Here is a 175,466-nt window from a genome sequence, read left to right as displayed (position 1 = left end):
TTCTGAGCCAGGATCAAACTCTCAAGTTTGTGAAACAATGCCACGCGGTACAGCCCGAAAGCCGCCAACCGCACAACATCGAAACCTTCGGGAGCCGATACCTGCACTTGTCAAACGTAATGGATACGAAGGACACATAAGGCATCGGCTGATTTATACTACGCCATAGAGCCCGAAGCTCCCAAGGCGCAGGCGCCGTCGCCCACATGTCCCTTCATCTAAAACCAACAATGTCAAAGACCATCAAGCCCCAAAAGGACCCGCGCCGAACAGTAAAGCCGGACAACCATCGCTCCCCGCTTTCTTGCGATCGGGGGAAGACCAGCTGTCCGTCCTTATGGGCGACCGCTTCAGAAACCGGTAGAAACCGGCGTGTTCCGCTGCGGTGAAGCGCCCTCTAAGGACCACCCACGATTCGGTCAAACCCTTTTTTAAAAAAGTTGGCGTCGGCTTGAAACGCTGTTTTCCCTGGATAATCTGTCCAGTGCGACGAAAGCCCCGACAAAGGCCTTCGCCGCCGCCAGCTTCGGCTCGCCCACTGCCGGTGCCTCCCGGGACGAACACCCCCAACGCTTTCTTTACCAAGCCGACGGTAACCCGCAGCACACTCCCGCGCCGCCAAACGGCGCGGCAACAACCGAGATCATCCATGCCGACACCGGCGATCAGCGTCGCGATGAGCGTCTACAATGGGGAGCGGTTCCTGGCGCCCGCGATCGAGAGCGTGTTGTCGCAGGACTTCGCCGACTTCGAGTTCCTGATACTGGACGATGGCTCGACCGACGCCTCGCCCGCCATCATCCGCCGCTATGCCGGGCGTGACAGCCGCATCGTCCCGATCTTCCGCCAGAACCGCGGGCTGGTCGCAAGCCTCAACGCGCTGCTGGCCATGGCGCGCGCGCCCGTGATCGCACGCATGGACGCGGACGACATCTCGCGCAGCGACCGCTTCGCGCGCCAGATCGCGTTCCTCAACGAGAACCCGGACTACGGGGTCGTGGGAAGCTGGACCGAGGACATCGACAGGGACGGCGCGCCCTATCCCGTGAGCACCCCGGACCACCCCATCGACCATGCCGCCTTCCTCGAGGCGATCGAGCATTTCGCGCCGCTGATCTGCCATCCGGTCGCGATGTACCGCACCGAGGTGGTGCGCGCGGTGGGCGGCTATCACGCTGCCTTTCGCCACTGCGAGGACTACGACCTGTGGCTGCGCCTGGCGCAGGTGACGCAGATCGGCAACCTGCCCGAACGCCTGATCCGCTACCGCCGGTACGAGAACCAGGTTTCGAGCCGGCATTCCACCGAGCAGCAGGTCGGCGCTGCCATCGCCTATCTGGCCCACCGCGAAAGAGCAGCCGGGCGCACCGATCCCACCGCCAGGCTCGAGCGCCTGCCGCCCGTCGATGAGCTCGACGCCCTCTTCGGCCGGGAGGGCGTGGCACGCTGGGTTCGTGCGCGGGTGGCGCCGTCGCTGGTCTATTCGCGCGCCGGACTGCGCGGTGAAGGCTTCGAGATGCTGTGCCGCTATCTTGGCGAAGGCGGCGACCGCACCGGCATGTGGCGGGTGGTTGCGCGTCTGCTGCGGTTCGGTGCGCCTGTGCGGGCGCTGCGCCTGGCCGCGATCCTGGCGCGCAGCGCGTGACCGCGGCGGGCGACGCGACCGGCACTGCCGCCATCGGCCGGCGCGGCACCGGAAGCGTCAAGTCGGCCGCGCTGTGGGCGGCGTCCAGCCAGTACAGTCTGTTCGCACTCCAGTTCGTCACCTCGGTCATCATCTCGCGCTTCTTCCTGCGCCCGGACGAGATCGGGCTGTTCTCGGTGGCGCTCGCCGCGGCGATGGTGCTCTCGATCATCCAGGACTTCGGCCTGCATCGCTACATCGGGCGCCATCCGACGGCGGACCGCACCGTGGTGCGCTCCTGCACGGCCGTCGCGCTGGTGCTTGCCGCGGTACTGGCAGCGACGGTCTTCGCGCTCGCCCGCCCACTCGCCTGGGCTTACGACGAGCCGCGGATCGAGCCGATCCTGCACCTCCTTGCGGTCTCCTATTGCTTCGTCCCCTGGAGCGTGGTGCCGATCGCGCTCCTCGCGCGCCGGCTCGATTTCCGGCGGACCTTCGCGGTCAATTTCTCCGGAGCAGTGGCCAACAGCGGCGTCGCCCTGACCCTGTCCTGGCTCGGGTACTCCTCCTTCGCGCTGGCCTGGGGCACCGTGGCGCAGGCGGTGGTGCGGGCTCTGGTGGCGCAGATCGCCCAGCCGACACCGCCGGGTCGGGGCATCGACCGGGCAGAGGTCCGCGCGATCCTGCGGTTCAGCGCCGCCGCCACCCCGATCTACCTGAGCGGCGGTATCGGCGTCCGCACGCCGGACATGGTCGTCGGCGGGCTGCAGGGCATGACCGCGGCCGGCCTGTTCAGCCGCGGCGCCGCCCTGGCCGCGCAACTCCACACGCTGGTGGTCGGGGCGGTGAGCGCGATCTACTTCCCGGCCTTCGCCAGGCTGCGCGACCAATGCGAGCCGCTCGGCCCCTCCTACGAGCGCGTGCTCGCGGCGCACGGCGCGATCGTCTGGCCGGCGATGGCGCTGCTCGCCGTGCTGAGCCAACCGGTGATCCTCCTCCTCTACGGGCCGCTATGGGTCGATGCGGCACCCCTCCTCGCCTTCGTGGCGCTGGCCGAATGCTGCTTCGTCGCGCTGCCGCTGCACATGGACTTGCCGATCCTGCTCGGGCGGATGCGCCGGCTGTTCTGGTTCAACATCGTCGACACCGCCATCTCGGTAGCGACTCTCGCCGCCGGGGCCGCGATCGGCCTGGAGGCGGCGGCCGGCTCGCGCATCGTCTACGGGTTGTGCTGGTTCGGTCTCTACGCCGCGTGGCTGCAACGCCTGATCGGCTTCAGCTGGCGTGCCGCGCTGCGCATCTACGCTCGGAGCGGCCTGCTGGCGTTCGCCACTGCCGCGCCGGCCCTGCTGGCCGTGACGCACTGGCGAACCCCCGGCACGCTGGGACTGGCCGAGCTTGCCGCTACCGGAGCCGCCTGCGCGCTGGCTTGGGTGGGCGGGCTGTTCCTCCTGCACCACCCGGCACGAGCAGACATCGCCGACATGGCCGCTCACGTCGCTGGCGCCCTGCCGACGCGAAATACCGGCGGTGAGCCTTGAAACGAAAGTGCTGCAGCGCTCGCCTGGTGCGCAAGATCGTGGTACCATCCTCCTCATAAACGCGCGGAAGACTCGCGCTGGGAGGATGCGATGGCCGGAGTGAGCCTGGCGCTGGCGATGCTGATCGCCGATCCCGTGATCCTCGGGGCCACGCCCGTTCCTCTCAGCGGCGAAGCGGCCGACGCGGTGGTGCTGCAGGGAGAGGCCGACCAGCACGCGCGCATGACGATCGACGTAGCGGTCCATGGTGCCGGGCCCTATCGCTTCCTGATCGACACGGGCTCGCAGCGCACCGTCGTCTCGACCACCCTCGCCGGCGTGCTGGGCCTGGCGCCCGGCCCGCAGGTCCGCGTGATCGGGATGGCGGGCGCCTTCGACGTCGCGACCGCGAAAGTGCGCTCGATCGCCTTCGGCGAGCGCGCCTTCCACGACCTCACCGTGCCCCTGCTGGAGCGCGGCAACATCGGCGCCGACGGGATCCTCGGCACCGACAGTCTGCAGCACCAACGCGTCCTCCTCGACTTCGCGCGGAACACGATCCGCATCGGCGATGCGTCGGATCTGGGCGGTCGCGACGGCTTCGACATCGTCGTGCGTGCCAAGCACCGGTCCGGCCGCCTGATCCTGACCAATGCCGAGGTCGACGGGGTGCGCGCCGACGTCGTCATCGACACCGGCGCCAGCGGCACCGTCGGTAACCGCGCGCTGCAGCGGGCCCTGGCACGCAAGGTGCGGGGGCCCCAGCGCGGCGTGGGCGTGTTGACCAGCGTGACCGGACACGAGCTGCCGATCGACCTGCAGGTCGCGGGAAAGCTGGAGCTGGGCGGCATGGGCGTGACCAATGTCGTCATCGGCTATGCGGATGCGCCGGCGTTCGGGGAGCTCAAGCTGGATCGGCGGCCGGCCTTGTTCCTGGGCATGCGCGAGCTGCGGGCGTTCAAGCGCGTGGCGATCGACTTCTCGACGCGCAAGGTCCTGTTTGACCTCGCCAAGGCGGACTGAGCGCGCACTCCGACGGGCAATGTCCGTCGGTGGCCGGATTGTTTCGCGAACCGCGCGCCCTACATAGGCGGGAATGCCTCCCGAAGACCCCGCCCCCGATTCCCGCGCCCGCCACGATGGCTGGCGCACGCTCCTGCGCTTCCTGCCGTACTTGTGGCCACGCGACGACCACGCACTGCGCTGGCGGATCGTCTGGGCCTGCGTCTTCATCGTGCTCTCCACGGCAACGCAGCTCGTACTGCCCTACCTGATGAAGTGGGCGGTGGACTTGATGGGCACCACCGGTCCCAAGCTCATCCGGCTCACGATGATTATGGTGCTCGGGTACGCCGCGGGCCGCATGGCGCAGACCGGCTTCGACAATCTGCGCAACATCGTGTTCGAGCGGGTGGGACAGGACGCGACGCGGCAACTGGCCGAGAACGTCTTCGGCCAGCTTCACCGGCTGTCCTTGCGCTTCCACCTCGCCCGCCGCACCGGCGAGGTCACCAAGACGATCGAGCGTGGGACCAAGAGCATCGACACGATGCTCTACTTCATGCTGTTCAACATCGCCCCCACCGTGCTGCAGCTCGCAGTTGTGGCGGTGATCTTCTACGTCAACTTCGGCATCGGCCTCGTCCTCGCCACCGGGGTGGCGATCGTCGCCTATATCTGGGTGACGCGCACGATCACCGAGTGGCGGACCAAGCTGCGCGAGCAGATGAATCGGCTCGACGGGCAGGCGCTTGCCCGCGCGGTCGACTCACTGCTGAATTACGAGACGGTGAAGTATTTCTCCGCCGAGAAGCGAGAAGAGGAGCGCTATGCTCAGGCGACGCGCGCCTATGCCGTGGCCGCGGTCAAGAGCGAGAACTCGCTCGGCCTTCTGAACATCGCGCAGGGCGTGGTGGTGAACCTGTTGATGGCCGGTGCTCTGGCCTGGACCGTCTACGGGTGGTGGCGCGGCCAGTACACGGCCGGGCAGCTCGTCTTCGTGCAGACCTACCTCGTCCAGCTGTTCCGCCCGCTCGACATGCTCGGCATGGTCTATCGCACCATCCGGCAGGGCTTGATCGACATGGCCGAGATGTTCCGCCTGCTGGACACCGAAGTCGAGGTCCCGGACGCGCCCGCCGCGCCTGCACTGGTGGTGCGCGAGCCTTCGATCGTGTTCGACGACGTGGTGTTCGGCTACGAACCCGACCGGCGGATCCTCCACGGGCTGTCGTTCGAGGTGCCCGCGGGCCAGGCCTTCGCCATCGTGGGCCCCTCGGGAGCGGGCAAGTCCACCATAGCCCGGCTGTTGTTCCGGTTCTACGATCCGCTTTCGGGCCGCATTCTGATCGACGGGCAGGACATCCGCGAGGTCGCCCAATCCTCGCTGCGAGCCGCGATCGGCATCGTGCCGCAGGACTCGGTGCTGTTCAACGACACCATCGGCTACAACATCGGGTATGGCCGCGACGGCGCCGGCGTTGCGAAGATCGAGGCGGCCGCGCGCGGGGCGGCGCTGACAAGCCTGATCGAACGTCTGCCGCAGGGCTTCGACACCGAGGTCGGCGAGCGCGGACTCAAGCTGTCGGGGGGTGAGAAGCAGCGCGTGGCGATTGCCCGCACGCTGGTCAAGAACCCGCCGATCCTCATTCTCGACGAGGCGACCAGCGCGCTCGACACCCGCACCGAGCAGGAGATCCTGGCGACGCTCCACCGGGTGACCGAGCACCGGACCTCGCTGTCCATCGCGCATCGGCTCTCCACGATCGCCGACGCGGACCGCATTCTCGTTCTCAACGAAGGGCGGCTGGCCGAAAGCGGCACGCATGCGCAGTTGCTGCGGCAGGGCGGCCTTTATGCCGAGATGTGGGCGCGCCAGGCGGCCGAGGCCGACGCGATGAGCGAAGCGGCGGAGTGATCGCGCGCGGCGCGGCTCAGTAGCCGGCTTCGCGGCACAGCGCCTCCAGCTTCAGCACTTGAGGGTGATCCGCCCCGTAATGCCGACGATAGTCCGCGCGATCGTCACAGGCGCGCTTGCGCGCCTGGAGCGTGCCCGCGAGGGGCTTTGCCGGCCTCTGCCGCGCGCGATTGCCGCCGGCCTCGCTGCGCGAGCGATGGAACACGCCTTCGGCCGCCTGGCCGGGCGAGATGATCGGCACGATGTCCTGCGCGGGTGCGGGGACAGCGGGTAGCATGAGGACCAGGGCGGCCGTCGTCTTGCGGACCATGTCGTTCTCCGGGAAGTTCGGGGACGCCATCATCTAGGCACCCCTCATCATCCCTGCTCCCGGGCCACCGCTGCAACCCGCAAGCGCTTGGGCCGTGCTGCAATCGAGGCGAACACCCGAGGGCTTGCGGATTCCACCTGGAAAAGGCTCAAGAGCCGGCTTCGCCTCGGGACGACGATTCGACGCGTGGGCCGCGGCCGCTGCCTTCGTGGGCAGAGCGAGCTGGCTTGCAGCACTGCCGGGCGGTGCGTCCCGGCTCCTTCGGATCACTTCACGACGTCAGCCTGATGCCAGACCACGGCCTGGGCCGCCTTCATGCAGTTTTCGGCAGTGTCCCACGAGAGCGAGGGCGAGCCGTAGAGCCGCCATCCTTGCGCCAAAGCTTCGGACACTCGCTCGCAAAAGGCGCGATCGTCCTTGCCGGTGAGCAGGCGGTACACGGGGCGGTCCTCGGGTGTCTCGAACATGTGGCAGCCTTTCCCAAACCAGGATCAGATGCCTAACCACTCAAGCCCCGCTGGCAAGTCCCGCGATGCGGGGGCCACTTGGACGACGCGCCGCCTTCCGGACGTCATGTCCTGCCGCGACGGTGCAGTCACCGGTGGCATCACCAAAGCGCGAGAGCGTGGCCCCGCTCAGTCGGGGAACCGTTCGAACTGGGGGAGAGACGCGATGTCCTCCATCCAGCCGATGCGTTCGGCGACTTGGATGTGCGCCTGCGGCGGCAAGGCTTGGGGATCATCCAGGGCGGCCACCTGTATGTCCACCAGGCCCGGCAACGCCGCTTCGTTCACGTAGTACAGGCCCGAGCCGCACGTGGCGCAGAAGTGGCGCTGGGCATCACCGTTCGAGCTGTAGACCGCCGGGGTCCCTGCCGTCAGCGCGAAGCCATCGGCGGGGTACGCGGCCCAGGCCATCAACGGCGCGCCCGACGACTTGCGGCAGTCGGCGCAATGGCAGAACGCGACGTGCTGCGGGTCGCCTTCCACGGCGAACCGCACCGCCCCGCAATGGCATCCTCCTTGAAGCGTCATCGCAATCCTCCTTTGCGCACGAAGCTACGTGATCGGCAGGAACATTCAAGGAACAAATGCACTCCGGCCGCTAGAGGATGTACTTAGACAGGTCCGCGTTGCCGGCCAGCCCTTCCAGCTTCGCCCGGACGTAGGCCTGGTCCACTATCACGGTCTCGCCCTTGCGGTCCTCGGCCTCGAAGCTGAGTTCCTCGAGCAGCTTCTCCATCACCGTCTGCAGGCGGCGGGCGCCGATGTTCTCGACGCTTTCGTTCACCTGCGCGGCGATGCGCGCGACCTCCTGGATGGCGCCCGGCGTCACCTCGACGGTGACCTGCTCGGTCTCCAGCAGCGCCTTGTACTGGGCGACCAGGTTGGCGCGCGTCTCCGAGAGGATGCGCACGAAGTCTTCCTCAGTGAGCGCCTTGAGCTCGACGCGGATCGGCAGACGGCCCTGCAGCTCGGGCAGCATGTCGCTGGGCTTGGCGACGTGGAAGGCGCCGCTGGCGATGAACAGCACGTGGTCGGTCTTCATCGGCCCGTACTTGGTGGCGACCGTGGTGCCCTCGATCAGCGGCAGCAGGTCACGCTGCACACCCTCGCGCGAGACCGAGCCGCCGCGCACGTCGGAGACGGCGATCTTGTCGATCTCGTCGAGAAAGACGATGCCGTTGGTCTCCGCATTCGCCAGCGCCACGCGCGCGACGTCGTCCTGGTCGAGGCGCCGCTCGGACTCCTCGTCAACCAGCTTGTCCCAGGCGTCGGGCACCTTCATCTTGCGCCGTTTCATGCGCGGGCCGCCGAGCTTGCCCATGATGTCGCCGAGGTTGATCATGCCGACCGAGCCCCCCATGCCCGGGATCTCCATCGGCGTGGCCGGGCTGTCCTCCACCTCGATCTCCACCTCGGTCTCGTTCATCGCATTCTCGGTGATGCGCTGGTGGAACGCGGCGCGGGTCGCCTCCGCAGCGCCCTCGCCCACCAGGGCATTGAGCAGGCGGTCCATCGCCGCCTTGCTCGCCGCTTCACGCACCGATTCGCGACGACGCTCCTTCTCCAGCCGGATGGCTTCCTCGACGAGGTCGCGCGCGATCTGCTCGACGTCGCGGCCGACGTAGCCGACCTCGGTGAACTTGGTGGCTTCCACCTTCACGAAGGGCGCATCGGCCAGCTTGGCGAGCCGGCGGCTGATCTCCGTCTTGCCGCACCCCGTGGGCCCGATCATGAGGATGTTCTTGGGCGTCACCTCGTCGCGCAGGTCGGCGGCGAGGCGCTGGCGGCGCCAGCGGTTGCGCAGTGCGACGGCGACCGCCTTCTTGGCCTCGGCTTGGCCGATGATGTGCGCGTCGAGCGCGGCGACGATCGCCTTGGGCGTGAGATTGTCGTTCATATCGTTCTCTTTTCCTGAGCCCTCTCCGTCAGGGAAGAGGGGGGCGGCACGGTCCGCCCTGGTCGACGACGGCCGGCCCGCAAGCGATCGGGCCTGCGCCCGCCCCGAAGGGTGATCAGACGGTCTCGACCGTCACGCGGTCATTGGTGAAGACGCAGATGTCGGCGGCGACCTGCATGGCCTTGCGCGCGATGGTCTCGGCATCGGCCTCGTAGGCGTCGAGCGCGCGTGCCGCGGCCAGCGCGTAGTTGCCGCCCGAACCGATCGAGGCGATGCCGCCCTCCGGCTCCAGCACGTCGCCATTGCCGGTCAGCACCAGCAGCGTCTCCGCGTCGGCCACGATCATCAGGGCTTCGAGGTTGCGCAGGTACTTGTCGGTCCGCCAGTCCTTGGCGAGCTCGACCGCGGCGCGCATCAGTTGGCCGCGGTACTGCTCCAGCTTGCGCTCGAGCCGCTCGAAGAGGGTGAAGGCATCGGCGGTGGCGCCAGCGAAGCCGGCGATGACCTTGCCGCCCTCTCCGATGCGCCGGACCTTGCGGGCATTCGGCTTCATCACCGTATTGCCCATGGAGACCTGGCCATCGCCGGCGATGACGGTCTTGCCGCCCTTCTTCACCCCGATGATGGTCGTCCCGTGCCACTGGATGAGGCCGTGGCTCGCCCCGTCGTTGTTCATGGCCGCGGATATATGCCGCGGCGCGCAACGTTCAAGAAGCGGATCAGCTGCCGTTGGGGCCGGGGCCCTGCGGCGCGGTGCCGGCGCCCCCGGTGCCGACCGCGCCGATATTGCCGAACAGATCCTCGAGCAGGCTGCGGTGGCGGCCCAGGGTCGGCGTGGTGTGGCCGTCCGGATCGAGCCGCGCCACCTGCTCCAAGCCGCGCTTGTCCACGCCCACGACGTTGCCGGCGGGATCGAAGCGCACGCGCAGCACGGTCTGCTCTGCGGTGCGAGCACTGCGGAACGGCGGCGTCTTGACGGTCTGCGAGATGTAGTACCAGTCCTTCTGCCCGAACTGGCTCTCGAACGTCGGACGGCCGAGCGTCTTTTCCACCGACAGGCGGTTGTCGATCCCGGGCTGGACCGAGTCGAGCAGCGTCTGGTCGATCAGGTAGCCGCGGTGGTCGCGGATGGAGGTGCAGCCGCCGACCAGCGCGACGAGCGCCAGGGCCATGCCCGCCGTCCTGACCTTGAGACCAACCTTGCGCATTTCAACACTCCGCACTCATGGAGGCGAGGCCGGCCATTGCCAGCAGCCGCCCGACCCATATATCGCCACTGGCCTTAAGGCCCTCATAGCGCCCGCGCAATGGGCGTTGGGGCCGCCCGCTTGAATTGCCCGTGAACGACTCCGAACGAAAGGTCAGCCCGCCCGTGTCCCTGCTCTCCCGCCTGCTTTCCCGGCGACCCGACTCCCGCGATGCGGTCCGGCCCCTGTGGCACCGCATCGTCGAGATCGCGCGGGAGACGCACTGGTATTCAGACTGCGGCGTGGCCGACACCGTCCCCGGGCGGTTCGACGCGGTGACGCTCGTCATGGCCCTGGTGATGTTGCGCATGGAGCGCGACAAGGCGCACGACGATGCGCTCATCACGCCTTCGGTGCGGCTGACCGAACTGTTCGTCGACGACATGGACGGCCAGCTGCGCCAGTCGGGTCTGGGCGATCTGGTCGTCGGCAAGCACATGGGTCGCCTGATGAGCGTGCTGGGCGGCCGGATCGGCGCACTGCGGGAGGGGCTGGCGCAAGATGACGGGGTGCTGGCAGAGGTGCTGGCGCGCAACGTCACGCTGGTGGCGGCTGCGGATCGGGCGCAGCTTGTCGCCGAGGTTCGCCGGCTTCACGCGCAGGTGGACGCCCTCTCCGACGTCGACCTGCTGGCAGGAAGGATCGCGCGATGAGCACGCCCAACCCGGAATTTTCGCGCCCCTTCGACGTACGGCAGGCGCAGGGCAAGCAACCCCGGCTCGAAGCCGATCAGGCCGAGCGCGCCGCGCTTGCGGAGCGCTTCGGACTGGTGCGGATCGACAGCCTGGTGGCCGACGTGGAACTGGCCACGCGCGACCGCGCCGGCGGCTTCGTGGTGGAGGCGAACGGTACGCTGAAGGCGAAGATCGTGCAGCCCTGTGCCGTCTCCGCAGAGGACCTCGACGTGTCCATCGACGAGCCGCTGTTCTTCCGTTTCGTGCCCCGCAGCACCGCGCACGTGCCCGACGAGGAAGTCGAGCTCAGTGCCGAGGATCTCGACGACATCGAGTATGACGGCACGCACTTCGACCTGGGCGAAGCGGTGGCGCAGAGCCTGGCGCTGGCGATCGACCCGTTCCTGACCGGCCCGGAGGCGGAAGCCGCGCGTCAGGCCGCCGGCATCGGCACGCCCGAGGATCAGGGACCGTTCGCGGCACTCAAGGGACTGAAGATGGGCAAGGACTGAAGATGGGCAAGGACTGAAGCTGGGCAAGGAGGGCTGAGCGGCCCTCCCCGCCGGGCCGTTCCTCAGAACGGGATGTCGTCGTCCAGGTCGTCGCCGAAACCGCCGGACGAGCCGCCAGAGCTTCCGCCGCTGCGACCCCAGTCATCCCCGCCGCCCGAACGGCCCCAGTCGTCACCGCCCGAGCGCCCGCCCGAACGCTGGCCACCGCCAGAGGCGCCGCCCTCGTTCCAGCCGCCCGAGCGCTGGCCGCCCCCACCGCCGCTGCCGCCGCCGCTGCCCGGGGCGCCATCCAGCATGGTCAGCACGCCGCCGATGCCGCCGACCGAAACTTCGGTCGTGTAGCGATCGTTGCCGTTCTGGTCCTGCCACTTGCGGGTGCGCAACTGGCCTTCGATGTAGACCTTCGAGCCCTTGCGCAGGAAGCGCTCGGCCACGCCCACCAGGCCGTCGCTCTGGAGCACGACCGAGTGCCATTCGGTGCGCTCCTTGCGCTCGCCGGTGGCGCGGTCCTTCCAGCTTTCGGAGGTGGCGATGCGCAGGTTGGCGATGCGCCCGCCGTTCTGGAACGACTTCACCTCGGGATCGGCGCCGAGGTTGCCGACGATGATGACCTTGTTGACGCTGCCTGCCATGTGGGAATCGCTTTCGAATCTGGAATGACCGCCGGGGTAGCGAAACGCGCCGGGCCTAGCGAGTCACGCCGCCCCTGTTTTCTACAACCCCGCCGCCACCGCGATCCAGTAGGTCGCACCTGCCGCAAGATAGGCCAGCGCGAACAGGTATCCCAGCATGAAGGCGGGCCACTTCCACCCGTTGGTCTCGCGCCGGGTCACCGCGATGGTCGACATGCACTGCGGCGCGAAGACGAACCAGGCGAGGAAGGCCAGCGCCATCGGCAGCGTCCAGCGGGCCTTGAGCTGGTCGCCCAGTTCCGCCGCCTGCTCGTCCTCGCCATCGCCCGCATCGACCGCATAAGTCGTGGCCAGCGACGAGACGGCCACCTCGCGCGCTGCCATGGCGGGGATCAGGGCCAGCGCCATGTCGCGATTGAACCCGATCGGCTTGACCACCACGGCCAGCCCGTCGGCGATTCTGCCGGCGATGGAAACATCGACCTGGCTTTCGCCCGGTGCAGCCTTCGGGAAGTTCAGCAGCAGCCAGAGCACCACCGTGACCATGAAGATGATCGTGCCCGCGCGGCGCAGGAAGATCCATGCCCGCTGCCACAGGCCGATGGCCATGTCCTTGAGACGCGGCATCTGGTACTTGGGCATTTCCATGATGAAGCCCGAGGCGGCGCCCTTGGTCATCGAACGGCGCAGGATCAGCGCCACCAGGATGGCGCCGACGATCCCCGCCAGGAACAGCGCGAACAGCACCAGGCCCTGCAGCCCGATGCCCAGCCCGACGTCGGTGTTCGGGATGAAGGCACCGATGATGACGGTATAGACCGGCAGGCGCGCGGAGCAGGTCATCATCGGCGCGATCAGGATCGTCGTCAGCCGGTCCTTGGGATCGGAGATGGAGCGGGTCGCCATGATCCCGGGAATGGCGCAGGCGAAGCTGGAGAGCAGCGGGATGAAGCTGCGTCCGGACAGCCCCACGAAGGCCATCAGCCGATCCATCAGGAAGGCCGCGCGGGCCATGTAGCCCGAGGCTTCCAGCGCGAGGATGAAGGCGAAGAGGATGACGATCTGCGGCAGGAACACCAGTACCGAGCCGACGCCGGCGATGACGCCCTCGGTGATGAGGTCGCGCAGCATGCTTTCCGGCAGGATCGCCTGCGCGCCGTCGTGCAGCGCGCCGATGGTCGCCTCGATGCCGTCCGCGAAAGGGGTCGCCCACGCGAAGACCGCCTGGAACACGACGAAGAGGATCGCCAGCATGACCGCGAAGCCGGCCCAAGGGTGGAGCAACAGGCGATCGAGACTGGCATGGAGGCGATGCTGCCGGGATTCCGAGAGGATCGCCGCGTGCGCCATGGCATGGGCGGCCACGCGGCGCTCGGTGGGGCCGAGATCGGTGAGGCCGGGCCCGGGGTGGCGCGTGCCCGCCGCGGCGATCGCTTCGCCCAGTTCGGCCAAGCCGCGGCGGCGCACCGCGACGGTCGGGATCACCGGCACGCCGAGTTCCTCGGCCAGCACCGCGGCATCGAGCACGAGCCCGTCGCGCTCGGCAAGGTCGACCATGTTGAGCGCGACCACGCTCGGCTTGCCGAGTGCCAGCACTTCCTGCGCGAAGACGAGGTGCTGTTCCAGGTTCGAGGCGTCGAGCACGATCACCAGCACGTCGGGGATCGCCTCGCCCTCGAAGGCGCCGCGGATGACCTTGGAGGTCACTTCCTCGTCCGGGCTGGTGGGGTCGAGGCCATAGGCGCCGGGAAGGTCGGTCATCTCGACCGGCTCGCCGGTGGGCAGCACGAAGCGGCCGGACTTGCGCTCGACGGTAACGCCCGGGTAGTTCGCGATCTTCTGGCGGGCGCCGGTCAGCGCGTTGAACAATGCGCTCTTGCCGGCATTCGGGTTGCCGACCAGCGCGACCTTGCGTTGCCGGCTCACAGCGCTTCCACTTCCATGGCGGCCGCGTGGGCGCGGCGCACGGCCACAGTCATGCGGCCGATGGTGACGGCGATGGGATCGCGCCACCACAGGATGCCCCTGTGCGCCACCGACACCCGCGCGCCTTCCTCCATGCCCAGCGCCCGCAAGCGGCGCGCCTCTTCCTGGACGAGAGCGGGCCAGTCGATCGCGACGATGCGCGCCGCCTGGCCGATGGGAAGCAAGTCGAGAGTCATGCCGGCCCCGCTGCCAGATAACATCCTTAATTGCAACTGGCTCGCAATAGACGGATAGACGCTTTCCGGCGCCGCGCGCTCACCGCGCCGGATAGCGGATCCGGCCCAGCATCCGCGTGACGCTGAAGCGCTCCTCCGGCCGGCGGACGAACTGCGCCTTGGCCTTCTCGAAGCGGATGATGCCTTCGATGCGACGGTCCAGGAAGGCGCGGGTCTCGGCCTTTCCCTCGCTGGCGTCGCGCGCGAACACGTGCAGCGTGGCCGCATAGATGCTGCCGAGGATCGCCCGCTTGGTGTAGTGGTTGTAGTCGGTCGCGGTGTCTCCCGCGAGCCGCCACATGACATCGGCGCTGTGCCATGCGAGCCGGGCCGAAGCCGCCAGGTTCTGCGGCATCGCCATGATCGAGAGCGCCCGGGTCAGCGCCTCCTCCAGGCCGGCGACGGCCTCGAGCCGTGCCGAAACGAGGCGACGGATGCGCTCGCGGATGGGCATGTTGGACAAGGCGTCCCCACCCACCGCCAGAGTCATGGCGGCATCCACATGCGCGATCCAGGCGGAGATCATCGCCATCGGTCCATCGCGGAAGGCGTAGGCGGCGAGCGCGGGGTCGATACCCTCGGCCAGGGCGGCCTGGCGCACCGCCTCCGGGGTCCAGCCGTCGAACACCGCCGCGCTGGCGACCGCCGGTGCGAGTTGGAGCCGCAGCTCGTCGAGAGAGGAGGCCTCCTGCATCACGCCGGCCCCTTTCAGAACGTGGGTCCGTAGACGGGGCCCGCGGCCTTGCCGGCGTTCTTCTTGGTGTACGTCTCGATGGTGGACAGCAGGTTACCCGGGCCCCCTTCGATCTTCGCATAGTCGCGCGCGCTGCGGCCCGAATTGTCGGCGCGGTCGGGATTGGCGCCGGCTTCCAGCAGGGCCTTCATCATCTGCGCGTCCTTGCGATGGACCGCGAAGATCAGCGGCGTCTCACCCGCGTCGTTCGACGGATCGGGGAACGCCTTCTTGTCCAGCAGCATCGTCGCGCCCTCGCGCCAGCCCAGGTTCACCGCCAGTTCCAGCGGCGTGCGGCCCCGGTCGTCCGCGGCGTTGACGTTGGCGCCCTTGGCGATGAGATAGCTCAGCCAGGTCGGGTCGCGACGGGCGGTCACGATGTGCAGCGCGGTCTCTCCGGTGGTGACGTCCTTGGAATTGATGATCTGCGACGAGTTCATGATCGCCTGCTCGACCTTCTCGCCTTCCTTCTTCTTCACCGCCTCGAGGAACTTGTAGCCTTCAGAGAAGTCCGCGTGGGCCGGCCCCGCCAGGACCATGCTGATGGCAAGCGCCGGTAGCGCCGCCCTCAGGATCGCGCGGGGAGCGTCCAGCAGGCTGCGGGTCGGGATCTTCCACACTTCAACTTCCTCCAGGAACACGTCTTTCGGGCAGCTGGCGCCGCCGCACCTTGCATGGAATCGTCTAGCAGGTCATGAAGCGGCGCGCCATGACCTACCTTTTCCGCCGTTTCGCTTTCCTGGCCCTGGGCCTCTCGCTGGCGCTGCCGCTCGCCGCCTGCGGCCGGCAGGGCGCGGACGAGAGCCCGCCGCTGGAAGGCGCGGCGATCGGCGGCCCCTTTACGTTGGTGGACAAGCACGGCAAGACCGTCACCTGGGACAGCTTCAAGGGCCGGTGGCGGATCGTCTACTTCGGCTATACCTTCTGCCCCGACGCCTGCCCGCTCGACGTTCAGGCGATGATGCGCGGCTTCGCCCTGTTCGAGAAGAGCCATGCCGCGCAGGCCGCGAAGGTGCAGCCGATCTTCATCTCGATCGACCCGGAACGCGACACCCCCGAAGTGGTCGGCGAATGGACCGGCGCCTTCGGCCCTCGCCTGCTGGGCCTGACCGGCACCCCCGCGCAGGTCAAGCAGGCGGCCGCGGCTTTCGCCACCCCTTACTCGAAGGGGCCCGAGACCGCCGGCGGCTACCTGATGGACCATGGCCGGTTCGCGTTCCTGATGGATCCCGATGGCAAGCCCATCGCCATCCTCGCCACCGACAAGGGGCCCGACGCGGTGGCCGCCGACCTTGCCAAGTGGGTGAAGTGAGCGAAGGCAAGCCCTTCTGGGAGCGTCCCCTCGACCAGCTCAGCCGCGAAGAGTGGGAGGCACTGTGCGACGGCTGCGGACAGTGCTGCCTCCACAAGGTGGAGGACGCCGACACCGGCGAGATCTACCATACCAACGTCGCCTGCAAGCTGCTCGACCTCAAGACCGGGCGTTGCAGCGACTACGCCCATCGTCGGAACCACGTGCCCGACTGCCTGCGCCTGACGCCCGAGACCGCGGGCCGGCTCCCCTGGCTGCCGCCGAGCTGCGCCTACCGCCTGAGGGCCGAGGGCGACCCGCTGCCGGAGTGGCACTACCTCGTCTGCGGCGATCGCGACGCCGTCCACCGCGCCGGGATGTCGGTGGCCGGCAAGGTCATCTCCGAGACCGTGGCCGGCCCGCTCGAAAACCATATCGTGTGGCCCTACGGCGAGGACGAGGACGACGCGGCGGACTGGGACGACGACGATGATCTGGAGCCCTGGGACGTCGCCCCGCCCGGGCGGAACGGCTAGCCCGGATGCTCGACTGGCTGCGCCGCGATCCGGCCGAGGAGCAGGTCGTGGACGTCGCCGGGCGCCGCCTGCCGGTTGTCATCCGGCGGCTGGAGCGGGCGCGCCGCATGACCATGCGCCTGGCTCCCGATGGCAGCGAGGTGCGCATCTCGATCCCGCGCTGGACCCGCACCGCGGAGGCGCTGGGCTTCGCGCGGAGCCGGCGGGAGTGGCTGGCGCGGCAGCTCGCCGCGGTGCCGGCCGCCACCCCGATCGCGGACGGGGCGGTCCTGCATTTCCGCGGCGCTGCGCTGGTGCTGGCCCATGATCCGGCCGCGCCGCGCCAGCCTGCCGTCTCTGGCGAGGTGCTGCGCGTCGGTGGGCCGGCGGCCTCGCTGCCCGCCCGGCTCCAGCGCTGGCTGCAGGCCGAAGCGGGCACCCTGGCAGCGGCGGATCTGGCGGAATACTGCGATCGAGCAGGCCAACCCTGCCCGCCGCTGGCGCTCTCGAACGCGCAGCGGCGGTGGGGGTCCTGTGCCCACGACGGGGCGATCCGGATCAACTGGCGGCTCATCATGGCGCCCGACGCGGTCCGCCGCTCGGTGGTGGCGCACGAGGTCGCGCACCTGGTCCATTTCGACCATTCGCCCGCCTTCCACCACCTGCTCAAGACGATCTTCGAGGGATCGGTCCACGAGGCCAATCGCTGGCTCAAGGCGAACGGACGCACGCTCTACGTGCCGTTCGGGTAGCGTAAGGCCCCATTAGCGCCTAGATAGGGGCCATGTTTCTGTTCAAGCGCTCCGGCTACTGGAAAGACGTGCGGCCCACCGGCATGGTGGGAGACTTCGTGGAAGTGTGGAAACAGGCGGGCCACAACCGCTGGCGGATCGCCGCGGTCTCGGCCGCCTGCACCTTCGGCGTCTTCTACGTGATGAGCACCCAGGAGGCTAAGGGCCCCCATCCGCCCCCCAAGGTGACCTATATCTCGGTGCTCAAGCAGCACCGCACCGACGCCGAGATCATGGCCGAGAACGTCGCGAACCAGGCCGCCAAGGAGGCCAACGCGCGCGAGCTGGCCCGCCGCGACAAGGAAGTGCGCGAGCTCTACAAGACCATCGGCCGCATGTCCGGCATGGACGTGGAGAAGATCGCGCGCGAGGCCGACGCGCAGGACGCCGCCGCGGAGAAGGCGGAGCGCGAGCGGATCGACGCCACGCTGCGCCGCTCGGGCGTGGAGGCCCCCAAGCTCACGCCCGATCCCGCCGCGCGGTGAGCGACGACGCGCGCTGGCTGGCCGCCACCGCGGCGCTCGCCGCGCGTGCGCGGCCGCTGAGCCGGCCCAACCCGGGCGTCGCCGCCGTCATCGTGCGCGACGGCCGCGTCGTCGCGCGCGGCTGGACCCGGCCCGGCGGGCGGCCCCATGCCGAGGCGATCGCGCTGGCCGCGGCGGGCGAGGCGGCGCACGGCGCCACTCTCTATGTCACCCTGGAACCCTGCGCCCACCGCTCCGCGCGAGGACCCGCCTGCGCCGACCTGGTGAGCGCATCCGGCCTCGCCCGGGTGGTCGTCGGCTGCATGGACCCCGATCCCCGCACCGCGGGTGCCGGCCTCGAGCGTATTGGCGCGGCCGGCATCGAGGCCACGTTCCTGCCCTCCCCCGCCTGCGCGGCCAGCCTTTCGGGCTATCTGACCAGCCAGCGCCTCGGCCGACCCGAAGTCACGCTCAAGCTCGCGCTCTCGCTCGACGGCTGCATCGCCCTGCCGAGCGGCGAAAGCCAGTGGATCACCGGGCCCGAGGCGCGGGCGCATACCCATGCGATGCGCGCCCGCGCCGATGCGATCCTGGTCGGCGGCGGCACCCTGCGCGCCGACGAACCCCGGCTGGACGTGCGGCTGCCCGGCCTGGAGGCCCGCGGCCCGGCCCGCTGGGTCCTGACCCGCGGCGCCGCGCCCAAGGGCTGGCGTGCCCTGCCCGCGCCCACGGCGATCCACGCCATGGACGGCGTGCTGCACCTCTTCGTCGAAGGCGGCGCGAGCACCGCCGCCGCCTTCCTCCAAGCCGGGCTGGTCGATCGGCTGCTGGTATACCGTGCGCCCGTGCTGCTGGGCGGCCGCCAGGGAATCGCGGATTTCGGCCTGGCCTCGCTCGCCGCGGCGCACGGCCGGTGGCGGCTTGCCGAGCGCCGCACGCTTGGCATCGACACGCTCGAAGTCTACGACGCCCGCGATCTCACTGGAAGCTAGGCCATGTTCACCGGAATCGTCACTGCCCAGGGCACCATCCGCGAGGCGCGCCAGAGCGGCGACCTGCGCGCCGTCATCGCCTGCCCGTTCGATCCGGCGGGCATCGCCATGGGCGCCTCGATCGCCTGCTCGGGCGTGTGCCTGACGGTGGTGGACAAGGGCGGCATCGCCGGCGACGCCTGGTTTGCGGTCGACATCTCCGCCGAATCGGTCGCCCGCACCGTGCCGGGCCGCTGGGAGGAAGGGCGCAGGCTCAACCTCGAACCCGCGCTCCGGCTGGGCGACGAACTGGGCGGCCACATCGTCACTGGCCACGTCGATGGTGTCGGCACCGTCGCCCGCGTGGAGCCGGTCGGCGACTCGCTGCGCTTCACCATCGCCGCGCCGCGAGAGCTTGCCCCCTACCTGGCGCCCAAGGGCTCGATCACGCTCGACGGCGTCTCGCTGACGGTCAACGAGGTCGCCGACGAGGCCGACGGCACCTGTCGCTTCACGCTCAACATCATCCCCCACACCGCCGAGGTCACCACCATCGGTACCCTGCGCGAGGGGGACGGCGTGAACCTGGAGATCGACGTCCTCGCGCGCTACCTGCAGCGCATACAGTCGCTGCGCAGCTAGGCGCGGCTTGCGGCGCCTGACGGCGCCGACCCGCGTCAGCCCCGCAGCGGGCCGCTTGCGAAGCTCTCGCGGGTGATGGCGAAGACGACGTGCTCAACCATCACCCCGCCGCGCTCATGCCGGCAGGTGCGGTCGGTGAGGATGCCGCCGATGTTCGCCATCGCCTTGCGCGAGACCACGTTGTCGATCCCGACCTGGAAGGTCACGCGCTCGTAGTGCTGCAGGGCATGGGCGATCAGCAGGCGCTTGAATTCGGCGTTGTAGCCCTTGCCCCAGTGGCTGCGCGCCAGGAACGACCAGCCGATCTCGATCTCGTCCGCCGCCTCGGCCTCGGGCACGCCGTAGCGGCTCGATCCGATGATCGCCCCACTGGCCATGTCGACGATGGCGAAGGCCCCGCCCCCGGCGATCGCATCCTCGAAGAAGGCGCGGAAGACCGGCTCCTGCCAGCGGTCGTGGGAGGGGTGGACGGCCCAGATCGACGGGTCCGACGCCACCGCGAAGAGCGCGTCCCAGTCGTCGGGCTGCAGGGGACGCAGCGTCAGCCGGTCCCCTTCGAGGACCGGCTGCCGGTCCATGTCAGGCCGTGACGTCGGCAACGGCGGCGACGAACTGGTCGATGTTCGCCATCGTCAGCCCGGCCACGTTGATGCGGCCGGAAGCGGCGAAGTAGATCCCGTGCTTGGTGCGCATGGCCTGCACCTGCTCCGGGGTGAAGGGGACGATCGAGAACAGGCCGTTCTGGCCGCCCACCGGCGTCAGGTCGACGCCGCCGGTCTTGCCCGCCGCGGCGAGCTTCGCGCGGACCTGGCGCATGCGGTCGCGCATCTGGTCGAGCTCGTCGAGCCACTGCGCGGTCAGTTCCGCGTCCTCGAGCACGAGGCGCACGGCCGCGGCGCCATGGTCCGGCGGCTGCGACCAGTTGGCACGGGCCAGCGCATGGCCGTTCGACATGACCTTGGACAGGTCGGCCGGGTCGGCCACCATCGCGTAGAGCGCGCCCACGCGGTCACGATAGAGGCCGAAGTTCTTGTCGCACGAATAGCTCACCAGCGCTTCCGGCACGGCGACGAGGACGCGGCGCAGGCCGTAGGCGTCCTCCTCCATCCCGGTGCCCAGGCCCTGGTAGGCGAGGTCGATGATCGGCAGGATGGTGCTCTGGGCGAGGAGCGCGGCGATCTCGTCCCATTCGGTGTGGGTGTAGTCGATGCCCGTCGGATTGTGGCAGCAGCCGTGCAGCAGGATGGCATCGCCCTCCTGCGCCGAGGCGATGGCGGCGCGCAGCGCGTCCATGTCGGTGGTGCCGTCGGCGGCGGCGTGGTTGAACTCGAACACCTCCAGGCCCAGGTCCGCGCAGATCTGGTTGTGGTTCGGCCAGCTGGGCTTGCCGACGATCACGCGGCGGTATCCCGCCCGCTTCACCATCGCCAGCGCCAGGCGCAGCGAGCCGGTGCCGCCCGGGGTCTGCATGCCTTCGATGCGGCCGCCCATGTCGGCGCTGTCCTTGCCGAAGATGTAGGGCATCAGCTTCTCGACGAAGCCCATGTCGCCTTCGGGGCCGAGGTAGGCCTTGGAGTCCTGCTCGGCGACCAGCTTGGCCTCGGCCGCCTTGATGGCGCCGAACACGGGGGTGTCGCCCTGGCCGGTGCGGTACACGCCGACGCCGAGGTCGATCTTGTCGGCACGCGGGTCCGTGTTGTGGAGCTTGATCAGCGCGAGGAGCGCGTCGGCGGGCTGTTGCTTGAGGTCGTTGAGCATGGCGGGCGGCCCTTAGCCCTGCCGGCCCATGGGCGCAACAGGCGAGTGCGCCCTGCCCGCCCGCGGCGGCAAGGATGTTGCGCGCCGGCCCCACCCGGCGCGCCCAAAGCTGTCAGAACGGCAGCCAGCGCTGCTCCTCGGAGAACTTCATGTAGCCGATGTTGGCCCCCAGCCGCAGGCCGGCGCCGGCGCGCACGGGGATCAGCACGATGTTGCCGCGCCGCAGGTAGCTGACGGTGAACCCGCCAACGAGGTAGGCCTGCCCTTCGCCCGCGCCGAAGCGATGGAACAGCTCCTGCGTGTCGTAGAGGTTGTAGACCAGCACGAAGGCGCTGCCGGCATTGGCGCCCGCGTCGAAACCGATGGAGGGACCCGTCCAGTAGACCGGGCGCTCGCCCTCGATCTTGTGGTGCAGCGTGCCCGAGCCGTAGCGCAGCCCGACCGCGATGGCACCGCCCGCCTCGCGGCCGACGATGTAACCGTTGGGCTCGCCCTGCTTGGCCAGCAGGTCCTTGATGACGTCGGCCAGCCCCTTCGCGCCTTTCCCGAACACGCCTTCGGCCGCGCCGATCAGGTCGTCCTCGCGGTAGGTCGCGCTCGAATCGCCGACGGGCGGCGGCGGAGCGCTGGTGGTCGTCGACGTCGTCGTACTCGGGGTGGAAGGCGCCTGCGCGGGGGGCGTGCCCCAGTCGCTCCCCGGCGCGCTCTCGATCGGGGTGCCGTTGGCGGCGGCCGGCGGCGCGGCATAGGGATCGGCAGGGGCCGGCTCGAAGCGGGTGCCCTGGTTGAGATCCGCGTCGATGGCGGCGTCGGGATCGACCGTCGTCACTTGCGCGGCGGCCGGCGCCAGCGGCGCGACGAGAGCCAGCAGCGCTGCCGCGAGCGCCACCAGCGAGCGCGGCCTCCCGGCCCGTGCGCCTGCTGCGATGGATTGCTTGCGACTTGGCATACCTTGACCCTCCATGGCGCGACCCGACCCGCCGCAGCAAGGTCGGGCACGTCCGCCCCCCGCGCCCCTTGCGCGGTAAACCGGTGCCATCCCACAAGAATCCACCGCGCCTGACCTCGCAATGAACGGGCGATGGTCCGAGTCGCTTTTGCGGCGGGGCGAGTCGCCCCTTCCGGCGTTCCAGCTGCCAACAATCGAACAATCGCCTGCTTCACCCCCTTGCCGCCGCCGATACCTCTGGCTATAGGGCCCGCCTGAGCCGCATCCGGAGACGTGGGTGAGTGGCTGAAACCAGCGGTTTGCTAAACCGTCGTGCCCTTAAGGGGGCACCCCGGGTTCGAATCCCGGCGTCTCCGCCAGCGCGCTGTTCGCCAGCGTCGCTGCTTGTGCGCTAGCCGCCCGAAAATCGGGCAAACGTCCGCTTTCCAGCGCTATATCGCTGCTCCTCTGCGGACCGCTTCAGGGCTTATCCCGGCACGTAATAGCACCATTCGAACTGGATGCGTTCGAGCGACTTGGAGCCTTGCCGGCCCGCGATCGCATAGAGCGCCGCATCGACTTCGGTCGGCGGCGCTGCCTCGAAGGGCGTGCCCCCACCGCCGCCCGCTCCGAACTCGCGACCGGACGATGTCCGGAAGTGCAAAGCGTCGATGGTGCCGCCCCCGCGGCCATGGGCGGAGACGATTGTCTCACCCGCTTCGAGTACCAGTTCGTGCCGCGTTCCCCCGCGACCGCCGTGCAAGCCGCCGCTCACGTCGCCGTAGAAGATCTCCAGCCCATCGACGCGATCGCCGGCATGAAGGACAATCTTCGAGATCGGGAGCCCACGCGGATCGTCGCGGAACGACGTTGCGATGTTCGAGCCTCCATACGGCCCGCTCGTCGCAAAGACCGCCAGCTTATCCGGCTTGTTCGGGTTCCGGGGATTGAAGTAGGGCCACAGCTTCGAGGCTTTGAGCGTGTAGTCGAGGTTCGCCAGAAACTTGTGGCCCTCCTGCGTGCGGATGAACTCACGCAGCCCCTCGGCGTCGCGCTTCGCCTCGGAATCGCCGGTTCGCCGGCTGTACGGGATCTTCTGATAAAATCCCGTAAGAACATCCGTTACATACCAGTAGTGCTCCCCGAACCAGGACGAGTCGTCCTTGTTCGCGACGATCTTGCTGACTCTCCAGGAGAAGGCCGTGTCGCGGGATACCAGCACGGCAGTGATATACTTGTTGATTGTATCTTCGACCATCTGCTCGTGCAGCGCTTTATTCGGATCCTCGTAGCCGTATATCGTCTCGAAGAACTGCGCCTGGTCCCGCAGCGCGGTGAGCTTCAGCGTCCCCATGGCGACGAGATACGTCAGGGTTAACTGTGGCGCCGTCTGGTGAAAGAAGTTGGGCTCCTGCTCCTCGAGCAATCCCAGAAGGACCGTGAAGAACTGCCCCTTCTGATCTCCTTGCGCCTCCAAGTAGCGATCGATGACGTTACCGATGCCGAGTATCTCGTCAAGGAGCCCCTGCGCCCTCTGTTCATCGATCAAGTCATGGCACAGTTGCGCGACATCATCCTTGATCTGCTGCCAGACGACCTTCGGGTCGTCCTTGTCGTCCGGCCAGAAGACGCCCACAAGTCCGCTGAGCAGATTGCCGACGACGGGCACCTCGTTCAAGCCCGTGACGAGAGCCGTTTCCAAAAGGCTGTTCCAGTCGATCTCGCTGTAACCAAGTTCCTCTTGGAGGATAACGGTCCCAATTGGCGGCAGACGCATCTCTGCGGCTTCAGCAATGAAGATTACGTCTGCAGAAGGAACGCCTGCCATCACCTGAAACTCCATTTCGAGAGTTAGACACAATATAAGTATACTTGTGCGCAAAAGACGCGAATCAAGATCCAAGTACGTGAGGTGACACAGTGATATCTTCTGTTTTTGCAGAGTCGAATCCAATTTTAATTTGATTAAGTAAACATTGTAATTTCCTTGCTGAGTACAGCGGCAGGAAGTGACCATCGTTTTCGGCAGTTAATAGGTAAATGGGAGGTTTGAAGTCGCCCTGTTGCAATGGGGCGGGCATCCCCGATAAGCGCCACACCGGGCACGCGAGGCAGACGTGTGCCGCTCGTGATTGCTGCTCCGGACGCAACAGATCGCCAGGCCGGGACGGAAGCGCACATCTGCGGAAGTCTTGGCGAGGCCCGCCTGTCAGAGGCGTCCTGCTTCAAGAGTCACGAAGCTGCCCGGGTCGAGACCCCTTAGCCCGGTGTGGAGACCGGGCCAGCCTCGGCGGCTTCGGGGAAGAACATCGCGACGACCTCGTCGGCCACGCGCACCGGCAGGCGCGAGGCGGCCTCGATGCAGCACCAGCGGGACTTCACTTCGGCGATCACCTCGTCGCCGCGGCGGATCGTGGTGTCGTAGAACGCGCTCTCGCGCTTCACCTTGTCGAGGACGACGTGCGCCATCAGGCGGTCGCGCAGGAAGGCGGGCTTGCGGTAGGTGATCTCGTGCCGCAGCGCGAGCCACTGGTAGGCGGCCACCGCCGCCGGCGAGGCGACACTCCGCCAGTGCGCGATCACCGCCGCCTGAACCCACTTGAGATAGGTCGCGTTGTTGACATGACCCATGAAGTCGATGTCCTCGGGCCCGATCGTCACCGGGCATTCGTGCTTCTGGGCGCAGGTCATGCCCCTTGGGATATCACCGGTTTGTGACAGCCCCGATATGGGCGCGAAGGCTCCCCCCCTCTCCGGGACCGCCGCGGCCGCATTATCCGGCCGCGACCCGAGGTTCAGCCCTCCTCCAGTCCGAGGACGATCCGCCCCGCGGCCTGGCCGGAGAAGCCCGCCTCCATCGCCGCGCGATAGTCCGCCAGCGGATAGCTGCGGGCGATCCGCGGCGCGAAGATGCCCTTCGCAGCCAGCGCCATGACCTTGCGCCGGTTCTCCTCCGCCTCGCGCGGGCGCTTGAGGGCGTGGTCGCGCATCTGCACGCCGATCAGGCTGGCGCTCTTGAGCAGCGGCAGGTTGGTCTTCAAGGCCGCGATGCCGGCCGGAAAGCCGATGACGAGGTGCCGCCCGTCGTACCCCAGGCTGCGGAACGCCGGCTCGGTCGCGTCGCCGCCCACGGGATCGAACACGATGTCGATCGCCGCGCCGCCGTTCGCGGCGCGGACCTGCTCGCGCCAGTCCGCGGCGCCGGTCGTCACCACCGCGTCGGCGCCAGCCTCCAGCGCCACCCCGCGCTTCTCGGCGCTGGAGGCCGAGGCGATGACGCGCAGGCCCAGGTGCTTGCCCACCTCGACCGCGGCATGGCCCGTCCCTCCCGCCGCGCCGAGCACCAGCAGGCTTTCGCCCGGCCGGGCACGCGCGCGGTCCGCCAGCGCGTAGTAGGCGGTCATGTAGTTGACCGGGAATACCGCCGCGGCCTCCAGCGACATGGCGTCGGGCACGCGGGTCAGCTTGTCGGCGGCGAAGGTGTTGGCCTGCGCGAAGAGCCCCCCCAGCCCGCTGCAGAACACGCGGTCTCCCACCGCGAGGCCGGTGACGCCCGCCCCCAGCGCCTCGACCACCCCCGCGGCTTCGCTGCCGGGAATGAACGGAAGCGGCGGCTTGAACTGGTACTGCCCCATCGCCGTCAGGACGTCCACGTAGGAGACGCCGGCGGCCTTGATCGCCACGCGCACCTCGCCCGGTTGCGGCGGGCCGGGATCGAAGGCGCGGAGCTGGTAGGTTTCGGGTGGGCCGAAGGCGTCCCCGATCACGGCTAGAGGCACGGCGCGATCTCCTGTCCAGGACCTAATGCTGGCCGCCGTCGCAGCGCACGACCGAGCCGGTGACGTTGATCGAGGCGGGGCTCGCGAGGAACAGCGCGGCGGTGACGATGTCCTCGGGCTCGGCGGCGTGGCCGCGCGGGATCGCGATCGGCCCCCTCCCCTTGTCGGGCCAGGCCTCGACGATGTCGGTGCGGAAGGCGCCGGGCGAGAGCGTGTTGACCCGTACGTGGGGCGCGTACTCCCACGCCAGGCTGCGGCTCATCGCGTTGAGCGCGGCCTTCGAGGAGCCATAGGGGACCACTTGAGGCAGCGGCATCATCGCGCCCGAGGACGTGACGTTGATGATGCACCCCGCCGGGCCGCCCGCCTCGGCCGCGTCGAACATGCGCTTGGCGACCTGGGTGGAGAGCCGGAACGGACCTTTGAAGTTGAGGTTCAGCACGGCGTCGAACAGCGCCTCGGTCACCTCGTGGCTGGGCGCGCGCGGGCTCATCCCCGCGTTGTTCACAAGGATATCCACATGCCCGAAGGCGGCATAGGCCTCCTCCACCAGCCTGTCGCAGTCGGCCCATCGCCCGGCGTGGGCGGAGACCGCCAGCGCGCGGCGACCGAGCGCGCGGATCTCGGCGCAGACCGCCTCGCAGTTCTCCAGCTTGCGCGAGGCGACGATCACGTCGGCCCCGCGTTCGGCGAAGGCCCGGACCATCTGGTAGCCGAGTCCGCGCGAGCCGCCGGTGACCAGCGCCACCTTGCCGGTGAAGTCGAACAGCGGGTCCACTCAGGCGGTCTCCGCCGCCGGGCCCGCGATCGGGCGCGGTTCGCGCGCGTCGGGATAGCGCTCCAGGGCCCTGGCCAGGCGGGACGGGATATGCTCGGAGGGAAACAGGCCTTTCGCGGGGACGGCGCGCTTCAGGTAGGCGCGGGCGAGCTGGCTGCGGTGCGCGTCGGTCGGGCCGTCGGCGAAGGCCAGCGCCATGTTGCCGCCGTACCACTTGGCCAGCGGCATATCGAGGCTGATGCCGAGCGAGCCGTGCAGTTCCAGCGCGCGGCCGACGACGTTGGCGTAGACCGAGGCCATCGCCACCTTGCACATGCCGATGTGCTTGCGCGCGGCGCCGTGCTTCATCCGGCCTGCCTCGATCTCGTCGATCAGCCAGGCGGTCTTGAGCACCAGCAGCCGGAACTGCTCGAGCTCGATCACCGAATCGGCGATCTTGGCCTGGACCATCTGGTGCTCGCCCAGCATCGCCCCCTTGGTGCGACGCGAGACGGCGCGCTCCAGCATCATGTCGAGCGCACGGTTGCACAGTCCCACCGTGCGCATCGCGTGGTGGATGCGCCCGCCGCCCAGCCGTGCCTGGGCCACCTTGAAGCCGCCGCCGCGCTCGCCCAGCATGTGATCGCGCGGGATCCGCACCTTGTCGTAGCGGACGTGCGCGTGATGGCCGTTCTCGGGATCGAAGTCTCCGGCGATGGCGACGTTGCGCAGGATCTCGATGCCCGGGGTGTCGCCCGGCACGATAAACATGCTCATCCGCTCGGTCAGCGGCGCCTCGGGGTCGGTGACGGCGATGACCAGCAGGAATGCGGCGAAGCGGGCGTTGGAGGAGAACCACTTCTCGCCCTCGATCACCCACTCGTCGCCGTCGAGGGTGGCCGTGCAGGTGAACACCTCGGGATCGGCACCGCCCTGGGGCTCGGTCATCGAGAAGCAGGAGACGATGTCGCCCGCCATCAGCGGGCCGAGGTACTTCTGCTTCTGCTCGGGCGTGCCGAACATCGCCAGGATCTCGGCGTTGCCGGTGTCGGGCGCGGCGGTTCCGAAGACGGTGGGGGCCCAGTGCGAGCGACCGAGGATCTCGTTCATCAGCGCCAGCTTGATCTGCCCGTAGCCGGGGCCGCCCAGATGCGGACCGAGGTGGCATGCCCAGAGCCCCTGCGCCTTCACCTGCTCCTGCAGCGGCCTGAGGTGCCGGCGCGCCGCGGCGTTGGAGACGTCGAACTGTACGCCGGATTCCGGGAACAGCAGGTCCATCGTCTCGCACTCGTCGCGCACGAAGCGGTCCATCCAGTCGAGCTTGGCCTGGAATTCGGGCTCAACGGAAAAGTCGATCATCTTGCCTCTCCTCGGATCCTTCCACGGCGCCGCGCGGCACGGCGCCCGGTCCACCTCCCTGCCCCGGGAGACGTCATTTCAGCCTGCGCACCATCCGGGCGGTGTCCTCGAAGCAGTTAAGGACGATGCGCGAGAAGAACCGGCCGGTCTCCTTCGACAGGATCCCCGCCTCGGCCTGGGCCACCTTGTATTCCAGCAGGCAGCCCGACTTGAACTTGGACAGGACGCTGAACCAGTCGAAGTCGCGGATGTCGCGGCCGGTGCCGGCGCAGTAGTAGCGCCCCAGCTCCTGTCGGGTGGGGAAATGCGCGGGGTTGTTCAGCGCGGTGGGGAATTCCCGTCCCGGGTCGTCCTCGTCGCGCATGCCGCCGGTGAACCAGCCCATGTCGATCATCGGGTCGCCGATGGTGGAGAGCTCCCAGTCGATCATCGCCGCGAGCCTGGCTGGCGGGCCCCACTGGAACATCATGTTGGGCGTGCCCACGTCTCCGTGGATGATGCCGCGCACTTCGCGGGGCAGCGTCGAGCCGCGCAGCCACTCCTCCGTCTCCGCATAGCCGGGCAGCGCGCGCGGTTCGTAGCCCTTGTACGTCTCCGGGTAGGAGGCGAGCTGGCCGGCCCAGCGATCGACCTGCCGTTCCAGGAACCGCCCCGGCTTGCCGTAGTCGCCCAGGCCGATCGCCTCGTGATCGACGTTGGCGAGCTTCACCAGCCCGTCGACGATGGCGAAGGGGATGCCGTACTCGTAGGGCATCGTGTCGAAGGGCGGCTCGTTGTGGATCTTCTCGTCGCGCAGGTTGGGCGCCCAGCCGTCCACCTTCTCCATCACGTAGAACGGCGCGCCGACCACGCCCTCGTCCGCGCAGGAGCCGTAGCAGACCGGGTGCGGCACGTCCGTGGCGTTGAGCGCGGTGAGGATGCGCGCCTCGCGCAGCACGCCCCGCTCGGCCCCGGGCGGCGGCACCGCCGGGGGGCGGCGCATGACCATCGGCTTCTCCCCGCGATCGAGCGTCAGCACGACATTGGAGGTGCCCCCGGACAGCAGCGCTGTCCGCAGAGGACCGCGACCCAGTTCGGGCACGTGCGCGTCGAGCCAGTCGGTCAGCGGGCCGGCAGGCGCAAGGCGGTCGAGGTCGGCGTCCATGTCAGGCTCCTTCGGTCTCGCGGGCGCGCTCGTATTGCCGCAGCCGCGCTTCGAGGTCCTTCCGGATCAGGCGCAGCGCCGCGGCCGCCTGCCGCACCTGCGCGTCGTCCATCGGCCCGGCCACCGCTTCGGCCAGCGCGTCGGCGCGCGCGTCCAGGGCGCGCTTGCGCGCGATGCCTTCCGCGGTGGCGCGCAGCAGGACGGCACGCTTGTGGTCGGGATTGGGCCGCGTCTCGATCAGCCCCGCCTCGACCAGCGAGTTGGCCGCACGCTGGACGATCTGGCGGGGCTGGCCGAGCGAGCGACCGATCTGGGGCACGGTGGGCGCGCGTTCGGCCTCGACCACCGCGTTGAGCACGGTCACCTCGGAATCGCCGAGGCCATCCGGCCGCCGCGCATCGGCGAAAAGGCTCCTGAGCCGGCCGTTCAGACGGATGACCTCGTCCGAGAGGCTGACCAGGGCATGGCGGGGTGCCGCAGCTTCGTTCATGCAGCGTCGGTGTCATTTTGACATGATCGTGTCAATTTTCGCACGGCGAACGCGCGCTGCCATCGCCCCCGCGCTGCGGCGGGCACCGCGGTCAGAACTTGGCGGGGAACATCCGGATCGGGACGGGCGGGTCCACCGGTTAGGCGCGCGGCGGCTGTACCTCACGATGCGCGACCCGCAGCACGCCGTAGCCGAGCAGCCCGGCGGCAAGCGAGCCGGCCAGGATGCCGATCTTCGCCTCGGACTGCAGCATGGCATCGCCGGGAAACGCCAGCAGGGCGATGAACAGGCTCATGGTGAAGCCGATGCCGCACAGCAGCGCCACCCCCAGCATCTGCATCCGGCTGGCATGCGCGGGGGCGTCGGCCAGACCCAGACGGACCGCGAGGACCGAGAAGCCGAAGACGCCCACCGGCTTGCCGAGGAGAAGGCCGAGCGCGACCCCGAGCGTGACGGGCGCCGCCAGCGCCGAGGCCGGCAGCTGCAGCACCGGCACGCCGGCATTGGCGAAGGCGAAGAGCGGGACGACGAGGAATCCCACCGGCACGTGCAGCGCATGCTCCAGCCGGTGCAGCGGGCTTGTGGCGTCGCGGTCGGACCGGCTGGGCGTCATGTCCATCGGGATCGTCAGCGCCAGCACCACCCCCGCAAGCGTCGCGTGGATGCCCGAACGGAAGACCAGGACCCACAGCACCAGGCCCAGCAGCAGGTACGGCGACAGCCGCCGCACCTGGAGGCGGTTCATCGCCATGAGCGCCGCCACCACGACGGCGGCGCCGACGAGATCCGGTAGCGAGATCTGCGTCGTGTAGAATAGCGCGATGATGATGACCGCGCCGAGGTCGTCGATGATCGCCAGGGCCGCCAGGAAGATGCGCAGCGACGCCGGGACGCGGCGGCCGAGGAGAGAGATCACGCCGAGCGCGAAGGCGATGTCGGTCGCGGCCGGGATCGCCCAGCCCCTTGCGGTCGGGCCGGTGTTGACGGCGTAGAACAGCAGCGCCGGCACCGCCATGCCGCCTAGCGCGGCGATGCCCGGAAGGATGCGCCGCGACCACGAGGAGAGCTGCCCGTCGCGCATCTCGCGCTTGATCTCGAGCCCCACCAGCAGGAAGAACACCGCCATCAGCGCGTCGTTGATCCAGTGCGCCACGGACAGCGGACCGAGATGACCGTGCAGCACGGCTTCGTAGGTGTGCGCCAGCGGCGAATTCGCCACCACCAGCGCCAGCGCTGCCGTCCCCATGAGCACCAGCCCGGCCGAGGACTGGCTGTTGAGGAAACGGCGAAGGGCACTGGGGGACCTGAGGCGGACGAGGGCCATGCGAACTCCGGGCAAGATCATGCATGCGCTGGCGGCCCGACCAACGCCACGAAACCTGCCCGCCGCGCGGCGAACACCCGGTAGGGTCCATGGCATCGCTCCGGCCCGCTCGCAACCCTGCGGGGACTTGTGGCATGCCGCTTGAGCCTGCCCGGCCGCGCCATCATGGGCGTTGACACCGCCCCGTCGCTCGACGATCAGCAGGCCGTGGTCCCGGGGGGCGTGGATTGAGAATCGTCATCATCGATGACAGCGGGCTGCGCGCGACCGTGCTCGAGGAGGGCCTGCGCGAGGCCGGCTACGACGACATCCACATCGTTCCCCCGCGCGGCGCCTTCGTGGCCCGCCTGGAACGCATGGCGCCCGACGTCGTGCTGATGGACCTCGGCAGCCCAAGCCGCGACACGCTGGAGGAGATGCTCATCGTCAGCCGGGCGCTCGCGCGCCCGATCGCGATGTTCGTGGACCAGTCCGACGAGGCGATGATCGGCGCCGCCATCGACGCCGGCGTCTCCGCCTACGTGGTGGACGGGCTGCGCAAGGAACGGGTCAAGCCGGTCCTGGAACTGGCGGTGCGGCGCTTCAACGCCTTCTCGCGCATGCAGTCCGAGCTGGAGGAGGCGCGCACGGCACTGGCCGACCGCAAGCTGATCGACCGCGCGAAGTCGATCCTGATGAACCAGCGCGGCCTGTCCGAGCAGGACGCCTATGCGCTCCTGCGCTCCAGCGCCATGAACCAGGGCAAGAAGATCGTGGACGTGGCGCAGGCGCTGATTACCGCCAGCGACCTGCTGGGAGGGGCATAATGACGACCAACCTGCGCATCGCCTTCCTGCCGCTGAACGACGTCGCCGTGCTCGCCGCGGCCCGCGACCGCGGCTTCGCCGAGGAAGAGGGCCTTTTCCTCGATCTCGTCCGCACGACGAGCTGGGCCACCTTGCGCGACCGGCTGGTCTACGGACAGGTGCAGGCCGCGCACATGCTGGCGCCGCTGGCGGTGGCGGTGACGCTGGGGCTCAGCCAGCAGCCCGCCGCCCTCGCCGCGCCGTTCAAGCTGGGCGTGAACGGCAACATGCTGGTCATGGACAAGGAGTTCGCGGCGGCGCTGGTCCCCGATCCCGCCAGCCGACTAGCCGATCCGCTGGGCATGGCGCACGACTTCGCCGCCGCCATCGGGCTGTGGCGGCGCAAGCCGGTGATCGGCGTGGTCCACCGCTTCTCCAGCCACGCGCTGATGCTGCGCTACTGGCTGGCGAGCGCGGGGGTCGATCCCGACCGCGACGTGGTGCTGCGCGTGCTGCCGCCCTCGCTGACGTTCGAGGCGATCCATGCCGGCGAGATCGACGGGTTCATCGCCGGCGAGCCCTGGGGCAGCGCCGCCATCGATTCCGGCCGGGCCGAGGCGGTGGCGATCGGCGAGCGCATCTGGCGCCGCGGGGTGGAGAAGGTGCTCGCCTTCCGGGAAGGCTGGCTTGAGGAGAATCCCGAGGTCGTGGACCGGCTGCTGCGGGCGCTGGCGCGCGCCGCCATCTGGTGCGACGCCCCGGAGAACCGGGAGGCGCTGGCCGACCTGCTGGCCGATCCCCGCTACGTCGGCCAGCCGGCGGACCTGATCCTGCGCGCCCTGAGCGGATCGATCGTCCCGCGTGCCGGCGACGCGGCCGTCGCCTGCCCCGACTTCGTGCTCTTCTCGCGCGAGGCGACGCCGTTCCCGTGGCGCAGCCAGGCCTTGTGGATCTATTCGCAGTTCGTACGCTGGAACATGGTCGAAGCCTCTCCCGAGCATGCCGCGCGCGCCGCGGCGGTGTTCCGCCCCGACGTGTTCCGCCGCGCGCTGGCGGGCAGCGGGCTGCCGATGCCGGGCGCCAGCATGAAGCTCGAAGGCGCGGTCGAGGCCCCCCTCGCCGTCGGCTCGCGCGATGGAGACCTGACGCTCGGACCCGACCGCTTCTTCGACGGATGCGTGTTCGACCCGGAGCGGATCGACGAGTACCTCGCGGGATTCGCCCGTCCCCGCTGATCCGGCACGATATTTTCCGGGTTGCCTCGCGGGGCGATTCGCGAGAGTATAGGGCCGTCGCGCGATGATGCGCGCCTACCCGGATGGGCTGTTCCAAGGGCGGAACGCCATCCTCACCGAAAATTCGCAGCAAAGCCGCTGACCGGACTCACCATCGGGTGACGTCCGGCCTGCGGCTTTTTTTCGTGTCCGCTTCATGGATATGGGGGACGTAGAATGGCTACCGCATACTGGCGACCCGATGGAGATCCCGCCTCCGCCGACCTTCCGGCCGAGGCTTCAGGCGAGCAAACCGTCAGCTTCTGGAAGGCGGGCCATCCGCCGACGCTGATCGCCGCCTTCCTCTATTTCGACCTGGCCTTCATGGTGTGGGTCCTGCTCGGCCCGCTGGCGCCGGAGATCGCCGCCACGCTGGGCCTGACGCCGGCGCAGAAGGGCCTGATGGTGGCCGTGCCGACGCTGGCGGGCGCCCTGCTGCGCGTCGTCAACGGCCTGCTGGTGGACCGCATCGGCCCCAAGCGCTCGGGCGCGATCAACCAGGTCGTCGTCATCCTGGGCCTGTTCTTCGCCTGGTCGATGGGGGTCAGCAGCTTCGGCGGGACGCTCGCGCTGGGCGTCATCCTCGGCTTCGCCGGCGCCAGCTTCGCCATCGCCCTGCCGCTGGCCAGCCGCTGGTACCCGGCCGAGCACCAGGGCAAGGCCATGGGCCTGGCCGGCATGGGCAACTCGGGCACCGTGCTCGCCTCGCTCTTCGCGCCGACGCTGGCCAAGCTGTTCGGCTGGAACGCGGTGCTGGGCCTCGCGTGCATCCCGCTCGCCGTGGTGCTGGTGGTCTACTGCGCGCTCGCCAAGGACGCCCCCAACCCGCCCGCGCCGCGCAAGCTGGTGGACTATGCCGCGCTGCTCCGGCAGGCGGACGCCTGGTGGCTGATGGCCTTCTACGCCGTCACCTTCGGCGGCTTCGTCGGCCTCGCCGCCTCGCTGCCGATCTACTTCACCGACCAGTTCGGCCTGAGCACCGTGGTCGCGGGATACTGCACCGCCGGCTGCGTCTTCGCCGGCTCACTGGTCCGCCCCATGGGTGGCGCGCTGGCCGACCGGATCGGCGGCGTGAAGGCGCTGATGATGGTCTATGCGGTCGCCGCGGTGGCGCTCGTCGGCGTGTCGCAGGCGCCCAGCCTGGCCGCCGCGCTGGCGCTGTTCGTGGTCGCCATGCTGGCGCTCGGCACCGGCAACGGCTCGGTGTTCCAGCTGGTCCCGCAGCGCTTCCAGGCCGAGATCGGGGTGATGACCGGCCTCGTCGGCATGGCGGGCGGCATCGGCGGGTTCTACCTCGCCAGCTCGCTCGGCCTCGCCAAGCAGTTCACCGGCAGCTTCGCCCCCGGCTTCCTGATCTTCGCCGGCCTGGCGGTGGTGGCCCTCGCCTCGGTGGCGCTGGTCAAGGCCCGCTGGCGGGCAACCTGGACCACCGGCGCACGCATCTGACCCGAGGCGCGGAGCGGCCGCGCGCCGCTCCGCCCTCCCCGTCCCGAAGGACGCTTCTTCCATGCACACGATGAAACCCTGGGCGGCCCTCCCGGTCGTCGGCGCGGCGGCTTGCGCCCTGCAGGCGCAGGCCGGCGAGGTGAAAGTCAAGCCCGTCGCCGAGGCGCGCGTCCGCTACGAGCACGTCGAGCAGGACGGGCTCGACCTCGACGCCGATGCGGTGACCGTCCGCGTCCGCGGCGGCGCGCAGGCCAGCAGCGGCGCGCTCAGCGCCACGGTCGTGGCGCAGGGCACGCTGGCGGTCCTGGGCGACTATGCCGACGGCCTCGGCCGCGACCCCGCACGGCCGCTGGTGGCCGACCCGCAGAACGTCGCGCTCTACCTCGCGCAGATCCAGTACCAGGCGCGGGGCGTGACGCTCACCGCCGGCCGGCAGAAGATCGCGCTCGACGACGAGCGCTTCGTCGGCAACATCGCCTTTCGCGACAATGCGCAGACCTTCGACGCGGTGCGCGCCGAGATCGCGCCGCTCCGCGGCGTCAAGCTCGACCTCGCCTATACCTGGAGCGTGCGCACGATCTGGGGCATCGACGGGACCGGCGGGCGCCAGCAGGCGGTCGGCGGCGATACGGTGCTCGCCAACCTCTCGTGGGACACCCCGCTCGGCAAGCTCACCGGCTTCGGCTACCTGGTGGACCAGGACGAGGCCGCGGTGCAGGGCTTCCGCCTCTCCAGCCAGACCTACGGGCTGCGGCTCGCCGGCACCCGCGCGCTGGGGCCCGCCGCGAAGCTGTCGTACCAGGCGAGCTACGCGCGCCAGTCGGACTGGCACCGCAATCCCAACGATCACCGCGCCGACTACTGGCTCGCCGACGCCACGCTGGACGTGAAGGGGTGGAAGCTCAACGCCGGCTACGAGGTGCTGGGCGCGGGCAAGGGCGCGGCAGGCGGCGTGCCCCTCACCAGCTTCCAGATGCCGCTCGCCACCAATTTCAAGTTCCAGGGCTGGGCCGACAAGTTCCTGACCACCCCGCCGAACGGGGTACGCGACCTCTACCTCGGCGGCGGCTACGGCGCGCAGCGGCTCGGAGGCCTGACAGCGGTCACGCTGCAGGCGATGTGGCACCGCTTCGACAGCGACCGGCTGGACCAGCGCTACGGCAGCGAGGTGGACCTGCTCGCCTCCGCCAGGCTGCACGCCACCACGGTGGCGCTGCGCTACGCGCATTACGAGGCACGGGCGCTCGCCACCGACACCGACAAGGTCTGGCTCCAGCTCGATTGGGTGATCTGAACGCGGGGCCTGCGGGAATCGCTTGAGCCGCGGCCCGATCGAGTCTATGTTGCAGTGCAAAGGACAGCGTTGTCCTTCACATCGCCGAAGCGCTCCATGGACGGGGCGCCCAGGCACCGAACGATGGCAAGGCCGCCATCCAGACCTCTGGTTCGAAGCCAGGGGTCCGGATGGCGGCCTTTTTTTTCCCTTTGATTTTCCGGAGTCTCGCAAATGGAGTTTCAGGACGGGATCGAACCCACGGTGGACTACGCAGACGTGCTGGAGGCGCCCCGGGCCGACCGGCGCGAGCATCTCGTGGTCGTCGGCAACGGCATGGCCGGGTGCCGCGCGGTGGAGGAGCTGCTGGCCCGCGACGGCGCGCGCTACCGGGTGACCATCTTCGGCGCCGAGCCGCACGTGAACTACAACCGGATCATGCTCTCCCCCGTGCTGGCGGGCGAGAAGACCTTCGACGAGATCGTCATCAATCCCCGCGCCTGGTATGACGACAACGGCATCGAGCTGGTCACCGCCGATCCCGTCGTCGCCATCGACCGCGCGGCGAAGACCGTCACCGCCCGCTCGGGCCGCACGGTGCGCTACGACCGACTGCTGATCGCCACCGGCTCCGACCCGTTCATCATCCCCGTCCCGGGCAAGGACCTGCCCGGCGTCATCGCCTTTCGCGACATGAGCGACGTCGACGCGATGCTGGCGGCGGCGCAGGCCGGCGAGGCGGCGGGCGGCGGCGCCGCGGTGGTCATCGGCGGCGGCCTCCTGGGGCTGGAGGCGGCGCACGGCCTCACCCTGCGCGGGATGAAGGTCACCGTCATCCACCTCATGCCCACCCTGATGGAGCGCCAGCTCGACGAGGCGGCCGGCTGGCTGCTCAAGTCCGCGCTGGAGAGCCGCGGCCAGACCATCCTCACCGGCGCCGACACCGCCGAGATCTACGGCGAGGGCCGGGTCGAGGGCGTGCGCCTGAAGGACGGGCGGGAGATTCCCGCCAGCCTCGTCGTCATGGCCGTGGGCATCCGCCCCTCGGTGGCGCTCGCCCGCGAGGCGGGGCTCGAGGTGGGCCGCGGCATCAAGGTGGACGACCACATGGTGACGAGCGACCCGGCCGTCCTGGCGGTGGGCGAATGCGTCGAGCACGACGGCAACGTCTACGGCCTCGTCGCGCCGCTGTGGGACATGTGCCGCAGCCTGGCCGACGGGCTGACCGACCGCCACAGCGGCTACCGCGGCTCGGTCACCTCCACCAAGCTCAAGGTCGCCGGGCTCGACGTGTTCTCCGCCGGGGACTTCTCCGGCGGCGAGGGCTGCGAGGACATCGTGCTGCGCGACGCGGCGCGCGGGGTCTACAAGCGCGTGGTGGTGAAGGACGACCGCATCGTCGGCGCCGTGCTCTACGGCGACACCGCCGACGGCGGCTGGTACTTCGACCTGCTCAAGAAGGGCGAGGACGTCTCGGCCATCCGCGACCTGCTCATCTTCGGCCAGGGCTTCGCCTCGGGAGGAGGCGCGCTGGACCCTAAGGCGGCCGTTGCGGCGCTCTCGGACGATGCCGAGATCTGCGGCTGCAACGGCGTTTCCAAGGGACAGGTGGTGGGCTGCATCGAGGCGGGCGCATGCAGCCTGGACGCCGTGCGCGCCGGCTGCAAGGCGTCGGCCAGCTGCGGCTCGTGCACCGGGCTGGTCGAGAACCTGCTCGCCCTCACCCTCGGCGGCGAGGTCGAAGCCGGGCCGAAGACGATGTGCAAGTGCACCAGCTTCACCCACGACGACGTGCGCCGCGAGATCGTGGCGCAGGACATGCGCTCCATCCCGGAGGTCATGCAAAGGCTGCACTGGTCCACCCCCGACGGGTGCTCGTCGTGCCGCCCGGCGCTCAACTACTACCTGCTCTGCGCGCTGCCCGGCATCTACCAGGACGACCAGCAGAGCCGCTTCGTCAACGAGCGCATGCATGCCAACATCCAGAAGGACGGCACCTACTCCGTCGTCCCGCGCATGTGGGGCGGCCTCACCAACCCGCGCGAGCTGCGCGCCATCGCCGACGTGGTGGAGAAGTACGAGGCGCCGATGGTCAAGGTCACCGGCGGCCAGCGGCTCGACATCTTCGGCATCAAGAAGGAGGACCTCCCCGCGGTCTGGGCCGACCTCAATGCCGCGGGCATGGTCTCCGGCCACGCCTACGGCAAGTCGCTGCGCACGGTGAAGACCTGCGTGGGCTCGGAATGGTGCCGCTTCGGCACGCAGGATTCGACCGGCCTTGGCGTCAAGACCGAGCGGATGACCTGGGGCTCGTGGATGCCGCACAAGTTCAAGATCGCGGTCTCCGGCTGCCCGCGCAACTGCGCCGAGGCGACGATCAAGGACTTCGGGATCGTCTGCGTCGACAGCGGCTACGAGCTCCACGTCGGCGGCAACGGCGGCATCAAGGTGCGCGCCACCGACTTCCTGTGCAAGGTCGCCACCGAGGAGGAGGCGCTCGAGTACTGCGCCGCCTTCATCCAGGTCTATCGCGAGGAAGCCCGCTACCTCGAGCGCACCGCGCCCTGGATCGAGCGCGTCGGCGTCGACTACGTGAAGAGCCGCGTGGTGGAGGACGAGGCCGGCCGCAAGGCGCTGGCCGCGCGGTTCCACCACTCGCAGAGCTTCAGCCAGAACGATCCCTGGGCGGAGCGCGCCGCCGGCGACCGCGCCGACCTGCACCAGCATCTCGAATCCCACGCCCTGGAAGCCGCGGAGTGAACGCCATGACCGACTGGATCGACATCGGAACCCTGAACGACATCCCCCAGCGCGGCGCGCGCACCGTGCGCTTCGCCGGGGAGCCGGAGATCGCCGTCTTCCGCACCGGCGACGACAAGGTCTTCGCGCTGGTGAACGAATGCCCGCACAAGAAGGGGCCGCTCAGCCAGGGCATCGTGCATGGCCACGCGGTCGCCTGCCCGCTGCACAACTGGAACATCGCGCTCGCCAGCGGCGAGGCGCAGGGCGCCGACAAGGGCTGCACCCCGACCATCCCCGTGCGCGAGGAGAACGGGCGCATCCTGCTCGCCCGCCCCGTGGCGATGAAGGACGCCGCGTGAAATCCCCTCTCCCCGCCAGGGGAGAGGGCCGGGGAGAGGGGAACCGCGCATGACGAATCCCCTGCCGGGCCCCTCTCCTCTCCCGTCCCGCGCTTCCCCTGAAGGGGAAGGGCGGACGGTGCGCACGACCTGCGCCTATTGCGGCGTCGGCTGCGGCATCGCCGCCACCCCCACGGGCGCGCGCGAGGTCGCCATCCGCGGCGACGACGCGCATCCGGCGAACCGCGGCAGCCTCTGCTCCAAGGGCACGCACCTGGGCGAGACGGTGGGCCTCTCCGGCCGGCTCCTGCACCCGATGATCGGGGAGCGGCGGGCCAGCTGGGACAAGGCGCTCGACCTCGTCGCCAAGCGCTTCAAGGACACCATCGCGCGGCACGGGCCCGACAGCGTCGCCTTCTACGTCTCGGGCCAGCTGCTGACCGAGGACTACTACGTCGCCAACAAGCTGATGAAGGGCTTCATCGGCTCGGCCAACATCGACACCAATTCGCGGCTCTGCATGTCGAGCGCGGTGGCCGGCCACAACCGCGCCTTCGGCGAGGACGTCGTGCCCGCGAGCTACGCGGACCTCGACGAGGCCGACCTGGTGGTGCTGGTGGGCTCCAACACCGCATGGTGCCACCCGGTGGTCTACCAGCGCATCCAGGCCGCGCGCGCCGCGCGGGGCACCCGGCTGGTCGTCATCGACCCGCGCCGGACCGAGACCTGCGAGGGCGCGGACCTGCACCTGCCGCTGCGCCCCGGCAGCGACGTGGCGCTGATGAACGGCCTGCTGGCCTGGCTGGCCGAACAGGGGCTGGTCGACACCGCCTTCACGGACCGCCACGTCGAGGTGCCCGAAGGCTTCTGGGAGCACCTCGCCACCGGGCACGACCTGTGGACGACGGCCGCGACCTGCGATCTCGATCCCGCGCTGCTGCGCCGGTTCTACGAGATGTTCGCGGCGCATCCGCGCACGGTCACGCTGTTCAGCCAGGGCGTGAACCAGTCGATCCGCGGCACCGACCAGGTCAACGCGATCATCAACGTCCACCTCGCGACCGGGCGCATCGGGCGGCCGGGCGCGGCGCCCTTCTCGATCACCGGCCAGCCCAACGCGATGGGCGGGCGCGAGGTGGGCGGCCTTGCCTCCACGCTCGCCGCGCACATGGACTTCGCGCCCGACAACGTCGCGCGGGTGGGCCGCTTCTGGGCCGCGCCGGCGATGGCGACGAAGCCCGGGCTCAAGGCGGTCGACCTGTTCCGGGCCATCGGCGAAGGGCGCATCAAGGCGCTCTGGATCATGGCGACCAACCCTGCCGTCTCACTCCCCGATGCCGGGACCGTACGCGCGGCGCTGGAGAAATGCCCGTTCGTCGTCGTCTCCGACGTCGTCGCGAACACCGACACCAGCGTCCACGCCGACGTGCGCCTGCCCGCCGCCGCCTGGGGCGAAAAGGACGGCACCGTCACCAACTCCGAGCGGACCGTCAGCCGCCAGCGCCCGTTCATGGCGCTGCCCGGCGAAGCCCGGCCGGACTGGTGGATCGTCAAGGAAGTGGCGCGACGGATGGGCTGGCGCAGCGCCTTCGCCTACGACCATCCGGCCGAGATCTGGCGCGAGCATGCGCGCCTCACCGCCTACCAGAACGAGGGGTCGCGCGTGCTCGACCTCCACGACAAGGCGGCGATCGGCAACGCCGCCTACGACGCCATGGAGCCGTTCCGCTGGGGCGGCGCGCCGTTCGCCGACGGCCGCTTTCCCACCCCGAGCGGACGGGCGCGCATGCTCCGGGTCGGGCAGATGGAACTGCAGGCCCCGCTGGCGGACTGGCCGCTGACGCTCAACACCGGGCGCTACCGCGACCAGTGGCACACGATGACCCGCACCGGCCTCGCCCCCAAGCTCGCCCGCCACCGCGAGGAGCCGCTGGTGGAGGTCCACCCTGCCGATGCCGCCGCGCTCGGCCTTGCGGACGGCGATCTGGCAAGCGTCTCCACGCCCCAGGGCCAGAGCACCTTCCGCGTCATGCTGAGCGACGGCCAGCGCCCGGGCGAGATCTTCACCCCGATCCACTGGACCGACCAGGTCTCCACCGGCGGCCGCACCGGCCTGCTGTCGCGCCCGCTGGTCGACCCGCATTCGGGCCAGCCCGGTTTCAAGTCCACCCCCGCCGCGCTGGCCCGCGTCGAGACCGAGTGGAAGGGCTTCATGATCGTGCGCGGCGAGGAGCCCGTGCGCCTGCCCTGCCTGTGGTCGACGCGGGTGACGGTGCCCGGCGGCGCGCTCTACGAGATCGCCGGGAACGGCGATGCCGCGCGGATCGAAGGCTGCCTTCCCGCCGGCGAGCGAGTGGAGGCGGTCGACCTGGCCCGCGGCACCCGGCGGGTCGCGGTGATCGTCGCCGGCCGGCTGGTTGGCGTGCTGTTCGTCACCCGCACCGGCCTGCTCCCCTCGCGCGACTGGCTGATCGGCCAGCTCGCCGCGGAGGGGGTCGGCGCTTCGGTGCTGGCGGCGCGCGGGCCCGGCGCCCAGCCCGACAAGGGCGCCACCGTCTGCGTCTGCTTCGACGTCGGGCTCAACCAGATCGTCGCTGCCATCCGCGACCAACGCCTCGTCGACGTGCCCGCGATCGGCGCGGCGCTCGGCGCCGGCACCAACTGCGGCTCGTGCCGCCCTGCCCTGGCCAGGATCCTCGCCCAGGTCCATGAGGAGGTCCTCGATGCCGCAGAATGAGCTGATCGCTTCGGGCGAGGTCTGGCTGGTCGGTGCCGGGCCGGGCGACCCCGACCTGCTGACCCGCAAGGCGGAAGCGCTGCTGCGCGCGGCCGAGGTGGTGTTCCACGACGCGCTGGTCAGCCCCGGGGTGCTCGACCTGATCCCCGCCGGCACCGAGATCGTCAGCGTCGGCAAGCGCTCGGGCCGCCACAGCAAGGCGCAGGGCTCGATCAACGACCTGCTGCTGGCGGCCGCCCTCGCCGGTCGGCGCGTGGTGCGGCTGAAGGGGGGCGACCCCTCGGTGTTCGGGCGCTCGGCGGAGGAGATGGACCACCTGCTGGCGGCCGGCGTCCCGGTCCGCGTGTGCCCCGGCGTGACCACCGCCAGCGCGGCGGCGGCCGGTGCCCGGGCTTCGCTGACGCTGCGCGGGGTGACGCGGGCGATTACGCTGGTGACCGCGCACTTCCGCGCCGGCGAACCGCTCGACCTCGACTGGGAGGCACTCGCCCGCGCGGGCGGGACGCTCGGCGTCTACATGGGCCGGGCCGCGGCGGGCGAGATCGCGCGGGGCCTGATCGGTGCCGGGCGCGATCCCGACACCCCCGTGATGGTGGCCGTAAACGTCTCCCTTCCCGGCGAACGCCTCATCCGAGGCAGGCTTTCGGCCCTCTCCTTCCTGGTCGCCGCGATCAGCGACGACGATCCCACGCTGCTGCTGATCGGCGAGGCTGTGGCCGGGCGCGAGGCGATCGGCGGCGGCGCGGCGGCAGAAACCCTGCGCGCGCCTGAGCGCACGCTGACCGCACGCTAACCGCGCGCTAACCGCGCGCTAACTGCGCGCTAACTGCGCGCTAACTGCGCGCTAATGCGGCGCTCATCACGGGCGCGGCGCGCGCGCCCCGGCTGCCGGCAGGAAGCGCTGCGACAGGCCGTGGTACAGCTTCTCCTTGCACACCAGCTGGGCCGCGAACTCGCCCACCAGCGCCGCGGCCAGCAAGGGCATCATCAAGCCCCGGCTGGCCGTGGTCTCCGAGATGATGATCACCGCGGTCAGCGGGGCCCGCACCACTCCGGTGAAGTATCCCACCATCCCCAGCAGCACGATGGCGCCCGGCGGATAGCCAGGGAACAGCGTCCTCAGCAGGTCGCCGATGCCCGCCCCGATCGACAGCGAGGGCGCGAAGATGCCGCCCGGAAGGCCGGAAACGGCGGTCGCCAGCGTCGTTGCGAACTTGGCGGCGCCGAACCAGGCGGGCACGTCGGCCCCCGCGATGATGGTGTGCGCGGCCTCGTAGCCGGTCCCCCAGGTCAGCCCGGTGGCGACGCCCAGGATCGCGACCACGCCGCCGCAGGCCGCCGCGAACACCACCGGGCGGGCCCGCAGCCAGACCATGGCCGCCAGCGGCGTCGTGCCGGCCGAGAGCATCAGCCGCGAGAACATCCCGCCCGCCAGCCCGCCGACGACGCCCGCCACCGGCGTCACCACCAGGGCCTGCGGCAGGCTGAGCGTCTGCCGCATCGCGCCGAAGTAGATGTAGTCACCCGCGATCCCCAGGCTGACCATGCCCGCGATCAGCACCGCCGCCATCACCAGCAGCGTCATGCGCTGCTCATAGGCCGCGGCCAGTTCCTCGATCGCGAAGGCCACTCCGGCCAGCGGCGTGTTGAAGGCCGCCGCCACGCCCGCCGCGCCCCCCGCGATGTAGACCGACGAGCGCAGCGGAATGCGCAGGATCCGGTGCATGTGGCCCATGATGGCGGCGGCGATCTGCACTGTCGGCCCCTCGCGCCCGACCGACGCCCCGGTCAGCAGCGCGGCCGCCGTCAGGACGAACTTGGCGACCGCCGCCCGCAGCGAGACCAGCGTCGACAGGGCGGCCTGCGGATTCTTGGTGGCGGCCATCACCTGCGGGATTCCCGAGCCCCGCGCCAGTGGCGCGAAGCGGTTGGTCAGCCAGGCGATGGCGGCGAAGCCCGCCGGCGTGACCAGCAGCGGCGCCCACCACCAGCGCGCGGACAGGAGATGGAACCAGGCGTTCGCCCGGTCCGCGACCTCCGCGAAGACCAGCGCGACGAGGCCCACCAGCACGGCGCCGCCGACGATCGCCACCCGTCGCCGCCAGACCAGCGCCTCCGGCCCGTGGCGGCGCAGCACCACGCGCAAGCGGCGGGGAAGCAAACGGTTCAGCGACGACACCAGGGGCAACTCTCGGGTTCGGCTCGGCGCGCAAGACGCGGTGGACATGCGAAGATCGTCCGCCTCATGGTTCGAACCGCGCGCGAAGTCCACCCGCCGCGCGACATCCGCCCAGGGCCGTAACCTCACGCTCGAGAAAATGAGGCGCGCGCGGTTACCTTATGCGGCCCCGGTGGTTATGCTTCCTAAATGGAGCAACAGGCCCTCGTTTTCGCGCTGATCGGCATTCTCGGGATCGGTGCGCAGTGGATCGCATGGCGCACCGGTTGGCCCGCCATCGCCCTCATGCTCGCTGCGGGCGTCCTGGCAGGGCCGGTAACCGGCCTCGTCGTCCCGGAGCATACCTTCGGCGAACTGCTGGAGCCCATGGTGTCGGTCGCGGTGGCCCTGATCCTGTTCGAGGGCGGGCTCAGCCTCAACTTCCGCGAGTTGCGCAAGACCGAGGGCGCGGTGATGCGCCTGATGGTGATCGGCGTTCCGCTCGGCTGGGTGCTCGGGTCCGTGGCCTGCTACTATGTCGCCGGGCTGGTGTGGCCGGTGGCGATCCTGTTCGCCGGGATCCTCGTCGTGACCGGACCGACGGTGGTCATTCCCCTGCTGCGGCAGAGCAACGTCGCCGCGCGCCCCCGTGCGATCCTCAAGTGGGAAGCGATCGTCAACGATCCGCTGGGCGCACTCTGTGCGGTGATTACCTACGAGTACCTGCGTCGCGCCGACGAAGGCGGGACGCTGCTCTCCGTGATCGCCTCGCTCTTGGCCGCAGCCGCGGTGGCGGGGCTGATCGGCTACGCGGTGGCGAGAGCCATCGCCTGGGCCTTTCCCCGCGGACATGTGCCCGAATACCTCAAGGCGCCCGTGCTGCTGGTGGCGGTCATCGCCACGTTCGTGCTGTCGAACACGATCCAGCAGGAGACCGGTCTTCTGGCGGTGACCGTGATGGGCGTCGCGATCGCCAACATGCACCTGGATTCGCTGCGTGACATCCACCCCTTCAAGGAAAACGTGACCGTCCTCCTGATCTCGGGCGTGTTCGTGTTGCTCTCGGCCTCGCTGGAGCTGGACGTCCTGCGCCAGTTCGAGTGGCGCTTCCTCGCCTTCCTTGTCGCGCTGTTGTTCCTGGTCCGCCCCGCGACGGTCCTGCTCGCTCTGGCTTTCAGCAAGATCCCGTGGAACGAACGCCTGCTCGTCGCCTGGATTGCACCGCGCGGTGTGGTTGCAGTGGCCGTCTCGGGCCTGTTCGCGCTGCGCCTCGACCAGCTGGGCTACGGCGACGGCAGCATCCTGGTGACCCTTTCGTTTGCCGTCGTGACCGCCACCATCGTCGCCCACGGCTTCAGCATCCGCCACGTGGCCCGCTGGCTCAAGGTGACCGGCGCCGTGCAGAAGGGGCTGCTGATCGTCGGCAGCACGCCCTGGAGCCTGTCGCTGGCGCGTCAGTTGCGCTCGCTGGAGCTGCCGGTGATGATCGCGGACACCAGCTGGCAGCGGCTTTCCCTGCCGCGGCAGGCCGGCATCGCCACCTATCATGGGGAGATCCTGGCCGAATCGACCGAGGAGCGTCTCGACCTCACCCAGTTCCAGGTCCTGGTCGCGACCACCGAGAACGAGGCCTACAACGCCCTGGTGTGCAGCGAGTTCGCGCCGGACTTCGGCCGTGACTCGGTGTACCAGCTCGGCGGTTCGGGCGACGACGAGGATCATCGCAGCCTGCCCGAGGCTCTGCGCGGGCGCGCCATGTTCGCCTCCGGCCACGGCGTGGAGGAGATCATGGACCGCGAAGCGCAAGGCTGGGCTTTCCGCAAGACCCGCATCAGCGAGCAGTTCGCCTTCTCCGATGCGCAGGCGGCCCTGGCCGACGAGGCAGACATGCTGTTCGTGCTCCGCAAGGACGGGCGCATCCGCTTCTTCACCCATGCCTCGCGCCCCACCCCCCAATCGGGGGACGTCATCGTTTCCTACGGCCCTTCCCGCCATGGCGAGGGGGACGGTTCACGCCAGACCCAGAAGAAGGAGGCGAACGCATGAGAGGCATGCCGGCGCTAACGGTCATCTCGTCCGCAGCGAGCCTGATGCTCTGCGGCTGCAATCCACCTGCGGTGCCCGCTCCGGATGTCACCCAGCCGGCCGCCGAAGGCACCGAAGAGGCCCAGCCGGGTGTGACCGCCGTCGACGAAGCCGCCGCACCGACGAAATCGATCATCCGGGCGGACCTGGAAGCCGCCCCGGTCCTCCCGCCGGCGCCGGAGCCGTTGGAACTCACCATCCCCTTCCCGGCCAAGGGGACCACGCCCGAGCCGGAAGGCCTGGCGGCACTCGACACGATGGTCTCCAGCCCGACGGTCGCCGCCGGCGGCACGATCACGATCTGGGGGCACAGCGATTCGCGCGGCACCGATTCGCAGAATCTCGCGGCTTCCCGGCGCCGAGCCGAAGCCGTTCGCGATTACCTCGAAGGCAAGGGCATCGATGAGGCGCGGATCACCGTCATTCCGCTGGGCGAAGCACGGCCTTTGGCGCCCAATCGCAAGCTCGATGGAAGCGACGATCCGGAAGGGCGACGCAAGAACCGACGGGTCGAGATCAGGGTCGAACCGCCCGAGCCGCCGGCGGACGCGCCGGACGAAAGCCCCGGACCATCGCCCAAGCCGACGAGCAAGGCGCAATGAGACTCAGTTCGGGAAGTTGACGTCTACGAACAGCCGCGCGAACTCGGTGGGATTGGCCTGCCGCCCGTCGCGAGCCGCGTCCTCCTCCACCTTGGTCCAGGTCGCCTTGATCCAGGCTGCGAAATCCTCGGGCAAGTGCATCCGGACGGAAACGAAGTCGCGCCAGCAGGTCGCAGCGCCGTCTTCCTCCCCCAGCGAGGCGCCGAAATCGTCCAACAGGGCCTGCTGCTTATCATCCAAGGCGTCGATGGCCCACAGGACGTATCCGTCCAGAAATCGAAGAAACGGCTTCTCTTCGTAGCGCATCATGACCGGCCAGCCTCCTCCGGGGGCCGCCATACTCCCGAACGAAAGACTTGCCAATGTAGGCGCGATGATGCGCGGTAAGCGCGATTTCCTTGTCCGCGCGGTCCTATTCAGGAGTGGGCCGAAGTATCTGGCCCAAGCGGTGAACGATATTGTGCACGGTACAGGGCTCCCGGACGAGAATGCTGTTGCTGGTCCCTTTCACGTCCACTTTCAGAGAACGCATAAAACCAGCGGCCGCGCCATGTTTCTCATCTACGGCTGGAACCCTCGGGCATAAAAAACAATTCTAATGGCAGAAGCTCGATTCCCGTTCCGATCGAGCAAAGCGCACGTACCCGACCCGGACAAAGCACGATGACCATGCCCGTTACTCCTTCCGAGCACCTGACGGCCATGGGGAGCCTCTTCAAATCGCGCTACAAGTTGGCCCCGGCCGACCTCCCGCAGGACATGATGGATCTGCTCCGGGCGATGGATGCGGACACTGGCAGCGATTCCGCCGGCCGCAACTTCCTGCAGCGCGTGTTCCCCCGGAAGTCGCCGAGACCCGCCGCAAGGCGCGCCTGAACAAAGCAGCCTGCCGCGCCAACCTCGCGTAATAATACGACGAGCGGCTGATCCGCAGCAGTGGGCGTTGCGGCGAGATCCACAGGCGCTGGTGAGCAGATTCAACCATCGCCCGTCTGCGATCCACCCTCATCGACCGAAGGCTTTCGCTGAGAAATCCCACTCCACCACCAGTTGCCGGATCTTGGCGGGCAGCTTCTCCATCTCGCTCGCGCTGAAAGCCTTGGTCGCATCGCCTCCCGCGGAGAATGTGCCTGCCATCCCATCGATAGCCTGCCGCTTCCACGGACGCGTTTTTGCCGGTGGGGAGCACGATTATCAAACCGGCAGACTCTCGTTTTGACCGCGGGACGAGCGGGGCGGAGGTCATTGTCAACGCTAGGCCGGGGGCCTTGCGGCCAGCGAAAACGCGCCGCGATGGCGATCGCGCAGTTCCGGAGAAAGAGGCCTGCCGATTTCGGCTTGCCATTTGAACATCCTCCGACAATCCGGTGATGTCTGCGACTCATGCAGAACACAGGGGTGTGACATCAGATGAAAATTTTTCGCGGCCGCGCTTCGCGGCTGGCGCTTTCTTGCGCCTTCCTTACCACGATGGCTGCTGCTGAAGCGACTACTGCGACTGCGCAGTCGCTCAATGGCGAAACAATACCGTTGAACGATTTCTGCAGGGTTCAGGTCAACAGCAACTGTACAACCCCAGTCATTGGAACCCGCGTCGTAACGTCCAATGCTCCCTCGGTGATTACGCCTTTCCCTGGCGGCGGGATAGAAATTCGCAGCAACGCGAACATCGCTTTCGACGGACAGCTTCAGGTCGATGGATTAGAAATCACAGGGTTCGGAATTTCGCCCAGCTTGTTATTCGACGAAATCGGCGACAATCTTGAAATACTCGCTTCTGCCAACTACGATTCCGAGGTGCATTATGTAGTGAATAATGGTCAATATACATATTTCACCGACACCAATTTCTCCTTCAATTCGTTCAACGTATCTCAGATCGGCATTTCGATCGACGACGGTGAGTGGGATAGTTTTGGAAGCGATGAGGGATACTTTACCCTACGATCTGTGGATCCTACGGCGGTGGTCAATAATTCGACAGCTGTGGCAGGCACCTTCTCTCAATCTCTTCCAGGCTCGCTCCAGTTTGGAACGCTGACAGGGACGGCGACGGTGGTCGCAAATCCGGGTATCAGTTCCGTCGATGGAGTGCTCGAGTACATCAGCCCATTTGGCCTTGAAATGGATGTTGCACAGACGGTTACCACGCAGCTGGATGAAACCGGGCTTACCACGCCAATGATCGCGGTCACTGCCGGGATCGAGATGAATGGCTCAAAGGTCACGGGTCTCGCCGCTGGCACCCTCGCGAGCGATGCAGTCAATAAGGCTCAACTCGACACTGAGGCACAAGCCCGAATCGCCGCGGACCTTGCGCACACGAGGGACATCGCTGCGGAAGCCGCGGCGCGGACGCAGGCGGACAACACCCTCAACCAGCGCATCGCCAACGAGGAGGCTGCGCGCAAGCAGGTCGCGGCAGATCTGCAGAGCGAATCCAATGCACGCGCAGCAGCGGATCTCGCCCTCGGCACACAGCTCAACACCCTGGGTGCTCGCGTCGACACGCTGACCACCCGGGTCGAGAATATCGAGCGGAAGGTCGATCGCCTCGGTCGCAAGATCGCGTCATCGACGGCTGTCGCGGTCGCGATGAGCGGAAACACCTTCCTCCCGAATACGTCGTTCAATCTCACAGCAAACCTCGCAACCTTTGATGGTGCTCAAGCGGGCGCATTCCAGATGGGAGCCATGGTTTCCGACAACGTCGCGGTAAATGCTGGCGTCGCCACCGGTTTCAACAAGGGCGGCAAAACTGCTGGCCGAGTTGGATTTACCGTCGGCTGGTAAACCTGCTTTGAAGGGCGGGGGCATATCGCTGTGCACCCGCCCGAGCCGGCGGCGTCTGGGTAGAAGGCGCCTGGCAGAAATTTTTCAGCGACTCAGCACCGTTAAGGCCTGCGGTCTCGATCATAGTGCCGTCCTGCGGATTTGCGCTGGCAATGCCCATGAGCCGCCGATCATGCAGGTACCCACCTGCTATCATCCGTCTCCACATTCGATTGAAGACCTCCAGCAGCTCAGCCTCATCGTGGGGCCAGCCGCCCTGATGCTTCTCCACGGCGCCCGCCGCCGCGTGATCGCGGGGCGCAACTGCTCGGCGGGCAGTTCCCTCGAATACGATTTCGCCATGCAGCCCGGCCACCTTTCACCAGCCTGTACCTTGAATCAGACCATCGCCTCTATGGGAATCCCCCAACGATTCAGGACCACGTCATCCCGCTCTAAGTCGTTGTAAAATGGTGAGCCCTGCTGGGTTCGAACCAGCGACCTACTGATTAAAAGTCAGTTGCTCTACCGACTGAGCTAAGGGCCCCCGGGACGCGCGTGGCGATCAGGTCGGGGTCACCTAAGGGTCGAGCGGGGCTTGGTCAAGCGGGCGCGTAGCTGGCGCAGCGTCAGGTGGGTCAGCGGATCGCGCCAGTCGCCGCCGAGCGCCGCCGCCGGGTCGAGCACGAAGCGGCGGTGGCGGAACGCCGCATGCGGGATCACCAGCTCAGCGCGGTCCGCGCGGGCGACATGGGCGCCGCCGCTCCACAGCACGATGTCGAGATCGAGCACGCGCGCCCCCCAGGCCTGCCCGCGGCGACAGCGTCCGAAGCTATGCTCGACCTGGTGAAGGCGCTCCAGCGCGTCGTCCGGTTTCAACCTAGAGCTCACCGCGGCGACCGCATTGGCGTAGCGCCGGTGCGAGGGGCCCAAGGGCGCGCTTTCGATCATCGGTGAGAGGGCGAGGACGGAGAACTCCTCCTCCGCCATCGCAGCGACGGCGGCGGCGAGGACGCGGCGCGGTGTGCCGTAGCGCGGGTGGCGCATGTTCGATCCCAGCGCCACCAGATAGCGATGAGCATCCAAGCCCCGCCCCTCCCCTCGGGTTCAGACGTCCTGCGCAATACGGGTGTAGAGCTGCGGCCGACGGTCACGGAAGAAGCCCATTCCGGCGCGGTGCCGGGCTGCGCGGGCGAGGTCGAGCGTGGCGGTCAGCACGCCCGTCTCCTCACGCCCGAACTCGCTGACGAAGTCGCCCCATTCGTCGGTGATGAAGGAGTGCCCGTAGAAACTCTGCTCGCTCCCGCACTCGGTCTCGGGGCCGATGCGATTGGCGGCGATCACCGGCATGCAGTTCGACACCGAATGGCCCACCATCGCCCGGCGCCACATGCGGCTGGTGTCCAGGCTGGCGTCGTAGGGCTCGGAGCCGATCGCGGTGGGATACAGCAGCAGTTCCGCCCCCATCAGCGCCATCACGCGCGCGGCTTCCGGATACCACTGGTCCCAGCAGATGCCGACGCCGATGCGCGTGCCGAACACGTCCCAGACCTTGAACCCGTCGTTGCCGGGGCGGAAGTAGTACTTCTCCTCGTATCCGGGGCCGTCCGGGATGTGGCTCTTGCGATAAGTGCCGAGGATCTCGCCACCGGCGTCGATCATCGCGAGGGTGTTGTAGTAGTGGTGCCCATCGCGCTCGAAGAAACTCGTCGGGATGGCAACGTCCAGCTTCGCGGCAAGCGCCTGCATGGCGCGCACGGACGGATGCTCCGTCGTCGGCCGAGCCAGCGCGAAGAGGGCCTCGTCCTCGGTCTTGCAGAAGTAGGGGCCGGAGAAAAGCTCCGGCGGCAGCACCAGCTGCGCGCCCTTCCCGGCCGCCTCCTCGACGAGGGCGGAGACGGCGGCGATGTTCTCGGCCTCGTCCGCGGATGCGAGAGCGAGCTGGAGCGCGGCGACGGTGATCTCAGTCATGGCGCCTCAGGTATGGATTGCCGGCCTCGAAGTCCAGACTGGGAGGCCGCCTTCGCAAGCGCCCGCGCGGCTCAATCCCGCTTGCGGAACAGCAGCGTCATGCGATCGCTCTCGCCGATGGCCTGGTACTTGGCACGGTCCTGGTCCTTGAGCGCAAGGGTGGGCGGCAGGGTCCACACGCCCTCCGGCCAGTCGGCACTGTCCTTGGGATTGGCGCTGATCTCGGACGTGTCGACGAGGTCGAAGCCGTTCACCTCCATAAAGCGGACGACGTCCGCCTCGCGCAGGTAGCCCTTGCTTCCATCGGCATAGGAGAAGGGCGCGTCGGGCTTGGCGCGGTGCTGCTCGATCCCGATCAGGCCGCCGGGCTTGAGCAGAGTGCGCAGCACCTTGATCTCGCTGTCGGCGATGTTCCAGCGCATCAGGTTGTGCAGCATGCGCGGAACGATGATGACGTCGAAGGTGCCCGCCTCGCCCGCCGGCACCGCGTCGAGCGTGTAGGCGGAGAACCGGTCGGCCGGAAGGCCGGTGGCCTTCGCGACGTCGGCTGCGTAACCCTGCGCGCCCTTGCGGATGCCGGCCTGGGTCTCCGGCTTGAAAGGGCCGCTGGTCGGGTCGAAGTAGAGGCCGACGAGGCGCCCCTGCGGCCCGAGATAAAGCCCGAGGAAACGCGAGTACCACTCTCCGCCAGGGGCGTATTCACCGACCTTCGCCCGCGGACCGACGCGGAAGAAGGACAGTGTTTCAACGGGATGGCGGTACTGGTCGCGCGCGCGGTCCTCCTGGCGCAGGGGACTGCCGGCGGCCCGCTCCAGCGCGGCCCGGCAGCCCTGGCACGCAGGCGGTGCGGCCTCTTTCGCGGCGGCAGCGGTCGATAAGGCGGCAATAGCGAGGCATGAGGACAGGGTCAGCAGGGTCCGGTGCATCGAAGTCTCCTGTGAGAGCGGTGGCCGAGACTAGCCCTCCTGGGGGCAATGACAAGCGGCTGTACCATCCCTATCTACCCGTTCGACCCCTTCTCCTTGAGGACGTGTGACAAAGATGGAAACGGCAATCGTGGCTGGCGGGTGCTTCTGGTGCACCGAGGCGGTATTCCGCGACGTGGTGGGCGTCTCGGCGGTGGAGAGCGGCTATATCGGCGGCTCGGTCGACAACCCCACCTACAAGCAGGTCTGTTCCGGTACGACCGGCCATGCCGAAGCGATCAAGGTGGAGTACGATCCTGCGGCGATCTCCTATGCGGACGTGCTCGACGTCTTCCTCGGCACCCACGATCCGACGCAGCTCAACCGGCAGGGCAACGACATCGGCACGCAGTATCGCTCGGCGATCTTTCCGCTGGACGACGCGCAGCGCACGCAAGCCGCGGCCGCGATCGGGCGGTGGAACGCGGAGCACCCGGGCGAGACGGCGGTGACCACGATCGAGGGGCCCGCGCCGTGGTACCCGGCCGAGGACTACCACCAGGAATACTGGGAGGGCGAAGGACGGCGCAACCCCTACTGCCTGGCCCTGATCCCGCCCAAGCTGATGAAGCTGCGCAAGAGCTTCCAGGGCAAGGTCAAGGCCTGACCGCAGCGGCCGTAGCGGCGAAATCCGCAGCGGCCGCGGGTCAGACCGCCAATCGTTCAGAAATGATGAAGGATGCCGGCTTCGCCCAATCCTGTTCCACTCAGGGACGGTGGCGAAGTCGCGCTTCCTAAACGGGCCGTTCATCATACAAGCACGGGCATCGGCACTTCCGCCCGACCGAGACCGCAACGATGGCCCGTTTCCGTACCGCACCGCTTTCGCTCGCCGCTCTGGCCGCCGCGCTCGTCGCGAGCCCGGTGCTGGCCGATCCCACGCTGATCTCGGGCACCGACGTGCTGCGAACCTGGAACCTGGTGGTGCTGGGCGATCTCACCTCGTCCTCCGAGGTGGAAGGCCGCACGTTCGTGGGCGGCAACCTTTCGGGCAATTCGTCCAACTACCAGATCCAGTCGCTTCCCGCCTCGAGCACGGGCACGCCCGGGCTGACGGTGGTGGGTGACGTGCTCGGCGGGCACAAGAACCTCAACAACGGCTCGGGCGCGGTCGTCGGCGGAAACGTCAGCAGCGGCTTTAACCTCAACGGCGCGGCGCAGACGGTGCTGGTGGGCGGCTCCATCAGCAACACCAACGTCAACAACAACACGGTCACGTCCGGGCTCTCCGCCAGCGACCCGTCGTTCACCCAGAACCTCGTGCAGCAGAAGAGCCTCATCGAGACATCGATGACCGGCCTCAGCCACACGATGGAGACGCAGGCGGCGAACAGCCAGCTGACGATCAGCGGGAACCGCGGCACCTTCAACGCGCAGCCCGATGCCAATGGGGTGGCCGTGTTCAACATTTCGGCCGCGGACCTCGACAAGATCGGCGAGATCCAGTTCAACCTGAACGGCGCCGACACGGCCATCGTCAACGTGTCCGGGACCGCGATCACGCTCAACGACAACTTCCTGGGCGGCACGCAGAACCTGGGCGAGCACGTGATCTGGAACTTCCCGGATGCCGAGACGCTGTCGCTGACCACCGCCTGGGGCGGGTCGGTGCTCGCGCCCGGCGCCGCGGCCACGACGGCGAACTACATCCAGGGCTCGGCCGTGTTCGGCAGCCTTGTCCAGAACGGCGAGATGCACATCGGCACCTATACCGGCAGCTACAATCCGTCGCCGAGCGATCCCGGCACGCCGGGCGGAAGTAGCTCGTCCTCCGGCGGCACCGCGGTGCCGGAGCCCGGCGTGGTCGGCTTGCTCGCCCTGGCCTTCGGCGCTCTGGTGTTCTGGCGCCGCCGCCGCACGCTGGCGGCCTGACCCTCAGTCGCGGATCCAGCGCGAGACGAAGAACCCGTCCAGCCCCCCGGCCTCGGCCAGCATGCCGGGGTCGGTGCGCAGGCACCCGGATGCGGTCGGCACGATACCTGCGGGCAGTTCGCTGCCCGTGACGGGTGCCGGCGTCAGTCCCTTCGGAGCAGCCTGCCCTTCGCCCTCGGCAGCTTCCAGCGAGCACACGGCGTAGACCAGCGTTCCGCCCGGCTGCAGCCAGGCGGCGGCGCGCTCCAGCATGCGCGCCTGCAGCTCGGCCATCTCCGCGATCTGGCGCTCGCCGACGCGGTGGAGCACGTCGGGATGGCGCCGGGCCGTGCCCGTCGCCGTGCAGGGCGCGTCGAGAAGGATGGCGTCGAAGCGGTCCTCGGGTTCCCATGCCAGCGCATCCGCGAGGACCACCTCGGCATCGAGCCCGGTGCGTGCCAGGTTCTCCCGCAGGCGCTCCAGCCGCCGCTTGGCATTGTCCAGGGCGGTGACCCGCCACCCGGCGGCCGCAAGCTGCATGGTCTTGCCCCCGGGCGCGGCGCATAGATCCAGCACCGTCCTGCCCTGCCCTGCCCCCAGCAACCGCGCCGGCAGGCTGGCGGCAAGATCCTGCACCCACCAGGCACCCTCGCGAAAGCCTTCCAGGCTCTCCACGGCCGCGCCGCGCGGCAGGCGCAGGTGACCGGGGATCAGGGAGACGCCGCCCAGGCGTTCGGCCCACTCCTGCGTGGCGCCCGGATCGCGCAAGGCAAGGTCGAGCGGCGGCGGCTCGGCCAGCCCGGCTGCGATCGGGCCCGCACGCTCGCCCCACCGGGCCATGCAGGACTGCGGCAAAGTGGGGACCGCCGGCAACGTCGCACCGCGCTTCATCAGCGTCGAGAACACGCCGTGCGCCAGCCGCCGCGGTCCTCCCGCCAGCAGCGGCAGGCCCGTCGCGATGACCGCGTGGGCCGGGGTCTCGAGGCGCAGCACCTGTGCCAGCATCAGCTGGAGCACGGCGCGCGGCTTGGCGTCGTCGGGCAGACGCTGGCGCGTGGCCGAATCGATCAGCGCGTCGAGATCCTGCTTCCAGCGCAGCGCCTCTCCGGCGATGGCGCGGGCGAGCGCGCGGTCCGCGTCGCCGCGCACGCGCGCCAGCGCCGCGCCGCCAGCCTGGTCGAGCGTCTCGCCCCGGCGCAGAACGGCATCGATGAGGTGGAGCGCGGCTTGGCGCGCCGGAAGGCCGGGTATGTCCATCGCCGTGCCCCTATACCGGATTGCCATTTGCCGCCAGCGGCACCACATGCAGCCCATGACCAAGCGCGCCACCCAGCGTCCGGCAGGCTTCACCAAGCCTTCGCACTGGACGAACGACCCCGTGCCCCCGCCCGCCGGGGCCAAGGACGAGAAGGATCCCGAGGGCCTGTCGCCCACCCGCTATGGCGACTGGGTGCACAAGGGCATCGCGATCGACTTCTGACCCGCCGCGGCCCCTTCAGGGGTTTGCCTGCGGCGCCGTGGCATCGCGCTGCCATCCTCCGCCCAGGGCCAGGAACACCGCGATCTGGTCGTCCACCAGGGACGCCTCCGCCGCGGCGCGGTTGACCTCTGCCGAAGCCAGGCTTGCCTGCGCGCTCAGCAGGTCGAGGAAGTCACTGCGCCCGAAGCGGAACAGCTTGCCCGCCTGTGCAGCCGAAAGCGCCGCCGCATCGCTCGCGCGGCGCAGCGCCGCAGCCCGCTCGCGATCACGGGCGTACGTTTCCATGGCCGTTTCCGCCTGGCGTAGGGCTTCCAGTACAGCCCCGTCGAAGTTGGCGACGTCGGCGCGGACCTGGGCGTCGGCCTGCCTGATCCGGGCGCGCACAGCCGGTCGGTTCGGAAACGACCAGCTCAGCAGTGGACCGAGGCTGAAGCCGAAGCTGTCGCCGCTGCCGAAGTCCTCCAGCGGGCCGGACAACCCCAGCGAGCCGCCGATGCTGACCTGCGGGTAGAGGTCGGCAGTGGCCACCCCGACGCGGGCGGTGTCCGCAGCGATCGCCCGTTCGGCCTGGCGGATGTCGGCCCGCCGACGGATCAACGCCGCGCCATCCTCCACCGGCAGCCCGCCGGCGAGCCGGGGCAGGCTCGTGCACGCGGCAGCCTCGCGCGGGTAATCTGCCGGGGCGCGCCCCAGCAAGGTCGCCAGGAGATAGAGCGCGTTCTGCCGCGCGGCCGTGAACGCCGGCAGCGCGGCAGAGCTGGCTTCCACCGCCGCGGCCGCGCGGCTCACGTCAAAGGCGGTGCCCCGTCCTCCGCGCTGGAGCCGGCGCGTGGCATCGAGGGTCTGGCGCTGGAGTTCCACCACGCGCTGGCTCACCGCCAGCTGGTAGTTGGCGGCACAGACGCTCGCATAGGCGCGCGTGGACGCGGCGGCGACGCTGACCCGCACGGCATCGCGCGCGGCCTCGACGGCCTCACGATCCGCCTCACTGGCTTCGATCGCGCGGCGCAGCTTGCCGCGAAGGTCCAGCGGATAGCTGAGGGCGAGGCCCAGGTTGTCGGTCACGACGCCCGGCAGTGCGCCGCCGGTCTGCGACTGGCGCGACAGATCGAGGCCGCCCGATATGCCGGTCGAGAGCGTCCGCGCCGCCGCCGCTTCGCGCACCACGGCTTCCGCCCGCTGGAGGTTGGCGTCCGCGACTCGCAAGTCCGCATTGGCGCCGAGCGCCTCTTCCACCAGGGCATCGAGGCGGGGATCGTCGTAGAGCCGCCACCAGCGATCGGGCAGAGGCGCCGGAGAGAACGCATCTCCCTTGGCCGAAAGGAAAGCGCCCTCAGCCGAGGGGCGATTCGCCGCGGACTGCTGCGGCGGCCGATAGTCCGGCCCCGCAGTCGCACAGGCAGAGAGAAGCAGCGCCGTGGCGAGCGCGGCTGTCTTGCGCATCCGCGTCATCGCTGCGCTCCCGTTGCCTGGGCCGCGGGACGGGCCCGGCGCGCTGGCGCGGCATCGTGCTGCTCGATGGTGACGGTGGCGGTGCGGCCCAGGATCAGGCGTACATCCCGTGGGACCTGGGTCAGCTTGACCCGCACGGGGATGCGCTGCGCCAGCCGTACCCAGGAAAACGTCGCTTCCACGTTGGGTAGCAAGTTTCCGGCATCGCTGCGGCTGTCGTCGTTGATGCCCGCGGCAATGCTTTCCACCTGACCCCTGAGAGGTTGCGCCTCTCCCATCAGGTGAACGGTCACCGGGGCGCCGACACGGATCAGCGGGAGCTTGGTCTCTTCGAAGTAGCCTTCGACGCGGATCGAATCGTCGTCGACCAGCGCCATCGCCTGGCTCCCGGCGGCGACATAGTCCCCCGGGTGGAGGTCGAGGTTGGTCACCGTGCCGTTCACCGAGGCCTTGACCTGCGTACGCGTCAGGTTGAGCCTTGCACCGTCCAGTTGGGTCTGCGCCTCCGCCAGGGCCGCGCGTGCCGTAGCCACGCGCGCCACATTCTGCTCGTGCGCTTCGGTGGCGACGAGATCGCCGAGCGCGAGGTCGCGGGACGATTCGCGCTGCGCCTGGCCGAGCGTGGCCTTCGCGCTCGCCACGCTTGCCTCGGCCTGTTCCACCGCCAGCGAATAGCGGGGGCGGTCGATGACGAAGAGCAGGTCCCCGGCCCGGACCACCTGGTTGTCACGCACTGCCACGGAAGTGACGAGACCCCCGATGTCCGGAGTCACGCGTACGACATCTGCGCGCACGCGGCCGTCACGGGTCCAGGGACTGCGCTCGTAGTGGTGCCACATCCAGACCGCGACGATCACGGCGATGGCGACGATGACGATGGTGGCGGCGCTGCGGCCGATCGCGGGGAGGAGGTTCTTCATGGATGGAAACCGAGGTAGGGGGCCAGGAGGGAAAGCGCGCCGAGGACGAGGACGTAGAGGCACACGTCGACGAGCGCGCGATAGGCGACGAAACGATAGAGGCCCGCGAAGTCGGCCAGGCGCAGCAACGGTAGGGTCAGCACGGCGGCCACCACCGCGAGCAGCAGGATGGTGGGCATGTAGACGCCCAGGATGGCGATTTCGCCGTTCATAGCGTGCCTCTCAGAGCGGCGGCTTCCGGGAACAGGTTGCGGCGCAGGGAGACCAGCGCAAGCGCGGCCTGGCGGCGCACGGAGCGGTCCTCGTCCTTCGTGAAGCGGTGCAGCGCCGCATCGATGTCTTCCAGCAGTTCCGGGTCGGCGGGCGTGCGTTCCTCCGGCTCCATGTGGCGATAGTAGGCGCCGACCTCGGCCAGCACCGCCGTCAGCGGGGCGGCGCGCCCTGGGGGAAGCTCGAGGCGCAGCTGGCGCAGCTCGGCTATGGCCACGCCGGTGCGCAAGTCGCGCAGCACGTCGTACAGCGGTTCGCCCGGCTGCTTGCCCGCCAGCGCCAGGCGCGGCGAGAGCAGCGCGATGCGATCCAGCATCCGGTTGATCCAGCCGCGCACGTCGGGCGGGCCCATCAGGTTGGCCCGCTCCGCGATGTCGCGCCACCCGGCCCGCAGCGTGCGCCGGATCGCATGCTCCACGCCCGCCGTCTGCAGCAGGCGCGCCATGACGATGGCGAAGAGCACGCCCAGCAGCTGCGCCAGCGAGCCGTTGGCGAAGCTTTCGAAATTGTCGTTGTACTGAATCGCTATGATGAAGGGACTGCCCAGCCCCAGCAGCGCCGGCAGCGCGATGCCGGCGAAGCGCGGCGAGTGCATCAGCGAGCCGAGCACCAGCAGCATCGGCGCAAGGCTGACCGCGAGCTCCGCGAAGCCGTCCATCCGCGGCAGGATGGCGAAGGCGTAGACCATGCCCAGCACGCTGGCGATGAGCGTCCCCCAGAAGAACATCCACAGCGGCACCAGCGGGTTGTCCGAGGCGGAGAACAGCGCCAGGAACACGCCGGCGAGCATCACCGCGGTCGATCCGTCGTGCCATCCGCTGCCGATCCACAGCGCGCAGCCCACGACGATGGTGATCGCCGCTCCGGCCGCCCCCCGCAACGCGCCGGCCAGGTCGCGGTGCAGCTCGCGGTTGCGGCGTCCCTCCAGCAGGCGCGGGATGCGCGGCGAGACCGGCTTGCGGTCGGGCGTGCCGAGCTGCTCGGCCAGGTCGCGGCAGTCCAGGTGGGCATCGATCAGGCTGGCGAGGCGGGAGCCGAGGCTGAGCTGGAGCAGGTCGTCCCACGCCGCTTCAGGTGCGACCTCGGGCTCGAGCGCCACGCAGCGCGCCTTGAGCCCCGTGGCGATCCGCTCGCGTTCCGCGCGCTCGCCCTCGATCGTGCCCAGCCAGCTCCTCGTGTCGGCCAGGAGCGAGGCGGCAGCGGCGCTGAGGGTGCCGCGCTCACGCAGGGCGGCGACCCGGTCGGCCACCGCGGCGCCGAGCGGCATGAGCAGCGAAAGCTGGTCCTGCAGCGCCCGGACGGCGCGCACGCGGGGTGCCGGGCGGCTGGTCTCAAAGGGCAAGTGGATGGACAGCTGGTGCAACTCGGTGACGTCCTGCGCCAGCCGCCGCCGCTCCGCCTCCACCCTGGGATCGGGCTCAAGTTCGAGCGAATCCCGGCTCCAGCGCTCGGCGTCCCGCAGCATCATGGCCACCCTGCCGAGCAGGAACGTGGACACCGAGTTGGGCAGCACCACGCCGTGAACGAGGCTGCCGCACAGGATGCCGATGGTGATCTCCTGAACGCGCAGCGAAGCATCGGTGAAGATCTCGCCGGGCGTGTTCACCGCGGGCAGCACGATGAGCACGGCCGTGTAACCGGCCAGCACGAACATGTAGCTGCGCGGCGTGCGGTCGAGCAGCGAGACGAAGACGCAGAGCGCCAGCCACGAGGCGATGGCCAGCGTCAGCAGCTCGGGCGAATGGGCGAGCGGAGGCACCATGATGACCGAGGCGGTCGCGCCGATGAAGGTGCCGATGACGCGGAACAGGGCCTTCGAGATGACCGCGCCGGCCAGCGGCGCAGCCACGATGTAGGACGTGAGGAACGCCCAGTAAGGCCGCTCCAGCCCGATCGAGAACGAGATATAGGCGGCCAGCATGCCCGCAGCATAGGCCTTGAGCGAGAACAGCGCGGCGGGCATGCCCCAGCGCGCGAGCGGGGCGGCGTTCATGGGCGCTCCCTCATCCCGGCGATGCGCCCTGCCACCGTGCCCAGGAGGCGCACCGCGGCCTCCAGTTCCGCGTCGGGAATGCCTTCGAGCAGTGCGGAGCGCAGGGCGACCAGCCGGGCCTCCGCCTTGCGGGCCAGCCTGGCGCCCGCGCCGGTGAGATGGAGGCGGTTGGCCCGGCGGTCGCCCTCGTCCGGCAGCCGCGCCACGAGCCCGCCGCGCTCCAGCTGGCGGATCGTGGGGACGAGGGAGGCCTCGGTGATGCCGATGGCCCGCGCCAGGTCGCCCTGCCGCGCACCCGCGCCGAGCCGCTCGAGATGGACCAGCGCCCAGCCCTCCGAGTTGGAGATCTCCAGCGAGGACAGGATGCGGTCTGCCAGCTGCCGCCAGGCCCGGGCAACCGGGCTGAGCTGCGTGGCAAGATCGTGGGCAAGGACGAGTCGGTCGGGCATGGGGTGGTTAGTTAGGCTCCTAACTATCGTGCCGCAATGTCGCGCCCGTGTGCGATTCACAGAGCAGCAATGTCGCAAAACGCAATTCGTTGCCGTTTGACCCAATGCGCGAGCTCTTTCTCGGGGTTTCAGGCTGCATCTTGCCTCATGATAGACTAGGCGCGAGGTCCCATTCCCCGCGGAGAGGCAAGATGCAGATCGCAGTGCTGACGTTCGAAGGCTTCAACGAGCTGGATTCGTTCGTGGCGGCCTCGATCCTCAATCGCATGCGCAGCCGCGGATGGGCGGCTTACATCACCGCTCCCGCCGAACGCGTGACCTCGATGAACGGCGTGACCGTCGAGCGCCAGAGGCCAATGTCCTTTGCCGCCGAAGCGGACGCCGTGCTGATCGGGAGCGGCATGCGCACGCGGGACGTCGCCGCCGACCCGGCCCTCATGGCGCAGATCACGCTCGATCCCACCCGCCAGCTGATCGGGGCGCAGTGTTCCGGCACGCTCCTGCTCGCCAAGCTCGGGCTGCTCGGCGATCTCCCCGCCTGTACCGATCTCACCAGCAAGCCCTGGGCGGTCGAGGCGGGCGCGAACATCGTCGATGCCCCGTTTGCCGCACATGGCAACGTGGCGACCGCCGGCGGGTGCCTCGCCTCGCAATACCTCGCGACATGGCTCATCGCGCGCGGCGCCTCGCTTGGCGCGGCCGAGGAGGCAGCCCGGGATAGCTCGCCCGCTCGTAAGTCGAACCGGCACCCAGATGCGCGCCCAGCCGGCGGTGCGCCTCCGCCAGCGAGTGATAGGGCATCCATGCACTATGTCGCTCCGGTCGGAGAAAAGGCGCTCTACGTGGAGCGGGCGCTGGGCATCGTCGCGCCATTCCTGACTGCGGAGGCGGCGCTCGTCCCCTGATCGCTACGGCAGGATCTCGATCGCGGTGCCGTCGGGCACCGCATCCCAGAGCGCCTCGATCTCCTCGTCGGAGACGCCGATGCAGCCATCGGTCCAGTCGCCGGGCACCCGGGCTCCTGACCATGCGTTCGGCTGCCCGTGGATCATGATCATCCCGCCGGGCGAGCGCTCCTGTCCGGCCGCATGGGCGCGGTCGGCCGCGTTAGGGTAGGAGATGTGGAGCGAAAGGTGATAGGCGCTCTCCGGGTTGCGCCAGTCGATGGTGTATCGCCCCTCCGGCGTTCGCTGGTCGCCCTCGAAGCGCTTGGGCCCGATGGGCTCACCGCCGAGCTGGATATCCGCGATGACCTGGACGAGGCGGTCTGCAGCAAACAGCTCCATCGACCGCGCCGCCTTGTGAACGCGGATCAGTTCGATCGCCGGCAGCACCAGTGGAGCCTGCGCCTCTGCATTCCCTACCGCGAGGAGCAGCAGCAGCGGCGCGAACCGGAGCAATGCTCAGGCTCCGGTGCCGAGGGACAGCGGATCGAACTGCCGCTGCGTCCGCCTCCTCCGATACGCTGCAAGCACTTCGAACCTGGTCATTGTGGAGCTCAGTCCGCGAAAGGGTCCCGCACCAGGATCGTATCCTCACGCTCCGGGCTCGTCGAGACCAGCGCCACGGGAGTTTCGATCAGTTCCTGCACGCGCTGGATGTACTTGATCGCCTGCGCCGGCAGATCCGCCCAGGACCGGGCGCCGGCGGTGGTGCCCATCCAGCCGTCCATCTCCTCGTAGATCGGCTCGACCGCTTCCTGGTCGGCGGCATGGCTGGGGTAGTAGTCCAGCACCTTGCCCCGCAGGCGGTAGCCGGTGCAGATCCGCACCCTCTCGAAGCCATCGAGCACATCGAGCTTCGTCAGCGCGATGCCCGTCACGCCCGAGATCGCGCAGGACTGGCGCGTCAGCACCGCGTCGAACCAGCCGCAGCGGCGCTTGCGCCCGGTGACGGTGCCGAATTCGTGGCCGCGTTCACCCAGCTTCTGGCCCGTCTCGTCCTCGAGCTCGGTCGGGAACGGACCCGAGCCGACGCGGGTGGTGTAGGCCTTGACGATGCCCAGCACGAAGCCGGTCGCCGAAGGCCCCAGCCCGGAGCCCGAGGCAGCAGTGCCCGACACCGTGTTCGAGCTGGTGACGAACGGATAGGTCCCGTGGTCGACGTCGAGCAGCACGCCCTGTGCGCCTTCGAACAGGATCCGTGCGCCGGCCTTCTTCACCTTGTTGAGACGGCGCCAGACCGGCTGCGCGAACTGCAGCACGAAGGGCGCGATCTCGCGCAGTTCGTTCAGCAGCGCTTCCCGGTCGATCGGAGGCTGGCCGAAGCCGGCGCGCAGCGCGTCATGATGGGCGCAGAGGCGATCCAGCTGCGGCTCCATCGCGTCCAGGTGCGCAAGATCGCACACGCGGATCGCGCGGCGCCCGACCTTGTCCTCGTAGGCCGGGCCAATGCCGCGCCCCGTGGTACCGATCTTGCCGGCACCCGCCGCCGCTTCGCGCAGCCCGTCGAGCTCGCGGTGGACCGGCAGGATCAGCGGACAGTTGTCGGCGATCGCGAAGTTCTCGGAATTGATCTCGACGCCCTGCCCGCGCAGCTTCTCGACCTCGGACTTGAGGTGCCAGGGGTCGAGCACGACGCCGTTACCGATGATCGAGAGCGTGCCGGTGACGATGCCCGAGGGCAGCAGGCTCAGCTTGTACACCTGCTCGCCGACGACAAGCGTGTGGCCGGCGTTGTGGCCGCCCTGGAAGCGCACCACGGCATCGGCGCGGCTGGCGAGCCAGTCCACGATCTTGCCCTTGCCCTCATCGCCCCACTGGGCGCCGATCACGGTTACGTTGGCCAACGTGCTGCGCTTTCACTGCTGTTTCGGAAGAAATACCGCGCGCGCCCTACGGGAAGCCGCGCGGCAGGGCAAGGCATGGGCGACGATATGTGACGCGCCAGGGGCGGTTACCCTTCATTACAGTTTGCCGCTTGCATGCCGGCGGCCGCGTCACGATCCTGTGCCTATCTGGAAAGGACAATGGACATGCGCAGAGTTCTCGGTGCCGCCTTGATGCTCTCCCTTCTAGCGGCGAGCCCCGTGGCCGCGCAGCAGGCACCCACCAGCATCGACTACGGCACCGATGCGGCGCAGACGCTCGACCTCTGGCGTCCCGATGCGAAGGCGGCGGTACCCCTGGTGCTGTTCGTGCACGGCGGCGGGTGGAAGCGAGGCAGCAAGGACAACGCGACCGGGCCCAACAAGGCCCCGCACTACACCCAAGAGGGCTACGCCTTTGCCAGCGTCAATTACCGGCTGGTGCCCGAAGCGAGCGTCGAGCAACAGGCGCAGGACATCGCCGATGCCCTCGCAGCCCTGATCGCACGGGCGGATTCGCTCGGCATCGCCCGCGGCAAGGTGGTCCTGATGGGGCACAGCGCCGGGGCGCAGCTCGTAGCATTGGTCGGAACCGATCCGCGCTATCTGCACAAGGCCGGGCTGTCGTACGCCGACATCCGGGGAGTGATCCCGATCGATGGCGCCGCCTACGACGTGCCGACGCAGGTGACCGACGGCCCGCCGATCATGCAGAAAACGTATGCGCAGGCATTCGGCACCGATCCGGCCCGTCAACGCGCGCTCTCGCCCACCCTGCAGGCAGCGGCGCCCAACGCCCCGGCCTTTCTCCTGCTCCACGTCCAGCGGCAGGACGGGGTGCGGCAGGCGCAGGGGCTGGAAGCCGCGCTGCGCCGGGCGGGCACGCCGGTGGAGCGGCAGGGCTTCGCCGGCCAGGGGCTGCGCGGCCACATGGCGATCAATCGCGAGTTGGGCGACCCAGCCTATCCCGCCACCGCCGCCGTCGATGCGTGGCTGGCGAAAGTGCTGCGCTAGGACAGCGGAACCGCCTCGCCGCCTTCGAGGCGGTGCGAGCAGCTCAGCGCAATGGCATCGTCCGCTTCGGACAGCGCGGCGACGGTGACCCAGCCGACCGCGCGCTGGCGTGCGGCGAGCTCACGATCGTGGCCAAGCGGCAGGAACAGCCGGCGTTCCTCGCCCGCCTCCGAGGCGAGCGTTTCTACCAGCGGGTCGGGGTAAAGGGAGAAGCCGGTCGCCGGTTCCGGATCGCGTCCCGCCTGCCCCAGGATCTCGTAAGTGCCACCGCGTCCCAGGCTGCCCGGAATGCCGTCCGCATAGATCGTGAAGCCGAACCAAGACTGGTATTCGAACCCGTGGCGCTCTGAGGGATCGAGGGTCAGCCGGGCCTTGCCCTCGACCCGGGCGGCGATGGCGCGAAGCGCCGCGATACGGCTCGCAAGGACGCCGTCGACATCGAAGGCAGCCAGCTGCTCGATCGCACTCGCGAACGGCCCCACGGCATAGAGCAGCGGAAGGTATGCGGCGCCACCGGCATCGACCAGCCCGCCCGCGTCCTTGGCATCCAGCATCTCGCGCACCGCCTCTACCTGGTGGGCCGGCAGCGCCAGCGCGCCGGCGCTCAGGGTGTCGACGAGGTCTGGCAGCGTGAAATCCACCGAGACGCCCTTCGCACCGGCGCCCCGCAAGGTCTCGATCGCCAGCTCGACGACTTCGGCGGCCGCCGCGGTGGAATCTGCGCCGATCAGCTCGGCGCCGATCTGCAGCCGCTCGCGGGCGGGATCCAGGCCGTCGCCCTTCACGGTCATCACCTGCCCCGAATAGGAGAGCCGCAGCGGCCGCGGCGCCGGCGCCAGCCCGGTCGCCGCGATGCGCGCGACCTGTGCGGTGATGTCCGAGCGCATCGCCAGCATCCGCAGCGAGACCGGATCCATGAAGCGGAACATGCGCCGCACGCGAACACCGGCCATGCGGCTGGCCAGCGCCTTCTCGAACTCCAGCACGGGGGTCTCGACGCGGGCATAGCCGTGGCTCGCCAGAACGTCGTGCGCGGCGCGGCGCACCGTCTGGGAAGCCCAAGCCTGCTGCGGCAGGCGGTCGCCCAACCCTTCGGGCAGAAGATCGCGGTCGTTTTCGTGCATGATGCGCGCGCCCTTAGCGCCGCCGCGCGCGGTTGTCGAATGACGGATGTTGCCGAAGGAGATGCTCTGCGGTACCGGCGCGCCTTCCATTGGGGGGCTTCATGAAATTCTCGATCCAATGCGCCGCGGCGTTGCCGCTGCTTCTGGCCGCGTGCGGAGGCGGCGATTCCGGTTCGCCCACCCCGGCACCGGTCGTCACCCCTGCCCCGACACCCACGCCGACCGCACCGGTCGAGCCGCCGGCGGCCACGTTCCACACCAAGATCTTCGATTTCACGACCGCTTCGTGGACGCGCTATGGGCCGGGTGTGGAGATGAACACGTTCAAGCGCTACGAGCCCAGCGGCGTGCCGAACTACCACCTGTTCGACCATCAGGAGAGCGAACTCCACACCGCGGGCAGCACCGCCGAGATCAACTACGCGCTGCCGACGGAGGAAATCAGCCTCAAGTATCGCGGTTACTACACCGGGTTCACCAAGGACCAGATCGTGTCCTCGGGCGACTGGTTCCGCTACTACTCCAAGCGGGTCCCCTGCAACCCGACTTCGGTCAACGACACCTGCGCCTACGAGACGCTCGATGTGACCCAGTCCATGCTCTTCGAGTACGTGGCGGTCGGCAAGTACCAGAGGGGCGGCAAGCGCTTCGACGACACCTCCGACGAGACCATGCGCTACTTCGTGTTCGGATCGGACAGCGTGTCCTCGGAAATGCCGACCGCGAGCACGCTCACCTACGAGGCGGGGATCGTCACCAGCCATCCCGACTACGACAAGGTGGGATCGTCCAGCGGATACCAGGGGACGGGCAGCCTGACCGTGAACTTCGCGGCCGGCACGCTGGAGGCCACTATCCCCGCGAAAACCGTCACGTCGCAAGGGGACCTGCCGTTCCGCGACGACACGTTCAAGCTCACCGGCACGATCGCCAGCAAGATCCGCATGGCGGGCGACATCGTCAACGCCGACGGCAAGTATGCCGGAAAGTTCGTCGGCGCGTTCTACGGCCCGAGCGGCAGCCAGCTCGGCGTGGTGCTGCGCCTGGCGGACGCCAGCGCCCCCTCGCGGCCGCACCTGATCGGGTTCCTCGTCGCGAGGCGCAAATGAGCCGGCGCCGGTGATGGCGCGGGCGCGGTTCCCGTGAACCGCCATGGCTGCCCACGATACAAAAGAGGGGCCGGCGCTTCCACGCCGGCCCCTCTTCGTTGGGACCTCTGAAAAATGCGCGATCAGGTCAGAACGACAGCGCCTTGACCGTCTTGACGCCGGGCAGCGCGCGCGCCTGGTCCAGCACGTCGGCAGCGACGGGGCTGTCGACCGAGAGCAGCAGCACCGCCTCGCCGCCTGCCGCGCGCCGGCCGAGGTTGAAGGTGCCGATGTTGATGCCCTTCTCGCCCAGCAGCGTGCCGATGCGACCGATGAACCCGGGTGCGTCCTCGTTCACGATGTAGAGCATCGACCCGGCCAGTTCGGCCTCCACCTTGATGCCGAACATCTCGACCAGCCGCGGCTCGACGTTGTTGAACAGCGTGCCGGCCACCGAGCGCTCGCCCGCCTCGGTCTTCACCGAGACGCGGATCAGCGTGTGGTAGTCACCCTCGCGCTCGGTCTTCACTTCGCGCACTTCGAGCCCGCGCTCCTTGGCGAGGAACGGCGCGTTGACCATGTTCACCGTGGCCGACTGCACGCGCAGGAACCCGGCCAGCACCGCCGCGGTGATGGGCTTCTGGTTCAGCTCCGCGGCAGCGCCCTCGACATGGATCGAGATGCGCGGGACCGAGTCCACCGTCAGCTGGCCGACCATCGAGCCCAGCACTTCGGCGAGCTTCATGTACGGCTTGAGCTTGGGGGCCTCCTCGGCGCTCAGCGAAGGCATGTTGAGCGCGTTGGTGACGCCGCCGTTGACGAGATAGTCGGCCATCTGCTCGGCCACCTGCAAGGCGACGTTGACCTGGGCCTCGGTCGTCGAGGCGCCGAGGTGCGGGGTGCAGATGAAGTTCGGAGTGCCGAACAGCGGCGAGTCCTTGGCCGGCTCGGTCTGGAACACGTCGAGCGCAGCGCCCGCGATATGGCCCGAATCGAGGCCGGCCTTGAGCGCCGCCTCGTCGATCAGGCCGCCGCGCGCACAGTTGACGATCCGCACGCCCTTCTTCGTCTTGGCCAGGTTCTCGGCCGAGAGGATGTTCCTGGTCTGGTCGGTCAGCGGCGTGTGCAGCGTGATGAAGTCCGCACGGGACAGCAGCGTGTCGAGGTCGGCCTTCTCGACGCCCATTTCGACGGCGCGCTCGGGCGTCAGGAACGGGTCGAAGGCGACGACCTTCATGCGCAGGCCCAGGGCACGCGAGGCGACGATCGAGCCGATGTTGCCCGCGCCGATGAGGCCGAGCGTCTTGCCGGTGACCTCCACGCCCATGAAGCCGTTCTTCGGCCACAGGCCCGCCTGGGTCTGGGCGTTGGCTTCGGGAAGCTGGCGGGCGAGCGCGAAGATCAGCGCGATGGCGTGCTCGGCGGTGGTGATCGAGTTGCCGAAGGGCGTGTTCATCACGACGACGCCCTTCGCCGATGCGGCCGGGATGTCCACGTTGTCCACGCCGATGCCGGCGCGGCCCACGACTTTGAGGTTCGTGGCGGCATCGAGCACCGCCTGCGTCACCTTGGTGGACGAGCGGATGGCAAGGCCGTCGTACTCGCCGATGCGGGCGATCAACTGCTCGGGCGTCTCGCCGGTGATGACGTCGACGTCACAGCCGCGCTCTTCAAAGATGCGGGCGGCATTGGGGTCCATCTTGTCGGAAATCAGGACTTTGGGCTTGGTCATGGGATGTACTCTCAAGCTACGTCCGCCCCGGCCGAACCTGTGGAAGCCTGGCAGCGGACGTTTCGCATTGGCCCTTCGACAGGCTCAGCGCGAGCGGGAATGGGGAGATCAGCCGGCCTTGGCGGTCGCGTAGGCCCAGTCGAGCCACGGGCCCAGGGCTTCGATGTCCGCCGTGTCCACGGTGGCACCGCACCAGATACGCAGGCCCGCCGGGGCGTCGCGGTAGCCGGCGACGTCGTAGGCAGCGTCCTGCTTTTCGAGCAGCGCGGCGAACTTCTTGATGAAGTCGGCGTCGGCGCCCTCGACCGTCAGGCAGACCGAGGTCTTGGAACGGCTCGCCTCGTCGGTGGCGAGGTGCCCCAGCCAGTCGCGGTCCGCCACGATCTTGCCGAGCGCGGCGGCGTTGGCGTCGGAGCGGGCCTTGAGGCCTTCCAGGCCGCCCAGGCCCTTGGCCCATTCCAGCGCGAAGATCGCGTCCTCGACCGCGAGCATCGAAGGCGTGTTGATGGTCTCGCCCTTGAACACGCCCTCGGCGAGCTTGCCCTTGGAGACGAGGCGGAACACCTTCGGCAGCGGCCATGCGGGAGTGTAGCTCTCGAGGCGCTCGACGGCCCGAGGACCGAGGATGAGGACGCCGTGGCCGCCCTCGCCGCCCAACACCTTCTGCCAGGAAAAGGTCGCGACGTCGATCTTCGACCAGTCGATGTCGTAGGCGAAGACGGCAGAGGTCGCGTCGGCGAAGGACAGGCCCTCGCGATCGGCCGGGATAAAGTCGGCGTTGGGCACGCGCACGCCCGAGGTGGTGCCGTTCCAGGTGAAGAGGACGTCGGTGCTCCAGTCGACCTGGGTAAGGTCGGGAAGCTGGCCGTAGTCGGCGCGGATCACCGTCGGGTCGAGCTTGAGCTGCTTGGCGGCGTCCGTCACCCAGCCCTCACCGAAGCTTTCCCAGGCCAGCGTCGTGACGCCGCGTGCGCCGAGCATGGTCCACATCGCCATCTCGAAGGCGCCGGTGTCGGACCCGGGGACGATGCCGATGCGGTGGGTGTCGGGCAGCTGCAGCACTTCGCGCATCAGGTCGATGCAGTAGGCGAGGCGCGTCTTGCCGATCTTCGCGCGGTGCGAGCGACCCAGCGATTCGACGGTCAGCTTTTCGGGGGCATATCCGGGCGGCTTGGCGCAGGGACCGGACGAGAAGTGCGGACGCGCAGGCTTGCGCGCCGGAAGCGTAATGTCAGTCATGTCTGACTCTCCTTGCAGAGAGCTCGCGCGGCGTTGGGACCGCGTGGCCCGGCGCCGGCTCTAGTGGCAAGCGCGGGGATGTCAATCGCCTTGCCGGCCAGCGGCCTGTGCAAAACGACGGGCGGCGTCTGGCACGCAAGGCCCATGTAAGGCACGGGTAAGGGCAGGTTAAGCGGAGCCCCCCAGAAGTTTGACCATGCGCAGAATCCTGCTCGCCCTTATCTTTATCGCCCCCATCGGCGGGTGCATCGACCGGCCGGAACCGCCCCGGCAGCCCCCCTCCCGCACCTCGAATCGCCCCCTGCCCACCCCCCAGCTGCGGCAGTGCCTGTCCCAGCTCAGTGCGAACCGGGCGATCTTCACCGACGTCGCCGACCGCTTCTACGGCAACGGATGCGCGACGGTGGGTACGGTCAAGCTCGCGGCCCTCAACACCGACAACGCCACGGTCACCGTGACCAACCTGGGCCCGGTGACCTGCGGGGTGGCGACGCCCTTCGCCGCCTGGGCGCGCTACGGCGTGGACCGGGCCGCGCACCAGATCCTGGGCAGCCGCGTCGTGCGCATCGAGACCTTCGGAAGCTACAGCTGCCGCAACGTCGCCGGCACCAGCCGCCGCTCCGGCCATGCCACCGCCAACGCCATCGACGTCGCCGCCTTCGTGCTGGGCGACGGGCGGCGGATCAGCGTGCTGGACGACTGGAGCAACGGCACCCCGGCCGAGCGCCGCTTCCTGCGCGTCGTCCACGACAGCGCCTGCAAGCGCTTCGGGACGACCCTGGGGCCGGGGTACAACGAGGCGCACGCCAACCACTTCCACCTGGAAGCGGACGGCGCCGACTTCTGCCGCTGACCACGGCCCGCGCATGCATGCGGGCAAGTCCGGTGAACCCGCCGCGCGGAAGGAACGCGCAAGACACGAGATGTGAAGGCACAGACACGGACCGTACACGAAGCAGCCATATCGGGACGATCTGCCGCTTCAACAGGGATCGCATGCGCCGCACCTTCACCCTTGCTCTCGCCCTTCTCGCCGCCGGCTCCGCCGGAACGGCGCTTGCGGACACGACCCAGGACGAGCAGGCCTGGGTGAACCTGACCGCACAAGGGGCGATCGCCGACAAGGTGGTCTACTTCGCCGAGTTCCAGCCGCGCATGGGCGACGGGATCTCCCGCCTCGACCAGCTGCTGCTGCGCGGCGCCGTGGGCGTGAAGCTCTCCCCTGCGGTGACCCTCTACCAGGGCTATGCGCATGTCGTGCTGCCGTTGGAAGACGGCCCCGACGCCAACGAGGATCGCAGCTTCCAGCAGCTCAACCTGGCGCTGGGCCATCCGGCCGGAGGCGAGCTGAGTGCGCGCACCCGGCTGGAGCAGCGCTGGCGCTCGGACGGGGACGATACGGGGTGGCGCCTGCGCCAGATGGTCCGCTACGAGATGCCGCTCAAGGCGCAAAGCGACGCGGTCAACGCGCTGGTCTCCGCCGAAGCCTTCTTCGCGCTCAACGACACCGACTGGGGCGCGCGCGGCGGCTTCGACCAGCTACGGACCTTCGTGGGCGTCGAGCTGGGTCTGGCGGGTGCCTCCACCATGGAGCTGGGATACCTCAACCAGACCATCGACCAGACCGGCGGGCGCACGCGGATGAACCACGTGGCCTCGCTCTCGCTGTTCTATCGCCCTTGAGGCGCAAGCGTCGTCCCGGGCCGCAGCCCGGGACGCGCGAGGGTCAGAACGGCAGGTTGTAGAGCCGCACCGCGTTGTCCTGGAGGACCTTCTTGCGCACGTCGTGGCCGTAGCCGCCGAGCACGTCCTTGAGGTGCTCCTGCACGCCCGGATAGAGCGAGGTCGGGTGCGGGAAATCGGTCTCGAACATGACGTTGTCGACGCCGATGATCTCCAGCAGGTACTTCGGCGCGATCTTCTCGAACCAGAAGGTGCAGAAGAAGTGGTCGCGGAAATAGTCCCAAGGCTGCTTCTTCAGCACGTCGCGCATGATCGGCAGCATCTCGCGGAACTGGTGCTCCAGCGCCTCGACGGCGAAGGGCACCCAGCCGGCGCCGCTCTCGATCAGGCCGATCTTGAGACCGGGGTGGCGGTCCAGCCGGCCCGAGACCATCCAGTTGCCCAGCGTCGCGGCGTTGCCGATCGAGAACATCGTCGCCACCACGGAGAGCGTCTGCTCGAACTTGAAGCCTTCCCAGGTCAGCGTGTTGGGGTCGATCGCCGCGTTCAGGTGGAAGTTCAGCGGCAGCCCGGTGGCGTCGCACATCTCCAGGAACGGGGTCCAGTACTCGTGGTTGAAGCTGGGCACGCCGACGCGCTCGGGCGTGTCGGGCAGCACAAACCCGCGCAGACCGATCTCGTGGCAGCGCTTCGCTTCGGCTTCCAGCGCCTTCTGGTCCCAGAACGGCAGGTGCGCCATGTTGAAGATGCGCTGGCCGGAAGCCTCCTGGAACTCGGCGGAGGCGTCGTTGTAGATCTGCACGATCTTGAGCGCGAGCTCGGGATCGCCCAGGCTCATCAGCGAGCCGGCCTGCGTCACGCCCGAGTTCTGGAAGCAGATCTGCGCATAGACGCCCATGTCGTCCATCGCCTGCAGGCGCGCCTTCAGCTCGTGCCCGCCCGGATGCGCCTGCTCCAGCTTGGGGAAGGCGAGGCGGCCGAGCAGCTTGTTGTTGTCGGCACGGATGACGTTGCCGCCCAGCGTGCCGAAGTCACGGTCGCCCACGAACCAGCGGTCGGTGCCGTTGACGCGCTCCACGCGCGGCATCTTGTCCTTCCACTCCGCCGGCGCGCGGCTGGTGAAGAGGTCGGGCGCCTCGGTGATGTGGGTGTCGGTGTCGACGATCTTGATGCCTTCGAACATCGGATCGAGCCCGCCGGACTGCGAGGCGTAGTCGACCTCGCGGATCACGCCGCCCTCGGTATATCCCTCGGCTGACCAGTACTTTCGCGCGTTCTGCGCCATCTCCTGGTTGTCAGACTCGGCCATCTTGTATCTCCCGAAAAACCAATGGCGTTCATTTCGCAACCGGGCGGGTTGGTGACAATCGCGCAGGGCAACGCCGTGACGATGGTTGGGCGTGAACCTGCGGGCGCGACGGCCCTGTGCGGTCACTCGGCTTGCGGCGCACAGGGCGGCGGGGCATCTATTCGTCCGGGAGAAGAGCATGCCACAATCGCGAACGCTTGACGACATCCGTGTCGACTACGAGGCCCCGGACAACGTGCCCAGGGACCGCGTCGTCGATCTTTCCTTCGCCAACGGGAGCGAGCCGAACGACCTCGTCGACCCGTACGAGCCGTTCGGCTGGCTCAACGGGGACGACGTTCCCCGGCTGCTGTTCAACCCGCCGACGCGCTATGGCCTAGGGGCCATCTCGGGCAACCAGCGCGGCAACTGGGTGGTCTCGCACTACGAGGACATCGAGCGGGTCTATACCGACAACGAGCATTTCTCGAACGCCGGCACGGCCGAGTTCCAGCGGCTGATCGGCGAGACCTTCAAGTCGATCCCGCTCGCCATCGACCCGCCGGACCACTCGAAGTACCGGCTCTACCTGATGCCCTACTTCAGCCCGGCGCGGATCACCCGCGAGCTGGAGCCGCGCATCCGCGCCATCGTCGTCGAGATGATCGAGGCGGTGGCCGACACGGGCGAGGTCGACATGGCCTGGGACTTCGGCCGCGTGTACCCGGTGCGCATCTTCATGGGGCTGATGGGCTTTCCCGACCACATGTTCGAGCAGTTCCTCGACTGGGAATGGGACATCCTCCATTCCGGCTCGCTGGAGAAGATGCAGGCGGCGCTGCGCGGCGTGCTGGACTTCCTGCGTGCCTTCATCGCCGAGAAGGAGCGCGAGCCGGACGAGCACCTCGTCTCCGCGATCGTCCACGGCCAGATCGAAGGGCGCGCGCCGACCGACGACGAGAAGATCGGCATGGTTTGGTTCCTCTGGCTCGGCGGGCTCGACACCGTGGCCGCGACGATCGCGCAGATGTTCCGCCGCATGGCGCTGCAGCCGGAAATCCAGCAGGCCATCCGCGAGCGGCCCGAGATCATCAACGGCGCGGTGGAGGAGTTCCTGCGCACCCAGCCGATCCTCTCCTCCGCCCGCACCGCCACCAAGGACTTCGAGTGGCATGGCGTGCAGATCCGCAAGGGCGATTCGATCCAGTGCCTCAACCCCGCCGGCAACTTTGATCCGGCGCGCTTCGCGGACCCGCGCACCTTCGATCCGGAACGGCGGGCGAACCGCCACTTCACCTTCGTCGGCGGCGTCCACATCTGCCTTGGCGCGCACCTCGCGCGGCGCGAGCTGCGGCTGCTGCTGGAGGAGTGGTTCAAGCGGATCCCGGAGTTCCGGGTGAAGCCGGGCGCGGACACCACCGTGTTCCCGGGCCTGCTCTCGATCCGCAACCTGCCGCTGGTGTGGGACGTGAAGTAGGAGCCAGCCGGCGTGGAGAGGGCGGCGCACGTCAGAACACCGGCGCCGCGCCCTCCACGCCGGCGATCACGCGGCCGGCGTCGATGATCGACTGCTCGGCCGTCAGGAAGTGGGCGTTGCCCGCGCAAATGTCGCGGAAGACGCGCTGCAGCGGGTGGCCGTTGCGCAGCGGGGTGGTGGTGCAGGCCGCGTAGGCGCGCTGCGCCACCCGCATGGCGACCACGAAGGCATGGCTGGTCGCGAGCCGGCCGTCGAGGCGCAGATCCTCCGGCACCGCGCCCTCCCCGGCCGCCGCGAAGATGCGATCGAAGGTCGTGCGCAGCCACGCCTCGGCAGCGCGTGCCTCCGCCTCGGCCAGCGCGATGTCGCGGTGGAAGGTTTCGCGGTCGGCCAGCGTGCGCCCATCGGCACCGCGCCGGACGCGGGCGAAGCGCGTCCATTCGTGCAGCGCGCGACGGGTCGTGCCGATGGCGAAGGCACCGTGCGAGATGCAGGGCAGCGCCATCATTCCCATGCGGTAGAGCGCCCCGCCCCTGGGCACGCGCGGGTAGGCGGGGTCGTGGACGAAATCGGCGGGGATGACCTGCTCGGGCACCTCGAAATCGTAGCTGCCGGTGGCGCGCAGGCCCATCACGTTCCAGTTGCCGAGGAACCGCACGCTGCGGCGCGGGACCATGGCGATGAGCATGCCGGGCGCCCCGCCCTCGCCGCGCGCCGGATTGCCGTGCTCGTCGTGCAGCACGAAGCCCCCGACGATCCACTGCGCCTGCGGGCTGCCCGAGGCGAACGCGAAGCGCCCGCTGACGCGGTAGTCCCCGCCTTCCCGGACCGCGCGACCGGTCGGGGCCGCCTGTCCGGCAACGTGACGGTAGCGGCCCCCGGCGAAGATCTCCGCCACCGCGCCGTCGCCGAGGAAGGCGCCCGCGACGGCGCCGCCGGTCATCACCGCATGGGCGTACCAGCCGGCGGAGCCGTCCCACCAGGACAGCTCGGCGATGACGTCGATCAGCTCGTGCGCAGGCGCTTCCGCGCCGCCCAGGGAGGCAGGCGCCATGAGCGCGAAGAGGCCCGCCTCGTCCATGGCGCGGACGATCGCGGGGGACAACGCGCTTGCGGTCTCGTCGGCGTGGGCGGCCTCCTCGATCTCTGGCCCGAGCGCCCTCGCCCGCGCCAGCCAGTCCCCCGCCACGGGTTCAGGCGTCCACGGGCTGCGCCGGGGTGAAGGCGATCGGCAGGCCCTTGATGCCCCAGACGCCCGGGAACGGGCGCCATCCCGGAGCGCCGTCCGGACTGGGCGAGCGCATGGCCCTGGCGACGAGGTGGATGCCCTCCTGCAGCTGTGCGCGCGCGATGTACTGGCCCAGGCACATGTGCTTGCCCAGGCCGAACGCCACGTGCCGGCTTTCCGCGGCGATCGGCCGGTCGGGCTCGAAGGCGTCGGGCGCCTCGAACAGCGCGGGATCGCGGCCGGCCACGTTGAGGTTGAAGAACAGCATCGTGCCCTGCGGGATGCGCACGTCGCGATAGGTGATGTCGCGGGTCGCCTCGCGGAAGGCGGAGCTGGGGTTGAACACCCGCAGCGCCTCCTCGACCACGCGGCGGCAGTAGTCGATGTCCTCGGCGCAGCGCGCGTAGATCTCCGGGTTCTGCAGCATGAGGTGCATCATGTAGGTCAGCACGTTCTTGGACGTGTCGTACCCGGCGACGAAGAGGAAGATGACCAGGTCGGCGAGCTGCCGGTCCGACACTTCGTGCTCGCGCCCGGCCTCGAGCAGCATGTCGAGCAGGTCGGCCTCCGCCCCGCTGCGCGGATCGGCGCGGCGGCGGGCCATCAGATCGTGCGCGAAGGCGTCGAGGTGCTCGAAGGCGGCGTCGAGCGCGGGCACGCGCGCCTTGTCCATGCTGAAGGCGAGGCCCATCGTCTCCATCGAGCGGCGCAGGCCCGGGATCGCCTCCAGCGGGGCGCCGACCATCTGCGCGGTGACGGCGACCGGGTAGTAGGAGGCGAACTCCTCGAAATCGATGTGGATGCGCGCGACCTCGTCCGAGGCCCACTCGCGCAGCAGCCGCTCCATCGTCTCGCGCATGAGCGGGCGCAGCTGGTTGGCGTAGCGCGGCGTGAACTTGCGCGCGAAGGCGTCGCGGAGCAGGCGGTGCTCCCGGTCGGGCAGCGCGATCATCTGCTCCTGCGCGAAGCGGCCCCAGGGAGAGCCGCGGCATTCCATGATGTCGACGATCCCTTCGAAGCCGGGGCGCAGCGCATCGTCGCGCACCATGAGCTCGCGAATGGCCCGCAGGTCGAACACCGCATAGCCGGCATCGGTGCGGGCGAGCCAGGGATGCTTCGCCCGCGCCTTCGCGAACTCCGGCCAGGGTTCCGCCGCGAAGGCCGGATCGTTCCAGTCGAGGTGATAGAGATCGAGCTGATCGATGTCCTGCATGGCTGCGTCGTCTCCCGCGTGCGCCCTCGTCGGGGGCTTGCGGGACAGCCTGTATCACAGCCCGGGTGCGGCGCGTGCCCTGCGGCAGCCGCTTGCCGCCACCTGCAAACCTGCAGGCTGCGGGGGTCAATCCCCCGCTGCGCGCCGCGCCCTCAGCCGGGTGGGGAATCGAGCCGGTAGTCCGGCAGCCCGTCCAGCGCCGCGCGCAGGGCCTCGCTCCAGCTCGTGGAGACGGAGCGGAAGTAGGCGTCCGACCCGTCGATGCGGCGCTGGTGGAGCGGCGTGAAGCGGTCGCGCTCGACCACGAGCAGGTCGAGCGGCAGCCCCACCGAGAGATTCGCCTTCAGCGTCGAATCGAACGAGACCGTGAGCAGCTTGACCGCGCTTTCGAAGCTCATCCCGCGGTCGTAGCCGCGGATGAGGATCGGGCGGCCGTACTTGGTCTCGCCGATCTGGAAGAACGGCGTGTCGAAGCTCGCCTCGATGAAGTTGCCTTCGGGGTAGATCAGGAACAGCCGGGGCTCCATGCCCTTGATCTGGCCGGCGACGATCATCGAGGCGCTGAAGGTGCCGGCCGCAGCCTTCTGCCCGTTGTCGGCCGCGCGCTCCTCGATGATGTCCTGCAGCAGGTTGCCCACGATCGAGGCGACCTTGAACATCGTGGGCGCCTCCAGCAGCGAGTTGTGCCGCTCCGACGGGGCCTTGTTGCGCTCCTCCAGCTGGCTGATGACGGCCTGCGTGGTGGCGAGGTTCCCGGCCGTCATCACCGCGATGATCCGCTCACCCGGGATTTCCCAGTGGTACATCTTGCGGAAGGTCGAGATGTTGTCGACGCCCGAGTTGGTGCGCGTGTCGCTCATCAGGACGAGCCCGCGGTCGAGCATCATGCCGACGCAATAAGTCATGGAACGTCTAAACCCCTGCAAACCCGTTCTTCGCCCGCGCCCCCACGGCGCGGGGCGGCCCTTTCAGCCGCCCTGCACTTGCTGCTGCCCGCCGGAAGCGGCCTGCTGCTGCTGCATGCCTACCCGATTCTCGCCTACCGACAGATGAACGTCGAGGCTCGTCTCGCCGGCCCCTATAGCGATTCCCGTGACGGGCGCAGCCTCTGCGTAGTCGCAACCGGTCGCCACGCGGATATAGCGCTCATCCGGGCAGATCGCGTTGGAGACGTCGAAGCCGACCCATCCCAGTCCCTGCACATGCGCCTCGGCCCAGCCGTGGCCGGCTTCCTGCTCGTCCCGGTCGTCCATCCGCAGGTAACCGCCGACGTAGCGCATCGGCACGTCGAGCATGCGGCCGGCGGCGATGAAGACATGGGCGTGGTCCTGGCACACGCCCTTGCCCGCCACCAGCGCCTGCTCGGCCGTGGTATGGGCATCGCTGGCGCCCGGCACGTACTCCACCTGCTCGCCGATCACCCGCGACAGCGTGTGCAGGTAGGCGAGAATGTCGGAGCGGTCCGCCTCGATCCCGGCGAGAAGCTGGCGCACCTTCGGCCCGGGCCGCGTCAGCGGCGTCGGCCGCAGGAAGCACCAGAGCGGCATGATGCCGGTATGCGGGCCGGTGACGCCGTTGTTGTCCGCCGTGCGCACCACACCCTCGCAGGTCACGACGACCTCGGGCGCGGAGGGCTCGATCGACACGAGATCGACGCGGTTGAAGTGCTGGTCGTCGTAGGCCGCCTCGGGCCGGGCGCCCACCAGGTCCATGCGCCACTCGATCACTTCCTGGCCGTGGCTGGTCTTGGGCTTGAGGCGCAGGCGCTGCAGGCCATGCCGGACCTCGCCGGCGAAGGCATAGCGCGTGGTATGCTTGACGGTGAGGAGCACGAAAGGCCCTCCTACTCGCTGAACCGGTAATCGGCGGCGATGGCGCTGCCGATCTCGATAGTCTTGCCGATGAACTCCTGCAGGAACTCGTGGAGGCCGCCCTCGAAGATCTCCTCGATGGTGGTCTGGTGCAGCTTCGCCCCGGCATCGCGCAACAGCTCGTGCGCCGACACCTCGTGCCCGTACTCCTTGGCGAGCCCGGCCATGTTGCTCCGGATCTTCTCGTAGCAGAACACCAGGCTGCGCGGGAACTGACCGTCCAGGATGAGGAACCGGGCGATCCCGCGGGGGTCCATCGACCCGGCGTTGAGCCAGGAATAGGCCCGGTTGCCCGCGACCGAGCGCAGCAGCGTGTCCCACTGCACGTTGTCGAGGCTGGAGCCGACCCAGGCCGCCGAGGGCAGCAGCACGTAGTACTTCACGTCGAGGATGCGGGCGGTGTTGTCCGCGCGCTCGATGAACGTGCCGATGCGCGAGAAGTTGAAGACCTCGTTGCGCAGCATCGTCCCTTCCAGCGCCCCGCGCACGAGCGTGCCGGTGCGGCGGATCTGGGTGAGGACCTCGCCGAGGTTGGTCTCGCGCACGGGCCGCGCGAGCAGGTCGCGCAAGTGCATCCAGCCTTCGTTGGTGGTTTCCCACACGGCGTTCGTGATGCTGGTGCGGACCACGCGCGCGTTGGTGCGCGCGTTCTCCACCATGGCCAGCACGGAGTTGGGATTGTCCCGCTCGCGCAGCAGGTAGTTGAACACCAGCGGTCCGGTGAACTCGGAATGCTTTTCGCAGAAGTCGTCCAGCAGTCCGGTGGTGGTGAGCACCGACTTCCACTCCTCGTCGCGCGACTGGCGACTGCCGCGCGTGAGAGCCAGGTGGAAACCCACGTCGATCAGGCGCGCAGTGTTCTCCGCCCGCTCGAGATAGCGGCTCATCCAGTAGACGCCGTTGGCGGCACGTCCGAGCATCAGCGCTTCCTCCCGCTCACTCGTCCAGCACCCAGCTGTCCTTGGTGCCTCCGCCCTGGGACGAGTTGACCACGAGCGATCCTTTCTTGAGCGCGACGCGGGTGAGCCCACCGGGCGTGATGTCGATCCCGTCCGGGGAGACCAGCACGAAAGGCCTGAGGTCCACGTGGCGGGGCGCCAGCCCTTCCTTGGTGAAGATCGGCACCGTCGAGAGCGAGAGCGTGGGCTGGGCGATGTAGTTCCCCGGCCGCGCGCGCAGCTTCGCCTCGAACTCCGCGATCTCCTTCTTCGACGACGTCGGCCCGATCAGCATGCCGTAGCCACCCGAGCCATGGACTTCCTTGACGACGAGGTCAGCGAGGTTGTCGAGCACGTAGCCAAGCGAATCCGCCTCCGAACAGCGCCAGGTCGGCACGTTGCGCAGGATCGGCTTCTCGCCCGTGTAGAACTCCACGATCTCCGGCATGTAGCTGTAGATCGCCTTGTCGTCGGCGATCCCCGTGCCGGGCGCATTGGCGATGGTGATGCCGCCGGCGCGATAGACGTCGAAGATGCCGGCGACCCCGAGCACGGAATCGGGGTTGAAGCTCAGCGGGTCCAGATACTCGTCATCGACACGCCGGTAGATGACGTCGATCGCCTTGTAGCCGGTGGTCGTGCGCATGCACACGCGCCCGTCGACGACGCGCAGGTCGCTGCCTTCGACCAGCTCGGCGCCCATCTGGTCGGCCAGGAAGGCATGCTCGAAGTAGGCCGAGTTGTAGATGCCCGGCGTCAGCACCGCCACCACCGGCCGCCGACCACTCTTGCCGCCATCGTAGGCGGGCGGCGCGCAGGCTCGCAGCGAGCGGGCCAGGCGTCGCGGATAGTCCGAAACGGGCCGCACCGGGATCTTGGTGAACAGCTCGGGGAACATGGCCATCATCGTCTCGCGGTTCTCGAGCATGTACGAGACGCCGGAGGGCGTGCGGGCGTTGTCTTCCAGGACCATGAACTCGTCGGGCCCGGTGCGGACGAGGTCGATGCCGACGATGTGGGTGTAGACGCCGCCGGGCGGCGTGAAGCCGATCATCTGCGAGAGGAACGCTTCGTTGTTGCGCAGCGCCTCGATCGGCAGGCGGCCGGAGCGGATGATCTCCTGCCTGTGGTAGAGGTCCTGGAGGAAGGCGTTCAGCGCCCGCACCCGCTGCTCGATCCCGCGCGTCAGGATGCGCCATTCGCGCGCGGTGATGATGCGCGGGATCATGTCGAACGGGATCAACCGTTCTTCGGCCGCGTCATCCCCGTAGACGTTGAAGGTGATCCCTATGCGGCGGAAGAACCGCTCCGCCTCGGCATCCTGGCGCCTGAGCCAATCGGTGTCCTGGCTGTCGAACCAGTCCCGGAAATCCGCGTAGGCCGGACGGACCGAGCCGTCGGCATTGAGCATTTCGTCGAAGTTCGTCCCGCCCGCAGCCGACATTGTGACTCCCTGTTGACCAATTGATGCAACAGGATTCGAGGCTTGCCAAGCGTTGTCGCTGCAGGTGCGAAGAAAAAGAAGGCCGCCGTCCTGTCCCCCGTGAGCGCGTCCTCAGAGAAGGCAGCGGGCCGCGAGGTCGGCCCGCAAGGTGGCGGCGTCATGGAAATGGTGCACCTGCCAGCCGAGCGCCTGCGCAGCCGCGATGTTGGCGGCGTTGTCGTCGATGAACAGCATCGCTGCGGGCGCGTGGCCGAACCGGCGCGCGGCGAGCGCGAAGATGCGCGCGTCGGGCTTCACGATCTTCTCGTCGCCGGAGACCACGATGTCGCCGAACAGGTCGAACAGCGGCTCACCGGCCCGGTAGTCGCGCCAGAACGGGCTGGCGAAGTTGGTGATGGCGAAGAGCGGGACCGACCGTGCGGCCAGTTCCCGCACGATCTCGTGCGTGCCGGCGACGTTGCCCGGCATCGTCTCGCCAAAGCGCGTCGCGTAGGCGTCGAGCAGGTCGTCGTGGCCGGGGAACTCGGCCTTGCGCGCGGCGACCATCTCGGCAAGGCCCCGCCCGGCATCGTGCTCGAAGTGCCAGCTCTCGGTGACGACCTCGGCCAGGAACCGGTCCAGGCGCGCCGGCTCGTCGATCAGCTTGGCGAACAGCGCACGCATGTCCCATTCGACCAGCACGCGGCCCACGTCGAAGACGACGGCCTCGACCGGTGCCGGGCTGCTAAGGTCGGGCATGACTGGGCCTTCCGGACATGACAAGACCCCCGCGAACCGCGGGGGCCTCATGCGATGGACGCGACGCCGTCCGCCTGCTGCGCTCCGCCGTCGCCGGCGGGCACGCGGCGAATCAGCCCTGGCGGGCCTTGAAGCGGCGGTTCGTCTTGTTGATGACGTAGGTGCGGCCGCGACGACGGATCACGCGGTTGTCCCGGTGGCGATCCTTGAGCGACTTCAGGCTGTTGCGAATCTTCATGGTCTGTCTCGTCCGTGTCATCTTGGCGGTTACCGACCGCCGGAAATTCGAAGTGGCGCCGTTAGTGGCAGCCGGGCGCAAAGTCAAGCCGCGGGCTGGCCTTGCCGGAAGGGCAGCCGCCCGCCTATCGTCTCCGTTCAGCCGCCCGCAACGTGGTGCCGGCATAACAGAAGCGCGGGCGCGACCCCACCGATTTCGGACGACACACCATGATGACGCTCAAGGCCACGGGCCTCGCCGCAGGCATGGCAGCCATGCTGCTCGCCTCTTCCGCCGCGCAGGCACAATGGGGCCCCCGCTGGGGCGGCGGCCGGGGCGCCGCGGGCTGGGGCGGTCCGCTCGATTCGCCCCGCATGGCGCCGCGCAGCAAGGACGCCCGCGAAGGCCGGGTGGAGGTCAGCCGCTTCGTCTCCACCGACGCCGCCGCGGCCGCACTCGGGCAGGGCCCGGTCTCCGTCGAATCCGAATCCGGCGACGGCTCCTGGGTGGAGGCGGGCATGCGTCGCACCTACGAAGCGGCGATCGTCGATGCGCTGGTCGGCGTCGGCTACGACACGCTCCATGCCGGGCAGCCCCAGCCGCAGGTCGCCCGCCTTCGCATCAGCCGCCAAGTGCTCTCCCCCGCAGAGGAGAAGCGCAGCCCGGTCAGCGGCACCGCGGCCATGGAAGTGGGCACTTACGGCCAGTCCTACGGCCTCGGTATCAATGTCGACCTGAGCAAGCCGCGCTCGGCGCTCGTGGCCACGCGCCTCGACGCCCGGATCGTCGAGCGGGAGAGCGGCAAGGTGCTGTGGGAAGGTTACGCCACGATCGCCACCCGCGAAGGCGACGACAAGTGGCCGGACGGCATGATCGCCACCAAGCTTGCCGGCGCGCTCTTCGACGGCTTCCCCAAGGCCGACGCGATCGCTCCCGTCGGCTGAACCGCGGCGGGGCTAAGTACGCACCCCGAGCTCCGCCCGGGAACCCGGACGCCCGGCAAGGGATTGCTTGGGAACGAACGCGCGACGCCGGGTCGCTGGAAGTCGCCGCAAAGGCTGGAGAGGACCGATGCCCATAATCGAACGCACCCGCTTGTCGCGGTTCTCCGCCGCCACCGCCGCCCTCCTCGCCATCGGGCTGTCACTGTCGGGCTGCGTGGCGCCTGTCGGCCCGGTCGAGGTGACCCGCTTCCATGCACCCGACACCACCCCGCTGGGGCGCGGCACCATCAGCGTGGAACCGGCCCCGGGGCAGGCGGACAGCCTGGAGTTCCGGACTTATGCCGGCGCGGTGGCCCGCGAGCTGACCCGGGTTGGCTACGTGGAGCCGCTCGCAGGCGCTCCCGCCAGCCAGCAGGTGGCGCTCCTTACCGTCGAGCGCGAGACGTTCCGGCCGCAGCGCGATCGCGGCCCGGTGTCCGTGGGCGTCGGCGGCGCGACGGGCGGCTACGGGTCGGGCGTGGGCCTGGGAGTGGGCATCGACCTCTCCGGCCCGCCCAAGGAGCAGGTCGGTACGCGGGTCTTCGTCGCCATCCGCGAACGCGCCGCCCCGCCCACCGCCACCGCGCTGTGGGAGGGACGCGCAGCCTTCGTCGTGAGGGCCGATTCGCCGCTGGCGCAGGCTCCGCTGGGCGCCGCCAAAGTTGCGGAGGCCCTGTTCAAGGGGTTCCCGGGACAGTCGGGTGAAACTATCCAGGTGAAATGACCGATATCCAGATCACCGCCGCGTTCGATGCCGGCAACGTCGAAGTCCTCTCCATCGCCGGCGCCGAGGCCCGGCTCGCGATCCGCAAGGACCACCAGTCCGAGTTCTTCCAGTGGTTCCACTTCCGCGTGGATGGCGCCGCGGGCCGCGAGCTGGTGCTCCACCTGACCGGCCTCAACGGCTCGGCCTACCCGATGGGCTGGCCGCACTACGATGCCTGCGTCTCGGAAGACCGGGGCTTCTGGGGACGCGCCTCGAGCCACTTCGACGAGAGCCGCGACGGCGGCACGCTCACCATCCGATACCGCCCCGCCGGCGACCTCGCCTGGTTCGCCTACTTCGCGCCCTATTCCATGGAGCGGCACCAGGACCTGGTGGCGCGGATCGCGCAGGCGGACGGCGTCACCCACCGCTCGCTGGGCCTGAGCCTCGACGGCCAGCCCATCGACTGCCTGGAGACGGGCAGCGGCCCTGTGCAGGTATGGCTCTACGCGCGCCAGCATCCCGGCGAGACCATGGCCGAGTGGTGGATGGAAGGCGCGCTCGAGGTCCTCGCCGACCCCGCCAGCGCGCTCGGCCGCGAGCTGCGCCGGCGCTGCCGCTTCCATGTCGTCCCCAACGCCAATCCCGACGGCTCGCGCCGCGGACACCTGCGCACCAATGCCGCGGGCGTGAACCTCAACCGCGAATGGGCCGAACCCTCGGCCGAGCGTTCGCCCGAAGTCGTCGCGCTGCGCGGCGCGATGGACGCGACGGGCGTCGACTTCGCGATGGACGTGCACGGGGACGAGGCAATCCCCGCCGTGTTCCTCGCCGGGTTCGAGGGGATCCCCTCGCTCCAGGAGGCGCAGCTTGCCGGCTACACCCGCTATGCCGCCCTGCTGGAGCGGCGCACCCCGGATTTCCAGACCCGGCTGGGCTACCCCGTCGCGCGACCCGGGAGCGGCAACCTAACGATGTCCACCAACCAGCTGGCCGAGCGGTTCGGCGCCGTCTCGATGACGCTGGAGATGCCTTTCAAGGACCACCTGCCCGCCGCCGACAAGCGCCAGGGCTGGAGCCCGGAGCGCTCGGCGCAGCTGGGGCGCGACTGCCTGGGCGCGCTGCTCGAATGGCTGGTGGAGCGCGAGGCCGCCTGAGGGGCCCCGCTCCCGACCGCGCTCAGCCGAGGTTGGCGGGGCCGAAGGCGTAGGGCAGGAGCTCGGACAGGCGGACTTCCAGCACGCCCTCGGCGCCGTCGCACCAGATCAGCGGGTCGGTGCCGCCGAGCTGCGCCAGCTCGTTGAGCACCTGCCGGCAGCGGCCGCAGGGCGTGACGCGCGGGCCCTGCCCTGGCGCCCCGGCCGCCCCGCCGGTGACGGCGACGGCTTCCAGCGAGGGGCGGCTGCCTTGCGCCAGGATCCCGGCCACCGCCACCGTCTCGGCGCACAGCGACAGGCCGTAGCTCGCGTTCTCCACGTTCGCCCCGGTCACGACCGTGCCGTCGGCCAGCAGCAGCGCCGCGCCGACGTGGAAGCGGGAATAGGGCGCATAGGCGCCGTCGGCCGCGGCGCGCGCCGCACTCATCAGCGCGTCGCGCCGGCTCACGATGTCTTCGCTCATGGCAGCACCACTACCCAGCGAAGCCCCCCGCGCGCAATCTCGTTCGCGAGCGCGCCGTTGGCCGTCCACATCGTCCAGGGCCGTCCCGCATAGCCCGGCTCGAACCGGTTCTGGACCAGCCAGAGGTTGCGATCGAGCTTGTGCGCAATGGCGTAGCGCGCCTGGAAGGCCGGCGTCACCTTGAGGATCACCGGCTTGCCAGTATGCGTCTCGACCTGGTTGAGGAAGGTCATCAGTTCGCTCTCGACGCGCGCGTCCCCGACTTTGACGGGGCAACCGTCGGCCACCATGTCCAGCTCGACGGCGGGCGGAAGCAGCTTGGCGTCGCGCGGCACCGTGGTGACGAAGTTCGCCGCCTGCGAGCCCGCCGGCTGGCACGGATCGTAGCGGTGCAGCGCGCCCACCTGCATGCCTGCCGCGCGCGCCGCCTCGAAGTTCGCGACGAACCGGGGATCGCGCGCGAAGGCGCTGGCGCTGGCGTCGATATAGGCGAAGTCCGCGCCGATGGCCTTGAGCGAGGGCCAGCTGACCTCGCCGTCGTCGGCGCCGATCTCCACCCCCTGCAGCGGATAGGCGCTGCGCTCCGGGGTCCAGTGCCGCAAGTGCCACCAGCCCCAGGCCCCCGCGATCATCGCCGCCAGGAGCAGTGCGCCCAGCGCTTGCCAGAGGAGGCGCCTGCCTCCCGCCCTTCCCCCGCGGCGGGTACCGCCCTTGCGCGCCATCGCCTTCTCCTCAGCCGCGGATGTGGAGGACGCAAATCAGCGTGAACAGGCGCCGCGCGGTGGCGTGGTCGGTCTCGACCTTGCCTTCGAGCCGTTCCAGCAGCAGTTCGGCGGCCTCGTTGTGGATCGCGCGCCGGGCCATGTCGATCGTCTCGATCTCCTGCGCCGTGGCCTTGCGAATCGCCTGGTAGTAGCTCTCGCAGATCGCGAAGTACTCGCGGATGGGCCGGCGGAAGCGCGCCAGTCCCAGCACCAGCGTCTCCAGCCCCGTGCCGTCCTCGCGCGCGATCTCCAGCGACAGGCGGCCGTCACGGACCGAGAGCCGCAGGTGGTAGGGCCCCTCGTGCCCCGCCTCGAAGGCCCGGACCGGCCGGAAGACATTGTCCTCGATCAGGTCGAAGATCGCGATGCGGCGCTCCTGCTCGATGTCCGCGTTGCGCCACAGGATGGTCGCATCGTCGAGTTCGATGTGGGAGATGCGCGGGTCCGCCATGATCCCAGCGCCTTTACGCGGTCCCTGTGGGACTGGGCAAGTGCGCTGCCGGGAGCCGGCAGGGAGCGGACGGCGACGGCTTCCACAAGCTGTGGATTAATATCCTCGCCGGCCCCGCTTGCCCGAGCGGAGCGCCCGGAGCAATGTGCGCGGCTTATGGTCCAGCATGATGTCCTCATTCGCGCCGAAGACGCCGGCGCGCGTTCCCTGCCTGCCAACGTGGAGGCCGAGGCCGCGTTTCTCGGCGCCGTCCTGATCGACAACCGCGTGATCGAGGAACTGCAGACCCAGCTTGGCCCGCAGCACTTCTTCGAGCCGGTCCACGCCCGCATCTACGAGCGGATCCTGCAGCTGCTCGATCGCAAGGCCGTGGTCACGCCCGTCACCCTGCGCCCCTACTTCGAGGCCGACGAATCGCTGAAGGCGCTGGGCGGCGTCGCCTACCTGGCGCGGCTCACCGCCGACGGGCAGGGGCTGCTGGCCCCCCGTGAGCTGGCGGAACAGATCTACGACCTGGCGCTGCTGCGCGAGTTGATCTCGGTCGGCCGCAACCTGGTCGAAAGCGCCATGGACACCTCCGAATCGGTGGAGCCGATGGAGCAGGTGGAGCGTGCCGAGGCGGCGCTCTACAAGGTGGCCGAAGGCGCGGCGACTTCGAACGAGGCGCAGAGCTTCGGCGTCGCCACCCGCACCGCGATCCAGGCGATCGAGAAGGCCTTCAACTCGGGCGGCCACATCTCGGGCAAGACCACGGGCCTGACCTCGGTCAACCAGAAGATCGGCGGCCTGCACGATTCCGACCTCATCATCCTCGCCGGACGCCCCGGCATGGGCAAGACCTCGCTGGTCACCAACATCGCCTTCAACGCCGCCGACCGCCTGCAGCGCGACATCGCCGACAACATCCCGGTCGAGAAATCGGTCGGCGCGGGGGTCGCCTTCTTCAGCCTCGAAATGAGCGCGGACCAGCTCGCCACGCGTATTCTCGCCGAGCAGTCGGGCATCAGCTCCGAAGCGCTGCGCATGGGCAAGATCAGCCGCGAGGACTTCCAGCAGCTGTCGTTCGCCAGCCAGCGACTGGCCGAGCTGCCGCTTTACATCGACGATACGCCGGGCCTCTCCATCGCGGCGCTGCGCACCCGGGCGCGCCGCCTGAAGCGCCGCCACGACATCGGGCTGGTGGTCATCGACTACCTCCAGCTCCTACAGGGCTCGGGACGGGCCAACGACAACCGCGTGAACGAGATCTCCGAGATCTCGCGCGGGCTCAAGACGCTGGCCAAGGAACTGCACGTGCCGGTGATCGCGCTGTCGCAGCTCTCGCGCGCCGTGGAGCAGCGCGAGGACAAGCGCCCGATGCTCTCGGACCTGCGCGAATCGGGCTCGATCGAGCAGGACGCCGACATGGTGTGGTTCGTCTATCGCGAGGACTACTACCACAAGGCGACCGAGCCCAAGTACCCGACCGAGAGCGACCCGGCCGAGGTCCACACCAAGTTCGAGGCCTGGCGCGAGAAGATGGAGCAGATCACCGGCCTGTCCGAGCTGATCATCGCCAAGCAGCGCCACGGCGCGACCGGCAAGGTGCGGCTGCGCTTCGAGGCGCGGATCACCAAGTTCTCCGACCTTGCGCCCGATGACATGCGCTCCGCCTATGAGAGCGACTGACCCGGTTCGCCGTGACTGAGCCGCGGGTGCTCCTGGTGGCGGGCGGCTCAGGCTCGATCGGCAGCGCCATCGCCCGCCTCGCGCTGTCGCAGGGGTGGCAGGTGGCGCTCCACGGGCGCGACCCGGAGAAGCTGCAGGGCCGGCTTGTCGCGCTGGCCCCGCTCGGCACGATCGACGGCTTCGCGGTGGACCTCGGCGACGACGATGCAGCCGAAGTGCTGGTCTGCGAAGTGGCGGAGCAGTTCGGCCGCATCGACGCCGTGATCGACTGCACGGCGAGCGGCCCCGCCGGCATCACCGGCCCGTTCCCGGAGACCTCACCGGAAGCGTACGGCGAGTTCCTGCGGGTCTCGGTTGGTTGGGTGCAGCGGCTCGCGCACGCCTCCTACGACCTCCTGGCGCAGCAGGGCGGGACGCTGATCGCCTTCGTCTCCGACGCCGGGATCTACGCCGCGCCGCGCCAGGCGCTGATCGGCGCGGCCAGGGCCGGCACGATCGGCTTCATCCGCAACTTCGCGATGGAGGCGGCCCGCGACGGCATTCGTGCCCACGTGATCTCGCCCAGCTTCGTCGAGGACAGCGACAGCGCCCGGCGCATGCGCTCGGAGCGCATGGCCAAGGCGGCGCGCCGCGCCGGACTGGGCCTGCCGACCGCCGAAGACATCGCCCCGCTCGCGCTGTTCCTCTGCAGCGACGGCGCCCGCCGGATGACCGGCCAGGTCATCAGCGTGAACGGCGGCCTCAACGCCTGACGGGGCTCAGAGCCCGGCTCGCCACCGCGCCAGCCGCTCCATCGCCGCGTCCAGCACCGTGTCGGGCTTGGTGAAGCACAGCCGCACGATATGGGTTGGCGCCCCCTCCCCTTCGTAGAGCGCGCTCACCGGCAGGGTGGCCACCCCCGCTTCCAGCAGCGCGCGCTCGCTGAACTCTGCGTCGGCAAGCGGCACCCCCGATGCGGAGAGGTCCGCGCAGAGGAACCAGGTGGCGGCATTGGGCAGCACCACGAAACCCGCCTCCTCGAGGCCGGACCGCAACCGTGCGCGGGACGCGGCCCAGCCGGTGGTCAGCTCGCGCAGCACCGCGTCCATCCCCAGCCCCTCAGCCACGGCCCACTGCAGCGGCACCGCGGTGGTGAAGGTCAGGAACTGGTGCACCCGGCCCAGCGCCACCGCGAGATCGCCGTGCGCGGCCAGCCAGCCCACCTTCCAACCGGTGAGCCCGAAGATCTTGCCCGCCGAGCCGATCTTGACGGTTCGCCCGGCCATCCCCTCCACTCCCATCAGCGAGCGATGGGGCGCGCCGTCGAAGCGGACACCCTCCCATACCTCGTCGCAGATCGCGACGAGATCGTGCGCGATGCACAGCCGCGCGATGGCGGCAAGCTCCTGCGGGCTGGCGACGGTGCCCGAGGGATTGAGCGGATCGTTGAGGAACAGGACGCGGGTGCGCGGGGTGATCGCCGCCCGCACCGCCTCCATGGGGTAGCGGAAGTGCGGCGGCTGCAACGTCACCGACACCGGCACCCCGCCGGCCCGGCGCACCAGCGGCGCGTAGGCATCATAGGCCGGCTGGAACAGGATCACCTCGTCGCCGGGGTGGACAAGCGCCAGCACTGCCGCCGCGATCGCTTCGGTCGCGCCGGAAGTGACGATCACCTCGGCCGCCGACAGGTCCAGGCCCTGCCGCTCGCGGTAGAAGCGGGAGAGCGCCGCGCGCAGCTCGGGCAGGCCGCCGCTGGGCGGGTACTGGTTCGACTTCTCGCGCAGCGCCCGGCTCGCCGCCTCGATCAGCGGCGCCGGCGCCGGCCCCTCGGGAAAGCCCTGCCCGAGATTGATCGCGCCCCGTTCGCGCGCGAGCGCCGACATGCGCTCGAACACGGTGCTGCCCATGGCGGCGTAGACGGGGTGGATCCGCAGGTCTGTCTTCATCGCGGTGCTGCTCCGATGGCGCGCGGGGGCATGGCTCGATAGCGCCGGATTTCGCAATTTGCACGCGAGCCGGCGCAGTCTGTCGAGAACGCGCGGGCGCCCCGGCCTATCCCGACCAGGGCCGACGAGAGGGAAGTGCAACGATGTCCTACGAGCTGAACCGCAGGCTGGCTGCCCCGCGCGGTCCCCTGCCGACCACCGCGAGCATCGACCAGGTCACCGCCGACATCATCCGCGGCGCCTTCGAGACCGTCTGCTTCGAAAGCGCCACCTATCTGGGGCGCGCCGCCTCCTCGCCGATCATCAACCAGTCGAACGAGCGCAACGCCGCCATCGTCGATGCGCACGGGCGCCTGGCGATGGGGGCGGTGGGCACGCCGCACCTCACCTTCGTCAACCAGATGGAGACGCGGTGGGGCCTGATGAACCAGGACCGCTACGACTGGGGCCCGGGCGACGTCTTCCTCGCCAACGACCCCGACCACGGCGGCGGCCACCTGCCCGACTACTGCGTCTACGGACCGGTGTACGACGAGGCGGGCGAACTGATCTGCATCCAGACGCTGCAGGCGCACCAGGGCGACACCGGCGGCAAGGACCCGGGCGGCTTCTCGCTCGACGCGACGGACGTGTTCACCGAAGGCGTGATCTATCCCTGCCTCAAGCTCGTCCACCGCGGCGAACTGCGGCGCGACGTGTTCGACATGGTCGTGCGCAACAACCGCTTCGCGACCTTCGCCGGAGACATCGCGGCGATGATCGGCGGCGTCCAGCATGCGGTGCGGATGCTGGACGATCTCCTGGGGAAGTGGGGCTCGGACGTCATCAAGGCGGCGATCAACCAGTCGATCGAGCACACCGAGAAGCGCGTGCGCGAGGAAGTGGCCAAGTGGCCCGACGGTCGCCACGAGGCGACGGTGTTCATCGACCACGACACCGCAGGCACCAAGGACGTGAAGGTCCACGTCACCTGCACCATCGCCGGCGACCAGCTCACCGTCGACCTTACCGGGACGGACGACCGGCCGGAGCTCGTCGGCGTGTGGAACACCTTCGCCAACACCCGCAGCTACGTGATGTGCCAGGTGGTCGCGGCGATGGACCCGACCATCGTCAAGAACGAGGGCTACTTCAACGCCGTCGAGATCGTCGTGCCGGAAGGCTGCATCGCGCAGCCGCCGCCGAACAAGCCCGCCGCGCTCGGCTCGTTCCACCCGGCCTGCGAGATCACCGAGGCGGTCTGCATCGCCTTGTCCAACGTCGCGCCGGAGCGCGCGCAGCCGCAGCTCTACAAGATCGGCATGCCGAACATGGTGGTCGGCTTCGACGACAACGGCATGATGTGGATGGACCAGGGCGTCGATTGCCGCTCGATGGACGTGTCCGCGGTCGAGGGGCTCGACGGCTGGGGATCGTGCCCCAATGCCCTCGGCAGCCTGATCCTGTCGGAGGCGGAGGATGCCGAGAGCCGGTTCCCGATCCTCAACATCAGCCGCGAGATGACCATCGATGGCGGGGGCGCCGGCCAGTGGCGCGGGGCGCCCGGCTCGCTCAACGTCAAGCAGGTGCTCAAGCCCACCTCGGCGATGGCCTGGATGGTCTCCGCCGAGCATCCCCTCAGCGGCATGTGCGGCGGGGACGACGCGATCCCCTATACCAATCACTTCGAGGTCGGTTCCGAGAACGAGCGCCGCATCGCCCATACCGCGCAGGACCTGCTGCCGCAGGGCGCGGTCATCGCCTACCAGCATGGCGGCGGCGGTGGCTTCGGCCCGCCGCTGCTGCGCGATCCGGAAGCGGTGAAGGAGGACGTGCTCGACGAGTACGTCAGCGTGGCGGCCGCGCGGGCCAAGTACGGCGTGGTGCTGACGGGCAGCCTCGACGACTACACTCTGGTGGTGGACCACGCCGCGACCGAGGCCTTGCGCGCCGAGATGTCGAGCATGGCGCAAGCAGCGGAATAGCGCGGACACGCAGATCACCGTCATTCCGGCGAGAGGCCGGACCCAGCCGAAGGATAAGCCGCAAAGCGAACGCGCTTGCGAAGGCTGGGCCCCGGCTCTCGCCGGGATGACGAAAAGGGGGAGAGGTGCGCCGGGCGCACCGGGGAAAAAGGCGGAAAATGACCTATCGTGTTGGCATCGACATCGGCGGCACCTTCACCGACTTCGCCCTCCTGAAGGGGGAGGAGGTGATCCTCCACAAGAACCTCTCCACGCCGGAGGATCGTTCGCTCGGGGTCATGGAAGGCCTCGGCAAACTGGCCGAGAAGGAGGGCCTGTCGCTGCGCGAGTTCCTTGGCCGGTGCGATGCCATCGTCCACGGCACCACGGTTGCCGACAACACCCTGATCGAGATGAACGGCGCTCTCACCGGGCTCGTCACCACCGAGGGGTTCCGGGACGAGATCGAGTATCGGCGCGGCTACAAGGAAGACATCTGGGACGTCCGGCTCGAGCCCCCCAAGCAGATCACGCCGCGCCGCCGACGCCTGACCGTGCCCGAGCGCGTGCTGCACGACGGGACGGTCCACAAGGCGCTCGACGAAGACGCGCTGCGCGAGGCCTGTCGCAAGCTGCGGCTCCAGAATGTCGAGGCCGTGGCGATCAGCTTCCTGTTCTCGTTCGTCAACCCGGAGCACGAGCGCCGGGCCAAGGAGATCGTCCGCCAGGAGATCCAGAACGCCTACGTCTGCGCCAGCCACGAGGTCCTGCCCCGCGCCCCCGAATACGACCGTACGTCGACGACAATCGTCAACGCCTACGTCGGCCCGCGCGTCACCGGATACCTCGAGAAGCTGGTGCAGCGGCTGGTGGAGGGCGGCTACGCCAACCAGCTCATGGTCATGCAGGCCTCGGGCGGTGTCATGACCAAGGAGTACATCGACGGCGCGCCGATTCGCGTGCTCGCCTCCGGCCCCGCGGGCGGCGTGATCGGCTCGGCGCACTGCGGCACGGCCAAGGGCTGCCCCAACCTCCTGTGCGTCGACATGGGCGGCACCAGCTACGACATGTCGCTGGTGGTCGATGGACAGGCACCGGCCGAAGCCGGGTGGAACATGCATCACCGCTATCTCGTCGGCGTGCCGATGGTGAAGGTGGAGACGCTGGGTGCGGGCGGCGGCTCGATCGTCCACGTCAACGCCGGAGCGCTGGAGGTCGGCCCGCGTTCGGCCGGGTCCGAGCCGGGCCCGATCTGCTACGGCCGCGGCGGCACCGAGCCGACCGTCACCGACGCGCTCGTGATGCTCGGCATCCTCTCCACCGACGAAGGTTTCGCGGGCGGCAGCTTCACGCTTTCTCGGCGCGGAGTGGAGGACGCGTTCCAGCGGCTCGCCGACGAGATGGGCCATGGCGAGGCGGAGCAGGCCGCGTTCGACACCTGGCGCGTGGTCAACGCCAACATGAGCCAGGGCGTGCGCCGCACGACGGCGGGCAAGGGCATCGATCCCAAGGACCTGGTCATGCTCGCCTATGGCGGCAACGGCCCCGCCTTCGCCGCGATCCAGGCCGAAGACCTGGGCATCGCCCGCGTGCTGGTGCCCAAGGCCTCGCCGACCTTCTCCGCCCTGGGCACCCTGGTCGCCAATCCCACCATCGACGAGGAGCGCTCGTACATCGCCTCGGCTGGCGCGCTCGACGTCGAGCGTATCCGCGAGCTCTGGACCCAGCTCTCCGAGCGGGCGCTTCGCTATTTCACGGCCGCGGGCTTCGCCGCCGAGGACATCCGGGCGAACTACCAGCTCAACATGCGCTACCCGGGCCAGAACTTCTCGTTGTCGTTCGACTTCGAGGCGGATGCGCCGCTCGGGCCGCCCGGCTTCATCGGCGGCGACTTCGCCGATCGCGCCATCGCCCTGTTCAACGCCCGCCACATGGCCGAATACGCGCATATCCGCGAGCACGAGGTCCCGGAGATCTCGGGCGTGCGCCTTGCCGCCCATGTCGAGACCCCCGGCCCCCTCGCCGCGGGCGGGTTCAGCCCCTCCGGAATCGCCCCTGCCCCCGCCAAGCACCGCCGGGCAAATCTGGGCCAGGGCTTCGCACCGGTTCCCGTGTTCCTCGGCGGTGACCTGGCGCCCGGCATGGAAGTGCCCAGTCCGGCGATCATCGAGGAAACCTTCACAACCATCGTCGTCTATCCCGGCTGGAAGGCCCAGGTGGACGCTGCGGGAGACTATCAGCTCGTCCGCAGCTAGCCTCGTCAGGGCCTCTCGGAAAGCCGCGACGGCCCTGACGCTATCCCCAGCATCGCAACCGCGCAGCCCTTTCGTGCGTCTCGTCCTTACGGTACGATTCCCACCGGAGCCGACCTGATTGGGGCCAGAGTTGAAGACCTTGAGCCGGTTCACCGAACGCCTGCCGCTGCTGCCCGGCAAGCCGCTCGTCCAATATGCCGTGACAGTCGTCCTGTGCCTTGTCGCGCTCTGGCTGCGCTGGGAGCTCGACGGCGCCTTTCCGCCGGGGTACCCCTTCCTCACCTTCTTCCCGGCGGTGATCCTGAGCTCGTTCCTGTTCGGCCCCCGCCCCGGGCTTGTGGCGGCCGTCCTCTGCGGGCTCTTCGCCTGGTACGTCTTCATTCCACCCCGCCTGTCCTTCGCGGTGGACGGCGGGACGATCACCGCCATGATGTTCTACACCGGTGTCGTCGCCGTCGACATCGGCCTCGTCCACCTGATGCAGGCCGCCAATGCCCGGCTGCTCCTCGCCCGCGAGGAAGTGCGCGCCTTGGCCGAGGAGCGCGGACAGCTCGTCGAACGTTCCGAGCTGCTCTTCCAGGAGATGCAGCATCGCGTCGGCAACAACCTTCAGATGGTCGGCGCCGTGCTCTCGCTGCAGATGCGCAACCTGACGGAGCCGACCGCCCGCCGCGCGCTCTCCGATGCCGCGGCACGGCTTCAGGTGATCGGCAACATCCAGCGCCAGCTTTACAGGCAGGACGGCCAACTGGTGCCGCTCGACAGCTTCCTCACGGAAGTCTGCGCCAAGATGATGGCTTCCAGCGCCCGACCCGGGATCACATGCAAGGTCGATGCGCAGCCGGACATCGTCCTGCGTCCCGACAGCGCCGTCCCGGTCGCGCTGATCGTGACCGAAGCGATCGCCAATGCCCTGGAACACGGCTTTCGCGACCGCGAGTCCGGCTCGATTTCGGTCCGCGTCGCGAGCGAGGACGGTGCCGTGTTCCTCTGCGTCGAGGACGACGGCGCAGGGCTTCCTCCCGGATTCGACGCGGCCCGGGCGGAGAGCATCGGCCTGCGCATCTCGCGCGTGCTCAGCCGGCAGCTGGAGGCCGAAATGGCGCTGGAGAACGGCGCCCGCGGCGCCTGCATGACGCTGCGCCTGCCTTCCTGGCGCCTGGCCGATTCGCACTGAGCGGCGCTCCTGTGGCGGTGCGCGGCCCCTGCCGCGCACGCCCGAATGGACCATTGCCGCGGATATCGCGCCGAATGGAACATCGCCGGCACCGGTGCTAACTTGAGATTCAGCACGGCAGGCCTACATTGGCAGGCGAAAGGACGGTTTCCCGCAAAATGAACGACGACCAGCCTAACGGCAATCCCTGGGTCAAGAGCCTGCTCGTTTGGGGGGGCATCTTCCTTGCCCTCCTAATGGTGGTATCGATGTTCGGTACGCGCTCCACGGCCGGCCCGGCGATCCCCTATTCGGAATTTCGCGGCAAGGTCGCCGAAGGCAGCGTTGCGTCGGTCGAGATCGCGGAGAACCGCATCGACGGGAAGCTCAAGAACGGAGACAGCTTCACGACCGTTCCTGTGCCCGGCGACACGTCGCTGGCGCAGCTGCTGCAGGACAACCAGGTCAAGTATTCGGGCAAGGAAGCCGAACAGGGCAGCCTGCTCTTCTACATCCTCGCCCAGACCCTGCCGTTCCTGCTGATCGTCGGCATCGCGTTCTTCGCTCTGCGCCAGGTCCAGAAAGGCGGCGGCTCCGGTGCCATGGGCTTCGGCAAGTCCAAGGCCAAGCTCCTGACGGAGCGCTCCGGGCGCGTGACGTTCGACGACGTCGCGGGCATCGACGAGGCGCGCGAGGAGCTGGAGGAGATCGTCGAGTTCCTGCGCGATCCCAGCCGCTTCTCCAAGCTCGGCGGCCAGATCCCGAAGGGTGCGCTGCTGGTCGGCTCGCCCGGCACCGGCAAGACCCTGCTCGCCCGCGCCATCGCGGGTGAGGCGGGCGTGCCGTTCTTCACTATCTCGGGTTCTGACTTCGTCGAGATGTTCGTCGGCGTCGGCGCCAGCCGCGTGCGCGACATGTTCGAGCAGGCGAAGAAGAACGCACCGTGCATCGTCTTCATCGACGAGATCGACGCCGTCGGCCGCCATCGTGGCCACGGCCTCGGCAACTCGAACGACGAGCGCGAGCAGACGCTCAACCAGCTGCTGGTCGAGATGGACGGCTTCGAGGCGAACGAGGGCATCATCATCATCGCGGCGACCAACCGCCCCGACGTGCTCGACCCCGCGCTGCTGCGTCCCGGCCGCTTCGACCGCCAGGTCGTGGTGCCGGTGCCCGACATCGACGGCCGCGAGAAGATCCTGGCCGTTCACATGAAGAAGGTGCCGCTGGCGCCGGACGTGAACCCGCGCGTGATCGCGCGCGGCACCCCCGGCTTCTCGGGCGCGGACCTCGCCAACCTCGTGAACGAGGCGGCCCTGCTCGCCGCGCGTCGCAACAAGCGCCTCGTCGCGATGCAGGAGTTCGAGGACGCCAAGGACAAGGTCATGATGGGCGCGGAGCGGCGCTCCATGGTGATGACCGAGGACGAGAAGAAGATGACCGCCTACCACGAGGCCGGTCACGCGATCGTCAGCCTCAACGAGGCCGCGTCGGACCCGATCCACAAGGCGACCATCATCCCCCGCGGCCGCGCCCTGGGCATGGTGATGCGCCTGCCCGAGCGTGACAGCTACTCGTATCACCGCGACAAGATGCTGGCGAACCTCTCGGTCGCGATGGGCGGCCGCGTGGCGGAGGAGATCATCTTCGGCCACGACAAGGTCTCGTCGGGTGCCTCGTCCGACATCCAGTACGCGACCAGCCTGGCACGTTCGATGGTCACCAAGTGGGGCATGTCCGACAAGCTGGGACCGCTCCAGTACGAGGAAGCCCAGGAAGGCTACCTCGGCATGGGCGGCTCGCACCGCACGATGGGTTCGGACGAGACCAATCGCCTGATCGACAGCGAGATCCGCCTCCTGGTCGACAACGCCCACGCTCGCGCGACGCAGATCCTGCAGGACCAGAACGAAGCGCTGCACACGCTGGCGCAGGCCATGCTGGAGTACGAGACGCTCTCGGGCGACGAGATCAAGCAACTGCTCGAGACGGGCACGCTCGATCGGCCCAGCACGCCGCGCGGCCCTTCCACCCCGCGGCCGCTGTCGGGCTCCGCAATCCCGAAGTCGGGCAAGCGCTTCTCCGGCGGTGCCGCCCCGCAGGGCGCCTGACAGGGCCAACGCTCTCCGCAAGGAGAATGCAGGAGGGGGCGCCAGGGAGGACCTGGCGCCCCCTTTGCATGGTCCCTCCCCGCGTTGACAGATCGGGGCGGGGAGGGGCGGGACAGCCGCAGCTCAGAAGCTGGTCTGCGCCATGATCATCAGGAAGAACATCAGAAGTGCCGTCCCCGCGAAGAGGATGAGCAGCGCGCTCCGGAACAGCGCGGAGACCCGGCCCAGTCCGTAGGCGCCGCGAAGCTGGCGGTACATGTGGATCGGCGGCAGGAAGACCAGCCAGCCGACGAGCCCCCCAGCCCCCACGGCCCCTCCGATCATCGCAACGACCAGGAGCAGCGTCATGAAGCACAGCGAATAGGTGACGAACACCGTGTGATCGTAGAGGTGGAAGCGCCGGCTGAAGGGGAACAGCAGCCACAGGAATGGCACCGATATCGGGATGAGCGCCCAGCTGTACTTGTACGCATAAGTCTGGAGCTTGTACGTCGCGAGGTCCGGGTTTGCGTTGAATTTGCGGATGGCCCGGTCGATCTGCGGGAAATCGCTGGTGACCTTGCCCGGCGAAGCCCCGTCCGTTCCCTTGCCGATGTTCGCATCGAGATCCCGCAGCGTGTCCAGCGTGTCCTGCCGGCTCTCGATCTCGTCCTCCAGCGCTTCGGAGCTCCGGCCGCTCGCGCGGGCTTGCGCCTGCTTGCCGCGGAGGTCCGCGATCTCCCGCTCCAGCCGGGCGATGTTCTGCTCCAGCCCTTGCACGTTGGCGGCGTGCCCTTCCTCGTCGTGGCTCTCCGTCGCGTGGAACACGGCGAACATCAGGAACACGCCGAACAGGAACAGCGCGATTGGCGAGACATAGCTCGCGCGCCGACCATCGACATATTCGCGGGTGAGCTGCCCCGGCCGCCACGCGAGCAGCGGCAGCGTGCGCCACACCTTCCCCTCGAAGTGGAAGACCCCGTGGAGCAGGTCGTGGAAGAACGCACCCAGCGTGCGATGGACATGCGCGGCCTGGCCGCAGGCATGGCAGTGCGACCCGACGAGAGCCGTGCCGCAGTTGAGGCACGAGGTCTCGTGCGTGTGCCCCTCCCCGCCGCTCGACTGCATCGGTTCCGCAGCCAGCGCCGCAGCACCGCCCTGGCCCAATTCCGCAAGGCTCTCGCCCAATCCGTTCATCTGCGCCCCCCATCTGGCGCAGCGACAGTATGTCGGGAAGCGGAGCCGCGCAATCGGCGCGCTATCCGGACCGTCGCAGTCGGCCTCAGCCCCCCTGCCCCAGCTTCCTTTCGATGGCGTCCCAGAGCCGTGCAAAAGCCTGTGCGGCGGGGCTCTGCGGAGCCAGCGCTCCCACCGGCTGGCGGTGCACGGCGCCCTGCTCCACCACGCTGGCGTAGGGCACGGCGGGCCAGCTGGGATTGGCCTCGTAGGCCTGCTTGTGAAGGGCCCGGCGCATGTCCAGCATCGAGAGCACCGGCAGGATCGGCGGATGCCGCTTCGTGTTCCCCGCAATCTCGCGCACGACGAGGTCGAAGGCGCGGGACGACAGCGGCGACGGCGGCAGCGGCACGATGACGAGATCGGCGGCCCGGACCACCTGGGCGGACAGCTCGTTCATGACCGGGGGGCAATCCAGTATGATGCGGGCGTAGTCGCCTGCCAGCTCCTCGGTCAGCCGGGCCAGCCGCCTGCGCTTGCCGATCCGGGCGAGCTGCGCGTCCAGGGCGCGGATGGATTCGTCGGCCGGCAGGATGCTCAGGCTTTCGAAGGCGGTGCGTTGGATCAGCCGCGACGCGGGCCGCTCGCGCGCGAAGACCTCCTCCGCCAGCCGCGACTCCTGCGGTTCCAGTCCATAGAGGAAGGCCGATCCGCCCGCGGCGTCGAGATCCCACAGGAGCGTTTCGTAGCCATCGCGGCAGGCCGCGCACCAGGCGAGGTTGGCAGCGAAGGTCGTCTTCCCGACCCCGCCCTTCACGCTGTAGACGGCGATGGTGGCGCTGGCCCGACCTGCGGAAGAGGCCCGAGCCGCATGCGAACCGGACGCAACAGGGGGACCAGCCCTTCTGGGCGGTCCCCCGGTCAATCCGATGATGCGAGGTAGTTTAGACTTCGCGGCCACCTGCTGATCGTCGACTGCCGCACCGCGACAGTCAACGAAAAGAATCAGCCGTCGTAGTCGCCACCCAGCGAGGTGTTGCGCGTCGGCGCCGAGGCGGTGATCCGCAGGGCCTCGGCCGACTGGCTGAGCGAACCGATCTCGTCCATCTCGTCGTCGTCGTCGGGCAGGACGCGCTGCATCGAGGAGACCAGCGTCTCCTTGAGGATCGACGGCGTCACCGTCTGCTCGGCGATCTCGCGCAGCGCGACGACGGGGTTCTTGTCGCGATCCCGGTCGATGGTGAGCTCGGCGCCGCCCGAAATCTCCCGCGCGCGCTGGGCGGCGAGCAGGACGAGGTCGAAGCGGTTGGGGATCTTGTCGACGCAGTCTTCGACAGTAACGCGCGCCATGGGCACTCCCGGAAAGAATCTATGGGATCGGAAAGGGCGGCAGATAGGCCTGAGGCCGGGAGAAGTCAAGGAAATGGGGGCGTGCCCGCCGGTAGCTTCGACGGGCTCGGCCGGAGCGGATCGATGGATCGACGCCAGCCTCCGCTCACCCCGGCTTCATCCTCAGCCCCGCGCAAACGCCAGGGCCAGCCTGGCCAGCTCCGGAAACGCCTCCGCGCGCTCCCGTGCCTGCGCGTTCGAGGCGGTGCCGCGGATCACGCGGCCCTTGATCCCATGGAAGATCGCGGCGAGGCGGAAGAAGTTGAATGCCATGTAGTAGCGATAATCGGGCAGGCCCTCGCGCCCGGTCCGCCGGCAGTAGGCCGCGACGTAGTCCGCTTCGGTCGGGATGCCGAGGGCGACGATGTCCACCCCGCCCAGTCCCGCCACGATGTGCGGCGGCATGTGGTACATCATCGCGTGGTAGGCGAAGTCCGCCAGCGGGTGGCCCAGCGTCGAGAGCTCCCAGTCGAGCACCGCCAGAACGCGCGGCTCGGTGGGGTGGAAGATCATGTTGTCGATGCGGAAATCGCCATGGATGACGCTGGAGGCGCCGTCGTCCTGCGGCATGTTCGCCACGAGCCAGGCGATCACCGCGTCCATGTCGGCATTGCGGCCCGCCGCCTCGTCCTCGAAGTACTGCTTCGACCAGCGGCCGACCTGCCGCGCGAAGTAATTGCCCGGCCTGCCGTAGTCGGCCAACCCGATCGCCTCGGGATCGAAGCCGTGGAGCTGGGCGATGGTGGCGTTCATCGCGTCGAAGATCGCGGCGCGTTCCTCGTGGGACACGCCGGGCACGGTGGCATCCCAGAAGATGCGGCCCTCGACCATTTCCATGACGTAGAACCACGTCCCGATGACGCCGTCGTCCTCGCAAAGCCCATGGACCTTGGCGACCGGGAAGCCGGCGCCGTGGAGCGCCGAGAGCACCCGGGCCTCGCGCTCCACCGCATGCGCGCCCTTGAGCAATTGGCCCGGCGGCTTGCGGCGCAGCACGTAGCTGCGCGAGGGTGTCACCAGCTTGTAGGTCGGGTTGGACTGCCCACCCCTGAACTGCTCGACGGTAAGCGGCCCGGCGAAGTCCTCGACATGCGCTTCCATCCAGCAGACAAGCGCCGCCTCGTCGAAGGCGTAACCCTCGCGGACGGCGGTGGTGCCGGAGTTGGCGTCTGCAACCTCCGTCATGCCGGCTCGGATTCCTTCACCGCCAGCGCTTCCTGCGCCTTGCGCCAATCGCGGCGGATCTTCTTGGCAAGGCTCCACTTGTGGACTTCGGTGGGGCCGTCGTAGATGCGAAAGGCGCGGATCTCGCGGAACACCTGCTCGACGATCGTGCGCTCGGTCACGCCGATCCCGCCCAGCACCTGCACGCAGTTGTCGGCGATCTTCATCAGCGCTTCCGACACCGAGACCTTGGCCATCGAGCTCTCGACCGTGCCGAGCGAGCCGGAATCGAGCACGCCCGCGCACCAGTCGATCATCAGCTCGCATTGCTTGATGAGGATCTGATTCTCCGCGAGCATGAAGCCCACGCCCTCATGCTCGATGAGCTGCTTGCCGAAGGCCATGCGGCGGCAGGCATAGTCGGACGCGATCTCCTGCGCACGGATGCAGGCGCCCAGCCAGCGCATGCAGTGCGAGAGGCGTGCAGGGCTCAGGCGCACTTGCGCGTACTTGAAGCCTTCCCCCGGCGCGCCGAGCATCTGCCCGGCCGGAACGCGCAAGTTGTCGATCGTCAGCGTGGCGTGGCCACCGGGCATCGAGGTGTCGATGGTGTTGGGCACCTCGTCGATGCGGATCGCCGGGTCGGGCAGGTCGACGAGGAACATGCAGGCGCCGCCCTTGGTGTCCTCTTCGTCCGACGCGGCCATGACGATGCCCACCATCGCGCCCTGCGCCCCGGTAATGAAGGTCTTGCGCCCGTTGATGACCCACTGGTTGCCGTCCTTGCGGCAGGTGGTCTTCATCATCGAAGGGTCGGACCCAGCGCCGCCCCATTCGGCAGGCTCGGTCATGAAGAAGGCGGAGCGGCCCTTGCCCTCAACCAGCGGCTTCAGGAACCGGTCCTTGAGTTCGGGCGAGCCGACATGGCCGATGAGGTACATGTTGCCCTCGTCCGGCGCCATGGTGTTGCAGGCGAGCGGCCCCAGCGGCGAGAGGCCCGACCGGATGAGCACCACAGCCGTCTCACGCTGCGTCAGGTGCGATCCGTCCGGTCGGATGTGCGGGGTGAGCACACCGGCCTCGCGGGCGAGTGCGCGCATTTCCATCACCAGTTCGTCCGTCGGTGCGCCGTGGTGGTCGCGCCGCGGATCCTTCTCGTAGGGGACGATCCTGTCGCGTACGAAGGCCTCGACCTTATCGGCCATGTCCTGTGCGTGCTGGGAGATCTCGGTCATTACTGCAGCACCCTGATCGGATCGGTGCCGTCCCAGTCGCGGGCGGCATCCTTCATCATCTGGAACAGGCCTTCGCTGCCCGTCAACGGCTGGAGGTACTCGATGACATGGCCCGGGCCCTGGCCGGGATCGACGTAGATCACCTCGCCATCCGCACCCACCTTGCCCTCGACGATGATCGTCGCGCCCGCTTCGGCGCAGGCGGCGCGGGCCTCCGCGATCGACTCGACGAAGACACAGACGTGGTGCAGCCGGTCGCGCACCGCGTATTCGCCCGCATAGAGCGAAGGCGCGTCGCTGTCGGTCTTGATGAGTTCGATCTGGATGTCGCCCCAGTAGCCGATCGCCATGGTGAAGGTGGCATCGGTGGGCTCGCCCTTGTACTTCATCTCGTCGAGCCGGACGTCGTTCAGGACGAAGAACGGGCCGACGCCGACGGTCTCGATCCAGTACTTCATAGTGGCGTCGAAATCGGTCGGGAAATAGGCGAGCTGGATCACCTCGCCCAGCCGCTTGAGCGGGCCGGGCCTGGCGATGGCGGTCGTGGTGGCCTCTCCGGTCATTGTCTGGTTTCCTTTCAGGCGAAGAGGCCTTGCGGCGCCTCGATCAGGCCCTTGAGCGTCTGCAGGAACTGCGCGCCCGCCGCCCCGTCGATCGCGCGGTGGTCGACCGACAAGGTGAAGGACATGCGCGTCTCGAAAGCCATGCCTCCACCGGCAGCCTCGACCGGCTGGCGAAGCGCGGCTCCGACAGCAAGGATCGCACCCTGCGGCGGGTTGATGATGGCATCGAAGTTCTCGATCCCGAACATGCCGAGGTTGGAGACCGAGAAGGTGCCGCCCTCCATGTCCTCCATCGACAGGCCCTTGCCCTGCGCCTTGTCGATGAGGCGGCGGGTTTCCGCCGCAACCTGGTCGATGCGCATGAGGTTCGCCTGGCGCACCACCGGAGTGACGAGGCCCTTCGGGCCGGCCACTGCGATCGAGACGTCCGCGTGCGGGAAGCGGTGGATCTCCGATCCGTGGACCTGCACGTTGACCTCGGGGTGCCGGACCAGCGCCATCGCGCTCGCCTTGACGATCCAGTCGTTGACCGAGGCCTTGCAGCCCAGCACCACGTTGACGGTCTTGCGCATTTCCAACAGTGCGTCGGCGCTGGCCGACATGCGCAGGTAGAAGTGCGGTATCTCCTGCTTGGCCTGCGTCAGCCGCTGGGCGACGACCTTTCGGATCCGGTCGAAGGGCACGATCTCGGGCCGGTTCTCGCCGGCGACGAAGGCGGGAGTACCGGGACCTGCCGCGGCGGCGGCGGGCTTGGGTACCAGCGCCAGCACGTCCGCCTTGGAGATGCGGCCGCGTGGACCGGTACCCTCCAGCCCCTGCAGGGACAGGCCGTTCAATGCGGCCAGGCGCCGGGCAAGCGGGGAGGCGAAGATCTTCAGATCCTCCACCCCGACCGACAGTGTCCCCCGGGGAGCGGCGGTGGACGGGCCGCGCAAGGCCTTCACCACATCCTGGTGCGTGATGCGCCCGCCTCGCCCCGATCCTTCGATGACGGCGACGTCGACGCCTTCCTCTTCCGCCAGGCGCAGCGCCTCCGGGCTGATCGGCCGGTTGGTCTCGATACGGGTGCGAGGCTTGCCGGAGGGCGCCGGAGCACTCTCGGCGTCGTCCTGCGCGGCCGCCTTGGCCTTTTCCGCGCCCTTGGCGATGCCCCCCTCCGCCGGCTTGAAGGCGGTGACGAAAGCGTCGATCTCCGCGTCGGAGTGATGGCCCTCGTCGAACACCGCCAGGAGCGCGCCGACGGGTTGGGCCTCGCCGCCGCCGGCCACGACGATGCGGCGTACGGTCGCGTCGTACTCGGCCTCGACCTCGTTGGTGATCTTGGCGGTCTCGATCAGGCACAGCGTCTGGCCGCGCTTGAAGGACTCGCCCTCTTTGACCATCCAGTCGGCAATGGTGCCTTCGGTCATCTCGATGCCCCACTTGGGCATGGTGAATGCGCGGATGCGGCTCATGTCAGCGCTCCCCTCACCGGTATTCGAGCGTCTTGCGCACGGCAGCGGCGATCTTCGCCGGGCTCGGCAGGTAGGCGCTCTCGAGCTCGCGGGCGAAAGGCACCGGGGTGTGCGGCGGCGTCACCATCTCAATCGGCGCCTTGAGGCTGGCGAAGGCCTTCTGCGCGACGAGCGAGGCGATGTCGGTCGCCAGCGAGCAGCGCGGCGGCGCCTCGTCCACTACCACGGCGCGGCCGGTCACTTCCACCGAATCGAGGATCGCTTCCTCGTCGAGCGGGGACGTGGTGCGAAGGTCGATCACGTCGCAGCCGATGCCGTCCTGCGCAAGATCGTCGGCGGCGGTCTCGGCGTAGCTCACCATCATGCCGCTGGCGACGATCGTCACGTCCTGCCCCGCCCGGGCCAGGCGGGCATGGCCGAAGGGGATGCAGAAGTCCGGATCGTCCGGCACTTCGCCGCTCGTGCCGTAGAGGAACTTGTGCTCGAGGAAGACCACCGGGTCGTCGTCGCGGATGGCCTGGCGCAGCAGGCCGCAGGCGTCCGCGGGCGTCGCGGGCATGACCACCTTGATGCCGGGCATGTTGGTGACGAACTGGCTGATCATCTGGCTGTGCTGCGCGGCGGCATTGTAGCCGGCGCCGCAGGGCATGCGGATCACCGCCGGGCAGATCGACTTGCCGCCGAACATGTAGCGGAACTTGGCGATCTGGTTCCATAGCTGGTCCATGCACACGCCGATGAAGTCGGCGAACATGATCTCCGCCACCGGCCGCTTCCCAGCCAGCGCAAGGCCGCCCGCCGCGCCCATGATGGCGCTCTCGCTGATCGGCGTGTCGATCACGCGGTCGGGCCCGAAGGCGTCGTAGAAGCCGGTAGAGGTGGACCAGATGCCGCCGATGGCCTCGGGCCCGCCGGCAGTGCCCATGCCGCCCACGACGTCCTCGCCCAGCACGACGACGCGTTCGTCGCGCTGCATCTCCTGGAAGATCGTGTTGCGGATGGCGTCGCGATACATCATTTTTGCCATGGTTCTCGCTCCTGCCGTCAGTAGCTGATGTAGACGTTGTCGAGGACGTTCTCGGGTGCCGGGCGAGCTGCCGCGCGGGACGCGGCGACGGCATCCTCGATGGCCTGGAGCGCCTCGGTGTCGACCCTGTCGAGGTCGGCGTCGTCGAGCAGCGCGGCGCCGGTCACGCTCTTGCGGAAGATCTTCAGGCAGTCGCGCTCGGCGCGCAGGCGGTCCAGTTCGCCATCGCCGCGATAGCGCTGGGGATCGCCCTCGAAGTGACCGAAGAAGCGCTCGGTGTCGAACTCCACCGCCGCCGGGCCGTTGCCGGGGACGCGCACGTATTCGAGGACTTCGCGGAACGTGTCGTGAACCGCGAAGAAGTCCGTTCCGTCGGCGCGCCAGACCTTCATGCCGAACGCCTCGGCGCGGCTGGCGATGTCCTGCCGGGTGCCCACCGCGTAATCGACGCCGGTGTGCTCCGAATAGTGGTTGTTCTCGAAGACGAAGATCGCCGGGGCCTTGGTGACCACCGCCAGGTTCATCGCCTCGAAGGTGGTGCCCTGGTTGCAGGCGCCATCGCCCGAGAAGGCGATCGAGACGGCAAGCCTGCCGTTCTGGTCGGGCCCGTCGATCTTGTTCGAAAGCGCCGCGCCCACCGCGATCGGCGCGCCAGCGCCGACGATGCCGTTGGCACCCAGCATGCCCTTGTCGATGTCGGCGATGTGCATCGAGCCGCCCTTGCCGTTGCAAAGGCCCTCCTGGCTGCCCCAGATCTCCTTCATCATCCCGTTCACGTCGCAGCCCTTGGCGAGGCAATGGCCGTGGCCGCGATGGGTGGAGACGATCTTGTCCCGCTCCGTCAGGTGCTCGCACACGCCGACGGCAACGGCTTCCTGGCCGCAGTAGAGGTGCGTAAAGCCGGCGATCTCGCCGGTCTGGATCTCCTCGTGGAGCCGTTCCTCGAATTCGCGGATCAGCTTCATCTGCCGATAGGCGCGGGTCAGCGCCTCGCGGTTCAGTTGCATGGGGAGTTCCTCTCGTTATGGGAGCATCGTTTTGCGGCCAGAGCACCACGGCTCTTGCGTTGCGACAAGCTCAGGCTGGGCGCAATCGGGGACAGTGGCGGCACGCCGAGCGAGAGCATTGCCGCCCTCACAGGCCCAGCACCGACTTGGCGATGATCGTGCTCTGGACTTCGTTGGTGCCGCCGAAGATCGTCCAGGCCCGGCTGTTGAGGTAGCGCGCCGAGGCCACCTGCGCAGGCTTGGAGTGGATACCCGGCGGCGCGTTGTCGCCGTAGAGCGGGCGCGTCGTCTCCAGTTGCAGTCCCGCGAGGCCGTAGAGATCGACCGCCAGCAGGTCGATCTCCTGCCGCAGGTTCGAGGCGAGCAGCTTGGTCAGCGAGGTCTGCGGGCCGGGCTTGCGGCCCTTGGCGATCTCGGAGACGATGCGCAGCTCGATCATGTCTAGCGCATTCACCGACAGGCGTGCCTTGGCCACTCGGCGCCGCCAGTCGACCTGGTCGGACAGCGCGCCCCCCTTGCCGTCGCCTTCGGACTTCGCGGCCGCCTCGATCTGGTCCAGGTCATAGGCGAGCTTGGGAGCGTGGCACGATCCGCCGCGTTCGTTCTCCAGCAGGAACTTGGCAATCGTCCACCCCTCCCCTTCGCTGCCGACGAGGTTCTCCGCAGGCACTTCCACATTGTCGAGGAAGACCTGGTTGACCTCGTGGTCACCGGCGTTGGTGAGGATCGGCCGAACCGACACGCCGGGGCTCGCCAGGTCGATCAACAGGAACGAGATGCCCGCCTGCTTCTTCACCTCGGTGTTGGTGCGCACCAGCGTGAACATGCGATTGGCGTGGTGCGCGTGAGTGGTCCAGATCTTGGATCCCGAAACGACGTAGCTGTCGCCGCGCCGCACTGCCCTGGTCTTCAGGCTGGCGAGGTCCGAGCCCGCGCCCGGCTCCGAGAAGCCCTGGCACCAATAGTCCTCGCCCGAGAGGATGCGCGGCAGGATCTCGGCCTTCTGCGCGTCTGTCCCGAAGGTCCAGATCACCGGCGCCAGCAACTTGAGGCCCAGCACGGTCAGATTGGGTGCCCCCGCCGCGGCGCACTCCTTCTCGAACAGGTAGCGCCGAAGCGGGCTCCATCCGGTGCCGCCGTGCTCGACCGGCCACTGGTATCCCAGCCAGCCCTTCGCGTTCAGCACGGCATTCCAGGCCTGCCCGATCTCGGGCTCGACGAAGACGGAGGGCGTCGCCGCCGCCCCGGCCTTGACCTCGTCGGGCAGGTTCTCGCGCAGGAAGCGGCGCACCTCCTCGCGGAAGGCCTGGTCTTCGGGGGAAAGTTCGATATCCATTCGCTTCAGCGTTCCAGAATGGTGACGGCGGAGACGCCCGGAGCGCCATAGACGTGGCTGTAAGCCGTCCTCGGGTCTCCCGGGACCTGCCGACCACCGCCGTCCCCCCGCAGTTGCACGACGTTTTCGTAGACCTGGCGAAGGCCCGATGCGCCGATCGGCTCTCCGCAGGCGAGGCAGCCGCCGTCGGTGTTGACCGGCAGAGCACCGCCGATTTCGGTCCTGCCCTCGGCGAGCCACTGCTCCTGCTCACCATCGGCACAAAAGCCGTTCTCGGCCATGTGCATGATCTCGGCGCCGGCCTCCGTATCCTGCAGCTGCGCCACGTCGATGTCGCCGGGCCCAATCCCTGCAAGGCGGAAGGCATCCGCCGAAGCGATGCGCGACGCGGTGCCGCGGGGGACGCTATCGTCCTCCACCACGTCGATCGAGGGCGCGAAGACCTCGAAGCTGTGGGGCGGACGCGTGCGCATGGTCGCGGCCTTGAGGCGGATCAGCGGCTTGCCCAGTTCACGCGCCTTCTTCTCGCTGGCAAGCACAAGCGCGACGCCGCCCTCGGCGGGCGAGCAGAACATGTACTTGGTGTAGGGATCGCTCACCAAGGGCGCCTCCAGGATCTCTTCCAGCGAGACCGGCTGCCGCCGCCACGCGTGGGGCGCGTGGGCGGCGTTGCGGAAGGCCTTCTCCGCCACTCGGCCCAGCGAGTGCTGAGAAATCCCGAACATCTGCATGTAGCGCATGATCTTGGCCGCGAAGAACTGCGTCGTGACCATCTGGCCGACCTCGCCGTACCAGTCAGGCAGGTTGTATTCGCTTGGCAGCGCGTTGAAGGCGCCGCGCGGATGCTTGTCGAAGCCGACCGCGATTCCAAGGTCGAACTCGCCCGACTTGATCGCCATCTGGCCCGAGAACAGCGCCGATCCGCCCGCCGCACAACCGTTGCGCACGTTGATGAACTGAACGCCCGTGAGCCCGAGTCTGTCGACCATCGTGTCAGGGTTGCCGGCCGCATCGGAAGCGCCGTAGGCGAACTGGACCTCCGGCCACTCCACCCCCGCGTCGGCCAGCGCCTGCCGGACCGCGAAGACGCCCTGATCGACCCCGGAGAGGCCATCGGTGCGTCCGAACGGATGGATGCCGATGCCGACGATGCACACGTCGCCGCTCATGCAGGCTCTCCCAGGGCAACGAAGGCGGGAATGTGCGGGCTATCCGGGTCCGCCGGGTCGAGCGGCGCCGGTGCGAAACGCACGGGCATGCCGATCTGCGCCTCGTCGGGAGCCACGTCGTCCAGCCGCGCCTCGACGATCACCTCGCCGTGAAGCTCGACATAGGCGACGATCCACGGCCGGAACGCGTCGGGACCGGCATAAGGTGGGCTCTTGGGGCGATACCGCTGCACGGTGTACGACCACAAGGTTCCCTCACGCGAAAGCGGTACGGCTTCGTGGGTCGCCGTCGACGGGCAGGGAAAGACGATGCGACCGGTCTCCCGGTCCCTTCCGCCGATCAGCCGCGGGGGCGTCTCGTCGGTGAACAGGCCTTCAGCTATCGCTCGCATCTTGCTCCCGCCCCGGTTGTGAGATCCGGTCATGGGTTCGGTGTAGGCCTGCGCACGCCCCCTTTGTGACTCATCAAAACGCTAGGGTAGTCATTGGGCTAGTTCGTGCGACCCCCGTCGCGGGAGAGACGAACAATGTCGAAGCAATGGGACTACATCATCGTCGGCGCCGGCTCGGCAGGCTGTGTCATGGCCGAACGGCTGAGCGCCGACGGCCGCTCGCAGGTGCTCGTCCTGGAGGCCGGCGGAGAGAACGACAGCTTCTGGGTGACCTTGCCCAAGGGCGTCGCCAAGCTGGTCAAGAAGCCGGAGCACATGTGGGCCTACCACGTCGCCCAGCCGCGCGACCCGGGCGCCAACGAACCCGGCGCGGGCGAGGTGTGGATACGCGGCAAGGGCCTGGGCGGCTCGTCCTCGATCAACGGCATGATCTGGAGCCGCGGCGAGCCCGCCGACTACGACGCCTGGGAGCGCGAGGCCGGGGCGACCGGTTGGAACGGCGCGAGCATGACCGCCGCCTTTCTGGAACTGGAGGACCACAAGGCCGGCCCTTCCCCGATGCGTGGAACGGGAGGGCTCGTGCGCATCGATCCCGCCTGCTTCAAGTACCCGCTGGCAGAGCGCATGATCGAGGCCGGAGAGGCGCAGGGCCTGCGGCGCGTGAATGATCTCAATGCCGCGACGGGGCCGCGTGTCGGCTACTACAGCCACAACATCCGCAACGGCCGGCGCGATTCCTCGGCCCGCACCTATCTCGCTGCCGCCCGGACGCGGCCGAACGTCACGGTGATAACCGGCGCGCTTGCCGAGCGGATCGTGTTCGAAGGCACGCGTGCCGTCGCGCTGGAAGCCACGGTCGGGGGGCGGCCGGAGCGCTTCGCACTCGCGGGAGAGATCGTCGTCAGCGCGGGTGCCATGGAAAGCCCGCTCCTGCTGCAACGCTCCGGCATCGGCGATTCCGGCCGGCTTGGACGCGTCGGCATTCCTCTCGTGGCGCATTCACCCGACGTGGGCGAGCGGATGATCGAACACCTGTCCCTGTCGATGCCGTTCCGGCTCGATCGGGGGAAGGGAACGAACCGGAGCTTCTTCGGCATCGGCGCCGCTCTGGCAATGCTGCGTTACCTCGTGCGCGGCGACGGGGTGCTGGCGACGGGGCCATTCGAGATTGGTGCCTTCTGCAACGTCGCCCACCCGGACGGGCGCACCGACGCGCAGTTCTACCTCGGCGGCTACACCTTCCAGGTCGGGGACGACAAGGACCCGGTTCCACTCGACAGGATAGATCCCAAGCCCGGGGTGACGATCTACGGGCAGCTCCTGCGCCTGACGAGCGAAAGCAGCGTACGCGCGGCCGGCCCGAAGGCGGCCGATGCTCCGGAGATCCTGCACAACTTCCTCACCACCGAGCACGACCAGCGCTCCGCGATCGCACTGGTGCGGTCCATGCGCGACTACGTGCGCGCCGGGCCGCTGGCCACGATGGTGGGCGAGGAGCTGGTGCCGGGCGCGCAGGTGCAGAGCGACGCCGACATCCTCGCGATGTTCCGCCGCCTGTCGAGCTGCGGCCTCCACGCGATCCGCTCGTGCCGCATGGGTAGCGACGCCGAGGCGGTGGTCGATCCGCGCCTGCGCGTGAACGGGGTCCAGGGCGTGCGCGTGGCGGACTGCTCGGTGATGCCCTGGCACGTCACGGGCAACACCAATGCGCCCGCCATGGCCGTGGGGCTGCGGGGCGCCAAGCTGATGCTAGAGGATCGGGCCGGACCTTGAACCGGTCTCCGGCACGACCCGACATTCCCGCGGGAAGGGAGCCGGGGAAGCCCTCTCAGTTCTGCAACGAGATGTAGCCGAGCTGGGCTGCCTTGAAGACGGTCTGACTGCGGTTCACCGCGTTGAGCTTGGTCGCGGCGTTGTGGATGTGGAAGCGCACCGTGGCCCGGCTGCGCGACATGATCATGCTGATCTCGAGGTCGGTCTTGCCGATCGCGGCCCAGCGCAGGCACTCCACCTCGCGCTTGGAGAGACGCGATTCCGGCGGCAGCGCCTGGGTGGAGCCCATCACCTGCACGTAAGTCGCGATGAAGGTGCGGGCGTAGAGACCGAACGCATCCGAATAGCGGTCGAACTCCTCGGAGAGGTCGGTCTTCTCCCGGTCGAGCGGGTTGAAGCTGACCGCGCCGATCTGGCCGAAAGGCAGATGCACCGGAACGCCGATCGCCCCGCGGGTCATCGCACGCTGTTCGAAGTTGGTGATGTCGATCGACGCCAGATAGGCGTTGGGCTCGCGGGTCCGGAAGCCCTGGGCGTTGGCCCAGAAGGGCTGGCTTTCGAAACGGCAGGCCGTGGTCAAAGGGCTGTCGAGAGCGATGCGCGAATTGCGCCACCAGACCCTGTCGTCATCGCCCCAGCCGAACACTTCCGTCGCCAGCATCTTGCCCTCCGCGTCGACCGGCGTGCGCTTGTCGGCGATGTCGTGCGCGGGTGCGACGCGCATGCCGCAATCCATGGCGATACGATGGAGCGCCTCGGCCGCGGCCCGGATCCCTTCCGGAGACTTCACGCGGACGGCGTCGATGTTTTCCTGTGACAGCAGTTGCATGGGTATCCTCTCACCGACTGTCTTAGCCATGTGAATCCGGGGGCACAATCGCCGCACCTCCGGATTAGCGCGATTATGTGACTAGTCTTTTGCCCAGCGGTATCGGGCGCGGCCTTGATGGTAGGACGAAGTCACAACCGGGAGCGGACGTGTGAATTTCGACCTCAGCGAAGACGAGGAAATGCTCAAGGCCTTGACCGAGCGCTTCGTCACCGACCACTACGATCACGACAGCCGCCGAGGCTTCCTGGCCGAGCCCACCGGGTTCTCCCGGTCCAACTGGGAGCTGCTGGGCGAGCTTGGCCTGATCGCTGCGCCGTTCCCCGAAACGATGGGCGGGCTCGGCCTCGACGCCACCGGCATCGCCACGGTGTTCGAGGCGCTTGGCCGCGGGCTCGTCGTGGAGCCGCTGGCAGAGGCCGTGGTGATGGCGGGCCGCCTCTTCGCGCTGACCGCTTCCGACGCGCTCCGCGATGCCTGGCTTGATGCGATCATGACGGGCGAAAAGCGACTTGCCCTGGCCCATGCCGAGGCGCGCGCCCGCGACGGGCTGGCCTGGGTGGAGACTTCAGCGGTGCCGGATGGCGAGGGCTGGAAGCTCACGGGCACCAAGCCTTACTGCGCGGCCGGAGGCGGGGCCGACGGCTACGTCGTCTCGGCGCGGCTCTCGGGCGCGCCGGGGGATGCAAGCGGCGTCGGCCTGTTCCTGGTTCCTGCCGGGACTCCCGGCGCGTCCACGCACGACTGGCACATGGCCGACGGCAGCGTCGCCACGGCCCTCGAGCTCGACGGCGCACGCGTCTCCGCCACCCACCGGCTCGGGGAAGACGGGCTCGCCGCCATCGCGGAGACCAGCCAACTCGCGGCCCTCGCCCGCAGTGCAGAAGCTCTCGGGATCATGGAGCGCATCTTCGCCGAGACCATCGACTACTTGCGCACGCGCGACCAGTTCGGCGCCGCACTCGGTTCGTTCCAGGCCGTGCAGCATCGCATGGTCGCGCAATATGCAGCGATCGAGCAGAGCCGCGCGCTGCTGAACCTGGCGCTCGTCTCATGGGGCAGCGAGGGCTTCGCTCAGGCCGTTTACGGCGCGCGCGCGTTCATCGCCGAAGCCTCGGTCGAGCTCGGCCACGAGATGATCCAGTTCCACGGCGGCATGGGGGTCACCGACGAGCTCGCCATCGGCGGCGGGCACAAGCGCCTCCTCGTGCTCTCACGCTGGCCCGAAGGCCCGCTGGCGGCGCTCGATCGCTATGCCGGGCTACTGAACTGATCTGGACCGCCTGACAAAAGCCAAGCTCGCCCACCCTGCGACGAGCGCAGGGTGGGCGGCGCTCCCCCTGCCCCTGCTCACCCTGCGTTGGCCGCAGGGTTCCGCTGCTTCAACCACGCGATCCCGCGGCGCAGCAGGTCGTAGAACACCGGCAGGTCCCACGCGCAGCGGTCCACCGTTGGCCACCAGTCGAGCATCGGCTGGAGGTCGTAGTGGCCGCGGCAGTGCCCCAGGGTGTTGTAGAGCACGGCGCCGCGCCCATGGTCCTTGAGGTACATGACGGGATGCGTGCCGGGCGCATCGGCCGCCTCCACGAACCCGGTGCCGGGTTCGGTGCACTCCGTCTCCAGCAGGACGTGAAGGTCACCGTGCGTCTCCAGGTGATAGAGTTCGTCCGTGGTCTCGAACGGCGCGATTCCCGCGACGAGCGGGTGCGCATGATCCGCGACCGTCACCGTGTAGGGCGCGATCGGCGGGTGCGAGATGAATTGCGAGCCGAGCATGTCCATGAACAGCGGCGCCCAGCGCGGTGCGTCCCACAGGCCCTTGTCGGGTCCCTCCGAAAGCAGGCGCAGCACCGAGTTCGTGCCGTGCAGCGCATACCAGCGTCCGCCGGCGGCCAGCCACTCCCGCAGAACCTCCTGCGCCGCCAGCGATGGCGTGACGTCGCAGGTGTAGGTGATCAGGATGTCCGCCTGCCGCAGCGCTTCCAGGTTCTCGTAATCCTCGAAGACGCGGGTGCGCACGGCGGGATCCTCGGCCAGGAGCTTGAGCAGTTCCAGCCTGGCGAAATCCATGTCGTGCCACACGCCCCCGCAGACGAGGACGCAGTCTATGCGCGGCGGGCGCGCCGTCTTTTCCGTCTCGCTCACGGGGTCAGGCCTTCGCGCCGCCGAGCTCGCCGTTGATGTACTTCATCAGCGTGTCCTGAAACTGGCGGATGCGGATCTCCTGATAGTTGCCGAGGTTGACCTGGCCGGTCTTCGAGGCGTGCAGCCCCTGCTGGACATACGGCAAGTTGTCCATGTCCTGCTCGAACACGTCGCCCAGGATGCCTAGCTCCGGCGCCTCGGTCCATTTCTGGTCCAGCCGCAGCATCTTCAGCGGCGCGCCGCGCGGGATCGGCTGGCCCTTGGGGATGCGCGCCAGGATGCGCACTTCCATAATGCAGGTGTCGGGTGTCTTCCCAGGCAGCCAGTTGTAGACGATGTTCGGCATATAGCCGCCCCAGGGCGCGAAGTTGGGGAACACGTTGTAGACCAGCGCATCCAGCAGCTCGGCATCGGTCGCATCGGAGTGGTCGTAGCCGGTGCTCTCGGTATAGGCCTGGCGCATGGCGGCACCCAGCGCGGCGCGCGCAGTGACGCCTTCCGGCACCTGGATCGCCATGGGGTTGGCCGAGGCCTCGCCCTCGTAGTTGTCGCCGGAACGACCGTTGTACCGGATGAACTCGTCGACGATCCACTGCTCGCCCTGGCTCTCCTGGATGTGCGGGCTCATCACGCCGAAGGGCACCAGGTTGACGTTCACGTTGTCGCCCCAGGTCCAGTAGGCCGCGTTGGAGTCGCCGGTGAAGGGCAGCAGCTGCGGGTGGGTGACGATGGTGTGCCAGGCCTCCATGAAGGCCTCCATCACCACCTTCCAGTTCGCCGGCACTTCCTTGGCGACGCGCATCACGCTGGCGCATTCCTCGTGCCGCCAGCGCTTGAAGTGCTCGGGCAAGGGAGCGAGGAATTCCTCCAGGCTCGGCCCGCCCTTCTCCTCGCGCAGGAAGACATAGCCCGCCCAGCGGCCGATCTCGGCTTCCGGAAGATCGAGGTTCTGCTCGGAGAGGTGCGGGAAGTCCCACTGGCAAGGCATGGAATCGAAGCTGCCGTCCTTCTTCCAGGCGAAGCCGTGGAACGGGCAGACGAACTTGTCGGCCGTGCCTTCCTCCAGCCGCAGCTTGCGGCCGCGGTGCAGGCAGACGTTGTGCATCGCGCGAATGGAGCCGTCGTCCTGCCGGCTGACAAGGTAGGAGCGCCCTGCGTTCTCGTAGACGATGTAGTCGCCAGGCTCCGGCAGGTCCTCCTCGCGGGCCACGAACTGCCAGACGTAGGGCCACATCCGCTCGCGCTCGAGCTGGGCGAATTCCTCGCTGATGTAGCGCTCGGCGGGGATCGGGTCGGAGCCACGGTAGGTGTAGCTTTCCTCCGTCAGGATGGCGGGCGGCTGACGCGAATCCTGCGCCATGAGCTCGGCCCAGCTGATGCCCTCGCTGCGGTCTTCGCCCAGCTTCACGGCGAGGTCGGGGTCACGGTCGGCCATCGGTAATCAGTCTCCCAAGCACAGTTTCCCTGTTTGGGGACATGTCTGGACGCTGGCGGTTGGAGAGTCACCTTGCTCAAGTCATAGGTTGTGGAGCCTCGCGGATCGGTCATGTTCGCCGCAAGGCAGGGGCCAAGCGAATGGGAGAGTGCCGTGACGCGGCTTGAAGGCAAGGTGGCGCTGGTCACCGGAGGAACCTCCGGCATCGGCGCCGGCACGGTAGAGCGCCTGTGCGCCGAAGGCGCCCGGGTCATTTTCACCGGCTCCAACCAGGTGGCCGCCGATGCGGTCTGTGCCGCCACCGGCGCCGAGTTCGTCCGCCACGACGTGACCGACGCGGCCGCATGGGACGGACTGATGGCGCATATCCTGGATACGTACGGCCGCCTCGATATCGCCTTTGCCAACGCCGGCACCGAAAGCGGCGACGGCAGCATCGAGGACATCGCCCTGGAAGGCTGGAACAATGTCATCGGCGTCAATCTCACCGGCGTGATGCTCACCGTGCAGCATGCGATGCGCGCCATGGCCCGCAACCCGGATGGGCCGACCGGATCGATCGTGGTCAACTCCTCGATGAACGCGCATCGGGCGATGGGCAACTTCGTCGCCTACTCGGTCTCCAAGTCCGCCGTGATCGCGCTCGTCAAGTCGGCGGCGGTGCATGCCGGCAACCGCAAGTACCGCATCCGAATCAACGCGGTCCTGCCGGGCGTCGTCGAGACCGCGTTGATCGTCAACCTGATCGACAAGTCCCCCGATCCGGCCGCCACGCGCGGCGCATACGAAGGCCTGTCGCCGCTGGGGCGGATGGCCTCCGTCGAGGAAGTGGCAGGCATGGTGGCGTGGCTCTCCAGCGACGAGGCGCGGTTCTGCTCGGGCAGCGAGTTCACCATGGACGGGGCATCCACCGCGGGGATGAACGGCGTATGATCGAGGATCTCGGCTCGCAGCGCCTGAAGGGCCGCGTCGCTCTGGTCTCGGGCGGCCTCCGTGGCATCGGCCTCGCCTGTGTCGAGCGTTTCCTGGCCGAGGGCGCCGAAGTGGTGTTGACCGACCTTTCCTCGCCCGACGATGCGGCCGAAACGCTGGCCCGGCTGGGGCAGGCCGCCAGCTACGTCCAGGCCGACGTGACCAGCGAGGACCACTGGAACACGGTGCTCGCGGCCGTGACGGAGCGGCACGGCAAGCTCCACGTCCTCGTCAACAATGCGGGCATCGACCTGACCGGCCCGGTCGCCACGACCTCGCTCGAGGGATGGCGCAAGATCATGGCGATCAACGTCGACGGCGTGTTCCTCGGCACCCGCACGTTCGTCCCGCTCATGGAGGCGAGCGGCGGCGAGGTGAAGGGCGGCGCGTCGATCATCAACGTCAGCTCGATCATGGGTCTCGTCGGCATGAGCGAGGTGTCGGGCTACAACGCCAGCAAGGGCGCGGTGCGGCTGTTCACCAAGTCGATCGCGCTCGAGTTCGCCGAAAAGAAGATGCCGATCCGCGCAAACTCGCTGCACCCCGGTTTCGTCGTCACGCCGCTGCTCCAGGAAGGCTTCCAGCGCTGGGTGGACAAGGGTGTCGCGGCCAAGGCGCAGGACCTCGTCGACCTCATGTCCAGCAAAACGCCGATCGGTCGCCTGGCCGATCCGTCGGAACTGGCCAGCGCGGTGTTCTTCCTCGCCTCGTCGGACAGCTCGTACATGACCGGTGCGGAGCTCGTGGTGGACGGCGGTTGGACTGCGCAGTGATGCGTCCCGCTGCAGGGGCAGAACATCAAACTTGGAGACATCGATGACCATAGCCCTTCCTGACGTGATCGCCGTCGTCACCGGAGCCGCAGGCGGCATCGGCCGCGAGGTCGTGAAGGCCATGAAGGCGGCCGGCGCGACCGTTATCGCCACAGACCTCAAGGAGAGCGCCGAGATCGAGGGCGCCGACCACTACCTGCGCCACGACGTTACCAGCGAGGCCGACTGGCGCGCGGTGGAAGCGCTGGTGCGCGAGAAGTACGGCCGGCTCGACGCCCTTGTGAACAACGCCGGCTATTCCATCGTCACGAAGTTCGAGGAAACCTCGCTCGCCGAGTTCCACAAGGTCAACGCGGTCAACGTGGACTCCGCGATCATCGGCACCCAGATCCTGCTCGACCTGCTGAGGGAGGGCGGCAAGGCCCGGCCTTCGGGTGCCTCGGTCATCAACTTCTCCAGCATCGGCGGGCTGCGCGGGGCGGCATTCAACGCAGCCTATTGCGTCAGCAAGGCGGCCATAATGATGCTCAGCAAGTGCCTCGGCGCGGAGTTCGCCGCGCTGAAGTACAACATCCGCGTCAACTCCGTGCATCCGGGCGGAATCGAGACGCCGATGCTCTCTTCGATCATGGACCGCTACGTCGAACTCGGCGCCGCGCCCTCGCGCGAGGCGGCCGAAGCCGGGGTCAACATCAACCACCCGATCGGCCGCCTCGGCCGGGCGGAGGAGATGGCCGGGGGCGTGGTCTTCCTCGCCTCCAGCGCGTCGAGCTTCATGACCTGCGACGAGCTGGTGATGGACGGAGGCTTCAGCCAGATCTGACGGGAACGCCGGCCGCCCTGCCACTTGCATCAGTGGCTCGCGGCCGCGCGGTGGCGGTAGGCTGCGACACAAGCGGATCGCGAACAAGCGACCGCAGGGAGAGGATCAGGAACATGCACGAAGGCTACGATCTCGTCGTACTCGGCTCGGGCGCCGCGGGAATGACCGCCGCCCTCACCGCTGCGGAACACGGAGCGCGGGTTCTCGTCGTCGAGAAAGGCGAAAAGCTCGGCGGCACGTCCGCCTGGTCCGGGGGCCAGATCTGGATCCCCTGCAATCCGCACCAGAAGGAATTCGGCAAGGAGGACAGCCGCGAGAAGGCGCTGACGTATCTCGAATCGATGTCCAACGGACTGATCGCGCCGGAGATGGCCGAGGCGTATATCGACGGCGGCGTCGAAATGGTCTCCTTCCTGGAGGAACGTACGCCCGTCCAGTTCATGGTCGTACCGCACTTCCCCGACTATCATCCCGAGCAACCCGGCGCGGCCAGCCGCGGCGGCCGTACGCTGGAATGCGCCGTCTACCCCTATGGCGAGCTCGGCGAGTGGCGCGACAAGGTGGAAGTCTCGCCCTACTACTGGCCTCACGTCTACTTCACCGTAGGCGAGACTTCGCTGGCGCAGGCGGTGCCCGACCCGCTGCCCGCCGAAGAGGCCCGGCGCCGTGCCGAAAACGACGAGCGCGGGCTCGGCCATGCCCTCGTCGGCCGCCTGCTGCGCGGCTGCCTGGACCGCGGCGTGGAGTTCCTGCTCGGCACCGGAGGCAAGGAACTGGTGATCGAGAACGGCGCGGTGACCGGCGTTCAGCTCGACGACGGCAGCGTGGTGGCCACGACCAACGTGGTCCTCTCGACCGGCGGATTCGAGCACAACGATGCCTTCAAGGCCGCCTTCCTGCGCGGCCCGCTCACCTCTCCGGTGTCGATCCCGACCAACACGGGCGATGGCCTGCGCATGGCGATGAAGGCCGGCGCGATGCTGTCCTCGATGCGCGAGGCATGGTGGATGCCGGTGGTCGAGGCGCCGCTCAACCCCATGGGCCGCATGCTGTTCACCGGCGAACGCACCCTGCCCGGCACGATCATGGTCAACCGCACCGGCAAGCGCTTCACCAACGAGGCTGCGAACTACAACGCCTTCGGGGCAGCGTTCCACGTGCAGGACCTCAATTCGTGCTCCTGGGCCAACCTCCCGGCCTGGTGCCTGTTCAACCAGGCGTTCTACGACAAGTGGGGCTTCCTCGACGCGCAGCTCATCGGCACCGCGGACGCCGGCGCGCACAAGAAGGTTCCGGCCGACTGGATCGCGCGCGGCGACACGCTGGACGAACTCGGTGCCAAGCTCGGCATCCCGGCGGGAGCGCTGGAGGAGACGGTGGCGCGCTGGAACGCGATGGTCGAGAGCGGCAAGGACGAGGATTTCGGCCGCGGCGAGAGCTACTACGACCTCTACTGGGGCGATCCGGAGCACAAGGGGAAGAAGGAGGCCACGCTCGGCAAGCTGGAGGGCGGGCCCTGGTACGCGGCCGAGGTCAAGTCCGGCGCGCTCGGGACCAAGGGCGGGCCGAAGACCGACACGCTGGCCCGCGTGCTCGACGTCGATGGCGCGCCGATCGCGGGACTCTATGCCGCGGGCAACGCGATGGGCTCGATGATGGGCATGACCTACGGCGGAGGCGGCGGCACGCTGGGGCCGGGCATGGTGTTCGGCTACCTGGCGGGAAAGCATGCGGCGCAGCGCAATGTGGGGGTGCAGAGCGCGGCGGAAGCGGGGGCGTGAGTGCCTGCGAGCGCCTGCCCGGGATCCTGGGCGTCCACCACATCGGCGTCTCGGTGCCCGACCTTGCCAAGGCGCGCGCGTTCTACATCGACGTGCTCGGCGCCGTCGAGGAGGTGGCGCCGCTGAGCTGGGCGGACAATCCCTTCATCGACGAAATCGTCGGCCTGGAGGGCAGTGCGGCGCAGCAGTTCTTCTGCCGGCTCGGCAATGTGCAAATCGAGGTTTTCCAGTACGATGCGCCGCGCCAGAAGGCGCTGGACCGCCATCGCGGGGTCAACGAATACGGCTACACCCACATGGCGCTGCAGGTGGAGGACGTGGCCGAAGTCCATCGGCGGATCGTGGCGGCGGGGCTGCCGGTGCATGCTCCGCCGGCCCTGGAGGCGATCACGGTGGACGCGCAAGGGGTGAAGCACGGCTATGCCGGCACCTACTGCCGCGACTTCTTCGGCAACGTGTTCGAGATCCTGGAGATCCACGAGACGCCCGACATCCTGCCGATAGCGTCCCGATAGCGCGGCATTAGCGCGCGGTTAGCGCGCCGTCAGCGCCGCGAAGGGGGCGAGCACCCATGGTGCCCGCCCCCACAGCGTCATTCGCCGCCGAAGCGCACCTTGAGGCGCACGCCGTACATCCGCGGCTGGCCGAGGATCAGGCTCTCGGTGCCGGTGGACAGCCAGCTGTTGCCCACGAAGATGGGGTACTTCTCGTTCGTCAGGTTGGTGACGAAGCCGGCCAGGTCGACCGGGCTGCCGCCGATCGAGTTCCAGTTGAGGTTGAGGTTCCACAGGTTCGACGAGGGCAGGATGCCCAGCGGGGTGTCGTTCGATGCGACCTGCTTGGCGGTGTAGGTGTAGGTCGCCGCGATCGTCACCTGGCCCAGGCTCTCGTCCAGCGGCAGCGTGTACGAGGGCGTGATGGTGATGCGATGCTTGGGCGACTGCGGCAGCGCGCCGCCCACCAGCGCACCGGTCGTCGGCGGCAGGTAGCCGGCGAACACGGGCGGGCTGTACGACTTCAGCTCGGTGTCGAGGTAGGCATAGCCGACCGAGACGCCCGCGCCATAGGCGTTGATCGCAGCGTCGATCTCGACGCCCTGGATCTTCGACTTGCCCGCATTGACGATCGCCTGCGCCGGCGAGTTCGTGTTGTTGGGGATGCTGGGGTCCGGAACCAGGTTGGCCGCCAGCTGCTGGTCGGAGAAGTCGTTGTAGAAGGCCGCGACGTTGAAGTAGCCGCTGACGGTGCCGCGGAACGAGGTCTTGGCGCCGATTTCGTAGGCGTCGACCTTTTCCGGACCCCAGGCGACCGGGACGGTGTTCGAGGCGTTCACGTTGCCCTGGCGATAGCCGCGCGAGTACTTGGCGTAGAGCAGCACGTCGGGGATCGGCTTGTAGTCGATGTCGATCAGCCAGGTGGGCTTCTCCGACTTCTGCTTGATCTGCGTCAGGCAGTTCTCGGGATTGACGGCCGAGCGGGTCGGATAGGCGGCGCAGGTGAAGGTCGGCGTGTTCGGCGCGTAGAAGAAGATCTGCCGCGTGGCACCTTCACCCGTCACCTTGTCGATCGTGTAGCGGATGCCGCCGGTGACCGAGAGCTGGTCCGTCAGGTTGTAGGTACCCTGCGCGAAGAAGCCGATGTTCTCGTAGTCGTAGCGGGTCAGCGAGTTCTGCACGAGGCCCGGGAAGCGACCCGTGCCGAGGCTGTCCACGCCGCGGCACTGCAGGGCCTGCAGGTCGGTGCAGCTGATGGTCGCCAGCACCGGAATGGTGACGCCCGGCGCCACCGTGACGTTCGAGGTGTAGCTGATCGGCGAGTACGAACCCTGGAACGGGCTGAGCGGCCCGCTGGTCTCGTAATAGCCGCCCAGAACGTAGTTCAGCTTGCCGTCGCTCGAACGACCCTGGATCTGCAGTTCCTCGGTGGCGGTGTACTGCTCGACGTTGGGCAGGTTCGGATCGGGCGCGAGGCCGACCCAGGTGAACGGCAGGCCCCGGAACGCGGGGTTCGGGTTGCTGGCCGGGATCACGTAGTTGTCGGCGCCGATGTTGAAGGCCTGGCGCTGCGCGAACTGCTGGTAGCTCGCGATGTTCTTGATCGTGATGGTGTCGCTGGCGTTCCAGGTGGTGGTGTTGATGACCGACCACTGGTCGATCTTCAGGTACGGATCGGGGTTGCCGTTCTCGACGTCCCAGTAGCCGTAGTTCTGCGAGCGCGAGCGGGCGATGCCCTGGGCGCAGGCGATCGGGGCCAGGAACGAGGCGGTCGTGCCCGCGGTGGGCAGGCCGAAGCGGCTGCGATCCACGCCCTGGTCGCATCCTGCCGCGTTGGCGACGGTCACCTTGCCGGTGATGCCGTTCGAATCCGAGTGGCTGTAGCGGACGATCGTGTAGTTCTCGAGGTTGGGCGTAAGGTCCGCGACGACCGCCGCGCGCACGGCCCAGTAATTCACGTCGCCCAGCGCGTCGGGACCGATGTCCGAGCGGTTCTTGAGATAGCCGTCACGCTTGTGACGCTCGAACCCGAGGCGCACCTTGAAGGTGTCGGACAGCGGCACGTTCAGCACGCCCTGGAGGCGGTACATGTCGAAGTTGCCGTAGGACCCCTCGAGATAGCCGCCCAGCTCGTCCTTCGGGCGCTGGGGCACGATCAGGACCGCGCCGCCGGTGGTGTTGCGGCCGAACAGGGTGCCCTGCGGCCCCTTGAGTATCTGGACGTTCTGGAGGTCGAAGAACTGGCCCACGCCGGCGCCGTTGCCGCCCGGCGTGCCGCCCTGGGCGCGCGGCCCGATCACGTCCGCGAAGTAGACCGCGACGGAGGGAGAGGTGAAGTTCTCCTGCACGAAGCCGCGCAGCGCGAAGCTCGCCGCCTCGGGGCCGTAGCGCGAGTTGGCCGAGAGCGACGGCGTGTAGGTGGCAAGGTCCGCGCCCGAAGTGACGTTGCGATTGTCGAGCTGGGTGTCGTCGAACACCGTCATGGAGATCGGCACGTCCTGGAGGCGTTCCTCGACGCGGCGGGCAGTCACGACGATCTCGTCCGGGTTGGATTGCGCAAGAGCCGGAGTACAGCTCACCAGCGAGGTGGACGCGACCAGGAACAGCCGCAGACGTAGATTGCGCATCGTTCTAACCTTCTCCCATCATCCCGAATCCCGCTTGCAGTGCGAACTGGCGGGAACAGTGTTCTACGCTGTGTCGCAACGCGGCCTCTCCTTCAAGATCAGCGGCACGACATCGCGCGGGCGAAAGCGAATACCGCCCCGGCGGATGAATAGTCCTGCCGGGACGCGGCCGGAACCGGCGCCGGACTTGACCGATCCGGACAATGCCGGCAGCCATGGCCGACAACGGGAGGGGACGACCAGCCGAAACGTCGGCCACCCCTCCTCAGGCGAGAGGAACAGGCGGGTGGCATCCGGCGCGGCGCATCCAGAAGGCTTCGAGAGGGTCAACGCGGCGCTGCTGCGTCATTTCGCCGAGCGCGTGCGCGCGCAGGGCGGCCACGCCGAGAGCCTGCTGGAATGCGCCGGCGTCCCGGCCCACGTGCTCCAGGACGACGGCGCCAGCCTGACCTACCCGCAGGCGATCCGCCTGCTCGATGCCGCCGCGCGCCTGCTGCGCTGCCCGGACTTCGGCATGCGGCTGGCGCGCCGCCAGGCGGGCGGCGCGGTGCTCGGCCCGCTCGGCCGGGCGATGCGCAGCGCGCGCACCTTCGGCGGCGCGCTGCGCTTCGCCATCTCCCATAGCGACGCGCACAGCAGCGCCGCCAAGCTGTGGCTGCGCCCGTTGCCGGAGGAAGGCCGCGTCTTCGTGGCGCACGAACTGCTGACCGGCGACGTCGCGCGCCGCGCGCAGGTGATGGAGCAGATCCTCCTCCTCGGGCACCTCGAGGCGATTGGCATGACCGGTGGCGCGGCCCGCGGGCGCCTGATCCATTTCCGCCACGAAGCCGTCTCCCCGCCTGAGGTCTACCGCCGCCGTTTCGGATGCGAGGTGCGATTCGGCGAGCCGGTGGACGGGATCACCTTCGCCAGCGAGGATCTCGACAGCCCGATCACCGGCGGGAGCGAGGCGATCCACGGCGCAGCGGCGGCGCACATCGCCCGCGCCTTTCCCCGCCGCGACGCCCCCGTCGAGGCGGAAGTGAGAGGCGTCATCGCGCGCCGCCTCGCTTTCGGGGACTGCTCGAGCGGCGAGGTCGCGCGCGCGCTCAACCTGCATCCTCGCACGCTGCACCGCCGCTTGCGCGCGGGCGGGCGCAACTTCCAGTCGGTGAAGGACGAAGTGCGGCAGGGCCTCACCCGCTACTACCTGGAACAGACCGCGCTCGACTTCCGCGAGATCTCGGCCAAGCTTGGCTTCGCGGAGCCCTCGATCTTCTCGCGCAGCTGCCGGCGCTGGTTCGGGGGGTCTCCCACCCAGCTGCGGCGCGGAGCGCAGGCAGAAGCCCCGTCGATGGCCTTTCCCCCTGCTCAGGCTGGGCCTGCTTCCGGAGGCGGGGCGCGAGGTTCGCATGCTTCGACAAGCTCAGCATGAGCGGAAGTGGGGTGGAGACGTGGCAAGGCCAAGTCCTGCCCCTTCCCTGCCCTTTCTGCTGCCCCTCCACCCGCCCGGGCTGCGCCTGTCGAAGCCCGCGCCGTTGAATTCCGCGCCTCCAGGCGGCATGAACGGGCCGTCCCGCGACCGCCGGGCCGCAGAGCGCAAGGCCCGTGCGCGAGGACATCTGGAGAACCATGCAAGAAGCGAAGAAGCCGCGCATCCCGGCGTCCGCCAAGGGCCTTGCCACGCGCAACCAGATCCTCGACGCCTCGGAGGTCCTGTTCGCCCAGAACGGCTACCTGGGCACCTCGCTGCGCGACATCGCGCAGCTGGCCGGCGTGCGCATCGGGCTGGTCCACTATCACTTCGGCAATAAGCACCTCATCCTCGACGCCGCGCTTGACCGCAAGCTGGGGCTCCTGCGCGACCGGATCGCCGAGAGCTTCGCCCAGGCACAGGCGCGGGGGCCGCGCTTCGGGCTCGAAGAGATCGTCGCCGCCTTCATCCTGCCCTTCCTCCAGGCCGCGTCGCGCGAGGACGATCCGCTGCGCGGCTACATCGTCATGACCTCGCACCTGATGAGCGCCTACCGCCTGCCCGAGCTGCGCCCGATCCTGGCCAAGCTCGGCGCGGTGACCGAGATCCTCACCGACCACATCCGCCGCCACCGCCCCGAGATCGCCGAGGGCAACCTGCTCGCCGGCATCTACCTGATCGAGGCCGCGCTGATCTTCATGGTGCAGGATCCCGGCTTCCTCGACGACCTCAGCCGCAACCACCACTCGGTCGCGCGGCTGGACGAGATGGCGCGCCCGGCGCTGCGATTCTTCGCCAGCGGGCTGGAGAGCCTGGGCGAGCCGTCCTGATCGTTTTGACAGGTTGGTCGATCGACCAGTTTTGATATCCTGCCTCTCGACAACGACACGGCCCACCAAGGTCGGCGTGCGCAGACGGGAGGATGGCGGCTCGTAAGGGACCGTTCCCGGGCTTGCGCCTGGCCCCGGGAAGGAGACGAGATGGGAAGGCAGGACATCGACGCGCTGATGATCGACGGCCGCAACGCCGCGAACCTCAGGGGCGATCCGATCACGGGCGATCGCTACACCTCGCCGGAGTTCATGAAGCGCGAATGGGACCACATGTGGACCCGCATCTGGCACGTGGCCGGACGCACCGCGGAGCTGGAGGAGCCGGGCGACTACGTCGTGCACGATTTCATGAACGAGTCGGTGTTCTGCGTGAAGCAGGAGGACGGGTCGATCAAGGCGTTCTACAACGCCTGCCGTCACCGCGGGCAACGGCTGGTGTGGGACGCCAGCTCGCAGGACAGCTTCCAGTGCCCCTACCACGGCTGGGTCTGGGGCAAGGACGGCGTGCTGGAGAAGGCGCAGGACCCGGAGGACTTTCCCCAGGGCAACCCCTGCGGCAAGCTGAAGCTCAAGGAGCTGCGCTGCGCCACCTGGGGCGGCTTCGTGTGGTACACGATGGACGACGCCGCGCCCGAGCTGCTCGATTATCTCGCGCCGATGCCGGACCTGTACCGCAACTATCCGATGGACACCGCGGTGCGCGTGTTCTGGATGAAGATCGACCTCGACACCAACTGGAAGTTCGCCACCGACAACTTCTCCGAGAGCTACCACACCCGCACCGCGCATCCGCAGGTGCCGCCGTGGATCGATCAGGACGTCGACACCGCCCGGCACGAGATGTGGCCGAACGGGCATGGCCGCACGGTGCAGCCGATGCGCCCCTCGCTGTCCGACCGCCTGCCCGAAGGCGTCGATCATCCCTTCGACGCGATCCTGCGCCAGTGGGACATCGACCCGGATGCCTACCCGGACTTCGAGACCAAGGCGATGCAGGGCTGGCTCGACCTCAAGGCCGCCAAGAAGCGCCTGTGGAAGGAGCGCGGCTACGTCCACTACGAGCACATGGACGACGAGGAGATCACCGACAGCCCGCACACGGTGATCTTCCCCAACGTCACCATCAGCTTCCTGCCCGACAACCTCGTCTTCTTCCGCACCGAGCCGCACCCCACGGACCCGAACAAGTGCACCTTCGACCTGTGGTGCATGGCGTTCCCGGTGGAAGGGCAGACGGTGGTGGAATCGGTCATGGCCGGCCCCCAGCCGCTGCGCGAGGCGGAGATGCAGCACCGCGCCTTCGACAACGGCCGCGGGGTGCCCGAGATCAGGGACCAGATCGTCTACCAGGACATGCTCCTCGCCGAAGGGCAGCAGAAGGGCATGCACTCGCGCGGGTACGAGGATGCCTACCTCGCCGCGCAGGAGACGCGGGTGCGCTTCTTCCACGAGGTGCTGAACGACTACCTGGAAGGGCGGCGCTAGCCGGCCTCCGGCCTCAAGGCACGCCCCGATCCGAACACACCACGCTCCCGGGCCCGGCCCGGGACGACGCCGCGTCGCGTCCGAGACCATCATAACGACAAAAGTTGGGAGAACGACCATGAAGACCTGGCTCCATGCAAGCTCGCGCCTCGCGCTGGGCGCGGCCGCGCTGATCGCGCCGCACGCCGTCCTCGCGCAGGAGGCGCCCGATGACGTGCAGCAGTCCGGCGGCATCCAGGAGATCGTCGTCACCGCGCAGAAGCGGGCGGAGAACCTGCAGGACGTGCCGATCTCGATCACCGCGGTCGGCGGCGAGGCGCTGGCCGCCACGCAGGGCACCTCGCTCCAGGCGCTGCAGGGCCAGATCCCCAACGTCCAGATCGACAACTTCGCCAACACCCCGCAGAGCGCCGTCTTCACCGTGCGCGGCATCGGCGTGATCGAGCCCGATCCCTATGCCGGCAACACCGTGTCGATCGTGGTCGACGGGGTGCCGCAGTTCTTCTCGATGGGCGCGCTGCTCGACCTCTACGACGTCGACCGCATCGAGGTGCTGCGCGGGCCGCAGGGCACACTGTTCGGCGCCAACACCACCGGCGGCGTCATCAACGTCGTCACCGCCCAGCCCACCGGCGAGTTCGGCGGCCACGTGAAGGGCGTCTACGGCAACTACAACCGCTTCGACCTGACCGGCGCGATCGAGGCGCCGCTGGTGGCAGACACGCTCTCGCTCAAGGTCGCGGGGATCCACACCCAGCGCAAGGGCTGGGTGACCAACGTCGTCGATGGCTCGGACATGGGCAGCAAGAACATCGACGCGGTGCGCGCCTACTTGCGCTTCACCCCAGCCGGCAACTTCGACGCGACGCTGCGAGGCGAATACGTCAACGTGCGCAACGGATCGCCGATCATCATCAACGGCGCGCGCCCGGGCGAGGCGCTCTACGTGGCGCCGGGCACGGCGGGGCCGGGCACCGGAGGCATGTACGTCAGCCCCTGCGCGGCGAACGGCCAGTCCGGCATGTGCGTGGCGCCCGACAAGTTCTACGGCGCCAACAATTCGGTGCCCGACAGCTCCAAGATGGACACCTACTCCGGCACGCTGACGATGAACCTGACCGACACCGCGCTGGGCGACTGGACCGCGATCACCGGCTACAAGAAGTTCACGCTGCGCGAATTCACCGACCAGGACGGCACGCCGCTGTTCCTGAACGATACCTACCGCCGCACCGAAGGCTGGCAGTTCAGCCAGGAGCTGCGCACCAACATCGAGGTCAGCGACACGCTGAACATGCTGGTCGGCGCGTTCTACCTCAAGGACCACTACGACCACATCCAGGCCTACCGCCTGCAGTTCGCCGCTCCCGGCCTGCTGCAGACCAACCTGCAGGACCAGGACAACTACTCGATCTCCGGATTCGCGCAGGCCTACTGGCAGGCCACCGACCGCCTCAAGCTGCAGGCCGGCATCCGCTATACGCACGAGAAGACCGAATCGACGCCCAGCCTCACCAACAGCATCGGCGACCCGGCGGGCTCGAACTACACGGGCGAAGGCAACCTGGTGGTCTCCAGCTTCACCGTCGGCGGCGAGAAGAGCTGGAACAACGTGGGCTGGAAGCTGGGGGCGGACTACGAGATCGCCAACGACACGCTGCTCTACGCAAGCTGGGCGCGCGGCTTCAAGTCGGGCGGCTTCACCGCGCGCGTCGGCGTGCCCGCGGACGGCGACACCCCCTACGATCCGGAAAAGGTCGATACCTTCGAGGCGGGCATCAAGGCCGACCTGCTCGACCGCCGGCTGCGCATCAACCTCGCCGCGTTCTACACCAACTACCGCGACATGCAGGTGGCGCAGATCTACTTCGACACCGACACCGCGACCCAGGGCAACCGCATTCTCAATGCCGGCAAGTCCGAGATCAAGGGCTTCGAGCTGGAGACCACCGCGGTGCCGGTGGACGGCATGACCCTGCGCGCGTCGCTCGCCTACCTCGACGCCAAGTACAAGGACTTCCCCTATACCGACCCGCTTTCGGGCGAGGTCATCAACCTCGAGGGCTATCGCCTGCAGAACGCGCCCAAGTGGAACGCCAGCTTCGGCGCCAACTTCGTGATCCCGCTGGGCCACGGCGCCGACCTGGTCAGCGACGTGAGCTACACCTACACCAGCTCCAAGTACTACACCGCGATCCTCGACACGCCGCGATCGAAGATCCAGCCGACGCACCTGGTCGACGCCTCGCTGACCTACAAGCCGGAGGCGGCAGCCTGGTCGGTGGGGCTCTGGGCCACCAACCTCCTGGACTCGCGCTATCTCTCGACCGTGTACGACAGCCCCGGCTACGCCGGGCTCGCCGGCTACGCCCCGCCGCGCCAGTGGGGCGGCTCGGTGAGCTTCGAGTTCTGATCCCGCAGGCACGACAGGAGAGAACATGAACCGCGTATCCGGCAAGGTCGCCCTCATCACCGGCGGGGCCTCGGGCCTGGGTGCCGCCGACGCCAGGCTGCTCGCAGCCGAAGGCGCCAAAGTCGTCGTCACCGACCTCCAGGCCGACCTCGGCCGCGCGGTGGCGGCCTCCATCCCCGATGCTCTGTTCCTGGAGCACGACGTGCGCGACGAAGCCCAGTGGCGCGACGTCGTGGCCCGCACCATGGAGCGCTTCGGCCGGCTCGACGTGCTGGTCAACAACGCGGGCCTGGTGCGCTTCGGCGATGTCGAGAGGTGCGAGCTCGAGGTGTTCCGCCTGCAGCTCCAGGTCATGGTGGAAGGCTGCTTCCTGGGCTGCAAGAGCGCCCTGCCCTTCATGACCAAGGGCGGCGGAGGCTCGATCGTCAACGTGGCCTCGGTGGCCGCGCTCAAGGGCATCAGCGCGATCCCCGCCTACAGCGCGGCCAAGGCGGGGATCATCGCCCTTACCCGCAGCGTGGCGGTGCATTGCCAGGAACAGGGCTACGGCATCCGCGTGAACGCGATCGCTCCGGGCGCGCACGATACGCCGATGACCCGCCAGGCGCTCGACCAGCTGCCGCAGGACCACGCCGGGCTCGACCAGGTCAACGCCCATGGCCAGGGCCGGCCGGAGGACGTCGCGAACCTCGTCCTGTTCCTCGCCTCCGAGGAATCACGGCAGATCACCGGCACGCACATCGTCATCGACAACGGGGAGACGGTGGGATGACCATCGCCGATCTCGCCTCGATCCAGGCGATCTCCAACGTGCTGGCCCAGCACAGCCGCGGCGTCGACCGGGCCGACGAGGGCCTGCTCGCAAGCTGCTATCACGACGACGCCACGGTCGATTACCGCTTCTACGCCGGCCCCGCGGCGCAGATCGCCGCCATCCTCGCCGGCGCGCAGAAGGCCCAGCCGGTGACGCTGCACCGCACGGCGCAGATGAGCATCGCTCTGGACGGGGATCGTGCCACGTCCGAAAGCTACGTCATGGCCTATGCCTCGGGCGCGGACGAGACCGGCGCGGCGTTCCAGCGGCTGATCTGCGGCCGCTATCTCGACCGGCACGAGCGGCGCGGCGGCGCCTGGCGGCTGACGCATCGGTCGTACGTGCTCGACACCAATCTCAACTGGCCGGGGGCCTTCGCCGCCCCTGCGCTGGGGCCGCTCGCCGGCCACGTTCCGACCGGCGGGCACGGCCCGGCCGACGCCGGCCTTGCCCTGCTTGCGCTCGCGAAGGCGCACCACGCTCACTCGAACGAAGGTCCAGGAGGCCAGACAGCCATGACTCACGACGCCGCCGCCGTCGACGCGGTGATCTCGCGCCAGCAGATCGCCGATCTCACCATGGCCTATTGCCGCGGTGTCGACCGCGCCGACGCCGGCCTGCTCGCGGGCGTGTTCCACGAGGACAGCACGATCGTCAGCGGCGCCTTCAACGGCCGTGGCCAGGATTTCGCCGAAGCCATCTGCGCACTGGTGGAGGAGACCTTCGCCCAGACCTTCCATTCGATCGCCAACCAGTGGATCGAAGTCGAGGGCGACGGGGCCATCGGCGAAACCTACGTCATCGCCGTCTCCACCAGCCGCAGCGAGGACGGCGCGGCGACCGACACGCTCACCGGCGGACGCTACGTCGATCGCTTCGCGCGCCGCGACGGGCGCTGGGGCATCGCCGAGCGGACCTTCGTGCTCGACTGGAGCCGCAGCGAACCCAGCACCCGCGACATGCACGGCGGCCTCTACGGGGCGCTCGACCTGCACGGATCACGCGGCAAGGGCGACCCGGTCTACGGCTTGCTCTCCTGACGCGGGGGCGTTCAGCCGACCTTGGGCCGCTCCGGCGACCAGGGCAGCAGGAGGAACAGCAGCGCCCCCACCGCGATGCAGGCGGAGACGCCGTAGAGATAGGGCGAGAAACTGTCGGTGAGCGCGAGCGTCCGGCTGATCGCCAGCGCTCCGATCGCCGAGGCGAGGAAGCTGACCGTGTAGACCAGCCCGAGCGTGGTGTTGTAGATCCGCAAGGAGAAGTAGCGCGCGACGAGGTAGGAGATCAGGTCGCTTTCCGCGCCCACGGCAAGACCCACCAGGAACATGGCGGTGCCGATCACCGCCACCGTGTCGAGGTCGGTCCCCAGCACGAAGAAGCCGAAGGCGGGCAGCACCATCGACAGGCTGGTGACCAGCGGCGTGGCGAAGCGGTCGAGCGCCAGCCCGCAGGCGATGCGGCCCACCACGGTGCCGGCGGCGTAGACGGTGACGATGTTCGCCGCGGTCTGCGCCGAGATGCGGTTGTCCACCAGCATCAGGTTCATCTGCGAGGCATGCAGCGGGGTCTGCAGCAGGCACAGGAACATGGCGACGAAGATCGTCCAGAACACGCGGCTGGACAGGATCGTGCGATAGTCCTGCCGGGCGGGGCGGTGGAGTTCCGCGGTGGCGGGCAGGTCCGGCAGGTTGGCGCCAGGCGCCGCCTCCTCGCCGGCGCCGGTGCCGCGCGGGATCAGCCAGATCGCCACCAGCCCGGCCCCCAGCGCGAGCGCGCCCAGCGCCACATAGGCGCTGCGCCAGCCGATCGCCTCGATCCACCAGTTGGTCATTGGCACCAGCGCCATCGCCAGCAGCGCCGGCACGCAGTTGACGATGGTCAGCGCCAGGCCCGTCGCCTTCTCGAAGTTCTCGGCGATGAGGCGGGTATAGACGAGCGTGCTGGTCAGGCTGCCCACCGCCAGCGTCGCCGTCGATGCCGCCAGGAACCACGCGAAGCTGCCGTTCTGCGTGGCGTAGCCGATGAAGCAGAGCGGGATCAGCAGCGTGCCGGCCAGCGCGACCTTGCGCACGCCGAGCCGGTCGGTGAAGCGGCCGATGAAGGGCAGGACGAAGATCGTCGTCAGCATCGTCAGGCCGACGAGCGCGAACTGCGCGCGCGACCAGCCGAACGCGCGCACCAGGTGCGGCGCGAACGCGCTGTTGGTATAGGCGAAGAGCGGCAGGCTGGTGCCCGAACCCAGGCTGGCGGCGACGAGCGGCCGCAGGTTGCGGCGCAGTTCGCCGATGTAGCTTGACGCCATTGTGCTCTCCCAGTGCCCGGCGGTTGTCCCTCAAGGTCCGTGCGTTGTCGAACCGGCCGGGCGATATCGTGCGGTCGCGTCGACAAGCACCCGTGTGGATCGGGGGCCGGTCAGCCCAGGGTCGCGGCGAAGCCGATCCGCCCGGCCCGCTCCTCCTCTTGGAGCGAGACGAGGTCCAGCTGGAACACCATGTCCTCCATCGGCGTCTGCACGCGCGGGTTGCCCGTCCAGAACACCACGCGGCAGGTGCGCCGCGCGATCCGCCAGCCTTGCGCGGTGCGCTCCCAGGCATCGTCGTAGTAGCCGGTGCCGTCCCACACCGGCGGGTCACCCGCCGCGTGCCGGACCAGGCGCCAGCTGCCGTAGGTGTGCGAGGCGGCGCGGCCCCCCTCCACCCGGACGAGGTGATTGGTCATGACGTGCTGGGTGGCGTCGAACAGTTCGTGGAACGCGCCGAAATCGGCCTTGAAGCGCTCCCGCCCGGTCCAGCTGGAGGTGGGTCCGTAGTCCGCCGCGACCTCGGGGGTGAAGATCCGGTCGAACAGGTCCCAGCGGCGGGTGTCCATCGCGAAGCCGTAGAGGTTCAGCAGGTCGACGATGTCCTCGCGGTCGGCCACGGCGTTTCCCTTCAGCGCGGCAGCGAGACGGTGGCGGTGCCCTTGAGGATCGTCGGGCCTTCCTGCGTGGTCATGCGCGTCTCCACCGTGACCACCGGCATGCCGAACTCGCTGGTCTCGCGCTTGTCGACCACGGTGGCGTCCACGTAGGTCACGTCGCCCTCGAAGGCGGGGCTGCGGAACTGGGTCTTGGAGTGCCAGACGTAGCCGTCGTGCCCGGCCCAGTAGGCCACCGTGTCGAGATGCCAGGCGTTCATCGACGAGCCGTAGCCATAGACCCCGCCCATGCCCACCTTCTCGCCCTTCTCGGCGTTGATGTGGCCGGAGCTGGGGCCGTGAAACAGCCCGTCGCCGTGGCGCGGGTCGATCTTGCGGGCCTCGAAGTCGTAGGTCATGTCGTCGGCGAAGCCGGCATCCTCGGTCGCGGGGTCGTAGACGCCCTCCGGCACGTTCCAGCGCCAGGTGCCCCAGATGTTCTGCTTGTGCGCGCGGCACTCGAGCGCGAAGGTCACGCGGCTGTGCGGACCGATCACGCGGCGCGGCAGCGCATCGCCGACGCTGACCGCGTCCCAGCGCGGCGACACGCCCGAGCGGCTCGACTTGATCCACTCCAGCCGCACCCGCGCCACCTCCTCCAGTTCGGAGCGGGACCAGAGCTTGGGCGGCACGTTGCCCTTGTCATAGACCTTGCGCTTGGCCGCCTCCTCGACGAGGTAGCGGATCGAGGTCGCCCGCTCCTTGGCCACCAGCGCACCGTGCTGGTTGCGGTGGACCGTGTCGCCATCGGCGAACATCGTCGGCCCGGCGAATCCGGTCTCCGCGATCTTGTAGCCCGCGAAGCTGCGCTCCTGCGTCAGCTTGTCGCCCGGGCGGACGGGGGTGCCGTAGAACCACCATTCCTCCCCCGCGAAGATCAGGTGCGAGCCCGGGATCTTGCCCACGCACGAGGGATGGCAGCCGTGGCCATAGTCCATCGCCACGGTGAAGCTCTGCGGCGCGACGATGCCGCCGAACTTGCTGGCGCGGGCGAACTGCTCGTCCCAGTGGAGCGGGTTGGCGTAGTCCATTGCCTGGACCCAGCGGCGGATGTCGGTCGCGTTGCAGGGGTCCCAGAACTCGGCGAAGATGACCGGCTTGCCGATCCACTTGTCGACATCGCTGGTGTCCAGGGTCACGTCGCCTTCCGCCATCGCTCTCTTCCCGCCCGTTCGTATCGGCTGCTGTCTCGCCGCTTCATCCAAGGCGCGCTCGCCCGGAGGCGCAAGGCCATCGGCAGCGCGTGCAAGCGCGATTGCCGATGCGGACCAGTGGCCCTGCCGCGCCGCGTCCGCGGGCCCGCCGGAGCGATACTTGCAGCAGGTTAGCATCCGCGTTTCGACATCGGTCCGGCGACTGCGCTAGCGAAGCCGACGAGACGATTCGAGCCTGACCGGGGGAGACACAAGCCAATGAAGATCGACAACACCCTTGCCGCCGTGGTCACCGGGGGCGCCTCGGGCCTCGGCCGCGCCAGCGCCCGGGCCCTCGCCGACGCCGGCGTCAAGGTGGCCATCTTCGACATCAGCGAGGAAGCCGGCGAAGCCTTCGCGGCGGAGATCGGCGGCGTCTTCTGCAACGTCGACATCACCAGCGAGGACAGCGTCGAGGCCGGCTTCGCCAAGGCGCGCGCGGCCCATGGGCAGGAGCGCATCGTGGTCCACTGCGCAGTGGTGGCGGGCGGCGGCAAGACGGTCTCGTTCGACAAGAAGACCGGCGCCTACAAGCGCACGCCGACCGAGCAGATCGCCAAGTCGGCCGAGGGCATCTTCACCGCCTCGTACCGCGTCGCCTCGATCGCGGCGCTGGGCATGGCCAATGCCGACCCGCTCAACGACGACGGCGAGCGCGGCACGATCATCCTGACCTCCTCCGCCGCGGCACAGGACGGCCAGATCGGCCAGGTCGCCTATGGCGGCGGCAAGGGCGCGGTGAACGCGATGGTCCTGCCGATGGCCCGCGACCTCATGGACCTGGGCGTGCGCGTCAACGCGATCATGCCCGGCACCTTCGCCACCCCGCCGATGCTGCGGGTGAAGGAGCATGCGCCCGAGGTGTTCGAGGGGCTGGGCAAGGCCGTGCCCTTCCCCCGCCGCCTCGGCAATCCGGAAGAGTTCGGCTCGCTGGTGATGGAACTGGTGCGCAACACCTACTTCAACGGACAGTGCATCCGCCTCGACGGTGCCATCCGCATGCCGCCCAAGTAGGCCGGCGCGAAAACCGGAGAGAAGGGCCGCATTGCGCGGCCCTTTTTTCTTGCGCTCAGCCGGGCGAAGGCAGCGGGCGGCTGTCGTACTGGAGATAGCTCAGGCGCGTCTCGGCGATGCGCCAGGCGCCATCGGGGCAGCGCACGTAGCGCTCGTGATAGTGGCCGTAGCCGGTGTGGCCGACCTCCCCGACCGCCGCCTGCCGGTCCTGCGCCATCTCGACGCGGTCGTTCATCGCCCAGACCACGCGGGCACTGGCGCCATCCGGCTCGAGCGCGATCTCCGGGTTGTGGACCTGGTGCGCCGTCCGGGCCTGCTCGATCGCGCCGCGGACGTAGGCCACCGCCGCATCGCGCCCTTCGACGCGCAGACCGCCGGCGGGCGAGGTGTCCAGCACCAGGTCCTCGACGAAGCAATCGGCCCAGCCCTGCCAGTCCTTGGTGTCCATCAGCCGGCAGTAGCGCGCCTTGGTCTCGCAGATGGCGAGCCAGTCCGGGAACGCGATGGTCATGCCCTTCTCCCTCCTTTTGCGGCTCCGCCCGGGAGCTCAGGTGATCGTGAAGCCGCCGTCCACCGCGAGCACCTGGTTGGTGACGCGCGCTGCCATCGGGGTGGCGAAGTAGAGGACGGCCGAGGCGATGTCGCGCGGCGTACAGGTGCCAAGCGGCGGCTTGCGGTTGCCCGGCCCGATCGGCGGCGGCCCTTCCGCGCCGATCGCGCCCGGGGTCCCGACGCCGCCGGGAAGCACGGTGTTGACGGTGATGCCATGCTCCGCCAGCTCGAACGCCGCGGAGGTCGTAAGCGCGGCGATGGCGCCCTTGCTGGCGGTGTAGGCGGCAAGGCCCTGGACGAACTGTCCCACCAGCCCCGAAGAGGCGCAGTTGACGATGCGCCCCCCGGCCCCGGCGGCGATCATGGCGCGCGCCACTTCGCGGATCATCAGGAACGGCGCGCGGGCGTTGACGGCGTGGATGCGCTCCCAGTGGGCGAGGGTGCCGTCCAGGAGCATCTCGCGGTGCTGCAGCCCGGCGTTGTTGACGAGCAGCCAGGGCGACCCATGGCGCTCCACCACGCGGGCGCAGGCGGCGACGATCGCAGCTTCGTCGGTCAGGTCGACGGGCACGTGGCCGATGGCCGCGCCCTGCGCGATGCGGGCCTGCGCGCCGGCTTCGTCGCGATCAGCGATGACCACTCGCGCCCCGGCTTCGGTCAGCACTTCGCAGATGCCGGCGCCGATCCCGCTGGCGCCGCCGGTGACGAGCGCCAGGCGGCCCGCCAGGTCGAATGCTCCGGCCATGTTCCTCTCCCGTGTCCGACGGATCACGGGAGAGGGATCGCCCGCGTCAGTTCTGGGCGACCGGCAGCCAGACGGCGCTGGCCGAGTCGCCGCCCCAGTGTATCGTCTCGGTCGCCTTCACATAGTCGGAAGGCTTCGCCTCCATGATGGATGGCACCCAGCTCTGCGGATTGCGGTCGTAGAGCGGGAACAGGCTGGACTGCACCTGCACCATGATCTTGTGCCCCGGCAGGAACACGTGGTCGACGTTGGGCAGCGCCCACTTGAAGTCGTAGACCTTGCCCGGCTCCAGCGGCTGCGGCGTGGAGAAGCCGTGGACGTAGCGGCCGCGGAAGATCTCGATGCCGACGCCCAGCTGGTAGCCGGCCATCGCCGGGTCGGCCGTGTTCTCCTGCGGGTACACATCGATCAGCTTGACCACGAAGTCGCTGTCGCGTCCCGTGGTGGCGGCGCGCAGATCCACCTTGGGCGCGCCCTTGATGTGGACCGCCTTGTCGAGCACGCCCGTCTGGTAGCTCAGCACGTCGGTGCGACCGTCGGCGAAGCGCTGGTCCTGCACAAGCCAGGTCTTCCACTCCTCGCCCTTCATGTGGATCGGACGCGGCAGCATCGGCACCGGCTTGGCCGGGTCGGACACGTAGCTGTCCGTCCCTGCGGTCCCCTTGGTCCACGACAGCGTCGCGTTAGCACCGAGATAGAGCGGGGTGTAGGCGCCGGCGGGCCACTGCTGCGACACCTCCCAGCGGTTCGCGCCGGTGGCGTACGTCAGCACCGGCGGCGTGTCGCAGGCGGGTGCATCGGTCTTGAGATGGCAGTCGAGGAACGGCTTCATGTACCGCGTGCGAAACTGCAGCCCGGTGTCGCCCTCCCACTTGAGCGGGCCGAGCTGGCGCGCGTCGTAGTTCACCTGGGAGTGGCGCCAGGGGCCGATCACCAGACTGACCATGTCGCTGGGCGTGCCGTTCGCCTTGAGCGCCTGGTACACCGCGGGGGCGCCGTAGCTGTCCTCCTGGTCCCACTGCCCGACCACCAGCATGGTCGGCACCGTCAGCTTGCGGGCGCCGAGCAGCTTGTCCACCGCCTGGCCCTGCCACCATGCGTCGTAGGAGGGATGCTCCAGCACCTTGCGCACCACCGGCAGGTCGAGCAGCCCATAAGTCCGGGCGTAGTCCATTGCCGAGCCGCCTTCGAGATAGGCGGTGTAGTCGTCGCCCACGGCGCCACGCGGCACGTCGCCGCCGCCTTCCTTCACGGTCTGGCCCAGGTCGTAGTCGAAGCCGAAGGTGCGGAAGGCGCCGTTGTGGAACCAGTCGTCGCCCATCCAGCCGTCCACCATCGGGCTCTGCGGCACGGCGGCCTTGAGCGCCGGGTGCGGGTCGACCAGCGCCATCAGCGAGGTGAAGCCGAGATACGACGAGCCGGTGATGCCGACCTTGCCGTTGCTCTCCTTCACGTTCTTCACCAGCCAGTCGATGGTGTCGTAGGCGTCGGTGGCGTGGTCCACCTTGGTCTTGTTGAGCGGTCCGCGCAGGGGCCGGTTCATGACGTAGTCGCCTTCCGACCCGTCGAGCCCGCGCACGTCCTGGTAGACGCGGATGTAGCCGTCGTTGACGAACTCGGCGTCGGCGACGGGCAGGATTTCCTCGATCTTCTGGCTGCGGTTGCGGGTGGTCATCTTGTCCGCATTGTAGGGCGTGCGGCTGAGCAGGATCGGGGCGTCCTTCGCGCCCTTGCGGTAGACGATGACGGTGTAGAGCTTCTTGCCATCGCGCATCGGCACCATCACCACGCGCCGGACGTAGTCGGCCTGGGGGCGCACCCAGTCGTAGGTCTTCACCTGCTCGTTGAGCATGGTGTCGGTGAGAGCGGAGCGATCCTGCGCGGAGAGATGCGAGGCAGCCAGAGCGAGCGCCGCGACCGCGGCGGCATAGCGGAAATGCTTTGTCATGGACCGCATTGCTGCAGCGACGAGGCGTTGTCGTCAAGCGGTGCGCCGCGACAGAAGCGAGACAGCGGGGTTGGGACGATCGGGGCCGGAAGCGGTTCTCCCCCGGCCCCGCGGGGTTCTCGGCGAGAGAGGGCCCGTCCTATCTCCGCTCAGCCTGAGCCGGTCGAAGGTGCCGCAGGCGAGGCGCAAGGCCCCCATGCTTCGACAATCTCAGAATGAGCGGTTTGGTTGGAATGGGTGCGGTCTGTTCCGACCTGCTGTCAGGCCGCGCATTGCCCACCCCCGCTCAGCCTGAGCCTGTCGAAGGCCCCGCAGGCGAGGCGCAAGGGCCCCCATGCTGCGACAAGCTCAGCATCAGCGGAGGAGGCTGGACCTGCCGGCATCAAGCCGCCTGCTTCTGCCCCTGCGTCGCTTCGAGGTTCAGCAGGTCCGCCATCTCGAACGCCAGCTCGATCGACTGGGCGCCGTTGAGGCGGGGGTCGCAGTGCGTGTGGTAGCGGTCGGCGAGCGCCTCGTCGGTGATGGCAATGGCGCCGCCGGTGCATTCGGTGACGTCCTGGCCGGTCATCTCGACGTGGATGCCGCCCGCGTGGGTGCCTTCGGCGCGGTGGACCGCGAAGAAGCCGCGCACTTCGGACAGGATGCGGTCGAACGGACGTGTCTTGAAGCCGCTCTCGGACTTGATGACGTTGCCGTGCATGGGGTCGCACGACCACACCACCGGATGGCCCTCGCGCTTCACCGCGCGCACGAGCTTGGGCAGGCCGGCTTCCACCTTGTCGTGGCCGAAGCGGCTGATGAGGGTCATGCGGCCCGCCTCGCGCGCGGGGTTCAGCGTGTCGAGCATGCGCAGCAGCGCATCGGGCTCGAGGCTGGGCCCGCACTTCATGCCGATCGGGTTGCCGACGCCGCGCAGGAACTCGACGTGGGCCGAGCCGTCGAACCGGGTGCGGTCGCCGATCCACAGCATGTGCGCGGAGCAATCGTACCAGTCACCGGTCAGCGAATCGCGGCGGGTCAGCGCCTGCTCGTAGGGCAGCAGCAGCGCTTCGTGGCTGGTGTAGAAGTCGGTGCCCTGCAGCTGCGGGACCGAGGTGGGATCGACGCCGCAGGCGGCCATGAAGTCCAGCGCCTCGCCGATCCGGTCGGCCATCTGCGCGAACTTCTCGCCCCAGGGGCTGCGGCCGATATGGTCCATCGTCCACTGGTGGACCTGGCGCAGGTTGGCGTAGCCGCCGTGCGCGAAGGCGCGCAGCAGGTTCAGCGTCGCGGAGGACTGCGTGTAGGCGCGCAGCATGCGCTCGGGATCGTTGCGCCGCGCCTCGGCGGTGCCTTCGATGCCGTTGATGATGTCGCCGAAGTAGCTGGGCATCTCCACGCCGCCGACGCTCTCGGTGGGCGCCGAGCGCGGCTTGGCGAACTGCCCGGCCATGCGGCCCAGCTTCACCACCGGCTGCTTGCTGGCGAAGGTGAGCACCACCGCCATCTGCAGCAGCACGCGGAAGGTGTCACGGATGTTGTCGGCGCTGAATTCCGCGAAGCTTTCGGCGCAGTCGCCGCCCTGGAGCAGGAAACCGCGGCCGGCCGCGACTTCGGCCAGCTCGGCCTTCAGGGCCCGGGCCTCACCCGCAAAGACGAGCGGCGGAAACTTCGCAAGGGTGGCCTCGACCTCGCCCAGCTTCGCCTCGTCGCCATAGACCGGCAGGTGGCGCGCCTCATGCGTCTTCCAGCTCTCCGGTGTCCAGTTGCTCGCCACGTGTCGTACTCCCGATGCCCGCCGCACCATGCGAAGGCCTGCCGCTTCGATGCGGACAAGGGGCGGCCCATAGCCGCTGCGAGCAATATTTGCAAAGCCGGGTTTGGCGATCAGCGCGATCGGTTGCGCGGATCGCCGCCGTTCCGGACCCCAGCCCGGAACGGCGCGAGGATCACTTCGCGGCGATCTGCGATTCCTTGCCCTCCGGCATGACTTCCAGGCGCCACGAGTTGTCGCGACCGAGGTAGCGCGCGGCCAGCGCCTGCATCGCCTGCGGGGTGGTCACGGTGTAGTCGCTCAGCACCGTCCGCACCGTGCCGATGCGCGAGGGATCGCTGGTGGCGCCTTCCAGCTGGCTCATGAAGAACGAAGTGCTGGAGGCGGCACGGGTCACCTGCTGGCGCAGCGGCTCGGTGACGAGCGCGAGCTCGTCGGCCGAAGGCGGGTTGGCGATGAGATCCTGCGCGATCTCGTCGGCGGTCTGGAAGAACACCGGCACCGACTTGGGATCGAGCTGCGCCATTGCCGTGATCGAGCCGCCGGCCGACAGGTCCACCGGCCAGGTCGAGTAGACGTAGGGCGCGTAGGACACGCCCAGCTTCTCGCGCACCGCGTTCATCAAGCGGTTGGTGAAGAGCTGCGTCAGGATCTCCAGCTGCCGCGATTCGCGGATGCCCATGGTGCCGCCGCCGGTCGGCCACGAGATCACCGCCGCGGCCTGGTCGGGGTCGCCGTGGTGGACGAGCGTGATCGGCTTGTCGGACGGGCGCGGCACCTCGATCTTCGCGAGCGCCGCGCTGGAAGGCGCCGGCGCGCGCGCCTTGAGCGCACCGAAGGTCTTCTCCAGCGCCGCGATGGCTGCCGTCTTGTCGAAGTCGCCGAAGATCTGCACCTCGACCGGTCCCTGCGTGAGCGTCTTGCTCCACACCCGCTTGAAGCCCTCGGGCGTGGTCGCCTCGATCTGCTCGGGCGTGGGCGTGCCGAAGCGGGCATCCTGCCCGCGCTGGTAGTACTGCAGGTCGCGGTTGAGCACGCCCTGCGGCGAGGTCGCGAAGGTGGCGTACTGGATCTTGGCCGCCGCCTTGGCGCGCAGGAACGGGTTCACGTCCCAGCGCGGCAGGTCGAGCTTGGCGGCGAAGAGGTAGAGCTGGTCGGCCAGGTCCTGCGGGCGCGTCTCGGCCGAGAGCTCGAACGCGGCGTCCTGCACCTCGAAGTTGAAGCCCATCTTGCGCCCCGTCGAGATGCGGTCGAGATCGTCCTGCCCGAGCGTGGCGAGACCGGAGCCGACCAGCGCATACTGGCCCAGCGTGATGTAGGCCGCGTCCTTCGGGTCGATCGAGCGATAGCCGCCGCCGAACCGCGTCTTCACCATCACCCGGCCGGGCTCCTCGGCCACCGGCCAGAGCAGGACCTTGACGCCGTTGGCGAACGTCAGCTGCTCGATCTCCAGCAGCCCGGTCGGCGCGTCGGAGGTCGCCTTCTGCGGTGCGCCGATAGCCGGGAGCGTGTCGAAGGAGACGGGGGCGAGCGCCCGGCGCACGCTGGCGTCGGCCTTGACCGGCTCGGCCAGCGCGAGCTGCAGTTCGCGGTCGGTCGCCACGTCCGGCTTCTGCACGGTGAACAGCGCGCGGGTCACGGTGCCGGTGAAGAGCTGGCGCGTGTGGCGGAGCACCGCGTCCGGCGTGAACAGCGGCTTCGATTCCTGGAAGATGCGCAGCACGTCGTTGGGCGCTGCCACCGTCTCGCGGATGTCGAGCGCGTTGACGAGGTCGTCGGCGATCTTGGAGCCGGGGAGGATGCGCTGCTGCTCGACCGGCACCTGGAACGCGACTTCCATCTCCGCCACTTCGCGGTCGATCTCGGCCTGGGTGGGCGCGCGGGTCAGGGCATCGGCGATCACCCCGCGCACGTCGCGCAGCGCCGCCTCCCAGTCCTCCCCGAGCGGCGTGACCGAGACGAAGGTGGCGTCGGCCGAGCGCGAGACGTCGTCCTGATTGACCGAGGCCGAGAGGAAGCTGCCACCGGCACGGGCCTTCGACTCGAGGCGACGGTTGATGATCGCCTGCGCCAGCGCGTCGGTCATCAGCCCCTGGTTGTAGGCGATGTTGTCGGTCACCTGCCGCCAGGGACGCAGCACCGCGTACATCAGCGAAGGCGGCAGGTCGGGCTCGACCAGCACGCGCGTCTCGCCCACGGGATTGGCCGGGTCGGCGCCGGCGGGCGCCTGGGGCTCCCCGAAGCTGGGCGCGTTCGCCTTCTTGCCCTTCGCCGTCCAGTCGGCGAACCACTTCTGGACGTAGGATTCCAGCATGGCCGGGTCGACGTCGCCGGCGACGATCACCGCCACGTTGTCGGGACGGTACCAGCGCGAGTAGAACGCGCGGACGCTGGCGGGGGTGGCGGCGGTGAGCGATTCCACGGTACCGATCGGCTCGCGGTTCGCGAGCGGCTGCCCGGCGTAGAGCACCTTCTGCATGGCGTCCTGCACGCGCTTGGAGGCGCCGCCGCGCTCGCGCATCTCGGCCAGCACGATCGGCAGATCCTGCTTGAGGTTGGAGGCCGAGAGCGTCGGCGCCGCGACCATGCCCGAGAGCAGCTTGAACGTCTCGTCCAGCGAGGCGGGCGTCGCGTTGGGAAGGTCGAGCTTGAACACCGTCTGCGTCGTCGAGGTGACGGCATTGGTATCGCTGCCGAAGGTCGCGCCCAGCCGCTGGAACGCGGCGATGGCAGTGCCTTCGGCGAGGTACTTCGACTGGCGGAACAGCATGTGCTCCAGCAGGTGGGCATAGCCGCGCTCGGCGTCAGTCTCATAGAGCGAGCCGGCGTCCACGCGGATGCGGATCGATACCTGGCCGGGAGGCACGCCGTTCTTGCGCACCGCGTACTTGAGGCCGTTCTTCAGCTCGCCGAAATGCCATTCCGGATCGCGCGGGATGTCGCTGCCGCGGTAGAGCCAGGGATCCTGCGCGCCCGCCACTGCGGCGTCCGCGGCAGGAGCGGCCTCCTGGGCCAGCAACGGCGGAATGGGGGCCTGGGCAAGGAGGAGCAGGCAGGCGAGCGAGCGAGCGGCGCGCGGAGAGGATGTCATCGCCGCTGGTATAGGGGCGCGGTTCCTTAAGGGCCAGTGAATACCGCTGTCATGCGATCTATGTGCAGTACTTGGGGGACAACATGATGCCCTTGCACTTGACCCCCCGGCGTCTTCACCTAAATCGCCAGGACCATGTATATCGAAACCGAAGCCACGCCCAATCCCGCGACGCTCAAGTTCCTGCCCGGCCGGCGGGTCATGGCCGCGGGTACGCGCGAATTCACCTCGCCCGAGGACGCGGTGGCATCGCCGCTGGCTGAAGCGCTGTTCGACCTCGGCGACGTGACCGGCGTGTTCCTGGGCTCGGACTTCGTGTCGGTGACTGCCGCGCCCGGCGTCGAATGGGCCACGCTTCGCCCGCAAGTGGTGTCGATCCTGCTCGATCACTTCGTTTCGGAAGCCCCGCTCTTCATCGGCGGCGACGCCAGCGGCATCGCCGTGCCGGCCGAGGACGAGGACTATGGGGACGATCCGGCGGACGCCGACATCGTCGAGCAGATCAAGGACCTGATCGAGAGCCGCGTGCGACCGGCGGTCGCCAACGATGGCGGCGACATCATCTACCGCGGCTTCCGCGAAGGCGTGGTCTATCTCTCGATGCAGGGCGCCTGCTCCGGGTGCCCCTCGTCCACCGCCACGCTCAAGCACGGCATCGAAAGCCTGCTCAAGCACTACGTCCCCGAAGTCAGCGAAGTGCGCGCGGCCTGAGTCCGGCCGTGGACGAGCGGCGCGGACGAGACGCGTGACCGACACGCTGGTCATCGACAGCGCCACCGACGCCTGCTCGGTGGCGCTCTTCGCATCGCAGAGGCTCGTCGCCGGCGAATACCGCATGCTCGGGCGCGGCCACGCCGAGGCGCTGGTGCCGATGATCGCGGCGCTTCCGGGTCGCGGCCGTGCCGATCGCATCGCGGTGGCACTGGGGCCCGGCAGCTTCACCGGCGTCCGCGTCGGCCTCGCGGCCGCGCGCGCGCTGGCGCTCGCCTGGGGCGCCGAACTCGTGGGCTATCCCACTCTGGCGCTGGTCGCGGCGATGGCGCGCAGCGAGGCCGGGCCGCAGGATCTGGGCGTGGCGATGACGGGCGGGCACGGCGAGTGGTTCGCGCAAGGTTTCGCAGCGGACGGCGCCACGCTGCGGCCGCTGGCCTCGCTGCGCCCGGACGCGGCGGCGGCGCAGACCCGGGAAGACCTCGTCGCCGGCAACCAGGCCGAGGCGCTGGTCGCGGCTCGCGGCCATGGCCGGGCGCTGCCACTCTGGCCCGACGCGCGCGCCTTCCTCCAGCTGCCCGCCGAAGCGCTGCTGGCGGACACCCGCCCGCTCTATGGCCGCGCGCCCGATGCCCGGCTCCCGGCCGCGCGGGCATGATGGACGACATCGACCGCATCATGGCCGTGATGGCATCGGCGTTCGACCCCCTCTACGGGGAGGCGTGGAACCGGCGGCAGGTCGAAGATGCGCTCAAGTTCGGCAATTGCCACTATCGCCTCCTCGACGCCCAGGGCGCCGAATGCGGGGAGGATGCCGAGGCGGTCGGCTTCTTCCTTTCGCGCGCCGGGTTCGAGGAGGAGGAACTTCTGCTGCTTGCGGTCGATCCACGCGCGCGCTGCCGCGGCGTGGGCGCAACCCTGCTCGATCATCTCCGCCGGGACGCCGCAAGTCGGGGCGCCCGTCGTCTTCTTCTGGAAATGAGAAGAGGCAATCCCGCTGAAAGCCTTTATCGCAACTTCGGGTTCTATCCCATTGGCGAGAGGCGCGAATATTACCGCACGCCTGCGGGAAACCGGCTGGACGCCATCACCTTTGCCTGCGACGTTTCTTAATCTTCATAAAGAATTACGAAGTTTCGGCACATAGAAAACAAAAATAAGTGAAACTGACTTTGAAACGTCTTGCACTTGTGTGTGGAATGGTTCAATGGGCATTCCAGCAAGCCTTCAACAGCCTGTTACCCCCCAACCAGAATGGTCGCACTAAGGAATAAGAAGAATGGATACTATCCAGCCCGACATGAACGAGACGTTGATCACGCTGACGTCGGACATCGTCGCTGCTCATGTCAGCAACAACAGCGTGAGCGTGGAAGATCTGCCCACGCTCATCACCAACGTCTACGGCGCCCTCTCCGGCCTGGGCGGCACGCCCGCGGTTGAGGAAGAGAAGCCCGAACCGGCGGTCTCGGTGCGCGCCTCGGTGAAGCCGGACTACATCGTCTGCCTCGAGGACGGCAAGAAGCTCAAGATGCTCAAGCGCCACCTCATGACCCACTACAACATGACCCCGGAAGAGTATCGCGCGCGCTGGAACCTGCCCGCCGACTACCCGATGGTCGCTCCCAACTATGCCGAGAAGCGTCGCGAGCTCGCGAAGAAGATCGGCCTGGGCCGCAAGTCCGACGTGCGTCGCGGCCGCAAGCCCAAGACTCCGGCTGCCGCCTGAGGGCGCCCGCGGCCGCACCGGCTCAGGCCCTCCGAAGCATCCGCAGCAAGTCCGAAAAAGCACAGCATTTTTCGGGGACAAAGATGCTGACGACGCCCGCGAGCGTGTGACAGGCCGCGCGCTGCGGTTGTGAATGAAGGCGCACCGCCCTATCTAGGCGGTGCGCCTTTTTCATCATCTACAGGTCAATCGTGAACCAGCCCATCGACATCGAGGCGCTCTGCGCCGAACGCGGTCTCCGCATCACCGAGCAGCGCCGGGTGATCGCCAAGGTGCTCTCGGAGAGCACCGACCATCCCGACGTCGAGAAGCTGCACGAGCGTGCGACTGCGATCGACCCTGGCATCTCGATCGCCACGGTCTACCGCACCGTGCGCCTGTTCGAGGAAGCCGGCATCCTCGACCGCCACGACTTCGGCGATGGCCGCGCTCGCTACGAGGCCGCGCCCGAGGCGCACCACGACCACATGATTGACGTCGAGAGCGGCCAGGTGATCGAGTTCGTCGACCCCGAGCTCGAGGCGCTCCAGCGCCAGATCGCGGAGCGGCTGGGTTTCCGCCTCGTCGATCACCGCATGGAACTGTTCGGCGTCAAGCTCGAGCGCGACGACGGCGACACCGCCGCTCGCAGGTGAGCGCCGGGAGCGGACGCCGCATCCCGCCGTGGGGCTGGCTGCTCGTCGCGGTACGGCTCGTGGCGATGCTCGTCACGCTGGCACTCCACCTTGCCCTCTACTACCTCCTGGCGCCCTTCACGCGGCACAACCCGGTGCCCCGCTGGTTCCTGCGGGCCATCGGGCACGTCGCCGGGCTGGAGGTGCGCACGCAGGGCTCGCGCCCGGCGCCGGGCACGTTCATCCTCGCCAACCACGTCAGCTGGCTCGACATTCCGGCGCTGGCCAGCACGGCGGGCAGCGCCTTCGTGGCGCATGACGGGCTGGCCCGCATCGCTCCGCTGCGCTGGCTCTGCCGGCTCAACCGCACCGTCTTCATCGCCCGGCACGAGCGCCGCAGCGTCGCCGCGCAGGTCGGGCAGGTGCGCGCCGCGCTGGGCGATGCGGGCGTGCTGACGATCTTCCCGGAAGGCACCACCTCCGACGGGACGGCGCGGCTGGCGTTCAAGTCCTCGCTGCTGTCGGCATTGGAAGGGCTCGACGACGTTCCCGTCCAGCCCGTCCGGCTCGATTACGGGCGCGATACGCGCGCGATCGCCTGGGTCGGCGAGGAACCGGGGCTGGACAATGCCCTGCGCATTCTCGCGCGGTGGCGCCCAATCAGGCTGACCGTCCGCTTCCTGCCGCCCCTCACTCCGGCCGAACGCAGCGACCGCAAGCGGATGGCCGCCGCCGCGCAGGCCGCGATCGAGCGGGCCGGCGCCTGACTGCGATCAGCGGGTGGCGTTGTAGGCGAGCTGCTGCTCGTTCAGCTGGAAGCCGACCAGCACTTCGAACGAAGCGCGGGCGACGGCGGCCCGGACCTCCGGATCCGCCAGCGGGTCGACCGCCGCGTCGGTGTCGCCCGCCTTGCGCTTGCGGGTGATCCGCTCGCGGATCTCGGACGGAAGCGTGGCGGCGGCGCGGTCGATGAAGGTATTGGCAGTGGCGGTGGCCTGCGCGCGCGGCTGGCCGTCCGCGAAGCTGAGCGTGACGGTGCCCACGCGCTTGCTGATGACGGCGCTGCCGCCCTGGAGCACGCTCACGAAATAGGGCACGGTGACCTGCCGCGCGCCCGCGGTGTCGCTGCGGCGCGCCTGGACCTGGAACGTGACGGCGGCGGTGACCTTCTCGCCCGTCTCCTCGTTGCACTGGCTGCGCACGTTGGTCATCGCCGCCACCACGTCGATGTTGGGTGCGGTGCGATCGCCCGGGGTGCGGAAGGTCGTGATGTCGCCGGTGTATTCGGGAATGCCCACTGCCGGGCAACGGCTGCGCACGGCGGTGATGCCCACGCCCTGGTCGACCACGATCTCACCGCGCGTCTTGCAGCCGCCGAGCGCGCTCACGGCGGCGGCGGAGCACAGGACGGTGGCGGTCAGGCGGCGTGCATTCATCGTGACTTCCTCGGATGGCGTGCGCTTGCCCTAGCGATGCAAGCGGCAAAGCGCTAGAGGGCCGATCATGAACGCGCCCTTTCCGTCCACGGCAGCCACCGCCGCCGAGCAGCCGCTGCGTCTCCTGATCGCCGCACCCCGTGGTTTCTGCGCCGGCGTCGACCGCGCCATCGAGATCGTGGAGCGCGCGATCGACATCTACGGCGCGCCGGTCTACGTGCGGCACGAGATCGTGCACAACAAGTTCGTGGTCGACAACCTGAAGGCCAAGGGGGCGGTCTTCGTCGAGGAGCTGGACGAGGTGCCGGACGGCGTGCCGGTGATCTTCAGCGCCCATGGCGTGCCCAAGGCGGTGCCCGCCGCGGCGACTGCGCGCGGGCTGGAGTGGCTCGACGCCACCTGCCCGCTCGTGAGCAAGGTGCATCGCCAGGCCGAGCGCCAGATCGAGGCGGGGCGCCACATCCTGTTCATCGGGCATGCCGGCCATCCCGAGGTGATCGGCACCTTCGGCCAGGTCCCCGAAGGCAACATGACCCTGGTGGAGACCGTGGCCGACGTCGCCACGCTCGATGTCCCGGCCGATGCGGACCTGTGCTATCTGTCGCAGACGACCCTGTCGGTGGACGACACCGCGGCGATCATCGAGGCAATCCAGGCGCGCTTCCCGCAAGTGGTCGGGCCCAAGGCCGAGGACATCTGCTACGCCACCTCGAACCGCCAGGCCGCCGTCAAGCAGATCGCGCCGCAGTGCGAGCTGGTGCTGGTGATCGGCTCGCCCAAGAGCTCCAACTCGCTGCGCCTGGTGGAGGTCGCCCAGCGCGAAGGGGTTCCCGCGCAGATGATCCAGCGCGCCGACGACATCGACCCGCAGTGGCTGCAAGGCCTCGCCACGGTGGGCCTCACCGCGGGCGCCTCCGCGCCGGAGGAGCTGGTCAACGAGGTCATCGCCCGCATCAAGGGCCTGCGCGAGGTGGCCTCGGAGGAGATCGTGACCACCGTCGAGCACATGACCTTCAAGCTGCCCCGCCAGCTGGCACGCTGACGGCATGGCGGTCTATACACGGCTCGGTGCCGAGGAGATGGCGGGCATCATCGCCGCCTTCGGCGTGGGCACGCTGGTCTCGGCCAAGGGCATCGCGGAGGGCGTCTCCAACAGCAACTGGCTGATCGAGACGCAGGCGGACGACGGGGCTGCGCGCCGCTTCATCCTCACCGTCTACGAGAGCCGGACCGAGATCGCGGACCTGCCCTTCTTCCTCGACCTGCTCGATCACCTGGCCGCGCGCGGCGCGCCGGTGCCGCGCACGATGCACGATCGCGAGGGCGCCAGCCACCGCCTGCACCGCACCCCGGAGGGCGACAAGGCGCTCGCGCTGATCGAGTTCCTGCCCGGTGTCTCGGTGTCCCAGCCGACCCCGGGACAGGCGCGCGCGGTGGGTGGCGCGCTGGCGCAGATCCACCTCGCCGCGGCGGACTTCCCGGGCTCGCGCGCCAACTCGCTGGCGCTGCCCGCCTGGCAGCAGCTCCTGCGCGACTGCGGGCGCGATGGCCTGGAGTCGATCCACCCCGATCTCGGCCGCCTCGTCGAGCGCGAGCTCGCGTTGCTGGCGCAAGGCTGGCCAGAGGACCTGCCGCGCGGCGTCATCCACGCCGACCTGTTTCCCGACAACGTCCTGATGCTGGGCGACAGGGTGACCGGCCTGATCGACTTCTACTTCGCCTGCACCGACCTTTTCGCCTACGACGTGGCGGTGACGCACGCCGCCTGGTGCTTCACGCCCGACGGCACGCAGTTCCTGCCCGCGCTGTCCGAGGCGCTGCTGCAGGGTTACCTGGCGGTGCGCCCCCTGGAGGCGACCGAGCAGGCGGCGCTGCCGCTGCTGGCGCGCGGGGCGGCGGTGCGCTTCCTGTCCACTCGCGCCTACGACTGGCTCAACACGCCCGCGGACGCGCTGGTCACGCCCAAGGACCCGATGGCCTTTGCCCGGCGGTTGGAATTCTACGCCGATCCGGCCCATGCGGGGATATTCGCATGAAGAAGGTCGATGTCTTCACCGACGGCGCCTGCAAGGGCAACCCGGGTCCGGGCGGCTGGGGCGTGCTGCTGCGCATGGGCGTGCACGAAAAGGAGATGTCCGGCGGAGAGCCGAACACCACCAACAACCGCATGGAGATGACCGCCGCGATCAAGGCGCTCGAAGCGCTCACCGAGCCTTGCGACGTGACGCTTCACACCGACAGCAAGTACGTCATCGACGGCATCACCAAGTGGGTGCACGGCTGGAAGAAGAAGGGCTGGGTCAACGCCAGCAAGCAGCCGGTGCGCAATGCCGACCTGTGGCACGACCTGATCGAAGCCGCCGGTCGTCACAAGGTGCAATGGGAATGGGTGCGCGGCCACAGCGGCCACGTCGAGAACGAGCGCGTCGACAAGCTCGCCAGCGACGCGGCCAAGGCCGCGGCCTGAAGCGGGCGCGGCGAGCATCGGGGAGAACGCGGAATCGGCCATGGCGAAGCTTCTCCCCGACCCCCTGCGATCCTCGGCCCTCGTGCGCGAACTGCGCACGCTGGTGACACCGGGCCCGCGCATGGCGGACGAGTGGGCCTGCGTCGCCTCGGTCATGCTGGCGATCGTGCTCGCCCATGCGATCGGCGCCAGCATGGTGTCCTGGGCGGCCTTCAGCGCCTTCGTGCTCCTCAAGAGCGACATCGCCGAGACCTTGCTGCGGGGCGTCATGCGGATCGTCGGCACCGCGCTGGGATCGGCGCTGGCGCTGGCGGTGGTGCCCCATGCCGCGACCTCGACGCCCTTGGCGATGCTGGCGGCGGCGCTCGTCGGCGCCCTGGGTCTCTACGGGATGCTGACGGCGCGGCGCGCCTATGCCTGGCTGCTGTTCGGCCTCACCTTCGAGATGATCCTGCTCGACAAGATTGCGCGCCCGGACCTCGACACCTTTGGCTTCGCGCGGACGCGCCTGCTGGAAGTGGTCGCCGGCACCCTGGCCTGCACCGCCGTCAGCCTCGTCGCCGGAGCGCTGGCCGGCAAGCGCTGGTGGGCCGACCGCAAGCCCGCGCCGGAGCGGATGCGCTGGCATCCCCACGCGGCGCGCCACGCGGCGCAGGCCGGGCTCGCCATCGCCACCCTGCCCTTGCTTCACGCGCTGTTCGGCCTCCCCGAGCTGCCGCAAGCGGCGGTGACCATCATGGCCGTGATGATCGTGCCGGTCGCCGGGATCGGAGCCAGCGGCTTCGTGCCCGTCTCGCGCCGGCTGCTTCACCGTGCGCTCGGCTGCATTGCCGGCGGGGCGCTGGCGCTGGCCGTTCTGCTGCTCGCGCAGGGTAGCGCGCCGGTGCTGATCGCCGGGACCTGCATCGGCATCGTTCTGGGGCGGCACATCGAGAACGGCGTCTCGGCGGCGACCTACATCGGGCTCCAGTTCACCCTTGCCGTGCTCGTGGTGCTGGTCCCCGACAGCTACGCGGACGCGCGAATCGGGCCTGCGGTCCAGCGGCTCGTCAGCGTGCTGGTCGGCATGGCGGTGCTGGAGCCGGTGCTGCTGGGCTGGCACCTGCTGGCGCCCCGGAGCGGGACCGGATCAGTCGCCAGCCCTGGCCCCAACGCGGAATAGGCTCACTGCCGGAAGCGGGCCGGATCGTACGGCGCCGGATCGACCGCAGCCGCAGGAGCGCCGAGCAGCAGCCGCGCCGCAAGGTCCGCAGCGGCCGGCGCGGTCTGGATGCCGAAGCCCCCCTGTCCCGCGAACCAGAAGAACGCCGGGTCCTGCGGCGCGAAGCCGTAGACCGGCAGCCGATCAGGGGCAAAGGAACGCAGCCCCGCCCAACGATGCTCCACCCGCTCGACCGGCCAGTCCACCACGTGCTCGAAGCGGTCGATCGCCAGCGCGACGTCGATCTCCTCGGCCGCGGCATCGCAGGCGCCGCTCGGCGTCTCGTCGTGCGGGCTGAGCCAGAGGCGTCCGCTCTCGGGCTTGAAGTAGAAGCGCTCGCCGACGTCGAGCACCAGCGGCAGGTCCTCCGGCACGGCAACGGCGAGGGAGAGCTGGGCGATCGTGCGCCGATAGGGTGCGATGCCGAGCGGGGACAGGCCGGCCGCCACCGCCACCGCGTCCGCCCATGCGCCCGCCGCATTGACCAGCACGCGGGCCCGAACCTGCTGCCCGTCGCCCAGAGCCAGCGTCCAGCCCGAGGCCGTCCGCTCGGCTGCCGCAAGCCCTGCCCGGCACCGCAGTTCCACGCCGCCCCGGCGCGCCTGGGCCAGGTAGTGCTGGTGCAACGCCGCGACGTCGATGTCGCAAGTACTGGGTTCGAGCGCACCGCAGGTCCACTCAGGCCGCAGCCCGGGGACGCGCGCGTCGAGCCCTGCGCGGTCGAGCAGGCGCACGTCGATGCCGACGGCACAGTAGCGCTGCGCGAAAGCCGCAACTTCGCCTTCCTGGCCCGCACGCCCGATGGTCAGTGCCCCGCGGGGGGTGAGCACGCCAAGTTCCCGGAGCGCCCGACCCGAGGCGGTGGTCAGCGGCTGCACGCCGGGGCCGCCGTAGCTCTCGGTCCAGAACGCGGCCGAACGGCCGGTGGCATGGTAGCCGGGCCGTTCCTCGGCCTCCAGCAGCAGCACCCGGCGCCCGCCCGGCCCGTGGGCCTGAAGCGCGGCGGCGAGCGATGCGCCCGCCATGCCGGCGCCGACCACGGCGATGTCGAACTCTGCATCCATCGGGCTCAGCCCCTAGCGGGCGCGTGGCGGTTCAGGAAGTCCTTGATGGCGCAGAGCGCCTGCTCCCGCACGGGATCGACCTCGCGCAGGATCTCGTGCCGGCACTCGCTGCCGAAGGCGACCAGTTCGCAACGCGCCAGGCGCGCGGCGGCGCGGCGGATGGCGGGCCACGAGACGAGGCCATCGACCCGCGTGGCGAGCATCAGCGTCGGCACGTCCACCCGCTCCAGCACGCCCCGCCGCTCCAGCACCCGGATGGAGGCCAGCGCCCGCTCGACCCAGCCCCAGCTGGCCGGGCCCATGGCGATGGTAGGACGCGCGCGCCGCCACCATTGCTCGTCGTCGTAGCGGCTCTCGTCGTGCGTCAGCAGGAGGCTGCGCGCGCGGGGCGTCGTTTCCGGCCGCTCGCCGCCTTTCCATGCCGGCCGGCGCGGATCGCCCAGCCGGACGATAGCTCGGGCGACCCGGTGCAGCACGCGCGCCGGGATCCAGGTGGGGTGGATGCCGAGCATGGGTGCGGAGAGCACCAGCGCGTCCGGCCGCGCCATTCCTTCGGCGACGGCGCGCAGGACGATGTGCCCGCCCATCGAATGTCCGACCGCCACGTGCGGGCCCGGCGTGCTGCGCACCCAGTCGGCGAACAGCGCGGCATAGTCTTCCACCCACACCGCGAAGTCGGACACGTGGCCCGTGCTGGCGTCGCGTCCCAGTCGCCCCGACCCGGCCTGGCCCCGCCAGTCGGCCGCGGTAACCTGCCACCCCTCGCGGTGCCAGGCGGCCAGCGACTCCAGCCATTTCTCGTAGGCGTCGCCCCGTCCCGGCATGAACAGGATCGACCCGCGTCCACCAACGGCGGGCGCGGGCCAGTCGATCCGCCGCAGCAGGTGCCCGTCGGGAAGCGCCCAGCGTGATTCGACCGCCTCCAGGGGGATGGCGCGGCGCACGGGGGATGGCAGGAGGCTCTCGAGGGAGGAAGTCACGGTCCGGCAGGCTCGGGGCGGGTTACGATTTGGTAGTGGTGCCCGGCATAAAGGCTCCCCAGATCCCAAAGGACCAAGGCATGACGGGCGCGCTATTTTCGTACGCACTGCTGGCAGCATTGGCAACGGCGCTGCTGGTGGCCGCGCTGACCGACCTGCGCCGGCGGCAGATCGACAACGGGCTGAACCTGTGCATCGCGGCCGGCGCGCCGCTGTGGTGGCTGGCGGCGGGCTTCGGGTTCGCGGAGATCGGCGTGCAGCTCGCCTTGGCGGCGGCCGCTTTCGTGGTGGCCTCGCTGCTCTTCGCGCGGGGGCAGATGGGCGGCGGCGACGTCAAGCTGCTGGTCGCCCTGGCGCTGTGGTTCACCCCCGCGCGGTACCTGCAGGTCATCGTCCTCATGGCCGTGCTGGGCGGCGGCGCCTCCTTCGCCATGGCCGCGTGCAACATGAAGCGGGTCCCGGGCGAGACGCTGCGCGACATTGTCGCCGGCGTGGTCGCGCTGGCGTGGATCGGGTGCGCCGGCGCGATCGTCGTTGCGGTCGCCACGCAACGGCCGGTGATCGGGGGCACGGCTCTGTCCGCCCTGGCGCGGCTGCTTCCTGGCGCGTCGCTGGCGGTCGCGGCGCTGGTGGCCATCGCGGCCGCCGTCGCGGCGTTCGTGTTCGGCTTTCGGCACATCATGCGACGGCAGAAATCCCCGATCGAGGTCCCCTACGGGGTGGCGATCGCGGCGGCCGGGTTGTGGGTCATCGGGGCTCACACGCTTCCCGGGTGAACCCGATTTTAACCAATCACGCCTATAAGCACTTCTAGGTCGTAGATAATTTTCGCAAAAGGCTGGTAACAGCATGGACAGGAAGAAGGTGGTGCTGCTCGCAGCAGCGCTGCTGATTGCGGCGTTCACCGCATTCACTGCAAGGTCGATCTTCGCAGGCAGCGCGAGCACGCAAGCAGACGCCGCGCCGGTCCAGCCGAAGGGCCCCAAGGTCCTCGTGGCCCAGCGCGCGCTGCCGGTCGGCACCATCATCACCGCCGATTCGGTCTCGTTCCAGGAATGGCCCGACGAACTGGTGAAGGACGCCTACTACATCGACGGTCAGGCCGACATGACGAAGCTGCTGGGCACCGTCGTGCGCTTCCCCATCACCGCCGGCCAGCCGCTGACGCAGGGCGCGCTCGTCTCCCCGGGCGACCGCGGCTTCCTGGCTGCCGCGCTGGGCCCCGGCATGCGCGCCGTGACGATCCCGGTCTCCGCCAAGACCGCCGTCGGCGGCTTCGTCTTCCCGGGCGACAGGGTCGACCTCGTGCTGACGCAGCAGGTGCAGGGCGAGGGCGAATCGCTCCGCGCCGCCGAGACGATCCTGCGCAACCTGCGCGTGCTCGCCACCGACCAGGCCACCGACAGCGAGGTCGTGGACGGCAAGACCGTGGTCCACGCCTTCCGCACCGTCACGCTCGAAGTGACGCCGCGGATCGCCGAAAAGGTCGCCGTGGCGCAGGAGATCGGCGAGCTCAGCCTTTCGCTGCGCGCCATCGCCGACAACCAGGGCGAGTTCGAGCGCATCCTGGCCAGCGGCGACGTGAAGGTACCCGAAGGCGCCACGCGCGAGGAGGAAGAGACGCTCATGCGCCAGGCCATGCGCCAGCCGATCGAGGGCGACACCACCTACGTCACCGGCGGCGACGTGTCCCGCTTCCAACGCTCCACTCGCCCCGCAATCGCAGCACCGGCCGCTGCGGCCAACGCCGCCTCCGCGCCCCAGGCGGCGGCACCGACGACCGGCGCCCCGGTGCGCCGCGGGCCCGTGGTCCGCGTGACTCGCGGCAAGACCACCATCGAAGAGCCGGTGAGCAACCCATGACCGGCCAGACCGACACCCCGCGCCCCGGCGCCGCCCTTCCCTTCGCCTCCAAGGGCACCCCCATGAAGCCGAACCTTTCCCAGCTTCTGCTGACCGCCGCCGGCGCGCTCGCGCCTCTGGGCGTCGCGCTGACGGCCTTCGCGGCCACTCCGGCACCGGCGCAGTCGGTGGTGCGCCCCGCGCAGGACATCGAGCTGTCGATCGGCAACGGCCAGCTCGTCAACGTGCCCGCCGCGATGGCCGACGTGTTCGTCTCCAACGACGCCGTCGCCGATATCCAGGTCAAGTCTTCGCGGCAGTTCTACGTGTTCGGAAAGGCCGGCGGCACGACCACCGTGTTCGCCAGCAACGCCGCCGGCGCGGTCGTCTGGTCCGGCACGATCCGCGTGGGCTCCAATCTCGACAGCGTCGATTCGATGCTGCGCCTGGCCATGCCGGAAGCCAGGATCGCCGTGTCCACGATGGGGTCCAGCACCTTCCTGCTGACCGGCACGGTCCGCTCGCCCGAGGACGTCGCCGAGGCCGAGCGCCTGGTCCAGGCTTATGCCGGCAAGGACGCGAACGTCATCAGCCGCCTGCGCATGGCGACGCCGATGCAGGTCAACCTGCAGGTCCGCATCGCCGAAGTCAGCCGCTCGCTGGTCAAGTCCCTGAGCGTGAACATCGCCAGCTACGATCCCACCTCGGGCACCAAGTTCGTGATCGGCCAGGGATCGGGCAAGTTCCCGCAGTACTTCCCCTCGGGCAACGCGCTGGGCGCGGGGCCGGACTGGAGCGAAGGCGTCAGCGCGGTGACGCCCAGCTCCACCGGCACCACGCTGGGCCTGCAGGGCAACCTGCTCGGGCTCAACCTGCTCGGCGCACTTGACGCGGGAGAGACCGTCGGCCTCGTCAGCACGCTGGCGCAGCCGAACCTCACCGCGCTTTCGGGTGAGACGGCGGACTTCCTGGCGGGCGGCGAATATCCCATCCCGATCAGCCAGGGCCTGGGCACGACCTCGATCGAATACCGCAAGTACGGCGTCAGCCTCAGCTACACGCCCACCGTGCTCGGCAACGGCCGCATCTCGATGCGCGTGCGGCCTGAGGTGTCGGAGCTCTCCAGCGAGGGCTCCGTGACGCTGGGCGGCTACGCGGTCCCGGCGCTGACGATCCGTCGCACCGAGACGACCATCGAGCTCGGCTCCGGGCAGAGCTTCATGATCGCGGGCCTGCTCAGCAACAACACCGCGAACACGATCCAGAAGATGCCCGGCGCGGGGGACCTGCCGATCCTGGGCTCGCTATTCCGCTCCACCAGCTACCGGCGGGGCGAGACCGAGCTGGTCATCGTGGTCACGCCCTACCTCGTCAATCCGGTCGACAGCTCCCGCATCGCGCTGCCCACTGACGGCTTCAACTCGCCCAACGAGCTGCAGCGCCTGCTCGGGAACATGGACAGCGACGGCGTCAGCGGTGCCAAGCGGCCGGAGGCGACCCAGGCGGCTCCCCCGGCGCCCTCGGTCGGCGCAGCGCCGGCCGCAGGCGTACCCGGCGCCGGCACCACCAAGCGCTCCGCGGCGGCCGAGACCGCCCGTCCCGGCTTCAGCCTGAAGTGAGAAGATCGAACGCCATGCGCAAGCAGACCCTCGCCCTCGCCGCTCTCGCACTCGGGACGGCTGCCGCTCTCTCGGGCTGCGGCGGCGTCCCCTCGAACCGTTCGATGTATTCTGTCCACCAGCCGGTGGTCGAGAAGGTCGACTACGCGCTCGACGTGACCACCGGCGGGGCGGGGCTCGCCTATGGCGAGCAGGCGCGGCTCGCCGCCTGGTTCAAGGCCATGGGCCTGAAGTACGGCGAAAAGGTCTATGTCGACGACCCGGAGGCGAGCGCCGCCACGCGGGCCGAGGTCGAGGCTGTCGCCTCGCGCTACGGCATCCTGCTGAGCGACAGCGCGCCGCAGACCGCCGGCGCCCTGGCCGGCGGCACCGCGCGCGTGATCCTCACCCGCACCACGGCATCCGTGCCGGGCTGCCCGGACTGGTCGGCCAAGAGCGACTTCAACCCCGGCAATGCGATCTCGACCAACTACGGCTGCGCCGTGAACGCCAACCTGGCGGCGATGGTCGCCGATCCCGAGGACCTGCTGCACGGCGCCACGCCTACGGATCCGACGATCGTGACCGACCCCAACCGCGCCATCAACGCCTATCGCGCGGCGGGGACCACCGGCAAGGGCAATACCGTCACGGCCACTCCCACGGGCGGGAACTGAAGCATGAACGCACCCTGGAAATCGGGCAGCAGCGGCGGTCGCGACCAGTTCGCCGCCTACTTGTGCGACGACGCGGCGATGGACGTCCTGCGGCCGATCGTCGCGGACCTCGGCTGGCAGCCGGAGAAGTGCTGCCGCGGCGGCTTGCGCAACGCGGTCCAGTCGCTGTCCGTCACGGCGAGCCCGAACATCCTGCTGGTCGACCTCTCCGAAAGCGGCGACCCGCTCAGCGACATCAACGCCCTCGCCGAAGTCTGCGAGCCGGGCACGATCGTCATCGCCATCGGCCAGGTGAACGACGTGCGCCTCTACCGCGATCTCGTGGCGAGCGGGATCCACGATTACCTGCTCAAGCCCCTTTCGCCGGTGCAGGTGCGCGACGCCCTGACCCATGCGCAGGCGGTCTATTCGGCGCCGCGCAGCCATGACGCGGCGGGCGCCAAGCCGCACGTCTCCACCGCCGTGATCGGCACCCGGGGCGGTGTCGGCACCTCCACCTTGGCGACCTCGCTGGCCTGGCTGTTCAGCGCCGACTACAAGCTCCCGACGGCGCTGCTCGACCTCGACATCCACTTCGGAACCGGCGCGCTGTGCCTCGACCTCGAGCCCGGCCGCGGCCTGACCGACGCGATCGAGAACCCCAGCCGCATCGACGGGCTGTTCATCGAGCGCGCCATGATCCGCGCGAACGACAATCTCGCGATCCTCTCGGCCGAGGCGCCGATCAGCACGCCGCTGATGACCGACGGCTCGGCCTTCCTGCAACTGGCCGAGGAATTCCGCCAGGCGTTCGAAATGACCGTGATCGACATGCCGCGCAACATGCTGATCAACTTCCCGCAGCTGGCCGCCGAAGTGAACGTGGCGGTCATCGTCACCGAAATGACGCTGGCCTCCGCCCGCGACGCCATCCGCATGCTCTCGTGGTTCCGCGCCCATGCGCCGCAGACCCGTGTCCTGGTGGTCGCCAACAAGGTGCAGAGCGCGCTGGCGGAGATCAGCAAGGGCGATTTCGAAGCCTCGATCGAAGCCGGCATCCACCTGTCGATCCCCTACGATCTCAAGGCATCCTCGCTGGCGGCCAAGCTGGGGCAGACCTTCGTCGACGCCAATCGGGCCACGAAGGCCGGCGCCGCGATCCGCGATCTGGCGCGCCTGATCGCCGAAACCGGCGAGGCGCAGGCCGACAGCACCGCCAAGCCGTCGCTGCTGGGCAAGATCGACTTCAAGGCGATGATGCCCAGGACCCGGAAGAAGGCGCAGGCCGGAGGCTGACGCCGCACCGGGGACGGGCAGTTCCCTCCTCGGCATCGGTCCGCAGCACTCGCCGCAGCACTCGGAGGCACGACAGGCGATGAACCTCTTCCAGCTCATCATGTCCGCGGCGGGGATCGCCGGCGTGGCGCTGCTGCTCTTTGCGGCGCTCTCGGGCCCTTCGCCCAGCAAGGAAGCCGCCCGCCGGCTGAAGTCGGTGCGCTACCGCCATTCCGACAGTGCCACCGATCGCATGGAGGCGCAGATGCGCCGCGCGGTGGCGGCGCGCAAGCCGAAGATCCACCAGATCGCCGGCTCCGGCTCGCGCATCGAAGCGCTGGCGCTGCGGCTCCACCGCTCCGGCCTGCCCTGGACGATCAACCAGTACCTCTACGGTTCGGCGGGGCTCGGGCTGGTCGTTCTGCTGCTGGTGCTGCTGAAGACCGGCGCCCTGTTCCTGGCCCTGCCCTTCGCCGTGTTCGTCGGCGCCGGGCTGCCGCACCTGGTTCTGAGCCAGTTCATCACGAAGCGGACCACCGCGTTCAACGTCAAGTTCGCCGATGCCATCGACCTCCTCGTGCGCGGGCTGCGCTCGGGCCTTCCGGTGTCGGAGACGCTGGCCATTGTCTCGCAGGAGATCCCCGGCCCGGTTGGCGAGGAGTTCAAGCTCATCACCGATCGCATGAAAGTGGGCAAGACGATGGAGGACGCGCTCCAGGAGACCGCCGACCGCCTGGCGATCCCCGAGTTCAACTTCTTCTGCATCACTCTCGCCATCCAGCGCGAGACCGGCGGCAACCTGGGGGAGACGCTCGCAAATCTGTCCGAGGTGCTGCGCAAGCGCGCCCAGATGAAGCTCAAGATCCGCGCCATGAGCTCGGAGTCGAAGGCCTCCGCCTACATCGTCGGCTCGCTCCCGTTCATCGTCTTCGGCCTGATCTGGTGGATCAACCCCAACTACATCGGCGAATTCTTCGTCGACGAGCGCCTCATGGTCGCCGGCATCGGCGGCGCCGTTTGGATGGGCATCGGCGCCTTCATCATGGCCAAGATGGTCAGCTTCGAGATCTGATCCGGGAACGCGAAAGACCATGCTCGACCAACCCGCCGGTCCCACCCTGCTGGGCTTCGACCTCACCGTTGTCGGCACCCTCCTGTCGGTGGTTGCCGCGGCTTCGACGCTGCTCGCCATCTACTCGGCGGTGACCATCCGCGATCCGATGGCCAAGCGCGTCAAGTCGCTGAACGCCCGGCGCGAGCAGCTCAAGTCGGGCATCGTCACCACCGCCCGCAAGCGCCAGAGCCTCATCCGCCGCAACGAGACGACGGACCGCATGGGCGCCTTCCTGGGCAAGGCCCGGATGCTGCAGGACAGCCAGATCAAGGAGATCCAGCAGAAGCTCGCCCAGGCCGGCATCCGCAACAAGGAATGGGCGGTCGCGGTGGTCTTCGCGCGGCTCGTCGCGCCGATCGTGCTGGGCGGCCTCGCCGCCCTGGTGATCTACGGCATCGACTATTTCCCGCAGTGGAGCAGCTTCAAGAAGTTCGCCGGCTTCGCGGCGTTGGTGATCGGCGGCTACAAGGGGCCCGACCTGTTCATCCAGAACCTGGTCACCAAGCGCACCGACGCGATCCGCAAGGCACTGCCCGACGCGCTCGACCTGCTGGTGATCTGCGCCGAGGCGGGGCTCACCGTCGACGCCGCCTTCGAGCGCGTATCGCGCGAACTCGGCCGCGCCTACCCGGAGCTGGGCGACGAGTTCTCCATGACGTCGATCGAGCTCTCGTTCCTTACCGAGCGCCGCCAGGCGTTCGAGAACCTCGCGTACCGCGTGAACCTCGACGCGGTGAAGGGCGTGGTGACGACGATGATCCAGACCGAGCGCTACGGCACCCCGCTGGCCTCGGCACTCCGCGTGCTCTCGGCCGAGTTCCGCAACGAGCGCATGATGCGCGCGGAGGAGAAGGCCGCGCGGCTGCCGGCAATCATGACCGTGCCGCTGATCCTGTTCATCCTGCCGACGCTCTTCGTCGTCATCCTCGGTCCTGCCGCCTGCTCGATCGCGGATGCCTTCAGCGGAGGCGACCCGCACCCGCCGAAGGGCTGAGCCGGGATCAGGAGAGGCCGTTGACCTCCTTGACGCCGGTGGCCTGCTCTTCCTCCAGGGTGTCGACGTGCCAGATGTTGTAGCCGACGAAGATCGTGACGATGATGACCAGCACGATGGCCACGATGACGATGCCGGCGCGTCCCTTGCGCTTGGCGCTCGGCTGGTCAGGGTCTTCCGGGACTGCCATGTCGCTGCTCCTTGCTTGCGCCTGCACAAGGGCAAGCGGCGAGGTGCATGCAGGGTTCCTTGCAGCGGACGGAATCGAAGGCGCAGGGCCTGGCACGGCTAACCTGCATTAAGTCATCGCCGGGCTTACCCCTCGCTCTCGACCAGTTCCGCGATCTCGAACGCGCAGCTCTTCCATCCCCGCATCCGGGCCGCATCGTCCAGAGCCACCCGCTTCCGCTTCGCCTCCGCGAGCGAGCGGGTATGGCCCCAGAACACTTCCGTCTTCCCGTTCTCGAGCTCGGCCACCACGCGCCAGTAGTGGGTAAAGGGATCGGCCGTGGGCCCGATCGTCTTCACGTAGCCGTCCGCCATCGTGGCGGTCAGATAGCGCTTCCTCCGCCGGGCCATGGTCAGCGTGCGAGAATGCCCGCCATGATGATGTCGATCGTATGCTCGCGATAGCGGTCGCGCAGTTCCTCGGTCAGGGTGTCCTGGTCGAAGCAGTGCTTGAGCACCAGCCGCGCCGAGAAGAACCGGTCCACTGCTCCGGTCACCGTGAAGTAGAAGAGCTGCGGATCGATCTCGCGGAAGACGCCGGCACGCACGCCGTCGCCGATCAGCTGCTCGTAGGCGCGATAGATCGGCGAGAGATAGCAGTCGGCGATGCGGCGCGCCTCGGCATCGTCGCTCTCGCGCACCATGCGCATGGTCAGGCGGTTGAGGTACGGCACCTCGTAGAAGGTGTCGACCACCTTCCACAGGTGGCGCCTCAGCTTCGCCTCGGGCTCCCACCCGTCCTTGGCCAGCAGCGCATCCACGCTGGCGACGATGGCCTCCCAGTCGCGATCCAGCAGCGCCTTGAGCAGCCCCGCCTTGTTGCCGAAATAGTACTTCACCAGGGCCGAGTTCAGCCCGGAGCGGAGCGAGAGCTCGGACAGCGAGATGTCGATCACGTCGCCCTCGCGCATGATCGCGCTGGCCGTGTCGAGCAGCAGCGCCCGCGCTCCCGGAGGGGCGGTGACATCGGCCTGGCCCGAGGCGGGGCGTTCCTTCATCGCTGCTACTTGGGCCCCATCCGGATGGCGCCGTCGAGGCGGATCGACTCGCCGTTGAGGTAGTCGTGCTCGATCATGAACAGGGCGAGCTTGGCGTATTCCTCGGGCTTGCCCAGGCGCTTGGGGAACGGCACCATCGCCGCCAGCGCATCCTGCACCTGCTGCGGCATGCCGGCCATCATCGGCGTCTCGAAGATGCCGGGCAGGATCGTGTTCACACGGATGCCATCGCTCATCAGGTCGCGCGCCACCGGCAGGGTCATTGCCAGGACACCCCCCTTGGACGCCGCGTAAGCCGCCTGGCCGATCTGGCCGTCCTGCGCCGCGACCGAGGCGGTGCTGACGATCGCCCCGCGCGAGCCGGAATCGTCCAACGGCTCCAGCGTCGCCATGCCCGCCGCCGACTTGCTGATACAGCGGAACGTCCCGACGAGGTTGATGGCGATCGCCTTCTCGAACAGCGCCATGTCGTGCGCCCGCGGCTCGCCCGTCTCGCGGTTCTTGCCGACCGTCTTGGCGGCAGGAGCGATGCCGGCGCAGTTGACGAGGACCCGCTCCTGGCCGTGGGCGTCCCGCGCCTTCTCGAAGCCAGCGACCACGCTCGCCTCCTCGGTCACGTTCACCGCGCAGAACACGCCCCCGATCTCGGCCGCGAGCGCCTCGCCCGCCTCGGCGTTGAGATCGAAGATCGCGACCTTCACGCCCTTGGCCGCAAGCGCGCGAGCCGTGGCCGCACCCAGCCCGGACGCCGCGCCGGTCACCACCGCCGCCACAGTGCTGTCAAGCTTCATCACAAATCCCTTTCCTTGCAGCGCCGTCTGCCGTTCCGCGAGGAGGGGGAAGAGCATTTTGGCCGGCTGATTTAATCAGTCGGTTAAGTGGCCCGCGCGAGCGGGTCAATCGGTTGCTGCATCCTTCCCGCAACTGCGCAACAGCATTTCACCGGAGCGATACGACACGCAAGAAAGCGAATTGATCATGTGAATTTGCAACAGGTCTGTTGTTCAGACCAACACATGAGAATCCGGAGCCCACGGTGGTGCGGAGCGGCGAGGCGGCGGTTCGCTGTTGCAGCCATGCAACAGCCCGCAAGGCTTTTTGTGTGATGCGGCGAATGCGATTGAAAGGCCGTCCGGCTGCGGCAACAACTCTGCCTCATGGCATTGGAGTGCCGCAAATCACTCCTGCGCCGGCAACGGGTCACCTCCAGGGTCTGGTCACGCTCCCTGGGCGTGCACGAAGCAACAAGGGACACAAAAGTGAAAACAACCATCCAGAAGGCCGCGCTGTGCGGCGCGACTAGCCTTACGGCATTCGCGCTGCTCTGCGGCACCGCCTATGCGCAGGACGCCACCCCCCAGGCAGCTGACGAAGCCAGCGACGAAGGCGTCATCATCGTCACCGGCTCGCTGCTGCGTCAGACGGATCGGGAAACCGCCTCGCCGGTGACCGTGCTGTCGTCGGAAAGCCTGCAGCAGCGCGGCATCAACACCGCTTCCGAGGCCCTTCAGCGCCTGAGCGCCAACGGCGCCGGCACCATCTCCAGCGGCTGGAACACCGGTTCGAACTTCGCCGCCGGCGCGACCGCTCCGTCGCTGCGCGGCCTGACGGTGCAGAACACCCTGTCGATCGTCGACGGTCTGCGCCTTGCTCCCTACCCGCTCGCCGACGACGGCCAGCGTAACTTCGTCGACCTGAACTCGATCCCCAACGCGATCATCGAGAAGGTCGAAGTCCTGAAGGACGGCGCTTCGTCGACCTACGGCGCCGATGCCATCGCGGGCGTCGTGAACATCATCACCAAGAAGGAAATCCAGGGCGTCCACGCGAACGGCTCGTTGGGCATCTCCGACCGCGGTGACAATGCCGAGCAGCGCGTCGACCTGACCGTCGGCTATGGCGACCTGGCCGACCAGGGCTTCAACGTCTACCTTTCGGGCGAATACCAGAAGCAGGACGCTCTCTGGGCACGCGACCGCGGCTACCCCTACAACTCGACCGACCTGACCGGCATCTGCAACGATGCGGGCAGCTGCATGGGGAACCACAACTGGAACGGCTACACGCCTGAATCGGGCGTCTACAACGGCCTGTTCGCGGTGCCCAACGTCTCGCTCGTCCGTCCGGTCGCCGCCGGCGCCAGCGTCGGCTCGGGCCGCTTCAGCTACCTGAACCCCACGGCCGGCTGCCTCGACTACCCGGTGAACACGAACACCACCGGCACGACCTCTCCGCTGGCCGGCGTCTGCGAAGTCGACTACCAGCGCGACTACCAGATGCTCCAGCCGGACATCGAGCGCTACGGCCTGACCGGCCGTGCGACGGTCAACCTCGGTGACCGCGCCCAGTTCTACGCGATGGGCACCTACTACAAGACCAAGACCTTCGCGTCGCTCACGCCGCTCGGCCTCAACGGCACGCCGGCCGCCACGCCTGGTCAGGTCCAGCCGACTGCGTTCAACGTGCTGCTTCCAGTCTACGTCTGCGCCGCCGGCCAGGGTACGCTGAACGGCCTCAACACCGGTTGTACCGCCGCCAACGGCACGCTCAACCCGAACAACCCGTACGCAGCCCTCGGCCAGCGTGCCCAGGTCCTGCTGCGCTCGCCCTTCCCGCGCACGGACGAGACCAACACCCGTGCGCTGCGCGGCGTGGCCGGTATCGACGGTTCGTTCGGCGACGACTGGCGCTACGGCGTGAACTTCACGGCTTCGGAAGTCCGCCTGAAGCGCACCCAGTCCAACTACATCATTCCCAACCGCGTCGCCGACGTGGCCGCCACCGGCGCCTTCAACTTCGTCGACCCCACCGCCAACTCGCAGGATGTGTGGGACTACATTGCCCCCACCAGCCGCAACGTCTCGGTGTCGAAGCTGTGGCAGGTGCAGGGCACCCTCGCAAAGGACCTGATGCAGCTCCCCGGCGGCCCGCTGCAGGCGGCCGTTGGCCTTGCCTATCGCAAGGAGTCGATCGATGCGCCTTCGGCCAACCCGGCCAACGATGCCAACCCGTTCGATCGCTACTACTCGATCAACGCAGTGGGCGCGGAGGGCTCGCGTAACGTGAAGTCGGCCTTCTTCGAACTGCAGGCGCCGGTCGTCGAGCAGCTCGAGCTGACCGCTTCGGGTCGTTACGACAAGTACTCCACCGGCCAGGAGAACTTCTCGCCCAAGCTCGGCATCAAGGCGACGCCGGTCGACGAAGTCGTGCTGCGTGGTACCTTCTCGAAGGGCTTCCGCATCCCGAGCTTCAACGAAGCGTTCGGCCTGCCGACCACCGGCTACCTCGGCAACCAGAGCATCAACTGCGACGTCTACGTTGCCTTCTGCGCCGCGCACGCCAACCCGGACGGCAGCCAGGGCAGCTACACCCAGGGCACCTACAGCATCGGCCTGACGCAGACCGGCAACCCCTCGCTGAAGCCCGAGAAGTCGACTTCGTTCACCGCTGGCGTGGTGTTCGAGCCGATCCGCAACGTGTCGTTCAGCGTCGACTTCTGGCGCATCAAGATCAAGAACCTGATCACCGGTGTCACCAGCATCCAGCCCTACGTCGACGCTTATTACAGCAACAACGGCGTTGTGGACCTGCCCAACACGGTCGTGGTTCCGGGCACGCCGGATGACGCGAATCCCACCGCTCTGCCGCGTCTCGGCTTCATCCAGACGCCGTACCAGAACGCCGGTTCGCAGACCGTCAGCGGCATCGACTTCGCGATCAACACCGACTACGATCTGACGCCTGATCTCAAGTTCATCAGCCAGCTCGACGCGTCCTACACGCTGAAGTACAAGCTGAAGACCGAAGATGGCACCCTGCGCTACGACGGCACGCTCAGCCCGTGCAACATCACGTCGTGCTCGGGCGCGCCGAAGTGGCGCGGTACCTGGCAGAACACCCTGGTGTACAAGGACACCTCGGTCACTCTGACCGCGTACTACACCAAGGGCGTCAACACCGCGCAGATCGACTATGGCATGGATCCGGACGACTGCGTCGGCAACGTCGAACTCGGCCTGATCTCGTACGAGGACGGCACCCCGGTGCAGTGCAAGACCAAGGACATCTGGAACGTCGACCTGGCGATCAACCAGAAGATCAACGACAACCTGTCGGTCTACTTGAACGCGCTGAACGTGTTCGACATCAAGGCGCCCGTGGACGTGAACGCCGCCTACGGCATCTACAACTACAACCCTGCCTTCGCGGCGCCGAACATCATCGGCCGCTACTTCCGCATCGGTGCCCGGGTCGACTTCTAAAGTCGTTCCGCCACCAGGCAGAAAAATCGGGGTGGTCTCTTCGGAGACCACCCCTTTTTTTTCGCCTGCTCATCATGGGCGTCCGGCCAAGAAAAAGGCCGGCGGGTCTCCCCGCCGGCCTCCTCGTTGCCGCAGTTTGCGCCTCACCTGACCATCATCGCCAGGGCGCCATCGCCGTCCTCGATATGGACGATCGAGCCGTCGGGCACTTCGCCGGCGAGCAGCTTTTCGGCAAGCGGGTCCTGCAGGTAGCGCTGGACCGCCCGCTTGAGCGGCCGAGCGCCGTAGACGGGATCGTAACCCACGCGGCCGAGCCAGCGCTTGGCGGCATCGGTCAGGTCGAGCACGATCTTGCGATCCCTCAGCAGCTTCTGGACCCGCGCCACCTGAATTTCGACGATCGGCCCCATGTGCTCCTGGCCGAGGCGGTGAAACAGCACGATCTCGTCCAGGCGGTTCAGGAACTCCGGCCGGAAATGCCCGCGCACCACTTCCATCACCTGCGGCTCGACCGTGTCGACGTCCTGGCCTTCGTCCAGCTGGGTCAGGTACTGGCTGCCGAGATTGCTGGTCAGGATGATGAGGGTATTGGTGAAGTCCACCACCCGGCCCTGCCCATCGGTCAGCCGCCCATCGTCGAGCACCTGCAGCAGCACGTTGAAGACGTCGGAGTGCGCTTTCTCCACCTCGTCGAACAGCACGACCTGGTAGGGCCGGCGCCGCACGGCTTCGGTCAGCACGCCCCCTTCCTCGTAGCCCACGTAGCCCGGAGGCGCGCCGATCAGGCGGGCGACCGCATGCTTTTCCATGAACTCCGACATGTCGATGCGCACCATCGCGGTGTCGTCGTCGAACAGAAAGCCGGCGAGCGCCTTGGTGAGCTCGGTCTTGCCGACGCCCGTGGGGCCGAGGAACAGGAACGAGCCGAGCGGCCGGTTCGGGTCCTGCAGCCCCGCCCGCGCGCGCCGCACGGCCTTGGAGACGGCCGCCACGGCATCCTTCTGCCCGATGACCCGCGCACCGAGGACTTCCTCCATCTTGAGGAGCTTCTCGCGCTCGCCTTCCAGCATCTTGTCCACCGGAACACCGGTCCAGCGACTGACGACGCCGGCAATATCATCCTCGGTCACTTCCTCCCGCAGGAGGGCGTTGCCGGCCGAAGCCTGCGCGTCGGCGAGTTGGCGCTCCAGGTTCGGGATCGTGCTGTAGGACAGCTCGCCCGCCCGCGCGTAGTCGCCTGCGCGCTGCGCCTGGTCCAGTTCGATGCGGGCGGCGTCGAGCTGCTCCTTCAGCTTGCCCTCGGCGGCGATCTTGTCGCGCTCGTTCTGCCAGCGGGTGGTCAGCTCGCTCGACTGCTGCTCCAGGTTCGCCAGTTCGCCGCGCAACGTGGCGAGGCGGTCCTTGGAAGCCTCGTCGGTCTCCTTGCCGAGCGCCATCTCCTCGATCTTAAGCTGGATGATGCGCCGGTCGAGCTTCTCGATCTCCTCGGGCTTGGACTCCACCTCCATGCGGATGCGGCTCGCGGCCTCGTCCATGAGGTCGATCGCCTTGTCGGGCAGGAAGCGGTTGGTGATGTAGCGGTTGGACAGCGTCGCCGCCGCCACGATGGCACCGTCGGTGATGCGCACGCCGTGGTGCAGCTCGTACTTTTCCTTCAGGCCGCGCAGGATGGAAATCGTGTCCTCCACCGTCGGCTCGCCCACGAAGACGGGCTGGAAACGGCGCTGCAGGGCGGCGTCCTTCTCCACGTACTTCTGGTATTCATCGAGCGTGGTCGCGCCGATGCAGTGCAGTTCTCCGCGCGCCAGGGCTGGCTTGAGCAGGTTGCCGGCGTCCATCGACCCTTCCGAGGCGCCCGCGCCGATCAGCGTGTGCATCTCGTCGATGAACAGGATGATCTGTCCTTCCGCGCCCTTCACCTCGTCGAGCACGGACTTCAGGCGCTCCTCGAACTCGCCACGGTACTTGGCGCCCGCGATCAGCGCGCCCATGTCGAGCGCCATCAGCTGGCGGTCCTTGAGGCTGTCGGGCACATCGCCGTTGGCGATGCGCAGCGCCAGCCCTTCGGCGATGGCAGTCTTGCCGACGCCAGGATCGCCGATGAGCACGGGATTGTTCTTGGTGCGGCGCGCCAGGATCTGCACCGTGCGGCGGATCTCCTCGTCACGGCCGATGACCGGGTCGAGCTTGCCGTCCTTCGCGGCCTGGGTCAGGTCGCGGGCATACTTCTTCATCGCGTCGTAGGCATTCTCGGCCCCGGCGCTGTCCGCGGTGCGGCCGCCGCGCAGCTCGGTGATCGCCGCTTCCAGCGCTTGGGGCGTGACGTTGGCAGCCTTGAGCGCCTGCCCCGCGGGCGTGGTGGTCGCCAGCGCCAGCGCGAGAAGCAGCCGCTCGACCGTAACGAAGCTGTCGCCCGACTTGCCCGCGGCCTGCTCCGCGGCGTCCAGGACGCGCACCGCATCGTTGTCGAGCCCCGGCGCACCCTGCGCTCCGCTGCCCGAGACGGCTGGTAGCTTGGCCAGTGCCCTGTCGAGTTCCTGCACGGCGAAGACGGGGTTGCCGCCGGCACGCTGGATGAGCCCGGCTGCCATGCCTTCGGGATCGTCGAGCAGCGCCTTCAGGACGTGCTCGGGGCTGATGCGCTGATGGTTCAGGCGGATCGCGACGGTCTGGGCCGCCTGCAGAAACCCCTTGGCGCGGTCGGTGAACTTTTCGAGATTCATGGGTACGTCTTGCCTCCTGACCTCGGGAATATGGTGTTGCCTATCTGCAACACAAGTGCCGGGCGCAGCCCGAGCAAAGATGGGCGTGCACGGCCGAAATGCCAGAGGTGCTTCGCGGAGGCGGTAAAATCCCGAGGCCCGCATCAGGGTGTGGCCGGGGCTTGTGGCATCCCCTAGCCTCCCGCCCGACAAGTCAAGGGAAGAGGCACATGGCGAAATTCACTCCCCAGCAGGCGGCGGACGTCCTCGCGGTCAAGCAGGTGATCTACGAGTGGGGCGACGAGCTCGACATCAACAACGGCCTGTCGATGCGCGAGGCCGACTGCCTGACCGAGGATGTACGCTACAACGTCGGGGGGCAGTGGCGCGAAGGGCTGAAGGCGGTGGAAGCCTTCTATCAGGGTCGTGCGGAGGCGATGCGGGCCGGCGCCGGCCTGATGACCATGCGCCACATCATCACCTCGCTGCGCGTCAGCTTCGACGGCCCGGATCAGGCCAGCGTCGGCTACCTGCTGGTGTTCTTCGCGGCGCAGGGAGACGGTCCCTTCGACAAGTACTGCGATCCCCTGGCGGTCGCCGACGTGCGGATGGAATGCCGCCGCGACCAGGAAGGGGAATGGCGCATCTCGATGTTCGATTCCGGCCAGATCTTCAAGCGGGGCTGAGGCCGGCGAAGCACGCGGCGCTGCCGTAGAGGCGGGTCGCGCCGCCGGGGTGGCGTCACGGGGCGATGGAACCGCTCCCGCGTTTGCCTCTGGCTCTCGCGGGACAAGCTGCTAACCTCTTGGCCATGCGATCCGTTTCCCTGTCGAGCCTTGTGGCGCTCGCCGCCGCCCTTTCCCTCTCTGCCTGCGCTACGACGGCGCCCATCGGCGCTCCCGGGGCGGCGGCTGAACCCGCCACGCCGCCTGCCCCGGCCGCGGCCTCGCCGCAGGAACTGGTCGCCAAGGTCGACATCCCGTTCGAGAAGTTCGTCCTGCCCAACGGGCTGACCACGATCGTCCACACCGATCGCAAGGCGCCGGTGGTGGGCGTGACGCTCTACTACAAGGTCGGGTCCAAGAACGAACCCCGCGGCAAGACCGGCTTCGCCCACCTCTACGAGCACCTGTTCTTCGGGGGTTCGGCCAACGTGCCCAACTTCGACATCCCGCTCGAAGGCGCAGGATCGACGCCGACCAACGGCTCGACCTGGTACGACCGCACCAACTATGTCGAGACGGTGCCGACCGGTGCGCTGGACCTGGCGCTGTTCATGGAGAGCGACCGGATGGGGGCGCTGCTGCCGGCGGTGACCCAGGACAAGCTCGACAAGCAGCGGGGGGTCGTCCAGAACGAGAAGCGGCAGGGCGACAACCAGCCCTATGGCCTGACCGACTATGCGGTGAGCGAAGGGCTTTTCCCGGTCGGGCACCCTTACCGGCATTCCACGATCGGCTCGATGGCCGATCTCGACGCGGCCAGCCTGGGCGACGTGCGCACATGGTTTGCGGACCATTACGGGCCCAACAACGTGGTGTTAGTGCTCTCGGGCGACATCGACGCGGCCACCGCGCGCCCCAAGGTGGAGAAGTGGTTCGGCGCCATTTCCCGCGGCCCCGAGGTCGCTCCGGTGGCCGCGGCGCCGGTGACGCTGGCGGCACCGGTGTCCCGCGAAATGGCCGACCAGGTCCCGGTGATGCGCCTCAGCAGGTCCTGGAGCGGCCCCGGATTGAACGATGCCGACGCCCCGGCCCTGCGCATCGGCATGCACATCCTCGGCGGCCTCGCCAGCTCGCGCCTCGACAACGCCCTGGTGCGCGGACAGCAGCTGGCGGTCGCCGTCACCGTTTCCGCACAGGTACACGAGCAGGTGAGCATCCTCGACGCCACCATGGACGTGAAGCCCGGCGTCGTCCGCACCAGCGCCGAAGCGGCCTTCGACAAGGTGCTCGCGGACTTCGTGGCGCAGGGCCCGAGCGAAGACGAAGTGCGCCGCGCCGTGGTCAGCATGCTTTCGGGCGAGATCGACGGGCTGGAGCGCGTCGGCGGCTTCTCCGGCAAGGGCGCGACGTTGGCCGAGGGTCAGGTCTATTCGGGCGATCCCACCAAGTACAAGGCCGACCTCCAGGCGATCGCCGCCCTCACGCCCGAGCGCGTCCGCGCGGCGGTGCAGAAGTGGCTGGGGCGCCCGGCCTACAAGCTGGCCGTCGTGCCCGGGCCCCGGACCGAGGACGGTGCCCAGATGGGCGGCTGGGGCGACGAGGACGCGACCTCCGCTCCGGCGCCCGATGCGCGCGACACGCCGCCCAAGCTGGCGCCCGCGCCCAAGCGCTCCGCGCCGCCGGTGGCCCCGGTCGCCGGCCTCGTATTCCCCGCCATCGAACGCACCACGCTCTCGAACGGCATCCCGGTCGTGCTCGCCCGGCGCACCGCCGTGCCCAAGCTCGTGCTCTCGATCGACTTCGACGCCGGCTATGCCGCCGATGCGCTCGACACCCCGGGCACGCAGGGGCTGATGCTGGCGATGCTGGAGGAAGGCACCCGCACCCGCAACGCCACGCAGATCGCGGAGGCGCAGGAGCGGCTGGGCGCATCGATCGACACCGGCGCCACGCTCGACACCAGCAGCGTGACCGTGAGTGCCCTCAGCGCCAACCTTGCCCCGACGCTGGCGCTGACGGCCGACCTCCTGCTACACCCGGCGTTCGCCGCCCCCGATTTCGACCGTGCCCGTGGCCAGGCCCAGGCCGAGCTGGCACAGGCGCAGTCCACCCCCGCGGCGCTCGCGGCACGCACGCTGGGCGGCGAGCTCTTCGGCAACCATCCCTATGCCCAGCCGGCGGACGGGCTCGGCACCGCCGCCTCGCTCGCGGCGATGACCCCCGAGACGCTGCGAGCCGCGCATGCGAAGTGGCTCCGGCCCGACCTGGCCCGCATCACGGTGGTGGGCGACGTCACCATGGACCAGCTCAAGCCCCTCCTGGAGCAAGCGCTGGGGGACTGGCGCGCGCCGGCGGCGGCCAAGCCGGTCAAGCCGCTCGACACTCCCACGCCGAAGCCGGCGGCACGCATCGTCCTGATCGACCGCCCCAACTCGCCGCAATCGGTGATCCTGGCCGGCAGGATCCTGCCGCTGACCGGCCGCACGCCCGGCGACGAGCCGCTGATGCTGGCCAACGACGTGGTCGGCAACGGCTTCCTGTCGCGCCTCAACTTGGACATCCGCGAGGACAAGGGCTGGAGCTACGGCGTCCATTCGGGCGTCAGCCGCGCCACCGGACCGCGCGTGGTGCAGGTCATGGCGCCGGTGCAGGCGGACCGGACCGGCGATTCCATCCGCGCCATCATCCAGGACATGTCCGCCCTGCCGAACCGCCAGCCGGTTTCGGCCGAGGAGTACCAGCGCGTCACCGAGGGGGCCATTCGCGCGCTCCCGAACCAGTTCGAGACCAACGGCGCGGTGCTCCGCGCGATCGTCAGCAATGAACGGCTGGGTCGTCCGGAAGACTACTATGTCCGGCTGGCCCAGACCTATCGCGGGATCAATGCCACCCGGATCGGGGCATCCGCCGCGCAGTACCTGCAGCCGGGCGATCTCACCTGGATCGTGGTGGGCGACCGCAAGATGGTGGAACCGCAGCTCCAGGGCCTGGGTTTGCCGATAGAGGTGCGCCCCGCGCCGAGCGATACCGCCGGCACGGGCGAGTAAGCGGCCACGCGGCCGCCACCGAGACGAACGAACGAGGAGAAATTGCGAATGTCGCTGGCAGGAACTTACGACTGCGTGACCAACACCCCGCTGGGCAAGCAGAAGGGCGTGCTGACGGTCGTTCCCGAGGGAGATGCCTTCACCGGCAACATCACCGGCGACCTCGGGGCCATGGACATCCGGGACGGCCGGATCAGCGGGCAGACGCTGAGCTGGAAGATGAAGATGACTTCGCCCATGCCCATGGACCTGGACTGTACCGCCCAGGTGGACGGCGAGCGTATCACCGGAACCATCAAGGCCGGAATGTTCGGCAGCATGGAACTGACGGGAACGCGTCGGTCGGCCTGACCGCTCCTGAGGGAAAGCCCGGCACCGCGCGCACTGGGGCGCAGTACCGGGCTCCCTCACCCCCCCAGGTGAGCTTTGGCGGCAGCCCGAGGCCGACGGCGCGGCTGCCTGATCTCTGTCGGCGCGCGCCTGAGCGGTACGCGGCGCGAAATTCCGGGAAAGTCCCAAGGGCCTTCCTGGATGGATCGTTAACACTCGGGGCAGCCAAGACAAGCCTATTGTTGCCGCGGCAGCATTAACCTTCGCCTGAGTGGCTCGCGGGATACAGGGTTAGCGGGCGAGGCGCGGCTTCCCGCGCCCCACCGGCGGTCCTGCGCCGGCGCTGCGCGGCCTCAGCCCAGCCTGGCCTTGAGGATCTCGTTAACCACCTGCGGGTTGGCCTTGCCCTGCATCGCCTTCATCGTCTGGCCAACGAAGAACCCGAACAGCGCCACCTTGCCGCCGCGGTACTGCTCCACCTTGTCGGCGTTCGCGGCGAGGATCTCGTCGACCTTGGCCTCGATGGCACCGGTGTCCGACTCCTGCTTCAACCCCTCGCGCTCGACGATGACGCCGGCGGCGTCGCCGGTTTCGAACATCGTTTCGAGGACCTGCTTGGCGATCGAGCCCGAGATCGTGCCCTTGCCGACCAGCGCCAGCAGCTCGGCGGCCTGCTCGTGGCTGATCGGGCTGTCGTCGAGCGACTTGCCCAGCTTGTTCAGCGCCCCGAAGAACTCGGAGATGAGCCAGTTCGCCGCCTGCTTGGCAACGTCCGCCGGCTGCTTGTCCTGCGCCAGCGCGGTCTCGGCCAACAGCGCCTCGAACCACCGGGCGGTGTCGACGTCGGCGGTCAGCACGGCGGCATTGTAGGCCGACAGGCCGAGCTCGCCCACGTAGCGCGCGCGCTTGGCGTCGGGCAGTTCCGGCAGCGAGGCACGGCATTCCTCGAGGAAGGCGTCGTCCAGTTCCAGCGGCAGCAGGTCGGGATCGGGGAAGTAGCGGTAGTCGTGCGCATCTTCCTTCGAGCGCATCGAGCGCGTGGAGCCGCTGTTCGGGTCGAACAGGCGCGTTTCCTGCACGATCTTGCCGCCGCTCTCCAGCACGTCGACCTGTCGGCTCGCCTCGTGCTCGATCGCCTGCATGACGAAGCGCACTGAATTGACGTTCTTGGTCTCGGTACGGGTTCCGAGGCCCTCGCCGGGGCGACGCACCGAGACGTTGACGTCGGCCCGCATCGAGCCCTGGTCCATGTTGCCGTCGCACGAGCCGACGTAGCGCAGGATCGTGCGCAGCTTCGACAGGTAGGCACCGGCCTCGGCAGGCGAAGTCATGTCGGGGCGGCTGACGATCTCCATCAGCGCCACGCCGGAACGGTTGAGGTCCACGTAGGACATCGTCGGATGCTGGTCGTGCATCAGCTTGCCCGCGTCCTGCTCGACGTGGATGCGTTCGATGCCGATCACCTTGTCGGCCGGGATGCCTGCCTTCTCGTCCGCCTCGATGGTCAGCGAGCCCTCACCGACCAGCGGGTGGTAGAGCTGGCTGATCTGGTAGCCCTGCGGAAGATCGGCGTAGAAGTAGTTCTTGCGGTCGAAGCGCGACCACTTGTTGATCTGCGCCTCGATCGCCATGCCGGTGCGCACCGCCTGGCGGATGCATTCGCGGTTCGGCACCGGCAGCATGCCCGGCATCGCCGCGTCGATCAGCGAGACCTGGCTGTTCGGCTCGGCGCCGAAGGCCGTCGCCGAGCCGGAGAACAGCTTGGAGTTCGAGGTGACCTGCGCATGGACCTCGAGGCCGATCACGACCTCCCAGTCACCGGTGGCGCCCTGGATGCGATAGGTTGATTCAGTCATGGCTGTGTCTCTGGCGTGATAAGCGGAACATCGGGGAAATAGGTGCGGAAGCGCTTACGGTCACGCGTCAGGATTGTCGCCCCAACATGTTGCGCATGCGCGCCGATGAAGAAATCGGGGAGCGGCAATTTCGGCGGATTGCCATGGCTGCGGCTCAGGTAGCTTTGATATGCCATTCCAGCCGCATGCCCGGCCGCCGCTTCGAGCGGCTCGACCGCGATCAGCAGCGCGGTGAGCACGGCGTGGAACGCATCATAGCTCTCCAGTTGCCATCCGACTTCGCCTACCACGACCGGATTGACGAACAGGTAGGTTCCGAAGGCTGCGCGGCCAAGCTGGCCCCGCGACCACTCGCTCCACTGCGGGTCGGCATTGAAGACGTCGATGAGCACGCACGAATCGACAAGGATCACGGCCAGTCATCGCCCCGCAGCTCACGCATGATCTCATCCGTGCTCTTGCCGAACGGATACTTGCCCGAGACCGCGTGGAGCGCTTCGTCGATCTGCCGCTTGCGCCTCGCGACGTCCTCGGGGCTGAGAGTGGCCGCGGAGATGACGATGCGCCCCTCGGCGTCTAAGGCCACGCTGTAAGGCTGCCCCGGAAGCAGGCCACAGGCCTCGCGCATGGCCTTGGGGATCAGCACCTGTCCCTCACTGGTCATCATGCCG

Annotated in this window: 164 protein-coding genes and 2 tRNA genes (1 of these 166 running past the window's edge); 78 read left to right on the top strand and 88 right to left on the bottom strand. The window is 68.7% G+C overall.

All coding sequences use genetic code 11. From position 1 onward, the window contains the following. The first annotated feature begins 649 nt into the window (after positions 1-649). The 4 genes from ACFFJC_RS09260 (at position 650) to ACFFJC_RS09245 (ending at position 6,061) form a co-directional block, all read left to right on the top strand. Positions 650-1,645, top strand: coding sequence for a glycosyltransferase (locus ACFFJC_RS09260; protein WP_379487202.1), 996 nt, complete (start codon positions 650-652; stop codon positions 1,643-1,645). Further along, positions 1,642-3,165, top strand: a complete 1,524-nt coding sequence (locus ACFFJC_RS09255; RefSeq protein ID WP_379487201.1) for an oligosaccharide flippase family protein — start codon at positions 1,642-1,644, stop codon at positions 3,163-3,165. Before ACFFJC_RS09260 ends, ACFFJC_RS09255 begins: the two co-directional genes overlap by 4 nt. 90 nt (positions 3,166-3,255) lie before the next feature. After that, positions 3,256-4,167, top strand: coding sequence for an aspartyl protease family protein (locus ACFFJC_RS09250; RefSeq protein WP_379487200.1), 912 nt, complete (start codon positions 3,256-3,258; stop codon positions 4,165-4,167). A gap of 73 nt (positions 4,168-4,240) precedes the next feature. Continuing rightward, positions 4,241-6,061 (top strand): ABCB family ABC transporter ATP-binding protein/permease, encoded by a 1,821-nt coding sequence (locus tag ACFFJC_RS09245; protein WP_379487199.1) that lies wholly within the window; start codon positions 4,241-4,243, stop codon positions 6,059-6,061. Positions 6,062-6,077: 16 nt separating this feature from the next. Here the strand turns inward: ACFFJC_RS09245 and ACFFJC_RS09240 are convergent, their stop codons facing one another. From ACFFJC_RS09240 to ACFFJC_RS09215, 6 genes are all read right to left on the bottom strand, one after another. Further along, the gene (locus ACFFJC_RS09240) at positions 6,078-6,404 is read right to left on the bottom strand and encodes a hypothetical protein (protein WP_379487198.1); all 327 of its coding nucleotides are present in this window, start codon (positions 6,402-6,404) and stop codon (positions 6,078-6,080) included. A gap of 233 nt (positions 6,405-6,637) precedes the next feature. Further along, a complete protein-coding gene (locus tag ACFFJC_RS09235) occupies positions 6,638-6,838 on the bottom strand; it encodes a DUF1737 domain-containing protein (protein ID WP_379487197.1) in 201 nt (66 codons plus the stop codon). Positions 6,839-7,006: 168 nt separating this feature from the next. Then, a complete protein-coding gene (locus ACFFJC_RS09230; protein WP_379487196.1) occupies positions 7,007-7,405 on the bottom strand; it encodes a GFA family protein in 399 nt (132 codons plus the stop codon). Positions 7,406-7,475: 70 nt separating this feature from the next. Further along, on the bottom strand, positions 7,476-8,774 hold the full coding sequence (gene hslU / locus ACFFJC_RS09225; RefSeq protein ID WP_379487195.1) for an ATP-dependent protease ATPase subunit HslU: 1,299 nt from the start codon (positions 8,772-8,774) through the stop codon (positions 7,476-7,478). A gap of 115 nt (positions 8,775-8,889) precedes the next feature. Next, positions 8,890-9,450 carry an ATP-dependent protease subunit HslV gene (gene hslV, locus ACFFJC_RS09220; protein ID WP_379487194.1) on the bottom strand — a complete coding sequence of 187 codons (561 nt, stop codon included), beginning with the start codon at positions 9,448-9,450 and terminating at the stop codon, positions 8,890-8,892. Between the two features lie 43 nt (positions 9,451-9,493). After that, positions 9,494-9,982, bottom strand: a complete 489-nt coding sequence (locus ACFFJC_RS09215; protein ID WP_379487193.1) for an outer membrane protein assembly factor BamE — start codon at positions 9,980-9,982, stop codon at positions 9,494-9,496. 164 nt (positions 9,983-10,146) lie between these two features. On the opposite strand from ACFFJC_RS09215, the gene ACFFJC_RS09210 reads away from it, so the two are divergent. Both ACFFJC_RS09210 and ACFFJC_RS09205 read left to right on the top strand, forming a co-directional pair. Next, positions 10,147-10,674, top strand: coding sequence for a ubiquinol-cytochrome C chaperone family protein (locus ACFFJC_RS09210; protein ID WP_379487219.1), 528 nt, complete (start codon positions 10,147-10,149; stop codon positions 10,672-10,674). After that, complete coding sequence (locus tag ACFFJC_RS09205) at positions 10,671-11,207, top strand: DUF177 domain-containing protein (RefSeq protein ID WP_379487192.1); 537 nt, start codon at positions 10,671-10,673, stop codon at positions 11,205-11,207. The genes ACFFJC_RS09210 and ACFFJC_RS09205 overlap by 4 nt, the downstream gene beginning before the upstream one ends. Before the next feature lie 62 nt (positions 11,208-11,269). Here ACFFJC_RS09205 and ssb read toward each other — a convergent pair whose 3' ends face one another. From ssb to ACFFJC_RS09180, 5 genes are all read right to left on the bottom strand, one after another. Next, complete coding sequence (gene ssb, locus ACFFJC_RS09200; RefSeq protein ID WP_379487191.1) at positions 11,270-11,839, bottom strand: single-stranded DNA-binding protein; 570 nt, start codon at positions 11,837-11,839, stop codon at positions 11,270-11,272. Positions 11,840-11,920: 81 nt separating this feature from the next. Continuing rightward, positions 11,921-13,765 (bottom strand): ferrous iron transporter B, encoded by a 1,845-nt coding sequence (gene feoB, locus ACFFJC_RS09195; RefSeq protein WP_379487190.1) that lies wholly within the window; start codon positions 13,763-13,765, stop codon positions 11,921-11,923. Then, entirely contained in the window at positions 13,762-14,001 is a 240-nt protein-coding gene (locus tag ACFFJC_RS09190; protein WP_379487189.1) for a FeoA family protein, read from the bottom strand. Before ACFFJC_RS09190 ends, feoB begins: the two co-directional genes overlap by 4 nt. Positions 14,002-14,080: 79 nt before the next feature. Next, positions 14,081-14,734, bottom strand: a complete 654-nt coding sequence (locus ACFFJC_RS09185; protein WP_379487188.1) for a COQ9 family protein — start codon at positions 14,732-14,734, stop codon at positions 14,081-14,083. Positions 14,735-14,748: 14 nt separating this feature from the next. After that, positions 14,749-15,312 (bottom strand): ankyrin repeat domain-containing protein, encoded by a 564-nt coding sequence (locus ACFFJC_RS09180; protein ID WP_379487218.1) that lies wholly within the window; start codon positions 15,310-15,312, stop codon positions 14,749-14,751. Between the two features lie 170 nt (positions 15,313-15,482). On the opposite strand from ACFFJC_RS09180, the gene ACFFJC_RS09175 reads away from it, so the two are divergent. The 6 genes from ACFFJC_RS09175 to ACFFJC_RS09150 are packed head-to-tail and all read left to right on the top strand — an operon-like array spanning position 15,483 to position 19,447. Then, on the top strand, positions 15,483-16,085 hold the full coding sequence (locus ACFFJC_RS09175; RefSeq protein WP_379487187.1) for an SCO family protein: 603 nt from the start codon (positions 15,483-15,485) through the stop codon (positions 16,083-16,085). Next, entirely contained in the window at positions 16,073-16,600 is a 528-nt protein-coding gene (locus tag ACFFJC_RS09170; RefSeq protein ID WP_379487186.1) for a YcgN family cysteine cluster protein, read from the top strand. The genes ACFFJC_RS09175 and ACFFJC_RS09170 overlap by 13 nt, the downstream gene beginning before the upstream one ends. Before the next feature lie 5 nt (positions 16,601-16,605). Further along, positions 16,606-17,331 carry a M48 family metallopeptidase gene (locus ACFFJC_RS09165; RefSeq protein ID WP_379487185.1) on the top strand — a complete coding sequence of 242 codons (726 nt, stop codon included), beginning with the start codon at positions 16,606-16,608 and terminating at the stop codon, positions 17,329-17,331. A 32-nt stretch (positions 17,332-17,363) separates the two neighbouring features. Beyond that, complete coding sequence (locus ACFFJC_RS09160; RefSeq protein WP_379487184.1) at positions 17,364-17,855, top strand: hypothetical protein; 492 nt, start codon at positions 17,364-17,366, stop codon at positions 17,853-17,855. Further along, positions 17,852-18,826, top strand: coding sequence for a bifunctional diaminohydroxyphosphoribosylaminopyrimidine deaminase/5-amino-6-(5-phosphoribosylamino)uracil reductase RibD (ribD, locus tag ACFFJC_RS09155; RefSeq protein ID WP_379487183.1), 975 nt, complete (start codon positions 17,852-17,854; stop codon positions 18,824-18,826). Before ACFFJC_RS09160 ends, ribD begins: the two co-directional genes overlap by 4 nt. Before the next feature lie 3 nt (positions 18,827-18,829). After that, positions 18,830-19,447 (top strand): riboflavin synthase, encoded by a 618-nt coding sequence (locus tag ACFFJC_RS09150; RefSeq protein WP_379487182.1) that lies wholly within the window; start codon positions 18,830-18,832, stop codon positions 19,445-19,447. 35 nt (positions 19,448-19,482) lie between these two features. Here ACFFJC_RS09150 and ACFFJC_RS09145 read toward each other — a convergent pair whose 3' ends face one another. The 3 genes from ACFFJC_RS09145 to ACFFJC_RS09135 all read right to left on the bottom strand — a co-directional run bounded on the left by ACFFJC_RS09145 (position 19,483) and on the right by ACFFJC_RS09135 (position 22,154). Continuing rightward, positions 19,483-20,025, bottom strand: a complete 543-nt coding sequence (locus ACFFJC_RS09145; protein WP_379487181.1) for a GNAT family N-acetyltransferase — start codon at positions 20,023-20,025, stop codon at positions 19,483-19,485. Between the two features lies 1 nt (position 20,026). Continuing rightward, the gene (locus ACFFJC_RS09140; protein ID WP_379487180.1) at positions 20,027-21,205 is read right to left on the bottom strand and encodes an amino acid aminotransferase; all 1,179 of its coding nucleotides are present in this window, start codon (positions 21,203-21,205) and stop codon (positions 20,027-20,029) included. 112 nt (positions 21,206-21,317) lie between these two features. Next, positions 21,318-22,154, bottom strand: a complete 837-nt coding sequence (locus ACFFJC_RS09135) for a DUF1134 domain-containing protein (RefSeq protein WP_379487179.1) — start codon at positions 22,152-22,154, stop codon at positions 21,318-21,320. Positions 22,155-22,421: 267 nt separating this feature from the next. On the opposite strand from ACFFJC_RS09135, the gene ACFFJC_RS09130 reads away from it, so the two are divergent. Next, a tRNA-Ser gene (locus ACFFJC_RS09130) sits at positions 22,422-22,513 on the top strand. Positions 22,514-22,620: 107 nt separating this feature from the next. On the opposite strand, the gene ACFFJC_RS09125 is transcribed toward ACFFJC_RS09130, so the two are convergent. The 8 genes from ACFFJC_RS09125 to nhaA all read right to left on the bottom strand — a co-directional run bounded on the left by ACFFJC_RS09125 (position 22,621) and on the right by nhaA (position 30,986). After that, entirely contained in the window at positions 22,621-23,976 is a 1,356-nt protein-coding gene (locus ACFFJC_RS09125) for a jacalin-like lectin (protein WP_379487178.1), read from the bottom strand. 416 nt (positions 23,977-24,392) lie between these two features. Then, positions 24,393-24,824, bottom strand: coding sequence for an acyl-CoA thioesterase (locus tag ACFFJC_RS09120; RefSeq protein ID WP_379487177.1), 432 nt, complete (start codon positions 24,822-24,824; stop codon positions 24,393-24,395). A gap of 104 nt (positions 24,825-24,928) precedes the next feature. After that, complete coding sequence (locus ACFFJC_RS09115; RefSeq protein ID WP_379487176.1) at positions 24,929-25,912, bottom strand: NADPH:quinone oxidoreductase family protein; 984 nt, start codon at positions 25,910-25,912, stop codon at positions 24,929-24,931. A 22-nt stretch (positions 25,913-25,934) separates the two neighbouring features. Then, the gene (locus ACFFJC_RS09110) at positions 25,935-26,690 is read right to left on the bottom strand and encodes an SDR family NAD(P)-dependent oxidoreductase (RefSeq protein ID WP_379487175.1); all 756 of its coding nucleotides are present in this window, start codon (positions 26,688-26,690) and stop codon (positions 25,935-25,937) included. Further along, entirely contained in the window at positions 26,691-28,028 is a 1,338-nt protein-coding gene (locus ACFFJC_RS09105) for an acyl-CoA dehydrogenase family protein (protein WP_379487174.1), read from the bottom strand. It abuts the gene before it with no gap. Positions 28,029-28,101: 73 nt separating this feature from the next. Next, positions 28,102-29,172, bottom strand: a complete 1,071-nt coding sequence (locus tag ACFFJC_RS09100; protein WP_379487173.1) for a phosphotransferase family protein — start codon at positions 29,170-29,172, stop codon at positions 28,102-28,104. Between the two features lies 1 nt (position 29,173). After that, positions 29,174-29,662, bottom strand: a complete 489-nt coding sequence (locus ACFFJC_RS09095) for a MarR family winged helix-turn-helix transcriptional regulator (protein ID WP_379487172.1) — start codon at positions 29,660-29,662, stop codon at positions 29,174-29,176. A 139-nt stretch (positions 29,663-29,801) separates the two neighbouring features. Further along, positions 29,802-30,986 carry a Na+/H+ antiporter NhaA gene (gene nhaA, locus ACFFJC_RS09090; protein WP_379487171.1) on the bottom strand — a complete coding sequence of 395 codons (1,185 nt, stop codon included), beginning with the start codon at positions 30,984-30,986 and terminating at the stop codon, positions 29,802-29,804. Positions 30,987-31,213: 227 nt separating this feature from the next. Here nhaA and ACFFJC_RS09085 point away from each other — a divergent pair, with 227 nt between their 5' ends. From ACFFJC_RS09085 to cobA, 8 genes are all read left to right on the top strand, one after another. Continuing rightward, complete coding sequence (locus ACFFJC_RS09085; RefSeq protein ID WP_379487170.1) at positions 31,214-31,792, top strand: ANTAR domain-containing response regulator; 579 nt, start codon at positions 31,214-31,216, stop codon at positions 31,790-31,792. Further along, positions 31,792-33,006, top strand: a complete 1,215-nt coding sequence (locus tag ACFFJC_RS09080) for a CmpA/NrtA family ABC transporter substrate-binding protein (RefSeq protein ID WP_379487169.1) — start codon at positions 31,792-31,794, stop codon at positions 33,004-33,006. Before ACFFJC_RS09085 ends, ACFFJC_RS09080 begins: the two co-directional genes overlap by 1 nt. Before the next feature lie 216 nt (positions 33,007-33,222). After that, positions 33,223-34,491 (top strand): nitrate/nitrite transporter, encoded by a 1,269-nt coding sequence (locus tag ACFFJC_RS09075; protein WP_379487168.1) that lies wholly within the window; start codon positions 33,223-33,225, stop codon positions 34,489-34,491. Positions 34,492-34,561: 70 nt separating this feature from the next. Continuing rightward, on the top strand, positions 34,562-35,785 hold the full coding sequence (locus tag ACFFJC_RS09070; RefSeq protein WP_379487217.1) for a hypothetical protein: 1,224 nt from the start codon (positions 34,562-34,564) through the stop codon (positions 35,783-35,785). 213 nt (positions 35,786-35,998) lie between these two features. Beyond that, positions 35,999-38,524 (top strand): nitrite reductase large subunit NirB, encoded by a 2,526-nt coding sequence (nirB, locus tag ACFFJC_RS09065; RefSeq protein WP_379487167.1) that lies wholly within the window; start codon positions 35,999-36,001, stop codon positions 38,522-38,524. Positions 38,525-38,529: 5 nt separating this feature from the next. Next, positions 38,530-38,865 carry a nitrite reductase small subunit NirD gene (gene nirD / locus ACFFJC_RS09060; protein ID WP_379487166.1) on the top strand — a complete coding sequence of 112 codons (336 nt, stop codon included), beginning with the start codon at positions 38,530-38,532 and terminating at the stop codon, positions 38,863-38,865. 49 nt (positions 38,866-38,914) lie between these two features. Beyond that, positions 38,915-41,581, top strand: a complete 2,667-nt coding sequence (locus ACFFJC_RS09055) for a molybdopterin-dependent oxidoreductase (RefSeq protein ID WP_379487165.1) — start codon at positions 38,915-38,917, stop codon at positions 41,579-41,581. Continuing rightward, entirely contained in the window at positions 41,568-42,374 is an 807-nt protein-coding gene (gene cobA, locus ACFFJC_RS09050) for a uroporphyrinogen-III C-methyltransferase (protein ID WP_379487164.1), read from the top strand. The genes ACFFJC_RS09055 and cobA overlap by 14 nt, the downstream gene beginning before the upstream one ends. Positions 42,375-42,440: 66 nt before the next feature. Here the strand turns inward: cobA and ACFFJC_RS09045 are convergent, their stop codons facing one another. Continuing rightward, entirely contained in the window at positions 42,441-43,760 is a 1,320-nt protein-coding gene (locus ACFFJC_RS09045) for a chloride channel protein (protein WP_379487163.1), read from the bottom strand. A gap of 189 nt (positions 43,761-43,949) precedes the next feature. On the opposite strand from ACFFJC_RS09045, the gene ACFFJC_RS09040 reads away from it, so the two are divergent. Both ACFFJC_RS09040 and ACFFJC_RS09035 read left to right on the top strand, forming a co-directional pair. Continuing rightward, the gene (locus ACFFJC_RS09040) at positions 43,950-45,785 is read left to right on the top strand and encodes a cation:proton antiporter (protein WP_379487162.1); all 1,836 of its coding nucleotides are present in this window, start codon (positions 43,950-43,952) and stop codon (positions 45,783-45,785) included. Beyond that, a complete protein-coding gene (locus ACFFJC_RS09035) occupies positions 45,782-46,426 on the top strand; it encodes an OmpA family protein (RefSeq protein ID WP_379487161.1) in 645 nt (214 codons plus the stop codon). The genes ACFFJC_RS09040 and ACFFJC_RS09035 overlap by 4 nt, the downstream gene beginning before the upstream one ends. Positions 46,427-46,429: 3 nt before the next feature. Here ACFFJC_RS09035 and ACFFJC_RS09030 read toward each other — a convergent pair whose 3' ends face one another. After that, complete coding sequence (locus ACFFJC_RS09030; RefSeq protein ID WP_379487160.1) at positions 46,430-46,735, bottom strand: hypothetical protein; 306 nt, start codon at positions 46,733-46,735, stop codon at positions 46,430-46,432. A 354-nt stretch (positions 46,736-47,089) separates the two neighbouring features. On the opposite strand from ACFFJC_RS09030, the gene ACFFJC_RS09025 reads away from it, so the two are divergent. Further along, complete coding sequence (locus ACFFJC_RS09025; RefSeq protein ID WP_379487159.1) at positions 47,090-47,302, top strand: hypothetical protein; 213 nt, start codon at positions 47,090-47,092, stop codon at positions 47,300-47,302. Between the two features lie 129 nt (positions 47,303-47,431). On the opposite strand, the gene ACFFJC_RS09020 is transcribed toward ACFFJC_RS09025, so the two are convergent. Next, entirely contained in the window at positions 47,432-47,563 is a 132-nt protein-coding gene (locus tag ACFFJC_RS09020) for a hypothetical protein (protein ID WP_379487158.1), read from the bottom strand. Positions 47,564-47,836: 273 nt separating this feature from the next. Between ACFFJC_RS09020 and ACFFJC_RS09015 the strand changes: the two genes are divergently transcribed. Then, positions 47,837-49,219, top strand: coding sequence for a YadA-like family protein (locus ACFFJC_RS09015; protein ID WP_379487157.1), 1,383 nt, complete (start codon positions 47,837-47,839; stop codon positions 49,217-49,219). A 450-nt stretch (positions 49,220-49,669) separates the two neighbouring features. On the opposite strand, the gene ACFFJC_RS09010 is transcribed toward ACFFJC_RS09015, so the two are convergent. From ACFFJC_RS09010 to ACFFJC_RS08995, 4 genes are all read right to left on the bottom strand, one after another. After that, positions 49,670-49,745: transfer RNA gene (locus ACFFJC_RS09010), tRNA-Lys, on the bottom strand. Between the two features lie 29 nt (positions 49,746-49,774). Next, on the bottom strand, positions 49,775-50,284 hold the full coding sequence (gene folK, locus ACFFJC_RS09005; RefSeq protein ID WP_379487156.1) for a 2-amino-4-hydroxy-6-hydroxymethyldihydropteridine diphosphokinase: 510 nt from the start codon (positions 50,282-50,284) through the stop codon (positions 49,775-49,777). 21 nt (positions 50,285-50,305) lie between these two features. Next, positions 50,306-51,169, bottom strand: coding sequence for an N-carbamoylputrescine amidase (gene aguB / locus ACFFJC_RS09000; protein ID WP_379487155.1), 864 nt, complete (start codon positions 51,167-51,169; stop codon positions 50,306-50,308). A 71-nt stretch (positions 51,170-51,240) separates the two neighbouring features. Beyond that, positions 51,241-52,095: a class I SAM-dependent methyltransferase gene (locus tag ACFFJC_RS08995; RefSeq protein WP_379487154.1), complete on the bottom strand. Its 855-nt coding sequence runs from the start codon at positions 52,093-52,095 to the stop codon at positions 51,241-51,243. Between the two features lie 115 nt (positions 52,096-52,210). Here ACFFJC_RS08995 and msrA point away from each other — a divergent pair, with 115 nt between their 5' ends. Together msrA and ACFFJC_RS08985 are read left to right on the top strand one after the other, a co-directional pair. After that, positions 52,211-52,741, top strand: coding sequence for a peptide-methionine (S)-S-oxide reductase MsrA (gene msrA, locus ACFFJC_RS08990; RefSeq protein ID WP_379487153.1), 531 nt, complete (start codon positions 52,211-52,213; stop codon positions 52,739-52,741). A 191-nt stretch (positions 52,742-52,932) separates the two neighbouring features. Next, positions 52,933-54,006 (top strand): choice-of-anchor A family protein, encoded by a 1,074-nt coding sequence (locus ACFFJC_RS08985; RefSeq protein WP_379487152.1) that lies wholly within the window; start codon positions 52,933-52,935, stop codon positions 54,004-54,006. Between the two features lie 3 nt (positions 54,007-54,009). On the opposite strand, the gene ACFFJC_RS08980 is transcribed toward ACFFJC_RS08985, so the two are convergent. Continuing rightward, positions 54,010-55,242, bottom strand: a complete 1,233-nt coding sequence (locus ACFFJC_RS08980) for an RsmB/NOP family class I SAM-dependent RNA methyltransferase (protein WP_379487151.1) — start codon at positions 55,240-55,242, stop codon at positions 54,010-54,012. Between the two features lie 55 nt (positions 55,243-55,297). Between ACFFJC_RS08980 and ACFFJC_RS08975 the strand changes: the two genes are divergently transcribed. Further along, on the top strand, positions 55,298-55,465 hold the full coding sequence (locus ACFFJC_RS08975; RefSeq protein WP_379487150.1) for a DUF1674 domain-containing protein: 168 nt from the start codon (positions 55,298-55,300) through the stop codon (positions 55,463-55,465). A gap of 15 nt (positions 55,466-55,480) precedes the next feature. Here the strand turns inward: ACFFJC_RS08975 and ACFFJC_RS08970 are convergent, their stop codons facing one another. Genes ACFFJC_RS08970 through ACFFJC_RS08950 form a run of 5 tightly spaced genes read right to left on the bottom strand, consistent with a single transcriptional unit; the run spans position 55,481 to position 60,549 of the window. Beyond that, positions 55,481-56,908: an efflux transporter outer membrane subunit gene (locus ACFFJC_RS08970; RefSeq protein WP_379487216.1), complete on the bottom strand. Its 1,428-nt coding sequence runs from the start codon at positions 56,906-56,908 to the stop codon at positions 55,481-55,483. Positions 56,909-56,913: 5 nt separating this feature from the next. Next, positions 56,914-57,837 carry an efflux RND transporter periplasmic adaptor subunit gene (locus ACFFJC_RS08965; protein WP_379487149.1) on the bottom strand — a complete coding sequence of 308 codons (924 nt, stop codon included), beginning with the start codon at positions 57,835-57,837 and terminating at the stop codon, positions 56,914-56,916. Beyond that, positions 57,834-58,049 carry a DUF1656 domain-containing protein gene (locus ACFFJC_RS08960; protein WP_379487148.1) on the bottom strand — a complete coding sequence of 72 codons (216 nt, stop codon included), beginning with the start codon at positions 58,047-58,049 and terminating at the stop codon, positions 57,834-57,836. The genes ACFFJC_RS08965 and ACFFJC_RS08960 overlap by 4 nt, the downstream gene beginning before the upstream one ends. Further along, positions 58,046-60,100, bottom strand: coding sequence for an FUSC family protein (locus ACFFJC_RS08955; protein WP_379487147.1), 2,055 nt, complete (start codon positions 60,098-60,100; stop codon positions 58,046-58,048). Before ACFFJC_RS08955 ends, ACFFJC_RS08960 begins: the two co-directional genes overlap by 4 nt. Further along, entirely contained in the window at positions 60,097-60,549 is a 453-nt protein-coding gene (locus ACFFJC_RS08950) for a MarR family winged helix-turn-helix transcriptional regulator (protein WP_379487146.1), read from the bottom strand. The genes ACFFJC_RS08955 and ACFFJC_RS08950 overlap by 4 nt, the downstream gene beginning before the upstream one ends. A 191-nt stretch (positions 60,550-60,740) precedes the next feature. Between ACFFJC_RS08950 and ACFFJC_RS08945 the strand changes: the two genes are divergently transcribed. Further along, positions 60,741-61,454: a DJ-1/PfpI family protein gene (locus ACFFJC_RS08945; RefSeq protein ID WP_379487145.1), complete on the top strand. Its 714-nt coding sequence runs from the start codon at positions 60,741-60,743 to the stop codon at positions 61,452-61,454. Between the two features lie 3 nt (positions 61,455-61,457). Here the strand turns inward: ACFFJC_RS08945 and ACFFJC_RS08940 are convergent, their stop codons facing one another. Beyond that, positions 61,458-61,949 (bottom strand): L,D-transpeptidase family protein, encoded by a 492-nt coding sequence (locus ACFFJC_RS08940; RefSeq protein ID WP_379487144.1) that lies wholly within the window; start codon positions 61,947-61,949, stop codon positions 61,458-61,460. Between the two features lie 98 nt (positions 61,950-62,047). Then, positions 62,048-63,337, bottom strand: coding sequence for an adenylosuccinate synthase (locus tag ACFFJC_RS08935; protein WP_379487143.1), 1,290 nt, complete (start codon positions 63,335-63,337; stop codon positions 62,048-62,050). A 186-nt stretch (positions 63,338-63,523) separates the two neighbouring features. Between ACFFJC_RS08935 and ACFFJC_RS08930 the strand changes: the two genes are divergently transcribed. Next, positions 63,524-64,369, top strand: a complete 846-nt coding sequence (locus ACFFJC_RS08930; protein WP_379487142.1) for an alpha/beta hydrolase — start codon at positions 63,524-63,526, stop codon at positions 64,367-64,369. On the opposite strand, the gene ACFFJC_RS08925 is transcribed toward ACFFJC_RS08930, so the two are convergent. Continuing rightward, positions 64,366-65,493: an ATP phosphoribosyltransferase regulatory subunit gene (locus ACFFJC_RS08925; protein WP_379487141.1), complete on the bottom strand. Its 1,128-nt coding sequence runs from the start codon at positions 65,491-65,493 to the stop codon at positions 64,366-64,368. The genes ACFFJC_RS08930 and ACFFJC_RS08925 overlap by 4 nt on opposite strands. A gap of 101 nt (positions 65,494-65,594) precedes the next feature. Between ACFFJC_RS08925 and ACFFJC_RS08920 the strand changes: the two genes are divergently transcribed. Continuing rightward, positions 65,595-66,602 (top strand): HupA family protein, encoded by a 1,008-nt coding sequence (locus ACFFJC_RS08920; protein ID WP_379487140.1) that lies wholly within the window; start codon positions 65,595-65,597, stop codon positions 66,600-66,602. Between the two features lie 127 nt (positions 66,603-66,729). Here ACFFJC_RS08920 and serA read toward each other — a convergent pair whose 3' ends face one another. Together serA and ACFFJC_RS08910 are read right to left on the bottom strand one after the other, a co-directional pair. Continuing rightward, positions 66,730-68,313: a phosphoglycerate dehydrogenase gene (gene serA / locus ACFFJC_RS08915; protein ID WP_379487139.1), complete on the bottom strand. Its 1,584-nt coding sequence runs from the start codon at positions 68,311-68,313 to the stop codon at positions 66,730-66,732. 108 nt (positions 68,314-68,421) lie between these two features. Next, positions 68,422-69,552, bottom strand: coding sequence for a phosphoserine transaminase (locus ACFFJC_RS08910; protein WP_379487138.1), 1,131 nt, complete (start codon positions 69,550-69,552; stop codon positions 68,422-68,424). Between the two features lie 196 nt (positions 69,553-69,748). Between ACFFJC_RS08910 and ACFFJC_RS08905 the strand changes: the two genes are divergently transcribed. Next, a complete protein-coding gene (locus ACFFJC_RS08905; protein WP_379487137.1) occupies positions 69,749-70,405 on the top strand; it encodes an extensin family protein in 657 nt (218 codons plus the stop codon). 143 nt (positions 70,406-70,548) lie between these two features. After that, on the top strand, positions 70,549-71,235 hold the full coding sequence (locus ACFFJC_RS08900; protein ID WP_379487136.1) for a DUF2490 domain-containing protein: 687 nt from the start codon (positions 70,549-70,551) through the stop codon (positions 71,233-71,235). 43 nt (positions 71,236-71,278) lie between these two features. Here the strand turns inward: ACFFJC_RS08900 and ACFFJC_RS08895 are convergent, their stop codons facing one another. After that, on the bottom strand, positions 71,279-72,544 hold the full coding sequence (locus tag ACFFJC_RS08895) for an amidohydrolase family protein (protein WP_379487135.1): 1,266 nt from the start codon (positions 72,542-72,544) through the stop codon (positions 71,279-71,281). Between the two features lie 178 nt (positions 72,545-72,722). On the opposite strand from ACFFJC_RS08895, the gene ACFFJC_RS08890 reads away from it, so the two are divergent. Continuing rightward, positions 72,723-74,000 carry a cytochrome P450 gene (locus tag ACFFJC_RS08890; RefSeq protein WP_379487134.1) on the top strand — a complete coding sequence of 426 codons (1,278 nt, stop codon included), beginning with the start codon at positions 72,723-72,725 and terminating at the stop codon, positions 73,998-74,000. Between the two features lie 31 nt (positions 74,001-74,031). Here ACFFJC_RS08890 and ACFFJC_RS08885 read toward each other — a convergent pair whose 3' ends face one another. The 8 genes from ACFFJC_RS08885 to ykgO form a co-directional block, all read right to left on the bottom strand. After that, positions 74,032-75,189: an acyl-CoA dehydrogenase family protein gene (locus ACFFJC_RS08885; RefSeq protein WP_379487133.1), complete on the bottom strand. Its 1,158-nt coding sequence runs from the start codon at positions 75,187-75,189 to the stop codon at positions 74,032-74,034. A 4-nt stretch (positions 75,190-75,193) separates the two neighbouring features. Continuing rightward, positions 75,194-76,441 carry a cytochrome P450 gene (locus ACFFJC_RS08880; protein WP_379487132.1) on the bottom strand — a complete coding sequence of 416 codons (1,248 nt, stop codon included), beginning with the start codon at positions 76,439-76,441 and terminating at the stop codon, positions 75,194-75,196. Positions 76,442-76,593: 152 nt separating this feature from the next. After that, positions 76,594-77,346, bottom strand: coding sequence for a proteasome-type protease (locus tag ACFFJC_RS08875; RefSeq protein ID WP_379487131.1), 753 nt, complete (start codon positions 77,344-77,346; stop codon positions 76,594-76,596). A 63-nt stretch (positions 77,347-77,409) separates the two neighbouring features. Beyond that, positions 77,410-78,273 carry a transglutaminase family protein gene (locus ACFFJC_RS08870; protein WP_379487130.1) on the bottom strand — a complete coding sequence of 288 codons (864 nt, stop codon included), beginning with the start codon at positions 78,271-78,273 and terminating at the stop codon, positions 77,410-77,412. Between the two features lie 11 nt (positions 78,274-78,284). Continuing rightward, a complete protein-coding gene (locus ACFFJC_RS08865; RefSeq protein WP_379487129.1) occupies positions 78,285-79,232 on the bottom strand; it encodes an alpha-E domain-containing protein in 948 nt (315 codons plus the stop codon). A 16-nt stretch (positions 79,233-79,248) separates the two neighbouring features. Further along, entirely contained in the window at positions 79,249-80,694 is a 1,446-nt protein-coding gene (locus ACFFJC_RS08860; RefSeq protein WP_379487128.1) for a circularly permuted type 2 ATP-grasp protein, read from the bottom strand. 111 nt (positions 80,695-80,805) lie between these two features. Further along, positions 80,806-81,432, bottom strand: coding sequence for an HAD-IA family hydrolase (locus tag ACFFJC_RS08855; protein ID WP_379487127.1), 627 nt, complete (start codon positions 81,430-81,432; stop codon positions 80,806-80,808). A 112-nt stretch (positions 81,433-81,544) separates the two neighbouring features. Then, a complete protein-coding gene (ykgO, locus tag ACFFJC_RS08850) occupies positions 81,545-81,670 on the bottom strand; it encodes a type B 50S ribosomal protein L36 (protein ID WP_003046794.1) in 126 nt (41 codons plus the stop codon). Between the two features lie 209 nt (positions 81,671-81,879). On the opposite strand from ykgO, the gene ACFFJC_RS08845 reads away from it, so the two are divergent. The 3 genes from ACFFJC_RS08845 to ACFFJC_RS08835 all read left to right on the top strand — a co-directional run bounded on the left by ACFFJC_RS08845 (position 81,880) and on the right by ACFFJC_RS08835 (position 84,495). Next, positions 81,880-82,593, top strand: coding sequence for a hypothetical protein (locus tag ACFFJC_RS08845; RefSeq protein ID WP_379487126.1), 714 nt, complete (start codon positions 81,880-81,882; stop codon positions 82,591-82,593). A gap of 127 nt (positions 82,594-82,720) precedes the next feature. After that, positions 82,721-83,356 (top strand): DUF4136 domain-containing protein, encoded by a 636-nt coding sequence (locus ACFFJC_RS08840; protein ID WP_379487125.1) that lies wholly within the window; start codon positions 82,721-82,723, stop codon positions 83,354-83,356. Then, positions 83,353-84,495, top strand: coding sequence for a M14 family metallopeptidase (locus ACFFJC_RS08835; protein WP_379487124.1), 1,143 nt, complete (start codon positions 83,353-83,355; stop codon positions 84,493-84,495). Before ACFFJC_RS08840 ends, ACFFJC_RS08835 begins: the two co-directional genes overlap by 4 nt. Before the next feature lie 22 nt (positions 84,496-84,517). Here ACFFJC_RS08835 and ACFFJC_RS08830 read toward each other — a convergent pair whose 3' ends face one another. Genes ACFFJC_RS08830 through ACFFJC_RS08820 form a run of 3 tightly spaced genes read right to left on the bottom strand, consistent with a single transcriptional unit; the run spans position 84,518 to position 86,173 of the window. Further along, a complete protein-coding gene (locus ACFFJC_RS08830; protein ID WP_379487123.1) occupies positions 84,518-84,958 on the bottom strand; it encodes a cytidine deaminase in 441 nt (146 codons plus the stop codon). After that, positions 84,955-85,680 (bottom strand): glycoside hydrolase family 25 protein, encoded by a 726-nt coding sequence (locus ACFFJC_RS08825; RefSeq protein ID WP_379487122.1) that lies wholly within the window; start codon positions 85,678-85,680, stop codon positions 84,955-84,957. The genes ACFFJC_RS08830 and ACFFJC_RS08825 overlap by 4 nt, the downstream gene beginning before the upstream one ends. Before the next feature lie 10 nt (positions 85,681-85,690). Beyond that, the gene (locus tag ACFFJC_RS08820) at positions 85,691-86,173 is read right to left on the bottom strand and encodes a UPF0262 family protein (protein ID WP_379487121.1); all 483 of its coding nucleotides are present in this window, start codon (positions 86,171-86,173) and stop codon (positions 85,691-85,693) included. Between the two features lie 156 nt (positions 86,174-86,329). Here ACFFJC_RS08820 and ACFFJC_RS08815 point away from each other — a divergent pair, with 156 nt between their 5' ends. After that, positions 86,330-87,841, top strand: a complete 1,512-nt coding sequence (locus tag ACFFJC_RS08815) for a replicative DNA helicase (RefSeq protein ID WP_379487120.1) — start codon at positions 86,330-86,332, stop codon at positions 87,839-87,841. 11 nt (positions 87,842-87,852) lie between these two features. Next, positions 87,853-88,593, top strand: coding sequence for an SDR family NAD(P)-dependent oxidoreductase (locus ACFFJC_RS08810; protein ID WP_379487119.1), 741 nt, complete (start codon positions 87,853-87,855; stop codon positions 88,591-88,593). 6 nt (positions 88,594-88,599) lie between these two features. On the opposite strand, the gene ACFFJC_RS08805 is transcribed toward ACFFJC_RS08810, so the two are convergent. Then, positions 88,600-89,769, bottom strand: a complete 1,170-nt coding sequence (locus ACFFJC_RS08805; RefSeq protein ID WP_379487118.1) for an aminotransferase — start codon at positions 89,767-89,769, stop codon at positions 88,600-88,602. Between the two features lie 143 nt (positions 89,770-89,912). On the opposite strand from ACFFJC_RS08805, the gene ACFFJC_RS08800 reads away from it, so the two are divergent. From ACFFJC_RS08800 to ftsH, 4 genes are all read left to right on the top strand, one after another. Further along, positions 89,913-91,733, top strand: a complete 1,821-nt coding sequence (locus ACFFJC_RS08800) for a hydantoinase B/oxoprolinase family protein (protein WP_379487117.1) — start codon at positions 89,913-89,915, stop codon at positions 91,731-91,733. Positions 91,734-91,891: 158 nt separating this feature from the next. Continuing rightward, a complete protein-coding gene (locus ACFFJC_RS08795) occupies positions 91,892-93,967 on the top strand; it encodes a hydantoinase/oxoprolinase family protein (RefSeq protein ID WP_379487116.1) in 2,076 nt (691 codons plus the stop codon). Between the two features lie 139 nt (positions 93,968-94,106). After that, positions 94,107-95,144, top strand: coding sequence for a sensor histidine kinase (locus ACFFJC_RS08790; RefSeq protein WP_379487115.1), 1,038 nt, complete (start codon positions 94,107-94,109; stop codon positions 95,142-95,144). Positions 95,145-95,302: 158 nt separating this feature from the next. Continuing rightward, positions 95,303-97,234 (top strand): ATP-dependent zinc metalloprotease FtsH, encoded by a 1,932-nt coding sequence (gene ftsH, locus ACFFJC_RS08785; protein WP_379487114.1) that lies wholly within the window; start codon positions 95,303-95,305, stop codon positions 97,232-97,234. A gap of 123 nt (positions 97,235-97,357) precedes the next feature. Here the strand turns inward: ftsH and ACFFJC_RS08780 are convergent, their stop codons facing one another. From ACFFJC_RS08780 to ACFFJC_RS08725, 12 genes are all read right to left on the bottom strand, one after another. Beyond that, entirely contained in the window at positions 97,358-98,410 is a 1,053-nt protein-coding gene (locus tag ACFFJC_RS08780; RefSeq protein ID WP_379487113.1) for a DUF3667 domain-containing protein, read from the bottom strand. Between the two features lie 85 nt (positions 98,411-98,495). Then, the gene (locus ACFFJC_RS08775; RefSeq protein ID WP_379487215.1) at positions 98,496-99,221 is read right to left on the bottom strand and encodes a ParA family protein; all 726 of its coding nucleotides are present in this window, start codon (positions 99,219-99,221) and stop codon (positions 98,496-98,498) included. A gap of 173 nt (positions 99,222-99,394) precedes the next feature. Beyond that, positions 99,395-99,739: a DNA-directed RNA polymerase subunit omega gene (gene rpoZ / locus ACFFJC_RS08770; RefSeq protein WP_379487112.1), complete on the bottom strand. Its 345-nt coding sequence runs from the start codon at positions 99,737-99,739 to the stop codon at positions 99,395-99,397. Positions 99,740-99,901: 162 nt separating this feature from the next. Next, the gene (locus ACFFJC_RS08765) at positions 99,902-100,963 is read right to left on the bottom strand and encodes a phosphotransferase (protein ID WP_379487111.1); all 1,062 of its coding nucleotides are present in this window, start codon (positions 100,961-100,963) and stop codon (positions 99,902-99,904) included. Beyond that, complete coding sequence (locus ACFFJC_RS08760; protein ID WP_379487110.1) at positions 100,960-102,177, bottom strand: acyl-CoA dehydrogenase family protein; 1,218 nt, start codon at positions 102,175-102,177, stop codon at positions 100,960-100,962. Before ACFFJC_RS08760 ends, ACFFJC_RS08765 begins: the two co-directional genes overlap by 4 nt. Further along, a complete protein-coding gene (locus ACFFJC_RS08755; RefSeq protein ID WP_379487109.1) occupies positions 102,177-102,740 on the bottom strand; it encodes a VOC family protein in 564 nt (187 codons plus the stop codon). Before ACFFJC_RS08755 ends, ACFFJC_RS08760 begins: the two co-directional genes overlap by 1 nt. A gap of 14 nt (positions 102,741-102,754) precedes the next feature. Further along, on the bottom strand, positions 102,755-104,194 hold the full coding sequence (locus ACFFJC_RS08750) for a 2-oxo acid dehydrogenase subunit E2 (RefSeq protein WP_379487108.1): 1,440 nt from the start codon (positions 104,192-104,194) through the stop codon (positions 102,755-102,757). 13 nt (positions 104,195-104,207) lie between these two features. Beyond that, positions 104,208-105,221: an alpha-ketoacid dehydrogenase subunit beta gene (locus ACFFJC_RS08745; protein WP_379487107.1), complete on the bottom strand. Its 1,014-nt coding sequence runs from the start codon at positions 105,219-105,221 to the stop codon at positions 104,208-104,210. A 17-nt stretch (positions 105,222-105,238) separates the two neighbouring features. Then, entirely contained in the window at positions 105,239-106,228 is a 990-nt protein-coding gene (locus ACFFJC_RS08740) for a thiamine pyrophosphate-dependent dehydrogenase E1 component subunit alpha (RefSeq protein ID WP_379487106.1), read from the bottom strand. Between the two features lie 127 nt (positions 106,229-106,355). Then, on the bottom strand, positions 106,356-107,564 hold the full coding sequence (locus ACFFJC_RS08735) for an acyl-CoA dehydrogenase family protein (RefSeq protein ID WP_379487105.1): 1,209 nt from the start codon (positions 107,562-107,564) through the stop codon (positions 106,356-106,358). Between the two features lie 5 nt (positions 107,565-107,569). Then, the gene (locus tag ACFFJC_RS08730) at positions 107,570-108,733 is read right to left on the bottom strand and encodes a thiolase family protein (RefSeq protein WP_379487104.1); all 1,164 of its coding nucleotides are present in this window, start codon (positions 108,731-108,733) and stop codon (positions 107,570-107,572) included. Further along, positions 108,730-109,125 carry a Zn-ribbon domain-containing OB-fold protein gene (locus ACFFJC_RS08725; protein WP_379487103.1) on the bottom strand — a complete coding sequence of 132 codons (396 nt, stop codon included), beginning with the start codon at positions 109,123-109,125 and terminating at the stop codon, positions 108,730-108,732. Before ACFFJC_RS08725 ends, ACFFJC_RS08730 begins: the two co-directional genes overlap by 4 nt. Positions 109,126-109,260: 135 nt before the next feature. On the opposite strand from ACFFJC_RS08725, the gene ACFFJC_RS08720 reads away from it, so the two are divergent. Further along, positions 109,261-110,898: a GMC family oxidoreductase gene (locus tag ACFFJC_RS08720; protein WP_379487102.1), complete on the top strand. Its 1,638-nt coding sequence runs from the start codon at positions 109,261-109,263 to the stop codon at positions 110,896-110,898. A gap of 55 nt (positions 110,899-110,953) precedes the next feature. Here the strand turns inward: ACFFJC_RS08720 and ACFFJC_RS08715 are convergent, their stop codons facing one another. Then, the gene (locus ACFFJC_RS08715) at positions 110,954-111,727 is read right to left on the bottom strand and encodes a helix-turn-helix transcriptional regulator (protein WP_379487101.1); all 774 of its coding nucleotides are present in this window, start codon (positions 111,725-111,727) and stop codon (positions 110,954-110,956) included. Positions 111,728-111,878: 151 nt separating this feature from the next. Here ACFFJC_RS08715 and ACFFJC_RS08710 point away from each other — a divergent pair, with 151 nt between their 5' ends. After that, the gene (locus tag ACFFJC_RS08710; RefSeq protein WP_379487100.1) at positions 111,879-113,000 is read left to right on the top strand and encodes an acyl-CoA dehydrogenase family protein; all 1,122 of its coding nucleotides are present in this window, start codon (positions 111,879-111,881) and stop codon (positions 112,998-113,000) included. A gap of 77 nt (positions 113,001-113,077) precedes the next feature. On the opposite strand, the gene ACFFJC_RS08705 is transcribed toward ACFFJC_RS08710, so the two are convergent. Both ACFFJC_RS08705 and ACFFJC_RS08700 read right to left on the bottom strand, forming a co-directional pair. Next, a complete protein-coding gene (locus ACFFJC_RS08705) occupies positions 113,078-113,872 on the bottom strand; it encodes a ThuA domain-containing protein (protein ID WP_379487099.1) in 795 nt (264 codons plus the stop codon). Between the two features lie 4 nt (positions 113,873-113,876). Then, the gene (locus ACFFJC_RS08700; RefSeq protein ID WP_379487098.1) at positions 113,877-115,307 is read right to left on the bottom strand and encodes an aromatic ring-hydroxylating oxygenase subunit alpha; all 1,431 of its coding nucleotides are present in this window, start codon (positions 115,305-115,307) and stop codon (positions 113,877-113,879) included. 153 nt (positions 115,308-115,460) lie between these two features. On the opposite strand from ACFFJC_RS08700, the gene ACFFJC_RS08695 reads away from it, so the two are divergent. From ACFFJC_RS08695 to ACFFJC_RS08675, 5 genes are all read left to right on the top strand, one after another. Beyond that, positions 115,461-116,240: an SDR family NAD(P)-dependent oxidoreductase gene (locus tag ACFFJC_RS08695; RefSeq protein ID WP_379487097.1), complete on the top strand. Its 780-nt coding sequence runs from the start codon at positions 115,461-115,463 to the stop codon at positions 116,238-116,240. After that, positions 116,237-117,052, top strand: a complete 816-nt coding sequence (locus tag ACFFJC_RS08690; RefSeq protein ID WP_379487096.1) for a glucose 1-dehydrogenase — start codon at positions 116,237-116,239, stop codon at positions 117,050-117,052. Before ACFFJC_RS08695 ends, ACFFJC_RS08690 begins: the two co-directional genes overlap by 4 nt. Before the next feature lie 43 nt (positions 117,053-117,095). After that, positions 117,096-117,875, top strand: coding sequence for an SDR family NAD(P)-dependent oxidoreductase (locus ACFFJC_RS08685; protein WP_379487095.1), 780 nt, complete (start codon positions 117,096-117,098; stop codon positions 117,873-117,875). A 113-nt stretch (positions 117,876-117,988) separates the two neighbouring features. Continuing rightward, entirely contained in the window at positions 117,989-119,656 is a 1,668-nt protein-coding gene (locus tag ACFFJC_RS08680; RefSeq protein WP_379487094.1) for an FAD-dependent oxidoreductase, read from the top strand. Beyond that, on the top strand, positions 119,653-120,171 hold the full coding sequence (locus ACFFJC_RS08675; RefSeq protein WP_379487093.1) for a VOC family protein: 519 nt from the start codon (positions 119,653-119,655) through the stop codon (positions 120,169-120,171). The genes ACFFJC_RS08680 and ACFFJC_RS08675 overlap by 4 nt, the downstream gene beginning before the upstream one ends. 77 nt (positions 120,172-120,248) lie before the next feature. Here the strand turns inward: ACFFJC_RS08675 and ACFFJC_RS08670 are convergent, their stop codons facing one another. Continuing rightward, a complete protein-coding gene (locus tag ACFFJC_RS08670) occupies positions 120,249-122,777 on the bottom strand; it encodes a TonB-dependent receptor (RefSeq protein WP_379487092.1) in 2,529 nt (842 codons plus the stop codon). Positions 122,778-123,063: 286 nt separating this feature from the next. On the opposite strand from ACFFJC_RS08670, the gene ACFFJC_RS08665 reads away from it, so the two are divergent. From ACFFJC_RS08665 to ACFFJC_RS08640, 6 genes are all read left to right on the top strand, one after another. Further along, positions 123,064-124,191, top strand: coding sequence for an AraC family transcriptional regulator (locus ACFFJC_RS08665; protein ID WP_379487091.1), 1,128 nt, complete (start codon positions 123,064-123,066; stop codon positions 124,189-124,191). A gap of 197 nt (positions 124,192-124,388) precedes the next feature. Beyond that, positions 124,389-125,060 (top strand): TetR/AcrR family transcriptional regulator, encoded by a 672-nt coding sequence (locus ACFFJC_RS08660; RefSeq protein WP_379487090.1) that lies wholly within the window; start codon positions 124,389-124,391, stop codon positions 125,058-125,060. A 150-nt stretch (positions 125,061-125,210) separates the two neighbouring features. Next, a complete protein-coding gene (locus ACFFJC_RS08655; protein WP_379487089.1) occupies positions 125,211-126,548 on the top strand; it encodes an aromatic ring-hydroxylating oxygenase subunit alpha in 1,338 nt (445 codons plus the stop codon). 118 nt (positions 126,549-126,666) lie between these two features. Continuing rightward, positions 126,667-128,961, top strand: a complete 2,295-nt coding sequence (locus ACFFJC_RS08650; protein WP_379487088.1) for a TonB-dependent receptor — start codon at positions 126,667-126,669, stop codon at positions 128,959-128,961. A gap of 25 nt (positions 128,962-128,986) precedes the next feature. Further along, positions 128,987-129,733 carry an SDR family oxidoreductase gene (locus ACFFJC_RS08645; protein ID WP_379487087.1) on the top strand — a complete coding sequence of 249 codons (747 nt, stop codon included), beginning with the start codon at positions 128,987-128,989 and terminating at the stop codon, positions 129,731-129,733. After that, positions 129,730-130,815, top strand: coding sequence for a nuclear transport factor 2 family protein (locus ACFFJC_RS08640; protein ID WP_379487086.1), 1,086 nt, complete (start codon positions 129,730-129,732; stop codon positions 130,813-130,815). Before ACFFJC_RS08645 ends, ACFFJC_RS08640 begins: the two co-directional genes overlap by 4 nt. 11 nt (positions 130,816-130,826) lie before the next feature. Here the strand turns inward: ACFFJC_RS08640 and ACFFJC_RS08635 are convergent, their stop codons facing one another. The 3 genes from ACFFJC_RS08635 to ACFFJC_RS08625 all read right to left on the bottom strand — a co-directional run bounded on the left by ACFFJC_RS08635 (position 130,827) and on the right by ACFFJC_RS08625 (position 133,884). Further along, a complete protein-coding gene (locus ACFFJC_RS08635; protein ID WP_379487085.1) occupies positions 130,827-132,077 on the bottom strand; it encodes an MFS transporter in 1,251 nt (416 codons plus the stop codon). Positions 132,078-132,187: 110 nt separating this feature from the next. After that, positions 132,188-132,694 (bottom strand): nuclear transport factor 2 family protein, encoded by a 507-nt coding sequence (locus tag ACFFJC_RS08630; RefSeq protein ID WP_379487084.1) that lies wholly within the window; start codon positions 132,692-132,694, stop codon positions 132,188-132,190. 11 nt (positions 132,695-132,705) lie between these two features. After that, positions 132,706-133,884: an FAS1-like dehydratase domain-containing protein gene (locus ACFFJC_RS08625; RefSeq protein WP_379487083.1), complete on the bottom strand. Its 1,179-nt coding sequence runs from the start codon at positions 133,882-133,884 to the stop codon at positions 132,706-132,708. Between the two features lie 258 nt (positions 133,885-134,142). On the opposite strand from ACFFJC_RS08625, the gene ACFFJC_RS08620 reads away from it, so the two are divergent. Then, on the top strand, positions 134,143-134,937 hold the full coding sequence (locus ACFFJC_RS08620; protein ID WP_379487082.1) for an SDR family oxidoreductase: 795 nt from the start codon (positions 134,143-134,145) through the stop codon (positions 134,935-134,937). A 55-nt stretch (positions 134,938-134,992) separates the two neighbouring features. Here the strand turns inward: ACFFJC_RS08620 and ACFFJC_RS08615 are convergent, their stop codons facing one another. The 5 genes from ACFFJC_RS08615 to ACFFJC_RS08595 form a co-directional block, all read right to left on the bottom strand. Further along, on the bottom strand, positions 134,993-135,448 hold the full coding sequence (locus ACFFJC_RS08615; protein ID WP_379487081.1) for a nuclear transport factor 2 family protein: 456 nt from the start codon (positions 135,446-135,448) through the stop codon (positions 134,993-134,995). 36 nt (positions 135,449-135,484) lie between these two features. Further along, complete coding sequence (locus tag ACFFJC_RS08610; RefSeq protein WP_379487080.1) at positions 135,485-136,234, bottom strand: SDR family NAD(P)-dependent oxidoreductase; 750 nt, start codon at positions 136,232-136,234, stop codon at positions 135,485-135,487. Positions 136,235-136,280: 46 nt separating this feature from the next. Beyond that, entirely contained in the window at positions 136,281-138,182 is a 1,902-nt protein-coding gene (locus tag ACFFJC_RS08605; protein WP_379487079.1) for a CocE/NonD family hydrolase, read from the bottom strand. Between the two features lie 382 nt (positions 138,183-138,564). Further along, positions 138,565-139,938: a class II 3-deoxy-7-phosphoheptulonate synthase gene (locus ACFFJC_RS08600; protein WP_379487078.1), complete on the bottom strand. Its 1,374-nt coding sequence runs from the start codon at positions 139,936-139,938 to the stop codon at positions 138,565-138,567. Positions 139,939-140,110: 172 nt separating this feature from the next. Next, positions 140,111-143,026, bottom strand: a complete 2,916-nt coding sequence (locus tag ACFFJC_RS08595) for a M16 family metallopeptidase (protein WP_379487077.1) — start codon at positions 143,024-143,026, stop codon at positions 140,111-140,113. A gap of 135 nt (positions 143,027-143,161) precedes the next feature. Between ACFFJC_RS08595 and ACFFJC_RS08590 the strand changes: the two genes are divergently transcribed. The 6 genes from ACFFJC_RS08590 to ACFFJC_RS08565 all read left to right on the top strand — a co-directional run bounded on the left by ACFFJC_RS08590 (position 143,162) and on the right by ACFFJC_RS08565 (position 146,847). Next, positions 143,162-143,737: a NifU family protein gene (locus ACFFJC_RS08590; RefSeq protein ID WP_379487076.1), complete on the top strand. Its 576-nt coding sequence runs from the start codon at positions 143,162-143,164 to the stop codon at positions 143,735-143,737. Positions 143,738-143,771: 34 nt separating this feature from the next. Beyond that, entirely contained in the window at positions 143,772-144,395 is a 624-nt protein-coding gene (gene tsaB / locus ACFFJC_RS08585) for a tRNA (adenosine(37)-N6)-threonylcarbamoyltransferase complex dimerization subunit type 1 TsaB (protein WP_379487075.1), read from the top strand. Beyond that, positions 144,392-144,850, top strand: a complete 459-nt coding sequence (locus ACFFJC_RS08580) for a GNAT family N-acetyltransferase (protein ID WP_379487074.1) — start codon at positions 144,392-144,394, stop codon at positions 144,848-144,850. Before tsaB ends, ACFFJC_RS08580 begins: the two co-directional genes overlap by 4 nt. Positions 144,851-145,016: 166 nt before the next feature. Next, positions 145,017-145,466: a Ros/MucR family transcriptional regulator gene (locus ACFFJC_RS08575; RefSeq protein WP_379487073.1), complete on the top strand. Its 450-nt coding sequence runs from the start codon at positions 145,017-145,019 to the stop codon at positions 145,464-145,466. A 191-nt stretch (positions 145,467-145,657) separates the two neighbouring features. Next, complete coding sequence (locus tag ACFFJC_RS08570) at positions 145,658-146,101, top strand: Fur family transcriptional regulator (RefSeq protein WP_379487072.1); 444 nt, start codon at positions 145,658-145,660, stop codon at positions 146,099-146,101. Then, positions 146,098-146,847, top strand: a complete 750-nt coding sequence (locus tag ACFFJC_RS08565) for a lysophospholipid acyltransferase family protein (protein ID WP_379487071.1) — start codon at positions 146,098-146,100, stop codon at positions 146,845-146,847. The genes ACFFJC_RS08570 and ACFFJC_RS08565 overlap by 4 nt, the downstream gene beginning before the upstream one ends. Positions 146,848-146,853: 6 nt before the next feature. On the opposite strand, the gene ACFFJC_RS08560 is transcribed toward ACFFJC_RS08565, so the two are convergent. Then, entirely contained in the window at positions 146,854-147,516 is a 663-nt protein-coding gene (locus tag ACFFJC_RS08560) for a hypothetical protein (protein ID WP_379487070.1), read from the bottom strand. Between the two features lie 67 nt (positions 147,517-147,583). On the opposite strand from ACFFJC_RS08560, the gene ispH reads away from it, so the two are divergent. Genes ispH through ACFFJC_RS08540 form a run of 4 tightly spaced genes read left to right on the top strand, consistent with a single transcriptional unit; the run spans position 147,584 to position 151,145 of the window. Further along, complete coding sequence (gene ispH / locus ACFFJC_RS08555; RefSeq protein ID WP_379487069.1) at positions 147,584-148,558, top strand: 4-hydroxy-3-methylbut-2-enyl diphosphate reductase; 975 nt, start codon at positions 147,584-147,586, stop codon at positions 148,556-148,558. Between the two features lie 4 nt (positions 148,559-148,562). After that, positions 148,563-149,552, top strand: coding sequence for a homoserine kinase (thrB, locus tag ACFFJC_RS08550; protein ID WP_379487068.1), 990 nt, complete (start codon positions 148,563-148,565; stop codon positions 149,550-149,552). Then, complete coding sequence (rnhA, locus tag ACFFJC_RS08545) at positions 149,549-149,983, top strand: ribonuclease HI (RefSeq protein WP_379487067.1); 435 nt, start codon at positions 149,549-149,551, stop codon at positions 149,981-149,983. Before thrB ends, rnhA begins: the two co-directional genes overlap by 4 nt. Positions 149,984-150,023: 40 nt before the next feature. Then, positions 150,024-151,145 (top strand): FUSC family protein, encoded by a 1,122-nt coding sequence (locus tag ACFFJC_RS08540; RefSeq protein ID WP_379487066.1) that lies wholly within the window; start codon positions 150,024-150,026, stop codon positions 151,143-151,145. A 2-nt stretch (positions 151,146-151,147) separates the two neighbouring features. On the opposite strand, the gene ACFFJC_RS08535 is transcribed toward ACFFJC_RS08540, so the two are convergent. Together ACFFJC_RS08535 and ACFFJC_RS08530 are read right to left on the bottom strand one after the other, a co-directional pair. Further along, positions 151,148-152,248 (bottom strand): NAD(P)/FAD-dependent oxidoreductase, encoded by a 1,101-nt coding sequence (locus tag ACFFJC_RS08535; RefSeq protein WP_379487065.1) that lies wholly within the window; start codon positions 152,246-152,248, stop codon positions 151,148-151,150. Between the two features lie 5 nt (positions 152,249-152,253). Continuing rightward, a complete protein-coding gene (locus tag ACFFJC_RS08530; RefSeq protein ID WP_379487064.1) occupies positions 152,254-153,228 on the bottom strand; it encodes an alpha/beta fold hydrolase in 975 nt (324 codons plus the stop codon). Positions 153,229-153,308: 80 nt separating this feature from the next. Between ACFFJC_RS08530 and ACFFJC_RS08525 the strand changes: the two genes are divergently transcribed. From ACFFJC_RS08525 to ACFFJC_RS08495, 7 genes are all read left to right on the top strand, one after another. Continuing rightward, positions 153,309-154,004 (top strand): prepilin peptidase, encoded by a 696-nt coding sequence (locus ACFFJC_RS08525; RefSeq protein ID WP_379487063.1) that lies wholly within the window; start codon positions 153,309-153,311, stop codon positions 154,002-154,004. A 73-nt stretch (positions 154,005-154,077) separates the two neighbouring features. Then, on the top strand, positions 154,078-155,091 hold the full coding sequence (cpaB, locus tag ACFFJC_RS08520; protein WP_379487062.1) for a Flp pilus assembly protein CpaB: 1,014 nt from the start codon (positions 154,078-154,080) through the stop codon (positions 155,089-155,091). Then, on the top strand, positions 155,088-156,689 hold the full coding sequence (locus tag ACFFJC_RS08515) for a type II and III secretion system protein family protein (RefSeq protein ID WP_379487061.1): 1,602 nt from the start codon (positions 155,088-155,090) through the stop codon (positions 156,687-156,689). Before cpaB ends, ACFFJC_RS08515 begins: the two co-directional genes overlap by 4 nt. Positions 156,690-156,703: 14 nt before the next feature. Next, entirely contained in the window at positions 156,704-157,345 is a 642-nt protein-coding gene (locus ACFFJC_RS08510) for a CpaD family pilus assembly protein (RefSeq protein WP_379487060.1), read from the top strand. A gap of 3 nt (positions 157,346-157,348) precedes the next feature. After that, positions 157,349-158,620, top strand: a complete 1,272-nt coding sequence (locus ACFFJC_RS08505) for a CpaE/TadZ family protein (protein WP_379487059.1) — start codon at positions 157,349-157,351, stop codon at positions 158,618-158,620. Positions 158,621-158,699: 79 nt separating this feature from the next. Beyond that, complete coding sequence (locus tag ACFFJC_RS08500) at positions 158,700-159,671, top strand: type II secretion system F family protein (protein ID WP_379487058.1); 972 nt, start codon at positions 158,700-158,702, stop codon at positions 159,669-159,671. 19 nt (positions 159,672-159,690) lie between these two features. Then, positions 159,691-160,707 carry a type II secretion system F family protein gene (locus tag ACFFJC_RS08495; RefSeq protein ID WP_379487057.1) on the top strand — a complete coding sequence of 339 codons (1,017 nt, stop codon included), beginning with the start codon at positions 159,691-159,693 and terminating at the stop codon, positions 160,705-160,707. Between the two features lie 7 nt (positions 160,708-160,714). Here the strand turns inward: ACFFJC_RS08495 and ACFFJC_RS08490 are convergent, their stop codons facing one another. The 4 genes from ACFFJC_RS08490 to ACFFJC_RS08475 form a co-directional block, all read right to left on the bottom strand. After that, positions 160,715-160,897: a hypothetical protein gene (locus ACFFJC_RS08490; RefSeq protein ID WP_379487056.1), complete on the bottom strand. Its 183-nt coding sequence runs from the start codon at positions 160,895-160,897 to the stop codon at positions 160,715-160,717. A 125-nt stretch (positions 160,898-161,022) separates the two neighbouring features. After that, a complete protein-coding gene (locus ACFFJC_RS08485; protein ID WP_379487055.1) occupies positions 161,023-161,286 on the bottom strand; it encodes a hypothetical protein in 264 nt (87 codons plus the stop codon). Between the two features lie 2 nt (positions 161,287-161,288). Then, a complete protein-coding gene (locus ACFFJC_RS08480; RefSeq protein WP_379487054.1) occupies positions 161,289-161,933 on the bottom strand; it encodes a TetR family transcriptional regulator in 645 nt (214 codons plus the stop codon). Positions 161,934-161,938: 5 nt separating this feature from the next. Then, positions 161,939-162,724: an SDR family oxidoreductase gene (locus ACFFJC_RS08475; protein WP_379487053.1), complete on the bottom strand. Its 786-nt coding sequence runs from the start codon at positions 162,722-162,724 to the stop codon at positions 161,939-161,941. Between the two features lie 468 nt (positions 162,725-163,192). Here ACFFJC_RS08475 and ACFFJC_RS08470 point away from each other — a divergent pair, with 468 nt between their 5' ends. Further along, complete coding sequence (locus ACFFJC_RS08470) at positions 163,193-166,195, top strand: TonB-dependent receptor plug domain-containing protein (RefSeq protein ID WP_379487052.1); 3,003 nt, start codon at positions 163,193-163,195, stop codon at positions 166,193-166,195. 143 nt (positions 166,196-166,338) lie between these two features. Here the strand turns inward: ACFFJC_RS08470 and clpB are convergent, their stop codons facing one another. Further along, positions 166,339-168,918, bottom strand: coding sequence for an ATP-dependent chaperone ClpB (gene clpB / locus ACFFJC_RS08465; RefSeq protein WP_379487051.1), 2,580 nt, complete (start codon positions 168,916-168,918; stop codon positions 166,339-166,341). Positions 168,919-169,127: 209 nt separating this feature from the next. Here clpB and ACFFJC_RS08460 point away from each other — a divergent pair, with 209 nt between their 5' ends. The 3 genes from ACFFJC_RS08460 to ACFFJC_RS08450 all read left to right on the top strand — a co-directional run bounded on the left by ACFFJC_RS08460 (position 169,128) and on the right by ACFFJC_RS08450 (position 172,960). Next, entirely contained in the window at positions 169,128-169,583 is a 456-nt protein-coding gene (locus tag ACFFJC_RS08460) for a nuclear transport factor 2 family protein (protein WP_379487050.1), read from the top strand. A gap of 125 nt (positions 169,584-169,708) precedes the next feature. Beyond that, entirely contained in the window at positions 169,709-172,609 is a 2,901-nt protein-coding gene (locus ACFFJC_RS08455; protein ID WP_379487049.1) for a M16 family metallopeptidase, read from the top strand. A gap of 48 nt (positions 172,610-172,657) precedes the next feature. Next, complete coding sequence (locus ACFFJC_RS08450; RefSeq protein ID WP_379487048.1) at positions 172,658-172,960, top strand: hypothetical protein; 303 nt, start codon at positions 172,658-172,660, stop codon at positions 172,958-172,960. Positions 172,961-173,292: 332 nt separating this feature from the next. On the opposite strand, the gene gatB is transcribed toward ACFFJC_RS08450, so the two are convergent. The 3 genes in view from gatB to ACFFJC_RS08435 are tightly spaced (each overlapping or abutting the next) and all read right to left on the bottom strand, a layout consistent with a single transcriptional unit that may run on beyond the window. Continuing rightward, positions 173,293-174,795, bottom strand: coding sequence for an Asp-tRNA(Asn)/Glu-tRNA(Gln) amidotransferase subunit GatB (gene gatB, locus ACFFJC_RS08445; RefSeq protein WP_379487047.1), 1,503 nt, complete (start codon positions 174,793-174,795; stop codon positions 173,293-173,295). Beyond that, on the bottom strand, positions 174,792-175,208 hold the full coding sequence (locus ACFFJC_RS08440; RefSeq protein WP_379487046.1) for a type II toxin-antitoxin system VapC family toxin: 417 nt from the start codon (positions 175,206-175,208) through the stop codon (positions 174,792-174,794). Before ACFFJC_RS08440 ends, gatB begins: the two co-directional genes overlap by 4 nt. Further along, on the bottom strand, positions 175,205-175,466 hold the 3' portion of the coding sequence (locus ACFFJC_RS08435) for an AbrB/MazE/SpoVT family DNA-binding domain-containing protein (RefSeq protein WP_379487045.1). Its footprint extends 26 nt past the window's final position; the window shows 262 of its 288 coding nt (coding positions 27-288); its start codon lies off the right edge, out of view; its stop codon occupies positions 175,205-175,207. The genes ACFFJC_RS08440 and ACFFJC_RS08435 overlap by 4 nt, the downstream gene beginning before the upstream one ends.

The organism is Novosphingobium soli (assembly GCF_042432915.1).
Classification (GTDB): domain Bacteria; phylum Pseudomonadota; class Alphaproteobacteria; order Sphingomonadales; family Sphingomonadaceae; genus Novosphingobium; species Novosphingobium soli.
The sequence above is the reverse complement of the archived record's forward strand: the minus strand, read 5'-3'. Positions and strand labels throughout refer to the sequence as shown.

Coding starts and splice junctions, on each gene's coding strand:
- ACFFJC_RS08660 (WP_379487090.1), top strand. CDS start 124,389: ATGCAAGAAGCGAAGAAGCCGCGCATCCCGGCGTCCGCCAAGGGCCTT.
- ACFFJC_RS08715 (WP_379487101.1), bottom strand. CDS start 111,727: ATGCAACTGCTGTCACAGGAAAACATCGACGCCGTCCGCGTGAAGTCT.
- gatB (WP_379487047.1), bottom strand. CDS start 174,795: ATGACTGAATCAACCTATCGCATCCAGGGCGCCACCGGTGACTGGGAG.
- ACFFJC_RS08505 (WP_379487059.1), top strand. CDS start 157,349: ATGAACGCACCCTGGAAATCGGGCAGCAGCGGCGGTCGCGACCAGTTC.
- ACFFJC_RS08840 (WP_379487125.1), top strand. CDS start 82,721: ATGCCCATAATCGAACGCACCCGCTTGTCGCGGTTCTCCGCCGCCACC.
- ACFFJC_RS09245 (WP_379487199.1), top strand. CDS start 4,241: ATGCCTCCCGAAGACCCCGCCCCCGATTCCCGCGCCCGCCACGATGGC.
- ACFFJC_RS08945 (WP_379487145.1), top strand. CDS start 60,741: ATGCAGATCGCAGTGCTGACGTTCGAAGGCTTCAACGAGCTGGATTCG.
- ACFFJC_RS08495 (WP_379487057.1), top strand. CDS start 159,691: ATGCTCGACCAACCCGCCGGTCCCACCCTGCTGGGCTTCGACCTCACC.
- ACFFJC_RS08980 (WP_379487151.1), bottom strand. CDS start 55,242: ATGGACATACCCGGCCTTCCGGCGCGCCAAGCCGCGCTCCACCTCATC.
- ACFFJC_RS08895 (WP_379487135.1), bottom strand. CDS start 72,544: ATGGCCGAGTCTGACAACCAGGAGATGGCGCAGAACGCGCGAAAGTAC.
- ACFFJC_RS08575 (WP_379487073.1), top strand. CDS start 145,017: ATGGATACTATCCAGCCCGACATGAACGAGACGTTGATCACGCTGACG.
- ACFFJC_RS08620 (WP_379487082.1), top strand. CDS start 134,143: ATGAAGATCGACAACACCCTTGCCGCCGTGGTCACCGGGGGCGCCTCG.
- ACFFJC_RS09190 (WP_379487189.1), bottom strand. CDS start 14,001: ATGACTCTCGACTTGCTTCCCATCGGCCAGGCGGCGCGCATCGTCGCG.
- ACFFJC_RS09020 (WP_379487158.1), bottom strand. CDS start 47,563: ATGGCAGGCACATTCTCCGCGGGAGGCGATGCGACCAAGGCTTTCAGC.
- ACFFJC_RS08560 (WP_379487070.1), bottom strand. CDS start 147,516: ATGAATGCACGCCGCCTGACCGCCACCGTCCTGTGCTCCGCCGCCGCC.
- ACFFJC_RS08650 (WP_379487088.1), top strand. CDS start 126,667: ATGAAGACCTGGCTCCATGCAAGCTCGCGCCTCGCGCTGGGCGCGGCC.
- ACFFJC_RS08725 (WP_379487103.1), bottom strand. CDS start 109,125: ATGCGAGCGATAGCTGAAGGCCTGTTCACCGACGAGACGCCCCCGCGG.
- ACFFJC_RS08750 (WP_379487108.1), bottom strand. CDS start 104,194: ATGAGCCGCATCCGCGCATTCACCATGCCCAAGTGGGGCATCGAGATG.
- msrA (WP_379487153.1), top strand. CDS start 52,211: ATGGAAACGGCAATCGTGGCTGGCGGGTGCTTCTGGTGCACCGAGGCG.
- ACFFJC_RS09055 (WP_379487165.1), top strand. CDS start 38,915: ATGACGAATCCCCTGCCGGGCCCCTCTCCTCTCCCGTCCCGCGCTTCC.
- ACFFJC_RS08985 (WP_379487152.1), top strand. CDS start 52,933: ATGGCCCGTTTCCGTACCGCACCGCTTTCGCTCGCCGCTCTGGCCGCC.
- ACFFJC_RS08640 (WP_379487086.1), top strand. CDS start 129,730: ATGACCATCGCCGATCTCGCCTCGATCCAGGCGATCTCCAACGTGCTG.
- ACFFJC_RS08580 (WP_379487074.1), top strand. CDS start 144,392: ATGATGGACGACATCGACCGCATCATGGCCGTGATGGCATCGGCGTTC.
- ACFFJC_RS08780 (WP_379487113.1), bottom strand. CDS start 98,410: ATGAACGGATTGGGCGAGAGCCTTGCGGAATTGGGCCAGGGCGGTGCT.
- ACFFJC_RS08485 (WP_379487055.1), bottom strand. CDS start 161,286: ATGGCCCGGCGGAGGAAGCGCTATCTGACCGCCACGATGGCGGACGGC.
- ACFFJC_RS09140 (WP_379487180.1), bottom strand. CDS start 21,205: ATGCTCAACGACCTCAAGCAACAGCCCGCCGACGCGCTCCTCGCGCTG.
- ACFFJC_RS09070 (WP_379487217.1), top strand. CDS start 34,562: ATGAAACCCTGGGCGGCCCTCCCGGTCGTCGGCGCGGCGGCTTGCGCC.
- ACFFJC_RS09135 (WP_379487179.1), bottom strand. CDS start 22,154: ATGCCAAGTCGCAAGCAATCCATCGCAGCAGGCGCACGGGCCGGGAGG.
- ACFFJC_RS08755 (WP_379487109.1), bottom strand. CDS start 102,740: ATGACCGGAGAGGCCACCACGACCGCCATCGCCAGGCCCGGCCCGCTC.
- ACFFJC_RS08825 (WP_379487122.1), bottom strand. CDS start 85,680: ATGGCGCGCAAGGGCGGTACCCGCCGCGGGGGAAGGGCGGGAGGCAGG.
- ACFFJC_RS09205 (WP_379487192.1), top strand. CDS start 10,671: ATGAGCACGCCCAACCCGGAATTTTCGCGCCCCTTCGACGTACGGCAG.
- ACFFJC_RS09185 (WP_379487188.1), bottom strand. CDS start 14,734: ATGCAGGAGGCCTCCTCTCTCGACGAGCTGCGGCTCCAACTCGCACCG.
- ACFFJC_RS09030 (WP_379487160.1), bottom strand. CDS start 46,735: ATGATGCGCTACGAAGAGAAGCCGTTTCTTCGATTTCTGGACGGATAC.
- ACFFJC_RS08965 (WP_379487149.1), bottom strand. CDS start 57,837: ATGAAGAACCTCCTCCCCGCGATCGGCCGCAGCGCCGCCACCATCGTC.
- ACFFJC_RS08765 (WP_379487111.1), bottom strand. CDS start 100,963: ATGACGGAGGTTGCAGACGCCAACTCCGGCACCACCGCCGTCCGCGAG.
- ACFFJC_RS08835 (WP_379487124.1), top strand. CDS start 83,353: ATGACCGATATCCAGATCACCGCCGCGTTCGATGCCGGCAACGTCGAA.
- ACFFJC_RS09125 (WP_379487178.1), bottom strand. CDS start 23,976: ATGGAGTTTCAGGTGATGGCAGGCGTTCCTTCTGCAGACGTAATCTTC.
- serA (WP_379487139.1), bottom strand. CDS start 68,313: ATGACCAAGCCCAAAGTCCTGATTTCCGACAAGATGGACCCCAATGCC.
- ACFFJC_RS08645 (WP_379487087.1), top strand. CDS start 128,987: ATGAACCGCGTATCCGGCAAGGTCGCCCTCATCACCGGCGGGGCCTCG.
- ACFFJC_RS09025 (WP_379487159.1), top strand. CDS start 47,090: ATGACCATGCCCGTTACTCCTTCCGAGCACCTGACGGCCATGGGGAGC.
- nhaA (WP_379487171.1), bottom strand. CDS start 30,986: ATGGCCCTCGTCCGCCTCAGGTCCCCCAGTGCCCTTCGCCGTTTCCTC.
- ACFFJC_RS08950 (WP_379487146.1), bottom strand. CDS start 60,549: ATGCCCGACCGACTCGTCCTTGCCCACGATCTTGCCACGCAGCTCAGC.
- ACFFJC_RS09160 (WP_379487184.1), top strand. CDS start 17,364: ATGTTTCTGTTCAAGCGCTCCGGCTACTGGAAAGACGTGCGGCCCACC.
- ACFFJC_RS08490 (WP_379487056.1), bottom strand. CDS start 160,897: ATGGCAGTCCCGGAAGACCCTGACCAGCCGAGCGCCAAGCGCAAGGGA.
- ACFFJC_RS08925 (WP_379487141.1), bottom strand. CDS start 65,493: ATGCACGAAAACGACCGCGATCTTCTGCCCGAAGGGTTGGGCGACCGC.
- ACFFJC_RS08910 (WP_379487138.1), bottom strand. CDS start 69,552: ATGACTGACATTACGCTTCCGGCGCGCAAGCCTGCGCGTCCGCACTTC.
- ACFFJC_RS08830 (WP_379487123.1), bottom strand. CDS start 84,958: ATGAGCGAAGACATCGTGAGCCGGCGCGACGCGCTGATGAGTGCGGCG.
- ACFFJC_RS08635 (WP_379487085.1), bottom strand. CDS start 132,077: ATGGCGTCAAGCTACATCGGCGAACTGCGCCGCAACCTGCGGCCGCTC.
- ACFFJC_RS08535 (WP_379487065.1), bottom strand. CDS start 152,248: ATGGATGCAGAGTTCGACATCGCCGTGGTCGGCGCCGGCATGGCGGGC.
- rpoZ (WP_379487112.1), bottom strand. CDS start 99,739: ATGGCGCGCGTTACTGTCGAAGACTGCGTCGACAAGATCCCCAACCGC.
- ACFFJC_RS08865 (WP_379487129.1), bottom strand. CDS start 79,232: ATGCTCGGACGTGCCGCCAACGGCGTCTACTGGATGAGCCGCTATCTC.
- ACFFJC_RS08690 (WP_379487096.1), top strand. CDS start 116,237: ATGATCGAGGATCTCGGCTCGCAGCGCCTGAAGGGCCGCGTCGCTCTG.
- ACFFJC_RS08510 (WP_379487060.1), top strand. CDS start 156,704: ATGCGCAAGCAGACCCTCGCCCTCGCCGCTCTCGCACTCGGGACGGCT.
- ACFFJC_RS09175 (WP_379487187.1), top strand. CDS start 15,483: ATGACCTACCTTTTCCGCCGTTTCGCTTTCCTGGCCCTGGGCCTCTCG.
- hslV (WP_379487194.1), bottom strand. CDS start 9,450: ATGAACAACGACGGGGCGAGCCACGGCCTCATCCAGTGGCACGGGACG.
- ACFFJC_RS08480 (WP_379487054.1), bottom strand. CDS start 161,933: ATGAAGGAACGCCCCGCCTCGGGCCAGGCCGATGTCACCGCCCCTCCG.
- hslU (WP_379487195.1), bottom strand. CDS start 8,774: ATGAACGACAATCTCACGCCCAAGGCGATCGTCGCCGCGCTCGACGCG.
- ACFFJC_RS09215 (WP_379487193.1), bottom strand. CDS start 9,982: ATGCGCAAGGTTGGTCTCAAGGTCAGGACGGCGGGCATGGCCCTGGCG.
- ACFFJC_RS08740 (WP_379487106.1), bottom strand. CDS start 106,228: ATGCAACTGAACCGCGAGGCGCTGACCCGCGCCTATCGGCAGATGAAG.
- ACFFJC_RS09230 (WP_379487196.1), bottom strand. CDS start 7,405: ATGACGCTTCAAGGAGGATGCCATTGCGGGGCGGTGCGGTTCGCCGTG.
- ACFFJC_RS09180 (WP_379487218.1), bottom strand. CDS start 15,312: ATGGTCCTGGCGGGGCCGGCCCACGCGGACTTCTCTGAAGGCTACAAG.
- ACFFJC_RS09145 (WP_379487181.1), bottom strand. CDS start 20,025: ATGGACCGGCAGCCGGTCCTCGAAGGGGACCGGCTGACGCTGCGTCCC.
- ACFFJC_RS08855 (WP_379487127.1), bottom strand. CDS start 81,432: ATGCCCGACCTTAGCAGCCCGGCACCGGTCGAGGCCGTCGTCTTCGAC.
- ACFFJC_RS08625 (WP_379487083.1), bottom strand. CDS start 133,884: ATGGCGGAAGGCGACGTGACCCTGGACACCAGCGATGTCGACAAGTGG.
- ACFFJC_RS08685 (WP_379487095.1), top strand. CDS start 117,096: ATGACCATAGCCCTTCCTGACGTGATCGCCGTCGTCACCGGAGCCGCA.
- ACFFJC_RS08475 (WP_379487053.1), bottom strand. CDS start 162,724: ATGAAGCTTGACAGCACTGTGGCGGCGGTGGTGACCGGCGCGGCGTCC.
- ispH (WP_379487069.1), top strand. CDS start 147,584: ATGAACGCGCCCTTTCCGTCCACGGCAGCCACCGCCGCCGAGCAGCCG.
- ACFFJC_RS08845 (WP_379487126.1), top strand. CDS start 81,880: ATGATGACGCTCAAGGCCACGGGCCTCGCCGCAGGCATGGCAGCCATG.
- ftsH (WP_379487114.1), top strand. CDS start 95,303: ATGAACGACGACCAGCCTAACGGCAATCCCTGGGTCAAGAGCCTGCTC.
- ACFFJC_RS08815 (WP_379487120.1), top strand. CDS start 86,330: ATGGTCCAGCATGATGTCCTCATTCGCGCCGAAGACGCCGGCGCGCGT.
- ACFFJC_RS08860 (WP_379487128.1), bottom strand. CDS start 80,694: ATGTCGGCTGCGGGCGGGACGAACTTCGACGAAATGCTCAATGCCGAC.
- ACFFJC_RS08975 (WP_379487150.1), top strand. CDS start 55,298: ATGACCAAGCGCGCCACCCAGCGTCCGGCAGGCTTCACCAAGCCTTCG.
- ACFFJC_RS08455 (WP_379487049.1), top strand. CDS start 169,709: ATGCGATCCGTTTCCCTGTCGAGCCTTGTGGCGCTCGCCGCCGCCCTT.
- ACFFJC_RS09260 (WP_379487202.1), top strand. CDS start 650: ATGCCGACACCGGCGATCAGCGTCGCGATGAGCGTCTACAATGGGGAG.
- ACFFJC_RS08820 (WP_379487121.1), bottom strand. CDS start 86,173: ATGGCGGACCCGCGCATCTCCCACATCGAACTCGACGATGCGACCATC.
- ACFFJC_RS08540 (WP_379487066.1), top strand. CDS start 150,024: ATGGCGAAGCTTCTCCCCGACCCCCTGCGATCCTCGGCCCTCGTGCGC.
- ACFFJC_RS08735 (WP_379487105.1), bottom strand. CDS start 107,564: ATGGATATCGAACTTTCCCCCGAAGACCAGGCCTTCCGCGAGGAGGTG.
- aguB (WP_379487155.1), bottom strand. CDS start 51,169: ATGACTGAGATCACCGTCGCCGCGCTCCAGCTCGCTCTCGCATCCGCG.
- ACFFJC_RS08460 (WP_379487050.1), top strand. CDS start 169,128: ATGGCGAAATTCACTCCCCAGCAGGCGGCGGACGTCCTCGCGGTCAAG.
- ACFFJC_RS08995 (WP_379487154.1), bottom strand. CDS start 52,095: ATGCACCGGACCCTGCTGACCCTGTCCTCATGCCTCGCTATTGCCGCC.
- ACFFJC_RS08805 (WP_379487118.1), bottom strand. CDS start 89,769: ATGAAGACAGACCTGCGGATCCACCCCGTCTACGCCGCCATGGGCAGC.
- ACFFJC_RS08875 (WP_379487131.1), bottom strand. CDS start 77,346: ATGACTTATTGCGTCGGCATGATGCTCGACCGCGGGCTCGTCCTGATG.
- ACFFJC_RS08960 (WP_379487148.1), bottom strand. CDS start 58,049: ATGAACGGCGAAATCGCCATCCTGGGCGTCTACATGCCCACCATCCTG.
- ACFFJC_RS08605 (WP_379487079.1), bottom strand. CDS start 138,182: ATGACAAAGCATTTCCGCTATGCCGCCGCGGTCGCGGCGCTCGCTCTG.
- ACFFJC_RS08970 (WP_379487216.1), bottom strand. CDS start 56,908: ATGCGCAAGACAGCCGCGCTCGCCACGGCGCTGCTTCTCTCTGCCTGT.
- ACFFJC_RS09100 (WP_379487173.1), bottom strand. CDS start 29,172: ATGGACGCCGACCTCGACCGCCTTGCGCCTGCCGGCCCGCTGACCGAC.
- ACFFJC_RS08720 (WP_379487102.1), top strand. CDS start 109,261: ATGTCGAAGCAATGGGACTACATCATCGTCGGCGCCGGCTCGGCAGGC.
- ACFFJC_RS09150 (WP_379487182.1), top strand. CDS start 18,830: ATGTTCACCGGAATCGTCACTGCCCAGGGCACCATCCGCGAGGCGCGC.
- ACFFJC_RS08670 (WP_379487092.1), bottom strand. CDS start 122,777: ATGCGCAATCTACGTCTGCGGCTGTTCCTGGTCGCGTCCACCTCGCTG.
- ACFFJC_RS09075 (WP_379487168.1), top strand. CDS start 33,223: ATGGCTACCGCATACTGGCGACCCGATGGAGATCCCGCCTCCGCCGAC.
- ACFFJC_RS09015 (WP_379487157.1), top strand. CDS start 47,837: ATGAAAATTTTTCGCGGCCGCGCTTCGCGGCTGGCGCTTTCTTGCGCC.
- nirB (WP_379487167.1), top strand. CDS start 35,999: ATGGAGTTTCAGGACGGGATCGAACCCACGGTGGACTACGCAGACGTG.
- ACFFJC_RS09040 (WP_379487162.1), top strand. CDS start 43,950: ATGGAGCAACAGGCCCTCGTTTTCGCGCTGATCGGCATTCTCGGGATC.
- rnhA (WP_379487067.1), top strand. CDS start 149,549: ATGAAGAAGGTCGATGTCTTCACCGACGGCGCCTGCAAGGGCAACCCG.
- ACFFJC_RS08745 (WP_379487107.1), bottom strand. CDS start 105,221: ATGGCAAAAATGATGTATCGCGACGCCATCCGCAACACGATCTTCCAG.
- ACFFJC_RS09095 (WP_379487172.1), bottom strand. CDS start 29,662: ATGAACGAAGCTGCGGCACCCCGCCATGCCCTGGTCAGCCTCTCGGAC.
- ACFFJC_RS08590 (WP_379487076.1), top strand. CDS start 143,162: ATGTATATCGAAACCGAAGCCACGCCCAATCCCGCGACGCTCAAGTTC.
- thrB (WP_379487068.1), top strand. CDS start 148,563: ATGGCGGTCTATACACGGCTCGGTGCCGAGGAGATGGCGGGCATCATC.
- ACFFJC_RS08500 (WP_379487058.1), top strand. CDS start 158,700: ATGAACCTCTTCCAGCTCATCATGTCCGCGGCGGGGATCGCCGGCGTG.
- ACFFJC_RS08800 (WP_379487117.1), top strand. CDS start 89,913: ATGTCCTACGAGCTGAACCGCAGGCTGGCTGCCCCGCGCGGTCCCCTG.
- ACFFJC_RS08795 (WP_379487116.1), top strand. CDS start 91,892: ATGACCTATCGTGTTGGCATCGACATCGGCGGCACCTTCACCGACTTC.
- cpaB (WP_379487062.1), top strand. CDS start 154,078: ATGGACAGGAAGAAGGTGGTGCTGCTCGCAGCAGCGCTGCTGATTGCG.
- nirD (WP_379487166.1), top strand. CDS start 38,530: ATGACCGACTGGATCGACATCGGAACCCTGAACGACATCCCCCAGCGC.
- ACFFJC_RS08515 (WP_379487061.1), top strand. CDS start 155,088: ATGACCGGCCAGACCGACACCCCGCGCCCCGGCGCCGCCCTTCCCTTC.
- ACFFJC_RS08760 (WP_379487110.1), bottom strand. CDS start 102,177: ATGACCGAGATCTCCCAGCACGCACAGGACATGGCCGATAAGGTCGAG.
- ACFFJC_RS09240 (WP_379487198.1), bottom strand. CDS start 6,404: ATGATGGCGTCCCCGAACTTCCCGGAGAACGACATGGTCCGCAAGACG.
- ACFFJC_RS08880 (WP_379487132.1), bottom strand. CDS start 76,441: ATGCAGGACATCGATCAGCTCGATCTCTATCACCTCGACTGGAACGAT.
- ACFFJC_RS09165 (WP_379487185.1), top strand. CDS start 16,606: ATGCTCGACTGGCTGCGCCGCGATCCGGCCGAGGAGCAGGTCGTGGAC.
- cobA (WP_379487164.1), top strand. CDS start 41,568: ATGCCGCAGAATGAGCTGATCGCTTCGGGCGAGGTCTGGCTGGTCGGT.
- ACFFJC_RS08930 (WP_379487142.1), top strand. CDS start 63,524: ATGCGCAGAGTTCTCGGTGCCGCCTTGATGCTCTCCCTTCTAGCGGCG.
- ACFFJC_RS09105 (WP_379487174.1), bottom strand. CDS start 28,028: ATGATCGACTTTTCCGTTGAGCCCGAATTCCAGGCCAAGCTCGACTGG.
- clpB (WP_379487051.1), bottom strand. CDS start 168,918: ATGAATCTCGAAAAGTTCACCGACCGCGCCAAGGGGTTTCTGCAGGCG.
- ACFFJC_RS08615 (WP_379487081.1), bottom strand. CDS start 135,448: ATGACCATCGCGTTCCCGGACTGGCTCGCCATCTGCGAGACCAAGGCG.
- ACFFJC_RS09250 (WP_379487200.1), top strand. CDS start 3,256: ATGGCCGGAGTGAGCCTGGCGCTGGCGATGCTGATCGCCGATCCCGTG.
- ACFFJC_RS09120 (WP_379487177.1), bottom strand. CDS start 24,824: ATGACCTGCGCCCAGAAGCACGAATGCCCGGTGACGATCGGGCCCGAG.
- ACFFJC_RS08955 (WP_379487147.1), bottom strand. CDS start 60,100: ATGAACGCCGCCCCGCTCGCGCGCTGGGGCATGCCCGCCGCGCTGTTC.
- ssb (WP_379487191.1), bottom strand. CDS start 11,839: ATGGCAGGCAGCGTCAACAAGGTCATCATCGTCGGCAACCTCGGCGCC.
- ACFFJC_RS08595 (WP_379487077.1), bottom strand. CDS start 143,026: ATGACATCCTCTCCGCGCGCCGCTCGCTCGCTCGCCTGCCTGCTCCTC.
- ACFFJC_RS09035 (WP_379487161.1), top strand. CDS start 45,782: ATGAGAGGCATGCCGGCGCTAACGGTCATCTCGTCCGCAGCGAGCCTG.
- ACFFJC_RS08655 (WP_379487089.1), top strand. CDS start 125,211: ATGGGAAGGCAGGACATCGACGCGCTGATGATCGACGGCCGCAACGCC.
- ACFFJC_RS08680 (WP_379487094.1), top strand. CDS start 117,989: ATGCACGAAGGCTACGATCTCGTCGTACTCGGCTCGGGCGCCGCGGGA.
- ACFFJC_RS08450 (WP_379487048.1), top strand. CDS start 172,658: ATGTCGCTGGCAGGAACTTACGACTGCGTGACCAACACCCCGCTGGGC.
- ACFFJC_RS08890 (WP_379487134.1), top strand. CDS start 72,723: ATGCCACAATCGCGAACGCTTGACGACATCCGTGTCGACTACGAGGCC.
- ACFFJC_RS09080 (WP_379487169.1), top strand. CDS start 31,792: ATGACGACCAACCTGCGCATCGCCTTCCTGCCGCTGAACGACGTCGCC.
- ACFFJC_RS08920 (WP_379487140.1), top strand. CDS start 65,595: ATGAAATTCTCGATCCAATGCGCCGCGGCGTTGCCGCTGCTTCTGGCC.
- ACFFJC_RS08900 (WP_379487136.1), top strand. CDS start 70,549: ATGCGCCGCACCTTCACCCTTGCTCTCGCCCTTCTCGCCGCCGGCTCC.
- ACFFJC_RS08730 (WP_379487104.1), bottom strand. CDS start 108,733: ATGAGCGGCGACGTGTGCATCGTCGGCATCGGCATCCATCCGTTCGGA.
- ykgO (WP_003046794.1), bottom strand. CDS start 81,670: ATGAAGATTCGCAACAGCCTGAAGTCGCTCAAGGATCGCCACCGGGAC.
- ACFFJC_RS08525 (WP_379487063.1), top strand. CDS start 153,309: ATGACGGGCGCGCTATTTTCGTACGCACTGCTGGCAGCATTGGCAACG.
- ACFFJC_RS08610 (WP_379487080.1), bottom strand. CDS start 136,234: ATGGCCGGAGCATTCGACCTGGCGGGCCGCCTGGCGCTCGTCACCGGC.
- ACFFJC_RS08700 (WP_379487098.1), bottom strand. CDS start 115,307: ATGGCCGACCGTGACCCCGACCTCGCCGTGAAGCTGGGCGAAGACCGC.
- ACFFJC_RS09235 (WP_379487197.1), bottom strand. CDS start 6,838: ATGTTCGAGACACCCGAGGACCGCCCCGTGTACCGCCTGCTCACCGGC.
- ACFFJC_RS08905 (WP_379487137.1), top strand. CDS start 69,749: ATGCGCAGAATCCTGCTCGCCCTTATCTTTATCGCCCCCATCGGCGGG.